Genomic DNA, 228,498 nt, shown 5'->3' with positions numbered 1-228,498 from the left:
CGACTATGATTATCACCACCCCGACAGGCCCACTCGCGTCGAGGTGACCGGCATCGAGCACTTCATCGCGCTCAAGGACGACGACAAGCCCGGCCTGATCTTCTCGGCCCATCTCGCCAATTGGGAGCTGCCGGCGATCTGCGCCGCGACCTATGGTCTTGAGACGACCGCCGTGTTCCGCGCGCCCAACGACCCCGCCATCGCCGCGGTCGTCCACGAGATCCGCTCCGGCGCGATGGGGGGGCTCGCCGCCGCCAAGCAGGGCGCGGCTTTCGCGATGCAGGGCGTGCTGGAGCGGGGCGGTCATCTCGGCATGCTGATCGACCAGCATTTCACGCGCGGCGTGGTGGTGCCGTTTCTGGGCCGGCCGGCGCTGACCAACCCGATCCTTGGCAAGTTCGCGCGCCGCTTCGAATGCCCCGTGCATGGCGTGCGCGTCATCCGCCTGCCGAACCGCCGTTTCCGCATCGCGCTGACGCCTCCGCTCGACCTGCCGCGCGACGCCGCCGGCGAGATCGACGTGCGCGGCGCGATGGCCATGATGACTGCGGTGGTCGAGGGCTGGGTGCGGGAATATCCCGAGCAATGGCTCTGGATGCACCGGCGCTGGCGGCCGAACATGATTGCGGCGGACGCGATGGCCGCCTTCGATCACGGCCACGCGACCGTGCCGGTCTTCAAGGCAACGTGATTTCCATATTGAGGTGAGCCAAGGCTTTGGTAACCTCGAACCAACCCTTTCGAACCAGAGTGAGGCCATGCACCTCGGTCGACGCCACCTCACCTTGACGATCGCGGCCCTTGGTCTGGGCCTTGCGGGTGCTCAGGCGCAGCCGGCGACGAAGGAGCCGCGTGCGATGATCGAGCTTTTCACCAGCCAAGGCTGCTCGTCTTGCCCGCCCGCCGATGCGCTGGTGGTCGAACTCTCCAAGAATCCGGAGCTGATCGCACTAACGCTGCCGGTGACGTATTGGGATTATCTTGGCTGGAAGGACACGCTCGGCAAGGACGCCTTCGCCAAGCGCCAGAAGTTCTATGCCAAGGCCCGCGGCGACGGTCAGGTCTACACGCCCCAGGTCGTGGTCAACGGCACCGCCCATCTCGTCGGCTCGGATAAGGACGAGATCGAGAAGGCCGTGCGCCAGATCGCACCATCCGGCTTCGAGGCTCATATCGCGTTGAAGGAGGAGGCTGGCAATCTTGTCGTATCGGTCGCCCCATCCGGCGTGGCTGCCGATCGCACCGCCGGCATCTGGGTGCTGCCGATATCCCGCCATGCGACTGTGCCGGTCACGCGCGGCGAAAATCAGGGCAAGACGCTGTCATACACGAATGTGGTGCGTGGGATGGTGCGTGTGGGCGACTGGACGGGTAAGGACACCACGCTCACCGTGCCGCTTGCCACCGCCCAGGCCCCCGACGCCGACGGCTATGTCGTTGTCGTGCAGGCAGATCAGCCCGGAAAATACGGCATGATGCCGGGTCCGGTCCTGGGAGCCGCGCGCGGCAAGTCTGCGCCCTGAAACGCGCTGTCCTTCGGGCCTAAAGCAGCACGACCTTGTTCGGCAGTTCGTCGACATCGCCGGGCTGAGACGGGACATGCTGCGCCAGAACGGCGCCGACGGCATCGACCGCCGCGATAAGGCCTTCCGTCAAGCGCTCGTCGCGCGCGGCAATGACGAGCGGTTCGATGATCGCCTCCCAGCGCGACATCTCAACCAGCCCATCGATGCCGCTATCGGCTACCACTTCGGCATAGCGTTCCTGCAAGGCGATATAGAGCAGGACGCCGGTGCGTCCCCGTGTGCGGGTCAGACCCCGCGCCACGAATTCTCGCAGGGCTGCGCTATGGGCGCGCCGACGCTTGACGAAAGCGGGCACGAACCGGCCGCCGCGCCCATACCAGAGCAGGCTCGCCAGCAGGACGACAGCACAAAGCAGCTGGATCAGGAATATCCGCTGCGCGCTCACCATCGTCAGTGCGATCAGCGGCCACGGCACGAGCAACGCGAAGCCGAGCGCCATGACGACCGGCACCGTGCGATAGCTTGATGCGGCCCGCTCGACCACCACGACGATTTCGCCTGCGGTACGGCTTTCGGCCCGGCGGATCGCCTCGGCGATCGCATCCCTGTCGGCGGCATCCATCACCAGCTCCCCGAAGCGCCGCCGCCGCCAGATGACCCACCGCCGCCGGAAAAGCCGCCGCCGCCAGAACTCCAGCCGCCTCCGCCGCCCCAGCTCGAACCCGAGCTCCAGCCGGAGCCGGCACTGGGCGGCAGGACGATCCAGCGGCCGTCCCGCGTGCGGTAGCGCTGCGCGCCGCCCTGCTGCGACAACCCGCGCAGGACGGCAATGATGAAGAAGAAGACCAGCACCATCGCGATGACGACCCCGATGGTCTCGGCCGGCGTGGCTTCGTCGGTCCGGATTTCGGCGCGGCGTTGCCATTGCTCGGCATCGCCCGCCAGAATGCTCAGGATGGCATCGACCCCGGCCTCGATCCCGCCTGCGAAATCGCCGGTACGAAACTTCGGCGTAATCGCGGTCGAGATGATGACGCTGGAGAGGGCATCGGTCAGCGCGCCTTCGAGCCCGTAGCCGACCTCGATGCGCACCTTGCGCTCGTTGGGCGCCACCAGCAGCAGCACGCCGTTGTTCTTCGCCTTCTGGCCGAGCTGCCAGTGGCGGAACAGGCCGTTGGCGTAGTCCTCGATCGTCACGCCTTGCAGAGACGGCACCGTCGCGACCACGAGCTGGTCCGAGGTCTTGTCCTCATGCGCCTTGATCTTGTCGTCGATGCGCTGGCGCACCTCGGGAGCGATCAGATTGGCGCTGTCGACGATCCGTCCCGTCAGCGCGGGATAGCTCGGATCGGCTGCGAGAGCAGGCAAAGCGAAGAGCAGAAAGAGCAGCCCCGCAACGATCCGTCGGGCCGTCATTCTCGGACGGGGCGAAGCGGAGAGCCAAAAACCTCGTCCAAGAGAATCTCGTCGAGGAGACTCTCGTCCAGCAGATGCTCGGGTCGAGCCCAAGCATGACGGAATACGCCCCACGGGCCGTCGCCTCAGAACTTGACCGCCGGCGGCCTGTCCGCCCCGGCCGTCGCTGTAAAGGTTTCCATCGGCTTGGCGCCCCAGACGAACTTGGCCCAGATCACGCCGGGAAAGGTCCTGATCTCAGTATTGTAGGCCTGCACGGCCTGGATGTAGTCGCGCCGGGCCACGGCGACGCGGTTCTCGGTGCCTTCGAGTTGCGATTGCAACGCGAGGAAGTTCTGGTTCGACTTCAGGTCGGGATAGCGCTCCACCGTGACCAGCAATCGGCCCAGCGCGCCACTGAGCTGGTTCTGCGCGTCCTGGAATTCCTTGAACTTCGCGGGATCGTTGATGGTGGACGCATCGACCTTGACCTGGCTCGCCTTGGCCCGGGCCTCGACCACGGCGGTCAGCACCTCGCGCTCCTGCGCGGCATAGCCCTTCACCGTCTCGACGAGGTTGGGGATCAGGTCGGCGCGGCGCTGATACTGATTTTGCACCTCGGACCAGGCGGCCTTCGCCTTTTCCTCCAATGTCGGCACATTGTTGTAGCCGCAACCGGCCAGCGTCAGACCAAGAAGGCCGAGAACGAGCCACGCGAGCGGGCGGCGAAGCTGGGCGGTGAAAGACATGCCGAAACCCCTTTAGGCAACGTCGGGCAAAAATCGATTCGGACCTTACCTGCCGGAAGCCATGCATCCAAGCTGGCAGGCTACGGCGATTGGCCTATCGTGGTTGTCTGCTGAAGGAGGTTTCATGCGCCATCATGGTTTGCTGCTGTTGGCCACCCTGCTCGCGGCGTCGCCCGGCCCGGCCCGGGCTCAAACCCTGATCCAGGGTACGGCTCCTGCGCCGGAAGCCGCGACAGGCCGCAGCACCAAGGCCCTGGGGACCGCCCGGCGCGACATGGTCGCRGCCGCGAACCCGCTGGCGGCCGCTGCCGGCCGCGAGATCCTGCGCGCCGGCGGCAGTGCGGTCGATGCCACCATTGCGGTTCAGCTGGTGCTGAATCTGGTGGAGCCGCAAAGCTCCGGAATCGGCGGCGGGGCCTTCCTCGTGCATTGGGACGAGGCCTCGAAAAAAGTGACGACGCTCGACGGGCGAGAAACGGCACCGTCCGCCGCCAGGCCCGACCGCTTCATGAAAGACGGCAAACCGATGCCGTTTCGGGACGCGGTGGTCGGCGGCCGTTCGGTCGGCGTGCCCGGCACGCTGAAGCTGCTCGAGGACGCGCATCGGCGCTGGGGCCGATTGCCGCTGTCGGATCTCGTCGCTCCGGCGCTGAAGCTGGCCGAAGAGGGTTTCGCCATTTCGCCTCGGCTCAACGGGCTTCTCGCCGGCGAGAAAGACTTAGGCAAGAACGCGCTCGCCGCCGCTTATTTCTACGAGCCTGACGGCAGACCTAAGGCCGTCGGCACCATCCTGAAGAACCCGGCCTTCGCGGCGACCCTGCACGCGATCGCGCTGCAGGGTGCCGACGCGCTTTATAAAGGGCCGATCGCGGAAGACATCGTCGCGACCGTCACCGGCCACCCCACCAATCCGGGAGACCTCACCCTTGCCGATCTCGCAGCCTACACCGTCGAGGAGCGCGAGCCGGTCTGCGGAGACTATCGTGTCTGGCGGATCTGCGGCATGGGCCCACCCAGCTCCGGCGCCGTCGCGATCCAGCAAATGCTCGGCATCGTAGAAGGACGGGATCTGCGCCGCATGGGACCGGGCGCCGAGGCCGCGCACTGGCTGAGCGAGGCCGGCCGCCTCGCCTTCGCCGACCGCAATCTCTATGTCGCCGATCCCGGCTTCCTCAGCGTGCCCGTCAGCGGGCTGATCGACCGCGACTATCTTCGTTCGCGCGCCTTGCTGGTGAATCCAGAGCGCTCGATGGGCCGCGCCAAGCCGGGCGACCCGCCCAACAAGCGCGCGCAGCTGCTCGCGCCGTCCGACGGCATCGAGCATGGCACGAGCCATATCTCCGTCGTCGATGACGCAGGCAATGCGGTCGCGATGACGACGACGATCGAGGATGGCTTCGGCGCGCGCCTGATGACCAAAAGCGGTTTCCTGCTCAACAACGAGCTGACCGATTTCAACTTCGCGCCCGAAGAGGACGGCAAGCCGGTGGCCAACCGCGTCGAGCCCGGCAAGCGCCCGCGCTCCTCGATGGCGCCGACGCTGGTCTTCGATGGTTTCGGCAGGCTCTATGCGGTGGTGGGCTCGCCCGGTGGCAGCCAGATCATCGAATTCGTCGCCAAGACGCTGGTGGCCTTGCTCGATTGGCGCATGGACCCTCAAGCTGCCGTCGACTACGGCAATTTCGGCAGCCGCAACGGCCCGACCGAACTCGAGAAGGGCACAGAGGCCGAAGCCTGGAAGCCGGCGCTCGAAAGCATGGGCCACGAGGTCCGGCTGCTGGAGATGACCTCCGGCACGCAGGCCATCGTCAAKACGCCGGAGGGCTTTCTCGGCGGCGCGGATGGCCGGCGCGAGGGCGTGGCGATCGGCGACTGACGCTTCGTCATTCGCTTGTCATATCGAAGGCGTGTCGGTGCGCGGCTTTTCATGAAGGACCGCCCGCCATGCGCAAGCTTGCCTTCGCCTTTGTCGCCCTCCTCGCCGCTTCCGCGCCTTTGCATGCCGAAGACGCCAAGCCCTTCGCCACCGCCAAGAGCATCGACCTGCTGACGATCCTGAAGCCGCCGCCGGCGCCCGATTCGGCGCAGACCAAAGCCGAGCTCGGCGAGGTCCTGACGATCCAGGTCACCCGTACGCCCGAGATGGAGGCGCAGGCCATCGCTGACGCGACCGAGAACGTCTGGCGCTTCGCCGACGTGATGGGCCTGGCCTTCAAGACCGAATCGCTGCCGCTTTTCTCCGCCTTCTTCGACCGCATCGTCGAGACGGAGGGCGCGGTGGTCGACCCCGCCAAGGACACGTGGAAGCGCCCGCGCCCGCATCAGGCGAGCCCGCTGGTCAAGCCCGTGGTGAAGATCTCCAATTCCGGCGCCTATCCGTCAGGCCACACCACGGTCGGCACGCTGATGGGCATCGTGCTCTCCAACATGGTGCCGGAGAAGAAGACCGAGATCATAGACCGGGCCTGGGCCTATGGCTGGAATCGCGTGATCGGCGGCATCCATTACCGCACCGACATCGAGGCCGGACGGATCGCCGGCTCGGTGATCGCCGCGCGGATCATGCAGCAGCCGGACTTCCAGAGCGAATACGCCGCTGCCAGGGCCGAGCTGCGCAAGGCGCTCGGCCTCTAAAAGGCGCGGATCACGCGAGTGGCGCTATGGCAGCGCCATGTTCGCCGCCGGCACCGCGCCCGGCGATCAGCCAGTAGACGAAGCCGCTGACGACGCCGACCAGAAAGAGCCCGGAGATGATCTGCAGCTCGGCCTGGCTCGGCGCCCGCGACAGCTTGAGCATGGCGAGCGGCAGCAATGCCGCCAGCAGTCCTGTCGCGCCGCTCTGCAGCAGCCCGCTGCGCAGCCGGAACAACTCCGCGAAGAGGGCGACGACGACAACTGGCGCGACGATGATCGCAAAGCCGAGCCGCGTCACCAGCGCGAAAGCCGCCTGAGCGGCCGGCGCCGGGTCGATGCCGCTATCGGCGAGCCCGAAGATGATGTCGAGAAGCCGCTCGATGCCGCCGCCGATGGTCAGCGCCACCGCCGGAGACGCGACGCTGGCCGCGCCCAGCGCGAACAATCCGGCGCCCATCGCAATGAGGCACGCGAACGGGATCAGCAGCAGCCAGCGCAAGGCCAAGGACTTATTCCTCGCTTGAGTTATTCGGCCGCGACGGCAGGCGCCGCAGCCTCGCTCGCCTGCTCCTGATCCAGCATCAGCCGGGCGCGCACGGAGAGCTTCTCGGTCTCGCTCTTGAGCTGACCGCAGGCGGCGAGGATATCCCGTCCACGCGGCGTGCGCACCGGCGACGCATAACCGGCCCGGAAGACGATTTCCGAAAACCGCTCGATCCGGTCCCAATCCGAGCATTCGTATTTTGTGCCGGGCCAGGGATTGAACGGGATCAGGTTAATCTTCGCCGGAATGCCCTTGAGCAGGCGCACCAGCTCCCGCGCCTCGGCATCGGAATCGTTTACGCCCTTCAGCATGACGTATTCGAAAGTGATGCGCTTGGAGTTGGTCAGCCCCGGATAATTCCGGCAGGCCTCCATCAAATCCTCGATCGGGTATTTCTTGTTCAGCGGCACCAGCTCGTTGCGGAGATCGTCGCGTACGGCATGCAGCGAGATCGCCAGCATGGTGCCCATCTGATCGCCAAGCGGGCCGATCTGCGGCACGACGCCTGAGGTCGAGACCGTGATGCGCCGGCGCCCGATCGAAATGCCCTGATCGTCCGAGATCACATCAATTGCATCGCGCACGCCGTCGAAATTATAAAGCGGCTCGCCCATGCCCATGAAGACGATGTTGGTGATGAAGCGCCCGCCATCGTTCGGCACGAAGGCGCCCTGCGGCGGCAAGCGGTTGGGAAAATCGCCGAGCCGCTCGCGCGCCACCATCAACTGCGCGACGATCTCCTCGGTGGTGAGGTTGCGCACCAGGCGCTGCGTGCCGGTGTGGCAAAAGGTGCAGGTCAGCGTGCAGCCGACCTGGCTGGAGACGCAGAGCGTGCCGCGATCGACCTCGGGGATATAGACGCATTCGATCTCGGCGCCGCGATCATGCGGTCCCGTCGAGGGCATGCGCATCAGCCATTTGCGGGTGCCGTCGGTCGAAACCTGCTCGACTGTCACCTCGGGCAGATCAAGCGAGAAGTGCTCGGCGAGTTGGGCGCGCAGGCCCTTGCCGATCGTCGTCATCGCGTCGAAATCGCGCACGCCGTAATGATAGACCCAGTTCCAGAGCTGGCCGACGCGCATGCGCCGTTCCTTCTCAGACACGCCGATCTCGGCCAGCGCGTCTGCCATGCCGGCGCGCGTGCGGCCGACCAGCGAAGGCCTCCGCAAAACGGGTTCGGCCGCCGGAGCGGCCATCGGGGAAACGGACACGGACATCGGAAACTCTGCTCGGATCGGCGCCCATGGCGCCCGTCGATGGCAGCGCCATAGCATATCCGGCGCTCAAAGCGAAGCGGTTGAAGCTGCAGGCTATTCCTCAGCCCTCATCCTGAGGAGCCATTCCGGGAGGAATGGCGTCTCGAAGGATGTTTCAGGAGGCTGCGCAACCATCTGGATCATCCTTCGAGACGCCGCTGACGCGGCTCCTCAGGATGAGGGCTCGATAGACAGACGACCGCGAAAAACCCGGTGCCTTACTTGCAGGCGTCGTCGGCCTTCTTCAGTACCTGGGCCATGCCGGAGAGCGAGTATTTATCACTAGTTCCGTTGCCGCGCTTCGAGGCCGCCTTGATCTCGAGCCCGGCGCCCTTGCGCATCGCGTCGAGCATGCGCGGCTCCTCGGCCGGGTTCTTCAGCCACATGTTCTTGCCCTTGGCGACAAGCGCGAAACGCTCAGCTCCGATCACCGCCTGATGCTCGACACCTTCCTTGACGTCGAAGTTCATCACGAAGCTGATTTCGTTGCGCACGCCCTCGGCCGGGCGGTTCGAGATGAACAGCAATCCCTCGACATCCCTAAGGTTGGCGGGCATGCGCGTCTCGGCCTTGGACAGCGCGTAGCAGACCTTCGAGCGGCCCTGTTGCGAAGAAAACGCCTGCCATTTGCCGGAGGTCTCCAGCAGCATCGCCTGCCCTTGCCCGGCTGGGGACGCAGGCGCGGCGGCGGCCGGCTTCGGCTTGGCCGGGGCAGCGAGCGCCGGCAGCGCGGTCGCTGCCGCGAGCGCGACCAACAGGCTCAGCGCGCTGGATCGACGGGAAATGGCGGCGGGAGAACGAAAGGACAAGCTGCTCATGGACCGCCATCAGTCACGAAAAATCTTAACACCGCGTTTACCACATCCGACCGGTCGTGGTTGCGCGGTGCAGGCGGCATAGAGTGTCACGATCCTGGCGAAAATACGAATGACGCCGACCTAAGCGGCAGTTCCGTGGAGCAGGCCGTCGTGGCAGGATTTGGCGTACGATCCGGCTTGAAGGAAACGCGATGAAGGCCTTGATCTGCGACCATTACGGCCCACCCGACGAATTGAACCTAAGCGATCTGCCGGACCCCCAACCGGGACCAGGCGAAGTGGTGGTCTCGGTGACGGCGGCTGCCCTCAACTTCTTCGACACGCTGATCATCCAGGGGCGCTACCAGACGAAGCCGGCCTTTCCCTTCTCGCCCTGCGCCGAATGCGCCGGCACCATCGCCGCGATCGGCGAGGGCGTCAGCGGCTGGAATATCGGGGAACGGGTCGCCGTCTGGCTGGGCTACGGCGCGGCCCGCGAAAAGGTGGTGGTTCCGGCAGAGGCACTGGTGCGCGTGCCAGGGCAGCTCGACGACGCGCAGGCCGCCGGCCTTTTCGTTACCTATGGCACGGCGATGCACGGGCTGATCCAGCGGGCCGGCCTCAAATCCGGCGAGACGCTCGCGATCCTCGGCGCATCCGGCGGCGCGGGGCTTGCCGCCGTCGAGATCGGCGCCCTGCTCGGCGCCCATGTCATCGCCTGCGCCTCCTCCCCCGACAAGCTGGCGCTCGCCCGCGAGCACGGCGCTCAAGCCGAGATCGATTACGGGACAGGCGATCTCCGCGCCGGGTTGAAGTCATTGACCGAGGGGCGCGGCGTCGACGTGCTCTACGACACGGTCGGCGGTGAGCTGGCCGAGCCGGCGTTACGGTCCATGGCCTGGGGAGGGCGCTATCTGGTCGTCGGGTTCGCCGGCGGCGAGATCCCGAAAATACCGCTCAACCTGCTTCTGTTGAAGGGCTGCGATCTGCGCGGCGTCTTCTGGGGTGACTTCGTCAAGCGCGAACCCGAAATCCATCGCGCCAATATGGACAGGCTGCTGGGCTGGGCGGCGGACGGCAAGATACGCGCCCATGTCCACGCCGCGGTCCCGGTCGAGCGCTGGAGCGAAGCTTACGCGCTAATCGGCGACCGCAAGGCGAAGGGCAAGGTCGTGCTGACCTTCTGAAAGCAGCCTCAGAGGTCCGCCAGCGCCTGCCGGGCCTGCTCGCGATGCTCCGGCTTGATTGAACCCGCCACGGCCGCGATCGCGGCGGCGATGACCGCTGCGTCGTCGGTAAAGCCGATCAGCGGCAGGAAGTCGGGAATCGCATCGATCGGCAGCACGAAATAGCCGAGCGCCGCCAGCAGCGTCAGCCGCACGCGGCGCGGGGTCTGCGGATCGCGCGTGCAGAACCATGCCGCCAGCAAATCCTCTGTGAAGGGAATGCGCTTGGCCACGCGCTTCAGCCGGCTCATGAAGTCGGAGCCGAACTTCGCCTCGTCGCGCAGGCTGTCACGGATCGCCGCGATCTCGTCGCGGCTGAAACGGGCGCTGAAACCTGGGCTCATCCCTGTCTGCCTCCTTGGATCGGTGTGGCGCCAATGATCGCTCGACCCCTCGAAACGCGCCATGTCGAAAGATGGCCCCGACGCAAAGCTGCACAAGAGGCTCGGCCGAAAACCCGCTTTGCGGCGGGTTGCGCGCCCTCTAAACCGGAGTTCAGCCCGGACAATCCAGGAAACGCGTCATGAAACTCGATTCGTCGCTCGCCGCCATCGTGACCGGTGGCGCCTCCGGACTCGGCGAGGCGACGGCTCGCATGCTGGCCGGCCAGGGCGTCAAGGTCGCGTTATTCGATCTGAATGCCGAGCGGGGGAAAGCCGTGGCTGGCGAGATCGGTGGCTTGTTCTGCCCTTGCGATGTCACCAGCGAGACGTCCGTCGATGAGGCCCTAGCGAAAGCGCGGGACGCTCATGGCGTCGCCCGGATCGTCGTGAATTGCGCCGGCATCGCGCCCGGCCGCCGCGTCGTCTCGAAAAAGCGCGAGACGGGCGAATTGATCGCGCACGACCTGGCGACCTTCGAGAAAGCCGTCGCGATCAACCTCGTCGGCACCTTCCGCGTCATCGCCAAGGCGGCGGCCGCGATGGCCGCGCTCGATCCGGTGACGCCGGACGGCGGGCGCGGCGTCATCGTCTGCACGGCCTCGGTCGCGGCGCAGGATGGCCAGATCGGCCAGGCCGCCTATGCCGCATCGAAGGCGGGCGTCGCCGGCATGACGCTGCCGATCGCGCGCGACCTTGCTTCGTTCGGCATCCGGATCGTCACGATCATGCCGGGCCTGTTCGAGACGCCGATGTTCGCCGGGCTGCCCGACGAAGCGAAGGCCTCGCTGGCCGTCTCGGTGCCGCACCCGTCCCGCCTCGGCAAGCCTGAGGAATACGCCGCGCTCGCCCGCAGCATCATCGAGAACGACATGCTGAACGGCACCTCGATCCGCCTCGACGGCGCCTTGAGGATGGCCGCGAAGTAAGCCGGCGGAGCCGGTCCTACTCCTCGGTTTTCGCCGGCTTGATCTCGTGCTTCAGGATCAACGGCGTCTGCGACAGCGCAAAGATCATGGTCAGCGGCATCACGCCCCAGACCTTGAAGGCGACCCAGAAATCCTGGGTCTGCGTGCGCCAGACCACCTCGTTCAGCACCGCCAGAACGAAGAAGAACAGCCCCCAGCGCAAGGTCAGCTTGCGCCAGCCCTCCTCGTCGAGCTGCAGCACGGTCTCCAGCACCAGCGAGAGCAGCGAGCGCCCGAAGAACAGCCCGCCCAGCAGCACGCAGCCGAACAGCGCGTTGACGATGGTCGGCTTGACCTTGATGAAGAAGGCGTCGTCCAGCGCCAACGTCAGCCCGCCGAACACCGTCACGACGACCGCGTTCACCATCGCCATGCGCGGCAGATAGCCCATCAGAATGCGCGACAATGCCAGCGCGATCAGCGATGCGGCGATGAAAATGCCCGTCGCGACGAAGATGCGCCGGTCCTCGGTGACGTGGAACACCCGGTCGCCATAGGCATTGGCGAAAAAGAAGATCGCCAGCGGTCCGAATTCGAGCGCGAGCTTGAGCAACGGGCTGACCGCCCTGCCCTTGCCGATCCCGCCCTTGGCCGCCTCGACCGCAACGGCCTGTGTCTCACTTGCGCCGTCGCTCACGCCGCTTCTCCCGAATGTGCGTCCATGCCGGCCACCGCGCGGGCGAAATCGCGCGCCGAGAACGGCTCCAGATCCTCGACGCCCTCGCCGACGCCGATAAAATGCACCGGAAGCCCGAACTGCGCCGCCAGCGCCACCAGAATGCCGCCGCGCGCCGTGCCGTCGAGCTTGGTCATCACCAGACCCGTGACGCCCGCCGTGCTGCGGAAAGCCTCAACCTGACTGATCGCGTTCTGGCCGACTGTGGCGTCGAGCACGAGCAGCGCCGCATGGGGCGCGGCCGCATCCTGCTTGCGGATGACCCGCACCACCTTGGCGAGCTCGTCCATCAGCCCCTGCTTGTTCTGCAAGCGCCCGGCGGTGTCGACCAGAAGCACGTCGGTGCCGTTGGCTTTGGCTTTCTGCAACGCCTCGAAGGCGAGCCCGGACGCATCCGCGCCCTGCTGGCCGAAGACGACCTCGGCCCCGGTGCGCTCGCCCCAGACACGCAACTGCTCGATCGCCGCGGCGCGGAAGGTGTCGCCGGCCGCCAGCATCACCGACTTGCCCTCGGCCCGGAACTTCGCGGCGAGCTTGCCGATCGTGGTGGTCTTGCCTGAGCCATTGACACCGACCATCAGGACGACGAACGGCTTTTTCGTGGCGTCGATCGCCAGCGGACGGGCGACCGGCGTCAGGATCGCTTCCACCTCCCGCGCCAGGATCGTCCGAACCTCGGTGGGGTCGATCTGCTTGTCGTAGCGGCCTTCGCCGACCGCCTTGGCGATTCGCGCAGAGGTCGCGAGCCCGAGATCGGCCTGGATCAGGATGTCTTCGAGGTCCTCGAGCGTGCCGGCGTCGAGCTTGCGCTTGGTGAAGAGCTCGGTGATTCCCGTCGTCAGAGCCGAGGAGGTGCGCGACAGCCCCTCCGTCAGCCGGCGCCACCAACTCCGCTTCGGTTCGCCGGCCGCCTCGGAAACCGGGATCGGGGCGATGGTGGAAACCGGAACGATCTCGGCAAGGCTCGGAGCAGCGACCGGGACCGGATCACTCCCCGCTACCTCTGAGGGCTGCGCCAAATCGGAGGTTTGGACGGGTTCGGCAGCCGGAATGTCGACCGGAATACCCAGAGCCAAAGCCGCGTCGAGAAATTCCGCCTGCGCCTCGTCGAGCGGCGTGGAAGCAGTCTCGGCTTCCGGCTGGGGCTTCTCCGGTTCGTCCTCAAGCCCGAACAGCTTTGAAAAGAAGCCGCGCTTTTTCGGTTCGGTCTCGCTCATCGCAACCCTGGCATCGTCGTATCTGCGCCCATTTTTATCTCGCCCGGCCGTTCCGGTCGCACGGAAAGCGCGCTATCGCCATGACATGGTGCAGCCGGACCGACCAGACAATTCGCAAGCCGTGGATCACGCGAAAGCGCAAGGGCAGGTCGAAGCCGAGCCGCCGCTGCCGCTGCTTTATCGCGACGCCATGATCCTGGTCATCGACAAGCCGGCAGGCTTGCCCGTTCATCGCGGCCCGCAGGCCAAGCGCCGCGTCATCCCGGTTCTCACCGACCATCTCGACGCGCTGCGCTTCGGGCTGCCGCGACGGCCGGAAGCGGCGCACCGGCTCGACAAGGACACCTCCGGCTGCCTCGTGCTCGGCCGGCATCCCCGCGCGATGGCCGATCTCAACCAGATGTTTCGTGATGGCAAGATCGGCAAGACCTACTGGGCGATCGTAAAAGGCGAGCCTGCCGACGACGAAGGTTTGATCGACCTGGCGCTGGCCCGCCGATCGCCCGATCTCGGCTGGTGGATGAAGGTCGATCCCGCCGGCCTGCCCTCGCAGACGCGCTATACCGTCCTCGGCCGCGGCCATCTGGGCGATGCGCCCATCGCCTGGCTTGCGATGGAGCCGCTGACAGGCCGCACGCATCAGTTACGCGTCCACTGTCAGGCAAGCGGTTGGCCGATGCTGGGAGACGAGATCTATGGCGATGCCCCCCGTGAGGGCGGGCCGGGCCTGCACTTGCACGCCCGCGCCATCAGCGTTCCGCTTTACAAGAAGCGCGACCCTATCGTCGTCGAGGCGCCTGCGCCGGAGCATATGTTGGCCGCATTGCGCGCCTGCGGCTGGAGCGGTTGATGCCGCTGCTCAGCTCGCCAGCGCATCCACGGCGCGCGCCAGCCTGACGTCGAGTTCGGTCAGCCCGCCGGCATCGTGCGTCGCCAGCGTCACGGTCACCGTCCGGTAGACGTTCGACCATTCGGGGTGATGGTTCATCGTCTCGGCTAGGAGCGCGACCCGCGTCATCCAGCCGAACGCCTCGCTGAAATCGCGGAAGAGGAAGCGCTTGGTGATGGCTTCGCGCCCCTCCGCCGGCTTCCAGCCCGTCAAGGTCGCGAGCGCCTCGGCCCGTGCTTCGGGCGAAAGGCGCTTGGGCCGAATCATCGCCGCATCTCGCGCGGCAGGCGGTTGGGATAGGCCGGCCCGAGCGGATAGGCGGCCTCCAGCACATAAGGCCCGCCGCCGATCGAATCGCGCGACGACATCAGCGCGACACGCCGGGCCGTGAACACGATCGGGTGCACGATCGGGTGCAGGCTCAGATGATGCGCGACCTCGGCCGGCGCGGTGTCTCGCAGCCGGGCGAGCGTAACATGCGGCACGAATTTGCGCCCTTCCGCCGGCAAGCCGATCTTGCGCATCTGGCGCTCGATGTCGCCCTGCAGATCGGACAGGACCTTGCTCGGCTGCACGCGGGCGAAGACTGCGCGCGGCTTGTCGCCGCCGAAGCTGCCTAGCGCATCGAGCGCGACATCGAACGGGTAGGCCGTGATGTCGGCCAGCATCTGGTCGACATCGTTGGCCATCCGCCGGTCGACATCGCCGAGAAAGCGTAGCGTGACGTGATAGTCCGGCGCCTCGATCCAGCGCGCGCCCGATAATCCGCCACGATGCAGCGTCAGTCGCGCTGCGACGTCGGCGGGAATTTCCAGAGCGATGAACAGCCTCGGCATGACCATGATTCCTGCCAAGCCAATGTGACTCTGGCGAGACGGTAAGCGCCAAGCCCGCTCAAGGGAACCGCTTTTGCCCTCACGCGCGTCATGCTCGGGCCAGACCTAAGCATCTCGTGCCGGAAGCGGCTCCAGCACCCCTCAGGCGAGAGTTTCTCGGGCCGAAGCAAAGCTTCGCCCGAGAATGACCGCCGCCGTTACGGGCAGGGATTGCCCACCAGCTGATGCACGGCGTCGATCTGCGCCACGACATCCGGCGAAAGCTTGACGTCGATCGAGGCGATGTCGGTCCTGAGCTGTTCCATCGAGGTCGCGCCGATGATGTTCGACGTGACGAAGGATCGGCCGTTGACGAAAGCCAGCGCCATCTGTGCCGGGTCGAGCCCCGCTTCGCGCGCCACTGCGATGTAGCGCTTGATCGCATCTTCAGTGCCGGCCGTCTGGTAGCGCTGGCCCCGGTCGAACAGCGTGGTACGGGCGCCGGCCGGGCGCGCGCCATCCAGATATTTCCCCGTGAGGAAACCTTGCGCCAGCGGCGAATAGGCCAGCAGACCGACATTCTCATGCAGCGCGACCTCGGCCAGCGCTGTCTCGAAAGTGCGGTTGAGCAGGCTGTAGGTGTTCTGGATCGATTGCACGCGCGGCGTGCCGCGGGCCTCCGAATCGGTGACGAAGCGCATCGTGCCCCAGGCGCTTTCGTTGGAGAGGCCGAGATGGCGGATCTTCCCGGCCTTCACCAGCTCCCCAAAGGCGTCGAGCTGCTCAGGGATCGAGGTCTCGTCGTCCGCGGGCTGATAGGCCGCCGCATCGAAGCGCGTGGGGTTGGAACCCCAAGGCATCGGTCGTTCCGGGAAATGCAGCTGGTACAGGTCGATATAGTCGGTCTGGAGCCGCTTCAGGCTCTTTTCGACCGCCTCATGAATCTGCTTGCGGGTCACCCGTGTCGGGCTCTTGTCGTCGCGGAACCAGGTGTTGCCGCCGCGACCGCAGACCTTGGACGCCAGGATGATCTTGTCGCGGTTGCCGCGCGCCTTGAACCAGGTCCCGATGATCCGCTCGGTCGAGCCTTGCGTCTCGGGCCGGGGCGGGATCGCGTAGAGCTCGGCGGTGTCGAAGAAATTGATGCCCTGCTCGACGGCATAATCCATCTGGGCGTGGCCTTCGGCCTCGGTGTTCTGCTCACCCCAGGTCATGGTTCCCAGGCAGATGACCGAGACCTGGAGGTCTGTGCGGCCGAGACGGCGATAATCCATGGGAAAGCGACTCCGGAAAGGCCGGCAGGCCGTAGGGCGTTGAGGGAAATCCGCGAAACGCGGATCGGAAGGAGATCAGGGCTTGGCGGGCAGGGTGGCGATGAACCGCTCGACCGTGGGCAGGATGTTACGAACGATGACCTTGACGCCCTCGACCGTGGGATGAAGCCCATCCGCCTGGTTCAGCGCCTTGTCGCCAGCGATGCCCTCCAGAAAGAACGGGTAAAGCACCAGTCCGTATTTCTGCGCAAGCTCCGGATAGATCGCGTCGAAGCGCCGGGTGTATTCGGCGCCGAGATTGCGCGGCGCATACATGCCGGCAAGCATTACCGGAATGTTTCGCTCCTTCAGCCGAGCGATGATCGTCTCCAGCGCCCGGCGCGGCAGGGGCGGGTCGATCCCGCGAAGGGCGTCGTTGGCACCGAGCTCCAGAATCACGCCGTCGGTTCCGTCCGGCACCGACCATTCCACGCGCTCCAGCCCACCCTGGGTGGTATCTCCGGACACGCCCGCATTCACGATTTCGACAGCAAGGCCCTTGTCGCGCAAGGCCTTCTCCAGCACGACCGGAAAGGCCGCGCTGGCCGCCAGATTGTAGCCTGCGGTGAGCGAATCGCCGAGAGCCACGAGCTTCAGCGTCTTTCCAGCTGGTGATGGCATGGGAGTCTGTGCCTGTGAAACCGCGACCGGAAGTACCAGGCACAGCATCGCCAGCCCGAAAATCCGCCGCAGCGATTGGAGAACGGGGCGAGCGCGCCCATATGGCCGCAGACTGCGCGGCGATCCGCCGGCTTTGCGGAGCGGGATCGAAATATCGGTGTGGGTTAGCATGAAGGGTGAAGTCGGGATCATGACGCGATGAATCAAGCGGCCGGCCAAAGCTCTCACTCGGCGATCGAGTTGCGGGATGTCCAACTCAGTCTGGGGCGCGGAGCCGCCCGCGTCCATATCCTCAAGGGCGTCTCGGTGTCGCTAAACGATGGCGAGGCGACCGGCCTCGTCGGCCCATCCGGTTCCGGCAAGTCGACCCTGCTGATGACGATGGCTGGTCTGGAGCGCCCCGATTCCGGGATGGTCAAGGTCGCCGGCCAGGATCTCGGCGCGCTGGACGAGGATGGGCTGGCGATCTTTCGCGGGCGCCATATCGGTATCGTCTTCCAGTCCTTTCATCTCGTGCCCACCATGACGGCGCGCGAGAACGTCGCGCTGCCGCTGGAACTGGCGGGCATCGCGGACGCGCTTTCTCGCGCCGAAGCCGAGCTGCGCAATGTCGGACTCGGCGAGCGCATGGACCATTACCCGGCCCAGCTCTCAGGCGGCGAGCAGCAGCGCGTCGCGATTGCGCGCGCCGTCGCGCCCGACCCGGCGATCCTGGTCGCCGACGAGCCCACCGGCAATCTCGACGAGGCGACCGGCCGCTCCATCGTCGACCTGATCTTCGCGCTGAAGCGCGAGCGCGGCGCCACCCTCGTCCTGGTCACCCATGATCTGGCGCTGGCGGCGCTCTGCGAGCGGACGGTCAGGCTGCGCTCAGGCGTGATCGAGACCGAAGACGCCGACGCGGTTGTTTGACATGCACGCTCCGATCAAGCCCGCTGGCCGCCCTGCCGACCGAGCCGCGAGTCTGGCACTTCCTTTCCGACTGGCCGTTCGCGATTTGCGCGCCGGCCTGCGCGGCTTCGGCGTGTTCATCGCCTGCCTGGCGCTCGGCGTCATGACCATCGCCGCCGTCGCCTCCGCCTCGCGCGGCCTGACCGAGGGGCTCGCGCGGGAGGGCCGGCGGATCCTCGGTGGCGATGCCAGCTTCAGCCTGATCCAGCGCGAGGCGACGCCGCCCGAGCTGGCCTTTCTCGCCGGGCGCGGCGCGGTCTCCGCCATCGCGACGCTGCGCGCCATGGCCAATGCCGGCGAAAAGGGCACGGCGCTGGTCGAGATCAAGGCGGTCGACGGCAGCTATCCGAGCATCGGCACGCTCGAAACCGACCCGCAGCAGCCGCTGCCCGGCCTTCTCGAACTCCGAGACGGCGCCTATGGCGCAGTCGCGGACCCGATCCTGTTCGGCCGCCTCGGCCTCAAGGCAGGCGACACCGTCGCGGTCGGCAGCACCACCCTGCGCCTGAACGCCAACCTCGTTTCGGAGCCCGACAAGATCGCAGCCGGCGTCGGTTTCGGCCCGCGTCTTTTGGTCTCGCAGGATGCCCTGCGTGCCACCGGCCTGATCCAGCCCGGCAGCCTCGTGCGCTGGACCTACCGGATCGCCTTGCCCGCGACGGCGTCCAGTGACGGCGATCTCAAGCGTCTTCTTGCCGACGCCGCGACGCAGCAGCCCGAGGCCGGCTGGGAAATCCGCTCGCGCGACAATGCCGCGCCGAGCTTCCAGCGCAATCTCGAGCGCTTCACCCAATTTCTGACGCTGGTGGGGCTGACCTCGCTACTCGTCGGCGGTGTCGGCGTCGCCAATGCGGTGCGCCGCTTCGTTGCCGCCAAGAAGCTCGACTTCGCCACCATGAAGGCCGTCGGTGCGACCGGCGGTCGCGTGGTCGCGATCCACCTGACCGAGGTCATGCTCGTCGCCGCGATCGGCACGGCGATCGGCCTCGTGCTCGGCGCTGCCGCTCCTTTCGCGCTCGGCGCCCTGCTGCAGAGCATCCTGCCCGTCCCGTTCGAGCCCACATTAGCGCCGGCGGAACTCGCCATCGCCGCGCTCTACGGCCTGTTGACGGCGTTGGTCTTCGCGATCCTCCCGCTCGGACGCGCCCATGACGTGCCGGTCTCGGCCCTTTTTCGCGACCAGATCGAGCCCGATCCGCGCCGCCCGCGCCTGATCTACCTCGTGATTTGCATTCTGGCGCTTGCCGGCCTGATCGGCGTCGCGCTCGGCTTCGCCTATGACCGGCGCATTGCGCTGATCTACATCGGCGCGATGCTGTGCGTCTTCGTGCTGCTGCGCGTCGTCTCGCAGGGGCTGATGGCTCTGGCCCGCCATCTGCCCCGCCCGCGCCGCCCGGCCTTGCGGATGGCGCTCGCCAACAGCCACCGGCCCGGCGCCCTGACGCCTTCGCTCGTGCTGTCGGTCGGTCTCGGCGTCTCGCTGCTGACGGCGCTGTCCTTCATCGACGTCAGCCTGACCCGCCAGCTTACTGGCGCATTGCCGGCCAAGGCGCCCGGCTTCTTCTTCCTCGACATCCCCAGCCGCGATTCCGCGCGCTTCGACGCCTTTCTGGCGCAGGAGCGGCCCGGCGCCGCCGTGGAGCGCGTGCCGATGATGCGCGGCCGCATTCTGCGCGTGAACGAAACGCGCGCCGAGGACATCAAGGCGAGCGAGCAATCCTCCTGGGTGCTCGACGGCGACCGCGGCATCACCTATGCCGCAGCCGTTCCGCAGGGGTCGCGCATCACGGCGGGCGAGTGGTGGCCGGCCGACTACAGGGGCGAGCCGCTGGTGTCCTTCGACGCGCAAAATGCCGAAGGCATCGGGCTGAAGATCGGCGACCGGCTGACCGTCAACGTGCTCGGCCGCACGATCACCGCCCGCGTCGCCAATCTGCGCACCATCGACTGGCGCTCCTTCGGCATCAATTTCGTGATGGTGTTCTCGCCCAACACCTTCGCCGGCGCCCCCCATACCGACCTCGCCACCGTCACCGCCTCGGCCGATGGCGCTGGCTCGACCGATGCCGTGCTGATGCGCCGGCTTGCCACCGATTTCCCGGCCGTCACCGCCGTGCGGGTCAAGGACGCACTGGAGGCCGTGAACACCATTGTCCAGCAGCTCGCCACCGCGATCCGGGGCGCATCGGGCCTCGCCATCGCAGCGAGCCTGCTCGTGCTGGGCGGCGCTCTCGCCGCCGGGCAGAGGGCGCGGCTCTATGACGCGATGATCCTGAAAACGCTTGGCGCGACCCGCCGCTTCATACTTTCGTCGTACGCCCTTGAATATGCCGCCATCGGGTTCGTCGCGGCGCTGTTCGGCGTTCTCGCGGGTACCGCGACAGGCTGGGGCGTCGTCACGCAAGTGATGCGGATCGATTTCGTCAGTGATCCGACAGGTGCTCTACTGGCGGCGACTGCTGCGATCGGCATCACCGTCCTGTTTGGGCTGGTCGGCACGCTAAGAATACTGTCGAAAGCGCCAGCTTCTCATCTCAGGAATTTATGATGACTGTCTTGGACTTCCCCTAGATAGACATTAAAATCCTGTAATTCTGCATGGCTCGGACTCCGCGTTTCTATGCCGGCCTCGGCCTTAACCATGCAGCGCTCTTGTAACGGCGTGGAAAGCGCCTCATATTCCCCTCATCGCGTTGATCAAGCGCGAGGATGGCCGGCGCCTGCGCGCTGGTCGTCGTCCGAAACAACGTCAGGGGAAACTCGCTCGATGAGCAACTTCGACCGCAATGCTCCAGTCTGGGGTGCCGGCCGCGCACAGCAGACCAGCGCCGTCGAGATGGATCAGGGCCTGCGCTCGTTCATGCTCGGCGTCTACAACAACATGGCGATCGGCCTGGGCATCACCGGCCTCGCCGCGATGGCCATTTCGATGATGGCCATCGCCGGCTACACGCCGGACGGCAAGATCACCGGCCTGACCGCGCTTGGCCAGGCGATCTATCTCAGCCCGCTCAAGTGGGTGGTGATGCTGGCGCCGCTCGCCTTCATCATGCTCTTCTCGTTCAAGGCCGAAAGCATGAGCGCCTCCTCGGCGCGCGCCATGTTCTTCGCCTTCGCGGCGGTGATGGGCGTTTCGATGTCGTCAATCCTGGTCGTCTTCACCGGCGCCTCGGTCACGCGCGTGTTCTTCATCACGGCCGCCGCCTTCGGCGCGCTCAGCCTCGCCGGCTATACGACGAAGAAGTCGCTCTCGGGCATGGGCTCGTTCCTGATCATGGGCCTGATCGGCCTCGTGATCGCCTCGGTGGTGAACATCTTCCTGGCGTCGAGCGCTTTGTCCTTCGCCATCTCGGTGATCGGCGTTCTGGTCTTCGCTGGCCTCACCGCCTGGGACACCCAGCGCCTAAAGGAGATGTATCTCTCCTCGGATCTGGATGCGCAATCGGCTGCGAAGCTCTCGGTGAACGGCGCGCTGTCGCTCTACCTGAACTTCATCAACATGTTCCAGATGCTGATCAGCCTCTTCGGCGACCGTCGCTGAGCCTTACGCGTAGCGGGCATCAAGCCCTGGATTGCGAGCCCCGGCCTCACGGCCGGGGCTTTTCTTTTGGCACGGACGTTGCGAAACCTCGGGCATGATGCCTCCTTCGATCCGCCCGGCCGTGCCGGCCGATATCCCTGCCATCGCCGCGATCTACGCCGACGCGGTCATCAACGGCACGGCGTCCTGGGAACTGGACCCACCTGACGAAAGCGAGATGCTGCGCCGCCTCGATGCGATCCTGGCCGGCGGCTATCCCTATCTCGTCGCCGAACGCGAAGGCCTGCTGCTCGGCTATGCCTATGCCAGCGCCTATCGCCCGCGCCCGGCCTATCGCAGCACGGTCGAAAACTCGATCTATCTTGCTCGGGCCGCTCAAGGGATCGGCCTCGGCAGCCTTCTGCTGCAGGCGCTGATGGAAGACTGCACGCGGCGCGGCTTCCGGCAGATGATCGCGGTGATCGGCGACGGCACCGGCGCCTCGGTCGGGTCGCGCCGCCTRCATGAGCGGGCTGGCTTCCGCCTGGTCGGTGTCGCCGAGAAGGTCGGCTTCAAGCACGGCCGCTGGCTCGACCAGATGCTGATGCAAAAGGAGCTGGGCGAAGGCGACCGCAGTCCTCCCGCCCTTTGATGAACGCTGCCCTCGTCATTGCGAGCGCAGCGAAGCAATCCAGGAGGACCGGGTTGGACGCTTCAACCCAGTCCTCCTGGATTGCTTCGTCGCTGCGCTTCTCGCAATGACGATCGGCGCCATTCAACCGACGACGCTGAGCTGCTTGTCGAGCACCTTGAGAACGCGCGAAAGCTCCGGCCCTCGTTTCATGATCAGGCCGGTCGCCGCGACCACCGAATAAGCGCCCTGCTTTCGCGCCAGCGCCGGGTCCTTGACGATACGATAGAGCGGCATTTCCGATGAGCGTCGAAACACCGAAAACTGCGCCTTGTCCTTCAGGAAATCGATCGCGTAGTCCCGCCACTCCCCGGCCGCGACCATGCGGCCGTAGAGATTGAGCAGTTCCGAAAGCTCGCGCCGGTCGAAAGTGACCGCCGTAGTCCTGGCCGGGGACGGGAACGTCAGAACCGAGCCGGCCGGCTGCGATGGCGGGAAATCGCTTTCGCTCATGAAGCCTCCTTGATGAGCCGGCTGGAATGATGCGCCTGCGAAGTTCCGCTGGCAAGGCATGGCTCCAGCTGGCTCCGGCAAGGCATGGCGCCAACAAGAAATGGAGCGAGCCGAAATCCGGCCCGCTCGCGCGTTCGTCAGCGACGCCCTATTTCCGCCCCGAACAAGCCAAGGGTCCGCCCGATTGCAGCGCTCAACTGCGCATGTTGCCTCGACGGCCCGGCTCTGCCGAACCCCGGTTTGTCAGCCCCCCAGCCCCCCGGTGTTCCGGAGGAGCCGGGTCATCGAAGTCGAGGCCAACTCACGGCTGGCATTGCGCCGGCCGTTTCTTTTTCAAACCCGCACTTCAGCGTGCCTGAGCGTGGTACTCGACGTTTGGCCGCATATCGACCGCCGAAGCCATGCGGTTTGACATGTTGTAGAATGCGGCGACCGCAGCGATGTCCCACAGGTCGCGCTCGGCAAAGCCGGCACCACGCAGCGCCTCGCGATCCGCCTCTCCAATCAGATGCGGCGTCTCGGTCAGCTTCACCGCGAAATCCAGCATCGCACGGTGGCGCGGCGAGAGGTCCGCCGCGCGGTAGTTCATCACCAGCAACTCGCCCAGCACCGGATCGCCGGAAAGCTGGCGCACCGCTGCTCCATGCGCGGTGAGGCAGTAATAGCAGCGGTTCTCGCTCGAGACCGCGACCGCGATCATCTCCCGCTCCAGCTTTGACAGGCCGGACGGCGCCAGCATCAGGTCATTGTAAAACCCGGCGAAGGCGCTGAGCTTGGCATCGTCATGGGCGTAGGCCGCCAGCACGTTCGGCACGAAACCAAGCTTTTCATCGCATTTGGCGAAATAGGCCTGGTTCGTCTCCGAGAGCACTCCGGGCGGAAGATCGAGCGCCATCACCGTTGGCGGCGAATCCTGTCGGGCCGGCTCTTCGCCCACCTTAGGTTTGTCATGCTTCGTGGCCATGGTCGCTCCTGTCGCCTCGTTGAGGCGGCGCTTTCGCCGCTTTCCGGGGCAAGGCAAAGTTGAAAGGCCGCGCAGCCTATGTCATCGCTGCGGCAAAACAACGGGGTGGATCATGGGCAAGCGGGTTACGAATGCGACCGCCGCGGCGGTGGCAGCCATCGAAAGCGCTGCGTCTGGGCTGCCCGGCGCCATGCCCTCCGAATTTCCGCGGCTGCTCTTCGGCCGCTCTGTCGCCGAGGATCTGGAAGCGCTGCCGCCCGAATTGCTCGCCCATGCCGCGATCGAGGCCTTCGCGCATCTGGCCCAGCCGCGAAAGGCCGACAGCATCAACCTGCGCTTCCGCGACGATGCATATGACGAGGCCGGCCAGCAGCGCCAGATCACGATCCTCGAAGTGGTCAACGACAACAAGGCGTTCCTGCTCGATTCGACGCTCGCCGAGTTGCAGGATCAGGGCTTCGACCCGCGCCTGGTCGCGCACCCGATATTGGCCGTGGCGCGCGATCCCGAAGGCGCGTTTCTCTCGCTGGCCGGAGAAGCCGCAGGCCGCGCGCCAGAGGGCACCCGTCGCGAAAGCCTGATCCATATCCATCTCGACCGGATCGATTCGGCGGAGGCCCGCGAGAAACTGCAGCTCGGCCTGGAACGCGTCTATGCCGATGTCGGGCTGGCCGTCGACGATTGGGCGGCGATGCGCGGCCGCATCACCGAGGTGATCCAGGCCTATCGCGGCAACCCGCCGCCGCTGCCGGAAGACGAGATCACCGAGGCCCTGCAGTTCCTCGAATGGATCGCCGGCGACAACTTCACCCTGCTCGGCGTGCGCGCCTACCGCTTCCCGGGCGGAGACGTCGCCGCCGATCCGATCGAAGGTTCGGGCCTCGGCATTCTGCGCGACCCTTCCGTCAAGGTTTTGCGCCGCGGCCGCGAACTCGTCACCACCACGCCCGAGATCCGCGCCTTCCTGGCCAAGCCGCAGGCGCTCATTATCACCAAGGCCAACGTCAAGAGCCGCGTCCACCGGCGCGTCCATCTCGACTATGTCGGCGTCAAGCTGTTCACAGCGGACGGGCGGCTCGACGGTGAATTGCGCATCGTCGGCCTGCTGACCTCCAACGCCTATACCGGCTCGGCCCGCTCGATTCCCTATCTGCGCCTCAAGGTCGCCCGCGTCGCCAAGAACATCGGCTTCGACCCTGCGAGCTATTCCGGTCGCGCCTTGTTGAACGTGCTCGACGCCTATCCGCGTGACGAACTCTTCCAGATCGACGTCCCGACGCTGGAGCAGTTCGCGCTCGACATCCTGCAGCTGACCGAGCGGCCGCGCATCCGGGCGCTGCCGCGCGTCGACGAGTTCGACCGCTTCGTCTCGATCCTCGTCTTCATCCCGAAGGACCGCTACGACACCAATGTCCGGCTGCGGGTCGGCGAATTTCTGGCGCGGATCTACAATGGCCGCATCTCGGCGGCCTATCCGGCCTATCCCGAAGGCCCGCTCTCGCGCACTCACTACATCATCGGCCGCGACGAGGGCAAAACCCCGCAGATCGACCGCGCAACGCTCGAATCCGGCATCGCAGCCATCGTCCGCACCTGGAGCGACGGGCTGAAGGACTCGCTCGACCGCGAAAAGGCCGGCCCCGCCGCCCGTGCTCTAGCGGAACGCTACGCGGCTGCCTTCGGCGCAGCCTATCGCGAGCGGTTCTCGGCGACCGACGCGCTGGTCGATATCGACATGCTCCAGCAGCTCTCGGGCGAGCGCACCCGCGCGGTCAATCTCTACCGCCGCGAGGGCGATCCGGCGACGCGCGCCAACCTCAAGGTGTTCTCGCGCGGCGCGCCGATCTCGTTGTCGGCCCGCGTGCCGCTGCTCGAGAACATGGGCTTCCGCGTCGTCAATGAGCGCACCTACAACGTCTCGCCCCAGAATGGCGCAGGCGCAGGCGAGACGGTTCGCGTCTGGCTGCATGACATGACGCTCGAGCGCGCCGACGATGGCGAGATCGACATCGCCCATCTCGACCCGACGATCGAGGCGGCGCTGATGGCGCAGTTCCGGGGCCTGGCCGAATCCGACCGCTTCGACCAGCTCGTCCTGGCCGCCGGGCTCGCCTGGCGGGAAGCCGCGCTGCTGCGCGCTTTCGGGCGCTATCTGCGCCAGGTCGGCGCGCCCTATGCGCAAGGCTACATCGCCGACGCGCTGACCCGGCACCCCGCGATCGCCTCGGGCCTGCTGGCTTACTTCGTCGCGAAATTCGACCCGCGCCTCGCCACCGGTGAGCGCGAGAAGGCCATGGCCTCCGCCCGCGCCGGCATCGAGGAAGCGCTCGACAGTGTCACCAGCCTCGACGAGGACCGCATCCTGCGCCGCCTCGTCAATCTGGTCGATGCGGCGCTGCGGACGAACTTCTTCCAGACCGGGCCGGACGGCCATCCGCGCCAGACCATCACCTTCAAATTCGACTGCGCCAAGGTCGACGGTCTGCCGCTGCCGCGCCCGCTCTACGAGATCTTCGTCTATTCGCCGCGCGTCGAGGGCATCCATCTGCGCTTCGGCAAGGTCGCGCGCGGCGGCCTGCGCTGGTCCGACCGGCCGCAGGATTTCCGCACCGAGGTGCTCGGCCTCGTCAAGGCGCAGCAGGTCAAGAACGCCGTCATCGTCCCGGTCGGCGCCAAGGGCGGATTCGTGCCCAAGCAGCTGCCGCCGGCGTCGGACCGCGCCGCCTGGCTGGCGGAAGGCACCGAGAGCTACCGCATCTTCGTGCGCAACCTGCTCGAACTCACCGACAATCTCGACGGCGAGACGCTGGTGCCGCCACCCGACACGGTGCGCCATGACGGGGACGACCCTTATCTAGTGGTCGCCGCCGACAAGGGCACGGCGACCTTCTCCGACACCGCAAACGCGATCTCGCTGGAAAAGCACCACTGGCTGGGAGACGCTTTCGCGTCGGGCGGTTCGCAGGGCTACGACCACAAGGGCATGGGCATCACGGCGCGCGGCGCCTGGGAGGCAGTCAAGCGCCATTTCCGCGAGGTCGATGTCGATATCCAGACGACGCCGTTCACCGTGGCCGGCGTCGGCGACATGTCCGGCGACGTTTTCGGCAACGGCATGCTGCTTTCGCCCGAGATCAAGCTGGTTGCGGCCTTCGATCACCGCGATATCTTTCTCGACCCGGATCCGGATACCGCAAGCGCGCTGGCCGAGCGCCAGCGCCTCTTCGCCCTGCCGCGCTCCTCTTGGGCTGATTACGACAAGTCGCTGATTTCGAAGGGCGGCGGCATCTTCTCGCGGCAGGCCAAGAGCATCCCTCTCTCCCCCGAAATCCGGACGCTTCTCGATCTCGACAAGCCCGAAGTCTCGCCGCCCGAGCTGATGACCGCGATCCTGAAGGCCCGCGTCGATCTGCTCTGGTTCGGCGGCATCGGCACCTATATCCGCGCCACCGATGAAAGCGACGCCCAGGTCGGCGACCGCGCCAACGACGCGATCCGCATCACCGGGACCGACCTGCGGGCGCGCGTGATCGGCGAGGGCGCCAATCTCGGCGTCACACAGCGCGGCCGCATCGAGGCGGCGCAGAAAGGCGTCAAGCTCAACACCGACGCGATCGACAACTCCGCCGGCGTCAACACCTCCGACGTCGAGGTCAACATCAAGATCGCGCTCGCGGTACCGGTGAAGGACGGCCGGCTCTCCGAGGACGACCGCAACACCCTGCTGGCGTCGATGACCGACGAGGTCGGGCTGCTGGTCCTGCGCAACAACTACCTGCAGACGCTGGCGCTTTCGCTGACCGAGGCACAGGGGCTCGCCGCAACGCCGGGCCTGCGCTTCCTGATGCAGACACTGGAGCGCCAGGGCCGGCTCGACCGCACGGTCGAATTCCTGCCGAGCGACGCCATACTGCTGGAGCGTGAGAAGCGCGGCGAGGGCCTGACTCGGCCGGAGCTTTCGGTGCTGCTGGCCTATGCCAAGCTCGCTCTGCATGACGGCCTGCTCGAATCGAGCGTGCCAGACGACCCCTATCTGGCCACCGAACTGGTCCGGTATTTCCCCAAAGCGCTGCGCGAGGCTTATCCCGACGCCATCGCCAGCCATCGCCTGCGCCGCGAAATCGTCGCGACGCAGCTCGCCAACGCGCTGATCAACCGGGGCGGTCCCGCGCTCGTGCCAGTGTTGTCTGCGTTGACGCGCTCGGAGGTTCCTGAAATTGCGGCGGCCTACGCCATCGCTCGCGACTCCTTCGACTTGATCGCCCTCAACGGCGAAATCGACGCGCTCGATGCAAAGATCCCCGGCAAAACACAGCTTGGACTTTATGCAGCAGCGCAACAGCTCGTCATCGATCGCATGGGCTGGCTGCTGCGCCGCGGCGTTGCCAAGCCCGGCACCATCGAGGCGACGATCGCACGCTACGCCAAAGGCGTCACCGAGCTTGCCGGAACGCTCGATACGATCCTGCCGGAGGCCGCAGCGCAGGCCCGGCTCGCCCGCATCGCGGTGTTGACGGCCGATGGCGTGCCGGACGCTCTCGCCACCCGCGTCGCCAGCCTGCCGACCCTGGCGGAGGCGACGGACATCGTCGATATCGCCGAGCGAAGCGAGCGCGGCGATGTCGCCCGCATTCATTTCGGCGTCGATGCCTATTTCGGCCTCTCGATGCTGAAAGCGGCGGCGGCGGCCGTGCCTGCGACCGACGATTACGAGCGGCTGGCCCGCGAGCGCGCCGTCGAGACGCTGGACGACGCCCATGCCCATCTGACCCAGGAGATCGCGGGGCAGGCCCAGACCAGTGAAGGCGGGGCGCTGGAAAGCTGGACCGCCGCGCGCAACACCGACGCCGAGCGGACCCGCAGCACGGTCAATGCGATCACCAGCTCGGGTCTGACGCTGGCGAAACTGATGGTGGCAGCCGGCATGCTCGCCGAACTGCCGCGCAAGAACTGAGGAACGACGATGCCCGATCTGGCCGAGACGACCACCCGCATCGACCCGAAACTGCTCGAAATCTTGGTTTGTCCGCTGACCAAGGCGACGCTGGAATACGATGCCGCGCACCAGGAGCTGATCAGCCGGGCCGCCAAGCTCGCCTATCCGATCCGCGACGGCATCCCGATCATGCTACCGGAAGAGGCGCGACAGCTGGAAGGGTGAGGGCAGTCGTCGGAGCCGAAGCGGCGACGGCGCGCCTTCAAAGCGCCTCGCCGCGCATCAGCCGTGGCCCTGCCTCACCGATACCGGCCGCCTGGCGGATGAAGAAGCGCTTCAGCCCCGGCAGCCGGTCGACCAGCCCAAGCCCGAGATCGCGCGCCAGCCTTGCCGGCGTTGCATCGTTCGAGAAGGCGCGGTTCATGCCGTCCATGAAGGCGCCCATCGCCACCGTGTCGAAGCGCCGCGCCGTCTGATAGGCTTCCAGCACGTCGAGCGAGCCGGGGTCGAGCCCGAGCCGAGCTGCATCGACGATGACCTCGGCCAAAGCGGCGACGTCCTTCAGGCCGAGATTGAGCCCCTGTCCTGCGATCGGGTGAACCAGATGCGCGGCGTCGCCCAGCAGCGCGAAGCGTTTATCGACGAAGCGCCGCGCCACGCCGAAGCCGAGCGGATGGGCCGAGACTGGACTCTCCAGCGCGATCATGCCGAGTTCGAGCCCGAACCGCGTCTCGATCTCAGCCAGAAGATCGGCGGAGTCGAGCGAGAGCAGCGGCGCGATATTCTCCGACCGCTCGGTCCAGACGATGGAGGAGCGGTGGCCGAGCGAGCCGCCATCGGCAAGCGGCAGGATGGCGAACGGGCCCGAAGGCAGGAAATGCTCTATGGCGCGGCCGTGATGGGGCCGCTCATGCCCGATCGTGGCGACGATGCCCGACTGCTTGTAATCCCAACCGATCCAGCCGATCCCGGCCTGCGCACGCAGCTGCGACCGCGCCCCGTCGGCGGCGACCAGCAGGGCCACGCGGGTGGACGTGCCATCGGTGAGCGAGATATCCACCGCACCATTGCCGGTCGAAAAGCGACGCACCCCGCAGGGCTGAAGCTGAACGCCGGCTTCGCCGCAAGCCGCCTTGAGCGCTCCTAGCAGCGGAGACGCCTCGATCATATGGGCGAAGGGCCGGCCGCGCTCGACCTCCCCGTCGAACGTCAGGAAGACCGGCCGCACCACATCTCCTGTCCGGCTATCCGTGATCGCCATCTCCGTCATCGGCGCGGCGGTCGGCGCCACGGCCTCCCACACGCCGAGCGCGTCGAGCATCGCTCGCGCCGAGGCCGCGATCGCATAGGCGCGGTTATCCGCCTTCGGCTCAGCCGCCAGCGCCGGGTCGACGAGAGCGACCGGCATATCGGCGCCGAGCGCCTGCTTCAGCGCCAGCGCCAGCGCCAGGCCTGCGATCCCGCCGCCCGCGATGACGATGCCGCTTCGATCCGCCCCGCTCATGCCGTTCTCCTCGAACTTTCGACCGCTTGACGACGCCGGCCGCCTCGGTGCTGATGCGGCCGCGCTCGTGCCTTGGCGGTTGACGGGCCTCCACGTCAACCCGACACCCATCCGCAACCCGACTTCAACCCGAACGGCAGGCCATGTCCCCGATCACCGCCTCGCTGACGGCGATTCTCGACCTCGAGCCGCTCGAGCGCAATCTGTTCCGGGGTCGCAGCCCCAAATCGAACTGGCCGCGTGTCTTTGGCGGTCAGGTCATCGCGCAGTCGCTCTATGCTGCCTGCAAGACCGTCGAGGACCGCCTGCCGCATTCGCTGCACGCCTATTTCCTGCTCCCCGGCGATCCTGAAATCCCGATCGTCTACGAGGTCGACAGGCTGCGAGACGGCCGCTCCTTCACGACCCGGCGCGTGCTCGCCGTGCAGAAGGGCGAGGCGATCTTCGCGATGTCGGCATCGTTCCAGGTCGAAGAATCCGGCTACGAGCACCAGATGCCGATGCCGAAGGTGCCGATGCCGGAAGAGCTGCCGGATCGCGAGGAAATGGCGAAGGGCATCCTTCCCCATATGCCGGACGCGGTGCAGGCCTATTACCAGCGCAAGCGACCGATCGAGATCCGCCCGGTCGAGCTGGAGCGCTATCGCACCGGCGGCAAGATGGAGCCGAAGTTCAACGTCTGGATCCGCGCGATGGAGCCGTTGCCGGACGATGCCGCCCTGCATCGCGCCGTGCTCGCCTACGCCTCAGATCTGATGCTGCTCGATTCCAGCCTCATCGCGCATGGCACCACGGTCTTCGACAAGCGCATCCAAGGCGCGAGCCTCGATCACGCGCTTTGGTTTCATCGTCCGTTCCGGGCCGACGAATGGCTGCTTTATTCGCAGGACAGCCCTTCGACCTCCGGCGCGCGAGGCTTTTCCCGCGGCCTCTTCTTCGACCGCCAGGGCAACCTCGTCGCCTCGGTGGCGCAGGAAGGGCTGATCCGGCCGCGGCCCGATCTCGGCTGACATCAAGGCATCCGCCTATGATTTCATCAAATGCCTAGAGATTAGGCCAAGAAATCGTCATCGACGACAGCCTCCAGCTCGATTTCGCGGAACCGGACCCGTTTAGGGCTCCGGCCGCTTTGGCACGCCCTTTGAATTGCGCTTTGCGACGCCCTGCGCTCGGCAGCGCGTAAGAGTTGCAACGCGTTCGCCGGGGCTGACGACCGGGGGCGAAGAGGGGAAGCCCGACAGATGAAAATCGTGATGGCGATCATCAAGCCGTTCAAGCTGGAGGAGGTGCGCGATGCACTGACGGCGATCGGGGTCCACGGCCTGACCGTGACCGAGGTGAAAGGCTATGGCCGTCAGAAGGGGCATACCGAAATTTACCGCGGCGCCGAATATGCCGTGAGCTTCCTCCCGAAGATCAAGATCGAGGTCGCCGTCGCCAACGAGCTGACCGATCAGGTCATCGAGGCGATCACCGCCGCCGCCCGCACCGGCCAGATCGGTGACGGCAAGATCTTCGTGTCCTCGATCGAGAAGGCCGTGCGAATCCGCACCGGCGAGACCGATGGCGACGCCCTCTGATTTCCGACCCTCCAGGAGCATTTCGACAATGAATTTCAGGACCTTCCTGCGGGCCGGACTGACCGGCCTCACAATAGCGGCACTCGGTGCCGGCGCGGCCTACGCGCAGACGCCGGCTCCGGCCGCTCCCGTGCCGAACAAGGGCGACGTCGCCTTCATGATGAGCTCGACGATCCTCGTCCTGCTCATGACCATCCCCGGCCTCGCGCTGTTCTATGGCGGCCTGGTCCGCTCCAAGAACATGCTCTCCGTGCTGACGCAGGTGTTCGCCATCGTCAGCGTCGTCTGCATCATCTGGGTCACCTACGGCTATTCGCTCGCCTTCACCAATGGCGGCGGCCTCAACGACTTCGTCGGCGGCTTCTCGAAAGCCTTCCTGCGCGGCGTCGACGCCAACTCGACGGCCGCGACCTTCTCGAACGGCGTCGTCATCCCCGAATTCGTCTACATCTGTTTCCAGATGACCTTCGCCTGCATCACGCCGGCCCTGATCGTCGGCGCCTTCGCCGAGCGCATCAAGTTCTCGGCGCTGATGCTGTTCTCCGTGCTCTGGGTCACCTTCATCTATTTCCCGATGGCCCACATGGTCTGGTACTGGGGCGGCCCTGACGCGGTCGGCACCGCCGCCAAGGCGCTGGCTGACGCAAGCGCGGACGGCAAGGCGGCTGCGCAGGCCGCTCTCGACGCGGTCAATGCCGATGCCGGCATGCTGTTCAAATGGGGCGCGCTCGACTTCGCCGGCGGCACGGTCGTGCACATCAACGCCGGTATTGCGGGCTTGGTCGGCTGCTTGCTGATCGGCAAGCGCATCGGCTTCGGCAAGGAGCTGATGGCGCCGCATTCGCTGACCATGACGCTGATCGGCGCCGCCCTCCTCTGGGTCGGCTGGTTCGGCTTCAACGCCGGCTCCAACCTCGAGGCCAACGGCACGGCCGGGCTGGCGATGATCAACACCTTCGTCGCCACCGCCGCCGCCGCCGTCGCCTGGCTGTTCGCGGAATGGGCGATCAAGGGCAAGCCCTCGATGCTCGGAATGGTCTCGGGCGCCGTCGCTGGCCTCGTCGCCATCACGCCCGCCGCTGGCTTCGCCGGGCCGATGGGCTCGATCGTGCTCGGCCTCGTCGCCGGCGTGGTCTGCTTCTTCTTCTGCACCACGGTCAAGAACGCGCTCGGCTACGACGATTCGCTTGACGTCTTCGGCGTGCACTGCGTCGGCGGCATCATCGGCGCGATCGCGACCGGCATCCTGGTCAACACCACGCTCGGTGGCGCCGGCATCCCCGACTACGCCTCCAAGCCCGGTGAACTCGCCGTCGGCGCCTATATCTTCAGCGATGCGGTGCTGGCGCAGGTTAAGGCCGTGCTCTTCACGCTGGTGTTCAGCGGCGTCGGCTCGGCGATCCTCTACAAGATCGTCGATGTGGTCGTCGGCTTGCGCGTGACCTCCGACGAGGAGCGCGAAGGTCTCGACATCGCCCAGCACGGCGAGCGGGCCTATCACGACTGAGCACGGATTCACGTGAAACGCTGCGAACCCCGGCGGGCGACCGCCGGGGTTTTTTGTAGCGCGACCTCTGATAGGCTTCGCGACGCATTCAAGGTTAAGCGGGTCTTAACCTGGCCTTCCTAACCTCTGGGCCATGGTCGGCATCATGCCGCCGGACAATCCGGAAACCGATCGCAACAGCATGCGCACCGTCCGTCGCTCCCAATCGCTCATGGACCGCCTGCCCGATCCGGTGCGGGAGTTCCTGTCGCGCCGCGCCTCCGAATTGGTTGGCCTCGGCGTGCTCGGCCTCATCGTCATGGTCGCGCTGGCGCTGGCGAGCTGGTCTGTGGACGACCCCAGCATCAACAATGCGACCAACGGCGCCGTGCGCAACTGGCTCGGCCGGCCCGGCGCGATGGTCGCGGACCTGCTGATGCAGCTCATCGGGCTCGGCGTCATCGCCGTGCTGTTCCCGCCGATGATCTGGGCCTTGCGCCTGATTCGTTTTCATCTCTTCGATCGCGGCGCGCTGAAGCTCGGCCTCTGGATTCTCGGCATCACCGCCGCAGCCGCCGTGGCGAGCGCGCTGCCCGCGACGCCGCGCTGGCCCTTGCCCACCGGTATGGGCGGGGTCATCGGCGACGGACTCCTGTTCGGCACGCGCAACATCGCGGGTATCGCAGGCGGCGCGGTGGCGAGCCTCGTCGGCTTTCTCTATGCCGGCATCGCGATCCTCGCGGTGACCGCCGCCGCCGGTTTCGGCTTCGTCCACGACGAGGATCCGTTGCTCGAGGATGACGACGACGCCCTGTCGGATCGCGAGGAGCGCGCCGACGAGGAACCCGGCATCGCGGTGATCCTGGTGGGCTGGCTCGCTCATGGCGCGATGGCGCTGCGGGGCGCGATCCTGCGCCGTCTGCCGCACCCGCCGGAACCCGCCATCGACACCGGGGCCGTTCCGCCCCCCCAAGGCGGCCGCATTCGCCGCGAACCGGACTTCGGCGAGAGCCGCGGTTCAGGACAGCCCATCCCCGATTTCCGGCCGGAGCCCTTGGCGGGAGCCAAGCCGGCGCGCACCGCGACCAATGAGGAACCGCCTTTCGACGTCGATGAGGCCGAGGATCTCCGCGATCTCAATGCGCCGCGCGTCACCGCCCGCGCCCCCGCGCCCAAGCCCGGCCGGCGCATCCAGCGGGAAGCCCAGCCCTCCCTGCTCGACCGCGAAACCTTCGAGCTGCCGCCGCTTACATATCTTGGCGAGCCCAAGAAGAGCCCGACCACCACGGTCTCCACCGATGCGCTCGAACAGAATGCAACGCTGCTGGAAGGCGTTCTCGAGGATTTCGGCGTGCGCGGCGAAATCACGCAGGTGCGGCCCGGCCCGGTTGTCACCTTGTACGAGCTTGAGCCTGCGCCGGGGACGAAGTCCTCTCGGGTGATTTCGCTGGCCGACGACATTGCGCGCTCGATGAGCGCGGTGTCGGCGCGCGTGGCGGTGATCCCCGGCAAGAACGCCATCGGCATCGAATTGCCCAATGCCCGCCGCGAGACGGTGTTCCTGAGGGAGCTGCTGGCGAGCCAGGATTTCGAGGGCACCAAGCACAAGCTCGCGCTCTGCCTCGGCAAGACCATCGGCGGCGAGCCGGTGATCGCCGATCTCGCCCGCATGCCGCATCTGCTCGTCGCCGGCACCACCGGCTCGGGCAAGTCGGTCGCGATCAACACCATGATCCTGTCGATCCTCTACCGGCTGAAGCCGGAAGAGTGCCGGCTGATCATGGTCGATCCCAAGATGCTGGAACTGTCGGTCTATGACGGCATCCCCCATCTGCTCACCCCGGTCGTGACCGATCCCAAGAAGGCGGTCGTCGCCCTGAAATGGGCGGTGCGCGAGATGGAGGAGCGCTACAAGAAGATGTCGAAGCTCGCGGTGCGCAACATCGACGGCTTCAATGCCAGGGTGGTCGAGGCCAAGGCTGCCGGCGAGGTCATCACCCGCACCGTCCAGACAGGTTTCGACAAGGGCACCGGCGAGGCGATCTATGAAGAAGAGGTCATGGACCTCGAGCCTTTGCCCTACATCGTCGTCATCGTCGACGAGATGGCCGACCTGATGATGGTCGCCGGCAAGGAGATCGAGGGCACGATCCAGCGCCTGGCACAGATGGCGCGCGCCGCCGGCATCCATGTCGTGCTGGCCACCCAGCGCCCCTCGGTCGACGTCATCACCGGCACGATCAAGGCGAACTTCCCGACCCGGATCTCCTTCCAGGTCACCAGCAAGATCGACTCGCGCACCATCCTGGGCGAAATGGGCGCCGAGCAGCTGCTCGGCCAGGGCGACATGCTCTACATGGCCGGCGGCGGGCGCATCACCCGCGTCCACGGCCCCTTCGTCTCCGATGGMGAGGTCGAGAAGGTCGTCGCCCATCTCAAGACGCAAGGCCGCCCTCAGTACCTCGACGCCGTCACCTCCGACGAGGAGGACGCCGGCGAGGAGGGCGAGGACGGCGCTGTCTTCGACAAATCCGCCATGGGCTCGGTCGATTCAGACGACCCCTACGAGCAGGCCGTGGCCGTCGTGCTGCGCGACAAGAAGGCCTCGACCTCCTACATCCAGCGCCGCCTCCAGATCGGCTACAACCGCGCCGCATCCATCATGGAACGCATGGAACACGAAGGCATCGTCGGACCCGCAAACCACGCCGGGAAAAGAGAGATCCTGGTCGACAGTCTTCCCCAGATCGACGACGGGGAGTGATTTCCCGGTCACTGCAGGTCATCCCGGGCTACCGAAGGGAGACCCGGATCCATTCCTGAACCTTGTCGAAGAGCGTTCCGGAATGGATCCCGGATCGGCGTCGCTTCGCGAATGGTCCGGGATGACCGCGCGTCCGGACCGAAGCGCGGCTTACCCTGCGATAACGCCCTTCCTCAGCAGGAAGCAGCCATAGGGCCTGCTATCGCCGACCTGCACCACGCCGAAGGCCTTGCGCGCCGCCTCGTAGAAGGCGAAGCGCTCGATCCCGGGCAGCGGCGTGGGCCCGGCCTGCGCGGCGGCAACCTCGGCCTCGACCTCCTTTTGGATCACCGGCACGGCGGAGGCATCGCCCACCACGAGCATCCGGCGGATCGGCTCAGGCTCGAAATCGTCGATCGGCAGCACGGTCAGGATGGCGCGCACGGCTTTAGCCATCGTCAGCCCAGGCAGGCGCACGATTCGGCCCGAGGTCGTGGCACGCGCAATCGTCTCGGCCGGATGATTGGCATCGACAACCGCGAGATCATCGCCATGGCCCATCGCGGCAAGGAGCCAGAGCAGATCGGGGCCGAGGATGGGGTCGATCGATTTCAGCATGTCGGCACCGGCGCGTTTTCGGGGATAAGCCCTTCCGCCCGCAGATCGCTCCACAAGGCGGCCGGGACGGGGCGGGAGACGAGATCGAGATTGCGACTGATCTCATTGGGGGTCACCGCACCAAGCACCACCGTCGCGACGGCGGGATGGGCCGCGGCGAAGGCGAGCGCTGCCTGCGGCAGGGCCGCATCATGCGCGGCGCAGACCGCCTCGATGCGCGCCACTTTCGCGAGAATCTCGGGCGGCGCCGGCTTGTAATTGTAATGCGCGCCGGGCTTGGCGCCGGTGGCGAGGATGCCGGAATTGAAGACGCCGGCCAGCATGACCGCGATCTTCTTTTCCAGCGCCAGCGGCAGGAAGCCGTCGAGCGCACCTTGCTCCAGCAACGAGTATCGCCCGGCCAGCATCATCACGTCGAAATCGCCCGCCCGCGCGAAGCGTTCGCACATCTCGGCTTCGTTGACGCCTACGCCGATGGCCTTGACCGCGCCCGATGCCCTCAGCTTGTCTAGCGCCCGGTAGGCCCCGTCCATCGCCTCGGCGAAGCGCTGTTCCATCCGGTCGCCATGGGTCCAGACATCGACATCGTGGATCAGCAGGATGTCGACATGGTCGGTGCCGAGCCTGAGCAGGGACTGCTCCAGCGAGCGCATCGCGCCGTCATAGGAGTAGTCGATCACCGCCGGGTGCGGCAGGCCGCCGGCATAGCCGGAGCCGTCCGTTTTGGGCGCGCCGGCCTGCATCCAGCGGCCGACCTTGGTGGAGAGAATGACGCTCTCGCGCTTTACCGTCCGCAGGGCGGCGCCGATGCGGTGCTCGGAGAGGCCGTGGCCATAAAGCGGCGAAGTGTCGATCAGATTGATTCCGGCCGTCAGCGCTGCGGTCACCGTCGCCTGTGCGGTCGCCTCGTCGAGATGACCGTAGAGGTCACCAAGCGGCGCTCCGCCAAAGCCGATCAGGCTGGGCTGCAGTCCGGCGATCGGCCGGCCCGGAGGCAAAGGCTGCGTGATGTCTGCGGTCGTCATGTCACCCCCTTCGGCGGGGGCGCATCTGAGTCCGGTTCGAACCGGAAATCAACCGGCGACGCCTCTAACGAAAACCGGCCGGGCGACAAGCCCGGCCGGTTGGAAGCGCTCGGCAACGGTGGGGCTTATTCCGCCGGCAAGGGCAGCGGCGCGCCATCCATGCTGGTGACAGGCGCGCCACTCAGCGCGGCATGCAAGCGATCGGTATCGAGTTCGCCTTCCCAGCGCGCCACGACGATAGTCGCAACCGCATTGCCGATGAAGTTGGTGATCGCCCGGCATTCCGACATGAAGCGGTCGATGCCGAGGATCAGCGCCATACCCGCGACGGGTACGGAAGGCACGACCATCAGCGTGGCCGCGAGCGTGATAAAGCCCGCGCCGGTAATCCCCGCCGCGCCCTTCGAGCTCAGCATCGCGACCAGCAGCAGCAGCACCTGATCGCCGAGCGGCAGATGGATGTCCATCGCCTGGGCGATGAACAGGGCCGCCAACGTCATGTAGATGTTGGTGCCGTCGAGATTGAAGGAATAGCCCGTCGGAATGACGAGACCGACGACCGAGCGCTTGCAGCCCGCGGCTTCCATCTTCTCCATCAGCGCTGGCAAGGCCGCCTCCGAGGAGGAGGTGCCGACGACCAGCAGGATCTCCTCCTTGATGTAGCGGATCAGAGCGAAGATCGAGAAGCCGTTGTAGCGGGCGACGGCGCCGAGCACGACGATGACGAAGATCGCCGCGGTCAGGTAGAAGGTCGCGATCAGCATGGCGAGATTGGCGACGGAGCCGATGCCATAGCGGCCGATGGTGAAGGCCATGGCCCCGAAGGCGCCGATGGGTGCGGCCTTCATCAAAATCGAGACCAGCTTGAAGATCGGCGCGGTCAGCGACTGTAGGAAGGCGACGACCGGCTCGCCGCGCTCGCCGATCAGCGAGAGCGACAGGCCAAACAGCACCGAGAAGAACAGCACCTGCAGGATGTCGCCCGAAACGAAGGCGCCGGCGATCGTGTCCGGGATGATGTTCATCAGGAAGGCGACGACGCTGGTGTCGTGCGCCTTGACCGCATAGCCCTGCACCGACTTGGCATCGAGCGTGGCGGGGTCGATATGCAGGCCGGCGCCCGGCTGGACGACGTTGGCGACGATCAGGCCGACGATGAGCGCGAGCGTCGAGAAGCAGAGGAAGTAGATCATCGCCTTGCCGGCGACGCGGCCGACCTTCTTCATGTCGCTCATGCCGGCAATGCCGGTCGTGACCGTCAGGAAGATCACCGGCGCGATGACCATGCGCACGAGCTTGATGAAGGCGTCACCGAGCGGCTTCAGAGCGGCACCTTCGGCAGGCCAGAAATGGCCGAGCGCGATGCCGAGCGCGATGGCGACGAGCACCTGCAGGTAGAGATGCTGGTATAATTTCTTCGGACGCGCGGGGGCGGCCGCTGTGAGCGGGAGCGTGGTAGCCATCGTTTCCTCCGTGGGCTGTTATTTGGCCTTGCGAGCATGGTTACGTTCGCAACGAGCGTGCCAAGGCTCGGCGGATGGAGGAATTCGGCGATTTCAACGAGATAGCGCGGATCGCGGCAACGTTCTTAGGCTGCCATGTGCGATTCTCCGCACACACGGCCATTGCTTCAGGCGGAAATCCGCCCATTGTACCGCGATGAGTTCTCCCCGCCCCCTGCAGCGGCCGATCGGCATAGGCCGCGCTTGGCTGGCCTTCCTTCTGGCAGCGGCGCTCCTGCTGGGCGTCGGGCTGATCGCCGCCGGAGATATCGGCCGCAACCGGGCAATCGAGGCGACGCGAGCCCGGGCGGAAGACGCCACGACGCTCGCCATCGCAGTACTGCGGGGCGAGCTGGAGAAGCAGCGCGCCTTGCCGACCATCCTGGCGCGCGATCCCGATGTGCGCGGAGTGCTCTCCGGAGGGGACAGGCACGCGCTCGATCTCAAATTCGCCAGCATCGCCCAGGAAACACGCGCCGCCGTGATCTATCTGCTGGACGCAGCCGGTCTTACCATCGCCGCGAGCAACTGGGACGAGCCGACCAGCTTCGTCGGCAACGATTATGCCTTTCGCGATTATTATCTCAGCGCGACCTTGAACGGCTCGGCCGAGCAGTTCGCGCTGGGCACCGTCAGCAATCGGCCCGGCCTCTACATCACCAGCCGCGTCGCCGAGGGCGGCAGGCTGCTCGGCGTCATCGTGGTCAAGGCCGAGTTCGACCGTGTGGAGACGGATTGGCGCGCGCTGGGTGGGCCGATCTATGTCGCGGACCCGCGCGGGGTCGTGCTGCTCTCGACAGTGTCCGATTGGCGCTTCCGGGTCGAGGCGCCGCTCGATGGAGCGATGCAGACGGAAATCCGGCGCTCGCTCCAGTTCGGCGGGGCGCCGCTTCTCCCGTTGCCTCTGAGCGAGGATGACGAGCTCATCCGCAGCGCCGCGCCGGAACGCTCGCTCAACGTCCAGACACGGCGGGACGTGCCGAGCACGGACTGGCATCTCGACATGCTTCTGCCGGTCGACCGCGCGATCCGCGCCGAGCAGGTCAGGTTGCAGACGCTCGTCGCGCTCGTGCTGCTCGTGGGCCTCAGCGGGGCAGCGTTTCTGTTGCGCCGCCGGCAGCAGGCGGATTTGCGCTTGCGCGCCGCCGCCGAGGCCAAGACCGAGCTGGAACAGCGTGTCGCGGAACGCACCGCCGCGCTGGCAGGCAGCAACGAGCGCCTGAAGGGAGAGATGGCCGAGCGGGCTCACGCGCAGGAGCGCCTCGCCGACATGCGCGAGGAACTGGCCAAGGCCAACCGTCTGGCGACGCTCGGGCAGGTCACCGCCGGCGTCGCTCATGAGATCAACCAGCCGCTGGCGGCGCTGCGGACCTATGCCGAGAACGCCCGTACGCTCGTCGGGCGGCGCGACGAGGGCGGCGCGGATGGGGCGCTCGCCAAGGTGATCGGGCTGACCGAGCGGATCGGGACGATCACCGAGACGCTGCGCGGCTTTGCCCGGCGCGGTGGCAGCGAGTTGAAGCCGGTATCCCTGAGCGAGGCCATCGCCGGGGCGTTGATGATCCTCGATGCCGCGCTGCGGCAGGCAGGGATCGTTCCGCGGATCGACGCCGTCCCGCTCGAACTCACCGTGCTGGCCCGGCATGTCGAGCTGGAACAGGTGCTGGTCAACCTGCTGCGCAACGCTGTCGAAGCGATCGAGATGTTAGCGCAGCGGCCGGCCGAGCCGTTACTGTCGCTGTCCGTGTCAGATCACGGCGACACCGTCTCGATCGCCGTGTCCGATCGCGGCCCCGGCCTCGACGACGCCGCTGTGGCGGCGCTGTTCACGCCGTTCCGCAGCTCGAAGCCGCGCGGCCTCGGGCTCGGCCTGATCATCTGCCACGACATCGTCACCTCCTTCGGCGGCACGCTGACGGCCGCGTGCCGGCCCGGCGAAGGCTGCGCCTTCACCATCGTCCTGAGGCAGGCATCATGAGCCGCGACTTGCGAGAACCCTCTGGGTCCGGTTTTTCCGCGCCTGATCTTGCCGGCTTCGACATCGCTTTCGTCGACGACGATGCCGATCTGCGGGATGCCAACGCCCAGGCGCTCCAGCTTGCGGGTTTCAGCGTCGCGACCTTCGAGGCGGCTGCGGCCTTGCTCGACGAGATCGGCCCCGGTTTCGGCGGCGCGGTCGTCACCGATGTGCGAATGCCCGGCATGGACGGAATCGCGCTGTTTCGCCGGCTGAAGGCGCTCGATGCCGACATTCCGGTGGTGCTGATCTCCGGTCATGCCGATGTCGATATGGTGGTCGGCGCGATGAGCGAAGGCGCCTATGATTTTATCGCCAAGCCCTTCCCGGGCGAGCGGTTGATCGAAACGCTGCGGCGTGCGGTCGAGAAGCGCCGTCTCGTCGTGGAAAACCGCAGGCTCGCGGCGCTTGCCGCGAGTGCCGGCGAGGATGACGGGCTGATCGGCGAGACGCCGGCCATCCTGCGGCTGCGCCAGACCATCCGCGATCTCGCGGATGTCGATGTCGATGTGCTGGTGCTGGGCGAGACCGGCACGGGCAAGGAGGTCGTCGCCAACCTGCTGCACCGGCTCGGCCGGCGGCGCGCGAAGCCGTTCGTGGCGCTGAATTGCGGTGCGCTCCCCGAAAGCGTCATCGAGGGCGAACTTTTCGGTTACGAGGCCGGCGCCTTCACCGGCGCGCAGAAGAAGCGCATCGGGCGTATCGAGCACGCCAGCGGCGGCACACTGTTCCTCGACGAACTGGAAAGCATGCCGCCGAGCGCGCAGGTGAAGCTGCTGCGGGTGCTCGAGGGCCGGGAGGTCGCGCCGCTGGGCTCCAACGAAACGCGCCCCGTCGATTTGCGCGTCGTCGCGGCGACGAAATCCGACCTGGGCGACCCGGCGCAGCGCCGGGATTTCCGGGAGGATCTGTATTACCGGCTCAATATCGTAACGCTGCGTCTGCCGCCGCTGCGCGAGCGGCGCGCGGATATTCCGCTGCTTTTCGCGCATTTCATGGCGCGGGCCGCGCGTAAGTTCAACCGGGAGGCTCCGCCGCTCGAACGCGCCGTGGAACGCCACCTCGCCGCGAGCGACTGGCCGGGCAATGTGCGCGAACTCGTCCATTTCGCCGAGCGGGTCGTTCTCGGCCTGACCGGGGACCTGCCCGCGCCTACGTCGAGCCCTGCCGGCGAAGGCTTGAGCCTGCCGGAGCGGCTCGGCGCGATCGAGGCGGACATGATCCGGGAGGCGCTGGAGGCGCATCGCGGCGATGTCCGCGCCACGCTGGAAGCGCTGCGCATCCCGCGCAAGACGTTCTACGACAAGCTCGCCCGCCACGGCATCTCGCGCGCGGCCTATGAGGGCTCATGACGGTCGGCGTCGGGCTTAACCCTGGCCGCAACGGCTGGTGATGCCGCCTTTCGGACGGCTATTCGTGTCTGAAAAGTTACACTAAGACTGGTGTCAAGGCGGCCTGCGGACGATGCTTCCCAGAGCTTCCGACAAAATGGGGCTACCTTCGCCGGAGGGGCGAAGAGGCGTTCAGGGAGACATTCATGAAGACAATTCTGTTGGCGACACTTTCGGCCGCGGCGCTGATGGCGGCGCAGCCGCTGATGGCGAAAACGCTGGTCTATTGCTCGGAAGGCAGCCCCGAGAACTTCGCGCCGAGCGTCAACACCACCGGGACCTCGTTCGACGCGAATACGCAGATCTACGACACGATCGTGCAGTTCGAGCGTGGCGGCACCAAGGTGCAGCCCAGCCTGGCGGAAAAGTGGGACATCTCGGCCGACGGGCTGACCTACACCTTCCACCTCCGCAAGGACGTGAAGTGGCAATCGAACCGGGCTTTCAAGCCGACGCGCGCCTTCAACGCCGACGACGTGATGTTCATGTTCGATCGGCAGTGGAAGGAGGACAACGCGTTCTTCAAGGTCACCAGTCCGAACCATTCGTATTTCAACGACATGGGCATGCCCAAGCTCTTGAAGTCGATCGAGAAGGTCGATGACTACACCGTCAAGATCACGCTGAACCGGCCCGAAGCGCCGTTCCTCTCCGACCTCGCCATGCAGTTCGCCAGCGTCCAGTCGAAGGAATACGCCGACGCCATGCTGAAGGCCGGCACGCCCGAGAAGCTCGACCAGGAGCCGATCGGCACCGGCCCGTTCTATCTGGTGCAGTACCAGAAAGACGCGATCATCCGTTACAAGGCGTTCCCGGAATACTGGGCCGGCAAGGCCAAGATCGACGATCTCGTTTTCGCGATCACGCCGGACGCTTCGGTGCGCTGGGCCAAGCTCCAGAAGGGCGAATGCCATGTCATGCCCTATCCGAACCCGGCCGATCTCGACGCGATCAGGAAGGACGCCAATGTCCAGGTCCTGGAGCAGCCCGGCCTGAACATCGGCTATCTCGCCTACAACACCACCAAGAAGCCGTTCGACGACGTGCGCGTGCGCAAGGCGTTCAACATGTCGATCGACAAGAAGGCCATCATCGACGCGGTCTATCTTTCGACCGGCATCGCGGCGACCAACCCGATCCCGCCCTCGATGTGGTCGTATAATGCGTCGGTCAAGGACGATGCGTACAATGTCGACGCCGCCAAGAAGCTGCTCGCCGAGGCCGGATATCCGAACGGCTTCGAGACCGACCTCTGGGCCATGCCGGTGCAGCGCCCCTACAATCCCAATGCCAAGCGCATCGCGGAACTGATGCAGGCGGACCTGGCCAAGGTCGGGATCAAGGCGGAAATCAAGACCTACGAGTGGGGCGAGTATCGCAAGCGGCTGCAGGCCGGCGAGCATCAGACGGGCATGTTCGGCTGGACAGGCGACAATGGCGATCCGGACAATTTCCTGGATACGCTTCTCGGCTGCGCCGCGGCGGCGCCCGGCGGCGGCAACGTCGCCAAATGGTGCAACCCCGAGTATCAGGAGCTGGTGACCAAGGCGAAGACCATCTCCGATCAGGCCGAGCGCACGAAGCTCTACGAGCAGGCTCAGGTGGTGTTCAAGCGCGAGGCCCCCTGGTTCACCATCGCCCATGCGGTGCAGCTCAAGCCGATCCGCAAGGAGGTGAAGGACTTCCAGCTTTCGCCCTTCGGCCGCCACACCTTCTACGGCGTCGACCTCGCCAACTGACGCATCTGCGCGCCAGCCATTCTCCACGGCTGGCGCGTCTCCTGCATCACGACGCTGCGGCCCCGCACGGGACCGTAGCCTTTCGGAGCGGGACGACGACGGGACATGAGCCCCGCGCCGGATCCCGCCCTTCCGCGCGATCCCAAGAGACGCCCATGTCCCGCCATCTGATGTCCGCCGCGCTCGCCTTGAGCCTGGGCGCAGTCCTGCTGCCCGCCGCGGCAAGCGCCCAAGCGCTCGTCGTCTGCACGGAAGCGAGCCCCGACTTTCTCAACCCACAATTCAGCAACCAGAACACCGCCTATGACGTGGCGGCGCAGGTCTATGAGCGCCTGACCGCGACCGAGCGCGGCGGCTCGCAGATCATTCCGAGCCTGGCCGAATCCTGGACGATTTCGGATGACGGGCTGAGCTACACCTTCAAGCTACGCAAGGGCGTGAAGTTTCATACGATCAAGGGCTTCACCCCGACGCGCGACTTCAACGCCGACGACGTCGTCTTCTCGCTCGAGCGCATGGCCGACGAGAAGAACGCCTACAACAAGGTCGGCAGCGGCAACTACCAGTTCTTCAACGAGATCGTGAAGCCGAGCTTCAAGGCGATCGAGAAAGTCGACGACTACACGGTCAAGATCACGCTTTCCAAGCCGAACTCGCCGCTGCTCTCGGCGCTTTCGGTCGAGCCCATGTCGATCCTGTCGGCCGAATATGCGGCAGCAATGAGCAAGGCCGGCACGCCGGAGCAGATCGATTTCATCCCCGTCGGCACCGGGCCGTTCTCGCTCACCTCCTATCAGAAGGACGCGACGATCCGCTTCAAGGCGGTCGCGGACCATTGGACCAAGGCGGTGGGCAACAAGGACCGCATGGCGCTGGTCAGCGACCTGATCTTCGTGATCACTCCGGACGCTGCGGTGCGCTTTGCCAAGGTCCGTTCCGGCGAATGCCAGATCGCGCGTTATCCCAACCCCGGCGACCTGCCGGCGATGCGGGCCGATGCGAACATCACCCTCCTGCAGGGCAGCATCGCCGACCAGAGCTTCCTGGCGTTCAACGAGCGCAAGAAGCCCTTCGACGACCAGCGCGTGCGCGAGGCCCTGGCCTACGCCACCAACATCCCGGCGATCATCGACGCGGTCTATCAGGGCACCGGCAAGGCAGCTGCCGCAGCCGTGCCGCCGGCGCTGTGGTCGCATGACGAGGACCTCAAGCAGCGGCCCTACGATCCCGAAAAGGCCAAGGCGCTTCTGAAGGAAGCCGGCCTGCCGAACGGCTTCGAGACGACGCTCTGGGCCATTCCCGTCGTGCGCGCCTATATGCCGAACGGCCGGCGCGCGGCCGAGCTGATCCAGGCGGACTGGGCCAAGATCGGCGTCAAGGCCACCATCCAGACCTTCGAATGGGGCGAGTATCTCAAGCGCGGACGCGCCGGCGAGCATGAAGTCGGCATGTTCGGCTACACCTGGGACTATCCAGACCCAAGCCAGATCCTGCTTTCGGGCTGGACCTGCGAGGGCGTGAAGTCGGGCGGCAACCGCGCCGGCTGGTGCAACCAGGAGGCGTCCGACGCGCTGGCCAAGGCCAGCACGATCACGGACCAGGGCGAGCGGACCAAGCTCTACAAGCGCTTCCAGGAGCTGTTCCACAAGGATGTGGCCGGCCTGCTCTTCGCCAATGCACAGGCCTTCACGCCGGTGCGTAAAGAGGTGAGGGACTACAAGATTCACTTCTTCGGCGGTCAGCCCTTCTACGGCGTCTCGCTCGTCAAGTAAGGCGGGCTTGAAGCCTGACATGATCGGGCGCCGCCACGCAGAGATTGCGCTGGCGGCGCCGGTTCTTTCCAGGGATTGCGCGGGGGATCGCAGACGTTTTTCGATTGTTGCCGACGGCGGATCAGCCTGAGGAGGTCGGCGGGGACCATGCCCGATTTTTCGGCAAGATATGCTTGATCTTGGCCGCGATCTGGTGTTTCCGCTGCGTCTGACCTTACAAATCGACCAAACAACAAGACGGAATGCCGCGCGCCGCCGTGCCCGGCTTTAAGAACACGGGCGAACCATGCTCCGCTTCATCTTCACCCGGGTCAGCCTGGTGATCCCGACCTTCATCGGGATTACGCTGCTGGCCTTCTTCCTGGTCCGGCTGGTGCCGGGCGACCCGATCGAGACCATGGCCGGCGAACGCGGCATCGACGCGACGCGGCATGCTCAGCTGCTCAAGGAATACGGGCTCGACCAGCCGATCCTGGTCCAATACGGCAAATATATCGAGCGGGTCGTGCAGGGCGATCTCGGCAAGTCCATCGTGACGCGCGACAGCGTGCTGAACGAATTCGGGCAGCTCTTCCCGGCGACCATCGAACTCGCCCTCTGCGCCATCCTGCTCGCGCTGATCGTGGGGCTGCCGGCGGGCATTCTCGCGGCGTCGAAACGAAACTCGATCTTCGACCATGGCGTGATGGGGATCTCGCTGACCGGGTATTCGATGCCGATCTTCTGGTGGGGGCTGCTGCTGATCCTGCTGTTTTCGGTGCAGCTCGGCATCACGCCGGTCTCGGGCCGCATCTCCGTGCAGTATTTCATCGAGCCGGTGACCGGCTTCCTGACCATCGACAGCCTGCTGGCCGGCGATATGGATGCCTTCCGGTCGGCTCTGTCGCATCTCGTCCTGCCCGCGATCGTGCTCGGCACCGTGCCGCTCGCCGTCATCGCGCGCATGACCCGCTCGGCGATGCTGGAGGTGCTGGGCGAGGACTATATCCGCACGGCGCGGGCCAAGGGCATGGCACCGCTGCGGGTCGTCGCGCTGCACGCGCTGCGCAATGCGCTGATCCCGGTGGTCACCGTCATCGGCCTGCAGGTCGGCACGCTGTTTACCGGCGCGATCCTGACGGAGACGATCTTTTCGTGGCCCGGCGTCGGCAAATGGCTGATCGAGGCGATCAGCCGGCGCGACTATCCCGTCCTGCAAGGTGGCACGCTGCTGCTGGGCATGGTCGTGATGAGCGTCAACCTGATCGTCGACCTGCTCTACGGGTTGATCAATCCGCGCATCAGGCACGCCCGATGAACCGCCTTTCCAACCAAAGCGCCAAAAGGAGCCCTCGCTCATGAGCGCCGAGACACTGGACGCCCCGGCGGTCGCCGCGCCAAGCGGCACGCCACCCCATCCCGCCCGCGAGTTCTGGAGCTATTTCAGCGCCAACAAAGGCGCGGTCGCCGGCCTCGTCGTCATCGTCGTGGTGCTGGTCTGCGCGCTGTTCGCGCCGCTGATCGCGCCACACAACCCCGACCTGACCAACAACGCCGTTTTCCTCAAGCCGCCCTTCTGGCAGGAGGGCGGCTCGTTTTCCTACCCGCTCGGCACCGACGCCATCGGCCGCGACATCCTCTCGCGCCTGATCTTCGGCGCCAGGCTTTCGCTGGTGATCGGTCTCGCGGTCGTGGCGCTGGCGATCGTCATCGGCGTCGTGCTCGGGCTGGTCGCCGGCTATTTCAAGGGCATGGCCGACATCGCGATCATGCGGCTGATGGACATCCTGATGACGATGCCGAGCCTGCTGCTGGCCATCGTCATCGTCGCGATCCTCGGGCCCGGCCTGATGAACGCGATGCTGGCCGTCGCCATCGTCGTGCTGCCGCATTACGTCCGCATCACGCGCGCCGCCGTCATCACCGAAGCGAGCAAGGATTATGTCGTCGCGGCCCAGGTCAGCGGCGCGCAGACGGTGCGACTGATGTTCCTGGAAATCCTGCCGAACTGCGCGGCGCCGCTGATCGTGCAGGCGACGCTCGGTGTCTCCACCGCCATCCTGGACGCCGCCGCGCTTGGCTTCCTCGGCCTTGGCGCGCAGCCGCCGACCCCGGAATGGGGCACGATGCTGGCCGATGCGCGCGAGTTCGTGCTGCGCGCCTGGTGGGTCGTGACCTTCCCGGGCCTTGCCATCCTGATCACGGTGCTCGCCTTCAACCTGCTCGGCGACGGTCTGCGCGACGCGCTCGACCCCAAACTGAAACGCTGATCCCATGCCATTGCTCGAGATCGAAAACCTCAGCGTCGAGTTCCCCACCTCGCAAGGCACGATGCGCGCGGTCGATGGCGTCAACCTGACGCTGGATGAGGGCGAGATCCTCGGCGTCGTCGGCGAGTCCGGCTCCGGCAAATCGGTCACCATGCTCGCGCTGATGGGGTTGGTCGCCTATCCCGGCCGGATCCGCGCCGACAAGCTACGCTTCGACGGGCGCGACCTCCTGACCATGTCCGCGCGCGAGCGCCGCCAGCTCACCGGCAAGGACGTGGCGATGATCTTTCAGGAGCCGAGCACCAGCCTGAACCCCTGCTTCAGCATCGGCTTCCAGCTGGCCGAAACCCTGCGCAAGCATGAAGGCATGGACAAAAAGGCGGCGAAGCGCCGCTCGATCGAGCTGCTTGAACAGGTCGGCATCCCCGCGCCGGAAAGCCGCCTGAAGGCCTATCCGCACCAGATGTCGGGCGGCATGAACCAGCGCGTGATGATTGCCATGGCGATCGCCTGCAATCCGCGCCTGCTGATCGCCGACGAGCCGACGACGGCGCTCGACGTCACCATCCAGGCGCAGATCCTCGATTTGCTGATGTCGCTCCAGAAGGAGCGCGGCATGGCGCTGGTGCTGATCACTCACAACATGGGCGTGGTGGCAGAAACCGCGCAACGCATCATGGTGATGTATGCCGGGCAGATCATGGAGGAGCGCAAGGTCGACGACCTCTTCGCCAGCCCGCAGCACCCCTATTCCGCCGCGCTACTTTCGGCCCTGCCGGAGCGCAGCGAGAACGCGACGCGGCTTGCTACCATCCCCGGCATGGTTCCCGGTCTGCACGACCGGCCCAAGGGCTGCCTGTTTAGCCCGCGCTGCGCCTATGCCACGCAGCATTCGCGCATCGTGCGGCCCGAACTGCGGCCATGGATGGATGGCAAGGTGCGTTGCCACTACGCGCTGGGAGACCCGCAGCGCGAGGCCGAGCGCGCCCGCGATGAAGGACGGCTGACGACGGAGGCGATGCGATGAGCGAGATCGTCATCGAGGCCCGCGAGCTGACGCAGACCTATCCGGTCAAGCAAGGGCTGTTCAAGCCGCCGGCGCAGTTGCAGGCGGTCAACAAGGTCTCGTTTTCGGTCGAGGCCGGTCGCACGCTCGCCATCGTCGGCGAATCCGGTTGCGGCAAGTCCACGCTGGCGCGCATGGCGACGCTGATCGAAAAACCGACCGCCGGCGAACTCACGCTCGACGGGCTCGACGCGGTAAACCCGCCGGCAGACAAGCGCCGGCACCTGCGCCGCACCGTGCAGTTCGTCTTCCAGAACCCCTATGGCTCGCTCAACCCGCGCAAGAAGGTCGGGAGCATTCTGGAGCAGCCGCTAATCATCAACACCAAGCTGAGCAAAGCCGAGCGCGAGGAGAAGGTCCGCGCGATCATGGCCAAGGTCGGCCTTCGCCCGGAACATTACAGCCGCTATCCGCACATGTTCTCGGGCGGCCAGCGCCAGCGCATCGCGATCGCCCGCGCGCTGATCCTTTCGCCGAAGCTGGTGGTGGCGGACGAGCCGGTTTCGGCGCTCGACATCTCGATCCAGGCGCAGGTTCTGAACCTGCTGGCCGATCTGCAAGACGAGCTGAAGCTCGCCTATCTCTTCATCTCGCACGACCTCGGCGTCGTCCGGCACATCGCCCATGACGTGCTGGTGATGTATCTCGGCAATGCTGTCGAGCATGGGCCGAAGGAAGCGATCTACGCTCGCCCCCTGCACCCCTATACGCAAGCGCTGTTGGCCTCGACGCCGCGCGTCGACGGCGGCAAGCGCGAGCGCATGATCCTGCGCGGCGAGCTGCCCTCCCCGCTCAACCCGCCCAAGGGCTGCGTGTTCTCGACCCGTTGCCCCTTCGTCACGGAGCGCTGCCGGGCCGAGCGGCCGGACAAGCGCGAGGTCGATGGCCGGCTGGTGGCCTGCCACTATGCCGAGGATTTTTTGGCGAAGGCGGCGGCGTAAGCAATTCGACACGCGTCATGCTCGGACTTGACCCGAGCATCTCCGTCCGGAGGAGGCTCCTTCGCCTTCTCGTCACGAGATTCTCGGGTCGAAGCTTCGCTTCGCCCGAGAACGACGGCCGCGCCTACAGCCCTCAAATCCCCTTGGTCACGCCGCCATCGACACGGATGTTCTGGCCGGTGATGTAGCCGGCGTCGGGCGAGAGCAGGAAGGCAACCGTGCCGGCGATCTCGTCGGCCGTACCGTAGCGCTGCATCGGCACGGTCGCGCGCCGCGCATCGGTCGCCGGCAGGCTGTCGATCCAGCCGGGCTGGACGTTGTTGATGCGGATGTTGCTGGCGGCATATTTGTCCGCGAAGATCTTGGTGAAGGTGGCCAAGCCTGCACGGGCCATCGCCGAGGTCGGAAACATGTCGGTCGGCTCGAAGGCCCAGGCGGTCGAGATGTTGACGATCGCGCCAGCGCCCTGCTTCTCCATCACTGGCGTGACCAGCCTGATCGGGCGGACCGCACTCAGAAAATAGACGTCCAGGCCCTTTTGCCAATCCTCATCGGTGAGGTCGAGGATCGGCGCGCGGGGGCCGTGACCGGCGCTGTTGACCAGCGCGTCGATGCGGCCCCAGCGTTCGAGCGTCGCATCGACCAGCCGCTTGACGTCGTCGTTGGACTGGTTGGAGCCGGTGATGCCGAGCCCGCCGAGCTCGGTGGCCAGCGCCTCGCCCTTGCCCGAGGACGACAGGATCGCGACCTTGTAGCCGTCCTTGGCGAGACGCCGCGCTACGGCAGCCCCCATGCCGCTGCCGCCGGCGGTAACGATCGCGACCTTGTCCATGATCTCGTCTCCAGAGTGTTCGCTGCGAATAGGCGGACATTCTTGAACGGAGCGCGGGTCTGGCGCCACTGCAAAGCTGCATGTGGCGTTCTGCCGAGACGCCAATAGGGAACGCAGAGCGCCAAGCATCCGTCATTGCGAGCGCAGCGAAGCAATCCAGGGCGGCCGTGCTCTATGTCTCCCTGGATTGCTTCGCTGCGCTCGCAATGACGGGAAATTGGTCAGCGCAATCAGCGCTGCGCTCAAGCCCAGTCTTGGCCGATCTCGCGTATGGCGATGCGATCGATGAAGGGGGGTTCGGCGCCATCCTGGCGTATCTCGATCTCGCCGTCGCGGACCGCGAAGCGGATCACGGTCGCCCCGGCGCCCCGCCAGTCGGTGGTCTCGCCATCGTCCTCGTAGAGTTCGCCGGTGGCGCCCTCGACAAGCCCGCAGACCAGCACCTCGCGCAGATCGTCGATGCCCTCTGGATTGCCGAGCGGGATCAATGCGCCGGCCCGGACGAAGACAGGCAGGCGGCCGAGCGGGGCGGCGACCGTCGCGACCGCGCCGCCTTCGAAATGCGTGCCGTCATGCCAATCGTACCAGCCGCCATCGTGCTGTGGCAGGTAGACGCTGCGCTCGTCCGCGCCTTCCTCCAGCACAGGCGCGACCAGCACGTTCGGCCCCAGCATGAAGGCGTCGTCGGTCCTCGCGGCGGTCGCGTCCTGCGGGAAATCCCAGAGCAGCGGGCGCACGGCCGGGGTGCCGTCGCGGCTGGCGCGCCACATCAGCGTATAGAGATAGGGCATCAGCCGGTAGCGCAGCGCGATCGCCTCGCGCACCTGCGGCACCATTTCCGGATACATCCAGGGCAGGTTGACGACGCCGTCGTCGTTCCAGGAGTTCATGACCATACGCGGCCAGAGCGAGCAGAACTCGTTGAAGCGCACGAAAAGCTCAGGGCCAGGCGTCGGACCGTGGAAGCCGCCGACATCGTGGCCGATCGAGAACATGCCCGACAGGCTCATGTTGAGCCCTTGCGTCAGGTTGTAGCGCAGCGTCTTCCAAGCGGTCTCGTTGTCGCCGGACCAGGTCTGGGCATAGCGCGAAATGCCGGCGCAGCCGCCGCGCGTCACCGAATATTGCCGCTTGGCCGGCTCGCGCTGGCTTTGAGCCTCATAGGAGAGCTTGGTCATCAGCAGCGGCTGGGCGGGGCGGGCCAAGGCCTGCCGGAAGGGCCGGCCATCGCCGTCGCACAGCGCGTCCTCGTCCCAGATCTCGTATTCGTTGTTGTCGTTCCAGACCGTGGTGAAGCCGTAGTCGAGCAGCGCGGTCTCGATGCCGTTTCGCCACCAGGCCCGGCCCTTCGGGTTGGTGTAGTCGAGGTGGAAGCCGAGCCCGTCCCAGAACTGCGCCACAGCCGGCTTGCCGGTCTCGCCGTCACGCACCAGAAAATCGCCATCCAGCGTTTCCTGCAAACGCGGATGATCGTCGAGCAGGCAGGGCTTCAGATTGGCAACCGTGAAGATGCCGGCATCGTTCAACCGCTGCATCGTCGCCTTCGGGTCCGGGAACTTCTCCCGGTTCCAGTTGAAAGCATAGCGGCGGTGGCCGATCTGGGTGTAGCCCGAGCCGAAATGGAAGGAGTCGCAGGGGATGCGGTTCGATTCCAGCTTGCCGATGAAGTCGCTGATGCGGGCGTCGGCATCGGGCGCGTCGGCGATCGCCATCGAGGTCACGCCGAAGCCGAAGGACCACAGCGGCGCGAAGGCCTGCCCGCCGGTCAGCCAGGAAAAGCGGCGCACCACATCCGGCACGGTCGGGCCGGCCATGACGTAATAGTCGAGGTCGCCATCATCGCCTTTCCAGGAGCGGAACAGGCCGTGGTAATTGTCGAGCGTGCAGCCGAAATCGACGCTGCCGGTGGCGAGGTTGTCATAGTAGATGCCATGCGCGCCGGCCGGCCCATCGACGATGAAGAAGGGCAGCATCTTGTAGAGCGGGTCGGACAGTTCGGCATCGAAGCCGCAAGGGTCGACGGCATCGATGGCGAAGCGGCGGCCGGTGCGATCGAGCGGGCCGGCCTTGTCGCCGAGGCCGTAATGCCGCTCGGTGTAGTCGCGCGCCATGAAATGGGCGAGCGCGCCAGTGCGGGCTGAGACCAGATAGGCCTGCGTCGTGCGATCCTGCAGGAAGGGCTTGTCCTCCCCGGCGCGGAACCAGGCGATGCCGAGCGGCGAAAGCGTGACCTCGGCCGAGAGATTGCCGGCCGCGAGAACGACCTTGCCATCGCCCTCGGTGAGGCCTGCCTTCGGGCAGGCGAAGCCCTCAACGCTGTCACGCGGCCGGCCTTCATAAGCCGGCTCCAGGCCGCCGGGCGCGATCGACCAGCCACGGTCGAGCCGGTAGCCGTCGGCCGGCTTCAGCGTGACGCGACCGATATCGCCCTCGAGGATGCGGACGATCAGGGTGTGGCCCAGTCCGACATCGAACAGGGCGGCTTCGCCATCGCGGCCGAGATAGCGGCCTTGGGCAAGGGCTTTCATGGGATGTCTCTCGGCAGTCTTAGGATCGGATGGCCCGACCGGCTTCATCGAAAAGGTGGAGGCCTTCGGGCGGAAAGCCGAGCGAGACCGTGTGGCCGCGCTCATGCATGGTCTGTCCGTCGAGGCGAAGCGTGATCGGCGGCAGACCGGCCGCCGCGCCATACAAATAGCTTTCGCCGCCGAGGCGCTCGACCAGATCGACGGTCAGTGGGAGGCCATCGGTGTCCGCGAGCGTCAGATGCTCCGGCCTGATGCCGAGCGTGACCTTGGCCCCGACCGGCAATCCGACCGTCTCGCAGGCGACCTCGTATCCTGCCTCGCCAAACGCGACCCTGCCCGGCGCGGTCACGCGGCCCGGCAGCAGGTTCATGCGCGGCGAGCCTATGAAACCGGCGACAAAGAGGTTTTCCGGGCGGTTGTAGAGTTCCAGCGGCGTGCCGACCTGCTCGATCCGGCCGGCCTGCAGCACGACGATGCGATCGGCCAGCGTCATCGCCTCGACCTGATCGTGGGTGACGTAGATCATCGTCCCGCCGATCTCCGCGTGGAGTGCGGCGAGCTCCTTGCGGGTCGCGACGCGCAATTCCGCGTCGAGATTGGAGAGCGGCTCGTCGAAGAGGAAGATCTTGGGGTCGCGCACGATGGCGCGGCCGATGGCGACGCGCTGGCGCTGCCCGCCCGACAGGGCCTTGGGTTTGCGCTCGAGATAGTCGGTCAGGCGTAGCATCGTTGCCGCACGACGGACGCGTCGGTCGATCTCGTCGCGCTTGAAGCCCATATTCTCGAGCGCGAAGGCCATGTTCGCGTAGACGCTCATATGCGGGTAGAGCGCGTAGGACTGGAACACCATGGCGAGCCCGCGCTCGGAGGCCGGCAGGCCGGTCACATCGGCGCCGTCGATCGCGATGGTTCCACCGCTGATCTCCTCCAGCCCGGCGATCGAGCGCAGCAGCGTGGACTTGCCGCAGCCGGAAGGGCCGACGAAGACGATGAATTCGCCATCCGTCACATCGAGGTCGATGCCGTGGAGCACGGCCGTCGCGCCGTAGGACTTGCGGACGGCGGAAAGGGTCAGGCCGGCCATCTCTATTTCATTCCCGTATTGGCGATGCCGGTGGTGATGAAGCGCTGCAGGAAGACGAAGACCAGCGCCACCGGCAGCAGCGTTACCACCGTCATCGCGAGCAAATAGTGCCACTGCGTCTGCAACTCGCCCTGGAAGGCGTTGAGGCCGATCTGCAACGTGTAGGATTCCGTCTTGGTCAGCACGGCGAGCGGCCAGAGGAACTCGTTCCAGCGCCACATGATCGAGAAGATCGCGAGCACGGCGAGCGCCGGCAGGGCCAGCGGCATGACGATGCGCCAGTAGATCTGCCACTCCGAGGCCTTGTCCATGCGCGCGGCCTCGATCAGGTCGCGCGGCAGGGTCAGCATGTATTGGCGCAGCAGGAAGACGCCGGTCGGGGTCGCCGCGCCGGGCAGGATCACCGCCCAGAGCGAATTGACCAGGCCGAGCTTGGTGACGACCAGATAGACCGGGACGAGGATGATGGTGATCGGGATCATCAGCGTGCCGATGACCATCAGCATCACCGCCGTCTTGCCCTTGAACTCGTAGATCGACAGCGCATAGGCGGCCATTGAGTTGATGATCAGCGTCAGGATCGTCGCGACGACCGTTACGAAGACTGAGTTCCAGAGGAAGCGGGTGAAGGCAAAGCGCTCCAGCGGCTCGGTGTAGTTCTCCGTCGCGAGCTTGAACTCGCGGACGGGCGTGCGCTTGTCGATGGGAACGCGGATCGTCTCGCCGGGGTTGGCGGGGTCGACCATCTGGGCCTGAATGCCGATGCGGCGAACCTGCGCCAGCACCCGCTTGCTGCCATCCGGCATCTCGACCTCGAAGAGCGGCAGCGGCTGCGACTGGCCCGGCAGCGTCACTTCCTTCTGCGACATCGGCAGCAGGGTGGGTGGGAATTCCAGCAGACCGGCCTGCGTCTTGAACGAGGAGATGCCGAGCCAGAGCACCGGGCCGAACATCAGGACGACACCTAAGGCGAGGTAGGCGTAGGCCGCGATATCGGTCCAATGCCAGCGGCCGGGATTGCGGCGGGCAGTGGCGAGCTTGGTCACGAGGCTCATGCGGCCCCCTTGCGGCGGCTGACCGCGAGCTGGAGCAATGTCAGCGCGAAGAGCACGACGCCAAGCACGACCGAAGCCGCAGCCGCCAGACCGAAATTCTGGACCTGATTGGAGAAGGCCGTCTCGTAGATGTAGTGCACGATCATGACGGTCGCGGTGCCCGGACCGCCGCCCGTCAGCACGAAGACCTCGTCGAAGGTCTGCACACCCTTGATCAGCGCCAGCACGATCACGACGATCATGTTCGGCCAGAGCAACGGCAAGGTGATGCGCCAGAACACCCGCCAGCGCGGCGTCGCGTCCATCTCCGCCGCCTCATAGAGATCGGCGGGAATGGCCTGGAGGCCCGCGAGCAGGATCAGCGTGTAGAAGCCCATATGCGCCCAGACCGAGACGAAGACGATCCAGAACATCGCCCAGCTCGGATCGACCAGGAACAGGATGCGCTCGCCGCCCATGCCGGTGATCGCCGCATTCAGCAGGCCGTCACGCTGGAGGATCCATTTCCAGGTCAGCGCCACCACCACGGGCGAGAGCAGCACCGGAAAGAAGTAGACGGCACGGAAGAAGCCGCGCGCCCTGATCTTCATGTTCAGGACCACCGCGGTCAGCAGCGAGAACAGCACCATCGCGGTGACCTGAAATACGGTGAAGCGGGCGGTGTTGGAGACGCCGCGCCAGAAATGGTCCTCGCGGCAGGAGCCGGGGTCGAGATAGGAGCCGCAGTCGAACAGATAGCCGTATTGCTCGGCGCCGACGAAGGGACGCTGCGAGGGAAACAGCCCCGCTCCGCCCGTGACCGAGAAGACCACGTTGACGATCAGTGGCAGGAAAACGAAGAGCGCGAAGAGCGCGAGATTGGGCAGCAGGAAGACATAGGCCATGCGCCGCTCGCCGATAAGGCGCTGGAGCGCGCTCATCGGCCAGTCGATCAGGCGCATCAGCAGCGCCAGCGGGCGGGCGAGCAGGCCTGTGCCGCCCGGCCGCGATGTCGTCCCCAACGTCATCCGCCTTACTTCTTGCGCTCGGCGATCTGCTGGGCGACGTCGGTGTCGATGCGCTTATAGGCGTCGTCCAACGAGGTCTCGCCCGAGATTGCCTGGCCGAGGCGGCTGATCACGGCGTTGAAGATCACGCGGTTGTTGACGTAGCCCTGCAGCTTGTAGGCGGCGGGCGAGATCTGCGCGACCTGATCCGAGAAGACCTTGAGCGCGGCCTTGGCGGGAGCGCTGGCGGTCGGGTAGTCCAGCCCCTTGGCCGCGATGCCAAGATGGCCGGGGACAAACAGCGAGCGGGCATAGAACTCGCTCAGCACCGACTCGCTTGCCAGATAATCCATCACCTTGGCGACGGCCTCCGGGCTCTTGGTCGTCTTGATGGCAACGAGGCCGGCGCCGCCCGGCATGGCCGAGCAACCGCCCGTGCCGCAGGGCGAGGGCACCGCGACCCAATCGAAGGCATCGCCGACCGTCTTGTCGAACTGCGCGATCTGCCAGGAGCCGGACTGGTACATCACGACCTGGGCGTTCTTGAACTCGTCATTGGCGCCGCGATAGGCGGTGCCGGAGACCGAGCCCCAAAGCTCCTTCTTCATCACGCCGCTCTGGTGCCAGTCATAGACCAGCTTGGCGGCGCGCTTGAAACCATCGTCGATGACCGCCGGCTCGCCCTTGTCGTCGAAGACCTTGGCGCCTTCCGAAACAGCGACCGAGAAGAAGCGGTGGCCGGAGCGGTCTATCGCCACCGGGAACGGGGCCTGCACCTTGTCGGCCACGGCCTTGGCGGCCTTGCCCCAATCCTCCCAGGTCGCCTTGGCGCCCGGCATGGCGATGCCGGCCTGCTCGAACAGCGTCTTGTTGACGAAGGGGCCGGTGACGGTGAGCTGCGTCATGAAACCGGTGATCGCGCTGGAATCGCCCTCGGGGCGCATCCAGGGCAGGAACGGCCCGAAATTCTTCTCCCAATAGGACGCGTCCTTGAGATAGGGGCGCATGTCGAGCGCGTAACGGGCAATGCCGCCGAGGTCGACGACGCGGGCGATATCAGGGCCCTGTCCCGAAGCGAGCTGGACCGGCAGGTTCTCGGTAATCGCCTTGTAGGGCACCTGGTCGAGGACGACCTTGATGTCCTTGTTCTGGGTCTCGAAGCGCTTCAGCAGGTCCGTGAGAACCTCGCCTTCGTTGCCGTCGGAATACCAGGCGATGCGCACCGTGGTCTGGGCAAAGGCGGCGCTGCCGGCCATCAGGCCGACCGTCAGCGCGAGCGTGGAAATCCAGTGCTTGCCGTTCATCCGCGTTTCCATCCCTGAGCGTCACAGCACCTCAACGAGCGCCTTGGCATGGACTAAGGCAAACGTTTGCCTCACTTGTCAACGGGGACTTCCGGGCGCCATCGTGCGCAAAACGATTCTCAGGGCATATTCTCTGGTCGAGCGAGGACGACGATGACGGCGAAAGCCGGCAAACATCCTGCCATTGCCTCGCTCGCGACCGTGGCGCGGGAAACCGGCGTTTCGGTCGCCACCGTCTCACGCATCGTCAACGGCAAAAGCGGGCGAGCCTCCGTGGAGACTGTCGCGCGCGTGGCGGACGCCATCGAACGGCTGGGCTATCGCCCCAACCCTGTCGGCCGCGCGCTGAAGCGGCGGGCAAGCCGCGTCGTGGCGATGCTTTCGCCCAATCTCGACAATCCGGCGATGGCTGCCATCGCGGTCTCGACGGAGGCCGCGCTGCGTGCAGCCGGCTATGTGATGATCCTGTGCGACACCCATGACCGGCCGGAACTTCAGGACGACTACCTGCAGGCGATGCGGGATCAGTTCGTCGCCGGCTTCGTGATGGTGAGCGCGGTACGCAGCGCGGGCCTCGATCAAGCCGTCCGGCGCGGCGATCCGGTGGTGTTCGTGGCCCGGCGCAGCCCGCTCGGCGGCGGCGCCTTCGTCGGCATCGACGATCATGCCGCCGGGGCCGACGCGGCCGATTTCCTGCTCGGCCTCGGCGTCGAGCGGCCGGCCGTGCTGATGGCCTCGCAGAACATCTCCAGCACGGTGCAACGCGCCACCGGCTTCATCGAACGGATGAACGCGCGTGGCGTGCCGGACCGCGATATCCGGCGCGTGAGCGCGCCCGGCCTGTCGCATATCGAAATCGGCTATGCCGCCGCGCGTGCCTTGGTGGAGGCCGGCGGCTGGCCGCAGGGGGCGCTCTGCGTCAGCGACATGATCGCTTATGGCGCCTACCGACTTGCCAACGAGACGGGGGTCTCGATCCCCCGCGACTGTGCCATCATCGGCATCGACGGCAATGCGATCAATGCCTGGATCGCGCCTTGGCTGACCTCGATCCGTATTCCCTACGAGCAGTTCGGGCGCCATATCGTCGCGCAGCTCACGCGGCAATGGGCCGGCACGGACACGACCGAAATCCATGTCCCGCACGAGCCGCTCACCCCGGCAGAGGCAATGCCGGACGACGCCCGGCCTGTCGCACCCGTCGTATAGGCGAGGTCAGGGATGGTGGCGGCTGGCTTCATGGGCCGCGATCCTGTCTGATGCAGCGGCTGAACGAGGACCGCCTTCGAATCATGACGCTCGCCTTGCTCAAGCGCATGCTCGGCGCTCAATCGGTCGCCGTCATCGGCGAGTCCGAGAGCTGCGACCGGATCGCCGCGTCCATCGAGGCCGGTGGCTATCGCGGGCACTTCTCCCGGATCGAGCGCGATGCCGCGCGGCTCCCCCCGAATTGCGATCTCGTGGTGGCGTCGGCCGCGACGGCGCGGACGGTGATTCCCGAAGCCGCCGCGCTGGGATGCGCTGGGCTGCTCGTGCCGGACGGCGACGCTGGCGATGTTTTGCCCTTGCGAGCAGCCGCGGAGGCGGCGGGCATCCGTCTGCTCGGCCCGGATGCGCTAGGTCTGGCCGCGCCGCGTCTCGGCCTCAATGCGTCGGCGATCTCCGTCATGCCGCCGCTGGGGTCGCTCGCGCTCATCGCGCAGTCGAATTCCATCGCCGCCGGCATCCTCGCCTGGGCGGCTCGGCGCGGCATCGGGCTGTCCGGCGCGGTGATGCTCGGCGAAGGCGCGGATATCGATGTCGCCGACTGCCTAGACCATTTCGCCAATGACGGCGCGACGCGCACGATCCTGCTTGCGATCGACGGGGTCACCGATGCCGGGCGGTTCCTGTCCTCGGGCCGTGCGGCGGCGCGGCTGAAGCCGGTGCTGGTTCTGAAGCCGCCGGGTTTTGCATCGACGGGGCCCGCGTTGACGCATGCGGCGCTGATCGTAACCAGCGACGCTGCCCACGATGCCGCCTTCCACCGCGCGGGATTGCTGCGCGTCAGCGATCTCGACGAGTTGTTCGCGGCGGCCGAGACGCTGGCACGCGCGCGGGCCGCCGAGGCCGGGCGTCTGGCCATCATCAGCAATGGCGACGGCCTTGCCGCGCTGGCCACGGGCCGGCTCCGCCAGCTCGTCGGAGCACAGTCCCTAACGCGGGATGCGGTCCGCGTGCGCAGCGCTGGCGATTACCACGCCGCGACGGCCGCAGTGCTGGCCGATCCGGATGTCGATGCGGTGCTGGCGCTGAACGCGCCGGTTCCGCCCTGCGATCCGGCGGACTGTGCCCGCGCCGTCATCGCTGCCCGGCAGCAGGCCGCTTCGCACAAGCCTGTGCTGGCGGTCTGGCTGGGAGGATCGGACGACATCACGACCTTGTTTGCAACCGGTGGCATTCCCTCCTTCTCGACCGAGGCCGAGGCGGTCGTCGGTTTCCAGCACCTGACACGCCACGCCCAGCTCCAGCGCGAGTTGATGGCGACGCCGCCGTCGAATGCCCATGACCGCCCGCCCGATCTCGCGGCCGCCCGCCGGATCATCGCGAAGGCGCTGGCCGAGGACCGGCATTGGCTCGGCCCGGACGAGGTCAGCGACCTGCTCGCGATCTTCGCGATCCCGATGCTGCGGCCGCTCGTCGTGCCGGACGGCGAGGCCGCCGCCATCGCCGCGCGGCCCTTCCTGATGGCCGGCCGCACGGTCGCGCTGAAGATCGTTTCCCCCGACGTGCCTCATAAATCCGATGTCGGCGGCGTCGCGCTCGATCTTGCGAGCGAGGAGGCGGTGATCACTGCTGCGCGGCGCATGGCGGCGCAGCTGCAGCGCCAGCAACCACAGGCGAAACTCGACGGTTTCTCGGTGCAGCCGATGGCGCACCAAGCCAAGGCGCGCGAGCTGATCGCGGGGTTTGCGACGGACCCCTGCTTCGGCCCGGTCATCATCTTCGGGCGCGGCGGCACGGCGGCCGAGCTGATCGCCGACATCCATGCCGCGCTGCCGCCGCTTGACATGGCCTCGGCGCAAGGGCTGATCTCGCGGACCCGCGTCTCGCGCATCCTCGCGGCCTATCGCGACGTGCCGGCGGCGGACCGAAACGCCATCGCGGCCGTCCTGGTTTCCGTGGCGGAGATGGCTTCGATCCTGCCCGAGATCCGCGAAATCGACCTCAACCCCATCCTGGCCGACGCCGCCGGCGCGGTTGCGGTCGATGCCCGCATCGTACTTGAACCCGACCCCGCGCAACGCCGTCGCCCCGCGATCAGGCCGTATCCGGCGAGCTGGACACGTGCGTTGCCGCTCGGGCAGCGACGCTTCCTCGTCAGGCCGATCAAGCCGGAGGATGAGGGCGCGATCGCAGAGATGCTGAAGCGGGTCACGCCGGAGGATCTGCGGCTGCGGTTCTTCGCCCCGATCAAAAGCTTCAGCCACAGCTTCCTGGCGAAACTCACGCAGCTCGATTACGCCCGCGAAATGGCGTTCGTCGCTTTGGACGAGCCCGGTGGCGAGGCGGCGGGCGTCGTTCGTCTTCATGCCGACCCCGGCCATGTCGAAGCGGAATATGCGATCCTGCTGCGCTCCGATCTGAAAGGGCTCGGGCTTGGCCGGGCGCTCATGCTGCTGATCATCGAATGGGGCCGCACAGAGGGCCTGGCGGTAATCCAGAGCCAGGTTCTGGCCGAGAACGGCCCGATGCTGGAACTCTGCCGCAGCCTCGGCTTCGCGGTCTTGATCGATCCCGATGACAGCGCGATCCGGCGCGTCTCGCTGAGATTGAACCCGCCTGGTCGGAACCCGCCTGGCTCCCCGCCATGATGCCCCTGCCCGCTATCGCTTCCGAGGATCGCCTATGACCCAGCATCGCTTCGACCCGACACAGTACTGGAACGTCATCGGCACGGTGCCGCCCGTGCTCGAGATCGCGAGCGGTGACAGCGTCGTGACGACGACGCTCGATGCCGCCGGGTTCGACGGCGAGGGTGTGCAACGCGCGCCGCGCGGCAACCCGATGACCGGTCCCTTCGCCGTCGAGGGCGCCGAGCCCGGCGATGCGCTGCTCGTGACCATCCAACGCATGACGCCGAACCGCGGCACCGGCTGGACCTATTCGCCGCTGGCGCCCGGCGTGCTCGACCCCGCCGCCCTCGCCGATCTGCCGAAGCGCGAGCGCTACGAATGGGCGATCGACGCCGAACGCGGCACGGTCGCCCTGCTGGACCCGTCAAAGAAGATGAAGAGCTGGGAAATGCCGCTGCGGCCGATGCTGGGCTGTTTCGGCGTGGCGCCCGAGCGCGGGCAGGCGATCTCGACCGCGACGAGCGGCCCTCATGGCGGGAATATGGATTACCGGCTGTTCGGCCCCGGGGCCACCATCGCCTTTCCCGTCTCCGCGCCGGGCGCACTATTCTTCCTCGGTGACGGCCACGCCTGTCAGGGCGATGGCGAGATCGCCGGAACAGGGGTGGAGACAAGCTTCGAGGTCGAGTTCAGCGTCGAGCTGCGCAAGGGCCTGTCCTTGCGCTGGCCGCGCTGCGAAACCGAGACCGAGCTTCTGGTGATCGCGAGCGGGCGCCCGCTCGACCAGCCCCTGCAGTTCGCCACCAGCGAGATGCAGCGCTGGATCGGCGAGGATCTCGGCCTCGATGCGATCGAGGCCGGCCATTTGCTGGGCCAGAGTGTGCGCTACGACATCGCCAACGTCTTCAACCCGGCCTATTGCGTGGCGTGCCGGCTGGAAAAGACCGATTTCATCCGCGCCATGTCCTTGCGCGGCACGGGGTGAGTCCTGGGGCCGCCGCTCAGGCGCCGACTTTTGCCAGAACGTCGGCGCGCAGGAAGCGCTCGATGAAGAGCATGAACAGCACCGAGGGCACGAGCAGGATCAGGGCGGTGATCGACGCGACCTGGTAATTGCCGCCCATAGCGGCGCTATAAAGCAACAGCGGCAGCGTCGTGACCTGCGGGACGCCGACGAAGAAGGTGCCGGTGAACTCGTCGAGCGATTCCAGAAAGACGAAAATGCCCGACGCGATGATGCCGGGCGCGGCCAGCGGCAGCGTCACGGTCAGAAAGGCCCGCATCGGCGAGGCGCCGATGTTGCGGGCGGCGAGCTCCAGATCGCGGTCGACCGCGCCGAAGGCCGCAGCCGCGATCCAGACCGAATAGACCAGCCCATGCGCGGCATGCACGAGAACCACGGCGAAGACCGTGCCGTTGATGCCGATCTGGTAGAAGATGCGGGCGACGTTGATGTAGATCGCCACCGAGGGAAACGCCTGCGGCAGCAGGAACAGCACCATGAAGAACGCTCGCGCCGGCAGCTTCAAACGCGCCAGCGCGTAGCCGGCGGGGATCGACAGCGCCAGCGCAACGACGACCGTCAGCACCGCGATCCAGACCGAGGTGCCGAGCGAGACCATGGCGTCGCCGGTCGGGCGGAAGACCTGTTCCCAATAGCGCGTGCCATAGGTCACCGGCAGCTTGTAGGGCGTGTACCAGCGCTCGGCGACGGACCAGAGCGCGAGATTGGCGAGCGGGCCGATCAGGACGAAAGCGAAAGCGGCGAGCAGGAAAGCCGCCAGCGTCGCGCGCGCGGTCGATGCCAGGCGCGTCACGGCGTGCTCTCCTTTGACATGCCGCGCTTCAGGTAGATGATCGCCGCGCCCGCCGAGAGCAGATAGGTGATGACGCCGAGCGCATTCGCCGTCGAGTAGTCGCCATAGGCATTGATGCGGAAGGCCATGTCGACGGTCAGCATGGTCGGCTGCGAGCCCGCCACCATCATCGGCACAGAAAGCACCGAAAGCATCGTGACGAAGGAGAGCACCAGCGCGACGAGAAGCTGCGGCATCACCTGCGGCAGCGCCAGTTCGACCAGCACGCGCAGGCGCGAGGCGCCGAGATTGCGGCCGGCTTCCAGCGTTGCGCGGTCAAGAGCCGCAAGCGCCCCGGCGAGCAGCAGGGCGACGAAGGGCGTCTGCTTCCAGACGAAGGTCGCGATGATGCCGCGCCAGTCCAAAAAGCTTACCGCCTGCAGCGGCTCCATCAGCCCGAGCGAGACGAAGGTGTTGTTCATCAGGCCGTTCTTGGCGAGGAAGGTACGCATGCACTGCGCCGCCACGATGAACGGAATGAACAGCGGCCAACGATAAAGCGCCTTCAGCGTGCCGACGATGTAGCGATTTTCGCCCAGCGTCAGCGTGCCGGCGATGATGATCGCCATCAGCCCGGTCAGCGCACAGGAGGCGAGCACGATGACGACGGTGAAGACCACGTCACCGGAATAAAGCTCCCAGGCCTTGCGGAAGGATTCAAGGGAAAAGCCACCCTGCGGGCCGGTAAAGGCCGAGATCAGCGAAAACGAGAGCGGATAGAGAAACAGCGCGGCCACCAGCGCGAGACCGGGCGCGATCAGCAGCAGAGCGAGATTGCGTTGGGACAGGGGCATTCGGCGCGGCTTTTCGGCAAGGGCGGGACGTCATCCCGGACGTAGCGAAGCGGAAATCCGGGATAATCAGCCGTCATTGCGAGGAGCGCAGCGACGACGCAATTCAGGGAGACGTGGAGCGCTGCCGCCCCTGGATTGCTTCGCTTCGCTCGCAATGACGGATTGAGGCAGGACTTAGTTGGAGACCTTCTTCTCGTAGCCCTCGAGGATGTCGTTGAAGTAGGGCGCGATCGGGAAGGCCTTGGCGTTCTTGCTGAGATCGGCCGGGGTCACGTCGGTGAAGAGCTTGTCCCAGGCAGCCTTGTCGAGCTTGCCTTCAAGGTTCTTGGCGTCGATGCCCGGATACCAGTTGAACTTCTTGACGATGCCGTCGGCCTGGACCTGGGGGCTGGTGGCGAGCGCGATGAACTCTTCCGCCAGCTTCTTCTGCGCCGATTTGCCGGGCACTGCGTAATACATCGGCTGGCCGGGCATGCCGGGCGAGGCGAGCTTGAGCTTCATGTTCGGCGGCAGCTTGCCGTCGGCCTGCCAGGAATAGAACATGTCGACCCAGACCGGGCCGATCGCGATCTCGCCGCGGTTCAGCATGTCGAGCGTGCCGGCATTGCCGGGGGTGATGACGGCGTTCTTGTTGAAATCCTTCAGCTCGGCGAAAGCCTTGTCCCACTTGGTCTTCTCGGCCGGATCATAGGGCCCCTTGATCAGCTTGTCGGCATCGCCGCCGAACGCATAGACCCAGCCGGCGACGAAGGAGACGCCGGACATGCCGCCCTTGATGCCGTTATAGCCGAACTGCTTCGGGTTCTTCTTGGCCCATTCGGCCAGCTCGGCGAAGGTCGCCGGCGGCGTCTTGACCATGTCGGCGTTGTAGGCGAGCGCCGTCTGCGACTGGAACATCGGGATCACGTAACCGGACACGTCGGTGCCGAGCGCATTGCTGGCGGACTCGCTGGTGGCGAGCTTGGCGGTGGCGACATTGGCCGTGTATTTGTCGAGCAGCCCGTCCTTGACCATCTGGCCGGCGGCCTTCTGGTGGATCACCACGACGTCGAAATCGGTCGTCGCGGCGCCCTTCTGGGCGTCGAGCTTCTCGAGGATCTTCTGCGAGCCGGAGTCGCCGGCGCCGGTGCCGACCGAAACCACCTTCACGCCGGGGTGGCTCTTCTCGAACATCGGCCCGAGGAAGTCCTTCACATAGTCGACCATGTTCTGGTCGCCGGCGGAGGCGACGTTGAGCGTCTGCGCCGAAAGCGGTGAGGCCGCGATCAGCGCGGCAAGCGAGCAGGCCAACGTGAGAATGCGCATGTGTCGGTTTCCTGTCAGGCGGCGATCCCGGCCTCGGATGCCGGGAAGATGTGAAGGCGCTGCAGCGGAATGCGCAGCCCGATTTGGGTTCCGAGTTCGTGACGGCCGACATCGTCGACCGTGATCTGGCGGCCAGCGGCCTCGACCTTGTAGCGATAGACACCGCCGGGATAGGCGCGGGCCGCGATCAGGCCGGGCACGACGAGATCGCCGCCCGCAGCCGGCGCATCGAGCGCACCGAGGCTTGCGACATCGTCGCGGAAATAGGCCAGCGTCGCTCCGGTGGGCAGCTTTGCCGCCGCCTCGCCGTCGAGCGTCGCGTGAGCCTCGCCGGCGGTAACGGAGGCCCGCCCCTCGCCGCGCTCGACGACCAGCGGCAGCACGTTTTCTGCGCCCATGAAGTTCGCGACGAAGGCGCTGGCCGGGCGGTCATAGACCTCTTCCGGCGTGCCGACCTGCGCGACCCGGCCGGCCTGCATGATGACCAGCCGGTCGGCCATCGTCATCGCCTCCTCGCGGTCATGCGTGACATGGACGGCGGTCAGGCCGAGCCGCTGCTGAATGGCGCGGATCTCGTGGCGCATCACCATGCGAATCTTGGCGTCGAGATTGGATAGCGGCTCGTCGAGCAACAGGATGCCGGGGTCGATCGCGAGCGCCCGGCCGAGCGCGACGCGTTGGCGCTGGCCGCCCGACAGGGCCGTGACCTTGCGGTCCTCGTAGCCGGCAAGCCCAAGGAAACCGAGCATCTGCGAGACCTTGGCGGCGATCTCAGCCTTCGACTTGCCCCGCAGCTTGAGGCCGTAGCCGATATTCTGCAGCACGGTCATATGCGGCCAGAGCGCATAGGACTGGAAGACCATCGCCATGCCGCGTTTTTCCGGCGGCAGGCCGGCGACATCCCGACCCGCGACGACGATCGAGCCGGCTTCGACCGGGACGAAGCCCGAGAGCGCACGCAGCAGCGTGGTCTTGCCACAACCGGACGAACCGAGCAGGGCCGTGAAACTTCCAGGCGCGAAATCGAGATCGACGCCGTGCAACACGCGGTTGCCGGCATAGGCTACCTGAAGACCGCGCACGGCAATCGCCGAGCCACTGCCCGTCTTGGCTTGCGTTACCGGCTGCAAGGCGCCACTCCCCGATTTCCTCGCCGTCGGCAATTTGGAATATTTCTTCCATTGCCGATCCATTTGATACAAACATTGCATCGGCGCCCGCCTATGTGCAAGGGATTTGTGAAGCTCCGATGACAGCGACGATTCATTCGGTCTGGCTGATGCCGACGGCGGCGGACGAAATCCTGCTCAAAGGCATTGTGACAGAGCTTTCGACGCGCTTCGGGACGCCTGTCTTCGCGCCGCATCTGACGGTGCTCGGCGACAGCGAGACTTCGACCGCCGAGCTCGAAGCCGCGATCCAAGCGGCGGCTGGAGAGGTTGCGGGCTTTGCCGAGCCGGTTGCTGCCATCGAGACCAGCACGGCCTATTTCCAGTCGTTCTATGCGCGCTTTGCCGTGGCTCCGGCGCTGGTCCGGCTGAAACAATCGCTCGATCCGCAGGGCCTCGATCGCTTCATGCCGCATGTCTCGCTGCTCTACGGGCCAGTGAAGGCTTCCGCGAAGGCGGCTGCGGCGCAAGAGATCGGCGAACGGCTTGGCGGCCGGACCATCCGTTTCGACAGACTCTGCCTGGTCAGTTCGAGCCAACACATCCCGATCGAGCAGTGGCGCGTGGTCGCGACCGCGCCGCTGCGCGGTGTGTGAGAACGCCTCCACCGTCATTGCGAGCGCAGCGAAGCAATCCAGGGGATCACCTTCGACGGTTCAGCCCCGTACTCCTGGATTGCTTCGCTGCGCTCGCAATGACGGCCAGCCTGCGGCCGCTACTCCCCCGTCAGCTCGCGGTTGCGGCGGCTGACTTCCTCGCTGTAGCGCTTGATCGCATGCGCCTCGCTGAGGATGCCGACGAGGCGTCGGCTGTCGCGGTCGGCGACCACCGGCAGCGCCTCGCTTTCGGCCTCGTCGAAAAGCTTCAGCGTGTCCCGCACCGACATGTTGGAAAGCAGCATCTTGTCGGGATTGCGCAGCAGGTCGCGGATCGTGCGGGGCTTTGGCGTATCCGCATTGCCGTCCAGCGCGAGGTCGGGATCGTAGAGCGCGCCGGGCGGCACCATGCCGGCATAGGCGTCGCCCTTGCCGATGGCGACGAGGTAGTTGGTCGAGCCCGGCGGATATTTCAGCCGCGCCTCGGCGATCGAGGCGTCGGCGTCGATCTTGGGTACTTCAAGGCGCATCATGCTGCCGGCGGTGAGGTCGCGGATCCAGCCGACGTCATAGGCGCCGCGAATGCTCTCCCCGCGCAGATGGAAGCGCCAGGTCGCGAAGGAGTAGCCGAAGAGCCTGCGGGTGACCAGCGAGGCCGCGCCGGCCGCGCCCATCACCGCCAGAGTGAGCTTGAGGTCGCCTGTCATCTCCAGCGCGAGCAGCGCCATGGTCATCGGCCCGCCGACGACCGAGACCGCGAGAGAACTCATGCCGACGAGCGCGAACAGGGTCTGGTGGGCCGCGACATCGGGGAAGGCCAGCGCCAGCAGCCCCGCGAAAAGCCGCCCCGTCAGGACGCCGAGCAGCAGCGAGGCGAAGAACAGGCCGCCGCGAAACCCGGCACCGATCGAGACCGAGGATGCGAGCGCCTTGGTGAACAGCACGAGCGCCAGCAACCCGAGACCCGCATCGGCTCCGATAAAGAGATTGATTGCGCCATGCCCCGCGGAAAAGACAGAAGGGCTCCAGATCGCGAGCCCGCCGACGACGAGGCCGCCGAAGGCCGGGCGGAGATAGCTGGGGATGCGCGAGCGCCTGAAACCGGCCTCGACGAATGCGGCGGCGCGCATCACCACGATCCCGACCAGACCGCAGGCGCAGCCCAGAAGAACGACAAGCGGCAGATCCGCGATGGTGATCTGGCCGATCGGCGGAACTTCCATCGCCAGCAACGCCGGCGAGATCAGGTCATGCGTCACCGTCGCCATGAAGGTCGCGGCCATCACCGGCACGAAGACCGCAATGGAATAGCTGCCGAGAATGAGTTCGAACGCATAGAAGGCGCCGGTCAGGGGCGCGTTGAAAGCGGCGCCGATCGCACCGCCGGCGGCACAGCCGACGATCAGCCGCATATCCGCGCGGCGCAGCCTCAGGCGGCGGCCGAGATGGGACGCAAAACCCGACGCCGCCTGGGTGTATCCGGCTTCCAGCCCCACGGAGGCTCCCGAACCGCTGGAGCCGATGGTCTGCAGCGCAAGCACGATGCTGTCGCGCATCGACATGCGGCCGCCATGCAGGGCGTTGGCTTCGATCGGGTCGATCGGCGCGCTGCGGCGGCGGAACAGGGACCAGGTGGAAAGGCCGATGACCAGCCCGCCGACGACCGGCCCTGCCAGCGCCCGTACCGGCGGGATACCGTCCGACACGGAGAGATGCTCGCCGCGCGCGATCCCGAAGATCAGTTCATGCAACGCCTGCGTCGCCATCGACATCGCGACCACGACGATGCCCGCCATGATGCCGACCAGCGAGGCGAGGATGACGATCCCGATCTCGTTCGAGCGGATGAAGGCGCGCAAGCCCCTCTGCGGCAGGTCGGCCGGCGCGGGGCTGGAGTCTGGAGGTGGGACCGTGATCACAGCAGTTCGCCCGGAATGCAGGGTCTCGATTGGACCCGCCGTTCGCACATCCCCGCAGCCGGAACAAGGCGAAGCGACGCCCTGCATCAAAATCGTCGTCAGTCCGTCGGCTGTGGCTCAGTTCCGTTTGGATGTCGCTTGTTCCATGTGCTGTGCGCATAGCAGCGGCGATCTATGCGCGATTGCTTGTCATGATTCCAAGGTAGACCGTCCAGACGACTGTGGTGCCGGTGGGCGCCGAAGCGACGAGATCCGCTATGCCTCTTTCCTCGCCGAGCCGCCGCCAGTTCCTGTCCTCGACCGGGATGATGCTGCTCATCGCATCCGCCCCGATGGCTCGTGCGGCCGAGCACTCCGGCGCGCTGCCGTGGAAGCCCTTCGCGGCCTTGCCGCCCGAGACCTTGCCCGGCGGGCGGTGGTACGTCTTCACGCCGGAAGAAGCTCGCACCGTCGAAGCCATCGTCGACCGGATCGTGCCGTCCGACGATCTGAGCATCGGCGGCAAGGAGGCCGGCTGCGCCAGCTTCATCGACCGTCAACTCGCCGGCAGCTACGGCACGTCGGACCGGCTCTACACGCAGGGACCGTTCGTGGCCGGCCTGCCGACCCAGGGTTACCAGGGCAGCATGGCGCCGACGACGCGCTATCGCGAAGGGCTCGATGCGCTGAACAAGCACACGCGGGCCAAGCTCGGCGGCAAGGCGTTCTTCGATCTTGCCGCGGCCGACCAGGACCAGGTGCTGAAGGATTTCGAGGGCGGCAAGGTCGAATACAAGGCCGCGACCGGGTTCTTCAATCTGCTGTTGCAGAACACGATGGAGGGCTTCTTCGCCGACCCGATCTATGGCGGCAACAAGGACATGGCCGGCTGGAGGTTCATCGGCTTCCCCGGCGCCCGCTACGATTACCGCGACTATGTCACGGCCCATAACAAGCCCTTCCCGCTGCCGCCGCTTTCGATCGGCGGCCGGCCGGAATGGAAGACCGGCAGCCGGTAAGCGGAGCAAACGAGATGGTCAAAAAACTGCCCCGCAAGGATGCCGTGATCATCGGCCTCGGCTGGACCGGCGCGATCCTCGGCCATGAGCTGACCGATGCCGGCCTCGATGTCGTCGCGATCGAGCGCGGACCCTGGCGAGATACGGCGACCGACTTCAACCTCGCCTATGCGCCCGACGAGCTGCGCTACGCCGTCCGCAAGGACCTGTTCCTGCAGCCGGCGCAGGAGGCGATGACGATGCGCAACAACGTCTCGCAAACGGCGCTGCCGATGCGGGATTACGGCTCGTTCCTGCCGGGCAACGGCGTCGGCGGCGCCGGCACCCATTGGAACGGCCAGACCTGGCGCTTTTTCCCGAGCGATTTCAGGCTGAAATCGCATCTGACCGAGCGCTACGGTGCGGAGCGCATTCAGGACCTCCAGGTTCAGGACTGGGGCGTCACCTATGACGAGCTCGAGGCCAGCTTCGACCGCTTCGAGTATCTTTGCGGCATCTCGGGCAAGGCCGGCAATCTGAACGGGGCGATGCAGAGCGGCGGCAACCCCTTCGAGGGGCCGCGCAAGCGCGACTATCCGCTGCCGCCGATGCAGATGACCTATGCGCCGACGCTCTTTGCGGAAGCCGCGCGGGCGAAAGGGTGGCACCCCTTCCCGACCCCCTCGGCCAATCTGTCGCAAGGGTATGTCAACCCGCTCGGCATCGCCATGGGCCAATGCACCTTCTGCGGCCATTGCGAGCGCTTCGGCTGCGCGAACTACTCCAAGTCGAGCGCGCACACGACCGTGCTGCCGGTGCTGATGCGCAAGTCTAATTTCGAGGCGCGCACCGAATGCGAGGTGCTGAAGATCAATCTCTCAGCCGACGGCAAGAGCGCCACCGGCGTGACCTATATAGACGTCAATGGAGAGCTTTTCGAGCAGCCGGCCGACATGGTGCTGCTCAACGCCTACGGGCTGTTCAATGTCCGGCTGATGCTGCTGTCCGGCATCGGCAAACCCTATGATCCCTCGACCGGCGAAGGCGTGGTCGGCCGCAACTACTGCTACCAGACCAATGCCGGCACGCAGGTGTTCTTCGAGGGCAAGCACATCAATCCGTTCATCGCGTCCGGCTCGCTGGGGCAATCCGTCGACGACTTCAACGGCGACTCCTTCGACCATGGCGCGCTGGATTTTGTCGGCGGCGCAGGCCTCAACTGCATCCCGACCAACGGACGGCCGATCCAGTACCGCCCCGTGCCGCCGGGCACGCCGCGCTGGGGCTCCGACTGGAAGAAGGCGACGAAGCAGTACTACAACAACACGCTGACCTTCTCTTCGCAGGGCTCTTCCTACGCCACGCGCGGCAATTATCTCGACCTCGACCCGACCTATAAGGACCGGTTCGGGCGCCCGTTGCTGCGCATGACGTTCGACTTCCCCGACAACGACATCCGCATGTCGAACTACGTCAGCGACCGGATGAAAGAGATCGCCGACCAGCTCGGCGGCAAGCAGTCGGTGGTCGCGCGGCTGCAGAAGGGCTGGAATTCCGTGCCCTATCAGAGCACGCACAACACCGGCGGCGCCATCATGGGCACCGACCCCAAGACCAGCGCCGTTAACCGCCATCTCCAGGCCTGGGACGTGCCCAACGTCTTTGCGATCGGCGCGTCGGCCTTTCCGCAGAATGCCGGCAAGAACCCGACCGGGCCGGTCGGCGCGCTCGCCTTCTGGGCAGCGGATTCGATCCGCAACCACTATCTCAAGAACCCCGGCAAGCTGGTGGAAGCATGAAGAAGGCAGCGTTTTTCGCCGGCCTCGCGGCCGCCACCCTGCTCGGCACGACGAGCTTCGCTTCCGATCTGTACGATCGGATCGAAGCCGGTCGCTATCAGGCGGTGCTCGGGGATTGCGCGGCGTGTCACTCCAAGCCCGGCGGCAAGCCCTTCGCGGGTGGCGAGGCGCTGGAAACGCCGTTCGGCAAGCTCGTGCCGTCCAACATCACGCCCGATCCGGAAACCGGGATCGGCACCTGGAGCTATGAGGATTTTCGCGGCGCGATCAAGCGCGGCGTCGGCAAGGACGGCAAGCGGCTCTATCCAGCGATGCCTTACCCGGCCTATTCCTCGATGAAGGAGTCCGACGTCGCCGATCTCTGGGCCTATTTCCAGAAGGTCGAGCCGGTGAACAACCGTGTCGTCTCGAACCAGCTGCCCTTCCCCTTCAGCATCCGCACGGTGATGGCGGGCTGGAACCTGCTGAACTTCGCGCCAAAGGAGTTCGCTGCCGATGCCAACAAATCGGCCGAGTGGAATCGCGGCGCATACCTCGTCAACGGCGCTGGCCATTGCGGGACCTGCCACACGCCGAAAAACCTCACGGGCGCCGACAAGGGCGGCGAGTTCCTGCGCGGCGGCAATCTGCAGGGCTGGTTCGCGCCGAGCCTGACCAACGACGCGCACAAAGGCATCGGCAGCTGGTCGAACGAGGATATCGTCGCCTATCTCAAGACCGGCGCGAACCGCTTCGACATCGCTTCGGGCCCGATGGCGGAGGCCGTCGCCCAATCGACGAGCAAATGGAGCGATGTCGACCTCAACGCCGTCGCGACCTACCTCAAGGACATCAAGGACGACGGTACGGCGGCCCCGAGGCCCATCGCCGCCGACGATCAGGCGATGGTGACCGGTAAGGCTGTCTATATCGACCGGTGTTCCGGCTGCCATGTCTCGTCCGGCCAGGGCCAGCCCTCGCTCTTCCCGACGCTGGCCAAGGCGCCCGTCGTCAACAGCACCGACCCGAGCTCGTTGATCCGGGTGGTCCTGGCCGGTAGCCAGGCCGTCGGTACGGCCGAAAAGCCGACCACGCCGGCGATGCCGGCTTTCGACTGGAACCTCGACGACGCGGCGGTGGCGAATGTCGTGACCTATGTCCGCAACAGTTGGGGCAATGCAGCGCCCGCCGTGACGGCCGGGCAGGTCAAGGATCTCCGAGCGAGCTTGCGGAAATAGCCGGCGGCGGCGTCGCCGCTTACGCGATCGGAACCGGCGGCCCGGCTTTCACGCTGTCCGTCGCCACGAAGCTGCGGCCGTATATCTCGGCCATAGCTGCCTTTCCGATGTTGCGCAGCATCCTCGCTTTTGCAGCGCCTTTTGAGTCGGCTTTGCAGTATTCATTCGCGCACCGACATGCCGAGGCGCTCATGCTGCTGCTCAACACCCATCCCGATTATCGCACCGCTCTCGATCCGCGCGACCTTGCGACGCTCGGGCCGGCGGGAGCCGAGGCCATCTCCCGCCATCTCGCCACGCGCACGGGCCACGCGCCGACACCGCTTCATGCGTTGCCCGGGCTGGCCGCGGCCTTGGGGATCGGCGCGCTGCTCATCAAGGACGAGGGGCAGCGGCTCGGCCTCGGTAGCTTCAAGGCGCTGGGCGGTGCCTATGCCGTAATCCGTCTCGTGCTCGAGGAGGCATCCCGGCGGCTGGGTCGTACGCTCGACGATGCCGAAATCGGGGAGCCGGCTGTCCGTGATGCCGCGGCTGCGATGATTTTCGCCTGCGCGACCGACGGCAACCATGGCCGCTCCGTCGCGCAAGGGGCCGGGCTCGTCGGCGCCCGGTCGGTGATCTTCGTCCATGGCGGCGTGAGCGAAGAGCGGATCGCGGCGATCGCAGGTTTCGGCGCCGAGATCAGGCGCGTCGCCGGGACCTATGATGATTCCGTCGTCGAGGCGGCGCGTGTCGCCTCCGAGCAGGGCTGGACGGTCGTGTCCGACACCTCCTGGGAAGGTTATGAGCGCATCCCCGGGCTGGTGATGCAGGGCTATACCGCAATCGCCAGCGAGGCCTTCGCGCAGATGAGCGAACGGCCGAGCCATGTCTTCGTGCAGGCCGGCGTCGGCGGCATCGCAGCGGCGCTGGCCGCACAGATGGCGACGCATTACGGCGAAAACCGGCCGATCTTCGTCGTGGTCGAGCCCGATCGGGCGGCTTGCGTATTCGAGGCGGCCAGACAGGGGTGGCCGGTGCGGATCGCGCATGGCACCGCGACCGTGATGGCGATGCTGGAGTGCTACGAGCCCTCGCCCCTCGCGCTGAGAGTGCTTTACCGGGCCGCCGACGCCTTCATGACCGCGACCGACGACGATGCCGTCGAGGCGATGAACCGGCTGGCGCGGCCGACTTCGGGCGATCCCGCGATCGTCTCCGGCGAAAGCGGAGCGGCCGGACTGGCCGGGCTGCTGGCGGCGCTGCGCGACCCCGCCGCTAAAGCGGCGTTGCGACTGGATGACCGTTCGCGCGTGTTGCTGGTCAATACGGAAGGCGCGACGGACCCTGCCCGCTATGCCACGCTCGTCGGCGCATCCGCTGCACAGGTGCTCACCGGCGCCGCATGAGCGAAGCGCGCCATCCGCTCTTGCCCCCCGCTCTTGCCCCGCCTCGCCCCGGCATCGTAGCAGGGGCGCGCGGCCGCGCAGGACCGCGCGGAGGCGCCCTATGAAGCTTCGTCCCGATACGCTGGCGATGACGGCCGTCCTTGCCATGCTGACGGCGCTGGGGCCGCTTTCGACCGATTTTTATCTGCCGTCGCTGCCCGAGATCGTCCGCGTGATGGGCACGGACGTGGCCGGCGCACAGGCGACATTGTCCTCCTTCCTGTTCGGCTTCGCCGCCGGGCAGATCGTCTGGGGGCCGCTCTCCGACCGCGTCGGCCGCAAGCCGATCCTGCTCGCGGGACTGGCGCTGTTTGCGCTCGCGACGCTGGCTTGCGCCTTTGCGCCCTCGATCGAGGCGTTGACGGGAGCCCGCGCCCTGCAGGCGCTCGGCGCTTCTGGCCCGATCGTACTCGGGCGCGCCATGGTGCGCGATCTCTATGAGGGGCCCCGCGCCGGCAAGGAGCTGGCGCGGATGGGCATGATCATGGGCGTGGTGCCGGCGATCGCGCCGGTCCTCGGCGGCGTGCTTCAGATCGCGTTCGGCTGGCGCTCGACCTTTTTGGCCTCGCTCGTCTTCGCGCTGGCGCTCGCGGTCGTCATCATCGCGGTGATGCCGGAGACGCTGCGGCAGCGCTCGCCGCAGCCGCTATCCCTCCCGGCGGTCTTTCGTGGCTATGGCGTGCTGCTGCAGAACCGCGCCTTCCGCGTCTATGTCGCGCTGACGGCGCTGGCCTATGCCGGGCTGTTCGCCTTCATCTCCGGCTCGTCCTTCGTCCTCAGCGGCATCTACGGCCTGACGCCGGTGCAGTACGGGTTTTCGTTCGCTTTCGGCGTACTCGGCTTCATCGCCGGGACGATCCTGGCGCAGCGCCTTGTCGGTTCGCGCGGCATGGACGGGGTCATCGGGCTCGGCGTTCTCCTGCTGGCGCTCGGCGGGCTGGCCATGCTCGGCAGCATCGCCACAGGCGCCGGCGGCGCGCTCGGCATCGTCTTGTCCTGGTCAATCTACGCCTGCGGGGTCGGGCTCACCCTGCCGCAGGCGCAGGCTTCGGCGATGATGCCGTTTCCCGACCGGGCCGGCGCGGCCTCCTCCTTCAACGGGCTCTGCCAGATGCTGCTTTCGGCCTGTGTCGGACTGCTCGTCGGACATTTGCTGAAGGGTGCGGCCCTGCCGCTGCCGCTGGTCATGTCGGCACTGGGCGTCACCGCCTTCGTCACCTTCAAGCTCAGCGCCGGCATCAGGGCCGCCAGGCGCTGACGATCAGCCGCCGAAAAGCCGCTCCAGGAAGTTCTTCTCCTGCGGCGGGGGCGGCACCCAGGCCCTGTCGCCGCTCGACGGCGCCTCGTTCGGCTGGCGCGCATCGGCGACCGGCGCGCCTGTATCGAGCGGCCTTGGTGCGCCCTGCCAGAAGCCACCGGGCAGCGGGATCGGCTGCGAGCCGGCATGGGCGGCCTTCATGTACTTGCCCCAGATCTCGCCGGGCAGGCCGCTGCCGGTGACGCGCCTCATGTTGGAGTTGTCGTCGTTGCCGACCCAGACGGCAGTGACGAGCTTGGCGGTGAAGCCGACGAACCAGGCATCGCGGAAATCCTGCGTCGTGCCGGACTTGCCGCCGACCTGCCAGCCGGGAATGTTGAACTTGCTGCCGGTGCCGCCGTTCATCACGCCGTTGAACATGGTGTCCATCATCGCCAGCTGCTGCGGCTGGATGACCTGGCCGAGGCCGCCCGCCTTGCGTGCGTAGACCACCTTGCCGTTGGTCTGGCGCACTTCCCGAATGACATAGGGCAGCACGGATTGTCCGCCATTGGCGAAGGTGGCGTAGGCCGCCGTCATCTCCAGCGGGGTCACCTCGGACGTCCCCAGCGCCAGCGACAGATTCGGCTGCAATGCGGATGAGATGCCGAGCCGCTGGGCGGTGCGGACGACCTCCTTCGGCGTGACCTCCTGGATCAGCCGCGCCGCGACCGTGTTGAGCGAGTGCTGCATTGCCGTCGCCAGCGTCACCGGCCCGCGATAGCTGCGCGAATAGTTCTCAGGCTCCCACCCCTTGATCGAGACCGGGGCGTCGTCGCGGATGGTGTCGGGCGTCAGGCCCTTGTCCATCGCGGTCAGGTAGACGAAGGGCTTGAAGGAGGAGCCGGGCTGCCGGCGCGCGGACGTGGCGCGATTGAACTGGCTCTTGGTGTAATCGCGGCCGCCGATGAGCGCGCGGATGGCACCGTCCGGTGCCAGCGAAACGACAGCACCCTGCGAGGCGTGGAGCTTGGAACCTTGGGCCGAGAGCGCATCGACCAGCGTGGTCTCGGCCGAGGATTGAAGCCGGGAATCGATCGTGGTCAGCACCGTAACGTCACCCTCGACCGCCCCGATGAAGTCATCGAGCACATCCATGACGTAATCGGCGGCATAGTTGACCGAGCCCGCGCCGGTGCGTTCGGGCACTTCGGCCGGCGCGGTCAGCGCCGTCTTGGCGGCGTCCTGCGTGATGAAGCCCTGATCGACCATCGCGGCGATGACGAGCTGGGCGCGCTTTTCGGCGAGATCGGGGTTGCGGTTGGGCGCCAGCCGCGACGGAGCCTGGACGAGGCCGGCCAGCATCGCCGCCTCCGCGATCGTCACCGAGCGCGCCGATTTGTTGAAGTAGCGCTGCGCCGCAGCCTCGACGCCATAGGCGCCCGAGCCGAAATAAACGCGGTTGAGATAGAGTTCGAGGATCTGGTCCTTGCTGTAGGTCCGCTCCAGCCACAGCGCGAGAATGGCCTCCTGAATCTTGCGGGAGGCGGTCCGCTCCTGCGTGAGGAAAAGGTTCTTGGCGAGCTGCTGAGTCAGCGTCGAGCCGCCCTGGACACCGCCGCGGCGGCGCAGATTGTTGACGACGGCGCGCGCCAGACCGACGGGATCGATGCCGAAATGGTCGTAGAACCGCCGGTCCTCGATCGCCACGAACGCCTTGGGCAGATAGGGCGGGACTTCGCCGATGGTGATGGTGCGCCCGCCTGTCTCGCCGCGATTGGCGAGGAGCGAGCCGTCGGCGGCGAGGATCGCGATGTTCGGTGGCCGTTTCGGTACGGTCAGCTGGCTGATCGGCGGCAGCTGCGAGGCGTAATAGGCGACGATGCCGCCGAGCCCAATCACGCACCAGATGCCAAGCACCATCGTCCAGTAGATCAGGCCGCCGAAGAGCGAGCGGCGGCGCCTGCGGCGCTTGCCACCGTTTTTGCCGCCGCCACCACCACCATTGCCGCTACGCTTAGGGGGAGGATTGCGCAGTTGCCGCTCTGGCTCGGGCCTGGCAGGCGCGGCGCGAAAGGGGGTCGTGCGATCGTCTGCTGAAAGGCGCATGTCACCGTCGTCGCGGCTTGCGCCGCGCTCAAAGCCAAAGGAGGGCTCGCGCCGCTCGCCTCGTGAAGTCCGGTCGTTCATCCCGTCCCGTTCGCCATCAGAACATCTGAAACGGACTTGCCGACCGGGTTTGCCCACCCGTCGGATCCGGCTCCAGCCGCCCTTTGGGCAGCCAGGTCAGAGGGGATTTAAACATGGCGCTTTTAAGGGTTCGTAAAGCCTGGTTCGCGGCATGGTTGCCACAGACGTCGCGCGAACGTGATCGATCTTGCAAATCCGCAATGTGGACATGGCCGGCCTCGGATATTGCGCAAAATCGCCGGGCCTGCCACGAAGCGGCCAGGAAACGCGCAGGACACGATCCACCGCCTTCTGCAACTGAGGATTTTTGATGCTGACTTCCCTTAATCGCTACCAGCCGCAGGTTCTGGCCCTGCTGCGGATCGTTACCGCGTTGCTCTTTCTCGCCCATGGCGTGCAGAAGCTGTTCGGCTTCCCGGCTCCCCCCGCCGGTGGCGGCCTGCCCCCCGCGATGACCTTCTTCTGGTTCGCGGGTGTCATCGAGCTGGTCGGCGGCCTGCTCGTGCTCGTCGGCTTCCAGACCCGAATCGTCGCCTTCATCCTGTCCGGCCAGATGGCTGTCGCCTACTGGATGGCGCATGCGCCGAAGAGCCCCTTCCCCGTGCTGAACGGCGGCGACGCGGCGATCCTGTTCTGCTTCGTCTTCCTTTATCTCGTCTTCGCCGGTGCCGGCGCCTTCGCGATCGATCGGCACAGCCGCATCTGACGCGGCGAGATCAGCCCTGAATCAAAAAGGCCCGCTTCCTCACGGAAGCGGGCCTTTTTTGTCGAATATCGGCTGCCGGATCAGACGGCGGCGGAAATCCAGCGCGAGAGATCGCTCTTGGGGGCGGCGCCGACCTTCTGCGAGGCGAGCTTGCCGTCCTTGAACAGCATCAGCGTGGGGATCGAGCGGATGCCGAACTGCGCCGGGATCTGCTGATTCTCGTCGACGTTCATCTTGACAATCTTGACCTTGCCGTTGAGCTCGGTCGCGATCTCCTCGAGCGCCGGGCCGATCATACGGCAGGGGCCGCACCATTCGGCCCAGAAATCGACGACGACCGGCTCGGTCGACTTCAGCACATCGGCCTCGAAGCTCTGGTCGGTTACCTTGTTGGTGGCCATGGCTGGCGCCTTTCGATTTGCAGCGGACGGCAGGGCCGCCCTTCGCCAGCGAAGCTATGAACGCCTGCCGCTTCGGTCAAGGCGCGTGGCCCGCAGGGCGGAGGCGCAAGGCGCGACGGTCATGACCCGCCGGACACCAGGCTCGCCCCGACATTGATGCCGAACGCCAGGATCGAGGTGTTGAAGAGGAAGGCGAGGATCGAGTGCAACAGCACCACGCCGCGCGCCTGGCGCGTCGTCACGCCGACATCCGAGGTCTGCGAGGTGCAGCCGACCGTGTAGGAGAAATACAGGAAGTCGAGATAGTTCGGGTCGCCTTCGCCGGGGAAATCGAGGCAAGGCTCCTTCCCGCCGCCGCGATAATAGCTGCCGGCATAGTGCATCGTAAAAAAGGCGTGCAGCAGCGTCCAGGAGCACAGCACGGTGACGCCGCCCAGCGCGAGGTGCATCCATTTCTGGTCGGCCGGAACAGTCGAGAGCCCGGCGAACTGCACCGCGATGGCAACAAGGCTCATCGTGACGGCCAAGCTGGCGATGATCAGGATCGCAAGGGCGCCTTCGTCCTGCTGCTCGGCGCGCGCCCGGATCTGGTCGGTGGTCTCCGTGAACATCGTGGTCGAAAGCAGCACGAGATAGAGGATCGCGCCAGCGTTCCAGGCGACCAGCAGGCGCGTGGCCCAGCGCCAGTCTCCCGGCAACAGCAGCGCCAGAACAGCCAGCGCACCCAACGCAATCAACAGTCGGGGGCGCACCAGCAGCGAGCGGGGAAACAGTCTCATGGCTTAAACCCGTTCCGGCGGTGAGTAAGAGATCGTTCCGCGGTCCTGCGCCGCCAAAGCCGTCAGCGCAACCTGACGCTGGCCGGCGTCGAGTTCGAAACAGCTCAGATCGGCGGTGTAGACCGCGAGCGCCCGGACGGGCCTGTCGGGATAGATCGCCTGCACCAGTTCGGCATAGGCCGCGAGCTGCGCCACCGTCTGCGGCGGAATATCGTCGGACCGGGCAGGCGGGCGCGCCGTCGTCTTGAAATCGGCGATGATGACGCTGTCGGGCAGGATGGCGAGACGGTCGATCCGGCCCGAGACGGCCCGCCGGCTGCCATCCGGCAGAGCGATCTCGCCGGCGACGGGGGCTTCTGCCAGCGCGCCGGCACCGAACAGCGCCACCAGCAGCGGCTCGCCGAGCAGACGCAAGGCATCGGCGACGATCCGACCGCGCCGATCCGGCGGCAGGGTGCGACCGCGCGCCTCAGCGAGACTGTACGCGGCCTGCGCACGATGCTTGGCCGGCACCTCCGGCAGGATCTGGAGCAGCAGATGCGCAAGCCGCCCGGCCGCCGCCGCTTCGGCGAGGAAAGGTCCGTCGCCGGGGCGGTCCTCGCCATCGGCGGCGGCGAACGCGCCCGAGGGGCGCAGCGGCGGGGCGGGCTCGACCTCGCGCTCCAGCGGCACATCCAGCCATGCCGGCACCACGAGCATCGAGGCTTCCGGTCGCGGTTCGTCCGGCTCGATGGACATGGCAGGCGCGGTCACGCTGAAGCGCAGGATCGCCTCCTCGCCCTCGCCAATCGCCTGCAGGCCGGGCTCCGAGGCCGCGAGGCCCTCCGTCACCATCGCATACCAGCTCCCCGCCGGCGCCTCGCCCTTGGCCTGAGACGCGCAGACGATCAGCCGGTCCTCGGCGCGGGTCATCGCGACATAAAGCAGGCGGTGGTGCTCCTCGACCATCTGCGTGACCACCAAAGCCTTGGCGTCGTGGGTCGCGGCCGTGTCCTCGGCGCTCGCCGGCGGCCAGATCGGCACCAGCGAGCCGCGCGGCTCGGGGACGGCCAAGATCTTGGGCAAGCGCTTGGGGCCGGGCTCGGGGCCGAGATCGGCCAGGATGACGATGCGCGCTTCCAGCCCTTTCGAGCCATGCACAGTCATGACGCGCACCTCGCCGGCGCTAGCCGACAGGTCCCGCTTCACATCGGTGGCGCTGCCGCCGACATGCTGGAGGAAGCCCGCGAGCGAAGGGCCATAGCGTCGTTCATGATCGAGCGCGACGTTGAGGAAGGCGTCGAGCGCATCTCCCGCCTCGGCGCCGAGCCGTGAGAGCGCGAGATTGCGGCCCCTGCCCGGCCCGAGCAGATCGGCATAGAAGCGGAACGGGCCGCAGCGCCCGGCCTCGCGCGTCCAGGCGACGAGCTTCTCCTCGGCTGCGGCATAGCGCGGCTCCGTCGCAGCGGCATCCTGCAAGGCCTGTCGCAAGGAGCCGGTGCGCAGCGGCGCGAGACGCAGCAGATCGTCATCGTTCAGGTCGATCAACGGCGTCTTCAGCGCGGTCGCGAGCGCCAGATCATCATCCGGCAGAAGCAGCGTGCGGCCCAGCACCATCAGATCCTCGACCGCCGGGTGCTCGGCCAATGTCAGCCGATCGCGGCCGGCCACGGGCACGCCGGCATCCTTCAGCGCCTTGACGATGGCCTCGAACAACGCCCCGCGCTGGCGCAGCAGGATCATGACGTCGCCGGCCTTGAACGGATGGCCACGGTCGTCGCGGCCGGTGCGGTGCCAGCGCTGCAGCGTTCGGGCGATGCGCTCCGCCAGCTTGACGATGCCGCTGCGCCGCTCCGGCGCATCGACCGGCGTCGTCCAGGCATCGGGCGGCTCGCCCGTATCGTTGGCGGCCAACGGCCAGATATCGACGGTGCCGGGTGCGCCGCGACGCACCGTGTCATGCAACTCCGGCCGGCCAGCGCCGTCGAAGACCAGCCCGCTCGCATTCTCCGGCAAGGCGAAGACGGCATCGACCGCCCGCATGATGTCGGGGGCCGAGCGGAAGGAGGTGTTGAGCGTAATGGCCTCGAAATCGAGCCGGGCATCGGCGACCCGCCGCTCAAGAGCGTGCCGCTCCTCGCCGAAGGCAGCCGGCGCCGCGCCCTGGAAGCCGTAGATCGACTGTTTTTCGTCGCCGACGACGAAGATCGTGCGCGGTTTCTCGCGGATATCGCCGCCGCTGGTGAACTCCTCCGCGAGCTTGCGCAGGATCGCCCATTGCGCCTCGCCGGTGTCCTGCGCCTCGTCGAGCAAGATGTGGTCGATGCCGGCATCCAGCTTGTAGAGCACCCAGGCGGCCTCGACCCGCTCCAGAAGCGCCCGCGTCTTGGCGATCAGGTCGTCGTAGTCCAGCAGGGAACGCAGGCTCTTCTGACGCTGGTAGGAGGCGAGCATTCGCGTCACCAGCAGCGCGAGCGCTGCGCTGCGATCGCGGATCGCGACCGCGTTCAGGCGCTCGCCGGCAGTCAGGACCAGTTCCGCCAAGGCCTCCAGCGCGAGCAGCGGCGCACCTTCCAGCTCCGATTTGCCGCGGCCCCGGATGTTGCTGTTGATCGTGCCGGCATCCGTGATCAGGCCGCGCCGGCAGAACGCGACGGGGTCGCCATCGTCCTGCCCGGCAAGGAGCGCACGCAGATTGGCGGCGCAGTTCTGCCGCGTGGTGCTCCCGGCCTGCAGCGCATCGACCAGCAAAGGCAGATTGGGCAATGCCGCCAGCCCGCGGCGGAACGACCGATTGATGCTGTCGGCGTCGAGATCGGCGGGAATGCCGAGAACGGCGGCAATGCCGGCACGCACCTCGCGAGGATCGCGCGCGCGCCCGTTCTCATCGTTGAACAAAGCGCGCTGCCGCAGCGCCTCCTGCACCATGGTCTCGAAGGAATCCTGCGCGGCGAGCCGTGCCAGCAAATCCAGCGCCTGCGCCTCGGCGCCACGTGGGTCGGCCGTGACGAGTGCGAGCAGCTCGCGGCGCGCCTCGCGCAGCATCTGCGCCTGGGCCAGATCGTCCGCCACCTCGAAGCGCGGTGGCACGTTCGCCTCGAACGGCGCGGCCTGCAGGACGCGGGTGCAGAACGCGTGGATCGTCTCGATCCTCAAGCCGCCCGGGGTCTCCAGCGATTCCGCGAACAGGCGTCGCGCCTTGGCGCGCTCGGATTGCGTCGGCGCCCGTCCGGTGAGCCTCGCCAGCGCCTCGGTCAGCGCGGGCTCGGGCATGGTCGCCCAATCGCCCAGCGCCTTGAAGATGCGGTTCGCCATGTTGGCGGCGGCGGCCTTGGTGTAGGTGATGCAGAGCATCCGGCCGGGCGCGACATCGTCCAGCAGCAGCCGCAAAACCCGGTTGACCAGCACATAGGTCTTGCCGGAACCGGCATTGGCCGAGACCCAGGCGGAAAGCTGCGGTTCGGCCGCGCGGGCCTGGCGCTGGCTGGTCAGCGGCGGGACGTTCCAGTCCGGCTTCATGTCTCGCCGCCTTCATCGCCGCCACCGGGCGCGGCCGACCACTCCTTGACGCGCGCGAGGTGGTCGTAAGGGCTGGCGTAGCGGATATAATCCGGTGCCCGGCGCGAGACGAACGCTTCGCGGCCGGCGCGCAGCGCCTCGATGTGCTTCAGCAGGTTCTCGAGGTGGCGCGCGGCGACATCGGCGAGACTCTCCTCGCCGAAATCGAGCGGCTTGTCCTTGGCCCAGCCCTTCGGGTCATGATGCAGCTTCATGTAGATCACACCGGACACAGGCGTCGGCCCGGCGAGGCCCTTGAAGCCGGCGCGCGCCGCCAGCTCGGCCTCAAGAGTGAGCTGCGGGGCAAAGCCCTTCTCGACCTGCGCCTTGGTCGGTGGCGCGCCCGTCTTGAAATCGACGATGCGCAAGCTGGGCTCGCGGGTCAGCTCGATGCGATCGGCCCGGCCGTGCAGCCGCAATTCGTTGCCGTCGCTCAGCCTGAAACTTGCGCCGGTGCCAAGTTCGACGCCGATGCGGGCGATCTCGCCGCGGCGACGCTCTTCCCAACGCACGAAATGCCCCGCCGTCAGCAGGAAACGCGGCCACCAGAAAGCTCTCACCTCCGGCACGTCGTCGTATTCGCGGAAAAGACGGTCCCCCATCGCGACGATCTGCGCTTGCGCGTCGGCCGGGAGATGATCGGAATAGGTCGTCGTGAAGGTCTCGACGATACCGTGCAGAAGCTTGCCGCGATCCTGCGCCGTCGGCTCCTCGACGAGGTCGTCGAGCGCGTCGAGCTTCAGGATCTTGCGGGCATGGATCTGGTAGGGGTCGCGATAGAGCGTCTCGACCTCGGTCACGCTGAGCGAAAGCGGCTGGAGTTCGCGCGGCGGACGGGGGGCGGGGCGGCCTACGGGTTTGGCGTCCGTGGGGGCGCTGAGCAGGGCGGCCAGCCGCCGCAAATGCTCGCCGCGCGCCAAAGCCTCCTGCCAGACCGGAGCCGGCGTCACAGCCTGGAGGCGCTGCCAGAAGCGAGAGGCGATCGTCTCGGACTCGCCGGCTTTGCGCGGCCGGGTCAGCGTCACCGAGCGCGCCATCAGCGCTTGGGCGAAATCATGTGCTGTCTGGCCGATACGGCGCTCCGGCGGAGACAGGCCGAGTTCGGCGCGCATCGGGCGGTTGATGAAGGCATCGGTCGTCGTCTGCGGCGGCCACACCGTTTCGTTCAGGCCCCCGAGCACGACATGGTCGGCCTCCAGCAGGCGCGCTTCGAGCAGACCCCAGATCGCGACGCGGGGATGGGCGGAGCTGGCGCGCCTGACCGCCTTTTCGTTCAGCAACCCGTCGAGGATCGCGACGAGATCCTGCGGACGTCCGCCCGGCGGCATCGCGTCCTCGGCGGCGGCAAGCTCGTCGAAGAGACCCGCTAGCGCCTCGCCATCGGGCCCGACGAAGGCGAGCGAGCCGCCCGCCTGCGTTGCGCCGAAGGCCTCGACAGCCCGGCGGGCGGCGCTTGCCACGCTCGCCAGCGAAGGCTCTTCCAGGAAAAGCGCTTCGAGAAGCGGTGCCGTCGCGGCCTCGATGGCATGCAGCAGCGTCGTGGCGGCGGCACGATCCTCCGTCGCCAGGCGGGCGCGTGGCGCCGGGACGTGTCGCCCCTCTCGCATCGTATCCCATTGGCCGAGCGCGACATGCAGCCCGGCCAGGCCTTTGCCGACAGCATTGCCGCGCCAGCAGCCGATCTCCAGCGCAGCCGCGCCGCGCAGCACTGCCTCGCGGCTCAAGCCGAGCCGGCAGAGCGGATGCGCCAGCAGCGGAACGAGGGCGCCCGGCGCCATTTGCGCCAGCGCTGCATCGACGACCAGGCGCAGCAAGGAGCCGGCCGGCCAGCGTCCCAGCGGCAGGCCGGCGGAATCGTCGACTTCGACGTTCCAGCGCTTCAGCTCCACGACGACGCGCTCGGCAAGCCCCCGGTCAGGCGTGACCAGGGCGACGCGCGCGCCTGGCTGCTCCAGCGCCTCGCGCAAGGCGACCGCGATCGTGAGCGCTTCCTCGCGCTCATCGGCCGCCTCGACGATGCGCAGATCGTGCAGGGCCAGCTCGGCCCGCTGCGACGGCAGGCGTTCCGAGAGGCCGGCCCAGAGTTCAGTGACGGAAGCCGGCAGCATCGCTTCGCGCACGAGGTCGGCGCGGGCGGTCCGCGCCTCATCCGGCTGCGCCAGTTCGCGCACGTCGTCGCGTGTCGCCTGCAAGACATCCATCAGGTGATGCAGCGCCGCCTGCGGGTGCGAGGGCGCGGGTTCGGTGCGGATCGCCGTCCAGGCCCGCTCGGGCAGCGCAAGATCGAGCCCGGGCAGGACCACCGCGCCTTGCGGCAGGCGCACGATGGCGGCCAGCAGTTCGGCTGTGGCCGGCACGGTGCCGGTCGAACCCGCCGCGATGATCGGTCCCTTCGCGCCGCCGGCCAGAAGCCTTTCGCGCTCGGCGGCGAGCATGCGATTACGGAACGTGGCAGGGTCGCAGGCGCCCTCCGCATCGAGGATGGACGACCAGGCCTCGCCGAGAATGGCCAGGAAACTCGCATTGAGCTGCCAGACCGTATCGAAGCGCTGCGCATCGAGCACTGCCAGCCTTTCGACGGGGATGCTTTCCGTCTGCAGCTGATCGAGCAGGGCCGCCAGATCGCCGGCGAGCGCATAGGCATCCGCAAGGGTCGCGGGAACCAGCGCGGGCTCGGACGGGTCAAGCCTGAGATGGTTGCGGTTGGCGGTGCGGCCCCAGGCCTCGACCAGCCGGGTCAGCAACAGGCGCCGCCGCAGCGGTTCGATGGGCGCGACCCGATCGGTCGCCCAGCCGCCGGCCCCGATCAGCGCGGTTTCGGCCTCGTCGACATCGCCGAGCGGGACGATACGCGGCAGCAGCAACGGCTTGCCGCCGAGCTTTTCCGCGAGGATCGCGGTGAAGGCGCGGGCGGCGCGACGCGTTGGCAGATAAAGCGTGGCACGCGCCATCGCGGCCGGATCGGCCGGGTCGTATACCGCCCCAAAGCGGCCATCGAGCATCGCCTGCGCCAGCACCTCGAGAAAAGGCGCACCGGCAGGGATGTTGAAGAGGTTGAGTTCAGGCATCGACCGGCTGAACGGAGAGCACTGCTTCGGCCGGAGAGATCGCTTCGGGCGTGCCGACATGCAGCCAGCGGCCCTCCAGCGTCACGCCGAACAGCCGTCCTGCGGCGATGGCGCGGTCGAACAGCAGGTTGAGCGAGAACGGCCCGTCAGGCGTATCCACGAACAGCTCGGGTTTGAGGATGGCGACGCCGGCATAGATCCAGGGTGCACGGGAGGCCGCGCCTCGGCGCGTCAGCGCGCCATCCTCTCCGAGAAAGAAATCCCCGGCGCCATCGAAGCCGAGGCTGGTGTCGAGGTCCGCGAGCAGAAGCAGAATGTCCATGCGCTGCGGGTCCCAGGCGTTCGCCATCGCCGGGATCGCGGGCTCGCCGGTCTCGCGCCAGAGCGCGTCGGAGTTGGTATGGAAGAAGGGATCGCGACCGAAAAAGGGCAGCGCCTTCTTTACACCGCCGCCGGTTTCCAGCAGTTCGGCCCGCTCGTCCGAGATGGTGATGCGAGGCCGGGTGCGGCCGGCGAGATGGGCCTCGACCTGCCCTGCGAGGTGATGGACGTTGACGATAGCGTCCGCGACGCCGGCACCCGCCAGCCGGTCGAGCATATGGTCGAGCATGGCCCGGCCCGCGATCCTCACCAGGGGTTTCGGCAGGGTGTCGGTGATCGGGCGCATGCGCTGGCCGAGCCCCGCCGCCAGAACCATCGCCCTGCTGATCGGCTGCGAAGCGGGTGGGTTCACGCGAATCTCTCCGAGGCGGGGCTGCTTGTCTTAGCGCGTCATGGTCGGGCTTGTCCCGACCATCCACTCCCCCGGTCGAGTGCGGTTTTCAAGACGTGGATGGCCACAAGGGCGAGCATGACGGCGAGGTTTTCTCAACCCGCCTCGAACAGCCTCGGCATATGGGCTTCGTACCAGCCCTTCAGCTCTGCCAGCGCAGGATGATCGAGGTTGCGGCGCAGATAGGTCTCGATGCGCGGCAGGTGCTTGAGGTAGCCGGGCTTGCCATCCCGTTTGTCGAGGCGGGCGAAGATGCCGGCGATCTTGGTGTTGCGCTGCGCGCCGAGGATCGCATAGGCGCGGGCAAACTGTGCGAGGTCGAAGTCGGGAGCCTCGGTCCGGCGCGCGGAGCCGTAGGCGGCCAACAGCCGCAATTCGAGCGCGGCCGGCACATCGACCCGCGCATCCTGGCCGAGCGAGACGAGGTCGTAGGCGGGGTGGCCGAGCAGGGCATCCTGAAAATCGATCAGGCCGACCTTGCCCAACCCTTCACGACTGTCGAGCCAGATCAGGTTCGGCGAATGGAGGTCGCGCAAGGTCCAGGTCGCCGGAGCTTCGAGGATCTCGTCGAAAAGCTTGTTCCAGATGCGTCCGAACTCGGCCTGCGTCACCGCCGGCAAGGTCACGCCGGCGATATGCGGGCCATACCAGTCGAGCATCAGCTCGGTCTCGATTGCCATCGCCTGGCGATCATAGTCCGGAATGGTGTGGTCGCGCCCTTCGACGACCGGCAGGATCGCCGGCAAGGTGTGCCGATGCAGATCCGCGAGCAGGCGGGCGGACGCCTCGTAGCGTTCGGAAATGGGGTTGCGGTCGGCATCGAGCACCTCCTCCCCGCCGAGATCCTCGATCAGCAGAAGGCCGGTTTCCAGATCCTGCGCGTAAATCTCCGGTGCGGAATAGCCGAGCGAGCGCAATCCGCGATCCATCGCGACGAACGCATCGACGTTCTCGGCCAGATGCGCGATCTCGCTATAGGATTTGCCCATGCGGATCGGCGGCCCATCGGGGCGCGGCGGCGAAATCATCAGTACGGCGGTCTTCTCGTCGCCGCGCGTCAGCCGTTCATAGGCGCGGGTCGAGGCATCGCCCAACATGAAGTCGCGGCGGGCGCCGGCCCAACCCGCCCCATCGATCAGACGTCGCGCCGCCACCGCGATCGCGACCCGCTGTTTCCAGAGGACGCCGCCCGAAAGATCGGCGATGCGGCCGGTTTCCGGGCGATCGGGGTCGACCTCCAGCACGATGTCGAGCCTGCGGCCCGCAGCGAGCCTTGTGCCGGCGCGGTCGGGCCATTCGACCAGAAGCACCGCCTGCTCGATATCCTCGATCAGGCCGATGTCGTCGAGTTCGTCCGGTGAACGGACACGGTAGAGATCGGCATGCAGCACCGGGCCACGCGGGGTGTCGTAGCTCTGGACCAGGGTGAAGGTCGGGCTCGGCGCCTCGAGGACAGGATCGCCGGACAATTCACGCAACATGGCACGCGCGAACAGCGATTTGCCCGCGCCGAGATGTCCCGACAGGGCGACGATATCGCCCGGCTTGACGATCGCGGCGATGTCGGCCGCCAGCCTGATCGTCGCCGCCTCATCGGCGAGCATCATCCGATGCTGCCCGGCCGTCATCGTCTCGCTGGTCATTCGGCGGCGTCCGACAGCGGCATGCCGCGAGCCGGGAAGACGGCCGTGACGCAGGTGCCCTCGCCGGGCTCGGATTCGAGCTCGACATGGCCGCCATGCAGCTCGACGATCGAGCGCACCATCGACAAGCCGAGGCCGACACCACGATGGCCCGAGCCGAGGGCGTGGCTCTCGAACCGCTCGAAGACCTTTTCCTTGATCTCGTCGGGGATGCCGGGACCATGATCGGACACGGAAATCCGGACATCGCTGCCGCGGCGGCCGGCACTGACAGTGACGGTCTGGCCCGGCGATGAGACGCCGATCGCGTTGGACAGCAGGTTGAACAAAACCTGCCGCAGGCGCTTGCCGTCCGCCTGAAACGGCCCCGTGCGCGGGTCGATCTCGACCTTGAGCGTCAGCTTGCCGTCGGTCAGGCGGTCATGCAGTCCGGCGGACGCTTCGGCGATGGTATCGGCGACATCGATGTCGTGGACATCGAGCGTCATCGCGCCATTGTCGATGCTGGCGAGGTCGAGGATGTCGTTGATGATGGCGAGCAGTGCGCCCGACGAACGCACGATATGGCCGGTGTAATCGCGCTGCTTCTCGTTCAGCGCTCCGACCGTCTCGGTGCCGAGCAACTGGGCAAAGCCGATGATGTTGGTCAGGGGCGAGCGCAGCTCGTAGGAGACGTGGTGGACGAAGTCCTCGCGCAACCGCGAGACATGCTCCAGCGCGTCGTTCTTTTCGGTCAGCGCACGCTCGACATTCACGCTGGCGGTGACATCGGCGAAAGAGATCAGCGTCGCGCCGTCCGGGAGCGGCGCGGTGGCGATATCGAGCACCGTGCCATCGCGGCGCTCGATGCGGCTGCGATACTCTTCGCGTGCATCGCGCACGCCGGTGACGGCGCTGACGAGTTCGCGCCAGATGTCCTCGTCCGGAAAGAGCGGGCGGCACAGCATGACCACCTGCTCGACATGGGGGGCGCTGGCGAGCAGGCCTGAATCGATCCGCCAGGACTGGGCGAAGGCGGGGTTGGACAGCTTCAGCCGGCCATCGGAGCCGAACACCGCGACACCCTCGCGGAGCGAATCCAGCGTCTCCCGCTGCGTGCGCATCAGCGCGTTGAAGCGCGATTCCAGCGTGAAGCGCTCGGTGACGTCGTCGTAGAGATAAGTGACGCCGCCCTGCGGATTCGGGCTCGAGATGACGTGGATGGTGCGCCCGTCCGGCAAGTACCACCAATCCTCGCTCGCCCGCGTCGCGGTATAGGCGGCATGGACGGCGCCTTTCCAGCTGCGATAGTCGCCGAGTTCGGGCAGGCGCCGCTCGGAGCGGAGCCGGTCGAGGATCTCGCCGTCGGTCGGCTGCCCGTCGAGGAAACCGGGGTCGAGCGACCACAGCGCCTCGAAGCCGGTGTTGCGGTAGGCAAGATGCTGCGAGCCGTCGAAGACGGCCACCGCCGTCTTCAGCCGGTCGAGCGTGCGGACATGGGCGTCCATCTGGCGCTGGAGATCGGCGCGGACGGCCTCGAGCTCGCTCATATCGGTGGCAAAACCGGCGAAACCGGTCGGCGTCGGCAATTCGACCACGTCGAGCATGCGGCGCTGGCCCGCGACGACGGCAGGCGTGCGCAGCGAAAACGAGCTGCCCTGGCGCCGGGCGCGGGCGGCGCCGTCCCGGTCGTTGCGGTCGAGCAATTCCAGTCCCGCCCTGATGCAGCTGGCCGCGTCCGCGGCTTCGACCGCCCGGGCATAGGCGGCGTTGACCCAGGTCAGCCGTCCGTCGGCATCGCGCATCCAGGCTGGATGGGCCAGACTTCCGAGCAGCCCGGAGAAGGCGGCCTGGTCGCCCGTCAGCCGCTCCAACTCGCTGCGCAGGGTCATCACCTGGGCCCGCTCGCCGGTCACCTCGCGGAAACGGATGACCGCGCGGCCGGCCACAGGGCGGCCCTGAACATCGATGAAAGGCCCGGATTTGCTGCGCAGCGTGAAGCTGAAGGCCTCGCCACGATCCTTCAGGGCGTCGGTCGCGACTTCCAGCCGCTTGGCCTCGGCCGGCGGGGCCCAGCTGCCATAGGCCAGAGCGAGAGTAGCGCCGGGCGCGCCTAGAAAACCGCTGTCGCCCTCGAAGACGGGTTGCGCGTCGCGCCCGCTCCAGCTCACCACCACCTGCGGATCGGAACCGAGCAGGATCGAAAGCCGCTCCTGATGGCTGCGCGCCGCCTCGAGATCGCCTGCGAGCTTGGCCTCGCGCTTCTGCCAGCGCGACCGCTCGCGGACATAGACGAAGGAGGTGGTGGCGGCGAAAACCGTGAGGCCGGCGAAGACCAGCGAGAGCGCACCGGCGTTCATCAGGTCGCTTTTGACCGGCACCAGCCAGCTATGCTGGGCCAAAGCCGGGAGAGGCGCCAATGTGAGGGCAGCCGGCAGAAGAATGCGCGGTCGGCGGCCGCCATCCTTCGTCTGTCGCTTCGCGCCTGTCATCCTGCGTCTGCCGCCTCTCGCGCCGTCAGGCGCATCATCCACGCGCGTCGCGCCCGGAATCGCCATCGCGGAGCCGGGGTCAAACCCTCTCCGGACGCCGATACACGTGCGCCACTACGCCAATCACATAGAGCTTCGACCGGGCCATGCGTGCCGCGCAGCGCCCCGAATCAGCCCCACTGTAATCACCGCTCGACTCCGTCAGGAAGTGCTTAATCGGAGGTAAACGGAGGCTATTTTCCTATGCCGGAGACAAGATGCATAGATCCTCAATCTCTAGATTCGGACCCTCGCCGCAGCACCATTAGTGGTATGTCACAGCCCTAATAAATCGACATTCCAGCGCATAAAAAAGCCCGGCTTGCGCCGGGCTTTCCAAATCGTCGGGAGGGACGACGTTCAGTAGCGGTAATGCTCGGGCTTGAAAGGGCCGGTCTGCGGCACGCCGATATATTTGGCCTGCTGGTCGTTCAGCACGGTCAGCTTGGCGCCGACCTTGGCAAGGTGGAGCGCGGCGACCTTCTCATCGAGATGCTTGGGCAGGGTGTAGACCTTGCTCTCGTATTTCGCGTGGTGGTTCCAGAGCTCGATCTGGGCCAGCGTCTGGTTCGAGAACGAACAGGACATCACGAAGGACGGATGACCCGTGGCGTTGCCGAGGTTCACGAGGCGGCCTTCCGACAGCAGGATGATGCGCTTGCCGTCGGGGAATTCGATCTCGTCGACCTGCGGTTTGACGTTGTCCCACTTGAAGTTCTTCAGGCCGGCGACCTGGATCTCGGAATCGAAGTGGCCGATGTTGCAGACGATGGCGCGGTGCTTCATCGCGCGCATGTGGTCGACCGTGATGACATCGAGATTGCCTGTCGCGGTGCAGAAGATGTCGCCGCGCGGGGCAGCTTCATCCATCGTCACGACCTCGTAGCCTTCCATCGCCGCCTGCAGCGCGCAGATCGGATCGACTTCGGTGACGAGGACGCGGCAGCCGGCCTGGCGCAGCGAGGCCGAGGAGCCCTTGCCGACGTCGCCATAGCCGGCAACGACCGCGACCTTGCCGGACATCATCACGTCCGTGCCACGGCGGATGGCGTCGACCAGCGACTCGCGGCAACCATAGAGGTTGTCGAACTTCGACTTGGTGACGCTGTCGTTGACGTTGATCGCCGGGAACGGCAGGCGCGAGGCCTTGGCCAACTCATAGAGGCGGTGGACGCCGGTGGTGGTCTCCTCGGAGACGCCCTTGATCGCGTCGCGGGTCTTGGTGAACCAGCCCGGATTGTCCTGAAGCTGACGCTTGATCAGCTTGAAGAAGATGGTCTCTTCCTCATTGCCGGGCTTGTCGAGGAACTCGGTCTTGCCGGCTTCGGCCTCGGCGCCGAGGATGATCAGCATGGTGAGATCGCCACCATCGTCGAGGATCATGTTGGGCGTGCCGCCATCGCCCCAGGTCGCGGTCTTCAGCACGTATTCCCAGTATTCCTCCAGCGTCTCGCCCTTGATGGCGAAGACGGGAACGCCGGTCGCTGCGATCGCGGCGGCGGCATGGTCCTGGGTCGAGAAGATGTTGCACGAGGACCAGCGCACATCGGCGCCGAGTTCCGTCAGCGTCTCGATCAGCACCGCGGTCTGGATGGTCATGTGCAGGCAGCCGGCGACGCGCGCGCCCTTGAGGGGGTTCTTGCCCTTGTGCTCCTCGCGGATCGCCATCAGGCCCGGCATCTCGTCCTGAGCCATGTTGATTTCCTTGCGGCCGTAATCCGCAAGCGCAATGTCCTTGACGATGTAATCCGACACGAGGCTCTCCGACGCTGTCTTTTAATGATGGCGCGTCTTTAGCAGCCTCGGCCGCTCCGCGCAATCAAAGATATAAAGATGTCTTTATATCTCCTGCGAGACAGCGCCCTGCGTCATGTCCGGCAAGCGAAAGGCGGGAAGGTGCTCGCCATGCCCGCATTCATCGCCACGATCACCATCGTATTCGCCATCTTCAGTTCCTGCGGCGAGCGGGCACAGACATCGTGCGCTCCAGAACAGCCCGAAGCGAGGAAGGCCGCGTGCCGCGCCAGGAAATCCGGGCCCAGCCCCTCGCGGCCGTAGCGCGTGAGCGCCTGCTCCCAGCCCTTGCCGTAGCGGACGCATTTCTCCTCCGCCCAGCTACGCTTGGCCGGCGCCGGCGAAGCGGCCGACGCGGCGACCGTGATGGCGCAGATTAGCCCGGCCATCATCATGGGCAGCGCGTAAACCCGTTCCAAAATGCTCACGCAGCCGTCAACCGATCGAGTTGGGCACCTTGGGCAAGATGCGAGGATGCATCGAGAATTTCGACGGCCACAATCCTTCCATCGGCATCGAAGTCGAAGACCACGCCGGGCCGCACCTCTTCGCTTTCACTGACGGCGGCTTCCGCGAAGCGCAGATAGAGCGAGTCAGTGTCTGCGTCGTAATGACTTTTCATCGTCTGCGACCTCGGTCGAGAAACAGTGTGATGATGCGAAATTCATCGCCGACCATAGTGTATACCACACGCAGCACACGACCGTCGCGCTCGGGCAGCGCGCGAAAGACACGCTGCCTGTCAGGGTAAGTCGGGTCGTTCTCCCGAAATTGCGGCTCCAGCACCGTACGCTTGACCCAGTCCCGTTCGATGCCGCGCTCCGCCAGCATGATCTCGGCATGAGCGCTATAGATCAGTCGGTCCGGCATTGACGGCCACTGGAAGGACAGGTTCCTCGAAACAGGACGAAGAAGAAGCGCAGCACCACAGGCAACGAGGCGGCGCCAGGAATCACCTTAACGATCCGGCGCGCCATCGCTGCATTCTTCGCCTACTCGCCCTCACCGAAGCGATCGGCGATCAGGGCGCCGAGCGCGTCGAGCGCTTCAGCGGCATCCGCGCCCTTGGCGGCGATGGTGATGGTGGAGCCGATGCCGGCGCCCAACGTCAGCACGCCCATGATCGAGGTGGCGCCGACGGTCTCGCCGCAACGGCTGACCGTGATGTCGGCCTCGAAACGCGCGGCGCATTGCACGAACTTCGCCGTCGCGCGGGCGTGCAGGCCCTTCCTGTTGACGATCTCGAAATTGCGATGAAGGGCGCCCGGCGGGATCTCGGTTTCGGGGCAGCCGCAATCCTCGTCCATGCCACCCGTCCCGTCCATGCCCGTCGCGCTCACCCCTATTTCCCGGCCAGCACGCGGCTGGCGACGGTGATGTATTTGCGGCCTGCATCCTGCGCGGCGGTCACCGCTTCGTCGAGGGTCTTTTCCTCGCGCACGCTGGCAAGCTTGATCAGCATCGGCAAATTGACGCCGGCGACGACGTCGATACGGCCTGGCTCCATCACAGAGATCGCCAGATTGGAGGGCGTGCCGCCGAACATGTCGGTGAGGATCACGACGCCGCGGCCGGTCTCGACCTGCTCGACCGCCATGATGATATCCCGCCGCCGGCTCTCCATGTCGTCATCGGGAGCAATGGCGATCGTCGCGAGATTGGCCTGTGGGCCGACGACGTGTTCGAGCGCGGCGCGGAACTCCGTCGCCAGATGCCCATGAGTCACGAGGACCAGTCCGATCATTCAATCCATCACCGGAGAGCGCGCACGGCGCCCGGACAAGGTCGCGGTTTATGCGGCAGGTGCGAGACAATCGCAAGCCGGTTGCCGACGAAGATGTCGAAAACGCGACGATCAGCCGGCTTCCGTGAATAAATCGAGCGCGGCCAGCACGAGCCGCTCGTCGCCGGCCCGACCCGCGACCCGCAGACGCGGCAGGTCGATCCCGCAGAGATTGTCGACGAGGTCTTCGGGCTCGGGCATCCGAACAGGCGCCTCGCCGAGCAGATCGACGACGAGCCTCACGGTCGCGGCCGGCGTCGAGGGCTCGGGCGTGAGGCCAAGGCCGCGCCGCTCGACGACGCCTTCCAGCGGGGCGACGGGGCGGACGACAAGCCGGCCCGCCATCGCCGCGAGTTCGACCCTGTCATCGCCGACCAGGCGAGCGAACCGGCCGGCCTGGGCCGCAAGCCCGATCAAAACCAGAGCCAAGGTCGATTTGCCGGTGCCGGAGGGCCCCCGGATCAGGATACCGGCTTCGCCGATGACGAGCGCCGTCCCATGGACGCGCTGGCGGTTTTCGACGCGAGGCATGAGGTCAGGCAGCATGAGTATAGGCGGCCGGCAGGCAGACGATGAAGCGGGCTCCCAGTCGTTCGGGCTCGCCGTCCGGCCCCTCGGCGCCGAGCCTGTTTTCGGCCCGGATCGAGCCGCGATGCGCCTCGACGATCTGGCGCGAGATCGATAGGCCGAGGCCCGAATTCTGGCCGAAACCCTCATTGGGCCGGTCGGTGTAGAAGCGCTCGAAGATGCGCTCCAGCGCATGCGGCTCGATGCCCGGTCCTTCGTCCTCGACCGTGACCAGAACGTCGTTGGCGACGCGCGAGAGGGTGACCTTGACCGGCTTGTCCGCCGGCGAGAAGGAGCGCGCGTTGTCGATCAGGTTGACCAGCACCTGACCGATGCGGGAATCGTGCCCGAGCACGAGGAAGGCGTCGTCGCCCGCCCGCTGGCTGCGGCGCTCGGCCGAGAGCTCGATCCGGGGCTGGCCTTCGCGCCGTGTCTCGTTCTGCACCGTCGTCACCGTCTCCAGCACCTGCGCGACATCGACCGGGGCGGAATCGTTGCGGGCCAGTTCCGCGTCGAGGCGCGAGGCGTCCGAGATATCGGAGATCAACCGGTCCAGGCGCCGGACATCGTGCTGGATCACCGCCATCAGCCGCCCGCGGGACTCCTCGTTCCTGGCGCGCGGCAGGGTCTCGACCGCGCTGCGCAGCGAGGTCAGCGGATTCTTCAGCTCATGGGCCACGTCGGCGGCGAAGCTCTCGATCGCCTCGATGCGGCTGTAGAGCGCCTTCGTCATGTCGCGCAGCGAGCCGGACAGGTGGCCGATCTCGTCGTGGCGGCTGCCGAAATCGGGGATCTGCTCGCGCGACTTCACCCCGCGCCTCACGCGTTGAGCCGCATCGGCGAGCTTGCGGATCGGCTCGGCGATCGTCCCGGCGAGCAGCACCGACAGCACGATCATCACGCCGGCGGCGACAGCGAAGACCTGGAAGATGGCGAAGCGCTCGGAGGCGATGACCGCGTCGATGTCCCCGCCTTGCGTGGAGAGCAGCAGCGCGCCCTTGATCGCCCGGAAGCGCTGCACCGGTACCGCGACCGAGACGATGGTCTGGCCACGCGTATTGACCCGCACCACGCTGGCCGGCGTCCCCGACAGCGCGCGCGCGACCTCCGGGTAGGAGCGGCCGTTTGCGTTCTCGAAATCGTCATAGGCCGGCACGTCGGCGCGGCCGAGCTTGTTGCGCAGCATGTTCCAGGTGCGCTCGAGCAGAGGCGGCTCGTCGGGTTCGCCGACGCGGGGGAGATCGAGCCGCAAAACCTCGCCGCGCGAATAGAGGCTGCGGGAATCGATCGTCAGCATCCCGTCCTTGTCGTAGACGCGGGCGCGGGTCTTGGTCGGCGTGACCAGCCGGCGCAGCAGCGGCGCCACCTTCTCCGGATTGATCGAGAAATCGAGCGGATCCTCGGCGATGCCGGCGCTCTCGCCGGCCTGCATCTGCAGCAGCTTGTCGGGATCGATCGTGATGGCGTCCGTATCGACCGTGGCGGAGGCCGCGATCGCGCCCGCGATAATCTCACCTTGCGTCAGCAGGCTCTGGACCCGGGCCTCGATCAGGCCCTCGCGAAATTGATTGAGGTAGAGAAAGCCGACGAGCAGGGCAAAAAGGCCGCCGAGGTTGAGGACGAGGATACGGCGCGTCAGGCTGGAGGCGGCGCGCGAGGAAATGGCGCGGCCCAGCCTTCGCCCCGCCAGCGCGAGCCGCTTGCCGGGGCCGCCGCCTAGACGCTTGCCGGACTGAGCCGGCCGGGCTTCATCGTCGATCGTTGCCATCGTCCGCGGTTACGCCATCTCCGGCCGGTTCCGTCTACCCGGCGCGACCGTCGCCTCCAGGCGTTTCGGCCCGCTTCAGGCTTCCTTGAAGCGATAGCCGACGCCGTAGAGCGTCTCGATCATGTCGAAGTCCACATCGACCTGATTGAACTTCTTGCGCAGGCGCTTGATGTGGCTGTCGATGGTGCGGTCGTCCACATAGACCTCGTCGTCATAGGCCGCATCCATCAGCGCGTTGCGGCTCTTCACCACACCGGGGCGCTGCGCCAGAGACTGCAGGATCAGGAACTCGGTCACCGTCAGCACCACCGGCTCACCCTTCCAGGTGCAGGTGTGGCGCTCCGGGTCCATGCGCAGCAGGCCGCGCTCCAGCGCCTTGGCGTCCTCGGTCCGGGGGGCGGCGGTCGGATCCTTGGCGCCGGCGCGGCGCAGGATCGCCTTGACGCGCTCGACCAACAGACGCTGGGAAAACGGCTTCCGGATAAAATCGTCGGCGCCCATTTTCAGACCGAACAGCTCGTCGATCTCCTCGTCCTTCGAGGTCAGGAAGATCACCGGGAGGTCCGACTTCTGGCGCAGGCGGCGCAGCAGCTCCATGCCGTCCATGCGCGGCATCTTGATGTCGAAGATCGCGAGGTCGGGCGGGTTCTGCTTCAGCCCGTCGAGAGCCGAGGCACCGTCGGTGTAGGTCATGATCCGGTAACCCTCGGCTTCGAGCGCGATGGACACCGAGGTCAGGATGTTACGGTCGTCGTCGACCAGCGCAATCGTTGGCATAAGAGTTATGTCTCTTGTTCTTGCAGCAATAAAATATCTCCACTCCCCTGCGAGAGCGGCCAAAGCATGGCAGCAATCTAGCGAGGTCTGGGCGGTTCCGCTATGGCTGAACGTTCAAGCACCGCAACTGTTCGCGAAACGCCGATTTCGCGCAGTCTCCGGCGACGGAATCGATGACGCAAGCCGCGATGCCCTCCGCCATCACCCCGCGCGGTCTCGAACTCGGCGGCAGTGCGCCCGCCACGTTCGACCCGGTCGCGATGGCTCGGCAGGTCCTGCGGACGGCGCGCATCGCGGCGCTCGCGACCCTGGATCCGCAAAGCGGTTTTCGCTGGCGACGCTGACGAACGTCGCGACCGATGTCGATGGAAGCCCGCTCTTCCTGGCCTCTCAGCTCTCCCTGCACACCCGCAACATCGAGGCCGATGCGCGGGTTTCCCTGCTGGTCTCCTCGCTCGGCAAGGGCGACCCGCTGGCGAATTCCGCACGGCTTTCCGTCGTCGGCCGGACCGAACGCTGCGGGGATGCGAACGCCCGGCGCCGCTTCCTGAGCCGCCATCCCAAGGCGAAGCTCTATGCCGACTTTCCCGATTTCGCGCTGTATCGGGTCGCTGTGCTGGGCCTGCATCCCAATGGGGGCTTCGCCCGGGCTGGCGCGATCGCGCCCGAGGAGGTGTTGCTCGACCTCGCCGGCTGCGAACCTCTCATCCTGGCCGAGGACGAGGCGCTGGCGCATCTGAATGCCGATCACGCCGAGGCGCTCGCGCTTTTCGCCACGCGGCTTCTGGGCCTTTCCGCCGGGCGCTGGAAGGCGACGGGGCTCGATCCGGAAGGGCTCGACCTCGTCAATGGCGACGACACCGGCCGGCTGCGCTTTCCCGAAAAGGTTTGCGAGCCGGCGATGCTGCGAACCATGCTCGCTACGATGGGCGAAACAGCCCGCTGCGTCCCTGGCGCGCGACCGCACAATCCCGAGCGCTAGCATTCAATAGCGCCCGACAATTCAAACGATTTAGCCGAGGCGCAGACAGTTTTCGTGATTTCAATGGCTTGAGCCGGGAGCCGCCACGCCCTAAACACCCGCTCAAGGCAACAAGACCGCGCCTTATGTCGATGCTCGTAAAGGGCACGACGCATCCATAACGATTTCCGGCCCGATCGGGAGGGGCCGGCATCCGGAGGTTATCAGTGAAGAATATCGGTCAGTTCAACGCCGCCAAGGGCTCCGAGAGCTTCGGCTTCGACAAGCTCGCGGCCGTGCACTGGAACCTGGAAGCGCCGCAGCTTTATGAGGAGTCCCTGCGCCGGGGCGAATCCGAGCTAGCGCGCGGCGGCGCGCTCTGCGCCGATACCGGCAGCCATACCGGCCGTTCGCCCAAGGACAAGTTCACGGTGCGCGACGCGCTGACCGAGGGCACCGTCTGGTGGGAGAACAACAATTCCATCAAACCGGAGCAATTCGAGACGCTGCTGGCCGATTTTCTCAGGCATGCCGAAGGCAAGGAGCTGTTCGCGCAGGATCTGTATGGCGGCGCCGACCCTGCCCACCGCGTCAAGGCTCGGGTCTACACCGAGATGGCCTGGCACTCGCTGTTCATCCGCAACCTGCTGATCCGCCCGGAGCGGGCTGATCTCGACGCCTACGTCCCCGAGATGACGATCGTCGACCTGCCGAGCTTCAAGGCCGACCCCGCCCGCCATGGCTGCCGCAGCGAGACGGTCGTCGCGATCGATTTCACCCGCAAGATCGTGCTGATCGGCGGCTCGGCCTATGCCGGCGAGATGAAGAAATCGGTCTTCACCTATCTGAACTACGTGCTGCCGACCAAGGGCGTCGTGCCGATGCACTGCTCGGCCAATGTCGGCCCCAACAACGATCCGGCGATCTTCTTCGGCCTCTCCGGCACCGGCAAGACGACGCTCTCGGCCGACCCCGAGCGCACGCTGATCGGCGATGACGAGCATGGCTGGTCGAAGGAAGGCATCTTCAATTTCGAGGGCGGCTGCTACGCCAAGACCATCCGCCTCTCGGCCGAGGCCGAGCCGCAGATCCACGCGGCATCGCTGCGCTTCGGCACGGTGCTCGAGAACACGGTGATGGACGAGTTCACCCGCGAGGTCGATTTCGACGACGAGAGCAAGACGGAGAACACGCGCTCGGCCTATCCGCTCGACTTCATCCCCAATGCCTCGCGCACCGGCCGCGCCGGCATCCCGAAGAACATCGTGATGCTCACCGCCGACGCCTTCGGCGTGATGCCGCCGATCGCCAAGCTGACGCCGGCCGAAGCGATGTACCACTTCCTCTCCGGCTACACCGCCAAGGTCGCCGGCACCGAGCGCGGGCTGACCGGCGTGACGCCGGAATTCTCGACCTGCTTCGGCTCGCCTTTCCTGCCGCGGCACCCCTCCGAATACGCCAATCTGCTGCGCGATTTCATCGCCAAGCATCATGTCGATTGCTGGCTGGTGAACACGGGCTGGACCGGCGGCATCTACGGCGTCGGCCGGCGCATGCCGATCCGCGTCACCCGCCGGCTGCTCTCGGCCGCGCTCGACGGCTCGCTCAACCGCGCCGATTTCCGCCGCGATCCGTATTTCGGCTTCGCGGTGCCGACCTCGGTGCCAGGCGTCGAGCCGCATATCCTCTACCCGGTGAAGACCTGGCAGGATAAAGCTGCCTTCGCCGAGACGGCCAAGAACCTGACCGCGATGTTCGCCGAGAACTTCGCCAAGTTCGAGGCGCATGTCGACGATGCGGTGAAGGCGGCGGCGCCATCGAGCTCGCTCCCGGCTTGATCCCGAAGATTCGGAAATCGTACCAGGCGAGGCGGCGATGAGCCGCTTCTTTGTCGTCTTGCTGAACCTTGTCCTCGGGCTCCTGATCCTCGGCACCACATTGTGGGGCTCGGGCTTGCTGTATTTCCGCCTGCCGGGTGCGGTCGGCGTAGCAGCCGCGCTGGCCTTCGGCCTGGCCGGGGTGGCCGGGCTCGTGGGACTGTGGACGCAGGACGCCCGGCTGCCGCTCGGCTTCGCCGTGCTGTTCGTCTCGCTGCTCGGCTGGTGGAACGGGATCAAACCCTCGCATGAGCGCGACTGGATCCCCGAACTCGCCCATCTGCCGACGATCGCGCGCGAAGGCGACACCTTCACCGTCACGAACCTGCGGAACTTCCGCTGGCGCACGGAGCAGGATTACGACCAGCGCTGGGAGACGCGCCGCTACGATCTCGCCAAGCTCGAAGGCACGGACATTTTCCTGAGCTACTGGACAGCCGAGGCGATCGCCCATCTGCTGGTCTCCTTCACCTTTTCCGACCAGCCGCCGCTGACCTTCTCGGTCGAGATCAGGCGCGAGAAGGGCGAGGAGTATTCGGCGCTGGCCGGCTTCTTCCGCAGCTATGAGATGGCTTATGTCGCCGCCGACGAGCGCGACATCGTGGCGCTGCGCACCGATGCGAGAGGCGAGGATACGCGGCTCTATCGCCTCAGCGCTTCGCCGGCCCAGTCGCGCGACCTGCTGCTGGCCTACGCCAAGGACATCAACGACCTCGCCGACCAGCCGCGCTGGTACAACACGCTGACGACCAACTGCACGACGGTGGTTTTCCACCTTGTCGGGCAGGTGGCGCCGGAGTGGAAATTCTCGCTGCCGCTCGATCCGCGCGTGCTGCTGTCGGGCTATCTCGCAGGCTATCTCCAGCAGATCGGCGCGCTGCGGCAGGACATTCCGCTGGCCGAGCTGACGCGGCTCTCCCGCATCAGCGAACGGGCGCGCACGCTGTCACCCGACGATCCGGAGTTTTCGGCGAAGATCAGGGACGGCGTGCCAGTCGGGAGGCCCTGAGAAGGGCGTCATGGTCGGGCTTGACCCGGCGATCGGCGCCGTCCGTCATGCTCGCCCTTGTGGCGAGCATCCACGTCTTGAACACCGCTCTCGCCGGACGAAGACGTGGATGGCCGGGACAAGCCCGACCATGACGGCGTGGCCCTTACCGGAAGAACAGCAGCGTCTGCACGATAAACAGCGGGATCAGGATGCCGCCTGACCAGAGCATGTAGCCGAAGAAGCTCGGCATCTTCACCTTCCGGTCCTTGGCGATGGCGTAGACCATGAAGTTCGGGGCGTTGCCGATATAGGTGTTGGCGCCCATGAAGACCGCGCCGGCCGAGATCGCCGCCAGCGTCAGCGCACCTGTTGTCATCAAATCCCTGGCATTGCCGCCGGCCAGCTCGAAGAAAACGAGATAGGTCGGGGCGTTGTCGAGGAAGGACGACAGGATGCCGGTCAGCCAGAAATAGGCGACCGTGTCATGGCTGCCATCGGTGCGATTGACCATCGCGACGAGGCCTGAAAAGGCGCCATCACGCCCGGCCTGCAGCATCGCCAGCACCGGAATGATGCAGATGAAGATGCCGGCGAAAAGCTTGGCGACTTCGAGGATCGGGCCCCACGAAAACTCGTTTCCGGCGCGCACTTGCTTGGGCGTCAGCCAAAGCGACAGCGCGGCCAGCCCCAACAGGAGCCCATCGCGCGCGAGATTCTGCAGCTCGACATGAACGCCGTGGATATCGAAGACGACACCCGGTTTCCAATTGGCGGAGAGCAGGATCGCTGCGATCACCCCGCCGAGCAGCGGGATGTTGACCTTGCCCCAGAGCTTGAGGTCGCGATCGAGCGTCGGGTCCTGCAGCTTCGGCCGGCTGTCGTCGCGGTGGTAAAGCCAGCTGTCGAGCGCATAGAACAGCGGAAGCAGGACGAGGACGGCAAAGCCCGTCTCCGGCAGCAGGTGCGTCGTCGTCCAGAAGAAGTCGACCCCGCGCAGGAAGCCGAGGAAGAGCGGCGGGTCGCCGAGCGGCGTCAGCGACCCCCCAATGTTCGAGACCAGGAAGATGAAGAACACGACGACATGAACGTTGTGGCGACGCTCGTCATTGGCGCGCAGCAGCGGCCGGATCAGGATCATCGAGGCACCGGTGGTGCCGACGATGCTCGCCATCACCGTGCCAATGGCGAGGATGACGGTGTTGGTCGCCGGCGATCCGTGCAGGTTTCCGGTGATCAGGATGCCGCCGGCAATCGTGAACAGCGAGAACAGAAGGATGATGAAGGGCAGGTATTCGAGCAGCGCGGTGTGCAGCACCGCGCCAAGCGATGCATCTGCCCCGCGCAGCAGCACGAGCGGCACCAGCAACAGCAGCGCCCAGAAGGCGGCGAACTTGCCGTAGTGCCGCTCCCAGAGATGATGGAACAGGATCGGCCCGAGCGCGATCGAGAGCAGCATGCCGGCGAAGGGCAAGGCCCAGGCCACGCCCATCGTCGCGCCACCGATATCGCCGGCCGCCCACGCCGCGCCCGGCACTATGGCAAGGCTTACCGCTAGAGCGAATGTTGTCAGCCGCTTTGCCATTCCGCTCCTCGCCTAGACCGCTTGCTGTATGGACAAGCCCTCGTCCTGAGGAGCCATTCCGCAGGGATGGCGTCTCGAAGGGCGTTTCAGGAGGTTCCGCAACCAGCTGGCCCATCCTTCGAAACGCGCCTGACGGCGCTCCTCAGGATGAGGGCTGATCTCTTCTCGCCAAGATCAAGGCTTCGGCGCCTCGAAGGTCGGCGGCGCGCTGAAGTCGAAGCCGCCTGGTCCGCCGATTCCGGGGATCTGGATCTGCTCGAACTGCTTGTCGATCGCCTTCTGGTCGAGCTGAATGGCCGATGCCTTGTAGTGCATCACCATCTGCGGGAACAGCACCACCATCGCCACCATGATGCACTGGATGACCACGAAGGGCACCGCACCCCAGTAGATCTGGCCGGTGGTGACGGGCTCCATCATCCGGCCGGTGACCCGATCGCGATAGGGGTTCTTCGGCGCGACCGAGCGCAGGAAGAACAACGCGAAACCGAAGGGCGGGTGCATGAAGCTCGTCTGCATGTTCACGCCGAGGATGACGCCGAACCAGATCAGATCGATGCCGAGCTTCTCCGCCGCCGGCCCGAGCAGCGGCACGATGATGAAGGCGAGCTCGAAGAAGTCGAGGAAGAACGCCAGCAGGAAGACCATGATGTTGACGACGATCAGGAAGCCCGTCGCGCCGCCCGGCAGGCCGATGAGCAAATGCTCGACCCAGACATGGCCGTTGACGCCGTAGAAGGTCAGCGAGAAGACGCGCGCGCCAACCAGAATGAACAGCACGAAGGCGGAGAGTTTGGCGGTGGATTCGACCGCCTGCTTCAGCAGGTCGAAGGTCATTCGGCGCTTGCCCCAGGCGAGCAGGATCGCGCCGGCCGCGCCCATGGCGCCGCCTTCGGTCGGGGTCGCCACGCCGATGAAGATCGTGCCGAGCACGAGGAAGATCAGCGCCAGCGGCGGCACCATCACGAACACGACCTGCTCGGCCATGCGCGAGAGCAGGTTGAGGCCCAGGGCCTTGTTGACCAGCGCGATCACGAAGGAGACGCCGACCGCGATCGACATCGTCAGCACGACGAAATCGGACCCGGCCGCAACCTTGGTGAAGAGCTTCATATAGGCGTAGGCGACCGCAAACGAGATGATCGTCACCACCAGCAGCGAGCGCCTGCGCGTCTGCCCGTCAGCATCGCGCAGGGTCTGCGCCTCCGGCGGCAGGCCGGGCGCGCGGCCGGGCGCGATCATCGTGATGATGAAAACGTAGACTGCATAGAGCCCCGAGAGCACCAGGCCGGGGATGAAGGCGCCCTCATACATGTCCCCAACCGAGCGGCCGAGCTGGTCGGCCAGCACGATCAGGACGAGCGAGGGCGGAATGATCTGCGCCAACGTGCCCGACGCCGCGATGACGCCGGAAGCCAGGCGCCGGTCATAGCCGTAGCGCAGCATGATCGGCAGCGAAATCAAGCCCATCGAGATCACGGAGGCCGCGACAACGCCGGTCGTGGCCGCCAGCAGCGCGCCGACGAAGATCACGGCATAGGCGAGGCCGCCGCGCACGGGGCCGAAGAGCTGGCCGATGGTGTCGAGCAGATCCTCCGCCATGCCGGAGCGCTCGAGCACGAGGCCCATGAAGGTGAAGAACGGGATCGCCAGCAGCACGTCGTTGTTCATCGTGCCGTAGATGCGTTCCGGCAGCGCCTGCAGGAAGTTCTCCTGAAACAGGCCGAGCTCGATGCCGACGATCGCGAAGAGCAGTCCGTTGGCGGCCAGCGCGAAGGCGACCGGATAACCCAGCAGCAGGAACAAGACGAGCGTGGCGAACATCACCGGCGCCATGTTGACGCGCAGGAAATCGCCCAAGCCGCCGCCGGCCGCGAAGGCATCCCCGGTGTGCAGGCTGAAGAAGGCAAGAACCGTCAGCGTCAGCAGCATGACGACGCGCGAGGAGCGGAGCAAGGTCATGGCGGGTTTCCGGACGTCTCGCGGGCGGTTCACGAGACCAGGCCCTGCTGCTTGGCCTGATCGAGGAGGCGTTGCGCCTCGGCTTCGGCAGCGGCGGCATGGCCCGCCACCGCCTCGTCATCCTCCAGATCGCCACGCATGATCGCGACCGTCTTGATGATCTCGGACACGCCCTGGAAGGTCAGCATCAGGAAGCCGACGATCACGAGGCCTTTGGCCGGCCATTGCGGCAGGCCGCCGGCCGAGAGCGACTGCTCGTTGATCTCATAGGAGCGCAGGAAGAACGGCCAGGAATGATAGACGATCAGCAGGCAGAACGGCATCAGGAACAGCACATGGCCAAGCAGTTCGATGCATTGCCGGACGCGCTTCGGCAGCATGCTGTTCACGATGTCGATGCGGATGTGCTCCTTCACCTGCATCGTCCAGGAAGCGCACATCAGGAAGACCGCCCCGAACAGCATCCATTGCAGTTCGAGGAAGGAGTTCGACGACCAGTTGAAGACCTTTCGGACGATCGCGTTGACCGTCGCGACGATGACGGCGGCCAGGATCAGCCAGGCGATCTTCTTGCCGATCTGGCTGTTGACCGCGTCGATCACGCGGCTGATGGCTAGAAGGCCCTTCACGTTCCCGCTCCCGTCGCGACGCTCTGGCCCGGTCATGCCGGGGCGAGCATTCGTTTATGCGCCCTTTAAGGGCTGGATCGGTATAGGAGCGGCCCTATGCACGCAAGACGGGTACGGCCTTATCCATTGGGCGGAAGCGTGCCGCAGATCGGCCCGGCGGGCGCGCGCCAGAATGACCTTATCAGGGTGACCCGCCGAGGATGATGAGGCGGCCCGGAGAATATCTGTTATGTTCCCGTTCAGCATTGGAGAACAAACTTCTCCGGTTGATCCCGTAACGGCCGATTCGAGCCTCCAGATCGAGCCTGCCATGTGCCGCTTTCTCGCTTATTCCGGTGTGCCGGTTTTCCTCGACGACTTCGTCGCCTCGCCCTGCCATTCGCTCATCCACCAGTCGCTCCATGCCGAAGAAGCGAAGACGGGGACGAATGGCGACGGGTTCGGCATCGGCTGGTATGGCGAGAAGCCAGAGCCCGGGCAGTATCGCGAGGTCAGGCCGGCCTGGTCGGACGAGAACCTGCTCTCCATCGCGCGACAGGTGCGCTCGCCTCTGTTCTTCGCGCATGTGCGGGCGGCGACCGGCACGGCGACGACGCGGGCGAACTGCCACCCCTTCGTCCATGGCCGCTACATGTTCATGCATAACGGCCAGATCGGCGGGTATAACGAGATCCGTCGCAAGCTCGAGGCGCTGATCCCTGACGCGCTTTATGGCGCGCGCGCCGGCACGACCGATTCCGAGGCGCTGTTCCTGCTCATCCTTGCCCATCTCGAAAACGGGCTGGCGCCCGGTGCCGCGATGGCCGCAGCCATCAGCGAGACGCTCTCGCTGATGGCCCGCTCCGGCACGCGAGAGCCGCTGCGCTGCGCCGCCGCGCTGGCCGATGGCGAGGCCATTCACGCCGTGCGCTGGTCGTCCGACGCCAAGCCGCCGAGCCTCTATGTGTGCGAAAAGTCCGATAGCGTGGTCGTGGCATCCGAGCCGGTCGACGCCGCGCGCGAATGCTGGCGCGCGCTCCCCTGCAACACGCTCGCGACCATCCGCGCGGGCCGTGTCACGCTCGCGCCGCTGGAGATCGCCTTGCGCGAAGCCGCCTGAGCGTTTGAGTAGCGCAGGCTAAAGCCTTGGAGCACTGCAGGGTTGCCGTCGCAGCCCTCGACAAGGCCGGCGCGCTCGGCCAATGACGGCGGCCGACCAGCCTCCGTTTCAGGATTTGCGACGCCATGAGTTCCCCCGCCGCCACCATCCCGGCCACCGCAATCCCCGCCACCGCAATCCCTGGCACCGCGGGTCGGATCGCCTTGCTGGGCGCGCCGATCGAGGTCGGGGCCTCCCAGCGGGGCGCACTGATGGGCCCGGCCGGCCTGCGCACGGCGGGCCTCGCACAGGTGCTGGAAAGCCTCGGCTATACGGTCGAGGACCATGGCGACATCCTGCCGCGCGACCTGACGGCGGTCGATGGTCCGGCGCCGGAGAACGCCCGCTTCTACAACGAGATCGCAGCCTGGATGCGCGCGCTCAGCGCCCGCGCCTACGAGATCGCGAAGTCGGGGGCGATACCGATCTTTCTCGGCGGCGACCACAGCCTGTCGATGGGCTCGGTCAACGGCGTCGCGCGCCACTGGCAGGAGCAGGGCCGCCCGCTGTTCGTGCTGTGGCTCGATGCGCATGCCGATTTCAACATGCCGGCGATCTCGCCATCGGGGAACATGCACGGCATGTCCTCGGCCTTTCTCTGCGGCGAAACCGGGCTCGACGCGCTGCTGGGCTCGGAGCCCCGCGCCTCGATCACTCCGGCGCAGCTCAGCCTCTTCGGCATCCGCTCGATCGACCCGCAGGAAAAGGCGGCGGTGAAGGCGCGCGGCATCGACATCGCCGACATGCGGGCCATCGACGAGCATGGCGTCGGCGTGCTGATCCGGCAGGTGATCGAGAAGGTGCGCGCCGCGAACGGGGTGCTGCATGTTTCGTTCGACGTCGATTTTCTCGACCCGCCGCTGGCGCCCGGCGTCGGCACCACCGTGCCGGGCGGGGCGACCTATCGCGAGGCCCATCTCGTGATGGAGCTGCTGCACGATTCCGGGCTGGTGGCGTCGATGGACATCGTCGAGCTCAACCCCTTCCTCGACGATCGCGGCCAGACCGCGCGGCTCGCCGTGGAGCTGGCCGGCAGCCTGTTCGGCCAGGAGATCACCGACCGGCGCACGCCTTCGAACGCGATTGGGGCTGTTTGAGCCGTCAAGAGCTCGTCATGCTCGGGCTTGACCCGAGCATCTTTCTCCAGAGGAGGCTCTGGCGCCTCACCGCCCTGAGATTCTCGGGTCTCCCTGCGGTCGCCCGAGAACGACGGGTGATTTCACACCGCCAGCGCCATCCCGTCCTTGCGGTGGTCAGAGGCGCCGAACATCACGCCGCGGGCATGGTCGACCCAGATCGCCTGGCAGCCACCGATCGCCTCCTGCGACCAGACGACGTCGTGGCCGCGCGCCTTCAGGTCGGCTGCGACGCTTTCGGCGATCGTCGTCTCCAGCGTGAGCTTGCCGTCATAGGCAAAGCTGCGCGGGGCGTCGCTCGCCTGCTGCGGGTCGAGACCACGGTCCAGAATGCCCGAGATGAAGTGGGCGTGGCCTGTCGCCTGGTATTGCCCGCCCATCACGCCCAGCGGCATGATGGCGCGGCCGTCCTTCGCCAGCATGCCGGGGATGATGGTATGGAAGGGGCGCTTGCGCGGCGCGATCGCGTTGGGGTGCTCTTCCAGAAGGCGGAAGCCCGAGCCACGGTTTTGCAGCATGACGCCCGATTTCGCGGCATAAATGCCGCTGCCGAAGCCTGAGAACAGCGAATTGATGAAGGAGATCATGTTGCCGTCGCGGTCGACGACGCAGAGATAGATCGTGTCCTTGTGCAATGGCATGTCGAAGGTTTCGGGCGCGGCGGCACGCTCCAGGCTGATCTCCGCACGCAGCCGCCCGACGAACGCGTCGGACAGGAAGCGCTCGGTGTCGAAGGGGCTGACCGCCGGGTCGGCGACCAGCGCGTCGCGCTGACGATAGCCGGCCTTGGTCGCCTCGGCGAGGATGTGGATGCGGTCGGCTTCGCTGAGCCTGTCGTCGCTCAGGTCGAAACCGGCGAGGATACGGGTGATCAGCAACGCGGCGATGCCCTGTCCGTTCGGCGGACACTCCCAGAGCCTGTGGTCGCGATAATCGGCGCCGATTGGCTCGACCTTATCGGCCTTGGTCGCGGCGAGATCCTCGACCGCCATCAGGCTGCCGGCGCCGTTCAACACCGCGACGATCTCCTCGGCGAGCTCGCCTTCGTAGAAGGCGGCACGGCCTTCGCGCGCGATGCGGCGCAATGTTTTGCCGAGCGCGGGATGGACCATCTTGTCGCCGACCGCAGGGGCCTTGCCGCCGGGCAGATAGACCGCATTGCCGAGCCCGTGCTTCTCGATGCGCCCGCGATTTTTCTCCCAGTCGAGCGCGACGCGCGGCGTCACCACGAAGCCCTCCTCCGCCGCGCGGATCGCCGGAGCGAAGACCTCCTCCAGGCTCTTGCTGCCATGATCTTCCATCAGCCGGCACCAGGCATCGATCGCGCCGGGCACGGTGACGGCATGGGCTGAGTCCGCTGCAATGGCGCTCATGCCCTGCCCCAGGAACCAGCCGAGCTCGGCCTTGGCCGGGGCGCGACCTGAGCCGTTCAGCGCGACCATGTTTCCGCCGGCCGGTGCATAAAGCGCGAAGCAGTCGCCGCCGATGCCGGTCATATGCGGATCGACCACCGCCTGCACCGCGACCGCAGCGATCGCAGCATCGACTGCGTTACCCCCCGCGCGCAGGATATCGACCGCCGCCAGCGTCGCTGCCGGATGCGAGGTCGCGGCCATGCCGCGCTCGCCGACCGCCAGCGAGCGCCCCGGCACCATGAAATCGCGATTGCCCCAGCTCATGGCGTTTCCTCCGGACGCCTACCTGCGCCTCTCCCTCACGGCTGTGCCGATTGCCGAAGAGCCTGACAATCCCGCGCCATGCATGGCCGGCGCGCGACCGCCGGGGTTCCAGCAAGGTCAGGCCGGGTTATTTGTGCTCTGCAACAAGGCCTTTGTCGGCCTCCAAACTGCCACCCCCGCCGAGATGCCCTCCCCGGCTTCGCATCCCAAGAGCCGACCATGTCGACCGCTACCGCGACGCCTGCGCAGCCTCAGCTTTCCGGCCCGCTCCTCACCATCGTCGCGATCGCGACGGGGGCTTTCGTGGCCAATCTCTATTACGCACAGCCGCTGATCGCCGCGATCGGCCCGGAGATCGGCGTCTCGCCCAACCTCGCCGGGGCGATCGTCAGCGTCACGCAGATTGGGTACGGCGCCGGCCTGTTCTTCCTGGTTTCGCTGGCTGATCTCGTCGAGAACAAGACGCTGGTGCTCTCGACGCTGGCGGCGACCACGCTTGGCCTCATCGGCATCGCGTTGTCCGGCACGGCCACGCCGTTCCTCCTCGCGAGTTTCCTGATCGGGGTGTCGGCGACCGGCGCACAGGTTCTCGTGCCCCTGATGGCGCATCTGGCGCCCGAGGCGCGGCGCGGCGCCGTCGTCGGCAAGGTGATGGCGGGGCTACTCACCGGCATCATGCTGGCGCGGCCCGCGGCCCTGTTCATCGCCGCGAGCTTCGGCTGGCGCGCGGTGTTCCTGACCTCGGCCGCCCTGATGGTGGTCATCGGCGCGTGCCTTGCCCGGATGATGCCGCGCTACCGGCCGCAGGGCGGGCTGCATTACGGCCAGATCCTCGCCTCGATGGCTGGGCTGCTGCGCGACATCCCGATCCTGCGCTGGCGCGCGGCCTATCAGGCGCTGATGTTTGCGGGCTTCAACATGCTTTGGACAGCCGCGCCGCTGATGCTGGCCGACCGCTTCGGGCTGACGGAACGCGGCATCGGCTTCTTTGCTCTGGCGGGCGCGGGCGGGGCGCTGGCGGCGCCGCTCGCGGGCCATCTCGCCGATCGCGGCCATTCGCGCCTGGCGACGGCCGGAGCGATGCTGACGCTGGCTTTGTGCTTCCTCGGCTCCAACTGGGCCGTGGCGACGCTGGCACTTGCCGTTCTCGTGGTGCTGGTCGTGCTGATCGACGCTGCCGTACAGGTCAATCAGGTGACCAGCCAGCGGGCGATCTTCTCGGTCGCCGCCGCCGTGCGCGGCCGGGCCAATGCGATCTATATGACGATCACCTTCATGGGCGGCGCACTCGGCTCCGTCCTCGGCACGGTCACCTACCATACCGGCGGCTGGAACCTGACGGCGCTGACCGGCGCCGGGCTCGGGCTCGCCATGCTGATCCTGTTTGCCTGCGAGCAGCGCTTCGCGCGACGCTGACCGCGTTCAGGCGGCGGCGATCACGTTCGGCGCCGCCCGCATCAGCATGCCGAAGAGATCGCGGGGATCGTCGGGATCGGCGATCAGGTCGAGTTCGGCATAGGTGCCGGCCTCGCGGATGCGCGCGTGGACATAGCGCAGCGCCGAGAAATCCTCGATCGCGAAGCCGACCGAATCGAACAGCGTAACCTGGCGGGGATCGGTGCGCCCTGGCTTTCGCCCCGCGATCACCTGCCAGAGTTCCTCGACCGGATGATCGGGCGCGAGCTGCTGGATATCGCCCTCGATGCGGGTCTGCGGCGGATATTCCACGAAGATCGCCGCGCGCCTCAGCACGTCGGGGTGGATCTCGGTCTTGCCCGGGCAGTCGCCACCGACCGCGTTGATGTGGATGCCGGCGCCGACCATGTTATCGGTCAGGATTGTCGCCTGCTGCTTGTCAGCCGTCACCGTGGTGATGATCCCGGCACCCTCGACCGACTCCATCGCGCTGGCGCAGCGAGTGATGCGATAACCGTGGCGTGCGAGGTTGCGGGCGCATTTCTCGGTGGCGGCCGGGTCGATATCGTAGAGCCGGAGGTTCTCGATGCCGAGCAGGGCGCGGAAGGCGAAAGCCTGGAATTCGGACTGGGCGCCGTTGCCGATCAGCGCCATGGTCGTCGCGTTCTTGGGCGCGAGGTATCGCGCCGCCACCGCCGACATCGCCGCCGTGCGCAAGGCGGTGAGGATGGTCATCTCGGAGAGCAGCACCGGATAGCCTGTCGCGACATCGGAGAGCAGCCCGAAGGCCGTCACCGTCTGCAGGCCGGCTTTCATGTTGCGGGGATGGCCGTTGACGTATTTGAAGCCGTAGAGCGTGCCGTCGCTGGTCGGCATCAGCTCGATCACGCCGTCGAGGCTGTGCGAGGCAATGCGCGGCGTCTTGTCGAAGCTCTCCCAACGCCGGAAATCGTCCTCGATCGTGTCCGCGATGTCCGACAGCATCCGTTCGATGCCGATCGCGTGGACGAGCTTCATCATGTCGTCGACGCTGACGAAGGGCACGACGTTGAGCGGATTGGTCATGCAGCCTCGCGCGAGCATTTGAAAGACCCATTGCAGCGGGTTTCGGCGGCAGCCGAAAGAAGCCGGATCGCGCAATCTGCCGCGCCGTTTGATCAATTTGGTTAGACGGATTATCCAATACGAATGATCGACGAGACTGACCGCAAGCTGATCACGCTGCTGCGCCATGACGGACGGCGCAGCATTTCCGACCTCGCCGCCGACCTTGGGCTGACGCGGGCGACCGTGCGGGCGCGGCTGGAGAAGCTGGAGAAAGCGGGCGAGATCGTCGGCTTCACTGTGATCCTGCGCTCGGATGCGATCGACCTGCCCGTGCGGGGCATCACCATGATCGAGATCGTGGGACGGGCGGCCGATGCGGTGATCGCCGCGCTCTCAGGCTTCAGCGAGGTGTCCAGCGTCCACACCACCAACGGGAAGTGGGACCTCGTCGCGGAACTGGGCACGTCGGACCTGATCGCCTTCGATCAGGTTTTGCGCCGCATCCGGATGATCCCGGGTGTCTCGAACAGTGAGACCAGCCTGCTGCTGGCAACGCCGCGCAGCGTCAAGGCACGGCTTTAACTCTGCTCGCGCCGAACATTTTACGATGTCATCCCGGACGCAACGAAGCGGAGATCCGGGATCCATTCCTGAGCGTCACCGGTAAGGTTTCGGAATGGGTCCCGGGTCAAGCCCGGGACGACGGCGCGCTTCAGGCAAAACAGAAAATCGCTAATCGTCCTCCGGCAACGCCGCGATCGGCAGCGCGCTGGAGCGCTTGACCTGCCCCAGCGCGAAGCTCGACTCGATCGAGGCGACGCCGTCGAGCCGCGTCAGCTTGTCCTTGAGGAAGCGCTCATAGGCCGGCAGGTCGCGCACGACGATGCGCATCAGATAATCGCGCTGGCCGGTCATCAGGTAGCAGTCGACCACTTCCGGCCAGCGCGCGACCGCCTGCGAAAAGCGGTCGAGTTCGTCCTCGCGCTGGCGCTCCAGGCGAACCGAGGCGAAGACGCTGATCGGCAGCCCGACCTTGGTCTGGTCGATGATCGCGGCATAGCCCTGGATGACGCCGGCGTCCTCGAGGATGCGGATGCGCCGCGCGCAAGGCGAGGCGGAGAGCCCGACACGCGCGGCCAGATCCTGCACCGAGAGCCGCGAGTTGATCTGCAGCTCGGCGATGATCCTGCGGTCAAGCGCATCGAGACGCGGGCGCGGCATTCGTGTCCTCCGGTAAGGGCTTCGTACCGCCTTTTACCGTCCCGAGATGCTGCTTTCCATCCCGCACAAGCCCTCATCCTGAGGAGGCCCGTCAGGGCCGTCTCAAAGGATGATCCGGGAGGCTCCGGAGATCGCTCGCCCCTCCTTCGAGACGCGCCTGCGGCGCTCCTCATGATGAGGGCTGAGAGAACCGGTCTGGAGCCTACAGGACCGCGAGCATCCCGCCATCGACATAGATGATCTGGCCGTTGACGTAGTTCGAGGCCGGTGCGGCGAGGAAGACGGCGGCGCCGATCAGCTCTTCCGGGCGGCCCCAGCGCTTCGAAGGTGTGCGGCCCTTGACCCAGGCGTCGAAGGTCGGGTTGGCGATCAGCGCCTCGTTCATGTCGGTCAGCATGTAGCCGGGCCCGATGGCATTGGCCTGGATGCCATGCTCGGCCCACTCGGCCGCCATCGCCTGCGTCAGCATCTTGATGCCGCCCTTGGCCACCGTATAGGGCGCGACGGTGGCGCGCGCGAGCGCTGACGTCAGCGAGCCGATGTTGATGACCTTGCCGTGCCCGCGCGCGATCATGCGTTTGGCGGCCTCGCGCCCGATGACGAAGGCCGAGGTCAGATTGGTGTCGATCACGCGCTGCCAATCGGCCGTCGCCAGCTCGACCATCGGCTTGCGGAACTGGATGCCGGCGTTGTTGACAAGAATATCGACGGCGATGCCGGCCTTGTCGAAGCCGTCGAAGGCGGCGACGACCTGCTCCTCGGAGGTCACGTCGAAGGCGGCGGCATCGGCATCGTAGCCGGCCTGGCGCATCTCCTTGACCGCCGCATCGACGCGGGACGCATCGGTGCCGTTGACGAGGAGGCGCGCGCCGGCTTGGGCGAGCCCTTCGGCCATGGCACGGCCGAGCCCGCGCGAAGAGCCGGTGACGAGGGCCGTGCGGCCGGTGAGATCGAACAGCGGGTTGGTCATGGCTTCGTCCTCACAGGCTGGAGCGGCGCACGGTCAGGTCCGAACGCTCGAACACCGCCGGGAGCAGTTCGACGCCGAGGCCCGGCGCCTCCATCGGATAGACGTAGCCGCCCTCGATCCGCGGCATCTCGGTGACGAGCTCCTTATACCAGCCGGTATAGAAGGCCCGCACGGATTCCTGGATCAGCGTGTTGGGCTGGCTGAAGGAGGCGTGGATCGCCGCGATGAAGCCGACAGGGCCGATGCAGTCATGCGGGGCGAAGGGGCGGTGATAGGTCTCGGCCATCGCCGCGATCTTGCGGCCTTCGGTCAGCCCGCCTGTCCAGCAGAGATCGGCCATCACGATGTGCATCGCGTCGCGGTCGAGCATGTCCTTGTAGGGAAAGCGCGAGCCCAGCGTCTCGCTCGCCGTCACCGAAACCGTGGTCGAGCGGGCGAACTCCGCCAGCGCCTGCGGGGAGTTCATCCGGATCGGGTCTTCGTACCAGCATGGCTCGTATTGCTCGAGCACGCGCGCGATCTTGATCGCGGTCGGCAGGTTCCAGAGCGAGTGGAACTCGACCATGATCTCGATCTTGTCGCCGACGGCCTTGCGGATCTTCTCGAAGGGCTCGCAGGCCTTACGCATCTGGTCGGGCGTGATGAACAGGCCCTGGTTTTCGATGGCAGCCGGGTCGAAGGGCCAGATCTTCATGGCGGTGATGCCGCTTTCGAGCAGGCTTTCGGCAACCTCGTCGGCACGGTTCATGAAGCCGCCGAGATCCTCATAGGGGCCCTCGGTCGCGCCGAGATTCCAGGTCGAGACCGGCTTGATGTTCTGCGAGCGAACATAATTGTAGCCGGCGCAGGTGTTGTAGATGCGCTGCTTATCGCGGCACAGCCCACCCAGCATCTGGTGGACCGGCTGGCCGCAGACCTTACCGAAGATGTCCCACAGCGCGATGTCGACGGCCGAGGTCGCGCGCGATTCCGCGCCCGTCGAAGCCTGTGCCATCGGCAGATTGGTCATCTCCTTGTGCAGCGCCTCGATATGCAGGGGGTTCTTGCCAAGGAGCCGCATCGCCAGCGTGTCGTGCAGATGGGCCTCGACCGAGGCAGCGCCATAGAACGTCTCGCCCAGGCCGATGATGCCGGCATCGGTATGAACCCGAACCCAGAGGACGTTGGCGAACTCCTCGGTCTTGAGGGTCTCGATTGCGGTGATCTTCACTGTCGCCTCCCCGGCGCGGCCCTGTCTTCGACTATGGTCGAGCAGGCCCTGTGCTTTTGTCCGCGCCCCGATCGCCCTAGAGTGCCGTCAGCGCGAAGCCGAACATAAGAGCGCTTGTAAAATATCACAACATGTTTATCGTTGCCGGCAGAGGGCCGCAAAGAGCCCGCTGGGTGCCCCGCCTTCGGTGTGGGTCCAGCTTCGCCGGGAGGATACATGCCCAGTCTCAAGGCCAAGCCACGACTCGTGGGGTCCGACGCGCTCGACCCGCTGCCGCGCCGAAACCGGCTCAATTTCTTCGAGCTCGCCTATGAGCGCATCGAGGCGATGCTGATCGATTGTCAGCTCAAGCCCGGACGGCTGCTGACGATGATGGATCTGCAGAACCTCACCGGGTTCGGCCGCACGCCGGTGCACCACGCCGTCAGCCGCCTTGCCGCCGACACGCTGATCACGGTGCGTCCGCGCCACGGCCTGCAGATCGCGCCGATCGACCTCGCCCGCGAGCGGCTTTTGCTCAAGCTGCGCCGCGACCTCGAGCGCTTCGTCGCGCGGCTCGCCGCCGAGCGCGCCGGCCCGATGCACCGCAACCAGATGCTGCACATGGCCAGGCTCCTGCGCGACAAACGCGAGGACATGACCCTGGCTGACTTCAATCCGCTCGATCGCCGCATCGACCAGATGGTGCTTTCGGCAGCGGGCGAGCCGTTTCTCGAACATACGCTGCGGCCACTGCATACCTTGTTCCGCCGGATCGGCCATATCTACTATGCCCATGTCGCCGGTGAGGGAGATCTGCGCGCCACGGTCGATCTGCACCTCGCCTTGCTCAACGGCATCGCCTCGTCCCAGCCCGATCGCGCCGTCGCGGCCGCCGACGATCTTGTCAAATTCGTCGACGGCATGTTCGACGAACTGGAAGAATCCATCGATCCGACGCTGCTCGACTGCAGCATCGAGCCGCTGCTAACCCATCAAACGAGCTGAAACGCGACCATGCGCATTGTCTTTCACGGCGAGAACGCCGCCTCCTTCAGCCACGGTTTTGCCGAGCGCCTCGGCCAGCCGGCCGAGATCGCGCTGCTGCCCGACGCGCTTGCGAGCGAAGCCGACCGGGCCACCTACGAGGCGGCGGACGCGATCATCGGCGTGAAGTTCGATGCCGGCTTGCCGATGCCGGCCGGGCTGAAGCTGTTCCATGTGCCGGGCGCCGGCTACGACATGGTCGATCTTTCGCTGCTGCCGGCCTCGGCTGCGGTCTGCAACTGTTTCGGACATGAGCAGGCGATCGCCGAATATGTGATGAGCGCGATCCTCGTCCGCCATATCCCGCTCGCCGACGCCGACGTTCGCCTGCGAAAGGGCGACTGGACCTATTGGGCCGGTGCGCCCGAGCGGGTCCATGGCGAAATCTCGGGCAAGACCATCGGCCTGCTCGGCTTCGGCCATATCGGCAAGGCCATCGCCGCGCGCGCCAAGGCCTTCGAGATGAAGGTGCATGTCGCCAATCGTAGCGCCGTGCCGACTTCCGCGCTGGTGGACCGCTCTTTCACGCTCGACGCGCTCGACGACTTCTGGGGTTCGGTCGATTTCGTCGTCGTGTCAGTGCCGCTGACGGACGAGACCAAGGGCATTGTCGGCAAGGACGCTTTCGCCGCGATGCGCGGCGACGCCGTGGTGATCAATGTCGGTCGCGGCCCCACCATCGACGAGCAGGCGCTCTACGACGCCCTCAAGGACAAGCGCATCGGCGGCGCGATCATCGATACCTGGTACCGCTATCCCACCACTGGGGACAGCACGCCGCTGCCTTCAAATCTGCCTTTCCACGAGCTTTCAAACGTTTTAATGACGCCGCACATGTCCGGTTGGACAAGCGGCACGATCAGCCGCAGGCAGGGGGTCATCGCCGACAACATCCGCCATCGTTTCGCGGGCCAGCCGCTGGCGAACGTTGTGCGCGAAGGCATCTGACGCCCATACTTCCGTTTTCGTCCAACAGCCGGCCGCCAGAAGCCGGGCCAACAGACGCGGCATCGCCGCAGCAGAGGAAACGCTCATGAGATTCTCCAAGCATATCCGCATCGCGGGCACGTTGCTGGCGCTCGGTGCCGGCATGATGGCCGCAAGCCACGCCTCGGCCCAGTCGATCTCCGACATCGTCAAGCGCGGCAAGGTGCGCGTCGGCGTGCTGATCGGCGCCCCGCCCTATGGCTCGGTCGATGCCCAGGGCAACGCCGTCGGCTACGACGCCGACGTCACCGCGCTGATCGGCAAATATATCGGCCTGCCGGTCGAGGTGGTGCAGTTGACCCCGCCCGCGCGCATCCCGGCGCTCGAGGCCGGAAAAGTCGACTTCCTGGTGGCGACGCTCGCGCCCACGCCGGAGCGCGCCAAGGCGGTGATGTTCACCAACCCCTACAGCGCCTTCCAGACCGGCGTCTACGCCAAGAAGGGCACCCCGGTGAAGACCTGGGAAGACCTGAAGGGCCGTACCGTCGGCGTCAATCGCGGGTCCAGCGTCGAGCGCGAGTTCACCAACCGCGAGAAAGAGCTGAACCTCAAGATCCTGCGCTTCGAAGACGACGCCACCACGATGCAGGCGCTGTTCTCGGGCCAGGTCGAGGCGATCGCGGGTCCCGATGCGCAGGCCAACGCCGCCATCAAGGCGCGCGGCGAGACCGAGACGGAGCTGAAGTTCTTCTTCGGCATGCAGCCCAACTCGATGACCGTCCGCAAGGACGCCTATGAGCTGAAGCAATGGCTCAACAACACGATCTACTACATCAAGCAGAACGGCGAGCTGAACGCGATCTCCGAGAAGTGGGTCGGCGGCCCGCTACCGCCGCTGCCGACCTTCTGAGGCCTGCCGCGCCTGTCTGACGGCGCGACGTCGATCCCCGGCGGGCTTATCAGCCCGCCGGTCCCGCCATGGCCGAGGGAAACCTTCCGATGCAGTTCCAGTTCGAGTCGGTCTTCGCGGAGAGCGACCGGATCATCCAAGGCGTGCTCCTGACGATCGGCCTCTCCTTCGGGGCGATCGTGCTGGGGCTGATCCTCGCCGTGCTGCTCGTCGCGGCCAAGAGCCTGCTCGGCCGCTGGGTCGGGCTGGTGGTCGACGCTTATGTCGAGCTGCTGCGCAATACGCCCTTTCTGGTGCAGCTCTTCATGATGTTCTTCGGGTTGCCGCTGCTGGGCATCCGCCTGCCCGGGACCGAGGCGGCGCTGCTGGCGATGACCCTCAATCTCGGCGCCTACGCGACGGAGATCATCCGCGCCGGCGTGGATTCGATCCATAAGTCGCAGGTCGAGGCGGGCTTGTCGCTTGCCCTGAGCAAGCGCCAGGTCTTCCAGCATGTCGTGCTGATGCCGGCTTTGGCGCGGGTCTGGCCGTCGCTGTCCTCGCAATTCGTGCTGATGCTGCTGGCCTCCTCGATCTGCTCCTTCATCGCGGTGCCTGAATTGTCGGGCACGGCGGCGATCATCGAGCAGAACACCTTCCGCAGCTTCGAAACCTATATCGTGGTGACCGTGATCTATCTGGCATTGGCCCTGTCCTTGAAGGTCGCGCTCAACCAGCTCGGACGCGCCATCTTCCCGCGGGTCTCCAGCATCGATCGTCTCGACGCCAAGGCGGAGGCAGCCTGATGGCGAGTTTCGGTTGGCCCGAAGTCCTCTTTCTGCTGCGCGCCGCCGGCTGGACGCTGGTCCTCACCGCGATCGCATTCCTGATCGGCGGAGCCATCGGCGGCGTGTTCGCGATCATGCGGCTGTCGCCGATCAAGCTCGTCCGGCGCATCGCCTCGACCTATATCCTGGTGATCCAGTCGATCCCGGTGCTCATGGTGCTTTTCATGAGCTATTACGGGCTTTCGATCCTCGGCCTGGAGCTGCCGCCCTTCCTCGCCGCGTCGGCGTCGCTGGCGATCTATGTCAGCGCCTATCTCGCGGAGATCTGGCGGGGCTCGATCGAATCCGTCCCGTTCCAGCAATGGGAGGCTTCGTCCTCGCTGGCGCATTCGCGGGCGCAGACCTATCGCTACGTGATCCTGCCCCAGGCGGTCCGCATCTCGCTGCCGCCGACAGTCGGCTTCCTGGTCCAACTGGTGAAGAACACCTCGATCGTCTCGGTGGTCGGCTTCGTCGAGCTCGCCCGTGCCGGCCAGCTCGTCAACAACGCGACCTTCGATTCCTTCCGCGTCTTCGGGCTGGTCGCGCTGATCTATTTCGCGATCTGCTTCCCGCTGTCCCGGCTCAGCCGCCATCTCGAAAAGGTGATGAATGCCAGCCGTTCTCATTGAAGACGTCCACAAGAGCTACGCTAAGCTCGAAGTCCTGAAAGGCGTCTCGATGTCGGTCGAGACCGGGCAGGTTCTCGCGCTGATCGGTCGCTCAGGCTCCGGCAAGTCGACCATGCTGCGCTGCATCAATGGCCTCGAAGCGTTCCAGTCCGGCCGCATTGAGGTCGCGGGCCATGCCGTCGATCAGGATCCGAAGCGCCTGCGCGAGCTGCGCAAGGATGTCGGCATCGTCTTCCAGAGCTACAATTTGTTCCCGCACCTCACGGTCGGGCAGAACATCATGCTGTCGCCGCGCATCACCAAGAACGTACCGCAGGCCGAGGCGAAGGCGCTCGCCGAAGACGTGCTGGCGCAGGTCGGCCTGTCGGAAAAGTTCGACAGCTATCCCGACAACCTCTCGGGCGGCCAGCAGCAGCGCGTCGCCATCGCCCGTTCGCTGGCGATGAAGCCGAAGGTGATGCTGTTCGACGAGGTGACCTCGGCGCTCGATCCGGAGCTGACCGGCGAGGTTCTGGTCGTGATGGAAAACCTCGCCAAGGGTGGCATGACCATGATCCTGGTCACGCATGAGATGAGCTTCGCCCGCAATGTCGCGGACAAAACCATCTTCATGCATCAGGGCAAGATCTGGGAAGAAGGCCCTTCGCGCGAGCTCTTCGCCAACCCGAAGACGCCGGAGCTGGCAGGCTTCGTCAAGGCCGGCGCGCACGACGAGCGCCATTAGGCAGACCGAATGCATGCGTCAGACGCCGGAAGCATTGCCTTCCGGGTCTGGCCGGGCGAGCCGGCCTTCCTCGGCCTTGTGGACATATTGCGAGGCGACCAGCCAGCCCTTCAGGGGCTGCAAAGGCGGGATGCAGGTCAGCAGGATCAGCGGCAGCGTCGTGACCAGGTGCACCCAGCTCGGCGGGTCGTAGGTCAGTTCCAGCCAGAGCGGGAAGGCAACGGCGGGCACGCAGACGAACATCATCACGAAGAAAGCCGGTCCATCCGCAGGGTCGGCGAACGAATAATCGAGCCCGCAAGCCTCGCATTTCGGCTTGATCTTGAGAAAGCCGTCGAACATCCGGCCCTGACCACAACGCGGGCAGCGGCCGCGCAATCCGGTTTTCAGCGGCGACAGGGTCGGCCATTGTGTGTCGGCAGGCATGATCTCAACTCGCAGAGCGCCGCCTTGGCCGGCGGTTCAACCTGAAATCGTCCCCGACGCTCCACACTTCAAGCCGCCAGCGTGACGCTGCGCCGATAAGCCGCGCCGGCTAGATATGCAGCGCGTGGCCAAGCGCCTTCATCGCGGCTTCGGGGAAGGCTTCGCCCAGCGTCGGGTGAGCATGGATCGTGCCGGCGATATCCTCGAGCGTCGCGCCCATCTCGACAGCGAGCCCGAAGGCGGCGGAGAGTTCGGAGACGCCCGAACCCACGGCCTGGACGCCAAGGACCAGGTTGTTGCGCGCATCCGCCACCACGCGCACGAAGCCGGTCTCGGCGTGGCGGGTCATCGCCCTGCCATTGGCCTGGAACGGAAACTGGCCGATCTTGAGGTCGTAGCCGCCCTGTTTCGCCTCGTCCGGCGACAATCCGACCGAGACGATCTCGGGATCGGTGAAGCAGATTGCCGGCATGGCGCGCTTGTCCCAGGCGCGCGGCAGACCGGCGACGATCTCCGCCACTATCTCGCCTTGCGCCATGGCGCTGTGCGCGAGCATCGGCTCCCCGGTGACGTCGCCGATGGCATAGATGCCGCGCATTGTCGTCTCGCAGCGCTCGCCGACCCGGATAAAGCGGCCGTCCATATCGATCACAAGGTTTTCCAGCCCGAGATCGGTGGTGACAGGCTGGCGGCCGACCGTGACGAGGATTTTGTCCGCCGGCAGCTCGCGCTCCTTGCCCTCGGCGGTCTCGATGCGAAGACCATTGCCTTGCGCGGTCGGGCCGAGCGCCTTGGCTCCCAGCAGCACCTCGACCCCGAGCGCGGTCAGGCGTTTGGCGACCGGACCCGTCAGTTCGGCGTCGTAGAGCGGCAGGATGCGGTCCTGTGCTTCGACGATGGTCACAGTGGCTCCCATCTTGGCAAAGGCCGTGCCAAGTTCCAGCCCGATATAACCGCCGCCGACCACGACGAGACGCCTGGGCACCTCGGTCAGCGCGAGCGCTCCGGTGGAGGACACGACAGTTCCGCCGAAGGGCAGGAAAGGCAGCTCGACCGGCGCCGAGCCGGTGGCGATGACGATCGCCTCGGCATGGATCGTCTGGGGTCCGGTCTCGGTTTCGACCACGACGGTCTTGCCGTCGCGAAAGCGGGCCCGGCCCTGGACGATCTTGACCTTGGCCTTGCGCAGCAGGCCGCCGACGCCGCCGGTAAGGCGCTGGACGATGCCGTCCTTCCAGGCGACCGCCTGCCTGAGGTCGAGTTTGGGCTCGGCCGCGGTCAGGCCAAACGGCGTCCTGCCGGCGGCCGCGTCGCTCGCCTTCTCAAACTCCTCCGCGACATGGATCATCGCCTTGGAAGGGATGCAGCCGACATTGAGGCAGGAGCCGCCGAGCTTGCCGCTCTCGACGATGACGGTATCGATGCCGAGCTGGCCGGCGCGGATGGCGCAGACATAGCCGCCCGGGCCGGCGCCGATGACGAGAAGCTTGCAGGTGATCTCGGTCATCGCTGGTTCCCGTGGCCTAGACTATCGCGATCTTTCGCGCTTGCGCTCGTCATTGCGAGCGAAGCGAAGCAATCCAGGAGGGCCGGGCCGAAGCGTCCAACCCAGTCCGCCTGGATTGCTTCGTCGCTTCGCTCCTCGCAATGACGGGGAACCGCATCGCGTTTGATGACGAGCCCCTCCACGTCACAGATCCACGAAGAGCATCGCCGGCGTCTCCAGCAGTTCCTTCAGCCGCTGCACGAAGACGGCCGCGTCCCAGCCATCGATGACGCGGTGATCGAAGCTGGAAGAGAGGTTCATCATCTTGCGCGGCACGAAGGTCGCGCCGTCCCAGACAGGGCGCATCACCATCTTGTTGACGCCGACGATGGCGACCTCCGGATGGTTGATCACCGGCGTCGTCGCGATACCGCCCAGCGCGCCGAGCGAGGTGATCGTGATGGTCGAGCCCGTCAGTTCGTCGCGTGTCGCGGTGCCGTCCCGGGCGCGCTCGGCCAGGCGGGTGAGCTCGAGCGCGCACCCCCAGAGATCGCGCGCCTCGGCATGTTTCACCACCGGCACCATCAGCCCGGAGGGGGCTTGCGTGGCGATGCCGAGATGGATGCCGGCATGCTGGCGCACAATACCGGCCTCGTCGTCATAGAGCGCGTTCAGCGCCGGCTGCTCGCTCAGCGCCTTGACCATCGCCCGCATCAGAAAGGGCAGCAGCGTCAGCTTCGGCCGCTCCGGCGTCGGCTTCTTGTTCAGCGTCGCGCGCAACTCTTCGAGCGAGGTCATGTCGACCTCCTCGACGATGGTGATGTGCGGAATTCGCGATTTCGACAGCGCCATCTTCTCGGCGATGCGGCGGCGCAGGCCGACGATCTTGACCTCGGTGACGGCGTTTTTCTCGACCAGCCCCCCAGCACGCAACGGCTCGGGACCGCGCAGGAGGAAGGCGTCGATGTCCTCATGGCCGATGCGACCGGCCGGGCCGCTGCCCTGGAGCTGCCGGAGGTCGATCCCGGCTTCGCGCGCCTTCAGCCGCACGGATGGCGAAGCGAGCGGCTTTTCGCCCGGTGCGCGGCGTTGGGCCGGGGCGGCATTGGCACGCACCGCCTGTTTGGGCGGCGGAGCCGGCGCCTGTTTGGCAGGGGATCGCTGCTCACGTGGCGAGCCCTCATCCTGAGGAGCCGTTCCGGCAGGAACGGCGTCTCGAAGGAGGGCCGGTGAGGCTCCGGAGGTTTCTGGAGCATCCTTCGAGACGCCGCTGCGCGGCTCCTCAGGATGAGGGCTTGTATACTGGTCGGTGGTCTCGGCAGGCTCCTCGGCCGCGCTGCCCTCCCCCGCGATCTTCAGCTTCACGATTACCGTGCCGATCGGCACGGTGTCGCCGACTTCGGCACCGATCCAGGTGACCTCGCCGTCGGTCGGCGCGGGGATTTCGACCGTCGCCTTGTCGGTCATCACGGCCGCGAGCAGATCGTCCTCGCGGACGATATCGCCGACCTTGACGTGCCATTCGACCAGTTCCGCCTCGGCGATGCCCTCGCCGACATCAGGCAGCTTGATGATGCGCTCGGCCATCAGCGTGCCTCCATGATGTCGCGCAGCGCCTGGCTCAAACGAGCGGGGCCGGGGAAATAATCCCATTCCTGCGCATGCGGATAAGGCGTGTCCCAGCCGGTGACGCGCATGATCGGCGCCTCCAGATGGTAGAAGCAGTGCTCCTGCACGAGCGCGGCAAGCTCTCCGCCGAAGCCGGATGTCAGCGTCGCCTCATGCAGCACGATGCAGCGACCGGTCTTTTCGACGGAGGCGACGATCGCCTCCAGATCGAGCGGAACGAGGGTGCGCAGATCGATCACCTCGGCGTCGATGCCGGTGTCCTCGGCGGCGGCGAGCGCGACATGGACCATGGTGCCATAGGCGATGATGGTCACGGCCGAACCCTCGCGGCGGATCGCGGCCTTGCCGAACGGCACGGTGTAATGGCCTTCTGGCACCTCTGAGAGGGGGTGCTTCGACCACGCCGTGACCGGTCGGTCATGATGACCATCGAAGGGGCCGTTATAGAGCCGCTTAGGCTCGAGGAAGATCACCGGGTCTGGATCCTCGATCGCGGAAATCAGCAGGCCCTTGGCGTCATAGGGGTTGGAGGGAACGACCGTCTTCAGCCCGGCGACATGGGTGAACAGCGCTTCCGGGCTCTGGCTGTGGGTCTGGCCGCCGAAGATGCCGCCGCCAGTCGGCATCCGGATCACCATCGGGCAAGTGAAGTCCCCGGCCGAGCGGTAGCGCAGGCGCGCGGCCTCCGAGACGATCTGGTCGTAGGCCGGGTACATGTAATCGGCGAACTGGATTTCGACGCAAGGCTTGAGGCCATAGGCCGCCATGCCGATGGCGGTGCCGACGATGCCGGCCTCGCTGATCGGCGCATCGAAGCAGCGGTTGACGCCGTATTTCTGCTGCAGCCCATGGGTGCAGCGGAAGACGCCGCCGAAGAAGCCGACATCTTCGCCGAACACCACGACATCGTGGTCACGGCCCATGGCGACGTCAATCGCGGAGCGGATCGCCTCGATCATCGTCATGCGGGGCATCAGCGAAGGCCTCCGACGAGAAACTCGATGCACCCGTCATTGCGAGGAGCGGAGCGAGGAAGCAATCCAGGGGGACGTAGAGCCCTGCCGCTTCTGGATTGCTTCGCTACGCTCGCAATGACGGCGAGGATCATGAGACGACTAATCATCCCTCACACCCCGATCTGCTGGCGCTGGCGGCGCAGATGCGGCGGCAGCTCGGCATAGACGTCCTCGAAGATGTCGCGCGCCGAGGGCTTGCCGCCGGAGTGGAGCGTGCCGAAGCTTTCGGCCTCTTTCTGCGCGGCGATGACCGTGGCGAGGATTTCGGCCTCGGTCTGCTTGTGGCGTTCTTCGGTCCAGGCGCCGACCGCGATCAGGTGCTGCTTCAGCCGCATCAGCGGGTCGCCCAAAGGCCAGTCGTCGGATTCGTGCTTGGGCCGATAGGCGGACGGGTCGTCCGAGGTGGAGTGCGCGCCGGCTCGGTAGGTGACGTATTCGACCAGCGTCGGCCCGAGATTGCGACGCGCCCGCTCGACCGCCCATTGCGCCACTGCATAGGTCGCCAGGTAGTCGTTGCCGTCGACGCGCAGGGCCGGGATGCCGAAGCCGAGGCCGCGCGCCGCAAAGGTGCCCGAGCCGCCCCGCGCGATGCCCTGGAAGGTCGAGATCGCCCACTGGTTGTTGACGACATTGAGCACGACCGGCGCCTTGTAGGTCGAGGCGAAAACGAGCGCGGCGTGGAAATCCGATTCCGCCGTCGAGCCGTCGCCGATCCAGGCTGCGGCGATGCGGGTGTCCTGCTTGATCGCGGAGGCCATCGCCCAGCCGACCGCCTGGACAAACTGCGTCGCGAGATTGCCGGAGATCGTGAAAAAGCCGTGATCCTTGGAGGAATACATGATCGGCAGCTGCCGCCCGCGCAGCGGATCGCGCTCGTTCGAATAGATCTGGTTCATCATGTCGACGAGCGGGTAGTCGTTGGCGATCAGCAGCCCGGCCTGGCGATAGGTCGGGAAATTCATGTCGCCGGGCTGGAGCGCGATGCGGAAGGCGCAGCTCACCGCCTCCTCGCCGGTGTGCTGCATGTAAAACGAGGTTTTGCCCTGGCGCTGGGCCATCTGCATGCGCCCGTCGAAAGCCCGCAGCGTCATCATATGGCGCAGACCCCGAACAAGCTCCTCCTGCGAGAGATCGGGCACCCAGGGGCCGACCGCCTCGCCGTCCCGGTTCAGCACGCGGATGATCGAATAGGCGAGATCGCGAATGTCCTTGGGGTCGACATCGACCGGCGGGCGATCGACCGTGCCGGCGCGGGGGATGACGACATGCGAAAAGTCGGGCTTTTCGCCCGGCCGGCTCGCGGGCTTTGGGACGTGGAACTGCAAGGGCTGGGCGGCCTCCGGCTGCGCCGGGTTCGATCGGGCTGCCGCCGCCGGCTTGCCTGTCTCGCTGCTCATCTGCGCCTCCCACATCGACGACCAACTTCTCGCCGCTTCGCGCCTTCGGCAAGCGCGCGAACGACGATGCCGCCCCGCGCCGACCGGGCAGCCGATCGTTCCCCTTGCAACCAACGTTAGCCTCAGCGGGACGGAGATTCCTTCCGAACTTGCCTGCCAGACCTAAGTCGTGCAGGAAATTCTTCTGGCGAACGTCGAAATGACGGAATGGGTCTCCGATGAACCGCAAAGCTGCGAGCGGCCCCTCTCTCGACCAGATCGACCGCAAGATTCTCGCGGCACTGCGCGAGGATGGCCGGCTGACGACGCAGGCTCTGGCGGAAAAGGTCGGCCTGTCGTCCTCGCCCTGCTGGACGCGGGTGAAGCGGCTGGAGGAATCCGGCGCGATCGAGAAATATGTCGCGCTGCTCGACCACAAGGCGTTGGGCTACGCCAACATCGTCTTCGTCGAGATCACGCTCGACAAGCATGACGACAAGGTGCTCGACCAGTGCGGCGAGGCGCTGGTCCGCGCGCCAGAGGTCATCGAAGCCTATCTCGTCACCGGCGAATACGACTATCTCGCCAAAGTCGCAGTCAGCGGCACCGACCATTACGAGCGCTTCCTGCGCGAAACGCTCTACCGGCTGCCCGGCGTGCGGCAGACGCGGACGACCTTTGGATTGAGGGCGCTGAAGCGCTCGATCTCGGTCGATCCGCTGAAGGTGGTGGGGTGATCCAAGGGCGTCATGCTCGGGCTTGACCCGAGCATCTCCTTCCGAGAGAGGCTCCTTTGCCTCATCCTGACTGCGATTCTCGGGTCTGCGCTTTGCTTCGCCTGAGAATGACGGCTCTCCGGCGCCCTACCCCAGCATCTCCCGCACCAGCGGCACGACCTTCTCGCCATAGAGCCGGATGCAGTCCATCATCCGCTCATGCGCCAGCGGCCCGGCGCTGTATTTGAGCTGGAAGCGCGAGAGGCCCAGCCCCTTCGCCGTCGAAGCGATCTTGCGCGCGACCGTCTCCGGCGAACCGAGATAGAGCGAGCCGCGCGCAACCTCGCGCTCGAATTCGTCGCGGCTGATCGGCGGCCAGCCTCGCTCCGCGCCGATGCGGTCTCGGTTGGCCTTGAACGCCGGGAAGAACTCCTCCTTCGCCTGCTCGTCGCTCGCCGCGACATAGCCGGGCGAATGCACGCCGATCGGTTTTACGGGGCGGCCGAGCTGATCGAAGGTCTTCTGATAAAGCTCGACATAGGGGCGGAAGCGCAGCGGATCGCCGCCGATGATCGCGAGCATCATCGGCAGGTCGTAATGCGCCGCGCGCACCACCGATTCCGGGCTGCCACCGACGCCGATCCAGGTCGTCAGCCGGCCATTCTCGACCGGCGGATAGACGAGCTGGTCCTTCAGGGGCGGGCGCAGCGAGCCCTGCCAGGTCAACGGCTTTTGCGGCAGCAGCGCGGTGAAGAGATCGAGCTTTTCCTCGAACAGCGCCTCGTATTGACGCAGGTCGAAGCCGAAGAGCGGGAAGGATTCGGTGAAGGAACCGCGGCCGAGGATAACCTCGGCGCGCCCGTTCGAGAGCGCATCGACGGTGGAGAAGCGCTGGAAGACGCGGATCGGATCATCCGATGAGAGCACCGTGACGGCCGAGCCCAAGCGGATGCGCTGCGTACGCGCCGCAATGGCGGCGAGCACGATCTCGGGCGTCGAAATCGCGAAATCCTCGCGGTGATGCTCGCCGATACCGATGAAGTCGATGCCGACCTGATCGGCGAGGACGCCTTCCTCGACCAGATCGCGGATCACCTGCGCATGGGGCAGCGGCTTGCCGTCCGCGCCATGGGTGACGTCGCCGAAGGTGTCGAGCCCGAAGGTCAGTTCCTGTGCCATGCCTGTGTCCGTCCTGCGCCGCCATCCGCCGGCTGCGTCTGCGCGCTCAGATGGCTCGCCGCTTGCGTCGGCGCAATGCCGCAAGCTCGGCATGGCTGCAAGCGGCGGCTTGGGCCGGCGCAACGGCGGGCCGTGGCGATTTGCGCAACTCCGAGCCCTCATCCTGAGGAGCGATCCGCAGGATCGCGTCTTGAAGGATGCTCCAGCAGGCGGTCCCCGAGCGATCTGGACCATCCTTCGAGATGCCGCTGACGCGGCTCCTCAGGATGAGGGCTGGAAGTCGCGATAACGGTCTGCTGTCCCTACCATCGCTTGCCACGCGCCCTTTCGCCGGGGATGCTGCGGCCCCGATTACCCGGCGCCAGCATGAACATCCGGCAGCTCATCTATCTCGACGCGCTCGCGCGCGAAAAGCATTTTCGCCGGGCGGCTGAGGCGTGCCACGTCTCGCAGCCGACACTGTCGGCCGCGATCGTGCAGCTCGAGGAAGAGCTCGGCGTGCTGATCGTCGAGCGGGGGCGGCGCTTTCAGGGCCTGACCAAGGAGGGCGAGGTCGTGCTCGCCCATGCGCGCCGCATTCTGGCCGAGGCCGATTTGATGAAGGCCTCGATCGCCGAGCTGCGCGAGGGGCTTTCCGGCCGGATCCGGCTCGGCGCGATCCCGACCGCGCTGCCGATGATCGCGCATATCACCGCGCCGTTCTCGGCGCGCTATCCGGCGGTTTCGCTGACCGTGCTGTCGCTGACCTCGCAGGAGATTCAGGCGCGCATCGACGATTTCGAACTCGATGTCGGCCTGACCTATCTCGATAACGAGCCGCTCGACCGCGTGATCTCGAAGCCGATCTACCAGGAATTCTATGTTCTGCTGACGCGCGAGGATGGTCCGTTCGGCCTGCGCGACACCATCTCCTGGGCGGAAGCGGCAGAGCTCAAGCTCTGCCTGCTCACCGGCGACATGCAGAACCGGCGCATCATCGACGGTATCTTCCGTTCCGTGGGAGCCTCGCCGCGCCCGGTCATCGAGACCAATTCGATCTTCAACCTCGTGTCCCATGCCGGCATCGAGGGCATCGCCAGCATCGTCTCGCTGCAGTTGCTGGAATTCTTCGGCGTGCCGCTCGGCACCCGCGCTCTGCAGCTCGTTGCGCCGGAAGCGCAGCGCACGATCGGGCTCATCGTCGCCGACCGGCAGCCGATCGCGCCGCTCGCCCGCAATCTGCTGATGATGACGAAGCCGGTCGCGGAAGCCGCGCTGCCCCGGCGCCCCATTATCCGATAGTCGAAGACTATCGTAATCCCGGCCCCGTTCCTTATCGCGATGCACAATTGATCTTGCATCGCAAAATTTTCGGTCATTTTCCGGTGATCTCGCTTCCAGGGCGATGGGAAACTCATCACTGATAGCGGCAGACTATCGATCGGTCGAAACAAACAATTTGAAATGGTTCCAGAAAGGACCAACCTTCCTGCAAGCGGCGTCCGGCAAACCGGACCGATGGAGGAAGCATGGCGGCCTATCCAGCCTGGAATCAGGAGAGCGCCCGCGCGATCGTGGCCAGTCTGGCCCATCTTGAAGGGGCGACGCTGCCGATCCTGCATGCGCTGCAGGAGGAGTTCGGCCATGTCGATCCGCAGGCGGTGCCCTTGATCGCCGAGGCGCTGAACCTGTCCCGTGCCGAGGTGCATGGCACGATCACCTTCTATCATGACTTCAAGACCGCTCCGCAGCCGGCCCGGACGATCAAGCTGTGCCGCGCCGAGGCCTGTCAGGCGCTAGGCTGCGAAAGCGTCGTCGAGGATCTTGCCCGGCGCCACGGGATCTCCGCCGATCACCACCACACCGCCGATGCCGCCATCGAGACGGTCTATTGCCTCGGCAATTGCGCGCTCGGCCCTTCCGCGCTGGTCGATGGCGAGCTGATCGGGCGCATCGACGCCGACCGCATCGCGGCGCTGTGTCAGAGCGGGCGGGTGCAGTGATGAGCCTGTCCAGCCCGGTCCGCATTTTCGTTCCGATCGACGCGGCGGCCCTCTCGGTCGGCGCAGAGGCCGTCGCACAGGCGATTGCGCGGGAGGCGCAGGCGCGCGGGCTGCCGGTCGAGATCGTCCGCAACGGCTCGCGTGGCATGCTCTGGCTGGAGCCGCTGGTCGAAGTCGAGACAGCGGAAGGCCGCATCGCCTATGGGCCGGTTGCGGCGCGGGATGTCGCAGGGTTGTTCGATGCCGGGCTGACGAGCGGCGGCGTGCACATGTTGCGGCTCGGGCCGACCGGGCAGCTCGACTGGATGAAACGACAGCAGCGGCTGACGTTTGCACGCGTCGGCGTCACCGACCCTCTTTCGATCGCCGACTATCGTGCACTGGGCGGGTTCAAAGGCCTTGAGAAGGCGCTGGCCCTGACCGGCCATGATATCGTGCAGGCAATCAAGGCCTCGGGGCTTCGGGGGCGCGGCGGCGCCGGTTTCCCGACCGGGATCAAGTGGCAGACCGTGCATGATGCGCGCGCCGAGCAGAAATACATCGTCTGCAATGCCGATGAAGGCGACAGCGGCACCTTCGCCGACCGGATGCTGTTCGAGGGCGACCCCTATCTGCTGATCGAGGGCATGACGATCGCGGCCGTCGCGGTCGGCGCGACGCGCGGCTACATTTATCTGCGCTCGGAATATCCGCATGCGCACCGCACCATGAAGCGCGCGATCGAGAAGGCCGAAGCCGCCGGACTGATCGGCGCCTCGGTGATGGGCTCCGGCCGCGCCTTCCACCTCGAGGTCAGGCTCGGCGCCGGCGCCTATATCTGCGGCGAGGAGACCTCGCTGCTGGAGAGCCTCGAAGGCAAGCGCGGCGTGGTGCGGGCCAAGCCGCCGATCCCGGCGCTGAAGGGCCTGTTCGGCCAGCCGACCATCGTCAACAACGTGCTGTCCTTTGCAGCCGTACCCTGGATTCTGGACCATGGTGCGCAGGCCTATGCCGATTACGGCATGGGGCGCTCGCGCGGCACGCTCCCGGTGCAGCTCGGCGGCAATGTCAGGCGCGGCGGGTTGATCGAGCTCGCCTTCGGCATTTCGCTGCGCGAGATCATCGAGGATTTGGGCGGCGGCACCCTGTCAGGCCGGCCGATCCGCGCGGTTCAGGTCGGCGGGCCGCTGGGCGCCTATCTGACAGCCGAGCAGCTCGATGTGCAAATGGACTACGAGGCGCTCGCCGCAATGAAAGCCATGCTCGGCCATGGCGGCATCGTCGTGTTCGACGATAGCGTCGATATGGCCAGGCAAGCCCGCTTCGCGTTCGCCTTCTGCGCTAAGGAGAGTTGCGGCAAGTGCACGCCCTGCCGCATCGGCGCGACGCGCGGCGTCGAGGTGATGGACCGCATCATCGCGGGCGCCGAAGTGCCGAAGAATATCGCCGTGCTGCGCGATCTCTCCAAGCTGATGACCGACGCTTCGCTCTGCGCCATGGGCGGGCTGACGCCGATGCCGGTGATGAGCGCGTTGACCCATTTCCCCGAGGATTTCGACCGTCCTTCGCTGCCCTTGGCAGCGGAGTGAGGAGGCCCGGACCATGAGCCTGATCAAGGAAATCGACTACGGCACGCCGATCCGCATCGCCGAGAAGTCGGTGACGCTGACCATCGACGGCCAGAGCATCAGCGTGGCGGCCGGCACCTCGGTGATGGCGGCGGCGATGAGCCTCGGCACCAAGATCCCGAAGCTCTGCGCCACCGATACGCTCGAACCCTTCGGCTCCTGTCGGCTCTGCCTCGTCGAGATCGAGGGGCGGCGCGGCACGCCAGCGTCCTGCACCACGCCGGCCGAGGAGGGCATGGTCGTGCGTACGCAGTCGGAGAACCTGTCCGGCCTGCGCAAGGGCGTGATGGAGCTCTACATCTCCGACCACCCGCTCGACTGCCTGACGTGCTCGGCCAATGGCGACTGCGAACTGCAGGACATGGCCGGCGCAGTGGGCCTGCGCGAGGTGCGCTACGGCTATGAGGGCGAGAACCACGTCTTCGCCAAGACCAGCGACGGGCTCGCCAATGAGAACTGGCTGCCGAAAGACCTTTCCAACCCTTATTTCACCTACGATGCATCGAAATGCATCGTCTGCAATCGCTGCGTGCGCGCTTGCGAGGAGGTGCAGGGCACCTTTGCGCTGACGATCACAGGGCGCGGCTTCGACTCCCGCGTCGCCGCCGGGCCGACGGATTTCCTGGGCTCGGAATGCGTGTCCTGCGGCGCCTGCGTGCAGGCCTGCCCGACCGCGACCCTGATCGAGAACAAGGTGATCGAGCACGGCCAGCCGGAGCATTCGGTGGTCACGACCTGCGCCTATTGCGGCGTCGGTTGCTCGTTCAAGGCGGAGATGCAGGGCGATCGCGTCATCCGCATGGTGCCCTACAAGGATGGCAAGGCCAATGAGGGCCATTCTTGCGTCAAGGGCCGCTTCGCCTGGGGCTACGCGACGCATCAGGACCGCATCACCAAGCCGATGATCCGGGCCGAGATCACCGACCCTTGGCGCGAAGTCTCCTGGCAGGAGGCGATCGACTACGCGGCTTCCGAGTTCAAGCGCATCCAGACGAAATATGGCCGGGAGTCGGTCGGCGCCATCACCTCCTCGCGCTGCACCAACGAGGAAGTTTTCCTCGTCCAGAAGCTGGTCCGGGCCGCCTTCCGCAACAACAATGTCGATACCTGCGCCCGCGTCTGCCACTCGCCGACCGGCTATGGGCTGAAGACCACGCTCGGCACCTCCGCCGGCACGCAGGACTTCAAGTCGGTCGCCAAATCGGACGTGATCCTCGTGATCGGCGCCAACCCGACCGACGGCCATCCGGTCTTCGCCTCGCGGATGAAAAAGCGCATCCGCGAGGGTGCGAGGCTCATCGTCGCCGATCCGCGCCGGATCGACATGGTGCGCTCGCCCCACATCAAGGCGGACTACCACCTGCCGCTGAAGCCCGGCACGAACGTGGCGCTGCTCAACGCGCTATCGCATGTCGTCGTCACCGAAGGGCTGATCGACGAGGCCTATGTGCGCGAGCGTTGCGACCTCGGCGATTTCGAGCATTGGGCCCGCTTCGTCGCCCGCGATGAGAACTCGCCCGAAGCGAGCGAGCAATATACCGGCGTGCCCGCGGCGGACGTTCGCGCCGCGGCGCGGCTCTATGCCACCGGCGGTAATGGCGCGATCTTTTACGGGCTCGGCGTCACCGAGCACAGCCAGGGCTCGACCACCGTGATGGCGATGGCGAACCTCGCCATGGCGACAGGCAATATCGGCCGCGAGGGCGTCGGCATCAATCCGCTGCGCGGGCAGAACAATGTGCAGGGCTCCTGCGACATGGGCTCGTTCCCGCACGAGTTCCCGGGCTATCGCCATGTCGCCGATGACGCGACGCGGCAGGTCTTCGAGATGATGTGGGGCGTGCCGCTCGATGCCGAGCAGGGCCTGCGCATCCCCAACATGCTGGACGAGGCGGTCGAGGGCACCTTCAAGGGGCTCTATGTCCAGGGCGAGGACATCGCCCAATCCGACCCCAATACCAAGCATGTCACGGCAGGCCTTGCGGCGATGGAGTGCGTTGTCATCCAGGACATCTTCCTGAACGAGACGGCCAAATACGCCCATGTCTTCCTGCCCGGCGCCTCCTTCCTGGAGAAGGACGGCACCTTCACCAATGCCGAACGGCGCATCAACCGCGTGCGCCAGGTGATGGCGCCGCTCGCCGGCAAGGACGAATGGCAGGTCACGATCGAACTCGCCAAGGCGCTGGGCTACGAGATGTCCTACAACCATCCCAGCGAGATCATGGACGAGGTCGCAAGGTTGACGCCGAGCTTCGCCGGCGTTTCCTACGACAAGCTGGACAAGCTCGGCTCGGTGCAGTGGCCCTGCAACGACAAGGCCCCGACCGGCACGCCGCTGATGCATGTCGACCGCTTCGTGCGCGGCAAGGGCAAGTTCATGATCACCGAGTTCGTCCCGACCGAGGAACGCACCGGGCCGCGCTTCCCGCTGCTGCTCACCACGGGCCGCATCCTCTCGCAATACAATGTCGGCGCGCAGACGCGGCGCACCGAAAACGGTGCCTGGCATGACGAGGATGTGCTGGAGATTCATCCCTTCGACGCCGAGAATCGCGGCATCCGCGACGGCGACCTCGTCGCGCTCGCCAGCCGCTCGGGCGACATCGCGTTGCGGGCGATCGTCTCCGAGCGCATGCAGCCGGGCGTGGTCTACACCACCTTCCACCATGCCAAGACGGGCGCCAACGTCATCACCACCGACTTCTCGGATTGGGCGACGAACTGCCCGGAATACAAGGTCACGGCCGTCGAGGTCAGGCGCACCAATGCCTGGTCGTCCTGGCAGGAGAAGAACTTCGAGGAGGACGTGACCCTGCGCCGGATCGCGGAGCGGCTGCCCGATGCAGCGGAGTGACGGGCCTGCCCAGCCGCCGGCTTCGGTGGCAGTGACCGCGAGGCCGCTGCGCTTCGGCACGGCGAACGAGGCCGCGCGCGAGATCGAGGTCGCGGTCGAGACGCCTGTTAACATCGTCTATGGCACGATGCCCTATGCGGTGATGATGGCGAGCCCGTCCGATCTGGAGGATTTCGTCACAGGCTTCAGCCTGACCGAGGGGATCGTGTGCAGCGCGGATGAAATCCGCACGATCAAGGTCGAGCCGAAGGACGAGGGCATCATCGTCACGGTCGAGCTGGCGCCTGGCCGCTTCCGCGAACATCTGGCTCGGCGACGCAACCTCTCGGGCCGCACCTCCTGCGGGCTCTGCGGCGTCGAAACCATCGAGGAGCTTCCGTTGGCCGATGCAGCGACGCGGTCCGCGAGCCCGATTTCGGCCTCCGCGATCGACGCCGCCCTGGCTGCTCTTGAACGACACCAGCCGCTCGGCCAGCTCACCCGCGCCGTCCATGCCGCCGCCTGGTGCGATGCCGAAGGGCAGGTCGTGGCGGTGCGTGAGGATGTCGGGCGGCACAACGCGCTCGACAAGCTGATCGGCGCGCGGCTGCGGGCGAGCGCCGACGCGCAGGACGGCTTCCTGCTCGTTACCAGCCGCGCCTCCTTCGAGATGGTCGAGAAGGCCGCAATTTTCGGCGCCGGCACGCTCGCTGCGATCTCGGCGCCGACCTCGCTCGCGATCGAGCGGGCGAGGCATCTCGGCCTGACGCTGGCGGCCGTGGCACGCCGCGACGGCTGCATCGTTTTCACGGGGGCGCTGGCGCCCGAGCCGGAAAGCATCGATCGATGACGGATATCGCGACAGTGGATGGTCACTCTCACGATCAGAAAAGCGCGCGCGAGGACAACATCGCCAAGCTGCTGCGAATGGCCGGGCAGATCGCCGATTTCTTCAAGGCCTATCCCGATGCCGAGGCCGTGCCGGCCATCGCCGACCACATCAACCAGTTCTGGACCGCGCGCATGCGGGCTGATTTCCGTGCCGCCTATGGCGAGCGAGCCGATGAGCTTTCGCCTCTGCTGCGGCAAGTGCTCCCGCTCGTCACGCCGGCACGCAGCGGTTGATCCGACAGGGTGCAGCCGAGCGGCTGCGCCCCGACACAGATCATGAGCCGGGACGAAACCCGGCCTTGAAAGACGCACTCTGGGGAAAGGAAACTGGGGAATGACAATTGCGCAGAATATCGGAGCGGTCGGGCCCGCGTCGGGACTTCTCGACCGGGAGCGCATCGTTGCCAAGGCGGGGTTCAACCGCTGGCTGGTCCCGCCGGCCGCGCTCTGCATCCATCTGTGCATCGGCATGGCCTATGGCTTCTCGGTGTTCTGGCTCCCGCTGTCCCGCGCCATCGGCGTGAGCGCGCCGAAGACCTGTCCGGACATGTCGCTGGCGACCGCGCTCGTCACCACAACCTGCGACTGGCGCGTGGTCGATCTCGGCTGGATGTACACGCTGTTCTTCGTCTTCCTCGGCGCCTCGGCCGCGCTGTTCGGCGGCTGGCTGGAAAAGAACGGCCCGCGCAAGGCCGGCGTCGCCGCTGCGATCTGCTGGTGCGGCGGCATGGTGATCTCGGCCTTGGGCATCTACTGGCACCAGCTCTGGCTGATGTGGCTGGGCTCCGGCGTGATCGGCGGCATCGGGCTCGGGCTCGGCTACATCTCGCCGGTCTCGACGCTGGTCAAATGGTTCCCGGACCGGCGCGGCATGGCGACCGGCATGGCGATCATGGGCTTCGGCGGCGGCGCGATGATCGGCTCGCCGCTGGCCGATATGCTGATGAACCATTTCAAGACCGCGACCTCGGTCGGCGTCTTCCAGACCTTCCTCGTCATGGCCGGGCTCTATTTCGTCTTCATGATGGCCGGTGCCTTCGGATATCGCGTCCCGCCGGCGGGCTGGCGCCCGGAGGGTTGGACCGCGCCGGCGAGCGCCAACGCGATGATCACCTCTGGTCATGTCCATCTGCGCGATGCGCATCGGACGCCGCAGTTCTGGCTGATCTGGGCTGTGCTCTGTCTCAACGTCTCGGCCGGCATCGGCGTGCTCGGCATCGCCTCGCCGATGCTGCAGGAGATCTTCGGCGGCACGCTGATCGGCCAGCCGGGCGTCGCTTTCTCGGCGCTGGACGCCGGGCAGAAGACCTCTGTCGCCGCCATCGCGGCCGGCTTCGTCGGCCTGCTCTCGCTGTTCAACATCGTCGGCCGCTTCTTCTGGGCCTCGCTGTCGGACAAGATCGGCCGCAAGAACACCTATTACACCTTCTTCGTCCTCGGGATCGCGCTGTATCTGCTCGCACCCTGGGCGGCCGGCATTCAGTCCAAGATGCTGTTCGTCACCGCCTTCTGCATCATCCTGTCGATGTATGGCGGCGGCTTCGCCACCGTGCCGGCCTATCTCGCCGACGTGTTCGGCACACAATTCGTCGGCGCCATTCATGGCCGTCTGCTGACGGCGTGGTCGACGGCCGGCATTATCGGCCCCTTCGTGGTGAACTATATCCGCGAGACGCAGGTCTCCGCCGGCATTACCGGCGCGAGCCTCTATAGCGGCACAATGTACATTCTCGCGGGCATGCTGGCCGCCGGCCTCGTGGCCAACGCGCTGGTGAAGCCGCTCGACGCCAAATGGTTCATGAAGGAGCAGGAGGTCGCCAGGCTTCAGGCAGCGTCCCGCGCCGCAGCGGCCAAAGAAGGCGGTTCCTTCGGCATCGGCAAAGGTGGCTTCGATACCACGGCCGCCTTGGCTTGGGCCGTCGTCGCCCTGCCGCTTGCCTGGGGCATCTGGATCACGCTGACGAAGTCGCTCGCACTGTTCAGGTGATCGTTCGGCTCACCGCCGCTCGTCCGGCACGGTAACGGGAGGCCCRCATTGACCGATGTGGGCCTCCTCGCGCTTCTGGCCATGGACGGCAATCGTGACGGCCTAAAGCCAGCCCGCGTTTCGCCATGCAGAAGACGCGCAGCGACCGGTAGCCTGCCGTCCTCGCTCTGCACCAAGAGCAGCCCGCCCCTCGCGCTTCCGCCATGGCGAGGCTCGCCGGCATCGGCCATCTTCCGCTCAAAGCGGTCGCTTCGATGCGGCCGGACACGGGCAAGGCGACGACGGGCCGAGAAGGACGGAAAGCCATTCCGCAGGGCCATGCGAAAGCATCGCCCGAAGCGGGCGGCGCCGCTGGGTGAGATATGACGACACACGAGATCACCGACATCCGCGCGTATACCGACGACGGCGCGACCTTGCAGGCCTATCGCGAAGGCCAGGGCGCGCCTCTGCTGCTGGTCTCCGGTCTCGGCGGGATCGCCGGCTTCTGGAACGATATCGCAAGAACACTTGGCCGCTCGTTTCTGACGGTCCGCTTCGACCAGCGCGGGTTGGGCGCCAGCACACGGGGCGACGCGCCTTGCGACATCGACAGGCTGGCGCTGGATGCGCTGGCGGTGATGGACGCGGCCGGGCTCGAACGGGCCGTGGTGCTCGGCCATTCCACCGGCGGCTGCATCGCGCAGGCGATGGCGAGGCTCGCACCGGAGCGTTTCGACGGGCTGATCCTAAGCGCCTCCTGGCTCAAGGCCTGCCGCTACATGAACGCGCTTTTCGCCTCGCGCCGGGCAATCCTTGACTGCAATCCCCAGGCCTATGCCGCCACCTCGGTTCTGGCCGCCTATCCGCCGCGCTGGATCGACGCGCACTGGCATGTCTTTGAGGCGGCGGTCGCCTCGGCGCCTGTCAGCGAGGAGGCACGCCAGGTGATGCGGGAACGGATCGACGCGCTGCTGGCTTTCGACGGCACCGCCGAGATCGGCTCGCTGATGATGCCCGTGCTGGTGATGGGCTCGCGTGACGACATGGTCGTACCGGTCTATCACCAGGAGGCGACCGCGATCGCGCTGCCCGGCTGCCGCCGCGCCATCATGGAGACCGGCGGGCACCTCTTTCCCAATTCGCGGCCGGATTTCTTCACGGCCAGCGTGGCGGAGTGGATCGGCGATCTCTGAGGCGAGCGCGGCGTTAGGACCCATCCGCGTCGGCGCTCCGGCGGGTTAAACGAGGATGCTTCCAGCAAGCGCTTCTCCATCCCCGCGAGCCCTCCCATGCGCCCCTTTCTCCTCCGCCTGACCTTTGGCCTGTTGCCGCTGGCGATCACGCTCCTCGGTCGTCCCGCCGCTGCACAGGATGTCGAGGCCGGCCAGCGTTCCTTCAACAAGTGCCGCGCCTGCCACCAGATCGGCGAGGGCGCGCGCAACCTCGTCGGGCCGCAGCTCAACGGCGTGATCGGCCGCCATTCCGGGTCGGTCGAGGGTTACGCTTATTCGGCGGCGAACAAGGGGTCCGGCCTTGTCTGGGACGAGGCCACCTTCACCGATTACATCAAGGACCCGAAGGCGAAGATCCCCGGCACGAAGATGATCTTCGCCGGCATCAGAAACGAGAAGGAGATCGTCGATCTGATCGCCTTCCTGAAGCAATACGACAAGGACGGCCGGAAGCCCTGACACGCCGGCCGGGCGCTCACCGCTTTGAGCAAAGCGCGGACGCAGGGCGTCCATGCGCCGGCTTGCGGCAGAATGCCTCTTCCATTTCGGGTCGTTAGTGCAATATTTATTCGCTCGGGCGGATGATATGATTCTCGCCTTACGGTTGCAGCCCGGAAGGACCTCACGACCTGATGAAGAAGGCCAAGCGCAAATCGGGGGACAAGCGGTCTCAGATCGCCGCCATGCCGATTCGCCGCGGGCCGGACGGCGGGATGGAGATCCTGCTCGTCACCTCGCGCACCACGCGTCGCTGGATCGTGCCCAAGGGTTGGCCGATGAAGGGGCTCAAGGACCGCGATGCCGCAGCCGTCGAGGCTTATGAGGAGGCCGGCGTCGTCGGCCGCGTCGGCAACGCGCCGGCCGGGCGCTACACCTACTGGAAGCGGATGCGCGACCATTTCACCCTTTGCGAGGTGAAGCTCTATCTGCTCGAGGTCGAAAAGCAGCTCTCCGATTTCCGCGAGCAGAGCCAGCGCGACCTGCACTGGTTCAAGCTCGCCGACGCCGCCGATCTGGTCGACGAGCCCGAATTGAGCACCGCCATCCGCAAGCTCCAGTCCGATCTGGCGCTTGCCGCCTGACATAGACTCGCCAGCGCCGGCTCTCTTGCCGGCGAAGATCCCGCTGGCTGGCTTCGCCGGTATGCCGTAAGGTCACACCCGTTGCCGATCGCGAAGGGCTTGCCTATGCCCGAGAGAACGCGCCCCGACATATGGCAGGCCGGCGAGCACTACGACCTTTTCATGGGTCGCTGGAGCCGGGCGCTTGCGCCTGAATTCATCGAATGGCTCAACCCCCTGCCCGGCTGCGAATGGCTCGATGTCGGTTGCGGCACGGGGGCGCTGACGCAGGGGCTGCTGGCCCGGGCGGTGCCGTCCACCATCGTCGCCGTCGATCCCTCCAAGGATTTCCTGGCGCTGGCCCGCCAGCGCATCCCGGACGATCGCGTCAGCTTCCGGCCGGGCCATGCCGAGGCCCTGCCGGTGGCGAGCGCGAGCTGCGACGCCGTCGGCTCCGGCCTCGCCCTGAACTTCGTCGCGGACCCCGCCAAGGCGCTGGCCGAGATGCGCCGGGCCGCCCGCGCCGGCGGGCTCGTCTGCTTTTATGTCTGGGACTACCCCGGCGGGGGCGTCCAGTTCCTGCAGGCGTTCTGGCAGGCGGCGCAGGCGCTCGATCCCGCCGCGGCCGCGCTTGCGGAGGACCGGCGCTTCGCCTTCTGCACACAAGCCGGGCTGCGGGCTCTGGCGGAGGCGGCGGGCCTCGCCAGCGTCGCCTGCGACGCCATCACCGTGCCGACGCTGTTTCGCGACTTCGACGACCTCTGGCACCCCTTCACGCTCGGCGCCGGCCCCGCGCCGGCCTATTGCGCCGGGCTTAGCCTTGCGGCCCGCAACAGGCTGCGCGACACGCTTTGGGACAGCCTGCCGATCGCCGCCGATGGCAGGATCGCACTGGAGGCCCGCGCCTGGGCGGTGCAGGGCATCTCGGCCTGACAGGCACGCATATCCCGCGCCCGCGCAAGCGCGCGTTCGCTGAAAGACGAGGGGCAGCGGAGCGCCGCGAGGCGCAAGGTCAAAGGCCGCATCCGTTAAGCCAGGACGCGGCGCGGACAGGTTGAGCCACTGCCCGCACGCCCCGTGGCGCTCCGCTTCAGCGATTTTAAAGCCACGGGCCGCGCTTATAAGGAAACGCGTTGCGTCCGGTGTCTCGTTCGCCCGGCCGGCGTCGCGACCGCTGACATCGCACCGGAAGGGGCAGATCCCTCGCCGGCCCGATACGGCCTCATCGCCACCGCGCTCGCGAAACCCTGTCCGCTTCGCTTATCCGTCCAGCGAGCTCCTCGCACAGGGGCCGTAGTACCCCCAGGGCGGTGCCCCGCAGCCTCCCGGGACCAGGGTGCAAACCCGGCCGCAGGCGCCGTCCCCGCCCCTGCCGTCGGCATGCCTCCGGATGGCCGCCCCTCGGGGACGAGGTGGTGGCAGAGTAAGGGCGGTGGAGGCGGCGGGGATAAGTCACTCCGTCTGGCCTTAGTCTTCCGCACCGTGCAGCGCCCTCTCCGTCATGGTCGGGCTTGTCCCGACCATCCACGTCTTTGCGTGGACGACTGGCGGAACTCTCCTTGCTCGTCGGCACCCGCCACCCGCGTCGCAAGACGTGGATGGTCGCCACCAGGGCGACCATGACGACAGAGCGCTTCCTGACTCGTTCGAACGGTCATCATCAGGCGTTGCGACGAGGCTTCCGTCATGGTCGGGCTTGTCCTGACCATCCACGCCTTCACGCGGACCTGGCGGAACGCTCCTTGCTCGACGGCACCCGCCACCCGCGTCGCTAGACGTGGATGGTCGCCACAAGGGCGACCATGACGGTTAGGGCTTTCGACAGGATGTTGCGCTGTTGTCGCCAGCTGACCATCCTGCCCGCATGAAACAGAAGGGCGGCTGGGTCTACATCATGACGAACCGGCCCAACGGCACGCTCTACATAGGCGTGACCAGCGATCTCGCGCGACGCGCCTATGAGCACCGCGAAGGCTTGTCGCCGGGCTTCACGCGCCGGTACGGCCTGAAGCACCTCGTCTGGTATGAATGGCACGACGAGATCGAGGCCGCGATCCAGCGCGAAACCTCGATGAAGCGCTGGCTGCGCGCTTACAAGACCCGCACGATCATGACGCACAACCCGGACTGGCGCGATCTGTATGAGGATCTGGCCTGACGGGTGCTGCCACGCACGGGTCGCTCACCGTCATGGTCGCCCTTGTGGCGACCATCCACGTCTTCGCTGGGGTGCGCGAGTCGATCCCGATGACGCCGCCCGCCTGGAGCGCCGCAAGACGTAGATGCTCGGCACAAGGCCGAGCATGACGGCGGAGCACGTGAACCGCGACGCTATCCTTCTCCCGGATGGGAGAAGGTGGCGCGGAGCGCCGGTTAGGGCCCTCGCTTTCCGTAGAACGCGCTGCGGGGCAGCTCCGGCTTGACGATGAGCGGCACACCCTTACCCCTGCCCCTTTCCCATACCGGAGAGGCGTTCTCCGCGCTTGGCTTCGCTACCGGAAGATGACGAACACGGCCAGCACCGCCGCATAGGCTTGATGCGTGGTGCCGAGCCCGAGTTCGTCACGCGCACCGAGCAAGAAGCACTAAAGATCACGCGAAGCGTGGATGAGGATAGAGGGGACGGCCATGACGGAAAGGTAGGCGATGGCGTTCATCGCGTGATGGTCGGGCTTGTCCCGACTATCTACGTCTTCGCACTGGATCGGATGACAAGGATTTCTTTGCTAGCCTTGCCCCGCTAGCGATGGCGCGAGACGTGGATGCTCGGCTTCTAGCCGCCAATTGTTATTTCCTGCGCTTTTTCTTCGGTCTTTTCTTTTTTCTATCTTTTTCGAGCGATGCGGCATCGGCACCGCCCTTATCCACATCGATGACGTGTTCAGGAAGAAATGTGACCTCACTATCAAATTGCAAATTGTGCCAATCTGACGTGCAGACCGGCCCATTTCGCAATCTTCCTATGTAATAAGGGCCAATCGAATCGGTAACCTCAATCCACATTCTTTCACCAGCAAAGTTTTCTTCATCATATTCTTCCGGATGCAAATATTCGAACATCACCTTGACAAAGTCGCCAACCTCCAGAGATCGACGAACTGCCTCGTCAGGTATCCAAAACGTTTCAGGATGTTCCTCATTACGAGTGACCCCGCTCTGGAGCTCCCAATGCTCATCTTCAAAGTTCGCGAGGTGCGGAAACTGAGAAGGTTCTGGAGTTCCTGCACTATCCAAGGCGAAAGTAGGAGGCTTTCCTAGAGCAGGACGCTGAAGCGCAGGCTGACCATAGATGTGCCGCAGAAGATTCTCGAACATCTCATCGAAGCGCGCATCTTCGCGCAGATCGACAGACAAAACTCCTTGGAAGTGCGCTGGTACACAGCAATTCGGCGAAGCTGGAGAAATTTCTCCACTGCGAAGCACGGGGACAAACTTGGAACGTGAAATAGATGCAGCAATCCGCGCAGAAATTATTTGAGCCTCGTAACCAACTCCTCCTTGCCGCTCTACGGATTTCGATGCGTATCTGTTTGTACAAATTATCAATACGAAATCTGAATCGACAAGCTTTTCTTCCATAAACTGAGTTAAACTTTCTCCGTACTGAACGTCCCATTGATCTAAATGAACATGAACGCCATTACCTGCAAGTCGCTCCGCTAGCGCTCGCACCCAAAGCTTATGATCGTCAGAATCCCATGAATAAGAGACGAAGATCTTTTTAGTAACGGCCATGATGACGCATAAGGGGTTTCTCCTTGCTCATTCTACACGACCAATTCAATACGTATATTATTAAATTAAACGAGGTTTCTACCTCCGCCGCCGCCTCTCCCCCGCGCCCTTCGGCCGCTGCTCTGGCACCGGCCCCATCTCGTCGAGCGTCGGCTTTCTCACGCGTGAGGTGCCGGTAAGAAGCGGGGTGGGTTTGGCGCCGGCTTTCGGGCGGCCTTCGCCGCCGCCGAAATTATGCGGGCCCATGTCCGCGTCTGTCGGTTTGCGGGCTCGGGTCAGCAGGTTGGCGCTTTTGCCGTAGCTGCGCTCGCCTTTGTATTTGCCGGCGCTGGCCTCGACGTCGCGCTGGGTCGCCATCGGGTCGTCGCTGATCGCGAGTTCCGTTGCCTGGAGGCGCTTGATCTCGTCGCGCAGGCGCGCGGCGGTTTCGAATTCGAGGTCGGCGGCGGCTTCGCGCATCCGCTTTTCGAGGTCAGCCAGCGCCGCCTTGAAGTTGTGCCCGGCAGCCGGGAGGGCCATCCCGATGTCGACCGTGACGCGGTCGCGCTCGTAGACCGAGCCCAGGATGTCGCCGATGGCGCGCTTGATCGTCTGCGGCGTGATGCCGTGTTCTTCGTTATAGGCGACCTGCTTCTCGCGGCGGCGGTCGGTCTCGGCGATCGCCCGCTCCATCGAGCCGGTGATGTGGTCGGCATAGAGGATGACGCGGCCGTCGACGTTTCGCGCGGCGCGGCCGATGGTCTGGATCAGCGAGGTCTCGGAGCGCAGAAAGCCCTCCTTGTCGGCATCGAGAATGGCGACGAAGCCGCATTCGGGAATGTCGAGGCCCTCGCGCAGCAGGTTGATGCCGACCAGCACGTCGAAGGCGCCAAGGCGCAGGTCGCGCAGGATCTCGATGCGCTCGATGGTGTCGATGTCCGAGTGCATGTAGCGCACGCGCACGCCGTTCTCGTGCAAATATTCGGTCAGGTCCTCGGCCATGCGCTTGGTCAGCACGGTGACGAGCGTGCGGTAGCCCTGCGCGGTGACCTCCTTGATCTCGTCGAGCAGATCCGCGACCTGGTGCTTGGCGGGCCTGATCTCGACCGGCGGGTCGATCAGCCCGGTCGGGCGGATGACCTGCTCGGTGAAGACGCCGCCGGTCTGTTCCATCTCCCAGCCGCCGGGCGTCGCGGAGACGTGCACCGACTGGGGCCGCATCGCGTCCCACTCCTCGAAGCGCAGCGGCCGGTTGTCCATGCAGGAGGGCAGGCGGAAGCCGTATTCGGCCAGCGTCGCCTTGCGCCGAAAGTCGCCGCGATACATGCCGCCGATCTGCGGAACCGTGACGTGGCTCTCGTCGGTGAAGACGAGGGCGTTGTCGGGCAGGTATTCGAACAGCGTCGGTGGCGGCTCGCCGGGGCGGCGGCCGGTGAGATAACGCGAATAGTTCTCGATGCCGTTGCAGGAGCCGGTGGCCTCGATCATCTCGATGTCGAAGGTGCAGCGCTGGTCGAGCCGCTGCGCTTCCAGAAAGCGGCCCATGCGGTTGAGCTCATCGAGGCGGCCGCGCAGCTCTTCCTTGATCGACTTGACCGCCTGGTTCAGCGTCGGGCGCGGCGTGGTGTAGTGCGAATTGCCGTAGACCTTGACGAATTCGAGCTCGCCCGTCTTCTGCCCGGTCAGCGGGTCGAACTCCGCGATGCTCTCGACCTCGTCGCCGAACAGGCCGATGCGCCAGGCGCGGTCCTCATAGTGCGCCGGGAACAGCTCGATGACGTCGCCGCGGACGCGAAAGGTGCCGCGGGCGAATTCGTGCTGGGTGCGCTTGTATTGCAGCGCGACGAGATCGGCGATGAGCTGGCGCTGCTCGATGCGCTCGCCGAGCTTCACCGAGAAGGTCATCGCCGTATAGGTCTCGACCGAGCCGATGCCGTAGATGCAGGAGACCGAGGCCACGATGATGACGTCGTCGCGCTCCAGCAACGAGCGCGTCGCCGAGTGGCGCATGCGGTCGATCTGCTCGTTGATCGAGGATTCCTTCTCGATATAGGTGTCCGAGCGCGGAACATACGCTTCCGGCTGATAGTAATCGTAATAGGAAACGAAGTACTCGACCGCGTTGTCGGGGAAGAAGCTCTTGAACTCGCCATAGAGCTGCGCGGCGAGCGTCTTGTTCGGAGCCAGGATCAACGCCGGGCGCTGCGTCTTCTCGATGACCTGCGCCATGGTGAAGGTCTTGCCCGAGCCGGTGACGCCGAGCAGCACTTGGTCGCGCTCATGCCGGCGAATGCCATCGACAAGATCGGCGATCGCGGTCGGCTGGTCGCCGGCCGGCTCGAACTCGGAGTTCATGCGGAAGCGGATGCCGCCTTCCGATTTGTCGGGCCGCTCGGGCCGGTGCGGCGTCCAGGGCTTGCCGGGCTGGATGAAGGGGCTGCCGGTCTCCAGCAGCGCCTGCAGCGAAGTCGCGGTCGCGGCGGCCGCGCCCTCCGCGCCGATAAAGGCGGAATCGGCCTTTTTTGAGAGCTTGCGCTTGGGCTTCTCGGTGCCGCCGGGCCGCTCGAGAGAATAGTCCGGCTTGGCCTCGTAGCCTGCCTGCGGCGCGTCGCTGAAGCCAGACGCGCCCCCCGGCACGGCCGTGCCCCGGTTGATCGCGGGGTTGAGCAGATCGGCAAGATAACCCTCGAGCGGCTTCAGCGCGGGCTTGGACGCCTTTGAATTCGGCGTGCGTGCGCTGGAGGGTTTTTTGGTGGCTTTGGGCTTGGTCGCCTGCGGCTCGATATCGGTGGTGTCGGGGCTCTTCGGCATGCCGGCAATATGGGGCGGAATGAGGCCGGATGCGAGAGGTCCGTCCCGCAAGAATGGTTCATGATGACAGCATTTGACAGGAGTATTTATGCTCTTATAGGTTGCTTTAATTAATTTAACGCAACCCAGAAGATGGCTATGTCGGACGACGAACCGGAGCCGTCTCCTGCGGAAGTCGACGTCTTCATCGCGCGATGGAGCGTGTCTCATGGCGCCGAGCGCGCCTCCTTTCAGCTTTTCGTAAGCGAACTCTGCCGTCTCCTCCGACTGCCTCCGCCCGAGCCACCCACCGGCGACGCCGAAGATGTGACGTACCGCTTCGAGTATCCCGTCCGCTTCTCCGACGGAATGGGCGGCTCATCGTTGGGATGGATCGATTGCTATCGAAAAACCTGCTTCATCTGGGAAGGTAAGCAAACGCGATTGCCGGGCGGCAAGAAAGCTCTACTGGCCTCGGAAAGCGGGGCGCCGGACGACGATCGCAGCCGGCATGTCCGTGGACGTCCCGGGTCTGAGCTCGGCCGCGATCTGCTGATGCTCAACGCACGCAATCAAGGCGAGCGCTACGCCAAGGCGCTGCCGGCCTCGCACGGCTGGCCGCCCTTCCTGATCGTCTGCGATGTCGGCCACTGCTTCGAGATCTACGCGGACTTCTCCGGCCTTGGTAAGAACTACCTCCAGTTTCCGGACCGCCATCGTTTTCGCGTCTATCTCGAAGACCTTCGCGATCCCGCGATCCAGGACCGTCTGAGGCGGATTTGGCTGGATCCGTTATCTTTGGATCCGGCCAGGCGGGCCGCCATCGCCACGCGGCAGATCGCAGAGCGCCTTGCCGGCGTTTCCAAGGCCCTGGAGCGTCGGCACGATCCAGAAGACGTGGCGCTTTTCCTCATGCGCTGCGTTTTCACGATGTTTGCCGAGGACGTGAAACTCATCCCCGCCGACAGCTTCAAACGCCTGCTGCGCGAATGCTGCGAGGTTCCGAAAAGCTTCAAGCCCCTTATGGAAGACCTTTGGCGGGCGATGGACCGGGGAGGCTATTCGGTCGCGATTCGCGCCGAAATCCGGCAGTTCAACGGCTCCATGTTCGCCGATCCCCAGGTCTTCGGTTTGAGTGCCGCGGGCATCGCCGAATTGCTGGCAGCGGCAGAGCACGATTGGAGCCTGGTCGAACCGGCGATCTTCGGTGGGCTGCTGGAGCAAGCGCTCGATCCATACGAGCGCGCCAGGCTGGGCGCTCATTATACCCCACGCGCCTATGTCGAACGGCTTGTGATCGAGACGGTGATTGCTCCATTGCGGGAGGATTGGCGCGCCGTGGTCACGGCTGCGCAGCAGGCACGCGAAGCCGGACAGAAAAAGGCTGCGCTGGTGCTGGTGGAGGGGTTTCATCGCCGTCTAGGTACGACGCGGGTGCTCGATCCGGCCTGCGGCACCGGCAATTTCCTGCATGTATCGCAGGACCTGATGAAGCGGCTGGAGGGCGAGGTGCTGGAAGCGGCGGCCGAACTCGGAGCCGCAGAGCATCTCGGGGGATTTGGCACGAAAGGTGTTGGCCCCTGGCAATTCCACGGCCTGGACTCGAACCCGCGCGCCGTGCGCATTGCCGATCTCATGCTTTGGATCGGCTATCTCCAATGGCATCTTCGGACCCGCGCCTACGCCCCGCGCGAGCCAATTCTCGAAAAACTGGAGCAGATAAGGCCCGGCGACGCCCTGATGGGTTGGGCGGAATGGCCCGTGCCCGCGCTAAAAGCTGGTCGCGAGGCCGCGCCAGAGGACGTCCACGTAGCAGCTTGGCCGGAGGCGGAGTTCATCATCGGCAATCCACCCTTCATCGGCGGCAAGGATCTGCGCCGCAGGCTGGGTGACGGTTATGTCGCCGCGTTGCGCCGAACCCGTCCGCAGATGCCCGAAAGCGCCGATCTGGTAATGTATTGGTGGGAGCGGGCTGCCTATCTCCTGACCCGTCCGGGCACTGTCTTGCGACGGTTCGGCTTCGTCACGACCAATTCGATCACGCAGCTGTTCCAGCGCCGCGTGGTGGAGCGGCACCTGACGGGTCCGCGCCCGCTTTCGCTGATCATGGCGGTGGCGGATCACCCGTGGACCAAGGCCGGCAAGGATGCGGCCGCCGTGCGCATCGCGATGACCGTGGCCCAGGCCGGCGAGCATGACGGCCGGCTGTTCGAGGTGATGTCGGAGGCAGGGCTCGACACCGACCAGCCGCAGATCGAGTTCAGCGAACGAACCGGGCGGATCAACGCGGACTTGACGATCGGAGTAGATGTGGCCGCCACGGCGGGCTTGCGAGCCAATGAAGGCTTGTGTTCGCGCGGGGTTCCTCTCCATGGCGCCGGCTTCATCGTCACCCCGTCAGAGGCGATTGCGCTTGGCCTTGGTAGGCGGCCTGGTCTGGAGGCTCACATTCACAATTATCGAAATGGGCGAGACCTCGCAGCACGGCCGCGCCATGTCATGGTCATCGATCTCGACGGTCTTCGAAGCGAAGACGTTCGAAGTCGATTCCCCGAAGTCTACCAACACCTACTGAAAACGGTGAAACCTGAGCGGGATCGAAACAACGAGGCTTCTCGACGGCAGAACTGGTGGCTGTTTGGCCGGCGCAACACTGATATGCGCGGGTTCAAGGAAGGACTCCAACGATATATCGCGACCATCGAGACAGCAAAGCACCGTGTCTTTCAGTTCCTCGACTCCAGCATTCTGCCGGACAACAAGCTCGTCGCGATTGGACTTTCCGATGCCTATGCGCTGGGAGTTCTCTCGTCCCGCTTCCACGAACTCTGGTATCTCGCCAGCGCCGGAAAGCTCGGCGTCTATGACCGCGATGCCGTCTACGTCAAATCGCGCTGCTTCGATCCCTTTCCGTTTCCCCATGCGACGGAGGCCCAGAAAGAGGCGGTGCGCCAGCCGGCCGAAGCGCTCGACGCCCTTCGCAAGCAGGTTCTCGACGTCCATTCCGACCTGACGCTGACCAAGCTCTACAATGTCCGCGAAGCGATCCAGGCAGGACGCGCCCTTACCAGGCCCGAAGCGGATATCCGGGACCGTGGGCTTGTCATGATCATGGACGAGCATCATGCCGAGATCAATGCGGCGGTCGCGGCGGCCTATGGCTGGCCCGTCGATCTGCCGGAAGAAGAGGTCCTCGCTCGGCTCGTGGCCCTCAATCGGGCACGAGCCCGGGAGGAGGCTGTCGGCACGGTTCGCTGGCTACGGCCGGACTATCAGCGGCCTCGCTTCGGGCGCGAGGGCACAGGCGGTGAGCAGATCGTCGCAGAAGCATTTATGGAGGCTATGCCCGCGCCGGCCGCACGACCGGCCCTCCCCCAGGAGGCTGTAGGACGCGTCGCGGCCGTGCTGGCTGTTCTCGCCGCGTCGGCGGCTCCCATGGATGCGGCCACCGTTGCGGCCCGCTTCAGCCAGGGGCGCAGGGTCGAACGTGCCATCCGGGACATTTTGGTCTCGTTGACGCGGGTCGGCGAAATTTCGGCGGTCGATGGCGGCACACGGTTTACGCGACGACTGATGGCATCGGCTTAATTATTACGCCCGCTTCCTGGCCTCGCCCGCTTGTTCTTCCAGCTCCGCCTGCTTGCGCTCGCACCAGTCCTTGCCCTGGTCGCCGCCCCAGAGCAGCCAAGCGATCCAGCCGGCGGAGGGATTGTCCTTGTCGCCGAAGCCGTTGGCCTGTTTGTCGACGGCATGGCGGGCGAAGTAGCTCTTCATCCGCTTTACGGTGTCGGCGCTGAGCGGTTTACGATGGCTGAGATCCCGGGCGCGGGCGACGCCGATCTGAGTTCCACCGCGATTGAACTCCTGACGCAGCTTCAACCCCTTAGCCGCAGCCTTGGCAACGCTTTCGGGAGGGGTGAGGTCGATATGTTTCATTGCAGGCGCTCCAATTCGCTGTGGGATTTGAGCGCGCGGCCACCATCCGATTGCGTCACGAGATAAGCGGGCTTGTCCTCCGTCGCCTTGCGACGGATGCGGCTGCCCTTGATCGTGCGGCTGACGGGCTTGGTGAAGACCTGCTCGACCTGCCCACGCGCCCGGTTGGCGCCCCAGCTCCAGCTGACCTTCGTTCCCGGCTTCAGATGCTGGGTCATTCCTCGCTCCTCGGTTGATGCGACCTCAACGCGAGAACACGGCCCTGGTTCAGCCCCTCGTCTCACCCAGCCAGGATTCGATGCCGGCGGCAGCGGCGATGCCGGTCGCGAAGCAGCCTTGCAGCAAGTAGCCGCCGGTCGGCGCCTCCCAATCCAGCATTTCGCCGGCCGCGAAAACACCCGGCAGGCGCCTCAGCATGAAGTGCTCATCGAGCGCCTCGCGCGCGATGCCGCCGGCCGTCGAGATGGCGCGCGCGATCGGCATCGGGGCATCGAGACGCAGCGGCACGGTCTTGATGCGCTGCGCCAGGCGCTCCGGCTCGTCCGGAAGCGGACCATTTTCCCGCAGCAATGCGATGGCGGCCGGTGAGAGGCCTGCCGCCTTGCGCAAATGGTTGCTCAGCGTCTCGCCCTTGCGGCGCTTCCCGAGCCGCACCACCAGTGCTTCGGCTGTCAGGTCGGGGCGCAGATCGATCTGGATGGTGGCGGAGCCTTCGCGCGCGATCGCCTCCCGGATCGGGGCGGAGAGCGTATAGACCGCGCCGCCCTCGATTCCAGCAGCGTCGATCATCGCCTCGCCAAGCACGTGTTCGCCACTGATACGGATCGCGATGCGCTTCAGGGGCTGGCCCGCGAAACGCTCCCGCATCACCGGCGTCCAGGCGGTGGCGAAGCCGCCATTGGCCGGGCGCAGGGGCGTTACCGCAACACCGCGCGCCTCCAGCAATGGCCCCCAGCCGCCATCGGAGCCGAGGCGCGGCCAGCTCGCGCCGCCCAGCGCCAGCAGCGTGGCGTCGGGCTGCAGCGTTTCCGTCTCACCGGAGGGGCGTCGGAAGGTCAGCGCTCCATCGTCGTCCCAGCCCGTCCAGAGGTGGCTCGTTTCCAGCGTAACGCCAAGTTGCGCGAGCCGACGCAGCCAGGCGCGCAGCAGCGGCGAGGCTTTCATCGCGCGGGGAAAGACGCGGCCGCTGGACCCAATGAAGGTCTCGGCGCCCAACGCGTCGGCCCAGTCGCGCACGGCCTGAGGCGGAAAGGCGCGGATCACGGGAGTAAGCCAGTCCTGCGCCTCGCGGTAGCGGCTGAGACAAGCGTCGAGCGGCTCGGAATGGGTCAGGTTGAGCCCGCCGCGTCCAGCCAGCAGGAATTTGCGGGCGGGCGAGGCCATGCGGTCATATATCGTGACGCGGTGGCCTGCCCCGGCAAGCCGCTCGGCCGCGATGAGCCCGGCGGGTCCGGCGCCGATGATGACGATGGTCTTTGCCACGATAATCCGTGTCCGCGTGCGCTTCGAGAGCCCGCGTCCTAGCGGATGGGCTGCTGCTGATCCAGCCCTCAGCCGCCGCCATGCGGCGCGGGAACGAGCACGGACGGTGTCTCGCGCTCCCGCGCCGTCGCCTTGTTTTCGCGCAGGCGGCTTTCGCGCAATTCGTTGGCGGTCTCGAGGATCGGGTAGGCGATCGAGACGATATGGCCGTGGATGCGCTTGAGGTCGCGGATGATGTCGAGATGGATCGCGCTGGTCTCGATCGACTCGGGCCGCCCCGAGCGCAGGCGCTGGAAATGGCTGTCGGCGGCGTGACGCTCGGCCTCCCGCATCGTCGCCTTGTCGGCGAAGAGCTGGCGGGCGAGATCGAGGTCGCGCGTGGCGAAGACGTTCAGCGCCAGCGCCAGCGCGGAGGCGACGCGATGGTGGAAATCGCGGATCTCGGCCAGACCTTCCGGCGAGAAACTATAGCGCTTGCGGATCTTCTTTTCGGCCAGCTCGCGCAGGTTCTTGTCGATGATATCGCCGATATGCTCGAGATTGGTGATCAGCGTGATGATCTCGAACAGGCGCCGGCTCTCCTCCTCGGTCAACTCGTTGCGCGAAACCTTAACCAGATAGAGCTTGATCGATTCGTGGATGGTGTCAACGCCGTCATCGGCCTGCGCGATGGCGCGCGAGAGCTTGAGCTCGTTCTTTTCGAGCAGGGTCATGGTGTCGCGCAGCATGCTCTCGACCCGGTCGCCGAGGCGCAGCGCCTCGCGCATGGCGCAGGCGAGCGCCTGCGTCGGCGCATCAAGCGCGCTGGCGTCGAGATAACGTGGCGCGACGACCTGCACCTTGTCCTCGCGGTCGGGCATGAAGCGCTCGACCAGCGCTGCGATCGGCTTGACGAAAGGCAGGAAGACCAGCGCGCCGACGACGTTCAGCAGGACGTGGAACTCGATCGCGAGGCGTCCGTCCGGCGAGGGCAGCGCCAGCAGGCCCTGCGAGAGCGGCCCGACGAAGGGCAGCACGGCGAGCGCCAGCAGCAGACGCGTCGCCAGATTGGCAACGGCCGCGCGTCGCTGGGCGGCCGGCGAGCCGAGCTGGTCGAGGACCGGGATCAGCGCATTGCCGAGATTGGCGCCGATGACGAGCGTCAGCGCGGTCGCCGGCGGGAACAGGCCCGAGGCTGCAAAGGTGGCGACGAGCAGGATGACCGCGATCGAGGAATGCACCATCCAGGTCGCGGCGACCGCGACGAGGATGCCGAGCAGCGGCTCGCTGCCGAGCGCGCCCAGCACGACCCGGAAGGTCGGAGACTGCGCGAGCGGGGCGGCGGCGGTGTTGAGCTCGATCAGCGCCAGCAGGATCAGGCCGATACCGACCAGCACGCGGCCGATATTGCGCGGCCGCTCCATCGCCTCGCTGGAGAGATACATCGCGACGCCGACCGCGACGCAAAGCCCCCAGATCCAGCCGAGATCGAGCGAGATGACGAAGGCAGCCAAAGCCGTGCCGAGATTGGCGCCGAGCAGCACTGCCAGCGCCATTGCCGGCACGATCAGCGCCTGACCCGCGAAGGAGGAAACCAGCAGCGTGGTCGCGGTCGAACTCTGCAGCACCATCGTCACCGCGATGCCGCTGCCGAAGGCGGCGAAGCGATTGCGGGTGAAGCTTTGCAGCGCGGAACGGAGCTGGGACCCGAAGGCGCGCATCGCGCCGGTTCGCACCAGCCGAACCGCCCAGATCAGCAGCGCGACGCCGCCCATGAGGTGGATCAGGATGGTGGTGGCGCTCTCGCTCGCGTTCATGTCAGCTCTAGGTCTTTCTCCGGCTCAAAGTCGGGGTTCGTCGGCACAGGACAGGCGCAGAATGCCTCTTTTTCATTAGCCAACTCAACAGGAATACGCGCTGAAAGTGCTGATAATTAGGCAGCGCGCGATCCGTCATTGCGAGGAGCAAAGCGACGAAGCAATCCAGGAGGACTGGATTGAACTTGTCACCCCGTCCCTCTGGATTGCTTCGCTGCGCTCGCAATGACGAATGCGGCGTGGGTTCAGCCAGGCGGAATCAAGGTCACGCCCGTATCGGCGAAGGAAACCGAGATTTCCGTTCCTGGTTCCCACATCTGCCGGGCACCGTACTGAACGACGAAGAGCTCGCCGATCGCGGTCTCGACCATGATGTCGAGATGGTTGCCGAGATAGGCGCATTTGCCGATCCGCCCCGGCAGCTGGCCGGCGACGGCCCCGGCTGTCAGAAGCAAGGATTCCGGCCGGATCGCAACCTTGGCAGGGCCGGCGGCGAGCCCGCGGGCCGGCAGAGTGACGCTCGCTTGGCCGATCTCAACATGGGCGATGCCCTCCAGCACGCTCTTGACCGTGACATCGAGAATGTTCGCATCTCCGATGAAATCGGCGACGAAGGCGTTGGCGGGCGCCTCATATAAGTCGCGCGGCGCGCCCTGCTGGGCGATCCGGGAATTGGACATCACGATGATGCGGTCGGAGACGGCCAGCGCTTCCTCCTGATCATGCGTGACATAGGCGACGGTGAGGTTGAGCTTCTGCTGCAACTCGCGGATCTCCTCGCGCACGCGGCGGCGCAGCTTGGCGTCGAGGTTGGAGAGCGGCTCGTCGAAGAGCAGCACCTGCGGCTCCAGCACCAAGGCGCGGGCGACGGCGACGCGCTGCTGCTGTCCGCCGGAAAGCTCGGACGGGTAGCGGTTTTCGAAGCCCTTCAGGCCGACGAGCGCCAGCTTGTCCAGAGCCATCTCGCGGGATTTCTCCTTGCCGAGGCCCTTCACGGTGGGGCCATAGGCGGCGTTTTCCAGCACGCTCATATGCGGAAACAGCGCGTAGGACTGGAACACCATCGAGACGTCGCGGTCGGCGGCCGAGAGCTTGGTCACGTCCTGCCCGCCGATCAGGATCTGGCCCTCGCTGGCGATCTCGAGCCCCGCGATCATGCGCAAGGTCGTGGTCTTGCCGCAGCCGGAAGGGCCGAGCAGCGTGACGAGCTTGCCGGGCTCGATGGTGAAACTGACCTTGTCGACCGCCGTCACCGCGCCGTAGCGCATCGAGACATCGCGGAATTCGACGGAGGCGGGGCCGGTCTTGCTCAACTTGCAGCTCCTTGGCTGATCGGGTCGGAGACCGAGCTGGATAGCGGGATGACCTTGCGTCGGCCGAGCTTGCGCTCACCGACGAGGACCTGGATGAGCGCGATGCCGAACGCCATGACGACGATCAGCGCCGAGGAATAGGCGATGGCGAGCCCGAATTCGCCGGCCTCGACCCGGCCGACGATATAGGCGGTCGAGAGGTTGTATTCGGCCGAGACCAGGAAGATGACCGCGCTGACCGCCGTCATCGAGCGCACGAAGGAATAGACTAGCGCCGACACTACTGCAGGCTTGAGCAGCGGCAGCACGACGCGTGTCAACGTGGTGAAGCTGCGGGCGCGCAGCGTGGTCGAGGCTTCGTCCAGGCTCTTGTCGATCTGCGACAGGCCGGCGATGCCGGAGCGCACACCGACCGGCATGTTGCGGAAGACAAAGGCGATGATCAGGATCAACCCCGTTCCGGTGATCTCGATCGGCGGGACGTTGAAGGCGAGGATATAGGCGACACCGAGCACCGTTCCGGGGATCGCGAAGGAGAGCATCGTCGCGAATTCCAGCGCGGCGCGGCCATGGAAACGCTGGCGCGTCAGCAGATAGGCGGTCAGCAGGCCGATCAGCGCGGTCAGCGGGGCCGAGATCGCCGCCACCTTCACGGTGGTGAAGAAGGACGACCAGGCCGAACCCTCGAAGAAGATGCCGTTGCTGAAATCGATCGCGAAACCGGTCCGGTAATGCTCCAGCGTCGGGGTGAAATCGCGGCCCATATTGCGGACGAAGCCGCCGACCAGGATGACGATGTAGATCACCACGGTCAGCAGGACCCATGGCACGATCGCAGCCGTCGCCAGCCAGGAAACGCGGCGCGGCAACGGGGTCGGCAGGCCGGAATCGCCCTTGCCGGTGACGGTCGTATAGGAGCGGTTTCCAAGCCAGCGCTGCTGGACCCAAAAGGCGCTGAGGGTGAAGGCGAGCAAGATGATGGCGAGCACCGCCGCCTGGCCCTGATTGTAGGAGGCCCCGACCACGGCGAAGAAGATCTTGGTCGAGAGCACCTCGAAATTGCCGCCCAGCACCAATGGATTGCCGAAATCGGCCATGCTTTCGACGAAGCCGAGCAGGAACGCGTTGGCGATGCCCGGTCGCATCAGCGGCCAGGTCACGGTGCGGAAGGTCTGCCAGCGCTTGGCGCCCAGCGTCTGCGAGGCCTCCTCGAGGCTCGGCGAAATGCCCTGCACTACGCCGATCAGGACGAGGAAGGCGATCGGCGCGAAAGCCAGCACCTGCGCCAGCAACACGCCGGGCAGGCCATAGAGCCAGCGCGAGCGGGGGATGCCGAACCAGTCGTAAAGCAGTGTCGACGCCGCGCCAGCCCGGCCGAAGAGCAGGATCAGCGCCAGCCCGATGACGAAGGGCGGCGTGATGATCGGCAGCACGGTCAGCGCCCGCATCACCTTCTTGCCGGGCATGCCGGTGCGCAGGATCAGCAACGCGCAGGCCAGACCTAGAAGCGTGGTGATCACACCGCAAAGCACGGCCAGCACCAGCGTGTTCCAGGCGACACCGCAATTGGTGCCGCGATTGATGCAGCCCAGGCCCCAGATCGTCGTATCGAGGAAGCGCGCGAAGAAGGCGCCCGGCGCAAAGGTGCCGTCGGGCTCGATCAGCGCGCTTTTCAGGATGATCCAGACCGGGAAGAAGATGAACAGGCCGATCAGCATGACGACGATGCCGATCGAGGAGGTCGTGAAGAGATCGCCGCGACAGACGCCGCGATAGGCCAGTCCGTGGCAGAGCAGGAGCAGCAACGACAGCAGCGTCAGGAAGGCGCCGCCGCCCATGCCGCGCTGAACCGCGCCGGCGCCGCCGAGCAGGGCGGCAATAGCGGGCATGCCCTGGTCCTTCAGGACGATCGCAAAGGCCTGGGCGAAGAACAGCAGCATGCCGAGCGCGCCGGCCGCGATCAGGACGGTCGCGGTGCGGCGACGATCCTTGCTGCCGACGACGAGCGTCGCGGCGACCAAAGCGAGGCCCGGCGGCAGCAGCCAGGGCGCCTGCCCGGAGAGCGCCAGCGCGAGCGCGCTGCCGGCCTTACCGAGCGGATAGCCGGCGAGCCAGCCGAAATCGGTCAGCCCCATCCCCTCGACGAGGTACCAGGGCATCAACGCATAGCCGATCCAGCCGATCAGCAGCGCTAGCCTTGTCGCCGGTGCCATGTGGTTTCCTTGCCCCTGATGCGGCCGGACCGGTTGGCCGGTTCTGAGCGCCGCAAAGACGTTCTTGGTGCTTCGCGCCGTCATCCCGGACGGAGCGAAGCGGAGATCCGGGATCCATGCCTGAACTTCAATCGGGGGCGTTCCGGCATGGATCCCGGGTCAAGCCCGGGATGACCGCGGTGGTTCAAACGCGAACTCGTCACCGTCACTGGGAGATGCAGTGCAGCCTTACTTGGGCAGCGCCTTCACTTCCTTGTCCCACTTCGCGAGCAGGCGGTTGCGCTCGGCCGAGGAGCCGTATTTGACGAAATCGTAGTTGATGAGCTTCATCTCGCTCATCTTCGGCGCCTGAGCCGGGATCGGCGCGTTCTTGTTCGAGGGCACCTGATAGGATTTCGCGGGGGCGGCGAGCGCCTGGGCGGCCGGGGTCAGGGCCCAGTCGTAGAATTTCTTGGCGTTGTCGAGATTGCGCGCGCCCTTGACGATCGACATCGAGCCGATCTCGTAGCCCGTGCCCTCGCAGGGCGCGACCGGCTTGATTGGGTCGCCCTGCACCGCGAAGACCACCGCGTCATGGATGAAGACGATGCCGACGGCGGTTTCGCCGAGGCTCGCCGCCTTGGCGGGAGCGGCGCCCGATTTGGTATACTGGCTGACGTTCTTGTGCAGGGCCTTGAGGTAATCGAAGCCCTTCTCCTCGCCCATCAGCTGCACGACGGTGGCGAGCAGGTTGTAGGCGGTGCCGGAGGAATTCGGATCGGCGACCTGGATGTCGTCCTTGAGCTTGACGTTCAGGAGATCGGCCCAGCATTTCGGCTCGGGCATGCCCTTCTGCTTGATCAGCTCGGGGTTGTAGCCGAAGCCGAGCGCGCCGGCATAAATGCCGATGGTGCGCTTGTTGGYGGCCTTCCACTGGCTCAGCGACCAGTCGTTGAGGTCCTTGTTCAGCGGCGATTCATATTCGACGGTCAGCCCTTCCTCGGCCGCCTGCAGATGCGGATCGCCGGTGCCGCCCCACCAGATGTCGCCGCGCGGGTTCGCGGATTCCGCCTTGAGCTGGGCATAGATCTCGCCGGCCGATTTGCGGGTCATCGCGACCTTGATGCCGGTCTCCTTCTCGAAGGCCGTCGACATCGCGCGGCACCATTCCTCCTGCACGCCGCAATACATCACGAGCGCGCCTTGAGCCTGCGCCGGGCTTGCGGAAAGCGCTGCGCCCGCCGCTGCGGCGAGGAGCCCCGCCTTGAGCCATGATCTGATCTGCATCGCGACCTCCCTGGTGCTGTCCGGACTTTGCCGGTTATCGTGAAATTGCGACGACTTCGCCGCCGAAAGCAACAAAATACACTGCCGGCTAAGCGATACCGGTGATTTCACCGAGCTGCGGGGCCAGTCCGGGTGTGCAGCACAGGATCGGATTGCCCTTGGCGATCCCCTCGCCGGCGAAAAAGTCGTTGATATGGGCGCCAGCCTCGCCGGCGATGACGATGCCGGCCGCGACGTCCCAGGCGTTGATATGCAGCTCGGCATAGGCGTCGCTGCTGCCACTGGCGACATGGCAGAGGCCGAGCGTGCCCGAGCCGCCGCGCTTGACCGCCGCGCCTGCCTTGTAGCCGCGCTCGATGACCTCGACATAGCGGGCCGCCGGGATGCGGGTCGACCAGCCCAGCTCGACCGAGGCGCGCGCCATGTCCGTTCCGCCGGAGACCTTGATGGGATCGCCGTTCAGGGTGGCGCCTTCGCCTCGACGCGCGGCATAGACCTCGCCCAGAGCCGGTGCGGCGACGACGCCGATTTCTGGCCTGCGGTCGGCGAGGAAGCCGATCGAGATGCACCAGTTGCGGTCGCCATGGGCGAAGTTGGCCGTGCCGTCGATCGGATCGAGAATCCAGACGGCGTCGGAGGCAGACCCGCCGCCCTCCTCGCCAATGACGGAATCGTTCGGGAAGAGCGTGGAGAGGCGCTGCCGCAGGAAATCCTCGACCTTGCCATCGGCGACGGTCAGCCAGTCCTGCGCGCCCTTCATGGTGGTGCCCAGCGTCTCGCGGCGGGTGAAATAGCCCAGCGCCAGATGGCTCGCCTCGGTCGCAAGTCCAAGCGCCGCGTAGTAGCGCAGATCACGTTCCGCCGGGCTCATCACTTCATCTCCAGATCGACGCGGACGGGCTGTCCCGTCTTGGCGGATTGGGTCGCGGCATCGGCCAGGATCTGCGCCTTGAGACCGTCATGGCCGGTCGGCGAAGGCGCGGCTTTGCCATTGCAGGCGGCCAGGAAAGCGTCGAGCTCGGCGCGGTAGGCTGCCGCATAGCGTTCGAGGAAGAAATTCTGCACGGGGTCGGCGCGGAAGCCTTCGCCCGTCGCGATCTCGACTGTCGTCTCGTGGATGTTGCCGGCGCGCAGCATGGCCTTCGAGCCGTGGACCTCGATGCGCTGGTCGTAGCCATAGGTGGCGCGGCGGGAATTGCTGATCTGCGCGATGCGGCCGGACGCCGTCTTCATGATGACGGCGGCGGTATCGACATCGCCGGCCTCGCCGATCGCCTTGTCCACCAGCGCGGAACCCACCGCGAAAACCTCGACCGGCTCCTCCGCCAACAAGAAGCGGGCCATGTCGAAATCATGGATCATCATGTCGCGGAACAGTCCGCCCGAGCGCGCCACATACGCGACCGGCGGCGGCGAGGGATCGCGCGAGATCACCGTAACGATCTCGATCTCGCCGGCCTCGCCCGCCCGCAGGCGTTTTTCAAGCGCCGCGAAATTCGGGTCAAAGCGGCGGTTGAAGCCGATCATCAGCGGCTTGCCGGATTGTTCGACGATGGCGAGGCAGCGGCGGATGCGGGCGGCGTCGAGATCGACCGGCTTCTCGCAGAACACCGCCTTGCCGGCCGAGACCGCCTGCTCGATCAGATCGGCATGGGTGTCGGTCGGGGTGCAGATCAGCACGGCGTCGATCGATGGGTCGGCCAGGATGGCCTCAGCGCTCGCGACTTTTGCGCCGGACGCAGCCGCCAGCGAAGCAGCGGCCTCCGGCATCGCGTCGGCGACCGCGACGAGTTCGGCATCGCCGCGCGCCGCGACGTTCAAGCCATGGATGCGCCCGATACGGCCGGCGCCTAGCAATCCGATCTTCATAGCTTCATCAGTCCTATTCATCGTGGCCGCGTCATATCCGTCATTGCGAGCGTAGCGAAGCAATCCAGCGTCGTAGAACTCCACGTCCCCCTGGGTCGCTTCGCTACGCTCGCAATGACGCATCCGTCGATTGGCGAGACAGATCAATCACGCGCGCCGAGAATGTTCTGGTCGAAATCGATGTTGCTGCCGGTCATCAGGCCGGACTCGCCAGAGGCAAGGTAGGCGACGGCCTTGGCGACCTCGTAAGGATCGAGCAGGCGGCCGAAGGGCTGGCTCGCCGCGGCCCCCTCCAGCCAGCCATCCTGCGCGCCATGGCGCAGCTTCATGATCGCGTCCTCGCCCGGCGTCGCCATCCAGCCGATGTTCAGGCCGTTGACGCGGATGCGGTGTTTCAGCAGCCCATAGGCGGCGTTCTTGGTCAGGATGGCGAGCGCGCCCTTCGAGACGCTGTAGGCGGCGAGGAAGGGCTGGCCGCCATGGCCCGACATCGACTGGATGTTGACGATGGCGCCCTCGATGCCCTGTCGCTGCATCAGCTCCGCCGCGTCCTGAATCAGAAAGAAGGGCGCACGCAGATTGACCGCCATGATGCGCTCATAGAGTTCCGGCGTCGTCTCGGTGATGCTGCCGCGATCGGTGTCGCCGGCGGCGTTGACGAGAATGTCGAGCCGGCCGAACGCCGCCTCGGTGGCCGGAACGATGCTGCGCACCGTTTCCAGATCGGCGAGGTCGGCGACGTGGAAGCGTGCTTCGCAGCCACTGGCACGCAGACGCTCAGCGACGGCATCGCCGCGCTTGCGGTCGCGGCCGGTCAACAGGATGGCGCGCACGCTGCGCCCGGCGAATTCCTGCGCGATCGCCTCGCCGAGGCCCTGGCTGGCCCCGGTGACGATGGCGACCTTGCCCGTCAGATCGCGATTGAAGGATACGCCTTGCGGCACCCGTCATTCCTCCCGGAACATTTTGGCAGGATTATTTTAATATCCCGCTTCTTGGAATAAACATTCCATTCCCGGCTGATGTCGTCAAGGGTGAAATGATGGCAGCGCCGCAGCAGCCTCGGACGCGGTCGCCTCTTGCACATTGATGGCGCTCTGCCCGCTTCGCAACCAGATCGAGCGCAAGCGCCTTCCATTCCAGTACTCCATGCCTGCTCAGCCCGCAGGCGCCCGGGATTCGGCCTGATCGATAGGCATCCGCCCATCGCATGGCTTCGCTTGAGGGCCGGCGCGGGTCGCTCCGGGCCGCTGCGAGCCGAGCGTCACCCAGAGCCGGGCGGCAGGTCGTCGCACCACCGGATTCCGCGGCGATCCCGATGCCGACGCCCGTGATGAAGCCGTTCTCGGGCTCAACCGGGCCGTGCGGCGCAGAGGCCGCGCCTCAGGCCCGGTCCGTACCGCGCTGCACAGTTGACGCTTTTGTTGGCACATGCCTTGCTGAGCCGGTCAACGATATAACGGCGCCAAAGCGCCGGGGAACTGTTTGCGGCCTGACGTTAGTGGAGGTTTTCTCTATGAAAGACACCGAAATCCGCGGCCTGATCGCGGATGTGAAGGGCGGAGCGCTGTCGCGACGATCCTTCATCAAGAGGATGGCAGCTGTCGGGATTGCGGCCCCGATCGCCAGCCAAATCCTCGCCTGGAACGACGTCGCGATGGCGGATGCGACACTGGAATACAAGCCGACCAAGGCTGGCGGCGGCGGCCCGCTCAAGATCCTGCTCTGGCAAGCCCCGACGCTGCTCAACCCGCATTTCGCTGCCGGCACCAAGGACCAGATCGCGTCGCGCATCTTCTACGAGCCGCTTGCCGGCTGGGACAAGGAAGGCAACCTGATCCCGCAGCTTGCCGCGGAAATTCCCAGCAAGACCAATGGCGGCCTCTCGGCCGATGGCATGAGCGTCACCTGGAAGCTGAAGCCCGGCGTGAAGTGGCATGACGGCAAGCCCTTCACCGCCGACGACGTGGTCTTCACCTGGGAATACGCCAAGGACCCCGGCACCGCTGCCTACACCACCGGCTCCTACACCAACATCAAGGTCGAGAAGGTCGACGACCTGACGGTCAAGGTAAGCTTCCAGCAGCCGACGCCGTTCTGGGCCGATCCCTTCGTCGGCTATGTCGGCTGCATCCTGCCGAAGCACCGTTTGAGCGAGTATATCGGCGCCAAGTCGCGCGATGCGCCGGACAACCTCAAGCCCGTCGGCACCGGGCCCTACAAGTTCACCGACTTCAAGCCGGGCGACATCCTGACCGGCGAGCGCAATCCGGACTACCACATCAAGAACCAGCCCTTCTTCGACTCGATCGAGGCCAAGGGCGGCGGCGATGCCGTTTCCGCGGCGCGCGCCGTGCTGCAGACCGGCGAATACGATTACGCCTGGAACCTGCAGGTCGAGGACGAGATCCTCAAGCGCATGGAGACGGGCGGCCGCGGCAAGATCAGCGCGGTGCCGGCCGGCGACATCGAGTTCATCATCCTCAACACCACCGATCCGAATATCGAAGTCGATGGAGAGCGCTCGAGCGTCAAGACCAAGCACCCGACGCTGTCCGACCCCAAGGTGCGCGAGGCGATGAACCTGCTGATCGACCGCGAGTCGGTTCAGAAGTTCATCTATGGCCGCGGCGGCACCGCCACGGCGAGCTTCGTCAACGAACCCAAGCAGTTCAAATCGACCAAGCTCAAATACGAGTTCAATATCGACAAGGCGAACAAGATCCTCGACGACGCCGGCTGGAAGAAGGGCTCCGACGGCATTCGCGAAAAGGACGGGAAGAAGCTCAAATACGTCTTCCAGACCTCGATCAACGCGCCCCGCCAGAAGACGCAAGCCATCATCAAGCAGGCCTGTCAGAAGGCCGGCATCGAGCTGGAGCTCAAATCCGTCACCGCCTCGGTGTACTTTTCCTCCGACGTCGGCAATCCGGACACCTACATCAAGCTCTACTGCGACATGGAGATGTACACCACGACGCAGCCGCAGCCCGATCCGGAAGTCTTCCTGAAGCAGTGTCTCTCTTCCGAGATCGCGTCGAAGGAGAACAAGTGGCTCGGCCGCAACGTCTCCCGCTATTCCGATCCGGAGGCAGACAAGGCCTACAAGGCGGCGCAGAGCGAACTCGACCCGGTCAAGCGGGCGGCCTATCTGATCAAGGTCAACGAGATCTTCTGCGAAGCCAACGTCTTCCTGCCGCTGCTGTCGCGCACGCGCGTCGTCGGTGTGGCCAACAATATCATGCACGACCATTCGGGTTGGGACGTCGACACCTGGAACGTCTCCGCCTGGTATCGGACCTGACGCAGCCTTGCCTCCCCGGCATGCCCACGGCATAGCGGGGTAAGGTTCCGGAAGCCCGCCTGCGTTCGGCCGCAGGCGGGCATTCCCATCCTGTCCAAGTCCGCGGCCTTGCCGCGCATTCGAGATCATTCATGGCGACATATCTGATACGGCGGCTTCTTATCGCCATTCCAAGCCTGCTCGGCATCAGCCTGATCCTGTTCACGGTGCTCGCATTGGCGCCGGGCGATCCCTTTTCCGAGATGGCGACCAATCCGAACGTGCCGCCTGAAGTGCGCGAGGCGATCCGCGCCAGCTTCGGCCTCAATGACCCGATCCTGGTGCGCTATCTGCGCTGGCTGAGCGCCATGGTGCAGGGCGATTGGGGTTTCTCCTTCGCCAGCCGCATCAATGTCGACAGGCTGATCCTGCAGCGCTTGCCGACCACGCTGTTCGTCGTCGGCTCCTCGCAGATCCTGGCGCTTTGCGTCGCGCTTCCCGTCGGCATCTATGCGGCGACGCGGCCCTATTCGGTGTTCGATCAAATCGCCAACACGCTGGCTTTCGTCGGCTTCTCGCTGCCGACCTTCTTCACCGGCCTGCTCTTCATCCTGCTGTTCTCTGTGACACTGGACTGGTTCCCCTTCGTCTATCGCTCCGACATCGCGGCCACGGGCTGGCGCTGGTACTGGGAGATGTTCCGGCAGGCGATCATGCCGATCACGGTGCTCGGCCTGTTCCAGGCGGCGTCCTACACGCGCTATGTGCGCTCGGCCGTGCTCGACGTGATCCGGCTCGACTACGTCACCACGGCGCGCGCAAAGGGTCTGAGCGAGCGCAGGGTCACGCTGCGCCACATCACGCGCAACGCGCTGATCCCGGTCGTGACGCTGGTCGCGCTGCAGATGCCGGCCGTGTTCGGCGGCGCTCTCGTCACCGAGCAGATCTTTCGCGTGCCGGGCATCGGCTCTCTGCTGATCGACGCCATCCTTGCCAACGATACGCCGGTGATCATGGCCGTGACCTTTGTGTTCGCCTGCCTGGTGGTCCTTTTCAATCTCATTGCGGATGTCCTTTATGGCTGGCTCGACCCTCGCATCTCCTTCAGCTGAACCGGCCGTGGCGGCGATCGCCCACGCGGTCGCGGTTTCGCCGGGACGCGAGACGTGGCGCCGGTTCCGGCGGCACAAGCTCGCGATGATCTCGATGTTCGTGCTTGGCTTTCTGGTGCTCGGCGTCGTCGTCGGCCCGTTTTTCTGGCCGATCCCGATCAACGACATCGACTTCTCGGCGCAGCTGCACGGCCCGACCTGGGCGCACCCGCTCGGCACCGATGATCTCGGCCAGGATATCCTGGCGCGGATGATGTATGGCGGGCGCATTTCGCTGGCCGTCGGTCTCGCGGCGATGATCGTGGCCACATTCGTGGGCGTGATCATCGGCGCCTTTGCCGGCATGTCGCGCAAATATGCCGATCCGGCGCTGATGTGGGTGACGGATTTGTTCCTGTCGCTGCCGCAGCTGCCGTTGCTGCTGCTGGTGATCTATCTCTTCCGCGAGCAGCTCAAGGCGGCGTTCGGCGTCGAGGGCGGCGTCTTCGTGCTGATCGTCGTCGTCATCGGCGGCCTGCGCTGGATGCCGGTGGCGCGCCTGGTGCGGGCGCAGTTCCTGTCGCTGCGCGAGAAGGAATTCGTTGAGGCGGCCCGCGCCCAGGGCGCGACCAAAATCCGCCAGATGGTCGCGCATATCCTGCCCAACGCACTCGGCCCCGTGATCGTCGCCGCGACAATCGAGGTCTCGGCCGCGATCATCGCGGAATCGACGCTGTCCTTCCTCGGTCTCGGCTTTCCGCCGGATATCCCGACCTGGGGGCGGCTGCTGTTCGACGCGAAGGACCACCTCGATTCCGCACCGCACTGGGCGCTGTTTCCCGGTGCCGCGATCTTCCTGACGGTTTTGTCGATCAACTTCATCGGTGACGGCTTGCGCGATGCGCTCGACCCGCGCCGCGTCATCTGATCCAGAGTAGGGACTTACATCATGACCTCTCCGATCCTGTCGGTGTCCAACCTGACCACCTCCTTCCGCGTCGAGGGCAAGTGGAAGTCGGTCGTCCGCAACATCTCCTTCGACATCATGCCGAAGGAGACGCTGGCGGTCGTCGGCGAATCCGGTTCTGGCAAAAGCGTCACCGCGCTCTCGATCATGCGGCTGACCCCGCCGCAGTCGAGCAAGATCGAGGGATCGATCAAGCTCAATGGCAAGGAGCTGCTGACGCTGCCGGATTCGCAGATGCGGCACATTCGCGGCAACGAGATCGCGATGATCTTCCAGGAGCCGATGACGTCGCTGAACCCGGTGCTGACGATCGGTTTCCAGATCGCAGAGGCGCTGATCCTGCATCGGGGCCTGTCGCGCTCGGCCGCCGAGGCGGAGACGATCCGGCTGCTGGAGAAGGTCCGGATCCCCGCCGCGAAGTCGCGCTTCCACGAATATCCGCACCGCTTCTCGGGCGGCATGCGCCAGCGCGTGATGATCGCGATGGCGCTGGCCTGCAAGCCCAAGCTCCTGATCGCCGACGAGCCGACGACCGCGCTCGACGTGACGATCCAGGCGCAGATCCTCGAGCTGATCAAGACGCTTCAGGACGAGGAGGGCATGTCGGTTCTCTTCATCACCCATGACATGGGCGTCGTCGCCGAGATCGCCGACCGCACGGTGGTGATGTATAATGGCGACGAGATCGAGACCGGCGCGACCGAGGACATCTTCCATAACCCGCAGAAGCCCTACACCAAGTCGCTGCTCTCGGCCGTGCCGAAGCTCGGCTCGATGCAGGGCAAGAGCCGGCCGATGCGCTTCCCGGTCGTGGACCGCGCCACCGGCACCTCCGACATCCCCACCGAAACGCCGGATACGGTCCAGGCGGCCGAGCGGCCGGTGCTGGAAGTCTCGGGCCTGACCACCCGCTTCGAGATCCGCGGCGGGCTGCTATCGTCAGTCCGTGGCCGCGTTCATGCGGTCGAGAACGTCTCCTTCAGCCTAAAGGCCGGCGAGACGCTGGCACTGGTCGGTGAATCCGGCTGCGGCAAGTCCACCACGGGCCGCTCGGTGATGCGGCTGATCGAGCCGCTCGCCGGTTCTGTCCTGCTCGACGGCGTCGACGTGCTGAAGCTTAGCCAGCATGACCTGCGCGAACAGCGCAAGCGCATGCAGATGATCTTTCAGGACCCCTTCGCCTCGCTTAATCCGCGCATGAATGTCGGCACCGCCATCGCCGAACCGCTGCTGATCAACAAGCTCGCCAACCGCTCGGAGGCGCGCGACAAGGTCGCCGACCTGCTCAAGCGCGTGGGTTTGTCTCCCGACATGGCCAACCGCTTCCCGCACGAATTCTCGGGCGGCCAGCGTCAGCGCATCTGCATCGCGCGCGCGCTCGCCGTGGAGCCGCGCCTGATCGTGGCCGACGAGGCGGTCTCGGCGCTCGACGTCTCGGTCAAGGCGCAGGTGGTCAACTTAATGCTCGACCTGCAGGCCCGCATGGGGCTGGGCTATCTCTTCATCAGCCACGACATGGCGGTGGTCGAGCGCGTCAGCCACCGCGTCGCGGTGATGTATCTCGGCGAGATCGTCGAGATCGGCCCCCGTGTCGCGATCTTTGAAAACCCGCAGCATCCCTACACCAAGCGCCTGCTGGCGGCCGTGCCGATCGCCGATCCGGCCCGCCGCCTGGTCAAGCGTCCGGTTTCCAACGACGAGATCCGGAGCCCGGTGCGGGCGCCCGATTACGAGCCGCCGGTGCGCCAGTATCGCGAAGTCTCGCCCGGCCATGCCGTCATGGTCTGGGGCGAGGAATGGGACAAGAAGGAGCCCGCCGCCGTCGCGGCGTGAGCCGGCTTTCCGGCCCACCATCGACCCGCGGCGTGAGCCGCGGGTTTTTTAATGGGATGGCGAGCAGGTGCATGGCGCGCATCTTTACCCCTGCGTAACGTTAATTGGCGATACCGAGGGCAGACCCCTTCGGGATACCGCCATGCTCAACCGACGCGCCTTTTCACTGTCCGCACTGACTGCGACCGCCGCCGGGCTCGCCGCCTGCTCATCAGGCAGCGTGACGGCGTTGCGCACCACGCCTACGACGGAAAGACGGACTTCGCGCACGCTGTCGAAGCCGAACTATGCCGAGATCTACGGAGCCTATCCGGGTGAGCGCTTCCCGATCGCCGCGATCGACTATAGCCAGATTGATCCGCGCTACCTGCGGCAGACCGTGGAATTCCCCTGGCGCGAGCCTCCGGGATCGATCGTGGTCGATCCCGGCTCCTACCATCTCTACTTCGTCGAATCGGCGGGGGTGGCGACGCGTTATGGCGTCGGCGTGGGGCGTGAAGGCTTCGGATGGTCGGGTGCGGCCCGGATCAACATGAAGCGGGACTGGCCGGACTGGGTGCCCCCGCACGAGATGGTGGAGCGCCAGCCGGAAATCCGCGCCCAGCTCGAGCAGACGCCACGCGGCCTCGGCGTGCGGGGCGGCTCGAAAAACCCGCTCGGCGCGCGCGCGATGTATCTCTTCGGCGAGGGCCGCGATCTCGGCTACCGCATCCACGGCACGCTGGAGCCCGAAACCGTCGGCTCCAACGTCTCCTCAGGCTGCGTCCGGCTGATCAACCAGGATATCGCGCATCTCTATGCGCGCGTCGCTCTGGGCACGCCCGTCACCGTGCTGCCGGTGTAGGCCTGTCGAGCGATATCAGGCCTGCGCCGGCATAGCCGGCGTTTCGGCCTCGCCCTGCCGAGCGCGCAAGCCCTCGGCCACGGTGGCGTTGGCCGCATCGATGGCCACCGACACGGCCATCAGCACCTGGGTCTCCGGATTGCGCAGGCGGGTATAGTCGACGACATCGGCAGCGAGGTCGTTGATCTCCGCGCTCAGCGCGTGCAGCGCCGCGCTATCGCCAGCTGAGCGCGCATCCAGCCGGATTTCCAGCAGGCGTTCGATGATGACGTCGATCCGCTCGCGCCGCAGCCGCTGCACCCGCTGGTGCAGCCATGCCAGGCCCGACCAGAAGCCGCCGCCGACCAGAGCGAGCAGGTAGACGCTGTCGCTGTAGCGATCCATGAAGCTGCGCTGCTCACGCTCGTAGAAGTCGATCGCGCCGGGGTGGATCGGCAGCCGGGCGCTGGTGGCCGCCGCCGTCGTGTCGTAGCTCGGTGCCAGCATGTAATTCGCGGCATCCGTCTTTTTCGCAAGCGCCGAGCGCAGCTCGAACAGGTGCTGGGTGATGTCGGCGGCGGTGTTCCGGTCCAGCGAAGCGCGCGCCATCAGCCGATAGGAGGCCCCGATCGTCTTGATGTCGTCGCCGGGGATTTCCGGCCGCCCGCCGAACAGGCCGCCCTGCATGGTGACGGCCTGCAGAAGCGGCATCCGTTCGATGATCGCGTCCTCGTCGGTGACATCGACGAAGGCGACCTTGCCGTCGGGACTTGCCGAACGGACGATATCGACCAGCGCGATTGCCTTGGGGGCAGAGGCCGCGATGACGCTGACGACGGCGTCCACCTTCTTCGTGCGCAGGGCATCGGCCAGCTCGGCCTCGGTGACCGAGACGAGGTAGACCGTGTCGGCCGGCACAGGCCCGCCCCGGTTCGTCGCTTCGAGCGTCAGGCCGTAATAGCTCATCACCCGCTTCAGGATCTCGAAGTCGGCGTCCTCATGTGCGACGATTCCCAGACGTTTGCGGTCGAGCTTGGCGAAACCGTCGATGCCGGATTTCGCCGGGGACGCGATGATCATCGCCTGATCGCGCAGGATCGCCAGCGTCAGGGCGTTGCTCGGCAAGGACACGTCGGGGCGGACGACGGCAAGATCGGCACGCCCGTCCTGCAGCGCGGCGGCACTCTCCTCGACGCCGTCGAAGGGCAGGATCTTGAGACGGACATTCATGCGGGCGGAATCGAGCGCGTCGGCATAGGCCTTGATCAACTCGGGCTCGGTGCCGTCACGAGGCGCGACCGCGATGGTCAGAACCGTCGCCCGAAGCGCATAGGACGCCGCGATCGCCGCGCAGGCGAGCAAAAGCGCCGCCGCCATGAACAGCATCTCTCGCCTGTAGAGCCAGCTGGGAAGCGACATATCAGAACCCGATCGGAGGCGGTGGCTCGATCAGAACGCAAGGCATCGCGCCGGGGTCCGTAAGGTCAGCGAGAAAGGGCTGACGCGCCCGGCGAAAGCCAGCGGAATTGGACGCATCTCCTGACCGACCGTAGCCGGCGGGCTCATCCGTGGCTCTGTGCATGCGGCGATAGGGCCGTCGTCATGGCCGGCCATCGATGGCGCCTTGAAGTTTCTCTCCGTGCAAGTGCAAAGGATGGTACTCTGCCTCTCAGCTTCGATGCTGATGCACGAAGGAGCAAAGCATGTCTCATCATCACGCCATCGGCGAAGAAGTCCATCTGGCTTTCGGATTCTTCGATAAGCATGCCGTCGGCACTTACGGCATCGTCAAGCTGCTGCCCTCGACGATGGGCGGCGAGCCGCAATATCGCATCAAGGGCAAGGACGGGCGGGAACGTGTCATTGGAGAAGCGCAGATCGCGCGCGGCGAGGATGCCGCCACGTAGGACCGACCTCCAGCCCGCAACCCGATCCCCGACGTGTTGAAGCGCCTGCGCTCGACGCGATAGCCGCGTCGGGATCGCTCAAAGCCACCCTCTCCACAGGCATATCTCTCCATGGCCGAACGACGCGAACTCTATCGGAGCCCAAACGGCGATTGCTGGTATCTGGGCCGAGAGCCGGAAAACGGCGACGCTTTCGTCATTCACCAGCCCAACGGCCCCTCAGGCGGGCAACTCAACCATATCGCGCTGAGCGCCTTTCTCGACGAGGGCAACAAGACCCGGCCCGAGCAACGCGCCCTGCTGCGACTGATCGCGACGCTTGTCGACGTTCCGCCCTATGGCGAGCGGGGGCGGAAGGACGATTAGGCCCGCTTAACCGGGTATCCGCTCCCAATCCGTCAGCCACGCTGCCGCCGACGCATCGCTCGGCGCGCGCCAGTCTCCGCGCGGCGAGAGCGAGCCGCCCGAGGACACCTTCGGCCCGTTGGGCATGGCAGAGCGCTTGAACTGGCTGGTCTCGAAGAAGCGGCGGATGAAAACGTTAAGCCAGCGCTTTATTACCGGCAGATCGTAGGCGACGCGCTTGGCCTCCTCCATGTGCGGAGGCCAGCTTCCCGTTTTCGCATCCGCCCAGGCGTGCTCGGCGAGGAAAGCGATCTTGCTTGGCCTGAAGCCGTAGCGTGTGGTGTAATACAGGTTGAAGTCCTGCAAGGCGTAGGGGCCGACGAAATCCTCGGTCTTCTGCGTTGGCTTGTCGCCCTCCCCCGGCACCAGCTCCGGCGAGATTTCGGTGGCGAGGATATCGAGCAGGACATCCCTCGCCTCCTCGCCAAAGCGGCCGGACTGCGCCACCCAGCGGATCAGATGCTGGATCAGCGTCTTCGGCACCGAGCCGTTGACGTTGTAATGGGACATCTGGTCGCCGACGCCATAGGTGCACCAGCCCAGCGCCAGCTCCGACAGATCGCCGGTGCCCATCACCAAAGCGTTGTTCTTGTTGGCGAGGCGAAACAGCACGGAAGTCCGCGCCCCGGCCTGCACATTTTCAAACGTAATATCGTAGAGCGGCTCGCCGGCAGCGAAGGGATGGCCGATATCGACCAGCATCTGCCGGCAGGCCGGCGTCATGTCGATCTCTTCGGCGCTGACGCCGAGCGCGCGCATCAGCCGCCAGGCATTGTCCTTGGTGCCCTGGCTCGTGGCGAAGGCCGGCAGTGTGTAGGCCAGGATATTGCTGCGGGGCAGCCCCAGCGCATCGAAGGTGTGGGCCGCGACGATCAGCGCCTGCGTCGAATCGAGCCCGCCGGAGACGCCGATCACCACCTTGTCGAGCTTCGTGCTGGCGAGCCGCTGGCGCAGGCCATGCGACTGGATGTTGTAGGCCTCGAAGCAGAACTCGTTCAGCCTGGCATCGTCGCTGGGCACGAAGGGAAAGCGTTCGACGACGCGTGCAAGGCCGAGGTCGCTTTCGCGGTCGGGCTCCAATGCAAATGCGATCCGCCGGAAATCGAGCTTGCCCCGATGGGCGTCGATGCTGTCGCCGAAGGTGTTCTGGCGAATGCGGTCCATCACCAGCCGCTCGAGATCGATATCGGCGAGGATCAGTTCAGGCTCGGCCGCGAAGCGTTCGGCCTCAGCCAGCAGCGCGCCATTCTCGTAGATCATCGCCTGCCCGTCCCAGGCGAGATCGGTGGTGGATTCGCCGGTGCCGGCGGCGGAATAGGCGTAAGCCGCGATGCAGCGCCCAGAATGGGCTTTGCACAGCGCATGGCGCCATTCCGACTTGCCGATGGTGACGTTGGAGGCCGAGAGATTCAGCAGCACGGTCGCGCCGGCCATCGCGGCGTAGGAGGATGGCGGGATCGGCGTCCAGACATCCTCGCAGATTTCCATATGCACGACGAAATCCGCGACATCGGATGCCTGGAGGAGAATATCCGTGCCGAAGGGCACCGCCTGGCCGCAGAGATCGATGTCGCGCGCGCCGGCCCGCTCGCCCGAGGCGAACTGGCGGCGCTCGTAGAATTCGCGGTAGTTTGGCAGATAAGTCTTCGGGATCGCTGCCAGGATGCGGCCGCGATGGATCGCCACGGCGCAATTGAACAGCCGCCCTTCGACCAGTAGCGGCGCGCCGATGACGGCCATGCAGCCGAGCGTTCTACTTTCCTCGACAATTCGTCCCAGCGCAGCCTTCACGGCGTCGAGCAGGGCATTCTGCAGCAGCAGGTCGTCGATCGCATAAGCGCTGATGCCGAGCTCGGGGAACAGGCACAGCGAGGCGCCGCGCTCATCCGCCTGCCTGATCATGGCGAGCGTCCGGTCGGCGTTGAAGGCGGGGTCGGCCACCTTCACGCGCGGCGCCGCGCAGGCGATGCGGACGAGCCCGTGCTCGTGAATGTTGCGGAAGCTCATGACTACTCCGACAGGCCTTCGCGTCAGGGCTTGGCCGCGAGACCAAGACTTGGCCGCGAGACCTAGCGCTTGGCTGCGAGATCTTGCCCGCTTATCGCGCAGGCGGCGGCATCGACGCAAGGCAGGCGACCGCACGGTGGCACCGCCTTGTCGGCATGGTCCCAACGTCGCATGCCCGGCCGATTGCAGGCGCGCGCCGGAAGGGGCTATCGCTGATCGCCACGAGAGCGGCATCGGCCGCCGCGATCCGGGAAACGCCGATGTCATCTCTAAAGCACGCCGCCGCGCCCTCCGACCGCCGCTCGATCGGCAGCTTCGATTATGTGGTGATCGGCGCGGGCTCGGCCGGCAGCGTCGTCGCCAACCGGCTGGCCTCCGACCACAAGCACAAGGTTCTGGTGCTGGAAGCCGGCGGCAAGGACGACTGGATCTGGTTCCACATTCCGGTCGGCTATCTCTTCGCGATCGGCAATCCCCGCGCCGACTGGCTGTTCAAGACGGAGCCGCAGGCGGGCCTGGGCGGGCGGGCGCTGGCCTATCCGCGTGGCAAGGTGGTCGGCGGCTCGTCCGCCATCAACGCGATGATCTATATGCGCGGCCAGGCGGCCGATTATGACGGCTGGCGCCAGCTTGGGCTGACCGGCTGGGGCTGGGACGATGTCCTGCCCTATTTCCTGAAGCATGAGGACCATATCGCCCCGCCTCCCGGCGGGCTGCACAAGGCCGGCGGGGAATGGCGCGTCGAGAATCCGCGCGTGCGCTGGGCGATCCTCGACGCGCTGCGCGATGCGGCGGAGGCGGCCGGCATCGCCAAGATCACCGACTTCAACACCGGCGACAACGAGGGCAGCGCCTATTTCCAGGTCAACCAGCGGCGCGGCCGCAGGCTTTCGGCCTTCAACGCATTCCTGCGGCCGTTGCTCGACCAGCGCGACCGCGACAACCTCCGAGTGGAAACCCGCGTCCATGTCGAGCGCATCGTCTTCGCGGATGGCCGGGCCGTGGCGGTGGAATTCACGCATGGGCTGGGCACGCCGTCGGAGGAGAAGCTCAGCATCGCGGTCAGCGGGGAGGTCGTGCTCAGCGCCGGCGCGGTCGCCTCGCCACTGCTGCTGGAGCGCTCCGGCATCGGCGGGGCCGAGCGGCTGCGCGGGCTCGGTCTCGATGTGGTGGCGGACGCGCCGGGGGTCGGCGAAAACCTGCAGGACCATCTTCAGATTCGGCCGGTCTACAAGGTGCAGGGCATCCGCACGCTGAACGGCGACTACGCCAAGCTGTGGCGCCGGCCGCTGATGGCGATGCAATGGGCGGCGCTGCGCTCCGGGCCGCTGACGATGGCGCCCTCGCAGGTCGGCGCCTTCGTCAAATCCTCGGCCGAGTATGCGACGGCGAACCTGCAATATCATTTTCAACCGCTGTCGCTCGACAATTGGGGCGCGGGGCTGCACCCATTCGACGCCTTCACCGCCAGCGTCTGCAATCTCAGGCCCACTAGCCGTGGCAGCGTGCATCTGCGCTCGGTGGATGTGCATGATACGCCGGTGATCTCGCCGAACTATCTCGATACGCGGGAAGACCGGCAGGTCGCGGTCGACGCGCTCAAGCTGACCCGCAGGATCGTGGCGCAGGCGCCGCTGGCGCGCTATCGTCCTGAAGAATATTCGCCGGGCGCTGCCGCGCAATCGGACGAGGCGCTGCTGGAAGCGGCAGCGCAACTCGGCACGACGATCTTCCACCCGGTCGGGACCGCCAAGATGGGCCGGGACGACGACCGGATGGCGGTGCTGGACGAGAGGCTGCGCGTGCGCGGCGTGCGGGGCCTGCGCGTCATCGACGCCTCGGTGATGCCGGCTATTACCTCCGGCAACACGGCCAACCCGACGATGATGATCGCCGAGAAGGGCGTGGCGATGCTGAAGGAGGATGCGCGGGGATGAGCGGCGCGACCCACCACCGGCCTTGAAACGCCACAAATCGCCGCTTTAATCTGCGAACGCCATGTCCGAACCGATCCCCACCCCGCCCGCACGCGGCTTCATCCTGCGCGGACTGCATAAACTCCTGCGCGGCGTGCTGACCGTCTTCATCGTCATCGACGAGCTGTTGCGGCCGCTCTATCGGCCGCTGCTGCGCCGGATCGCTGGCCTGAAGGCGATGCGCAAGCTGGAGGCGTTCGTCGCCGGTCTGCCGCCGCATCTCGTCCTGGTGGCGTTGGCGGTCCCCTTCGCAGTGGCCGAACCGTTGAAGATTTTCGGGCTCGTGCTGTTCGCGCGCGGGCAGTTCTGGCCCGGCCTCGTCGTCACCGCCTTCGCGCATCTGATGAGCTTCGTCTTCGTCGAGCGGATCTATCATGCCGGGCAGGACAAGCTGATGACCTATCGCTGGTTCGCCTGGATCATGGAGCAGGTCATACGCGTGCGCGACACCGTGCTCGGCTGGGCACGGACGACCCCGGCCTATGGCTTCGCCATGCGCACGCGCGATGCGGCGCGGCGCTGGTGGAAGACGGTGACGGCTTAGAGTTTCGGATCGAAACTCTAAGCTTTTTGATATTGCGTCGTCTTGTTCCGAAAACCGCGTTCCACTTTTCGGGCCGACGCTTTAGCGCCCAGCCGTCCGCGCGAGCACGAGCAGCGCGACCGCCGCCAGAGCCGAAACCGTCGCGAGGAGCAACGTCGAAGCGCCGACGCCGGCGCGCTCCAGGGCAATGGCGAAGACAAGAGGCGCGGCCGCCTTGATGACGAGACCCGGCGCCGAAAGCCGCCCCATCATCGCGCCGAAGCCGGCCGGGCCAAAGAGCTGCAGCGGCACCGTCCCGCGTACGATCGAGCCCAGGCCCATGCTGATCCCAAAGGCGACGGCGAAGGCGCCTGCCACCGCAGGCACCGACCCGCCGGCGACGAGAAGCAGCAGGCCGAGCGGCATCAGGCCGGCCGAGACCCAGGCGGTCGTGACGGGTGGCACCGCGCGGCCGAACAGCATCTCGACCAGACGCCCCGCCACTTGCGAGGGACCGATGGCCGCACCGATGCCGACGGCGACTGAGGCGGCGAGCCCGAAGCCGTGTAGCAGCGTCAGCAGATGGACGGAGATCGCGGAGATGACGAAGCCCTGCAGCGAAAAGGCGAGCGCCAGCAGGACGAAAGCGCGTCGGCGATCGGCCCCTGCGAGGTAGACCGGTTCATCGACTGCGTCGGCCGCTGCTGCGACGGGGATCGCACCGGTCGGCGGGCGCCGGAGCCGCCCCGGGAGAACCAGCAGATGAAGCGGCGCGCAGATCAGGACCTGCGAAAGCCCGTACAAGCGGTAGATGCCGCGCCAGTCGAGCCAGGCGAGGAGCGCGCTGCTCAAAGGCCAAAACAGGGTGGAGGCGAAGCCGCCAATCAGCGTGAGCTGGCTGATGGCGCGCCTCGCCTGCCCTCCGGCGCGCGCCTGGGTCAGCGCGGCAAAGGCCGCGTCATAGAACACCGCCGTGGTGATGGCCTGCAGCGCGACCATGGCCGCGACATAGCTCGCGATGCCCTGGGCCTGCGCCAAAGCCAGCAGCGACAGGCCGGCCAGAACGGACCCGGCCGTCATCACGAGCCGCGTGCCATGGCGGTCGATCAGGCTGCCGGTGACCGGAGCCACCGCGCCGCCCAGCAGAAGCCCGACCGCGAAGCCACCGAAGGTCCATTCCGGCGGCCAGCCGAACTCGGCGGTGATGCGCGGCGCCAGCACGGTGAACGAATAGTAGAGCGCGCCGTAGCCGACGAGCTGCGTGGCGCCAAGGGCCGGGATCAGCAGCGGGCCGCCGGGGCGGAGCAGGCGCGGCGACATGCGACTACTCAAACGACGGGATTGCGCAGCACCGGCTCGCCCCGTCGCAGGCGGGCGAGATTGTCGATCAGCAGGTCGACGACGTGGCCCTCATAGGCGCGGGTTTCGCCGGCACTGTGGGGCGTGATCAGCACCTGCGGCAGCGTCCAGAACGGCGAAGCCGGCGGCAGCGGCTCGTCATGGAAGCAATCCAGCCCGGCGCCGGCAATCCGGCCGGATTGCAACGTTTCAAGCAGCGCCGCCTCGTCCACGACGCGCCCGCGCGCGACATTGATGAGGACAGCCGACGGCTTCATCGCGGCAAGGATCTTCGCGTCGATGAGGCCCTCCGTCTCCGGCGTCAGCGGGCAGGTCAGCGCCACGACATCCGCCTGCGCCACCACCTCGGCGAGTTGATCCGGCCGGACGACGGCCTCGACATGCGCGGCCGGCTCCGGGCTGCGGCGTATGCCGATGACGCGCATGTCAAAGGCCGAGGCGAGCTTCGCCAGCCGCAGGCCGATGCGGCCGAGCCCGACGATGACAAGCGTCTTGCCGCCGAGTTCGTCCTCGCGGCGGTCGCGATCGCCGATCATCGGGCGCCAGTGTCGCGCCATTTGGTTGTCGCGGGCGAGAGGAAGCTGGCGAGCCAGCGCGAGGATCAGCGCCATCGCATGCTCGGCCACCGCCCGCTCATTGCTGCCCTGTGCGCTGGCGAGCCGGATTCCGGCCTCTTTCAGCGCTGCCTTGTCGAACTGGTCGGTGCCGGCGCTGATCGACTGGATGAAGCGCAGCTTGGGCAAGGAGGGCAGCAGTTCGTTGCGCCAAAGGCCGGAGACCACGAGCACGTCCGCCGCAGGCGCGCGTGCCTTAAGCTCCTCGACCGTGCGAACCTCGAAGCTCCCTGCCTTCAGGCCGCGCGCGACATAATCGTCGCGCAACTGATAGGCGGCATGGGCGAAGCCGATGGTGAGCGCTTCGTCCTCGGGCAGGAAAGCCATGGGTGTCGTGCTCCTTCGGTCACCCGGGAGATGAGACGGTGCCGTTCGACACCCTCGCACGCAAATCTCATGCGTCGCGAGAGGTGTTCGACGCATCCGTGCCCAGCGCGGCCTGCAGGCGGGCCCAGGCCTCTTCATCGCCGGGCAGGCCGAAGCGCAGGCGTTCCGGCCTGTCACGAAAGCGGCGGACATAGAGACCGTCGCGGCCGAGGCGAGCGAAGAGGGCGGGCGCATCTGGCGTCTCGATCAGCCGAAACAGGCTGGTGCCGCCGACGATCTGTCCGTGGCGCGCCAACACCGCATCGAGGCGAGCTGCATCCCGCGCGCGGGCCGATGCCGCTTCTGCAAACCAAGCGGCATCGGCCAGAGCAGCCGCCCCGACCGCTAGAGCCGGTCCGGCAACAGCCCAGGGGCCAAGCGCGTCGCGCAGGCGATCGGCGATAGCGGGCTCCGCCACGGCGAAACCAAGGCGCAGGCCCGCCAGTCCATAGGTCTTGCCGAAGGAGCGCAGCACGAGGGCGGCGGGCGGCAAGGCCGGTATCAGGCTGGCGTCAGGCGTGAAGTCGCAAAAGGCCTCGTCGATGACCAGCAGGCCGCCGCGCGAGGCGCAGCGCCTCGCCTGTTGGGTCAGCTCGGCGCTCGGCAGGATGCGACCGTCCGGATTGTTGGGATTGACCACGACCAGCGTCGCGGCGCCGCGCGCCTGATCGAGCGATGCGATCTCCGCCACGTCGAAGCCCGCCTTGCGCCAGGCATGGGCGTGCTCGGCATAGGTCGGCCCCAGCACCGCGACCGGGCTGCAAGGCGCAAGGCGCGGCAGAAGCTCGATCAGAATCTGGGTGCCGGGGGCGGCGACGAGCCCGAGACGGTCCGGCACGCGATAGGCGACGCGAGCGGCGGCCAGCAACGCCCTCTCGTCCTGCGCACCCGGCAGGCGCGTCCACAGGCTTAACGGCAGCGCCGGAAGCGGGTAGGGGATCGGGTTGATGCCGGTGGACAGATCGATCCACGGCTCGGGCGCCTCGGGAAAAAGCGCGCGGACCGTGGCGAGATCGCCGCCATGCCAGATGCTCTGATCAGCCGCCCCTGCCTCCATCACGATCGCCTCGTCCTCGCCCGCATGCATATCACCGACAGCCTGCCGCTCCTGACGCTCGCCCTCGTGGCCGAGGCGGCGCTCGGCTATCCGCAGCTGCTCTACGCCGCAATCGGCCACCCCGTCACCTGGATCGGCGCGCTGATTGGCTGGCTCGATCGCAAGCTGAACCGGGAGGCCGATGGTTTCATCCGGCGCAAAGCTGCCGGCCTGCTGGCTGTCGCCATCCTGCTTGGAGCGACACTCGCACTGGCCTGGACGATACAGTGGCTCCTGCTGAAGGCTGGACCGTTCGGGTTCGTTCCGCTTGCGCTCGCCGCCTCGACGCTGCTGGCCCAGCGCAGTCTGCACGAGCACGTCGCCCGCGTGGCCGAAGGTCTGGAGCGTGACGGGCTGGCGGGCGGCCGCGCGGCCGTGGCGATGATCGTCGGCCGAAATCCGGAAAGCCTCGATGAGGCGGGAGTGTCACGCGCCGCGATCGAAAGCCTGGCCGAGAATTTCTCGGACGGCGTCGTTGCGCCGGCGTTCTGGCTCGGCCTCGGCGGGCTGCCGGGCATTGCCGCCTACAAGGCGATCAACACGGCCGATTCGATGATCGGGCATCGCACCCCGCGCCATCTCGCCTTTGGCTGGGCGGCGGCGCGGCTCGACGATCTCGTCAATCTGCCGGCCTCGCGGCTCACCGCGCTGCTATTGGTCGGCGCCGCCGCGCTCGACCGGCACGGGGATGCGCGCGGCGCGTGGCGTGCAATCCGGCGGGACGCGCATCAGCACAAATCGCCCAATGCCGGCTGGCCGGAAGCCGCGATGGCGGGTGCGCTCGGCCTGAGGCTCGCTGGCCCGCGGGTCTATGGCGAGATGCTGGTCGAGGATCACTGGATGGGCGATGGCCAGGCCGAGGCGGGCGCTGCCGATATCAAGCGAGCGCTGGGGCTTTATCGCAAGGCCTGCGGGCTGCTGTGGGGTTTGGCGGGGCTGTTGGCCATCATCGCCCTCGCTTAGGCATCATCGGTCGTCATTGCGAGCGCAGCGAAGCAATCCAGGGGGACGGGCGCGACGGCTTCACCCGGTCCTTCTGGATTGCTTCGTCGCTTCGCTCCTCGCAATGACGGCAAAGCGTTCTCAGAACTCGATACCCTCCTGCGCCTTCACGCCGGCGGCGAAATGGTGCTTCACCAGCGTCATCTCGGTGACGAGATCGGCGGCGGCGATCAGTTCCGGCTTGGCGTTGCGGCCGGTGACGACGACGTGCAGGTCGGCGCGCCGGGCAGCGAGTGTTTCGACCACCTCGGCCAGCGGCAGATAATCATAACGCAGGGCGATGTTGAGCTCGTCGAGAACGAGGAGCCGGATCCCCGGATCGGCCATGAGCTCGCGAGCCTTGGCAAAGGCGCGGGTGGCGGCGGCGATATCGCGGGCCTTGTCCTGTGTTTCCCAGGTGAAGCCCTCGCCCATGCTGTGCCATTCGACCTGGCCGGGAAAAGCGTCCAGCGCCTTGCGCTCGCCGGTGTCCCAGGCGCCCTTGATGAACTGCACCACGCCGACCCGCCAGCCATGGCCGAGCGCGCGCAGCATCAGTCCGAAAGCGGCGGTGGATTTACCCTTGCCCGGGCCGGTATTAACGATCAGCAGGCCTTTTTCGACCGTTTTCGCCGCGACTTCGGCATCCTGAACCGCCTTGCGCTTTTCCATCTTTGCCTTGTGGCGCGCGGCGTCGTCGATCTCCGTCATCGTTTCACTCGTCTCATTTCGCTCATTTCATTTAACCTGCATCGGCAATCCGGCGACCATGAAGACCACGCGCCCGGCGCGCGCCGCAAGCGCCTGATGCAGCCGGCCGGCCTCGTCGCGGAAGCGCCGCGCCAGCGCATTGTCCGGCACGATACCCAAGCCGACCTCGTTGGAAACCATCACGATGGGTGCGGTCGCCCTCTCGCAAGCCGCGATCAGGGCCGCGCGGGCGTCGGCCGTGTCGCGCTCGGCGAGGATGAGGTTGGTCAGCCACAGCGTCAGGCAATCGACCAGGATCGGGCGATCGGAACGAGCCTCGATCGCCTCGGCGAGCTCGATCGGCGCATCCACCGTCTGCCAGCCAGCAGGACGACGTGCGCGATGCTCGGCGATGCGCTGCCGCATCTCGTCGTCATAGGCCTGGGCGGTGGCGATGTAGGTCCAAGGCGCGGGCAGTGCCTCGACCAGCGCCTCGGCATGACGGCTCTTGCCGGAGCGGGCGCCGCCGAGGACGAGGGTGAGGTGGGGGATGTCCATGACAATGCTCCGCCTGTCCCAGCCGTCATGCTCGGGATAGACCCGAGCATCTGTTGCCGAACAGAGCTCCGCTACCTCTTCCTGCCGGAGATTCTCGGGTCAAGCCCGAGAATGACGCCATTGCATTGCGCGGCGGCACCGCCGCAGCTATTGATCGTCATCGACGGTGCCTCCGCGAGGAGGTGAAAAGGGAACGCGGTACGAAACCGCGGCTGCCCCCGCAACTGTAAGCGGCGTGTCCGACGCCATCCGCCACTGGATTTCGATCCGGGAAGGCGGCGCCGGACGTCTTGAAGCCGTGAGCCAGGAGACCTGCCGTCGACCCGCAACGATCCAACAAGCTGCCGGCGGGGCGGCTACGGAGACGACAGATGATTTGCTTCCAGCCCTGCCCGGGCGCGAAGGCCCGCATCCGCGCGGCCTTTCCCTCCCGCCATATCGCCCTCGCGCGATCCAGTTGACATGGCGGTCCAAGACCGGCCTCTGGACGAGCGCGAGGGCTCCGCTCTCGGCCTCGCCAGCTGCACCATCCATGTCTGCACGGCCTGCCGCCGCGCCCGCGCCGACCTGCCTGACGGGTACGATCGCCCCGGCATCGCGCTGGCCGAAGCTCTGGCGGCGCAGATCGAAGGTCTCGGCGGTGCAATCTCCGTTGAGCCCGTCGAATGCCTCTCCGTCTGCAAGCGGCCTTGCACCGTCGCCCTCACCGGCGCGGGCAAATGGACCTATGTCTATGGCGATCTCGACCCTCACAGCGCAGTCGAGACGCTGATCGCCTTCGCCAGCCAATACGGCGCGACGCCGGACGGGATTGTGCCCTGGCGCGAGCGCCCCGAGACGATCCGCAAGAGCGTCGTGGCGCGCATCCCTCCCCTTTCGATTACGAGACAGCCCTCATGACCGCCTCTCTCGCCAAGACCCCCTGTACCATCGTCACCGGCTTCCTCGGTGCCGGGAAGACGACGCTGGTGCGCCATCTCCTTGAAAACGCCCAAGGCAAGCGCCTCGCCGTGCTGGTCAACGAGTTCGGCGATCTCGGCTTCGACGGCGAGTTCCTGAAGGGCTGCGGCATCGCCGGCTGCTCGGAAGACGATGTCGTCGAGCTGCCCAATGGCTGCATCTGCTGCACCGTCGCCGATGATTTCGTGCCGGCGCTGGAAAGGCTGCTGAACCGGGCGAATCCGCCCGACCATATCCTGATCGAGACCTCGGGCCTCGCGCTGCCCAAGCCGCTTGTGCAGGCTTTCAACTGGCCGGCGATCCGCGCCCGTGTCACCGTTGACGGCGTCATCGCCGTGGTCGATGGCCCGGCCGTGGCAGAAGGCCAGTTCGCCGACGATCCGGAGGCGCTCGCGGCGCAGAAGGCGGCCGATCCTAACGTCGATCATGACAACCCGCTGGAAGAGGTGTTCGAGGACCAGATCCTCTGCGCCGACCTGATCCTACTCAACAAGAGCGACCTGATCGACGAGGCCGGGCGGGCGCGGGTCAAGGCCGAGATCGCCGCGCATCTGCCCAAGGCGATCAAGATCGTCGAGACCGCTCATGGCAAGGTCGAGCCGGCGCTGATCGTCGGCTTGGGCGCCGCCGCCGAAAGCGATCTCGCCGCCCGCCCCTCTCATCATGGCGAGGGCGAAGGCGAGCACGACCATGATGATTTCGACTCGGTTGCGCTGCCGCTGCCGGCAGGGCTCTCGCCGGAAGAGCTTTCGGCGCGGTTCACCAAGGCGGCCGAGGCGGACGGCGTGCTGCGGCTGAAAGGCTTTGCCGCCGTGCCGGGCAAGCCGATGCGGCTTGTCGTGCAGGGCGTCGGCCGCCGTGTCGGCCATCACTACGACCGGGCTTGGGGGGCGTCCGAGTCACAGGAGGGTCGCCTGACCGTGATCGGCCTGAAGGGTTTCGACGTGAAGGCCGTGCAAGCGGCGCTAGCGGGGGGCTGACGCAGCACCGATGCACCTTCTCCCGACCAGCGAGATCAGGCTCGACGACGGCGAGGACGCCGTCGATCTCGCCTTGCCGCCGGGAGACGTGCTGGTGCTGTCCTTCGCTGACAGTGATCTCTCGGCCCTGGCGACTGCCCTCAGCTCTGCGGATCCTCCGCCGTCATGGTCGGGCTTGTCCCGGCCATCCACGGCTTTGCTGGTCGAAGGTCGCGTTCAAGACGTGGATGCTCGCCACAAGAGCGAGCATGACGGCGAAAGTCTCAGCGTCCGTCTTGCCTCGCTGCGGCAGCTGCGGCATCCGCTTTCGGTCGATCTGCTGATCGAAAAGACGGTGTCGCGCTGCCGCTTCGTGGTGGTGCGGTGCCTCGGTGGCCTCGACTACTGGCGCTATGGCATCGAGCAGCTCGCCAATATCTGCCGGCGCGAAGGCATCGCGCTCGCCGTTCTGCCGGGCGACGATCGCGACGACGAGAGGCTCGCCGAATACGGCACCGTGCCGGCCGCTTGCGCGCAGGCGATCCTGCGCTACTTCAAGGCCGGCGGCACGGAGAATATGCGCCGGATGCTGACTATCGCGGCGAGGTTTCTCGACGCGGGGCGAGCCCCTTATCCTGCCGGCCAGCCGCCTTCGAAGGGCGGGGCCGTTTTTACCGATCTCGCGCCGGTCCCGCTCCCGTCGATCTTCGCTCTGGGAGGCGAGGCGCGGCCGCTGCCTTGGCCAGACGCACTCGCGGCCTTGCCGCCCGACGCGCCGCTCGTGCCCGTCCTGCTGTATCGCTCCGGCATCACGGCCGGCGACACCGCCATGGCCGAAGCTATCTCGGCCGCGCTGGCCGCGCGCGGTCTCGCGCCGCTGCCGCTCGCGTTGACAAGCCTGAAGGACCCCACCGTCACCTCGGAACTTTCGGCCCTGATCGCGCTGCGCAAACCCGCGCTAATCGTCACGACCACCGCCTTTTCCGCCAGAGACGATGCCGGCTTCGTGCTCGACGGCGCCGATTGCCCGATACTCCAAGCCGTGCCTGTCGGCAGTCCGCGTGAGGCGTGGGCCGCTTCGCCACGCGGGCTTTCGGCGGCCGATCTCGCCATGCAGGTGGCACTGCCCGAATTCGACGGTCGCATCGGGGCCATTCCCGTCGCGTTCAAGGCGGAGGAAGCCGACCCGGCGACCGGATTTCGGATGCGTCGGCTCATACCGGATGCAGATGGTATCTCCGCGCTGGCGGATCTGGCGGCCGGGTGGATCGCGCTGGCGCGAAAGTCTGCGCCGGAGCGGCGGCTGGCACTGGTGATGTCGGACTATCCAGCGCGCGGCGGCCGGGCCGGCTTTGCGGTCGGGCTGGATACGCCGGCGAGCATGGCGGCGATCCGGGAGTTGCTGGCAAGGGCGGGATATAGCGTCGGTTCCCTTAGCCCTCATCCCGAGGAGCCGCGAAGCGGCGTCTCGAAGGATGTTCCCCTGCGCTCTGGCGCATCCTTCGAGACGCAAGGCTTGCGCCTTGCTCCTCAGGATGAGGGCTCCAGGTTGATGCAGGCCCTCACCAGAGGCTCCGCCGATGTCGCCCTGCCGGTCTCCAGCTATCGCGACTGGCTCGACATCATCCCCGCCGCCGCTCGCGATACCCTTCTCGCATCGCATGGCGAGCCCGAGGCCGACCCTGCCTGCCGCGACGGGGCCTTTCGCTTCCGCGCCGTGCGCTATGGCAACCTTTCCGTTGCCCTGCAGCCGCCGCGCGACGCGACGCCGGACCGCAAGGCCCGCTATCACGACCCTGATGCCCCGCCTTGCCACGGCTATCTCGCCTTCTATCTGGCGCTGCATCAGGTCGAGGCCATCGACGCGCTGATCCATCTTGGCACCCACGGCACCACCGAGTGGCTGCCGGGCAAGGCGGTGGCGCTCTCAGCCGAATGCTGGCCGCGTCTCGCTGTCGGCGGGCTGCCGGTGGTCTATCCTTATGTGGTCGACGATCCCGGCGAGGCCGCCCCCGCCAAGCGCCGGCTCTCGGCCGTGACGCTGGGCCATCTGCCGCCGCCTTTGGCCGAGGCGGAGGCTTCAGGCGAAACCGCTTTGCTGCGCGATCTTGTCGAGGAGTTCTCGCAGGCGCAGGTTCTCGATCCGCGCCGGGCCGATCTCGTCGCGTCCGAAATCCGGGCTCGGGCCGAGGCGAGCGGGCTTGCCTCTTCCTGCGGTGTCGTGGCCGACATGGCGATGAGCGAGGCGCTGACGCGGCTCGACGCGCATCTTTGCGACATCGCCGAATTGCCTTTTCGCGACGGGCTGCACATCTTCGGCCACTCCGAGATCGACCCGGCATCGGCCCGTAGCGAGCGCGACAATCTGCTCGCGGCGCTGGACGGCCGCTTCGTGCGGCCCGGGCCCGCAGGCTCGCCGCATCGCGGCCGTCCCGATGTGCTGCCGACAGGGCGCAACCTCTCGACGCTGGATCCGCGCGCGATCCCGACGCGAGCCGCCACCAAGCTCGGCCAGCTCGCGGCGCAGGCCGTCGTGTCGCGGCATCTGCAGGACCATGGCGACTATCCGCGCCGGCTCGTGATGGACCTGTGGGCCTCGCCGACGCTGCGTTCGGGCGGGGAGGATATCGCCCATGCGCTGGCCTTGATGGGTGTGGAGCCGCTTTGGGACAGTGCCTCGACGCGCGTCACCGGCTTCTCGATCGTTCCGCAGCCGAAGCTGGCCTTTCCGCGCCTCGACGTGACCGTCCGCATTTCCGGCACCTTCCGCGACACTTTTCCCGAGCAGATCGGGCTGATCGATCAGGCGGCGCGGGCCGTTGCCGCCCTCGACGAGACCGACGACTGGAACGAGCCGGCCGCAGCGCGCCGGCGCGGCGAGCATGGTGCGCGCATCTACGGTGCCGCGCCCGGCCGCTACGGCGCGGCGATGGCCGACCGGGCGCTCGACGGGGAGTGGAGCGAGCGGGCTGAGCTCGGTGCTGCCTATCTCGCCGCCTCCGACCACGCCTATGGCGGCCCTGAAGGCACGGCCCAGGCCGATGCCGGCTTCGCCTCGCGCATCCGGGAAGCCGACGCCTTCCTCCATGTCAGCGACACGCCCGGCCGCGATATCCTGGAGGCGAGCAGCGCGGCGGATGCGATCGGAGGGCTCGCGGCGGCGGCAAAGACGCTCGGCGCGAACCCCGCGCTCTACAGCCTCGACAGTTCCCGGCCGGAAGCTCCCAAGGCAAGGACGCTGGCGGAGGACATCGCCCGCATCGTCCATGGCCGGCTGACGCATCCGCGCTGGATCGCCTCGCAGCTCGCCCATGGCTGGCGCGGCGCGGCCGAACTGGCCGAGGCTGTCGATACGCTCTTCGTCTTCGCAGCGAGCACCGATGCGGTGGCGGACGGGCTGTTCGACGCGGTTTTCCATGCCTATTGCGCTGATACCGAGACCTGGGCCGCGCTTGAGGCCGCCAACGCCCCGGCCGCTGGCGCGATCCGCTCGCGGCTGACCGAGGCCGCCCGGCGCGGGCTCTGGACCAGCCGGCGCAATTCGGTCGGCGCTTTTCTGGCGCGGGACGCGGCGGAATGAGCGCGCCTGCGAAAGACGCGATGCGGCGCGGCTGGTGTCCGAGCACCTTGCGGCCCATGGAGACCGGCGACGGCCTGCTGGTGCGGCTGCATCCGCCGGGTGCGAGGCTCAACGCAGCGCAACTCGCGCGCATCGCGGCGCTTGCAACCGAATACGGCAACGGGCTGATCGAGATCAGCGCGCGCGCCAATCTGCAGTTGCGCGGCGTGACAGTGGACAGTCATCCTCCGCTGGTCGAGCGGTTGTTGGCCGAGGGGCTCGTCGACGAGCATGAGGGCGATGGGCCACAGCGGATCACGCTGGTCTCGCCGCTCGCCGGCTGCGCGGCGGGAACGCCGGGGTTCATCGATGCCGAGGCGCTTGGTCGCGCGATCGAGACCGCCGCCCGTGCCATTGCAGATCTGCCGGCGAAATTTACGGTCATCGTCGATGATGGCGGGGCTTCGTCGCTGGATGGTTTTCCGGGCGATCTCCGGCTGCGGGGCGTCGGAGCCGACGAGTTGATCATGCGTCTGGCGGATGGTCCATGGCGCGGCCCGGTCGCGGCCACGCAAGCGGTCGCCGTCGTCGAGATGATCCTTCGGCGGTTCGCACAGCTGCGGGGCGGCGCGGCTGACCGCATCCGCAGGCTGCACGACCTCGCGGCGGCGGACCTCGCGGCGCTGACCGATGTCGCCGTGGCGGCCGCACCGGGGCGGCGGCCAGCGCCGAAGCGCGCCGGGCTTTTCGGGCCGCCGGGTGGCCCCGTCACCGCCTTGGTCGCCCTGCCGTTCGGCCGCAGCGATGCAAGGACGCTCACGCGGCTTACCGAGGCCGTCGCTGGCGAGCCTGCCGAGATCAGGCTTTCGCCCTGGCGCGGACTGGCTTTTCGCGGGCTTTCGCAATCCGGAGCCGAACGTCTGCTCGCGGTGGCGCAGTCGCTCGGTCTGATCGTCGGCGACGACGATCCGCGCTTGTCGGTGCAGGCTTGCGCCGGCAGCCCGGCCTGCGCGCGGGGCGAGGCGCCGGCCGCCGCCGATGCCGGCCGGCTCACTGAGGCGCTCTTCAACGGGCTGGGCGACATCAGCCTTCATGTTTCGGGCTGCACCAAGGGCTGCGCGCATCCGTCCCCGGCGGACCTGACGCTGGTCGGGCGAGAGGGTCGGTACGACATCGTATGGGGTGGACGCGCGGGCGATGCGCCCGTCGCGACGCTTGACCTGCCGGCGCTGCTGGCGCGATTGCAGCCGGGCGGCGATTTGCGGGCAAGGCTGACGACGGGGCGGAACGGGTGAGCGGGGCTTACGACTACATCCGGGACGGAGCGGCGATCTATGAGCGCTCCTTCGCGATCATCCGCGCCGAGGCCGATCTGGCCCGGTTTTCAGGTGTTGCCGAACGGGTGGTGGTACGGATGATCCACGCCTGCGGCATGACCGACCTGCCGCGCGATGTCGACATGTCCGCCGACTTCGCCGATGTGGCACGCGACGCGCTCAAGGCCGGCGCGCCGATCTTCTGCGACGCGACGATGGTCGCCAACGGCATCACCCGCGCGCGGCTGCCGGCCGGCAACGACGTGCTCTGCACACTGGCCGACCCGCAAGTTGCGGCGCTGGCCGCGCAGATGGGCACGACTCGCTCGGCCGCCGCGATGGAATTGTGGAGGCCGCGCCTTGCCGGTTCGGTCGTGGTCATCGGCAATGCGCCGACCTCGCTGTTTCGCCTACTGGAAATGCTCGATGCCGGTGCACTGAGGCCCGCGGCGGTGATCGGCATCCCCGTCGGCTTCGTCGGCGCGGCGGAATCGAAGGCCGCGTTGGCGCAGGACGGGCGCGTGCCGTTCCTGGTGGTGCACGGGCGCCGTGGCGGGTCCGCCATGGCGGCGGCCGCCGTCAATGCACTCGCGCAGGACAAGGAATAACCCTTTGAGCGCGGAGCCTCCCATCGCTGCCGGCAAGACCATGCTCTACGGCGTCGGCCTCGGGCCCGGCGCGCCCGATTTGATGTCGGTGCGGGCGCACGACGTCATCCTCTCCGCCGACAAGCTCGTGCATTTCTGCAAACGCGGCAGGCGCGGCAATGCCCGCACCACGGCCGATGCGGTCGTGTCGCCTGATCCGGATCGCGAGATCGCGCTGGTCTATCCGGTCACGGTCGAGGCCGAGGTCGGCGACCCCCGCTATGACGGGCCTATCGCCGCGTTCTACGAGGAGGTGACCGAACGCCTCGCAGACGAGATGGAAGCCGGGCAGGTCCTGGCCGTGCTCTGCGACGGCGATCCGTTCTTCTACGGCTCGTTCATGCATCTGTGGCGGCGCTTGTCGGCCCGGTTTGCGACCGAGATCGTTCCGGGCATTCCCGCCATGGCCGGGGGCTGGACGGCTGCGGCGACGCCGATCACCTGGGGCGACGATATCATGACCGTGCTGCCGGGCACATTGCCGGAGGCGGAGCTGGTGCGCAGGCTTTCCGACACGGACGCCGCCGTGATCATGAAGCTGGGCCGGCATCTACCGAAGGTGCGCCGCGCGCTGGTCGCGGCGGGGCTGGCGGACCGCGCGATCTATGTCGAGCGCGCCACCATGGTGGGGCAGGCAGTGGCCCGCCTCTGCGACAAAGCCGATGACGAGGCGCCTTATTTCGCGATGGTACTGGTGCCCGGCGAAGGCCGCAGGCTGTGACGGGCTCTCTGACCATCATTGGCCTCGGCCCCGGCAAGGCGGAATGGATCACGCCCGCCGCGCAGGCGGCGCTCGACGCTGCGAGCGACCTCGTCGGCTATGGGCCCTATCTTGATCGGGTGCCGGAGCGGGTTGGGCGGACCAAGCACGGCTCCGACAACCGCGTCGAGGTCGAGCGCGCGGCCCATGCGCTTCGGCTTGCGGCTGAGGGAAAACGGGTCGCGGTCGTCTCCGGCGGCGATCCCGGCGTCTTCGCCATGGCGGCGGCGGTGTTCGAGGCGCTCGAGGCCGGTCCGGCGGAATGGTGGGCGATCGCGATCGCGGTCGAGCCCGGCATCACCGCGATGCTGGCGGCCGCCGCCCGGGCCGGCGCGCCGCTGGGCGGTGATTTCTGCGCGATCTCGCTGTCGGACAATCTCAAGCCCTGGGAGATCGTGACCCATCGGCTGACGGCTGCTCTCAACGCCGATTTCGTGATCTGCCTCTACAACCCGATTTCGAAGGCGCGGCCGTGGCAGCTCGGCCGGGCGCTGGCGTTGGCGGCGGAGCACCGCGAGGCGTCCACGCCGGTGCTGTTTGCCCGCGCCGTTGGGCGGCCGGACGAGGCACTGCGCGTGCTGACGCTGGTGGAAGCCATATCCGCGGCCGACAGCGCCGACATGGCAACGCTGGTGATGATCGGCGCCTCGAGCACGCGGCTGATTGCGCGCGAAGGCGCGGCGCCTTATGTCTATACGCCGCGCTCGGTAACAAAGAGCTGCTCGGTGGCCAGCAGCCCCTGTGCCACCAGCCAGGGCAGCACCTGATCGATATGGCCGACCGTCTCGACATCGGGCTTGGGTGGGCGCTCCACCATCACGACGGGCAGCGACAGCCGACGCGCCGCCGTGAGCTTGCCGACCGTCGCCGGCCCGCCGGCATTCTTGCTGACCAGCAGCTCGACACCCTCGCGGCGCATCAACGCCTCCTCGTCATCGGCCATGAACGGCCCGCGTGCGAGGATGACGTCGACATGCGGCACCGGCAGCCGGTCCCCGATCGGCTCGATCGCGCGTACGAGATAGCGATGCTGCGGCGCATCGGCAAAAGCCGGCAGCTCCAGCCTGCCGATGGTGAGGAAGACACGGCGCGGCTCGTCGCCAAGCGCCTGCACCGCCGCCTCGACATCGGGCACGGAGCGCCACCGGTCAGCCTCTTGCGGCTTCCAGCTCTCGCGACGGATCGCCAGCAGCGGCACGCCTTCGGCCTTGCAGGCATGTTCGGCATGGAAGGGCATGATCGCGGCGAAGGGATGCGTCGCGTCGATGACGGCGACGATGCCTTCCTCGACCAGATAGCGCCGCAAGCCTTCGACACCGCCGAAGCCGCCGACACGCACCGGGAGATTGCTCGGGCGGGGGTCGACGGTATGCCCCGCGAGCGAGATAATGGCGCGGATATGCGGTGCCTGATCAGCCAGCAGCTGGTCCAGCGCCGCAGCCTCGCTCGTTCCACCAAGGATGAGAACGGTCATGACCACAGTCTTGCGTGAATCGAAGGGCCTGTCGAGCGGCACGGATTCGGTCTGGCTCTCGCTTGTCGGGCTCGGCGAGGACGGCGCGGCCGGTCTCTGCAAGGAGGCGCTGGATGCGCTGAACGAGGCGGAGATCGTCTTCGGCGGGGAACGCCATATCGCCTTGATCGGAGAGGTGCCGGGCGAGCTTCGCCCCTGGCCGCAGCCCTTCCGCAACGCACTGCCGCAGATCCTGGCCGAGCGCGGCCGCAAAATCTGCGTGCTCGCGACCAGCGACCCCTTTCACTACGGCATCGGCAACAGCCTGAGCCGGGCCATTCCCGCCGATGAAATGCGGATCATCCCACAGCTCTCCTCCTTCTCGATGGCCTGCACCCGGATGCGCTGGCCGCAGGAGGACTGCGCACTGGTTTCGCTGCACGGCCGGACGCTCTATCGCATCGTTCCGCATGTGCAGCCCGGCGCGCGCATCCTCGCCTTGTCCTGGGACGAGACGACCCCGCGCGCGGTGGCAGAGCTGCTGACGGCACGCGGATTGGGTGATGCCCGGATCGTCGTGATGGAGGCGCTCGGCGGGCCAAAGGAGCGCATCTGCGAGACGCAGGCCAGTGCCTTCGCGCTCGACGACGTCGTGCCGCTTAACCTGATCGCCGTCGAGATCGGCGATGCCCGCGACGCGCGCATCCTGCCCTTGACGCCGGGGCTGGACGAAGACTGGTTCGCCCATGACGGGCAGATCACCAAGTCGGAAATCCGCGCGATCACGCTCTCGGCGCTGGCGCCGCGCGCCGGCGAACTGCTCTGGGATGTCGGGGCCGGCTCCGGCTCTGTCGCGGTTGAATGGTGCCAGCGGCACCCGCGCAATCGCGCCATCGCCTATGAGGCCAAGCCGGAGCGCGCCGAACGGGTGGCGCACAACGCGCTCGAACTCGGCGGGCTGTCAATTGTGGTCGCAGGCGCCGCGCCTGCCGGCCTGGTCGGGCGAGAGGCGCCGGATGCGGTGTTCATCGGCGGTGGCTTGACCGAGGAAGGTCTGTTCGACGCTGCTTGGGCGGCGCTCAAATCCGGCGGGCGGCTCGTCGCCAATGTCGTGACGATCGAGGGCGAAGCCAGGCTTGCGGCGCTGCATGCCGCACATGGCGGCTCGCTCCGGCGCATCTCGATCGACAGGTTGGCGCCGGTCGGCGGCAAACATGGCTGGCGCCCGGCAATGCCGGTGACGCAATGGCGGGTCGAGAAGCCGTGAGCGGCGGACGCCTCATCGCCGGCATCGGCCTGCGCCCCGGCACCGGCGCGGCCGATATCCTGGCCTGCCTCGACGAAACGCTCGCGGTGGCAGGGCTCGCGGGCGTTGCGACGCCGCTTTTCGCCACGCTGGCCGGTCGGCTGGCGGAGCCCGGCCTGCGCGCGGCCGCAGGCGAACGAGCCGCCGAGATCGTCGCCATCCCCGACGAGGCGCTCAAGGGCTTCGAGGCGTCATGCGCCACCCGCTCGACCCGGATCGCCTCGCTCTACGGCGTCGGCTCGGTGGCCGAGGCCGCTGCGCTGGCGGCCGCAGGTCCTGGAGGCACGCTGGTGCAGCCGCGCATCGCGACCGCGCGCGTGACCTGTGCGCTGGCCCGCTCGGCCTCATGATGCCGCCACGCTCATGACGATCCATTTCATCGGCGCCGGACCGGGCGCGCCCGATCTCATCACGCTGCGCGGACGCGACCTCGTCGCAGCCTCGCCCGTCTGTCTCTTTGCGGGATCGTTGATCCCGCGCGCGATGCTGGACTGGTGCCCGGCGGGCGCGCGGATCGTCGATACGGCGCCGCTCGATCTCGATGCGATCATCGCGGAAATGCAGGCCGCCCATGATGCGGGGCAGGACGTGGCGCGGCTGCACTCCGGCGATCTCTCGATCTGGAGCGCTTGCGGCGAACAGTTCCGGCGGCTCGATGCGCTCGGCATTGCCTATACCATGACACCGGGCGTGCCCGCCTTCGCCGCCGCAGCGGCCGTGTTGAAGCGCGAGCTGACCTTGCCGGGGCTAGCGCAGTCGCTGGTACTGACCCGCACGTCGGGACGCGCTTCGGCGATGCCGGAGCGGGAGACGCTCGCCACCTTTGCCCGATCCGGCGCGACCTTAGCGATTCACCTCTCGATCCACGTGATCGAACAGGTCGTGTCCGAGCTGACCCCGTTTTACGGGGCCGATTGTCCGGTCGCGGTCGTCTTCCGCGCGTCCTGGCCCGACGAGACGGTGCTTGACGGCAGGCTCGCCGATATTGCCGACAAGGTGCGGGCATCCAGGCTGGAGCGCACGGCGCTGATCCTGGTAGGCCCGGCTTTGGCCGCCGCCGATTTCGGCGAGAGCGCACTCTATTCGGTCGATTACGACCGTCGTTTTCGACCGAGGGGCGGCGCATGACGGCGCGAGGTCTGCTGATCGGCGCGCCGCGCTCGGGCTCCGGCAAGACGACGATCACGCTCGGGCTGCAACGCGCTTTGGCCCGGCGGGGGCTGATCGTGCGCGGCCTGAAATGCGGCCCGGACTACATCGACCCGGCCTTCCACGCGGCGGCGACGGGGGCACCCAGTGCCAATCTCGATTCCTATGCCATGCCGCCTGATCTCCTCGCGCAGATCGCCGGTGAGGCGACGGCGCAAGCGGATCTCGTCATCGCGGAAGGCTCGATGGGGCTGTTCGACGCCGTACCCGGACCGGCGGGCCGCACAGGCGCGAGCGCCGACGTCGCGGCACTGATGGGCTGGCCGATCGTCCTGGTCGTCGATGTCTCCGGCGCGGCGCAATCGGCGGCGGCGGTCGCGCTCGGCTGCAAGCTCTACGACCCCCGCATCCGCATCGCCGGCGTGATCCTCAACAAGGTCGCCAGCCCCCGTCATGAGCGGCTGGTGCGGCAGGGCATGGAACGCATCGGCCTCGCCGTTCTGGGCGCGCTGCCGCGCGAGGCGAGCCTGATCCTGCCGGAGCGCCATCTCGGGCTTGTCCAGGCCGGCGAAACGGCGGATCTGCATGCCAGACTCGAGACGCTGGCCGACGCGGTCGGCGCCGCCGTCGATCTCGATGCCGTGCTGGCGGTCGCGGGCGAGACCCTGCTGCCTTCGGGCCCGGTAGGCGCGCCGGCGCTGCCCCCGCCCGGGCGGCGCATCGCCATCGCGCGCGATGCGGCGTTCTCCTTCGTCTACCCGCATGTCGAGGCCGGATGGCGCGCGGCCGGCGCCGAGCTCGTGCCGTTCTCGCCGCTCGCGAACGAAGCACCTGGCGAGGATTGCGACGCCTGCTGGCTGCCCGGCGGCTATCCGGAACTGCATGCCGGCACGCTCGCGCGCGCCGGGCGGTTCATGGCCGGGCTGCGCGATTTCGCGCTCGGCCGGCCGGTTCATGGCGAGTGCGGCGGCTATATGGTGCTGGGCCGCCAGATGACCGATGCCGAGGGCGTGACCCACGAGATGGCCGGGCTGCTTTCGGTCGAGACCTCTTTCGCCCGACGCAAGATGAACCTCGGCTATCGCCGGGCGATCTTGGCCGCAGGTGGAACGCTGGGCCCGGCCGGCACGGCGTTGACGGGCCATGAATTCCACTACGCCAGCATCGTGACGCAAGGCGAGGACCCGCCTTTTGCGAGCGTGACCGACCCGCATGGTTCGGCACCGGCCCCCTCCGGCAGCCGACGCGGCCTGGTGACAGGCTCGTTCTTCCACGCGATCGCGATGGCGCAGCCGGCGTGAGTGCGCCGCCGGTCTTCGACGCCGCCTTTGCGGCGCAGTTCGATGCGCTGCTGCGCTGGCGCCGGGACGTGCGACGCTTCAAGACCGAGCCCCTGCCGGCGGGGCTGGTGGACGATCTGATCGCTCAGGCGGGGTTTTCGCCCTCCGTCGGCCATTCGCAGCCCTGGCGCTGGCTGCGTGTGACCGATGTGGGGCAAAGGGCTGCGGTTCAGGAGAGTTTCAGCCGCTGCAATGCGGCAGCGCTCGCCTCCTATGAAGGCGAACAAGCCAGGCTTTATGCCAGCCTCAAGCTCGAAGGGTTGCGCGAAGCCCCGGAACAGATCGCCGTTTTCTGCGACCACGGCACGGCACGGGGCCACGGTCTTGGCCGGCGGACCATGCCGGAGATGCTGGACTATTCGGTGGTGGCCGCGATCACACAGTTCTGGCTTGCCGCGCGGGCCCGCAATGTCGGGCTCGGCTGGGTCTCGATTCTGGAGCCTGACATGGTTTCGGCCGCGCTCGATGCCCCGCCCGGCTGGAAGCTGATCGCCTATCTCTGCCTCGGTTGGCCGCAGGAAGACAGCGAGACTCCCGAACTGGTGCGAGCCGGCTGGCAGGATTGACGCCTCGGCGGGGCTGAGCGTGATCGACCGCTCGAGCCACCCACAGTCTGGCGGGCGGCGTATCGGTTTCGCTCCGTTCTTTGCCGCACGGCCTCTCCCACGGGACGCGGTGCATGGCGGATCAGACAAAGGGATTAGACAGGCGGCAGCCAAGGGGTTTGAGCCTGCCGCAGCGTTGACTTATGCCGTGAGCGCGGTGCAGCATGCCATGCAAGGGGAAACGAACATCCAAGAAAGACAGTTCGTATGAAGGCTGCTGCTCGGGATGTCTGAAGATATTATTCTTTCGACTTCAGGTCTCACAAAAGCATTTGCCGGCTTCACGGCTGTCAATGGCGTCGATCTCAAGGTTCGACGCGGTTCGATTCATGCGTTGATCGGCCCGAACGGTGCGGGCAAGACGACCTGCTTCAACCTGCTGACCAAGTTCCTGCCGCCGACGCGCGGCACCATTCTCTATAATGGCCGCGACATCACCCGCGAGAAACCGGCCGAGATCGCCCGGCTCGGGCTGGTGCGATCCTTCCAGATTTCCGCCGTCTTCCCGCAGCTTTCGGTGCTGACCAATGTCCGCATCGCCTTGCAGCGCAAGCGCGGCGACAGCTTCGATTTCTGGCGCTCCGAGCGCAGCCTTCGTAGCCTCGACGGCGAGGCCAAGGCGCTGGTCGAGGCGGTGGGCCTGACCCCGTTCCTGCATCTGACCGCCGGCGAGCTGAGCTATGGTCGCAAGCGCGCGCTGGAAATCGCCACGACGCTGGCGCTCGACCCCGAAATGCTCCTTCTCGACGAGCCGATGGCCGGCATGGGCCGCGAGGATGTCGAGCGGATCGAGGCGCTGATCCGGCAGGTCTCGAAAAACCGCACCATCCTGATGGTCGAGCACAATCTTTCGGTCGTGGCCTCGCTGTCGGACCGGATTACCGTGCTCGCGCGCGGGCAGGTGCTGGCGGAGGGCGACTACGCCACCGTCTCGAAGGATCCGCGCGTGATCGAGGCCTATATCGGCTCGGGAGGCGGGCATGGTCCTCACTGACGCGACGAGAGCGCCGGCGCCCGCCAAAGGGCCCGCGCCGCTGCTGAAGGTGCGCGGGCTGGAAGCCTGGTACGGCGAAAGCCATGTGCTTCATGGCATCGACCTCGACGTGGCGCCGGGCGAAGTCGTGACGCTGCTCGGCCGCAACGGCGCCGGCAAGACCACGACGCTGAAGTCGATCATGGGCGTTATCGGCAAGCGCAAGGGCTCGGTGGTGCTGGAAGGCACTGAGACGATCTCGCTGCCCTCGCGCTCCATAGCAAGGCTAGGCATCGGCTTCGTGCCGGAGGAGCGCGGCATCTACGCTTCGCTCTCGGTCGAAGAGAACCTGATGCTGCCGCCCAAGGTGCGCGAAGGCGGGCTGCCCCTGGAGCGCATCTTCAGGCTGTTCCCGAACGTCAAGGAGCGGCTGAGGAGCCAGGGCAACAAGCTCTCCGGCGGCGAACAGCAGATGCTGGCGATCGCCCGCATCCTGCGCACCGGCGCTCATCTACTGCTGCTCGACGAGCCCACCGAAGGGTTGGCGCCGGTCATCATCGAACAGATCGGCCGCACCATCTCGGAGCTGAAGCAGGAGGGCTTCACCATCATTCTGGTGGAGCAGAACTTCCGTTTCGCACAGACGGTTGCGGACCGGCATTATATCGTCGAGCAGGGCAAGGTGATCGACATGATCCCCAATGCCGAGCTCGACGCCAATATCGACAAGCTGCACCGTTATCTCGGGGTTTGAGCCCGCTCGAACCTCCAATCAGAACAGCGCCGGGAAACGCCGGCATTCTCACAGGGAGACGACACGATGAAACTGAAGACCATTCTCGCGACAGGCATGCTCGCCGCCATCATGGCCAGCCCGGCCATCGCCCAGCAGATCTCGGTCAAGGCCGGCGTGCTGAACGACCGTTCGGGCCTTTATGCCGATTTGTCCGGTGAAGGCTCGGTCATCGCCGCGCGCATGGCGGTGGAAGACTTCAAGGCCGCTGAAAAGGGCATCAAGGTCGAGATCGTCTCGGCCGACCACCAGAACAAGCCGGATGTCGGCTCGACCATCGCCCGCCAGTGGTACGATCAGGACGGCGTCGACCTGATCCTCGACGTGCCGACCTCCTCGGTCGCGCTCGCCGTCGCGCAGGTGACCAAGGAAAAGAACAAGATCCTGATCAACTCCGGCGCCGGCACCTCCGACCTCACCGGCAAGGCCTGCACGCCGAACACGATCCACTGGACCTACGACACCTATGCGCTGGCGCAGGGCACCGGCGGCGCGATGGTGAAAGCCGGGGGCGACACCTGGTTCTTCCTGACCGCCGACTACGCCTTCGGCCAAGCGCTGGAGCGCGATGCCACCGCCGTCATCACCAAGGCCGGCGGCAAGGTCGTCGGCTCGGTCAAGACGCCGTTTCCGGGCACGGATTTCTCCTCTTTCCTGCTCCAGGCGCAGGCCTCCAAGGCCAAGGTCATCGGCCTCGCCAATGCCGGCGGCGACACGATCAACTCGATCAAGCAGGCGGGCGAATTCGGCATCACCCAGGGCGGCCAGAAGCTCGCGGGCCTGCTGACCTTCATCAGCGACGTGCATGCGCTCGGCCTGCAGGCGGCGCAGGGCCTCGTGCTGACCGAAGCCTTCTACTGGGACAAGGACGACCAGACCCGCGCCTGGTCGCAGCGCTTCGCCAAGGCCAATGGCGGCAAGATGCCGACGATGGTGCATGCCGGCGTCTATGCCGGGCTGATGCATTATCTGAAGGCGGTCGAGGCCGCCAARAGCAAGGACACCGCGACGGTCGTCGCCAAGATGAAGGCGACGCCGACCGACGATCCGCTGTTCGGCAAGGGCTCGATCGAGTCCAACGGCCGCACGATCCACGACATGTACCTCTACGAGGTCAAGAAGCCGTCGGAATCGAAGGGCCCGTGGGACTACTACAAGCTGGTCTCGACGCTGCCGGGCAAGGACGCCTTCCAGTCTGTCGCCGAAAGCGGCTGCACCCTGCCGAAGTGAAGATAAGCCGCTGACGGTCGCCTTTGCGACAACCAGGCGGCGCATGAAAGGCGTCATTCTCGGGCTCGACCCGAGAATCTCATGACCGGCGGTCGCTGTTTACGAGATGGTCGGGTCAAGCCCGACCATGACGGCTCAAAGCCACCCGGCCCGGGATGCCATCCAGTGTTCCGGTTCGTTCGATGATGTCAGCGGTCAGGCCGTACCACCCATGTTCGAGCTTCTCGGCGTTCCGCCCCAGGCACTGTTCGGCCAGCTTCTGCTCGGCCTGATCAACGGCTCGTTCTATGCGATCCTGAGCCTCGGCCTCGCGGTGATCTTCGGGTTGTTGAACATCATCAACTTCACCCATGGCGCGCAGTACATGATGGGCGCCTTCGTCGCCTGGATGGCGCTGAACTATCTTGGGTTGAACTACTGGGCGGCGCTGATCGTGGCGCCGATCGTCGTCGGTGCGGTCGGGATCGCTATCGAGCGGCTGCTGCTGCGCCGCATCGCCCATCTCGACCACCTCTACGGCCTGCTGCTGACGTTCGGCCTGGCGCTGATCATCCAGGGCCTGTTCCGCAACCAGTACGGCTCGTCCGGCCTGCCCTACGCCATTCCGCCGCAGCTTGCGGGCGGGCAGAACCTCGGCTTCATGTTCCTGCCGAACTACCGCGCCTGGGTCATCGTCGCCTCGCTCACGGTTTGCCTGGGCACCTGGTTCCTGATCGAGAAGACCAAGCTCGGCGCCTATCTGCGCGCCGCGACCGAAAACCCGACGCTGACACAGGCCTTCGGCATCAACGTACCGCTGCTGGTGACACTGACCTATGGCTTCGGCGTCGCGCTCGCAGCTTTCGCCGGCGTGCTCGCCGCGCCGATCTACTCGGTCAACCCGAATATGGGCGCGGATCTCATCATCGTTGTCTTCGCGGTCGTGGTGATCGGTGGCATGGGCTCGATCATGGGCGCCATCGTCACCGGCTTCGCGCTCGGCCTCGTCGAGGGGCTGACCAAGGTGTTCTATCCGGAGGGCGCCGCCACGGTGATCTTCGTCATCATGGTGCTGGTGCTGCTGGTGAAGCCCGCCGGCCTGTTCGGCCGCCAGGCCTGAAGCGAGGACCGAAGCCATGACCGACCTCGCCACGACCTCCACGCCTGCCGGTGCGCTTGCTCTCACGGAGGCCGACGACGGCACCGTGAAGCTGCACCGCAACCTGTTCATCGCGCTGGCGGTGCTACTCGTCATCGCGCCCTTCGTGGCCTACCCCGTCTTTGTGATGAAGGTTTTGTGCTTCGCGCTCTTCGCCGTCGCCTTCAACCTGCTGCTCGGCTATGGCGGCCTGCTTTCCTTCGGGCACGCTGCCTATTTCGGCATGGCGAGCTATGTCAGCGCCTATACCGCCAAGAGCTGGGGACTGACGCCCGAGCTCGCGATCCTGCTCGGCACAGGCGTCGCCGGCGTTCTCGGGCTGGTGTTCGGAGCGCTCGCCATCCGCCGGCAGGGCATCTATTTCGCCATGATCACGCTGGCGCTGGCGCAGATGGCGTATTTCTTTTCGCTGCAGACGCCGCGCTTCACCGGCGGCGAGGACGGCATCCAGGCGGTGCCGCGCGGCAAGTTCCTCGGGCTCGTCAGCCTCGCCGACGACCGGGCGCTGTACTGGCTGGTGGCGGCGATCTTCCTCGGCGGCGTGTTGATGATCTATCGCATCATCCACTCGCCCTTCGGCCAGATCTGCAAGGCGATCCGCGATAACGAGCCCCGCGCGATCTCGCTCGGCTATCGCGCCAACCGCTACAAGCTGATGGTGTTCGTGCTCTCGGCGACCTTCGCCGGGCTGGCGGGCGCGACCAAGGCGATCGTGTTCCAGCTGGCGTCGCTGACCGATGTCTACTGGACCATGTCGGGCGAGGTCGTGCTGATGACGCTGGTCGGGGGCTTGGGCACCGTGTTCGGGCCGATCGTCGGCGCCGCCGTGATCGTCGCGATGCAGAACTACCTCGCCAGCCTCGGGTCCTGGGTGCTGGTGGTGCAGGGCGTGATCTTCGTCGCCTGCGTGCTGCTCTTCCGCGAGGGCATTGTCGGCGTCATCGCCAAGGCGATCAAAAAGCCGCTTTAGGCCGGAGCGCCTCGGTCAAAACGCCCGATGAAAGTCAGGACGTCATTGCGAGGAGTGGAACGGCGAAGCAATCCAGAAAGACTGGGTGATCCGTTCGACCCGGTCCCTCTGGATTGCTTCGCTGCGCTCGCAATGACGAAAAGCTCAGCGGATCAGCGTCGACATCGCCTTGAACCTCGGGTGGTCTGCCGTCCGCAGCCATTCGAACAGCACCATTTCGGTCGTCACGATCTCGGCGCCGTGAGCCGCCATGCGCGACAGCGCCGCCTCGCGCGATTCGGCGGCCCGCGAGCCGACGGCGTCCTGCACCACCACGACCCGACGGCGATGCGCCAGCAACGTCAGAACCGTCTGGAGGACGCAGACATGCGCCTCGCAGCCAGCGACGACCAGCTCTCGGTCCCCCAACACGGCCTCGAGGAAAGTCGGCTCGGCACAAGCGTCGAAGCTCGTCTTGGGAAGCGCCCGACCGACATCACCGATGCCCGCCAGTGTGCGGCCGAGCTTGCCCGGACTCTGCTCGGTTGCAACGATCGGCACGCCCAGCAGCCTGGCAACCTCGACGAGCTTTAACGCGTGGGCGACGACGCGCTCGCTGCGGTCGATCGCCGGCATCAACCGCTCCTGAATGTCGATCAGGACGAGTTGCGCATTGCGAGCGTCCATCAGCGGCATCGGCGGAGCGCCTCATTCGGCGCCGCGCTTGGGCAGGCCGGGAAGCCACGCGGCGAGGTCCTTCGCCCAGAAGCGCGCCAGCCCGGTGGTGCCGTGCCCGCGAGTCTCGGTGCTCGCCGGAATCAGAACAAGCTTGGCGTTCGGCAGGCGCTTCAGCTCGCGCTCCATGGTCCCGGTCTCGGGCGGGTTGCGCTCGTCGTCGGCGGAGTTGATCGCCAGCACGGGCGCCTTGATCTTCTCCAGCCCCGGCGCGGCGTTGTAATCGCGCGAGGCGTCCCACTGGTACATGAAGTCGTTGGCATCGTTGCTGAATTGGGCTGCCAGCCGCTCGTCGAGCAGCTTGTCGGCGGCCTCGCGCGTCGGCGCCATCTTCTGATAGGCCATGCTGCCGCCGCTGGTAGCGATGCCGAAGAAGACGTTGGCGACGCGCAGGGCCGGGGGCTGCTCGGTGTAGTCGCCATTCTTCCAGGCCGGATCGGTGCGCACGGCGTCGATCACCATCCGCCGCATCATCCAGTTGCGGCTCGACATTTCGGTTGGCTGCGACGCCATTGGCACCAGCGCGTCCATGTAGTCGGGATATTGCTCGCCCCACATCCAGACATGCATGCCGCCCATGGAATTACCCAGCACGAGCCGGACATGCTTCACGCCCAGCCCCTCCTTGACCAGCCGGTACTGGGCCGTGACCATGTCGACATAGTCGTAACGCGGGAATTTCGCCTTGAGCCCGTCCGAGGGCTTGGACGATTCACCCGCGCCGAGCGCATCGGGAATGATGACGTAGTATTTCGCCGCGTCGAGCGCCTGGCCGGGGCCGAAGAGTTCGCCGGCGAAGATCGGGCTCAGCATGCTCTGGGCCGAGCCCGCCGTGCCGTGAAGAATGACGACCGGCTCGCCCTTGGGATCGCCGATGGTGGCGTAACCCAATTTCAGCTCCGGCAGGGTCGCGCCGTCGTGGAAGCGAAAATCCTTCACGGTCCAGACGCCACGCTTCGGCGCGGGGTAATCGGCGGCCTGGGCGAACCCCGCACTCAAAGCGATGGCCGCGAAAGCTGCCATACGCAGCCAGGTACTGAATCCCGTCATTGTCGATCCCCCGTCGTTTCCGCGCGGCTCTGGCGGCCGCGTGCATCCCTGCGGTCAGCATCGGGCGCCCGCGCCATCAGCGCAACTGTGGAAGCGACACGGTTTCGTGTTCGCCGGAACCGAATCGCGCCCCGACCCGTATCCATCGCAGAGCGGCTCCGACGCCACGCGTATGGCGCATGGCAAACCGCTTCGTTACTGATGCAACATTCTCCCCACGCAGATTAGGTTGCCGACTTCATGGATCAGCGGGTCGAACCAACGACGCCATCCGCGCCTCTGACGCATGCCGATATTCGCTCGATCATCATCGGCGTGATGACGGCGATGTTCCTTGCCGCGCTCGACCAGACCATCGTGGCGACCGCGATGCCGACGATCGGGCGCGAGCTCGGCGACGTCACGCATCTGCCTTGGGTGGTGACCGCCTATCTGCTCGCCTCGACCGCGGTGACGCCGCTCTACGGCAAGCTTGCCGATATTCATGGCCGGCGTGTCGTGATGCTGTCGGGCATCGTGGTTTTCGTGATCGGTTCGATCGCCTGCGCGCTGGCCCCGAGCCTGTGGATTTTGGTGGTCGCGCGCTTCGTCCAAGGGATGGGCGGCGGTGGCCTGATCGCATTGGCGCAGACGATCGTGGCGGATATGGTGCCGCCGAAGGAACGCGGGCGCTACCAAGTCTATTTCGCCAGCGTGTTCATGTCCTCCTCGCTGCTGGGCCCGGTGCTGGGCGGCGTGATGGCCGAGAAGCTGCATTGGTCGGCGATCTTCTGGATCAACGTTCCGCTTGGTCTGTTCGCCTATTGGATGGCCAATGGCGCGCTGAAGCGGCTGCCGCGCCATGAGCGTCCCCACAAGCTCGACGTTCTCGGTGCCGTGCTGATGACGGCCGGTACGACGTCGCTGCTGCTGGCGTTGTCGTGGGGCGGAACGACCTATCCCTGGCGCTCCTGGGAGATCGGCTCGCTGCTCGCCGCGACGCTGGTCCTTTGGGGATTGTTCGCGCTCAGGCTCAAGACAGCGGCAGAGCCGCTGATACCGCTTGAGGTCCTCGGCAATCCCGTCGTCCGTATGGGCACTGTAGCGGCCGGCTTCGGCATGGGCACGTTCATCGGTTTGACGATCTACCTGCCGCTTTATTTCGAGACCGTGATGGGGCTCAGCGCCACCAGTTCCGGCCTCGGCCTGCTGCCGCTGACCTGCGGCACGGTGCTCGGCGCGACAAGCTCCGGCCGGGCGCTGACGCGTTTGAAGCACTACAAGCGGGTGCCGATGGCGGGCTTGTTCGTCGCGCTGTGCGGGGCCGCCGTGCTGTCGTTCTTTTCCGGCCAGATCCCGCTCATTCCGTTCTGCGTGCTGCTCGCCATCGTCAGTCTCGGGCTGGGCACGCTGCTGCCAGTGGCGACCGTCTCGATCCAGAACGCCGTTAGCTCGCATCAGCTCGGCACGGCGACGGCCGTCGCCAACTTCTTCCGCCAGATCGGTGGCGCGCTGATCGTCGCCGCCTTCGGCGCGATCGTGCTCGGCGGCGTCGGCGGCGGCGCCATGCTCTCGCCGGAAGCGCTCAAGCTCGGCACGGTCGACCGCGACACGATGGTGACGCTGTTCCGCTACGTCTTCGGCGCCTCGACGCTCGGCTTCGCGCTGGCGCTGTTCTTCCTGGCGATGATGAAGGAGCTGCCCCTGCGCGGCCGCGTGACAGAGGCCGCGCACGCCGTCGGCGGGGACTGACCAGCGAGGACGGAGCGGCGGAACCGGTGGCGCGGCAGGCGCGTTTTTATCGGCCTGTCATCTGCGCGAGGCAGGCTTTGCCGCGCCCTGTAGGAGAGCCGCCATGTCCGATCTCATCGTCATCGTCTATCCGACCGAGGCTCGCGCGGAGGAGATGCGGCAAAAGATCATCGGGCTGCAGAAGGAATATCTGATCGAGATCGGCGATGCCGCCATCGCGGTCATGCATGAAGGCGGCAAGGTCAAACTCAACCAGCTGCTGAACACCACGGCGCTGGGCGCCGCCTCCGGCTCGTTCTGGGGGCTCTTGATCGGCGCCATCTTCCTGATGCCGGTGTTCGGCGCGGCGCTGGGGGCGGCGTCCGGCGCACTCGGCGGCGCGTTGACCGATTACGGTGTCAACGACGACTTCATGAAGGAACTCGCCGGAAACCTGCAGCCCGGCAACGCGGCGCTGTTCGTTCTGGTCAACAAGATGACCGCCGACAAGGTGATGGAGGCGCTGCGCGGGACCGGTGGCACTGTGCTCAAGACGTCGCTCGATCTCACACAGGAGCAGAAGCTGCGCGATACGCTGGCCGACGCGCATGGTTCGCTCCCCTCGGCTGCCGATGCCTCTCCGGCAGAGGCTTCGCCGGCGCCCTATCCGCAGGGCAGCGGCTCGTCTTCGCCAGTGGGGTAAGGCACGACCCGAGGCGTCATTCTCGTGCCGCGTTTAGCGCGGACCCGGGAATCTCATGACAAGAGGACACTGGTTTCCGAGATGCTCGGGTCAAGCCCGAGCATGACGGTTCGAGGCCGCTATTTTAATCGCGCAGCAGTTCGTTGATTCCGGTCTTCGACCGTGTCTGTGCGTCGACCGTCTTGACGATGACGGCGCAGGACAGCGAGGGCCCGGGCGTGCCGTCCGGGAACGGCTTGCCGGGCAAGGAGCCCGGCACCACCACCGAATAGGGCGGCACCTTGCCGATATGGATGGCGCCGGTCGCGCGATCGACGATCTTGGTCGAGGCCGAGATGAAGACGCCCATGGACAGGACCGAGCCCTCGCCGACGATCACGCCTTCGACGACCTCGGAGCGGGCGCCGATGAAGCAATTATCCTCGATGATGGTCGGGTTGGCCTGCAGCGGCTCGAGCACGCCACCGATGCCGACGCCGCCCGACAGATGCACATTCTTGCCGATCTGCGCGCAGGAACCGACGGTCGCCCAGGCATCGACCATGGTGCCGCTGTCGACATAGGCGCCGATGTTGACGAAGGACGGCATCAACACGACGTTGGGCGCCAGGAACGAGCCGCGTCGAGCGGCGGCCGGCGGCACCACGCGGATGCCGGCGGCGCGAAAGCGGTTCTCGCCCCAGCCCTCGAACTTCGAAGGCACCTTGTCCCAGAACACGCCCTCGCCGGGTCCATTCGCCATGATGACATTGTCGGTGAGGCGGAAGGAGAGCAGGACCGCCTTCTTCAGCCATTGATGCACGACCCACTCGGCGCCCTGCTTCTCGGCGACGCGGGCGTCGCCAGCATCGAGCATTTCGATCGACCGCTCGACCGCTTCGCGCACCGCGCCCTTCGTGTTGATGCCGATTTCGGCCCTGTTTTCCCAGGCGGCGTCGATGGTGGCGGCAAGATCGGCGTGGGACATCAGACGGCTCCGGCGGCTGCACAAAATCGCGGGAGCGATGGCGGATGAGGGCGCCTGCGTCAAGCGGCAGCGCTGCGACGCAGCAGATAGGTGTCCATGATCCAGCCATGCCGGGAGCGAGCCTCCGCCCTGACTCGCACGATCCGCGCCGCGACTTCGGCGAGCGGCCCGCTGATCAGGATCTCGTCGGGTGTGCCGAGATAGGCGCCCCAGAAGATGTCGAGGCCGGAAGCTGCGATCTTGTCGAAGGCCTGCTCCCCGTCGAGCATGACGACCACGCTGTCCTGATCGGCAGGGAAGCCCTCCGCCAGCCTGCGTCCGGTGGTGACGAGGATCGCCCCGCCGATCGCGTTGAGCGGAAGGCGGTGGCGCGCCGCCAGCACCTGCACGCTGCTGATGCCGGGATAGACCTGCCAGTCGATCGCAAGCCCGGCTGCGGCGACCAGCTCCATGACCCGGATGGTGCTGTCGTAGAGCGCCGGGTCGCCCCAGACCAGGAGGGCGCCGATCTCGCCTTCGGCAAGCTCGGCCTCGAACAGCTCACGATAGGCTGCCGCGATGCGCCCGTGCCAGTCATCGACGGCGCCGCGATAATCCTGGCCCGCCGCAGCGCGCTGCGGGATGGGCACCACGACGCTGCGATAGTCCCGTTCCGTGATGAAGCGATTGCAGATCGCTTCGCGCAGGTCCCGCAGCGCCGCTTTCTCCGCGCCCTTGTCGGGGATGAAGAAGACGTCGACGCGGTTCAACGCCGCGATCGCCTCGACCGTCATATGCTCGGGATTGCCGGCGCCGATGCCGATGATCAGGATGTGCCGCATGCGCCGACGACCTATCACGGCGCGGCGCCCAAAAGCGAGATCAGCCGGCGAGGCGCCTTTGCCGGATGCCGTCGGGCGTACGTCCGGCGCGCCGCGGCTGGCGCGGACCGACCGGTTCCGGCTCCGCGACGGAGAGCAGATCGACCAGGCGCTGCATGCGCGGCGGCAACGCCGTCGTCGCGTTCAGGTCCCTCGGCGCGCGGACCAGTTCGAGCGCTCTGCGGATCTCACCGCGGCTCGCCTGCGTGCGCACCACTTCGCGAATGATGATCTCGTCGATACGGCCGATCGCAGCCGCGACATCGGCCTCGGTGACCCCACCCATTCCGGTGTCTCCTTCGTCGATTCGTCTGAGCGAGGGAGACATAACGATCCACCCACGCACCGGCAAGTCATTGTTTTTATTATATAAATGGAACGATTCGAAGGTAATTCCTTCTTGTCGCCCAAGCGCGTGACGAGATCATGACCGCGGAGAGAAGCATCTGGACGCGACCCCTTCAGTCGGCACTATCAGGCGGCGCAGACGCGCAGCGCAGTGCCCGCTTTCCCGAACAAGACTTCAGGCTGCGGCCAGCTTGCTCTATCCAGAAACGGGTTCGACGGAATACCGGGAGAGATGGAGCCGATGATGAGCGACACCCACGAGATCGCCTCGGAACAGCTCAGCGCGACGGTCCGCGCGCAGGGGGGCGAACTCGTCGCCCTGTCGAATGCGGAGGGGCCGGCGCTGTGGCATGGCGGACCGGCATGGCCGCGCCATGCGCCGGTGCTGTTTCCGATCGTGGGGCGGCTGACGGACGATACGCTGATCCATGAAGGGCAACGCTACCGGCTGACGCAGCATGGCTTCGCCCGCGACAGCCTGTTCGACTGGGTGGAGCGGAGCCCTCATCGCGCCGTTCTGGAATTACGGGAAAGCGACGCCACGCTCGCGGTCTTTCCCTTCCGCTTCCTGCTGCGGATGACCTACGAAATCGAAGGCGCGACGCTGACGGTGATCACCCGCGTCGAAAATCCGGGCGAGGTTCCGCTCATCTGCGGCGTCGGCGCTCATCCCGCCTTCCTCTGGCCATTGGCCGAGGCGTCACGGAAAACCGATCATGCTCTTGTCTTCCCGCATTCGGAGCCCGGGCCGGGCCGCAGCGTCGCGGACGGCCTGCTCGGCGCCGAAATCCCGCTGCCGTTTACGGGTGAGACGCTGGCGCTGACTGAGGCGCTTTTTGCGGACGATGCGATCGTCATTCCCGATGTTACCAACAGCTCGGTCCGTTTCAGCGCCCGCGACGAGCGTGGGGAGGACATCAGGGCGCTGACGGTGGCCTGGGAGGGTTACAAGGACCTCGGGATCTGGTCGAAACCATCAGGCGCACCCTTCCTCTGCATCGAACCGTGGTTCGGCATGGCGAGCGATACCGGCTGGCAGGGAGAGTTTGCCCAGAAGCCCGGCCTGCTGACGCTCGCGCCCGGCGAGGGCCGCGACCTGGTCTGGCGCGTGACGCTGGAGTTCGTGCCGGGGACCGCGCGAGGCTCAAAAACTCAGACGCGCTTCATCCGCAGGAGGCGCGCCCGGTGACCGTCGAGGTGCAGGGTTTCGCCTTCGAGCCAGAAGCAGGGGCGGTAGGCCCAGGGGCCGTGCTGCAAAGCGGCCAGTGCGCGCCCGTTCGCCAGCGGCGTCAGCTGCGTCACGCGACCGCCGGCGGGCCAGGGCATCAACGCGGTGGCGTCCTCGCGGATGTCGATCTCGGTCCCGAAATTCGCATCGCCCCAGCGGCCGACGAGGCGGGGATCGAGCGGCGTGTCGGTCGGCACGCGACGCAGATGGCGGTTGGCCCCACCGATGGTGCCGGTCAGGACTTCGTCATCCTGCCGCTGTAGACGGATATCGAGATAGGCCGGCAAGCTGCGAAGGCTGTCCGGCCCATCCGCGATCAGGCGCTCGAAACCACCCATGTAGCTGATCGAATCCGCGGCGAGCTCGGCCCAGAACGGCCCTTGGTCGCTGGCGAAAAGTCCCGGCATGATCGTGACCGGCTTCGGCAAATCCTCGCCCACGAGCGCGGCCATGACCGTCATGGCGTGCCACAGTGCCTCTTCCTCGCGGTTCGTCAGCACGACCACGCCGACACCGAGCGCCGGCGCCATCAAAAAATGATTGCGATAGCCCGGCAGCGAGCCGCCATGCCCGACGAGATCGACGCTGCCGAGGCGGTTGCGGACGAGCCCGAGGCGATAGACGCTCTCGCTGCCATCGGTGAAGCGGCGCGGCGCGGTCAGGCGCTCAAGCATGCCGGCGAGCGGCCCGCGACCGGCCAGCAAGGCCGAAGCCCAGTTCGCGAGATCCTGGGCCGAGCCGACAATGCCGCCCGACGCCGAGAAATGCAGGCCGTAATGGCCACGCCGCCAGCTCTCACCCTCGCGCCAATAGCCGGTCGCGAGGCCGGGCACGATCTCGCTCCCATCATAGGGCAAACGAATGCCCGCTTCCGAGGCATCACCGAGTTCCGCGACGATCCCGGCATAGGACCGCCCGGAAACCTGCTCCAGCACGCGCTGGGCAAGGCGCCAGCCGGTGTTCGAATAGGCCATTTCCGTGCCGGGCTCGGCACTGAGCGTGGGAAAGCGGCAGGCGAGCGCAAAGATTTCGTCTGCGCTCAAGGTCGCGGTGAAGGGCACGCCCTGCTGCCAGAGCGCCTCCATCATGTCCGGCAGGCCGCCGGTCATGTCGAGCGCCCTGCCAAGCGGCACCGCCGCGAGCGGGGGCGGCAGTTCGGAGAGCCAATGGCCGAGAGGCTGGTCGAGCGGGATCCCCGCCTGCAATAGCGCGACGGCCAGGACGTGCTTGCTGATCGAGGCAAAACGGTTCGGGGTCGCAGGCGTAAACGGCAAGCCATGCTCGAGGCTGGCAAGCCCCCCGGCGAACGCCCCCCTGATCCCGTCGCGGTCGAACAGCACGATGGCGCCGCCCGGGCCTGCCTGCGCCTCCCAGCCCGCGACGATCGCGTCGGCACCGGCTGCAGCCTTCGTCCAGTTGGTCATCGTCGTCAGCTCCGCTCGGCTTGGCCGAGGAGATTGCGCAAGGCGCGCATCAGGACGCGTGCACCGGGACCGATCGCATCGTCGGGAAAATCATAATCCGGATTGTGAAGATGCGCGGTGTCGCCGGAGCCAAGCAGGAACATCGCCGATTTCGCCTGCCGCCCAAAGAGACCGAAATCCTCCGAGCCGCGCGCCGGTTTGGCCGGCCCGTGCGGGACGTTCTCCTCGTCCATCGCCTTACGCAGCATCGCCACGGCCTCTGGATCGTTTTCGCAGTGATGGAAAATGTCGTGATAGCTCATCGCGACATCGAGTCGATTTTCCGCCGCAGCCTCGCGCGCCAGGGCCTCGGTCGCCTCGCAGAGCGCGCCCATCCGGCCATCGTTCACCGTGCGCAAGGTCGCCCAGAGCTCGCCATGGCCGGGCGTGATCCCGAAGGCGCGCTCGCCGATCTCGACATGGGTGACGGTGACGAGGCGAAAGGCGTCGTCGATCTCGCCGCCCGGACCGAGCGCGGTCAGCTCCGGGATCAACCGGGCGATGGCCGGCGCCGGCGAGCGCGCATGATGCGGCGTCGAGGCATGCGAGGTTTCGCCGGTGAACACGATCTTGATGCCGCGCGAGGCGCAGTTCGCCGCGCCTTCCGAGATGCGGGCATGGCCGACCGGCACACCGGGGCGATTGTGCAGGGAGAAGGCATAATCCGGCGCGATCTCGGGGAATTTCGGATCGGCAATGACCGCAGCGGCGCCGGCGCCGGTCTCCTCCGCCGGCTGGAACAGCAGGATGGCACGACCGCGCTGCGGAGGATGGCGCGAAAGCCCGCGCGCGAGCCCGGCGAGGATGGTCATGTGTCCGTCATGGCCGCAAAGATGGCCCTTGCCGGGGATTTCGGAGCGATGATCGCTGGTCGATATCTCCTCGATTGGCAGCGCGTCGAGTTCGCAGCGGATCAGCACGGTCGGACCGGGCTCGGTTCCCTCATAGATCGCGGCGACGCCGTGACCGCCCAATCCCGTAACGATCTTGTTGGGCGTCGTCGGCGCGAGGAAAGCGACGACGGTCGCGGCGGTCTCGCGCTCCTCTCCCGAAATCTCGGGGCGCCGGTGAAGCCGGTGCCTGAGATCGACGAGGTCGACCATATCGCTGTTGCTGAGGAACATGCCGCGTCTCTCTCCCTATCCGGCCATCGGCCATGACCTTTGAGAGAGAGCTTGGTCAAATCGGCCGGCGCCACAACCCGCGCGGGAGAGCGGCCGCCATGCAGCGGCGGCCAAGCGGGTCAGCAGCCGAGTTCGGCCTCGATCTCGGCGTTGAAGGCGTCGGCCAGCATGGCACGGCAGGACTCGGCCTGTTCGCGCGCCGTTTCCAGGGCGATGTGAGGCATGATCTCGGCGAGATCGCGCAGGGCGAAATCGACGGCCGACATCAGGCCCAGCACCGGTTGCGGGGGCGTGGCCGGCTGTTGCAAGCGGCGGAACGCAATGACCTGACCCATAGGCATACTCACACTCGGGAAGACGAATCGGCCTTCACTGTGCGGTCGTAGCCTTCAGAAAGTGGTTAACGGGCGCGGGCAAAGGCCAATCCGCGCCGTCGTTGCGAGAAGCGAAGCGACGAAGCAATCCAGGGAGACTGGGCTGACTCGTTCGACCCGGTCTTCCTGGATTGCTTCGCTGTGCTCGCAATGACGACAAATCTGATCAGAAACAGCGTCAACCATAGCCATGAAGCCCGGCGCCGTGGCGCTTGAGCCAAGCTTCCGCCTCGTCGGTGCGCGGGCAGAGCTTATGCGTCAGCGCCCAGAAGCGGTGAGAGTGGTTCATCTCCTTGAGATGCGCGACCTCATGCGCGGCGAGGTAGTCGAGCACCAGAGGCGGGGCGAGGATCAGCCGCCAGGAGAAGTTGAGGTGACCCTGCGAGGAGCAGGAGCCCCAGCGGCTGCGGGTGTCGCGGATCGTGATCTTGCGCGCCGGGAGGCCCAGGGCGCCGGTGTGGCGGCGCACCGCCTGCTCCAGATCCTCCAGCGCCAGGCGCCTGAGGAAATCCGTGACGCGGCGGGAGACATGAGCCGCCTCGCCCGCCACCGCGATGATCGGCGCGCCGTCGCGGTCCTGCGTCGCTTGCGTCAGCCCGCGTGCCTTCGACCAATGCATGATGCGATGCGGCACGCCGCGCAGCGGCACCAGCTGGCCGGGCTCGAAGGGAACCATGGCCGGACGCTTGGCGACGCGCGCGGCGATCCAGCCGCCATGGTTTTCGGCGAAGCTCCGCCCGGCGGCGAATTCCACGCGCTCGGGCAGGGTCAGGGTGATCTCGCCGGTGGCCTGCGACACGCGCAGCGTCATCCGCCGCGCGGTGGCGCGACGCTTCACCGAAACGGGGTAAAGCTGGCCGGCATGGACCACATCGATGCGGTCAGGGTCCGGCTGGCGCTTGAACAGGGAAAGGCGCATGCGGGGCGATCATGCGGGATTCGTACGCCCGGCGAAAGTGGCCGCTCAGGCGACCACCTTCAAGGCCTTGCGCTGCTCGGTGGCGCTCTCGTCGCGACGTCCCTTGGCGGCTTCCATGTCGAGGCTGACCATGAAGTCGGAGATGCGCGGCTGGATCTCGGAGCGAAACCGCGAGCCGTTGAACACGCCGTAATGGCCGACCTTCGGCTGCATGTAATGCACCCGCTTGTCGTCGGGGATGTTGACGCAGAGATCATGCGCGGCTTGCGTCTGGCCGACGCCGGAGATGTCGTCGTTCTCGCCCTCGACCGTCATCAGCGCGACGCGGCGGATGGCCGTGAGATCGACCGGCTTGTCGCGATGCATCATCTCGCCCTTGGGCAGCGAATGCTTGACGAAAACGGCATCGACGGTCTGCAGGTAGAACTCGGCGGTCAGGTCCATGACGGCAAGGTATTCGTCGTAGAAATCGCGATGCTTTTCGGCGGAGTCGCCATCGCCGGTCACCAGATGCTTGAACATGTCGTAGTGCGCGGTCATGTGCCGATCGAGGTTCATCGCCATGAAGCCCGAAAGCTGCATGAAGCCCGGGTAGACCTGCCGGAAAGCGCCCATATGCGGGAAGGGCACGGTGGTGATGCAATTCTGGCGGAACCAGTCGATGCCGCGCTCCATGGCGAGCTTGTTGACGGCGGTGGGCGAGCGACGGGTATCGATCGGGCCGCCCATCAGGGTCATCGAACGCGGCGCGATGGCGTCGCCCTCCGCCTCCATCCGCGCGACGGCGGCAAGCACGGGAACCGAAGGCTGGCAGACGGCCATGATATGGGTGTCGGGCCCGAGCGTGTGGACCATGTCGATGACGTAATCGATGTAGTCGTCGAGATCGAAGCCGCCGGCCGAAAGCGGCACGAGGCGGGCATCGATCCAGTCGGTGATGTAGACCTCATGGCCGGGCAGGAAGGCTTCGACCGTGCCGCGCAGCAGCGTGGCGTAATGGCCCGACATCGGCGCGACGAGCAGAATCTTGGGCTGCGGCTTGCGGCGGCCGGGGATCTTGCGGTCGAAATAGACGACCCGGCCGAAAGGCCGCTCCCAGACCACCCGCTCCTCGACCGCAACCTTGACCCCGTTGATCGTGGTTTCGTTCAGGCCGAAAGCCGGCTTGCCGTAGCGGCGCGTCATGCGCTCGAACAGCTCGCACGATGCCGCCATCGTGCGACCGAGCGGCGTGTAGGTCAGGGGATTGGCCGGGTTCTTGAACGCGAGCTGCATGGCGTCGGAGAGCCCGCGCATCGGGCTCATCATCATGTGCACGGCCTCATAGGCATGGTAGGCGAAGGACATGGGGGCCTCATACATGCTCGAGAGCTTCTGGCGGCGCAGCATAGCATGCCGCATCGCAACAAACCAATTTACGTTGATTTTGTTCTCATTCAACCCGGCTAAAGGCTAAGATTTTCCTCGATGTGGACGACCGACGCCGAAGGGGGTCTCGCACCCGCAGCGCTTCCGCTCGATGCGGGTACTCCGCGATGAGCATGGAAGACCTGGCGGAATCGGCGCTGCTCCGCTCCAACCGTCATTTGCGGCTTGATACGCTGGTCCGGCTGCGCTGGCTCGCCGTCGCGGGCCAGAGCGCGGCGGTGGCCGGCGTGCATTTCGGGCTCGGCTTCACCTTGCCCTTCGGCTGGTGCTTCCTCGTCATCGCCGTATCGGCCTGGCTGAACATCGCGCTGCGGATCCGTTTTCCGCTGAGCCACCGCCTCAAGGATCGGCCCGCCACCGCGCTGCTGGCCTTCGACATCGTGCAGCTTGCGGCCCTCCTCTACATGACCGGAGGGCTTCAGAACCCGTTCGCGATCCTGTTCCTGGCGCCGGTGCTGATCTCGGCCACCGCCTTGCCACCCTCGCGCACGCTGCTGCTCGGCGGGCTCGCGGCGCTGCTGGCGACCGCGCTCAGCCTGTTCCACATGCCCTTGCCCTGGGCGGGGCCGGACCGGCCGGTGCTGCCCCCGGCCTTTCAATTCGGCAATTGGGCGGCGCTGGTGCTTGGCCTCGCTTTCACCGGCATCTATGCCTGGCGGGTGGCCAAGGAGGCGCGCGACCTCTCCGACGCGCTGGCGGCAACGGAGCTGGTGCTCGCGCGCGAACAGCATCTCTCGCAGCTGGATGGGCTCGCCGCCGCCGCCGCCCATGAGCTCGGCACGCCGCTTGGCACCATCGCTTTGGTCGCGCGCGAATTGACGCGGCTCGCCCCGCCCGAAGGCGAAATGGCCGAAGACATCGCCCTGCTGCGCGAGCAGGTCGAGCGCTGCCGTGGCATCCTGGGCAAGCTTTCGAGCCTGCAGGACGAGGATGGCGGGCCGCTCGACCAACTGACGCTGCGTTTGCTGATCGAGGAAGCGGCGGGGCCGCAGCGGCCGTTCGGCGTCCCGTTCGAGATCACCATGACCGGCGAAAAGCCGGAGCCGGTCTGCCGGCGCAATCCCGGCATGATCTACGGCCTGGGCAACATCGTCGACAACGCCGTCGATTTCGCGCGCTCGACGGTCGCGATCACCGCGCAGTGGACGGCAAGCCATGTCCTGCTGACGATCGCCGATGATGGGCCGGGCTTCCCGCCCGACGTGCTGATGCGGGCGGGCGAGCCCTATCTCTCACGCGGCTCGGCCGAGAACCGGGCCGGCGGCGGGCTCGGGCTGGGCCTCTTCATCGCCAAGACGCTGCTCGAACGCGGCGGGGCGGCGCTCGAGTTCTCGAACCGGCCGGCGCCGGAAAGCGGCGCCTCGATCCGCATCGCCTGGCCGCGCGAGGTCTTCCAGGCGGAGGTTTCGACACGCGGAGGCTACCAAAACGCCGCGATCGATCTTATTTGAGATCGGTTCGCTTGGGTGCAGAAGCCCGCCGGCGAAGACACTCTCACAACCCGCGCCGCCGCAGCGCGTTTGGACGAAGCGGTCAGGAGAACAAGGCCATGCAGGCTCACGCCAGCGAGATCGAAACCACACGACCCGATTCCGACATGTCCCTCCTGCTGGTCGATGACGACAAGCCGTTCCTGACCCGTCTCGGTCGCGCCATGGAGGGCCGCGGCTATGTCGTGCGCATGGCCGATAGCGTCGCGGCCGGGCTCGCGGCTGTCGAGGACCAACCGCCGGCCTTCGCGGTGATCGATCTGCGCCTCGGGGATGGCAACGGTCTCGACGTCATCGCCCGCCTCAAGGAAAAGCGGCCGGATGCGCGCGGCGTCGTGCTGACCGGCTACGGCAACATCGCGACCGCCGTCAGCGCGGTGAAGCTCGGCGCTTTCGATTTTCTGGCAAAACCCGCCGACGCCGACGAAATTCACGCCGCTTTGGCGGCACAGCGTGACGCCCGCCCGCTGCCGCCGGAAAACCCGATGTCGGCCGACCGGGTGCGGTGGGAACATATCCAGCGCGTCTATGAATTGTGCAGCCGCAACGTCTCGGAGACCGCGCGGCGCCTCGGGATGCATCGGCGCACCTTGCAGCGCATCCTGGCCAAGCGCGCGCCGCGCTGAGATCTCTAGAAGCTGCGCGCCTCCGGATCCTCGATCTGGGCGAGACGCGCAGCCGCCAACCGGGCGAACGCGATGGTGAGCATCTTGCGGCGCGCCGGCGCGAGCGGATGGCGCGGCGGTTCGCGCAGCAGGGTTCCGCCATAGGCATCGGCGACGATCAATCCGACATCGTCGGGCAGGATGTCCTGCGGGAATTCCGGCGCGACGGCGAAGAGAAAGCCGTCGCAGTAATCGCGATAATCCGGCCATTTGCCGTCGACGCGATAGTCGAGCACGCCGGACTTGACCTCGACCACCCATAATTCGCCGGTCGGATGCAGCGCGACGATATCGCCGCGCCGGCCATTGGCGAAGGTCATTTCCTTGACGATGCCACAGCCACGCTCCCGCAGATGGCGGCTGGCGCCCCGGCAGACGGCGCGGGTGATGTCCGGCCGCGCGGGCGCGGGATTGAGAACGGCAAGGGCTGGCATCGCGTCAGATTCTGCCTTTGTTGTTTGAGACGCAAGCCACGCGCTCGTCAGGCGGACGAGCTGGCGCTCCGTCTGTCCGATAGCTGCAGCGCCTGCCAGCCGGCGTCAGCAAGTTGTGGAGCATGAAGCGCGCGCCCCACCCTGGGCATCGCCGGGCTGGCTTGCGAGGCCCGGGCCAGCCTATAAGGCTGCAAAACGATAACCGGGAAACGTCTGATGGAACTTCACGGCGCGAGCCTGAGCGCACCGCTTGCTCCTCCGACCACGGCGGCGGGACGCGTTGCTGCGACGATCGAGCGCGTGCTGGCTCGGCTGGTGGAAGCTGTCGCGGCCGTGCTTGTCCTGGCTGAGATCGTGATCCTGGGCGCCGGCGTGATGGCGCGCTATGTCTTCCACACGCCGCTGATCTGGTCGGACGAGCTGGCCTCGATCCTGTTCCTGTGGCTCTCGATGCTGGGCGCAGTGCTGGCGTTGCAGCGCGGCGAGCATATGCGGATGACCGGGCTGATCTCGCGCGTGCCGGAGCATCTGCGTCCGCTTCTCGAGGCGCTGGCGCTGACAGCCTCGATCGCCTTCCTGCTGATGATCATCCCCCATGCCGTGGACTATGCCGAGGAGGAGAATTTCATCGTCACGCCGGCTCTGGGCATTTCGAATGCCTGGCGTGCCGGGGCCATACCGCTGGGCATGGTGCTGATGCTGGCGGCCGGGTGTTTCCGGCTCGCGCGGTTTCGCGACTGGCGGCCGGTGCTGCTCGCCGCCGCGATCACGGCCGCGCTGGTTGCGCTGTTCTGGATCGCGGGGCCAGCGCTGAAGCCGCTCGGCAAGCTCAACCTGATCGTTTTCTTCGTCGGCGTGGTCGCGCTCAACGTCTTCTCCGGCGTGCCGATCGCCTTTTCTTTCGCACTTGCCACCTTCGGCTATCTCGCCTGCACCACGTCGACCCCGATGCTGGTGATGGTCGGCCGGCTCGACGAGGGCATGAGCCACATCATCCTGCTCGCCGTGCCGCTGTTCATCTTCCTGGGCGCGCTGATCGAGATGACCGGCATGGCCCGCGCCATGATCCAGTTCCTCGCCTCGCTGCTCGGCCATGTCCGGGGCGGGCTCTCCTATGTGCTGATCGGCGCGATGTATCTGGTGTCGGGCATCTCCGGCTCGAAGATCGCCGACATGGCCGCGATCGCCCCCGTGCTCTTCCCGGAAATGCAGAAGCGCGGCGCCAAGCCCGGCGACCTTGTCGCCCTGCTCTCGGCCACCGGCGCGCAAACCGAGACGATCCCGCCCTCGATCGTGCTGATCACCATCGGCTCGGTCACCGGTGTCTCGATCGCCGCTCTGTTTACTGGTGGCATGCTGCCGGCGCTCGTGCTTGGCGTCGCGCTCTGCTTCGTCGTCCGGTGGCGCTACCGGGACGAGGACCTCAGCCATATCCTGCGCGAAAACAAGCGCGTGATCGCAAGGCTGGCGCTGATCGCCCTGCCCGCTATCGCGCTGCCCTTCGTCATCCGCGCCGCGGTCGTGGAAGGCGTCGCGACCGCCACCGAAGTCTCGACCATCGGCATCGCCTACGCTGTGCTGGCGGGCCTGCTGCTCTACCGCCAGTTCGACTGGCGCCGGCTGCCGCGCATGCTGATCGAAACGGCGTCGCTCACCGGTGCGATCATCTTCATCATCGGCACTGCCACCGCCATGGCCTGGGGGCTGACGCAATCGGGCTTCTCGCGCGACCTTGCCTCGGCGATGGCAGCGGTTCCGGGCGGGACATGGGGCTTCCTGGGCATCTCGATCGTCGCCTTCATCGTGCTCGGATCGGTGCTGGAGGGCATTCCGGCCATGGTGCTGTTCGGCCCGCTCGTCTTCCCGATCGCGCGGGCCGTGGGCATCCATGAGGTGCACTACGCGATGGTGGTGATCTTTGCGATGGGCATCGGGCTCTTCGCGCCGCCCTTCGGCGTCGGCTATTACGGTGCCTGCGCCATCTCCAAGGTCAACCCGGACGAGGGTATGAAATACATCTGGGGCTATATGGCCGCGCTGGTCGTCGGCCTGCTTGTGGTCGCGGCCGTGCCGTGGATCTCGACCGGCTTCCTGCATCAATAACGCTGCGGTTATGCACGACAGGATTATTCTCATTTAACATAAGCGTTTCGACAGGCGATACTGCGCGAGATCGGCCGGGGCGAGCCTCGCGGAATTCATGCCGGCGCGGCCAAACGCGCTCTGGCGCGACGCGTCTGCATGTGATGTCCTTGCCACTATTACGAACCGGGCCGTGTGCGCCATCCAACGGCGAGCACGAAGCAACCGGCACGAGACCGAGGAGGCGCCGCGATGCGCAACGAGAATTCGAGCCATCAGGGCGGTTCGTTCTACCAGCGCGACCGCAGCTGGCACCCTCCCGCTTTCACGCCGGACTACAAGACTTCGGTGCTGCGCTCGCCGAAATATGCGCTGCTCTCGCTCGGCAATACCGTCTCGGAGATGACCGGGCCGGTCTTCGGCCACGACATGCTGGGCGCGCTCGATAACGATTTGATCCTCAACTACGCGCAGGGCGGCGAGCCGATCGGCCCGCGCATCATCGTGCATGGGCAGGTGCTGGACGAGGATGCGAGGCCGGTGCGCGGCGCCCTGCTCGAATTCTGGCAGGCCAATGCCGGCGGGCGCTATCGCCACAAAAAGGAGAGCTATCTCGCCGCGCTCGACCCGAATTTCGGCGGTTGCGGACGCACCATCACCGATGATGAAGGCCGCTACTGGTTCCGCACCATCAAGCCCGGCCCCTATCCCTGGCCCAACGGCGTCAATGACTGGCGCCCGGCGCATATCCATTTCTCGGTCTTCGGCCACGCCTTTGCGCAGCGCCTGATCACGCAGATGTATTTCGAGGGCGACCCGATGATCTGGCAGTGCCCGATCGTACAGGGCATCCCCAGCCGCGAGGCGGTGGAGCAGCTCGTCGCGGCTCTGGACCGCGAGAACACGCTGCCGATGGACACCATGGCCTACAAATTCGATATCGTGCTGCGCGGCCGGCGCTCGACGCTGTTCGAAAACCGGATGGAGGGCAATTGATGGTCCAGTCCTTGCGCCGCCTCAAGGAAAGCCCGTCGCAGACGGCCGGCCCCTATATCCATATCGGCGCCACGCCGAACTTCGCCGATATCGGCGGCGTCTTCCCGCATGATCTCGGCTCTCAGCCGCTTGCCGCCGAGGTCAAGGGCGAGCGCGTCATCGTCACCGGCCGCGTCTTCGACGGCACGGGCACGCCGATCAAGGATGCACTGATCGAGATCTGGCAGGCGGATGCGGACGGGCTTTATCCCGGCCAGGGCGAAAAGCGCGGGCAGGCCGATCCGCATTTCCCCGGCTGGTTCCGCCAGCCGGTCGACGGGGCGACCGGCGTCTATCGCTTCGAGACGATCAAGCCCGGCGTCGCGCCCTATTTCGACGGCCGGCCGATGGCGCCGCACATCACGTTCTGGATCGTGGCGCGCGGCATCAATATCGGCCTGCACACGCGGCTTTATTTCGGCGACGAGGACGAGGCCAATGTGGCCGACCCGATCCTCGGGCGCATCGAGCATCGCATCCGCGTGCAGACCCTGATCGCGGAGCGCAGCGAGGAGGACGGCCAGTCCGTCTACACCTTCGACATTCGCCTGCAGGGCGAAGGCGAGACGGTGTTCTTCGACATCTGAGGGCGGCCCCGCGCCGCCTCCCCCTGCTGCCGACCAAGAGTGACGTTCATGAGCGAAGCCTATATCTGCGCGTATCTGCGCACCCCGATCGGCCGGTTCGGCGGGTCTCTGTCCTCGGTGCGGGCCGACGATCTCGGCGCGGTGCCGCTGAAGGCGCTGATGGAGCGCTATCCCAAAGTCGATTTTGGCGCGGTGGACGACGTCATCTTCGGCTGCGCGAACCAGGCCGGCGAGGACAATCGCAACGTCGCGCGGATGTCGCTGCTGCTGGCCGGCTTGCCGAAGAAGGTGCCGGGCACCACGATGAACCGGCTCTGCGGCTCCGGCATGGACGCAGTCATCGCGGCCGCCCGCGCGATCAAGGCCGGCGAGGCCGAACTGATGATCGCCGGCGGCGTCGAGAGCATGTCGCGCGCGCCCTTCGTGATGCCCAAGGCCGAAAGCGCCTTCTCGCGCCATGCCGAGATCCACGACACCACCATCGGCTGGCGCTTCGTCAACCCGCTGATGAAGACGCAATACGGCGTCGACTCGATGCCGGAGACCGGCGAGAACGTCGCCGCCGATTGTAACATCAGCCGCGCCGACCAGGACGCCTTCGCCGTCCGTTCCCAGCAGAAGGCGGTCGCGGCGCAAGGCAATGGCCGGCTCGCCAAGGAGATCGTGCCGGTCTCGATCCCGCAGCGGAAGGGCGATCCTGTGCTTGTCGAGATCGACGAGCATCCGCGTGGCGACACCACCATCGAAAAGCTCGCCAAGCTGCCGACACCCTTCAAGAAAGAAGGCGGTACCGTCACTGCCGGCAATGCCTCGGGCGTCAATGACGGCGCGGCCGCGCTGATCGTCGCCTCGGAGAAGGCCATCGCTCGATACGGGCTGACGCCGCTTGCGCGCGTTCTGGGTGGCGCGACCGGCGGCGTGGCGCCGCGCGTGATGGGGCTCGGCCCGATACCGGCGACCCGCAAGCTCTGTGCGCGGCTGGGTCTCACGCCGGCCGATTTCGACATCGTCGAGCTGAACGAGGCCTTTGCCTCGCAGGGCATCGCCGTGCTGCGCGACCTCGGCATCGCGGAGGACGCCGATTTCGTGAACCCCAATGGCGGCGCGATCGCACTCGGCCATCCGCTCGGCATGTCCGGCGCCCGCATCGCCGGAACGGCGGCGCTGGAGCTGTCGCTGACGGGCAAGAAGCGCGCGCTCGCCACGATGTGCATCGGCGTTGGCCAAGGCATCGCGATCGCACTGGAACGGGTCTGAGAAGAGTTATTCTTTCATTTGGCATCGGCTGCTCCCGAAAACCGCACTCCACTTTTCGGGCCGATGCCCTAGACTGCCGCCATCGGTGCAGTCCACGACACTGACGAGGGACGGATGACAAAGAAGATCTATGACGGGCCGAAGGCCGCGCTGGACGGGCTGCTGTTCGATGGCATGACGATCATGTCTGGCGGCTTCGGCCTTTCCGGCAATCCCGAAAGCCTGATCCCGGAGATCCGCGATTCCGGGATCAAGGACATCACCGTGATCTCGAACAATGCCGGCGCCGACGGTTTCGGCCTGTGGATGCTGCTGCAGACGCGCCAGATCAAGAAGATGATCGCCTCTTATGTGGGCGAGAACAAATTGTTCGAGCAGCAATATCTCGCCGGCGAACTGGAGCTGGAGCTGAACCCGCAGGGCACGCTGGCCGAACGCATCCGCGCCGGCGGGGCGGGCATCCCGGCGTTCTATACCAAGACCGGTGTCGGCACCGTCGTCGCAGAGGGCAAGCCGGTCGAGGAATTCGACGGGCAGCTTTATGTCCGCGAGACCTGGCTCAAGGCCGATCTCGCCATCGTCAAGGCCTGGAAGGCCGACACCGCCGGCAACCTCGTCTATCGAAAGACCGCGCGGAACTTCAATCCGACCATGGCGACCGCCGGCAAGATCACCGTGGCCGAGGTCGAGGAGATCGTCGAGGTCGGCTCGCTCGACCCCGAGGCGATCCACACGCCCGGCATCTATGTCGACCGCGTCATCAAGAGCACGATCAACGAAAAGCGCATCGAGAAGCTGACCGAGCGCAAGAGGGAGGCAGCCTGATGGCCTGGACCCGCGAGGAGGTCGCCGCGCGCGCGGCCAAGGAGCTGAAGGACGGCTTCTACGTCAATCTCGGCATCGGCATCCCGACGCTGGTGGCGAACTACATTCCCGACGGCGTCGACGTGACCTTGCAGTCGGAGAACGGCCTGCTCGGCATCGGCCCCTTCCCCTATGAAGGCGAGGCCGACCCGGACCTGATCAATGCAGGCAAGCAGACCATCACCCTCCTGCCAAGCTCGAGCTTCTTTTCCTCCGCCGATTCCTTCGCGATGATCCGCGGCGGGCATATCGACCTGACCATCCTCGGCGCCATGGAAGTGGCGGCGAACGGCGACATCGCCAACTGGACCATCCCCGGCAAGATGGTGAAGGGCATGGGCGGCGCGATGGACCTCGTCGCTGGCGTGAAGAAGGTCATCGTGGTGATGGACCATGCCAACAAGGCCGGCGAATCCAAGGTGCTGGAGCGCTGCTCCCTGCCGCTGACCGGCGCCGGCGTCGTCGACATGATCATCACGGACCTCTGCGTGCTGGCCTGCGACAAGGCCAATGGCGGCGGCCTGACCCTGATCGAGCTGGCGCCCGGCGTGACGCTGGATGAGGTCAAGTCGAAGACCGGCGCGCCCTTCACGGTCGCTCCCGCGCTGGCCAAAGCCGCGTGAGCCATTGGCTCAGGAGCCGGCCGGCATCGACCGATGCGATGCTGGCCGTTTTCGACGACGCCGCAGTTCTGCGCCATGCGCTCGCCTTCGAGGCGGCGCTGGCGCAGGCGGAAGCTGCGGAAGAACTGATCGGCGCAGAGGCAGCCGAGGCGATTGCCGCGCTATGCGAAACGATCGCCATCGACCCTGCCGAACTTGCCAATGAAGCTGCGCTGGCCGGCACGCTGGCGATCCCGTTGGTGGCGCGCTTGCGCAGCGGATTGCCGGAGGCGGCGGCGAAAGCGCTCCACAAAGGCGCGACGAGCCAGGATCTGGCCGATGTCGTGCTGATGCGGCAGGTTCGGGCCGGCCACGCGCTGCTGACAGCCGATCTCGGCCGCACCACCCGCGCCTTGGCTACGCTGGCGAAAATTCATGCGGCGACGCCGGCGATCGGCCGCACGCTCCTGCAGGATGCCCTGCCGATCGGTTTCGGTCTGCGTATCGCGCAGTGGCAGGCTGGTATCGCGGCGGCGGCAGCCCGATTGGCGCGCGAGGTCGAAGCCGGCTCCGTGCTCCAGTTCGGCGGCGCGGCCGGCACGCGAGCCGGCCTCTCGGGCAAGGCTGACGCCGTTGCATCACGGGCCGCTCTATCGCTTGATCTCCCCAATGCCCCGCCCTGGCACGGCCGCCGTGAAGGCATCGCCGGCATCGCCAGCGCGCTCGCCATCGTCATCGGCGCGCTCGGCAAGATGGCGCGTGATGTCTCCCTGCTCGCGCAGAACGGCATCGGCGAGGCGCGCGAGCCCGCCGTGCCTGGCCGGGGCGGATCCTCCGCCATGGCGCATAAGCGCAACCCCACCGCCTGCCAGATCACGCTCTCGGCCGGATTGCGGGCGCCCGGCCTTGTCGCCGGCATCCTCGCGGGTTTGCCGGCCGAGCAGGAACGGGGGCTTGGCGGCTGGCAGGCCGAAGGACCGGCGTTGGCGGAGCTTTTCCTGATCGCCGCCGGTGCGGCTGAGGCCATGGCAGGCGTCGCGGAAGGCCTTGAGATCGATGAGGCCGCGATCGCGCGCAATCTGGAGCAGGCCGGGATGGGCAGCGATATCGGCGAGAGCGAGGCATTGGTGGCAGCGCTTCTGCGCGGCGCTGGTCGCTGACAAGGTCGTTTCCTTCGTCATTGCGAGGAGCGAAGCGACGAAGCAATCCAGGGAGACTGGGCTGAAGGGTTGCACCCGGCTCCCCCTGGATTGCTTCGCTACGCTCGCAATGACAGCCTGAGTCCGCGCGGCGCGCCTTAAGCCTTCGCGCGATACTCCGACGGCGAGAGCCCGGCCCGCTTGCTGAAGAAGCGCGAGAAATAAGCTGGATCGGAAAAGCCCAGCCGGAACGAAATCTGCGCGACCGAGCTCGCGGTGTAGACGAGGTCGCGCCTTGCCTCGATCATCAACCGGTCCTGAATGACGCGCGCGGCGGAGAGGCCGAGCAACTCGCGGCAGCTACGTGAGAGATGCGGCACCGAGACGCCGAGATCGCGCGCATAACCGTCGAGATTGTCGTGAGCGAGGAAACACCGCTCGACACGCTCGACGAAGCGGCGCACCAGCCGCGCCCGAGGATCGAGCGCCGCCTCAGCGCTCGATCGCCCACCGCGCAAGGCGCGTGAGAACCAGCAGGCGATCAGATCGGCATAGGCGCCCAGCGCGAATTGGCGGTTGGGCCGGTTTGCCGCGAATTCGACCATGGCAAGGTCCATCAGGATGCGCAGCGCGCCCTCGTCATGATCCCCCTCCCCAAACGGCAAGACCGCAGGCTTGGACAAGAGGGAGCAGGCCTCCGGCTCGGCGTCGAACAACCGTCGCAAAGCCGGCTCGGCGACGCTGGCGACGAAGCCTTCGGTGCCGGTGATGAAATGGAATTCATGGATGGTCGCGGCCGGCAGCAGCAAAGCCGACCCTGGAGCCAGGATGTGATCGCGCCCGTCGATCCGGGTCCGTCCGCCCCCTCCGAGCACAAGAAAGAACTGCACCAGCTGATGATGGAAATGCGGTTGGATCGTCCAGCCGTGCAGCGCGCTGCGGGCAACGATCGGTTCGATGTGCAAGGCATCCGGAAAGCGGCCCCCGAGGTGCTCGCCATAAAGCCAATAGGCCGGAGCAGCGGTGCCGGGCATGCGCGATTCCTGATCGATTTGTCCAAGACACAGCGCGAATCCTCCATTCCGTCAAGGCGGCGACGGCGGCTAGGTTGGCTTAAGCACAGGTCGGCAAAGACCGGCGATTGCAGGAGGAAGCCAGCATGCGCACGCAGGTCGCCATCATCGGCGCTGGCCCAGCCGGCCTGCTGCTCGGGCAGCTTTTGTCCCGTGCCGGGATCGATAACGTCATCATCGAGCGACGCGGTGTCGATTACGTGCTCTCGCGCATCCGTGCCGGCGTGCTCGAACAGGGCATGGTCGGCCTGCTCCACGAAGCGGGCGTAGCGGACAGGCTTGAGCGCGAAGGGCTCGTCCATGACGGCGTCTCGCTGGCCTTCGACGGATCGCTTCATCGGATCGATCTGAAGACGCTCACCGGCGGCAAGACCGTGACCGTCTACGGCCAAACCGAGGTGACGCAGGACCTGGTCGAAGCGAGGCAGGCGCTGGGCCGGCCGACGATCTACGAGGCCGAGGATGTCGCGCTGCATGACATCGACACGGATCATCCACGAGTCACGTTCACAGCAGGCGGCGAGGCGCGCGAGCTGCATTGCGACGTCATCGCCGGCTGCGACGGCTATCACGGCGTCTCGCGCCGCTCGATCCCGGAAAGCGCGCTGACGAGCTTCGAGCGCGTCTATCCCTTCGGCTGGCTCGGCCTGCTGGTCGACAGGCCGCCGGCGGCGCACGAGCTGGTCTACGGGCATCACGAGCGCGGCTTCGCGCTGTGCTCGATGCGCTCGTCCGAGCGCAGCCGCTATTATATCCAGGTGCCGCAGGGCGAGCGCGTCGAAGCCTGGTCGGACGAGGCCTTCTTTGCCGAATTGCGCTGGCGTTTGCCGGCCGAGGTCGCCGATGCGGTGATTGAAGGGCCTTCGATCGAGAAGAGCATCGCGCCGCTGCGCTCCTTCGTCGCCGAGCCGATGCGCTTCGGTCGGTTGTTCCTGGCAGGCGACGCCGCCCATATCGTGCCGCCGACCGGGGCGAAGGGCCTGAACCTCGCCGCTGGCGATATCCGTTATCTCTATGACGCGCTGCGCGAATTTTTCCTCGAGAGGTCGCAGGCCGGGCTCGACGGCTATTCGGCGCGCGCCTTGTCACGCGTCTGGAAGGCGGAGCGCTTCTCATGGTGGATGACCGGGCTGCTCCACCTGTTTCCGGAGCGCAACGCCTTCGAGCACAGGATGCAGCAAGCGGAGCTGGACTATCTCGTCGGCTCGCGAGCCGCCAGCGCCGCCATGGCGGAGAATTATGTCGGCTTGCCCTATTAAGAGGTAGAAGGCATGCCGAGGCGGCGATTACGAGCTGCCAGACGATTTGACGAATGCGGGATGCCGGAGCCAACCGGCACCTTTTGCGGGACGCCACAGTTTTCGGGAGGACAGGATCATGATCAACAGACGCCGTTTCGGTACATTCTTGCAGGCGGGAGCGCTCGCGCTCGCGGCTTCGTTCAGCTTCGCCCATGCGGCTTCCGCAGACACCGTCAAGGTCGGCATCATCGGGCCCTTCTCGGGCCCCTTCGCGCTGCAGGGCAAGAATTTCCAGGCCGGCGTCGAAGCGTGGCTGGCGCAGAACGGCAAATCGGTCGGCGGCCATGAGATCGAGGTGATCTATCGCGATTTGCCGACCGCCAATCCGCAACAGTCGCGCGCGTTGGCACAGGAGCTGATCGTCAAGGACAAGGTGCAGTATCTCGGCGGGGTCTATTTCACGCCGGATGCGATGGCGATCACGCCCTTGCTGAAGCAGGGCAACGTGCCGCTGGTGATCTTCAACGCCGCGACCTCGGCGATCATGACCTCCTCGCCGCTGGTGGTGCGGACCTCCTTCACCACCGCGCAGACCACGACCCCGCTGGGCCAGGCGGCGGCCGATCGCGGCATCAAGAAGTTCGTCTCGGCGGTGACCGATTACGGCCCCGGCATCGACGCGGAAACCGCGTTCAAGAAGGCGGCGGAGGCCGCAGGCGGGCAGGTGGTCGAAACCATCCGCATGCCGCTCAACACGACCGAATTCAGCCCGATCATGCAGCGCATCCGCGATGCTGGCGCACAGGGCGTCTTCGCCTTCCTGCCCTCCGGGCCGCCGACGCTCGGCTTCGTCAAGTCCTTCAACGACACCGGGCTGAAGCAGGCCGGCGTGAAGCTGTTCGCCACCGGCGACCTGACGCAGGAATCGGATCTGCCGGCGCTGGGCGATGCGGCGGCCGGCATGATCACCGGGTTCCACTACGCCATCTCGCATGATTCCGAAGCGAACCGGACTTTCGTCGCCGCGGGTGAAAAGGCGATCGGCGGTCCCGGCCAGCTCTCCTTCCCCGCGGTCGGCGCCTATGACGGCATGTATGTCATCGCCAAGATGATCGCCGCGACCAACGGCAAGCAGGATGCCGAGAAGGCTGTCGAGGCCGTCAAGGGTCTCGCCTGGGAAAGCCCGCGCGGGCCGGTCAAGATCGACCCCGAAACCCGACACATCACGCAGACGATCTATCTGCGCGAGGTCGCGAAAGACGCCAAGGGCAACTGGATCAACAAGGAGATCCAGAGCTTCCCGGAGCAGAAAGACCCCGGGCTGGCGAAGTAAAGCGCCTTTGTCGGGGCGGAACACGGCGTCATTCTCGGGCTCGACCCGAGAATCTCCGACCGCAGGAGGCTCCGGAACCTTCCATGTCATAAGATGCTCGGGTCAAGCCCGAGCATGACGGCCTCCTCTTTGCCCGACCGCATTCAAACCCGACGAGGCCCGCCCCCGCATGCAGACCGCGCTGAGCATCGCCCTGGACGCGCTGGCCTATGGCATGGCGCTGTTCATCATCTGCATCGGCCTGTCGCTAACGATGGGGCTGATGCGGGTGGTGAACCTCGCCCACGGCGCCTTCGCGATGATCGGGGGCTACATTGCCTCTTACGCCGCGCGCGATCTCGGTCTGGGCTACGCGCTCGGCATCGCGCTCGCCGTCGCCGGCACGGTGCTGATTGCGATCCCGCTGGAGCGGCTACTGTTCCGGCGTATCTATGATCGCAGCGAACTCCCGCAGGTGCTGATGACGATCGGCATCACCTTCTGCGTCATCGGCATCACCAACTACCTGTTCGGACCGACGCTGAAGACGATCCCTCTCCCGGCGGAGCTGGCACGGCCGATCGATCTCGGCTTTCGCAGCATCGCTGGGCACCGGCTCTTCGTGATCTCGAGCGGGCTTGTCGTCGCCACGGGGCTGTGGATCCTGATCGAGCGCACCGGCTTTGGCATCCGCCTGCGCGCGGCGGTCGAGAACGCGCCGATGGCGCGCGCGCTCGGCGTGCGCACGGAGCTGATCTATGCGGCGAGCTTCGCGCTCGCGGTCGGGCTCGCGGCCTTCGGCGGCGTGGCTGGAGCCGAGTTCCTGCCGATCGAGCCCTATTACGCGCTGCGCTACATGGTGACGTTTCTTGTCGTCGTTTCGGTCGGCGGTGCCGGCTCGATCCTGGGCGCGCTCGCAGCCTGCCTGCTGCTGGGCGCCATCGACATCACCGCGCGCTACCTGATGCCGGAATTCGGCAATTTCTTCTTCTACCTCGCGGTGATCCTGGTGGTCTGTCTCTTCCCGCGCGGCTTGCTGGGACGGGCGCAATCGTGACGCAGCTCCCCCTCGGACACAGCCTCAGCGCGAAGCCGGCCCTGACCCGCGACCTCGCCGGAATGGCCCTGATCGCGCTGGCGGGCGGCATCGGTTACTGGCTTTTCCCCGACAACCTTTCCTTCCTGACCCGCGT

199 protein-coding genes and 1 riboswitch (2 of these 200 running past the window's edge) are annotated in these 228,498 nt (G+C 66.4%); of the genes, 105 read left to right on the top strand and 94 right to left on the bottom strand.

The window, feature by feature from the left end:
• Window positions 1-691, top strand: the 3' portion of a protein-coding gene (locus tag AC1DR6_RS14495) for a lipid A biosynthesis lauroyl acyltransferase (RefSeq protein WP_476829939.1). 293 nt of this gene lie to the left of the window's left edge; the window shows 691 of its 984 coding nt (coding positions 294-984); the start codon falls outside the window, past its left edge; its stop codon occupies window positions 689-691.
• Here the strand turns inward: AC1DR6_RS14495 and AC1DR6_RS14490 are convergent.
• Window positions 678-881 (bottom strand): hypothetical protein, encoded by a 204-nt coding sequence (locus tag AC1DR6_RS14490; protein WP_476829938.1) that lies wholly within the window; start codon window positions 879-881, stop codon window positions 678-680. The genes AC1DR6_RS14495 and AC1DR6_RS14490 overlap by 14 nt on opposite strands.
• Here AC1DR6_RS14490 and AC1DR6_RS14485 point away from each other — a divergent pair.
• Complete coding sequence (locus AC1DR6_RS14485) at window positions 858-1,523, top strand: DUF1223 domain-containing protein (RefSeq protein ID WP_476829937.1); 666 nt, start codon at window positions 858-860, stop codon at window positions 1,521-1,523. The two genes, AC1DR6_RS14490 and AC1DR6_RS14485, sit on opposite strands and share 24 nt — an antisense overlap.
• A gap of 19 nt (window positions 1,524-1,542) precedes the next feature.
• Here the strand turns inward: AC1DR6_RS14485 and AC1DR6_RS14480 are convergent, their stop codons facing one another.
• From AC1DR6_RS14480 to AC1DR6_RS14470, 3 genes are all read right to left on the bottom strand, one after another.
• The gene (locus AC1DR6_RS14480) at window positions 1,543-2,148 is read right to left on the bottom strand and encodes a TPM domain-containing protein (protein WP_476829936.1); all 606 of its coding nucleotides are present in this window, start codon (window positions 2,146-2,148) and stop codon (window positions 1,543-1,545) included.
• Window positions 2,148-2,942: a TPM domain-containing protein gene (locus AC1DR6_RS14475; RefSeq protein WP_476829935.1), complete on the bottom strand. Its 795-nt coding sequence runs from the start codon at window positions 2,940-2,942 to the stop codon at window positions 2,148-2,150. Before AC1DR6_RS14475 ends, AC1DR6_RS14480 begins: the two co-directional genes overlap by 1 nt.
• Before the next feature lie 125 nt (window positions 2,943-3,067).
• Entirely contained in the window at window positions 3,068-3,670 is a 603-nt protein-coding gene (locus tag AC1DR6_RS14470; RefSeq protein WP_476829934.1) for a LemA family protein, read from the bottom strand.
• Between the two features lie 124 nt (window positions 3,671-3,794).
• On the opposite strand from AC1DR6_RS14470, the gene ggt (AC1DR6_RS14465) reads away from it, so the two are divergent.
• Window positions 3,795-5,546 (top strand): gamma-glutamyltransferase, encoded by a 1,752-nt coding sequence (gene ggt / locus AC1DR6_RS14465; RefSeq protein ID WP_476829933.1) that lies wholly within the window; start codon window positions 3,795-3,797, stop codon window positions 5,544-5,546.
• A 68-nt stretch (window positions 5,547-5,614) separates the two neighbouring features.
• Window positions 5,615-6,304, top strand: coding sequence for an acid phosphatase (locus tag AC1DR6_RS14460; protein ID WP_476829932.1), 690 nt, complete (start codon window positions 5,615-5,617; stop codon window positions 6,302-6,304).
• 10 nt (window positions 6,305-6,314) lie between these two features.
• Here the strand turns inward: AC1DR6_RS14460 and AC1DR6_RS14455 are convergent, their stop codons facing one another.
• The 3 genes from AC1DR6_RS14455 to AC1DR6_RS14445 all read right to left on the bottom strand — a co-directional run bounded on the left by AC1DR6_RS14455 (window position 6,315) and on the right by AC1DR6_RS14445 (window position 8,922).
• Entirely contained in the window at window positions 6,315-6,809 is a 495-nt protein-coding gene (locus tag AC1DR6_RS14455; protein ID WP_476829931.1) for a hypothetical protein, read from the bottom strand.
• A 20-nt stretch (window positions 6,810-6,829) separates the two neighbouring features.
• On the bottom strand, window positions 6,830-8,065 hold the full coding sequence (gene rlmN, locus AC1DR6_RS14450; RefSeq protein WP_476829930.1) for a dual-specificity RNA methyltransferase RlmN: 1,236 nt from the start codon (window positions 8,063-8,065) through the stop codon (window positions 6,830-6,832).
• A gap of 257 nt (window positions 8,066-8,322) precedes the next feature.
• On the bottom strand, window positions 8,323-8,922 hold the full coding sequence (locus AC1DR6_RS14445; RefSeq protein ID WP_476829929.1) for an invasion associated locus B family protein: 600 nt from the start codon (window positions 8,920-8,922) through the stop codon (window positions 8,323-8,325).
• Window positions 8,923-9,113: 191 nt separating this feature from the next.
• On the opposite strand from AC1DR6_RS14445, the gene AC1DR6_RS14440 reads away from it, so the two are divergent.
• On the top strand, window positions 9,114-10,088 hold the full coding sequence (locus tag AC1DR6_RS14440) for an NADPH:quinone oxidoreductase family protein (protein WP_476829928.1): 975 nt from the start codon (window positions 9,114-9,116) through the stop codon (window positions 10,086-10,088).
• A gap of 8 nt (window positions 10,089-10,096) precedes the next feature.
• On the opposite strand, the gene AC1DR6_RS14435 is transcribed toward AC1DR6_RS14440, so the two are convergent.
• Window positions 10,097-10,471, bottom strand: a complete 375-nt coding sequence (locus AC1DR6_RS14435) for a YkvA family protein (protein ID WP_476829927.1) — start codon at window positions 10,469-10,471, stop codon at window positions 10,097-10,099.
• A gap of 179 nt (window positions 10,472-10,650) precedes the next feature.
• Here AC1DR6_RS14435 and AC1DR6_RS14430 point away from each other — a divergent pair, with 179 nt between their 5' ends.
• Entirely contained in the window at window positions 10,651-11,436 is a 786-nt protein-coding gene (locus AC1DR6_RS14430; protein ID WP_476829926.1) for an SDR family NAD(P)-dependent oxidoreductase, read from the top strand.
• A gap of 16 nt (window positions 11,437-11,452) precedes the next feature.
• On the opposite strand, the gene AC1DR6_RS14425 is transcribed toward AC1DR6_RS14430, so the two are convergent.
• Window positions 11,453-12,055: a septation protein A gene (locus AC1DR6_RS14425; protein WP_476829980.1), complete on the bottom strand. Its 603-nt coding sequence runs from the start codon at window positions 12,053-12,055 to the stop codon at window positions 11,453-11,455.
• Window positions 12,056-12,108: 53 nt separating this feature from the next.
• Window positions 12,109-13,368: a signal recognition particle-docking protein FtsY gene (gene ftsY, locus AC1DR6_RS14420; RefSeq protein WP_476829925.1), complete on the bottom strand. Its 1,260-nt coding sequence runs from the start codon at window positions 13,366-13,368 to the stop codon at window positions 12,109-12,111.
• A gap of 190 nt (window positions 13,369-13,558) precedes the next feature.
• On the opposite strand from ftsY, the gene AC1DR6_RS14415 reads away from it, so the two are divergent.
• Window positions 13,559-14,218, top strand: a complete 660-nt coding sequence (locus tag AC1DR6_RS14415) for an RluA family pseudouridine synthase (protein WP_476829979.1) — start codon at window positions 13,559-13,561, stop codon at window positions 14,216-14,218.
• A gap of 9 nt (window positions 14,219-14,227) precedes the next feature.
• On the opposite strand, the gene AC1DR6_RS14410 is transcribed toward AC1DR6_RS14415, so the two are convergent.
• The 4 genes from AC1DR6_RS14410 to AC1DR6_RS14395 form a co-directional block, all read right to left on the bottom strand.
• On the bottom strand, window positions 14,228-14,524 hold the full coding sequence (locus tag AC1DR6_RS14410) for a 4a-hydroxytetrahydrobiopterin dehydratase (protein ID WP_476829924.1): 297 nt from the start codon (window positions 14,522-14,524) through the stop codon (window positions 14,228-14,230).
• Complete coding sequence (gene thpR, locus AC1DR6_RS14405; RefSeq protein ID WP_476829923.1) at window positions 14,521-15,093, bottom strand: RNA 2',3'-cyclic phosphodiesterase; 573 nt, start codon at window positions 15,091-15,093, stop codon at window positions 14,521-14,523. The genes AC1DR6_RS14410 and thpR overlap by 4 nt, the downstream gene beginning before the upstream one ends.
• Window positions 15,094-15,290: 197 nt before the next feature.
• On the bottom strand, window positions 15,291-16,346 hold the full coding sequence (locus tag AC1DR6_RS14400) for an NADP(H)-dependent aldo-keto reductase (protein ID WP_476829922.1): 1,056 nt from the start codon (window positions 16,344-16,346) through the stop codon (window positions 15,291-15,293).
• A gap of 75 nt (window positions 16,347-16,421) precedes the next feature.
• Window positions 16,422-17,054, bottom strand: coding sequence for an arylesterase (locus AC1DR6_RS14395; RefSeq protein ID WP_476829978.1), 633 nt, complete (start codon window positions 17,052-17,054; stop codon window positions 16,422-16,424).
• Window positions 17,055-17,204: 150 nt separating this feature from the next.
• Here AC1DR6_RS14395 and AC1DR6_RS14390 point away from each other — a divergent pair, with 150 nt between their 5' ends.
• The 4 genes from AC1DR6_RS14390 (at window position 17,205) to AC1DR6_RS14375 (ending at window position 22,129) form a co-directional block, all read left to right on the top strand.
• On the top strand, window positions 17,205-17,918 hold the full coding sequence (locus AC1DR6_RS14390; protein WP_476829921.1) for an ABC transporter ATP-binding protein: 714 nt from the start codon (window positions 17,205-17,207) through the stop codon (window positions 17,916-17,918).
• A gap of 1 nt (window position 17,919) precedes the next feature.
• Window positions 17,920-20,505 carry an ABC transporter permease gene (locus AC1DR6_RS14385; RefSeq protein ID WP_476829920.1) on the top strand — a complete coding sequence of 862 codons (2,586 nt, stop codon included), beginning with the start codon at window positions 17,920-17,922 and terminating at the stop codon, window positions 20,503-20,505.
• 219 nt (window positions 20,506-20,724) lie between these two features.
• The gene (locus AC1DR6_RS14380; protein WP_476829919.1) at window positions 20,725-21,498 is read left to right on the top strand and encodes a Bax inhibitor-1/YccA family protein; all 774 of its coding nucleotides are present in this window, start codon (window positions 20,725-20,727) and stop codon (window positions 21,496-21,498) included.
• A gap of 94 nt (window positions 21,499-21,592) precedes the next feature.
• Window positions 21,593-22,129 (top strand): N-acetyltransferase family protein, encoded by a 537-nt coding sequence (locus tag AC1DR6_RS14375; protein ID WP_476829918.1) that lies wholly within the window; start codon window positions 21,593-21,595, stop codon window positions 22,127-22,129.
• A gap of 123 nt (window positions 22,130-22,252) precedes the next feature.
• Here the strand turns inward: AC1DR6_RS14375 and AC1DR6_RS14370 are convergent, their stop codons facing one another.
• Together AC1DR6_RS14370 and AC1DR6_RS14365 are read right to left on the bottom strand one after the other, a co-directional pair.
• A complete protein-coding gene (locus AC1DR6_RS14370; protein WP_476829917.1) occupies window positions 22,253-22,621 on the bottom strand; it encodes a DUF2794 domain-containing protein in 369 nt (122 codons plus the stop codon).
• 346 nt (window positions 22,622-22,967) lie between these two features.
• Window positions 22,968-23,516 (bottom strand): peroxidase-related enzyme, encoded by a 549-nt coding sequence (locus tag AC1DR6_RS14365; RefSeq protein ID WP_476829977.1) that lies wholly within the window; start codon window positions 23,514-23,516, stop codon window positions 22,968-22,970.
• A 181-nt stretch (window positions 23,517-23,697) separates the two neighbouring features.
• Here AC1DR6_RS14365 and AC1DR6_RS14360 point away from each other — a divergent pair, with 181 nt between their 5' ends.
• Together AC1DR6_RS14360 and AC1DR6_RS14355 are read left to right on the top strand one after the other, a co-directional pair.
• Entirely contained in the window at window positions 23,698-28,539 is a 4,842-nt protein-coding gene (locus AC1DR6_RS14360) for an NAD-glutamate dehydrogenase (protein WP_476829916.1), read from the top strand.
• Window positions 28,540-28,548: 9 nt separating this feature from the next.
• Entirely contained in the window at window positions 28,549-28,746 is a 198-nt protein-coding gene (locus AC1DR6_RS14355; RefSeq protein WP_476829915.1) for a Trm112 family protein, read from the top strand.
• Window positions 28,747-28,783: 37 nt separating this feature from the next.
• On the opposite strand, the gene AC1DR6_RS14350 is transcribed toward AC1DR6_RS14355, so the two are convergent.
• Window positions 28,784-30,025: a ubiquinone biosynthesis hydroxylase gene (locus AC1DR6_RS14350; protein WP_476829914.1), complete on the bottom strand. Its 1,242-nt coding sequence runs from the start codon at window positions 30,023-30,025 to the stop codon at window positions 28,784-28,786.
• Between the two features lie 143 nt (window positions 30,026-30,168).
• Between AC1DR6_RS14350 and tesB the strand changes: the two genes are divergently transcribed.
• The 4 genes from tesB (at window position 30,169) to AC1DR6_RS14330 (ending at window position 35,855) form a co-directional block, all read left to right on the top strand.
• Entirely contained in the window at window positions 30,169-31,035 is an 867-nt protein-coding gene (gene tesB, locus AC1DR6_RS14345) for an acyl-CoA thioesterase II (protein ID WP_476829913.1), read from the top strand.
• 231 nt (window positions 31,036-31,266) lie between these two features.
• Window positions 31,267-31,605 carry a P-II family nitrogen regulator gene (locus AC1DR6_RS14340; RefSeq protein ID WP_476829912.1) on the top strand — a complete coding sequence of 113 codons (339 nt, stop codon included), beginning with the start codon at window positions 31,267-31,269 and terminating at the stop codon, window positions 31,603-31,605.
• Between the two features lie 28 nt (window positions 31,606-31,633).
• Window positions 31,634-33,112: an ammonium transporter gene (locus tag AC1DR6_RS14335; protein WP_476829911.1), complete on the top strand. Its 1,479-nt coding sequence runs from the start codon at window positions 31,634-31,636 to the stop codon at window positions 33,110-33,112.
• Window positions 33,113-33,293: 181 nt separating this feature from the next.
• The gene (locus AC1DR6_RS14330) at window positions 33,294-35,855 is read left to right on the top strand and encodes a DNA translocase FtsK (RefSeq protein ID WP_476829910.1); all 2,562 of its coding nucleotides are present in this window, start codon (window positions 33,294-33,296) and stop codon (window positions 35,853-35,855) included.
• 150 nt (window positions 35,856-36,005) lie between these two features.
• Here AC1DR6_RS14330 and AC1DR6_RS14325 read toward each other — a convergent pair whose 3' ends face one another.
• From AC1DR6_RS14325 to AC1DR6_RS14315, 3 genes are all read right to left on the bottom strand, one after another.
• On the bottom strand, window positions 36,006-36,452 hold the full coding sequence (locus AC1DR6_RS14325; protein WP_476829909.1) for an RbsD/FucU family protein: 447 nt from the start codon (window positions 36,450-36,452) through the stop codon (window positions 36,006-36,008).
• The gene (locus AC1DR6_RS14320; protein ID WP_476829908.1) at window positions 36,446-37,477 is read right to left on the bottom strand and encodes an aldo/keto reductase; all 1,032 of its coding nucleotides are present in this window, start codon (window positions 37,475-37,477) and stop codon (window positions 36,446-36,448) included. The genes AC1DR6_RS14325 and AC1DR6_RS14320 overlap by 7 nt, the downstream gene beginning before the upstream one ends.
• 125 nt (window positions 37,478-37,602) lie before the next feature.
• Window positions 37,603-38,940, bottom strand: coding sequence for a dicarboxylate/amino acid:cation symporter (locus AC1DR6_RS14315; RefSeq protein WP_476829907.1), 1,338 nt, complete (start codon window positions 38,938-38,940; stop codon window positions 37,603-37,605).
• Between the two features lie 196 nt (window positions 38,941-39,136).
• Between AC1DR6_RS14315 and AC1DR6_RS14310 the strand changes: the two genes are divergently transcribed.
• The 8 genes from AC1DR6_RS14310 to AC1DR6_RS14275 all read left to right on the top strand — a co-directional run bounded on the left by AC1DR6_RS14310 (window position 39,137) and on the right by AC1DR6_RS14275 (window position 50,154).
• Window positions 39,137-40,957: a sensor histidine kinase gene (locus AC1DR6_RS14310; RefSeq protein WP_476829906.1), complete on the top strand. Its 1,821-nt coding sequence runs from the start codon at window positions 39,137-39,139 to the stop codon at window positions 40,955-40,957.
• On the top strand, window positions 40,954-42,348 hold the full coding sequence (locus tag AC1DR6_RS14305; RefSeq protein WP_476829905.1) for a sigma-54-dependent transcriptional regulator: 1,395 nt from the start codon (window positions 40,954-40,956) through the stop codon (window positions 42,346-42,348). The genes AC1DR6_RS14310 and AC1DR6_RS14305 overlap by 4 nt, the downstream gene beginning before the upstream one ends.
• A gap of 185 nt (window positions 42,349-42,533) precedes the next feature.
• Window positions 42,534-44,126, top strand: coding sequence for an ABC transporter substrate-binding protein (locus AC1DR6_RS14300; RefSeq protein WP_476829904.1), 1,593 nt, complete (start codon window positions 42,534-42,536; stop codon window positions 44,124-44,126).
• 155 nt (window positions 44,127-44,281) lie between these two features.
• On the top strand, window positions 44,282-45,898 hold the full coding sequence (locus tag AC1DR6_RS14295; RefSeq protein ID WP_476829903.1) for an ABC transporter substrate-binding protein: 1,617 nt from the start codon (window positions 44,282-44,284) through the stop codon (window positions 45,896-45,898).
• A gap of 286 nt (window positions 45,899-46,184) precedes the next feature.
• On the top strand, window positions 46,185-47,195 hold the full coding sequence (locus tag AC1DR6_RS14290; protein ID WP_476829902.1) for an ABC transporter permease subunit: 1,011 nt from the start codon (window positions 46,185-46,187) through the stop codon (window positions 47,193-47,195).
• Window positions 47,196-47,235: 40 nt separating this feature from the next.
• Window positions 47,236-48,147, top strand: coding sequence for an ABC transporter permease subunit (locus tag AC1DR6_RS14285; RefSeq protein ID WP_476829901.1), 912 nt, complete (start codon window positions 47,236-47,238; stop codon window positions 48,145-48,147).
• Between the two features lie 4 nt (window positions 48,148-48,151).
• Window positions 48,152-49,174 carry an ABC transporter ATP-binding protein gene (locus tag AC1DR6_RS14280; RefSeq protein WP_476829900.1) on the top strand — a complete coding sequence of 341 codons (1,023 nt, stop codon included), beginning with the start codon at window positions 48,152-48,154 and terminating at the stop codon, window positions 49,172-49,174.
• Window positions 49,171-50,154: a peptide ABC transporter ATP-binding protein gene (locus AC1DR6_RS14275; protein ID WP_476829899.1), complete on the top strand. Its 984-nt coding sequence runs from the start codon at window positions 49,171-49,173 to the stop codon at window positions 50,152-50,154. Before AC1DR6_RS14280 ends, AC1DR6_RS14275 begins: the two co-directional genes overlap by 4 nt.
• A 133-nt stretch (window positions 50,155-50,287) precedes the next feature.
• On the opposite strand, the gene AC1DR6_RS14270 is transcribed toward AC1DR6_RS14275, so the two are convergent.
• The 6 genes from AC1DR6_RS14270 to AC1DR6_RS14245 all read right to left on the bottom strand — a co-directional run bounded on the left by AC1DR6_RS14270 (window position 50,288) and on the right by AC1DR6_RS14245 (window position 57,943).
• A complete protein-coding gene (locus AC1DR6_RS14270) occupies window positions 50,288-50,986 on the bottom strand; it encodes an SDR family oxidoreductase (protein WP_476829898.1) in 699 nt (232 codons plus the stop codon).
• Between the two features lie 242 nt (window positions 50,987-51,228).
• Window positions 51,229-53,514 carry a glycoside hydrolase family 31 protein gene (locus tag AC1DR6_RS14265; RefSeq protein WP_476829897.1) on the bottom strand — a complete coding sequence of 762 codons (2,286 nt, stop codon included), beginning with the start codon at window positions 53,512-53,514 and terminating at the stop codon, window positions 51,229-51,231.
• 19 nt (window positions 53,515-53,533) lie between these two features.
• The gene (locus AC1DR6_RS14260) at window positions 53,534-54,598 is read right to left on the bottom strand and encodes an ABC transporter ATP-binding protein (protein WP_476829896.1); all 1,065 of its coding nucleotides are present in this window, start codon (window positions 54,596-54,598) and stop codon (window positions 53,534-53,536) included.
• Between the two features lie 2 nt (window positions 54,599-54,600).
• Window positions 54,601-55,653, bottom strand: a complete 1,053-nt coding sequence (locus AC1DR6_RS14255) for a carbohydrate ABC transporter permease (protein WP_476829895.1) — start codon at window positions 55,651-55,653, stop codon at window positions 54,601-54,603.
• Complete coding sequence (locus tag AC1DR6_RS14250; protein ID WP_476829894.1) at window positions 55,650-56,660, bottom strand: carbohydrate ABC transporter permease; 1,011 nt, start codon at window positions 56,658-56,660, stop codon at window positions 55,650-55,652. Before AC1DR6_RS14250 ends, AC1DR6_RS14255 begins: the two co-directional genes overlap by 4 nt.
• 5 nt (window positions 56,661-56,665) lie before the next feature.
• A complete protein-coding gene (locus tag AC1DR6_RS14245) occupies window positions 56,666-57,943 on the bottom strand; it encodes an ABC transporter substrate-binding protein (RefSeq protein WP_476829893.1) in 1,278 nt (425 codons plus the stop codon).
• A gap of 153 nt (window positions 57,944-58,096) precedes the next feature.
• Here AC1DR6_RS14245 and AC1DR6_RS14240 point away from each other — a divergent pair, with 153 nt between their 5' ends.
• The 3 genes from AC1DR6_RS14240 to AC1DR6_RS14230 all read left to right on the top strand — a co-directional run bounded on the left by AC1DR6_RS14240 (window position 58,097) and on the right by AC1DR6_RS14230 (window position 62,764).
• Complete coding sequence (locus AC1DR6_RS14240) at window positions 58,097-59,152, top strand: LacI family DNA-binding transcriptional regulator (RefSeq protein WP_476829892.1); 1,056 nt, start codon at window positions 58,097-58,099, stop codon at window positions 59,150-59,152.
• Between the two features lie 83 nt (window positions 59,153-59,235).
• Window positions 59,236-61,797 carry a bifunctional acetate--CoA ligase family protein/GNAT family N-acetyltransferase gene (locus AC1DR6_RS14235; RefSeq protein WP_476829891.1) on the top strand — a complete coding sequence of 854 codons (2,562 nt, stop codon included), beginning with the start codon at window positions 59,236-59,238 and terminating at the stop codon, window positions 61,795-61,797.
• A gap of 34 nt (window positions 61,798-61,831) precedes the next feature.
• Window positions 61,832-62,764 carry an acetamidase/formamidase family protein gene (locus AC1DR6_RS14230; protein WP_476829890.1) on the top strand — a complete coding sequence of 311 codons (933 nt, stop codon included), beginning with the start codon at window positions 61,832-61,834 and terminating at the stop codon, window positions 62,762-62,764.
• A gap of 16 nt (window positions 62,765-62,780) precedes the next feature.
• On the opposite strand, the gene AC1DR6_RS14225 is transcribed toward AC1DR6_RS14230, so the two are convergent.
• From AC1DR6_RS14225 to AC1DR6_RS14210, 4 genes are all read right to left on the bottom strand, one after another.
• On the bottom strand, window positions 62,781-63,596 hold the full coding sequence (locus AC1DR6_RS14225; protein WP_476829889.1) for an ABC transporter permease: 816 nt from the start codon (window positions 63,594-63,596) through the stop codon (window positions 62,781-62,783).
• Window positions 63,593-64,423 carry an ABC transporter permease gene (locus AC1DR6_RS14220; protein ID WP_476829976.1) on the bottom strand — a complete coding sequence of 277 codons (831 nt, stop codon included), beginning with the start codon at window positions 64,421-64,423 and terminating at the stop codon, window positions 63,593-63,595. Before AC1DR6_RS14220 ends, AC1DR6_RS14225 begins: the two co-directional genes overlap by 4 nt.
• Window positions 64,424-64,603: 180 nt before the next feature.
• Window positions 64,604-65,734, bottom strand: coding sequence for an ABC transporter substrate-binding protein (locus tag AC1DR6_RS14215; RefSeq protein ID WP_476829888.1), 1,131 nt, complete (start codon window positions 65,732-65,734; stop codon window positions 64,604-64,606).
• Between the two features lie 14 nt (window positions 65,735-65,748).
• Window positions 65,749-66,864, bottom strand: a complete 1,116-nt coding sequence (locus AC1DR6_RS14210; RefSeq protein WP_476829887.1) for an ABC transporter ATP-binding protein — start codon at window positions 66,862-66,864, stop codon at window positions 65,749-65,751.
• Between the two features lie 119 nt (window positions 66,865-66,983).
• Between AC1DR6_RS14210 and AC1DR6_RS14205 the strand changes: the two genes are divergently transcribed.
• Window positions 66,984-67,499: a 2'-5' RNA ligase family protein gene (locus AC1DR6_RS14205; RefSeq protein WP_476829886.1), complete on the top strand. Its 516-nt coding sequence runs from the start codon at window positions 66,984-66,986 to the stop codon at window positions 67,497-67,499.
• Window positions 67,500-67,618: 119 nt separating this feature from the next.
• On the opposite strand, the gene AC1DR6_RS14200 is transcribed toward AC1DR6_RS14205, so the two are convergent.
• Window positions 67,619-69,358, bottom strand: a complete 1,740-nt coding sequence (locus tag AC1DR6_RS14200; protein WP_476829885.1) for a chloride channel protein — start codon at window positions 69,356-69,358, stop codon at window positions 67,619-67,621.
• Between the two features lie 317 nt (window positions 69,359-69,675).
• Here AC1DR6_RS14200 and AC1DR6_RS14195 point away from each other — a divergent pair, with 317 nt between their 5' ends.
• The 5 genes from AC1DR6_RS14195 (at window position 69,676) to AC1DR6_RS14175 (ending at window position 76,096) form a co-directional block, all read left to right on the top strand.
• On the top strand, window positions 69,676-70,416 hold the full coding sequence (locus tag AC1DR6_RS14195) for a gluconate 2-dehydrogenase subunit 3 family protein (protein ID WP_476829884.1): 741 nt from the start codon (window positions 69,676-69,678) through the stop codon (window positions 70,414-70,416).
• A 14-nt stretch (window positions 70,417-70,430) separates the two neighbouring features.
• The gene (locus AC1DR6_RS14190) at window positions 70,431-72,194 is read left to right on the top strand and encodes a GMC family oxidoreductase (protein WP_476829883.1); all 1,764 of its coding nucleotides are present in this window, start codon (window positions 70,431-70,433) and stop codon (window positions 72,192-72,194) included.
• Window positions 72,191-73,411 carry a c-type cytochrome gene (locus AC1DR6_RS14185; RefSeq protein ID WP_476829882.1) on the top strand — a complete coding sequence of 407 codons (1,221 nt, stop codon included), beginning with the start codon at window positions 72,191-72,193 and terminating at the stop codon, window positions 73,409-73,411. The genes AC1DR6_RS14190 and AC1DR6_RS14185 overlap by 4 nt, the downstream gene beginning before the upstream one ends.
• A 191-nt stretch (window positions 73,412-73,602) precedes the next feature.
• Window positions 73,603-74,799 carry a diaminopropionate ammonia-lyase gene (locus AC1DR6_RS14180; RefSeq protein WP_476829881.1) on the top strand — a complete coding sequence of 399 codons (1,197 nt, stop codon included), beginning with the start codon at window positions 73,603-73,605 and terminating at the stop codon, window positions 74,797-74,799.
• 100 nt (window positions 74,800-74,899) lie between these two features.
• Window positions 74,900-76,096, top strand: coding sequence for a multidrug effflux MFS transporter (locus AC1DR6_RS14175; protein WP_476829880.1), 1,197 nt, complete (start codon window positions 74,900-74,902; stop codon window positions 76,094-76,096).
• 3 nt (window positions 76,097-76,099) lie between these two features.
• Here the strand turns inward: AC1DR6_RS14175 and AC1DR6_RS14170 are convergent, their stop codons facing one another.
• Window positions 76,100-78,265 (bottom strand): transglycosylase domain-containing protein, encoded by a 2,166-nt coding sequence (locus AC1DR6_RS14170; RefSeq protein WP_476829879.1) that lies wholly within the window; start codon window positions 78,263-78,265, stop codon window positions 76,100-76,102.
• A gap of 310 nt (window positions 78,266-78,575) precedes the next feature.
• On the opposite strand from AC1DR6_RS14170, the gene AC1DR6_RS14165 reads away from it, so the two are divergent.
• Window positions 78,576-78,971 (top strand): DoxX family protein, encoded by a 396-nt coding sequence (locus AC1DR6_RS14165; RefSeq protein ID WP_476829878.1) that lies wholly within the window; start codon window positions 78,576-78,578, stop codon window positions 78,969-78,971.
• An 80-nt stretch (window positions 78,972-79,051) separates the two neighbouring features.
• On the opposite strand, the gene trxA is transcribed toward AC1DR6_RS14165, so the two are convergent.
• The 16 genes from trxA to AC1DR6_RS14085 all read right to left on the bottom strand — a co-directional run bounded on the left by trxA (window position 79,052) and on the right by AC1DR6_RS14085 (window position 98,370).
• The gene (trxA, locus tag AC1DR6_RS14160) at window positions 79,052-79,405 is read right to left on the bottom strand and encodes a thioredoxin (RefSeq protein ID WP_476829975.1); all 354 of its coding nucleotides are present in this window, start codon (window positions 79,403-79,405) and stop codon (window positions 79,052-79,054) included.
• Window positions 79,406-79,491: 86 nt separating this feature from the next.
• Window positions 79,492-80,151 carry a DUF1345 domain-containing protein gene (locus tag AC1DR6_RS14155; protein ID WP_476829877.1) on the bottom strand — a complete coding sequence of 220 codons (660 nt, stop codon included), beginning with the start codon at window positions 80,149-80,151 and terminating at the stop codon, window positions 79,492-79,494.
• Window positions 80,152-80,154: 3 nt separating this feature from the next.
• On the bottom strand, window positions 80,155-83,649 hold the full coding sequence (gene addA / locus AC1DR6_RS14150; protein ID WP_476829876.1) for a double-strand break repair helicase AddA: 3,495 nt from the start codon (window positions 83,647-83,649) through the stop codon (window positions 80,155-80,157).
• On the bottom strand, window positions 83,646-86,756 hold the full coding sequence (addB, locus tag AC1DR6_RS14145; RefSeq protein ID WP_476829875.1) for a double-strand break repair protein AddB: 3,111 nt from the start codon (window positions 86,754-86,756) through the stop codon (window positions 83,646-83,648). The genes addA and addB overlap by 4 nt, the downstream gene beginning before the upstream one ends.
• Window positions 86,749-87,453 carry a nucleotidyltransferase family protein gene (locus AC1DR6_RS14140; protein WP_476829974.1) on the bottom strand — a complete coding sequence of 235 codons (705 nt, stop codon included), beginning with the start codon at window positions 87,451-87,453 and terminating at the stop codon, window positions 86,749-86,751. Before AC1DR6_RS14140 ends, addB begins: the two co-directional genes overlap by 8 nt.
• Before the next feature lie 170 nt (window positions 87,454-87,623).
• Window positions 87,624-89,171 carry a tRNA (adenosine(37)-N6)-threonylcarbamoyltransferase complex ATPase subunit type 1 TsaE gene (tsaE, locus tag AC1DR6_RS14135; RefSeq protein ID WP_476829874.1) on the bottom strand — a complete coding sequence of 516 codons (1,548 nt, stop codon included), beginning with the start codon at window positions 89,169-89,171 and terminating at the stop codon, window positions 87,624-87,626.
• Complete coding sequence (locus tag AC1DR6_RS14130; protein WP_476829873.1) at window positions 89,168-91,642, bottom strand: sensor histidine kinase; 2,475 nt, start codon at window positions 91,640-91,642, stop codon at window positions 89,168-89,170. Before AC1DR6_RS14130 ends, tsaE begins: the two co-directional genes overlap by 4 nt.
• A gap of 399 nt (window positions 91,643-92,041) precedes the next feature.
• Entirely contained in the window at window positions 92,042-93,436 is a 1,395-nt protein-coding gene (gene ahcY / locus AC1DR6_RS14125; protein ID WP_476829872.1) for an adenosylhomocysteinase, read from the bottom strand.
• Between the two features lie 113 nt (window positions 93,437-93,549).
• On the bottom strand, window positions 93,550-93,903 hold the full coding sequence (locus AC1DR6_RS14120; RefSeq protein WP_476829871.1) for a hypothetical protein: 354 nt from the start codon (window positions 93,901-93,903) through the stop codon (window positions 93,550-93,552).
• On the bottom strand, window positions 93,900-94,097 hold the full coding sequence (locus AC1DR6_RS14115) for a DUF2283 domain-containing protein (protein WP_476829870.1): 198 nt from the start codon (window positions 94,095-94,097) through the stop codon (window positions 93,900-93,902). The genes AC1DR6_RS14120 and AC1DR6_RS14115 overlap by 4 nt, the downstream gene beginning before the upstream one ends.
• Window positions 94,094-94,345 (bottom strand): DUF4258 domain-containing protein, encoded by a 252-nt coding sequence (locus AC1DR6_RS14110; RefSeq protein WP_476829869.1) that lies wholly within the window; start codon window positions 94,343-94,345, stop codon window positions 94,094-94,096. The genes AC1DR6_RS14115 and AC1DR6_RS14110 overlap by 4 nt, the downstream gene beginning before the upstream one ends.
• A gap of 122 nt (window positions 94,346-94,467) precedes the next feature.
• A complete protein-coding gene (locus AC1DR6_RS14105) occupies window positions 94,468-94,782 on the bottom strand; it encodes an HPr family phosphocarrier protein (RefSeq protein WP_476829973.1) in 315 nt (104 codons plus the stop codon).
• 35 nt (window positions 94,783-94,817) lie between these two features.
• Window positions 94,818-95,219, bottom strand: coding sequence for a PTS sugar transporter subunit IIA (locus AC1DR6_RS14100; protein ID WP_476829868.1), 402 nt, complete (start codon window positions 95,217-95,219; stop codon window positions 94,818-94,820).
• Between the two features lie 111 nt (window positions 95,220-95,330).
• The gene (locus tag AC1DR6_RS14095; protein ID WP_476829867.1) at window positions 95,331-95,789 is read right to left on the bottom strand and encodes an HPr kinase/phosphorylase; all 459 of its coding nucleotides are present in this window, start codon (window positions 95,787-95,789) and stop codon (window positions 95,331-95,333) included.
• A 4-nt stretch (window positions 95,790-95,793) separates the two neighbouring features.
• A complete protein-coding gene (locus AC1DR6_RS14090; RefSeq protein WP_476829866.1) occupies window positions 95,794-97,593 on the bottom strand; it encodes a stimulus-sensing domain-containing protein in 1,800 nt (599 codons plus the stop codon).
• Between the two features lie 75 nt (window positions 97,594-97,668).
• On the bottom strand, window positions 97,669-98,370 hold the full coding sequence (locus AC1DR6_RS14085; RefSeq protein WP_476829865.1) for a response regulator transcription factor: 702 nt from the start codon (window positions 98,368-98,370) through the stop codon (window positions 97,669-97,671).
• Between the two features lie 7 nt (window positions 98,371-98,377).
• On the opposite strand from AC1DR6_RS14085, the gene AC1DR6_RS14080 reads away from it, so the two are divergent.
• From AC1DR6_RS14080 to AC1DR6_RS14070, 3 genes are all read left to right on the top strand, one after another.
• Window positions 98,378-99,352 carry a HugZ family pyridoxamine 5'-phosphate oxidase gene (locus tag AC1DR6_RS14080; RefSeq protein WP_476829864.1) on the top strand — a complete coding sequence of 325 codons (975 nt, stop codon included), beginning with the start codon at window positions 98,378-98,380 and terminating at the stop codon, window positions 99,350-99,352.
• Window positions 99,353-99,558: 206 nt separating this feature from the next.
• Window positions 99,559-101,169: a phosphoenolpyruvate carboxykinase gene (locus AC1DR6_RS14075; RefSeq protein ID WP_476829863.1), complete on the top strand. Its 1,611-nt coding sequence runs from the start codon at window positions 99,559-99,561 to the stop codon at window positions 101,167-101,169.
• Between the two features lie 37 nt (window positions 101,170-101,206).
• Entirely contained in the window at window positions 101,207-102,217 is a 1,011-nt protein-coding gene (locus AC1DR6_RS14070; RefSeq protein ID WP_476829862.1) for an Lnb N-terminal periplasmic domain-containing protein, read from the top strand.
• Between the two features lie 145 nt (window positions 102,218-102,362).
• Here the strand turns inward: AC1DR6_RS14070 and AC1DR6_RS14065 are convergent, their stop codons facing one another.
• The 3 genes from AC1DR6_RS14065 to AC1DR6_RS14055 form a co-directional block, all read right to left on the bottom strand.
• On the bottom strand, window positions 102,363-103,781 hold the full coding sequence (locus AC1DR6_RS14065; protein ID WP_476829861.1) for a sodium:proton antiporter: 1,419 nt from the start codon (window positions 103,779-103,781) through the stop codon (window positions 102,363-102,365).
• 174 nt (window positions 103,782-103,955) lie between these two features.
• Window positions 103,956-105,617, bottom strand: a complete 1,662-nt coding sequence (locus tag AC1DR6_RS14060) for a TRAP transporter large permease (protein ID WP_476829972.1) — start codon at window positions 105,615-105,617, stop codon at window positions 103,956-103,958.
• Window positions 105,618-105,772: 155 nt separating this feature from the next.
• A complete protein-coding gene (locus AC1DR6_RS14055) occupies window positions 105,773-106,372 on the bottom strand; it encodes a TRAP transporter small permease subunit (protein WP_476829860.1) in 600 nt (199 codons plus the stop codon).
• A gap of 310 nt (window positions 106,373-106,682) precedes the next feature.
• Here AC1DR6_RS14055 and AC1DR6_RS14050 point away from each other — a divergent pair, with 310 nt between their 5' ends.
• Together AC1DR6_RS14050 and rocF are read left to right on the top strand one after the other, a co-directional pair.
• Window positions 106,683-107,471, top strand: a complete 789-nt coding sequence (locus AC1DR6_RS14050; RefSeq protein ID WP_476829859.1) for a class II glutamine amidotransferase — start codon at window positions 106,683-106,685, stop codon at window positions 107,469-107,471.
• A gap of 125 nt (window positions 107,472-107,596) precedes the next feature.
• Entirely contained in the window at window positions 107,597-108,607 is a 1,011-nt protein-coding gene (gene rocF / locus AC1DR6_RS14045; RefSeq protein WP_476829858.1) for an arginase, read from the top strand.
• A 122-nt stretch (window positions 108,608-108,729) separates the two neighbouring features.
• On the opposite strand, the gene ggt (AC1DR6_RS14040) is transcribed toward rocF, so the two are convergent.
• Complete coding sequence (gene ggt / locus AC1DR6_RS14040) at window positions 108,730-110,325, bottom strand: gamma-glutamyltransferase (RefSeq protein WP_476829857.1); 1,596 nt, start codon at window positions 110,323-110,325, stop codon at window positions 108,730-108,732.
• Between the two features lie 219 nt (window positions 110,326-110,544).
• Between ggt (AC1DR6_RS14040) and AC1DR6_RS14035 the strand changes: the two genes are divergently transcribed.
• The gene (locus tag AC1DR6_RS14035) at window positions 110,545-111,741 is read left to right on the top strand and encodes an MFS transporter (protein WP_476829856.1); all 1,197 of its coding nucleotides are present in this window, start codon (window positions 110,545-110,547) and stop codon (window positions 111,739-111,741) included.
• 6 nt (window positions 111,742-111,747) lie between these two features.
• Here the strand turns inward: AC1DR6_RS14035 and AC1DR6_RS14030 are convergent, their stop codons facing one another.
• Window positions 111,748-112,806 carry an ornithine cyclodeaminase gene (locus AC1DR6_RS14030; protein ID WP_476829855.1) on the bottom strand — a complete coding sequence of 353 codons (1,059 nt, stop codon included), beginning with the start codon at window positions 112,804-112,806 and terminating at the stop codon, window positions 111,748-111,750.
• Window positions 112,807-112,932: 126 nt separating this feature from the next.
• Between AC1DR6_RS14030 and AC1DR6_RS14025 the strand changes: the two genes are divergently transcribed.
• The gene (locus tag AC1DR6_RS14025) at window positions 112,933-113,370 is read left to right on the top strand and encodes an Lrp/AsnC family transcriptional regulator (protein ID WP_476829971.1); all 438 of its coding nucleotides are present in this window, start codon (window positions 112,933-112,935) and stop codon (window positions 113,368-113,370) included.
• Window positions 113,371-113,520: 150 nt separating this feature from the next.
• Here AC1DR6_RS14025 and AC1DR6_RS14020 read toward each other — a convergent pair whose 3' ends face one another.
• From AC1DR6_RS14020 to AC1DR6_RS14010, 3 genes are all read right to left on the bottom strand, one after another.
• The gene (locus tag AC1DR6_RS14020; protein WP_476829854.1) at window positions 113,521-114,009 is read right to left on the bottom strand and encodes an Lrp/AsnC family transcriptional regulator; all 489 of its coding nucleotides are present in this window, start codon (window positions 114,007-114,009) and stop codon (window positions 113,521-113,523) included.
• 202 nt (window positions 114,010-114,211) lie between these two features.
• Window positions 114,212-114,979 carry an SDR family oxidoreductase gene (locus AC1DR6_RS14015; RefSeq protein WP_476829853.1) on the bottom strand — a complete coding sequence of 256 codons (768 nt, stop codon included), beginning with the start codon at window positions 114,977-114,979 and terminating at the stop codon, window positions 114,212-114,214.
• A 10-nt stretch (window positions 114,980-114,989) separates the two neighbouring features.
• Window positions 114,990-116,189, bottom strand: coding sequence for a mandelate racemase/muconate lactonizing enzyme family protein (locus tag AC1DR6_RS14010; RefSeq protein WP_476829852.1), 1,200 nt, complete (start codon window positions 116,187-116,189; stop codon window positions 114,990-114,992).
• A 216-nt stretch (window positions 116,190-116,405) separates the two neighbouring features.
• On the opposite strand from AC1DR6_RS14010, the gene AC1DR6_RS14005 reads away from it, so the two are divergent.
• The 6 genes from AC1DR6_RS14005 (at window position 116,406) to AC1DR6_RS13980 (ending at window position 121,214) form a co-directional block, all read left to right on the top strand.
• Window positions 116,406-117,176, top strand: coding sequence for a GntR family transcriptional regulator (locus tag AC1DR6_RS14005; protein ID WP_476829851.1), 771 nt, complete (start codon window positions 116,406-116,408; stop codon window positions 117,174-117,176).
• 9 nt (window positions 117,177-117,185) lie between these two features.
• Entirely contained in the window at window positions 117,186-118,163 is a 978-nt protein-coding gene (locus AC1DR6_RS14000; protein ID WP_476829850.1) for a 2-hydroxyacid dehydrogenase, read from the top strand.
• An 85-nt stretch (window positions 118,164-118,248) separates the two neighbouring features.
• Window positions 118,249-119,052, top strand: coding sequence for a transporter substrate-binding domain-containing protein (locus AC1DR6_RS13995; protein ID WP_476829849.1), 804 nt, complete (start codon window positions 118,249-118,251; stop codon window positions 119,050-119,052).
• A gap of 89 nt (window positions 119,053-119,141) precedes the next feature.
• Window positions 119,142-119,837, top strand: a complete 696-nt coding sequence (locus tag AC1DR6_RS13990; RefSeq protein WP_476829848.1) for an amino acid ABC transporter permease — start codon at window positions 119,142-119,144, stop codon at window positions 119,835-119,837.
• On the top strand, window positions 119,837-120,490 hold the full coding sequence (locus tag AC1DR6_RS13985; RefSeq protein ID WP_476829847.1) for an amino acid ABC transporter permease: 654 nt from the start codon (window positions 119,837-119,839) through the stop codon (window positions 120,488-120,490). The genes AC1DR6_RS13990 and AC1DR6_RS13985 overlap by 1 nt, the downstream gene beginning before the upstream one ends.
• Window positions 120,471-121,214 carry an amino acid ABC transporter ATP-binding protein gene (locus AC1DR6_RS13980; RefSeq protein ID WP_476829846.1) on the top strand — a complete coding sequence of 248 codons (744 nt, stop codon included), beginning with the start codon at window positions 120,471-120,473 and terminating at the stop codon, window positions 121,212-121,214. The genes AC1DR6_RS13985 and AC1DR6_RS13980 overlap by 20 nt, the downstream gene beginning before the upstream one ends.
• 18 nt (window positions 121,215-121,232) lie before the next feature.
• On the opposite strand, the gene AC1DR6_RS13975 is transcribed toward AC1DR6_RS13980, so the two are convergent.
• The 5 genes from AC1DR6_RS13975 to AC1DR6_RS13955 all read right to left on the bottom strand — a co-directional run bounded on the left by AC1DR6_RS13975 (window position 121,233) and on the right by AC1DR6_RS13955 (window position 127,168).
• The gene (locus AC1DR6_RS13975) at window positions 121,233-121,640 is read right to left on the bottom strand and encodes a DUF983 domain-containing protein (RefSeq protein ID WP_476829845.1); all 408 of its coding nucleotides are present in this window, start codon (window positions 121,638-121,640) and stop codon (window positions 121,233-121,235) included.
• Window positions 121,641-121,749: 109 nt separating this feature from the next.
• Entirely contained in the window at window positions 121,750-123,147 is a 1,398-nt protein-coding gene (lpdA, locus tag AC1DR6_RS13970; protein WP_476829844.1) for a dihydrolipoyl dehydrogenase, read from the bottom strand.
• 183 nt (window positions 123,148-123,330) lie between these two features.
• Window positions 123,331-124,713 carry a dihydrolipoamide acetyltransferase family protein gene (locus AC1DR6_RS13965; protein WP_476829843.1) on the bottom strand — a complete coding sequence of 461 codons (1,383 nt, stop codon included), beginning with the start codon at window positions 124,711-124,713 and terminating at the stop codon, window positions 123,331-123,333.
• A complete protein-coding gene (locus AC1DR6_RS13960) occupies window positions 124,713-125,729 on the bottom strand; it encodes an alpha-ketoacid dehydrogenase subunit beta (RefSeq protein WP_476829842.1) in 1,017 nt (338 codons plus the stop codon). Before AC1DR6_RS13960 ends, AC1DR6_RS13965 begins: the two co-directional genes overlap by 1 nt.
• A gap of 152 nt (window positions 125,730-125,881) precedes the next feature.
• Complete coding sequence (locus AC1DR6_RS13955) at window positions 125,882-127,168, bottom strand: thiamine pyrophosphate-dependent enzyme (RefSeq protein WP_476829841.1); 1,287 nt, start codon at window positions 127,166-127,168, stop codon at window positions 125,882-125,884.
• Between the two features lie 218 nt (window positions 127,169-127,386).
• Here AC1DR6_RS13955 and AC1DR6_RS13950 point away from each other — a divergent pair, with 218 nt between their 5' ends.
• Window positions 127,387-127,884 carry an Lrp/AsnC family transcriptional regulator gene (locus tag AC1DR6_RS13950; protein ID WP_476829840.1) on the top strand — a complete coding sequence of 166 codons (498 nt, stop codon included), beginning with the start codon at window positions 127,387-127,389 and terminating at the stop codon, window positions 127,882-127,884.
• Between the two features lie 126 nt (window positions 127,885-128,010).
• Here AC1DR6_RS13950 and AC1DR6_RS13945 read toward each other — a convergent pair whose 3' ends face one another.
• Window positions 128,011-129,042, bottom strand: a complete 1,032-nt coding sequence (locus tag AC1DR6_RS13945) for an LLM class flavin-dependent oxidoreductase (protein ID WP_476829839.1) — start codon at window positions 129,040-129,042, stop codon at window positions 128,011-128,013.
• A gap of 366 nt (window positions 129,043-129,408) precedes the next feature.
• Here AC1DR6_RS13945 and AC1DR6_RS13940 point away from each other — a divergent pair, with 366 nt between their 5' ends.
• The 12 genes from AC1DR6_RS13940 to AC1DR6_RS13885 all read left to right on the top strand — a co-directional run bounded on the left by AC1DR6_RS13940 (window position 129,409) and on the right by AC1DR6_RS13885 (window position 142,778).
• Window positions 129,409-130,323: a LysR family transcriptional regulator gene (locus AC1DR6_RS13940; protein ID WP_476829838.1), complete on the top strand. Its 915-nt coding sequence runs from the start codon at window positions 129,409-129,411 to the stop codon at window positions 130,321-130,323.
• A 227-nt stretch (window positions 130,324-130,550) separates the two neighbouring features.
• Window positions 130,551-131,024, top strand: coding sequence for an NAD(P)H-dependent oxidoreductase subunit E (locus AC1DR6_RS13935; protein ID WP_476829837.1), 474 nt, complete (start codon window positions 130,551-130,553; stop codon window positions 131,022-131,024).
• Window positions 131,024-132,592 (top strand): formate dehydrogenase beta subunit, encoded by a 1,569-nt coding sequence (locus tag AC1DR6_RS13930; protein ID WP_476829836.1) that lies wholly within the window; start codon window positions 131,024-131,026, stop codon window positions 132,590-132,592. The genes AC1DR6_RS13935 and AC1DR6_RS13930 overlap by 1 nt, the downstream gene beginning before the upstream one ends.
• A gap of 13 nt (window positions 132,593-132,605) precedes the next feature.
• Window positions 132,606-135,488 carry a formate dehydrogenase subunit alpha gene (gene fdhF, locus AC1DR6_RS13925; RefSeq protein WP_476829835.1) on the top strand — a complete coding sequence of 961 codons (2,883 nt, stop codon included), beginning with the start codon at window positions 132,606-132,608 and terminating at the stop codon, window positions 135,486-135,488.
• The gene (fdhD, locus tag AC1DR6_RS13920) at window positions 135,475-136,317 is read left to right on the top strand and encodes a formate dehydrogenase accessory sulfurtransferase FdhD (RefSeq protein ID WP_476829834.1); all 843 of its coding nucleotides are present in this window, start codon (window positions 135,475-135,477) and stop codon (window positions 136,315-136,317) included. Before fdhF ends, fdhD begins: the two co-directional genes overlap by 14 nt.
• Window positions 136,314-136,592, top strand: a complete 279-nt coding sequence (locus AC1DR6_RS13915) for a formate dehydrogenase subunit delta (protein WP_476829833.1) — start codon at window positions 136,314-136,316, stop codon at window positions 136,590-136,592. The genes fdhD and AC1DR6_RS13915 overlap by 4 nt, the downstream gene beginning before the upstream one ends.
• A 100-nt stretch (window positions 136,593-136,692) precedes the next feature.
• Entirely contained in the window at window positions 136,693-138,345 is a 1,653-nt protein-coding gene (locus tag AC1DR6_RS13910; RefSeq protein WP_476829832.1) for an OFA family MFS transporter, read from the top strand.
• Between the two features lie 362 nt (window positions 138,346-138,707).
• A complete protein-coding gene (locus tag AC1DR6_RS13905; protein ID WP_476829831.1) occupies window positions 138,708-139,520 on the top strand; it encodes an alpha/beta fold hydrolase in 813 nt (270 codons plus the stop codon).
• A gap of 96 nt (window positions 139,521-139,616) precedes the next feature.
• Complete coding sequence (locus AC1DR6_RS13900) at window positions 139,617-140,018, top strand: c-type cytochrome (RefSeq protein WP_476829830.1); 402 nt, start codon at window positions 139,617-139,619, stop codon at window positions 140,016-140,018.
• A gap of 173 nt (window positions 140,019-140,191) precedes the next feature.
• Entirely contained in the window at window positions 140,192-140,641 is a 450-nt protein-coding gene (locus AC1DR6_RS13895; RefSeq protein ID WP_476829829.1) for an NUDIX hydrolase, read from the top strand.
• 105 nt (window positions 140,642-140,746) lie between these two features.
• On the top strand, window positions 140,747-141,553 hold the full coding sequence (locus AC1DR6_RS13890) for a class I SAM-dependent methyltransferase (protein WP_476829828.1): 807 nt from the start codon (window positions 140,747-140,749) through the stop codon (window positions 141,551-141,553).
• 931 nt (window positions 141,554-142,484) lie between these two features.
• Window positions 142,485-142,778, top strand: a complete 294-nt coding sequence (locus tag AC1DR6_RS13885) for a GIY-YIG nuclease family protein (protein ID WP_476829970.1) — start codon at window positions 142,485-142,487, stop codon at window positions 142,776-142,778.
• A 629-nt stretch (window positions 142,779-143,407) separates the two neighbouring features.
• Here the strand turns inward: AC1DR6_RS13885 and AC1DR6_RS13880 are convergent.
• Together AC1DR6_RS13880 and uvrB are read right to left on the bottom strand one after the other, a co-directional pair.
• The gene (locus tag AC1DR6_RS13880) at window positions 143,408-144,355 is read right to left on the bottom strand and encodes a toll/interleukin-1 receptor domain-containing protein (protein WP_476829827.1); all 948 of its coding nucleotides are present in this window, start codon (window positions 144,353-144,355) and stop codon (window positions 143,408-143,410) included.
• A gap of 78 nt (window positions 144,356-144,433) precedes the next feature.
• Window positions 144,434-147,145, bottom strand: a complete 2,712-nt coding sequence (gene uvrB / locus AC1DR6_RS13875) for an excinuclease ABC subunit UvrB (RefSeq protein ID WP_476829969.1) — start codon at window positions 147,143-147,145, stop codon at window positions 144,434-144,436.
• A gap of 132 nt (window positions 147,146-147,277) precedes the next feature.
• Between uvrB and AC1DR6_RS13870 the strand changes: the two genes are divergently transcribed.
• Window positions 147,278-150,712, top strand: coding sequence for a class I SAM-dependent DNA methyltransferase (locus AC1DR6_RS13870; RefSeq protein WP_476829826.1), 3,435 nt, complete (start codon window positions 147,278-147,280; stop codon window positions 150,710-150,712).
• A gap of 3 nt (window positions 150,713-150,715) precedes the next feature.
• Here the strand turns inward: AC1DR6_RS13870 and AC1DR6_RS13865 are convergent, their stop codons facing one another.
• From AC1DR6_RS13865 to AC1DR6_RS13820, 10 genes are all read right to left on the bottom strand, one after another.
• Window positions 150,716-151,060, bottom strand: coding sequence for a hypothetical protein (locus AC1DR6_RS13865; protein ID WP_476829825.1), 345 nt, complete (start codon window positions 151,058-151,060; stop codon window positions 150,716-150,718).
• Complete coding sequence (locus tag AC1DR6_RS13860) at window positions 151,057-151,278, bottom strand: hypervirulence associated TUDOR domain-containing protein (RefSeq protein ID WP_476829824.1); 222 nt, start codon at window positions 151,276-151,278, stop codon at window positions 151,057-151,059. The genes AC1DR6_RS13865 and AC1DR6_RS13860 overlap by 4 nt, the downstream gene beginning before the upstream one ends.
• A 49-nt stretch (window positions 151,279-151,327) precedes the next feature.
• Window positions 151,328-152,542 carry a TIGR03862 family flavoprotein gene (locus AC1DR6_RS13855; RefSeq protein WP_476829823.1) on the bottom strand — a complete coding sequence of 405 codons (1,215 nt, stop codon included), beginning with the start codon at window positions 152,540-152,542 and terminating at the stop codon, window positions 151,328-151,330.
• A 68-nt stretch (window positions 152,543-152,610) separates the two neighbouring features.
• Window positions 152,611-154,338: a Na/Pi cotransporter family protein gene (locus AC1DR6_RS13850; RefSeq protein ID WP_476829822.1), complete on the bottom strand. Its 1,728-nt coding sequence runs from the start codon at window positions 154,336-154,338 to the stop codon at window positions 152,611-152,613.
• 245 nt (window positions 154,339-154,583) lie between these two features.
• Window positions 154,584-155,651, bottom strand: coding sequence for an ABC transporter ATP-binding protein (locus tag AC1DR6_RS13845; protein WP_476829821.1), 1,068 nt, complete (start codon window positions 155,649-155,651; stop codon window positions 154,584-154,586).
• Window positions 155,648-157,864, bottom strand: a complete 2,217-nt coding sequence (locus AC1DR6_RS13840) for an ABC transporter permease (RefSeq protein ID WP_476829820.1) — start codon at window positions 157,862-157,864, stop codon at window positions 155,648-155,650. Before AC1DR6_RS13840 ends, AC1DR6_RS13845 begins: the two co-directional genes overlap by 4 nt.
• A 228-nt stretch (window positions 157,865-158,092) precedes the next feature.
• Entirely contained in the window at window positions 158,093-159,130 is a 1,038-nt protein-coding gene (locus AC1DR6_RS13835) for an ABC transporter substrate-binding protein (protein ID WP_476829819.1), read from the bottom strand.
• Between the two features lie 88 nt (window positions 159,131-159,218).
• Window positions 159,219-160,001, bottom strand: coding sequence for an inositol monophosphatase family protein (locus AC1DR6_RS13830; protein ID WP_476829818.1), 783 nt, complete (start codon window positions 159,999-160,001; stop codon window positions 159,219-159,221).
• A complete protein-coding gene (iolG, locus tag AC1DR6_RS13825; RefSeq protein WP_476829817.1) occupies window positions 160,001-160,999 on the bottom strand; it encodes an inositol 2-dehydrogenase in 999 nt (332 codons plus the stop codon). Before iolG ends, AC1DR6_RS13830 begins: the two co-directional genes overlap by 1 nt.
• Before the next feature lie 143 nt (window positions 161,000-161,142).
• Window positions 161,143-161,943 (bottom strand): SDR family oxidoreductase, encoded by an 801-nt coding sequence (locus AC1DR6_RS13820; protein WP_476829816.1) that lies wholly within the window; start codon window positions 161,941-161,943, stop codon window positions 161,143-161,145.
• A 572-nt stretch (window positions 161,944-162,515) separates the two neighbouring features.
• Here AC1DR6_RS13820 and AC1DR6_RS13815 point away from each other — a divergent pair.
• The 5 genes from AC1DR6_RS13815 to AC1DR6_RS13795 all read left to right on the top strand — a co-directional run bounded on the left by AC1DR6_RS13815 (window position 162,516) and on the right by AC1DR6_RS13795 (window position 169,017).
• Window positions 162,516-164,303 carry a peptide ABC transporter substrate-binding protein gene (locus tag AC1DR6_RS13815; RefSeq protein ID WP_476829815.1) on the top strand — a complete coding sequence of 596 codons (1,788 nt, stop codon included), beginning with the start codon at window positions 162,516-162,518 and terminating at the stop codon, window positions 164,301-164,303.
• Between the two features lie 131 nt (window positions 164,304-164,434).
• Window positions 164,435-165,394 carry an ABC transporter permease gene (locus AC1DR6_RS13810; RefSeq protein WP_476829814.1) on the top strand — a complete coding sequence of 320 codons (960 nt, stop codon included), beginning with the start codon at window positions 164,435-164,437 and terminating at the stop codon, window positions 165,392-165,394.
• Complete coding sequence (locus tag AC1DR6_RS13805; protein WP_476829813.1) at window positions 165,360-166,301, top strand: ABC transporter permease; 942 nt, start codon at window positions 165,360-165,362, stop codon at window positions 166,299-166,301. The genes AC1DR6_RS13810 and AC1DR6_RS13805 overlap by 35 nt, the downstream gene beginning before the upstream one ends.
• A gap of 21 nt (window positions 166,302-166,322) precedes the next feature.
• Window positions 166,323-168,173, top strand: coding sequence for an ABC transporter ATP-binding protein (locus AC1DR6_RS13800; RefSeq protein WP_476829812.1), 1,851 nt, complete (start codon window positions 166,323-166,325; stop codon window positions 168,171-168,173).
• Between the two features lie 142 nt (window positions 168,174-168,315).
• A complete protein-coding gene (locus AC1DR6_RS13795) occupies window positions 168,316-169,017 on the top strand; it encodes a L,D-transpeptidase (RefSeq protein ID WP_476829811.1) in 702 nt (233 codons plus the stop codon).
• A gap of 15 nt (window positions 169,018-169,032) precedes the next feature.
• Here the strand turns inward: AC1DR6_RS13795 and AC1DR6_RS13790 are convergent, their stop codons facing one another.
• On the bottom strand, window positions 169,033-170,415 hold the full coding sequence (locus tag AC1DR6_RS13790) for a TAXI family TRAP transporter solute-binding subunit (RefSeq protein ID WP_476829810.1): 1,383 nt from the start codon (window positions 170,413-170,415) through the stop codon (window positions 169,033-169,035).
• Window positions 170,416-170,699: 284 nt separating this feature from the next.
• Between AC1DR6_RS13790 and AC1DR6_RS13785 the strand changes: the two genes are divergently transcribed.
• A complete protein-coding gene (locus AC1DR6_RS13785) occupies window positions 170,700-170,903 on the top strand; it encodes a hypothetical protein (RefSeq protein WP_476829809.1) in 204 nt (67 codons plus the stop codon).
• Window positions 170,904-171,014: 111 nt separating this feature from the next.
• Entirely contained in the window at window positions 171,015-171,269 is a 255-nt protein-coding gene (locus AC1DR6_RS13780) for a hypothetical protein (protein ID WP_476829808.1), read from the top strand.
• 6 nt (window positions 171,270-171,275) lie between these two features.
• On the opposite strand, the gene AC1DR6_RS13775 is transcribed toward AC1DR6_RS13780, so the two are convergent.
• Window positions 171,276-173,315, bottom strand: a complete 2,040-nt coding sequence (locus tag AC1DR6_RS13775) for an NAD(+) synthase (protein ID WP_476829807.1) — start codon at window positions 173,313-173,315, stop codon at window positions 171,276-171,278.
• A 260-nt stretch (window positions 173,316-173,575) separates the two neighbouring features.
• On the opposite strand from AC1DR6_RS13775, the gene AC1DR6_RS13770 reads away from it, so the two are divergent.
• The gene (locus tag AC1DR6_RS13770; RefSeq protein ID WP_476829806.1) at window positions 173,576-175,252 is read left to right on the top strand and encodes a GMC family oxidoreductase; all 1,677 of its coding nucleotides are present in this window, start codon (window positions 173,576-173,578) and stop codon (window positions 175,250-175,252) included.
• Window positions 175,253-175,313: 61 nt separating this feature from the next.
• Window positions 175,314-175,835, top strand: a complete 522-nt coding sequence (locus tag AC1DR6_RS13765) for a hypothetical protein (RefSeq protein WP_476829805.1) — start codon at window positions 175,314-175,316, stop codon at window positions 175,833-175,835.
• A gap of 81 nt (window positions 175,836-175,916) precedes the next feature.
• On the opposite strand, the gene AC1DR6_RS13760 is transcribed toward AC1DR6_RS13765, so the two are convergent.
• From AC1DR6_RS13760 to cobD, 3 genes are all read right to left on the bottom strand, one after another.
• Window positions 175,917-177,134 (bottom strand): MFS transporter, encoded by a 1,218-nt coding sequence (locus AC1DR6_RS13760; protein WP_476829804.1) that lies wholly within the window; start codon window positions 177,132-177,134, stop codon window positions 175,917-175,919.
• Between the two features lie 8 nt (window positions 177,135-177,142).
• On the bottom strand, window positions 177,143-178,114 hold the full coding sequence (locus tag AC1DR6_RS13755) for a D-2-hydroxyacid dehydrogenase (RefSeq protein WP_476829803.1): 972 nt from the start codon (window positions 178,112-178,114) through the stop codon (window positions 177,143-177,145).
• A gap of 67 nt (window positions 178,115-178,181) precedes the next feature.
• Entirely contained in the window at window positions 178,182-179,240 is a 1,059-nt protein-coding gene (cobD, locus tag AC1DR6_RS13750) for a threonine-phosphate decarboxylase CobD (RefSeq protein WP_476829802.1), read from the bottom strand.
• On the opposite strand from cobD, the gene cbiB reads away from it, so the two are divergent.
• A complete protein-coding gene (gene cbiB / locus AC1DR6_RS13745) occupies window positions 179,235-180,212 on the top strand; it encodes an adenosylcobinamide-phosphate synthase CbiB (protein ID WP_476829801.1) in 978 nt (325 codons plus the stop codon). The two genes, cobD and cbiB, sit on opposite strands and share 6 nt — an antisense overlap.
• A gap of 120 nt (window positions 180,213-180,332) precedes the next feature.
• Here cbiB and cobO read toward each other — a convergent pair whose 3' ends face one another.
• Together cobO and cobU are read right to left on the bottom strand one after the other, a co-directional pair.
• Complete coding sequence (gene cobO, locus AC1DR6_RS13740) at window positions 180,333-180,941, bottom strand: cob(I)yrinic acid a,c-diamide adenosyltransferase (RefSeq protein ID WP_476829800.1); 609 nt, start codon at window positions 180,939-180,941, stop codon at window positions 180,333-180,335.
• A gap of 27 nt (window positions 180,942-180,968) precedes the next feature.
• Complete coding sequence (gene cobU / locus AC1DR6_RS13735; RefSeq protein ID WP_476829799.1) at window positions 180,969-181,478, bottom strand: bifunctional adenosylcobinamide kinase/adenosylcobinamide-phosphate guanylyltransferase; 510 nt, start codon at window positions 181,476-181,478, stop codon at window positions 180,969-180,971.
• A 147-nt stretch (window positions 181,479-181,625) separates the two neighbouring features.
• Window positions 181,626-181,812, top strand: a riboswitch (cobalamin riboswitch).
• Window positions 181,813-181,940: 128 nt separating this feature from the next.
• Here cobU and AC1DR6_RS13730 point away from each other — a divergent pair.
• Genes AC1DR6_RS13730 through cobJ form a run of 7 tightly spaced genes read left to right on the top strand, consistent with a single transcriptional unit; the run spans window position 181,941 to window position 190,446 of the window.
• Window positions 181,941-182,378 carry a DUF1636 family protein gene (locus AC1DR6_RS13730; RefSeq protein ID WP_476829798.1) on the top strand — a complete coding sequence of 146 codons (438 nt, stop codon included), beginning with the start codon at window positions 181,941-181,943 and terminating at the stop codon, window positions 182,376-182,378.
• The gene (gene cobW / locus AC1DR6_RS13725) at window positions 182,375-183,418 is read left to right on the top strand and encodes a cobalamin biosynthesis protein CobW (RefSeq protein ID WP_476829797.1); all 1,044 of its coding nucleotides are present in this window, start codon (window positions 182,375-182,377) and stop codon (window positions 183,416-183,418) included. The genes AC1DR6_RS13730 and cobW overlap by 4 nt, the downstream gene beginning before the upstream one ends.
• Before the next feature lie 10 nt (window positions 183,419-183,428).
• The gene (gene cobN / locus AC1DR6_RS13720; RefSeq protein WP_476829796.1) at window positions 183,429-186,977 is read left to right on the top strand and encodes a cobaltochelatase subunit CobN; all 3,549 of its coding nucleotides are present in this window, start codon (window positions 183,429-183,431) and stop codon (window positions 186,975-186,977) included.
• Window positions 186,974-188,251: a precorrin-3B synthase gene (gene cobG / locus AC1DR6_RS13715; protein ID WP_476829795.1), complete on the top strand. Its 1,278-nt coding sequence runs from the start codon at window positions 186,974-186,976 to the stop codon at window positions 188,249-188,251. Before cobN ends, cobG begins: the two co-directional genes overlap by 4 nt.
• The gene (locus AC1DR6_RS13710) at window positions 188,248-188,880 is read left to right on the top strand and encodes a precorrin-8X methylmutase (protein WP_476829794.1); all 633 of its coding nucleotides are present in this window, start codon (window positions 188,248-188,250) and stop codon (window positions 188,878-188,880) included. The genes cobG and AC1DR6_RS13710 overlap by 4 nt, the downstream gene beginning before the upstream one ends.
• A 40-nt stretch (window positions 188,881-188,920) precedes the next feature.
• Window positions 188,921-189,640 carry a precorrin-2 C(20)-methyltransferase gene (locus tag AC1DR6_RS13705; RefSeq protein ID WP_476829968.1) on the top strand — a complete coding sequence of 240 codons (720 nt, stop codon included), beginning with the start codon at window positions 188,921-188,923 and terminating at the stop codon, window positions 189,638-189,640.
• Window positions 189,637-190,446: a precorrin-3B C(17)-methyltransferase gene (gene cobJ, locus AC1DR6_RS13700; protein ID WP_476829793.1), complete on the top strand. Its 810-nt coding sequence runs from the start codon at window positions 189,637-189,639 to the stop codon at window positions 190,444-190,446. Before AC1DR6_RS13705 ends, cobJ begins: the two co-directional genes overlap by 4 nt.
• Here cobJ and AC1DR6_RS13695 read toward each other — a convergent pair.
• Window positions 190,371-191,153 (bottom strand): cobalt-precorrin-6A reductase, encoded by a 783-nt coding sequence (locus tag AC1DR6_RS13695; RefSeq protein ID WP_476829792.1) that lies wholly within the window; start codon window positions 191,151-191,153, stop codon window positions 190,371-190,373. The two genes, cobJ and AC1DR6_RS13695, sit on opposite strands and share 76 nt — an antisense overlap.
• Between AC1DR6_RS13695 and cbiE the strand changes: the two genes are divergently transcribed.
• The 10 genes from cbiE to AC1DR6_RS13645 all read left to right on the top strand — a co-directional run bounded on the left by cbiE (window position 191,152) and on the right by AC1DR6_RS13645 (window position 200,636).
• Window positions 191,152-192,399 (top strand): precorrin-6y C5,15-methyltransferase (decarboxylating) subunit CbiE, encoded by a 1,248-nt coding sequence (gene cbiE, locus AC1DR6_RS13690; RefSeq protein ID WP_476829791.1) that lies wholly within the window; start codon window positions 191,152-191,154, stop codon window positions 192,397-192,399. The genes AC1DR6_RS13695 and cbiE overlap by 2 nt on opposite strands.
• Complete coding sequence (locus AC1DR6_RS13685) at window positions 192,396-192,788, top strand: cobalamin biosynthesis protein (RefSeq protein ID WP_476829790.1); 393 nt, start codon at window positions 192,396-192,398, stop codon at window positions 192,786-192,788. Before cbiE ends, AC1DR6_RS13685 begins: the two co-directional genes overlap by 4 nt.
• Before the next feature lie 13 nt (window positions 192,789-192,801).
• Complete coding sequence (gene cobM / locus AC1DR6_RS13680; protein WP_476829789.1) at window positions 192,802-193,566, top strand: precorrin-4 C(11)-methyltransferase; 765 nt, start codon at window positions 192,802-192,804, stop codon at window positions 193,564-193,566.
• On the top strand, window positions 193,563-194,888 hold the full coding sequence (locus AC1DR6_RS13675) for a cobyrinate a,c-diamide synthase (protein WP_476829788.1): 1,326 nt from the start codon (window positions 193,563-193,565) through the stop codon (window positions 194,886-194,888). Before cobM ends, AC1DR6_RS13675 begins: the two co-directional genes overlap by 4 nt.
• Window positions 194,885-195,493, top strand: coding sequence for a 5,6-dimethylbenzimidazole synthase (gene bluB / locus AC1DR6_RS13670; RefSeq protein WP_476829787.1), 609 nt, complete (start codon window positions 194,885-194,887; stop codon window positions 195,491-195,493). Before AC1DR6_RS13675 ends, bluB begins: the two co-directional genes overlap by 4 nt.
• Before the next feature lie 265 nt (window positions 195,494-195,758).
• Window positions 195,759-196,526: an ABC transporter ATP-binding protein gene (locus tag AC1DR6_RS13665; RefSeq protein WP_476829786.1), complete on the top strand. Its 768-nt coding sequence runs from the start codon at window positions 195,759-195,761 to the stop codon at window positions 196,524-196,526.
• Entirely contained in the window at window positions 196,513-197,259 is a 747-nt protein-coding gene (locus AC1DR6_RS13660; protein ID WP_476829785.1) for an ABC transporter ATP-binding protein, read from the top strand. The genes AC1DR6_RS13665 and AC1DR6_RS13660 overlap by 14 nt, the downstream gene beginning before the upstream one ends.
• A gap of 66 nt (window positions 197,260-197,325) precedes the next feature.
• On the top strand, window positions 197,326-198,528 hold the full coding sequence (locus AC1DR6_RS13655) for an ABC transporter substrate-binding protein (RefSeq protein ID WP_476829784.1): 1,203 nt from the start codon (window positions 197,326-197,328) through the stop codon (window positions 198,526-198,528).
• Between the two features lie 211 nt (window positions 198,529-198,739).
• Window positions 198,740-199,627 (top strand): branched-chain amino acid ABC transporter permease, encoded by an 888-nt coding sequence (locus AC1DR6_RS13650; protein ID WP_476829783.1) that lies wholly within the window; start codon window positions 198,740-198,742, stop codon window positions 199,625-199,627.
• Between the two features lie 16 nt (window positions 199,628-199,643).
• Window positions 199,644-200,636 (top strand): branched-chain amino acid ABC transporter permease, encoded by a 993-nt coding sequence (locus tag AC1DR6_RS13645; protein WP_476829782.1) that lies wholly within the window; start codon window positions 199,644-199,646, stop codon window positions 200,634-200,636.
• Between the two features lie 144 nt (window positions 200,637-200,780).
• Here the strand turns inward: AC1DR6_RS13645 and AC1DR6_RS13640 are convergent, their stop codons facing one another.
• On the bottom strand, window positions 200,781-201,302 hold the full coding sequence (locus AC1DR6_RS13640) for an isochorismatase family protein (RefSeq protein ID WP_476829781.1): 522 nt from the start codon (window positions 201,300-201,302) through the stop codon (window positions 200,781-200,783).
• Between the two features lie 21 nt (window positions 201,303-201,323).
• Window positions 201,324-202,400 carry an alpha/beta fold hydrolase gene (locus tag AC1DR6_RS13635; protein WP_476829780.1) on the bottom strand — a complete coding sequence of 359 codons (1,077 nt, stop codon included), beginning with the start codon at window positions 202,398-202,400 and terminating at the stop codon, window positions 201,324-201,326.
• Window positions 202,401-202,640: 240 nt separating this feature from the next.
• Between AC1DR6_RS13635 and AC1DR6_RS13630 the strand changes: the two genes are divergently transcribed.
• Together AC1DR6_RS13630 and AC1DR6_RS13625 are read left to right on the top strand one after the other, a co-directional pair.
• Complete coding sequence (locus AC1DR6_RS13630; protein WP_476829779.1) at window positions 202,641-204,131, top strand: MDR family MFS transporter; 1,491 nt, start codon at window positions 202,641-202,643, stop codon at window positions 204,129-204,131.
• Window positions 204,132-204,234: 103 nt separating this feature from the next.
• Complete coding sequence (locus AC1DR6_RS13625; protein ID WP_476829778.1) at window positions 204,235-204,813, top strand: DUF1269 domain-containing protein; 579 nt, start codon at window positions 204,235-204,237, stop codon at window positions 204,811-204,813.
• Between the two features lie 124 nt (window positions 204,814-204,937).
• Here the strand turns inward: AC1DR6_RS13625 and dapD are convergent, their stop codons facing one another.
• The 3 genes from dapD to AC1DR6_RS13610 are packed head-to-tail and all read right to left on the bottom strand — an operon-like array spanning window position 204,938 to window position 206,926.
• Window positions 204,938-205,780: a 2,3,4,5-tetrahydropyridine-2,6-dicarboxylate N-succinyltransferase gene (gene dapD, locus AC1DR6_RS13620; RefSeq protein ID WP_476829777.1), complete on the bottom strand. Its 843-nt coding sequence runs from the start codon at window positions 205,778-205,780 to the stop codon at window positions 204,938-204,940.
• 59 nt (window positions 205,781-205,839) lie between these two features.
• Window positions 205,840-206,601 (bottom strand): precorrin-6A synthase (deacetylating), encoded by a 762-nt coding sequence (gene cobF, locus AC1DR6_RS13615; RefSeq protein ID WP_476829776.1) that lies wholly within the window; start codon window positions 206,599-206,601, stop codon window positions 205,840-205,842.
• 40 nt (window positions 206,602-206,641) lie between these two features.
• Window positions 206,642-206,926, bottom strand: a complete 285-nt coding sequence (locus AC1DR6_RS13610; protein WP_476829775.1) for a hypothetical protein — start codon at window positions 206,924-206,926, stop codon at window positions 206,642-206,644.
• Window positions 206,927-207,232: 306 nt separating this feature from the next.
• Here AC1DR6_RS13610 and AC1DR6_RS13605 point away from each other — a divergent pair, with 306 nt between their 5' ends.
• Window positions 207,233-208,177, top strand: coding sequence for an aldose 1-epimerase family protein (locus AC1DR6_RS13605; protein ID WP_476829774.1), 945 nt, complete (start codon window positions 207,233-207,235; stop codon window positions 208,175-208,177).
• Here the strand turns inward: AC1DR6_RS13605 and AC1DR6_RS13600 are convergent.
• From AC1DR6_RS13600 to AC1DR6_RS13580, 5 genes are all read right to left on the bottom strand, one after another.
• On the bottom strand, window positions 208,141-209,640 hold the full coding sequence (locus AC1DR6_RS13600) for a serine hydrolase domain-containing protein (protein ID WP_476829773.1): 1,500 nt from the start codon (window positions 209,638-209,640) through the stop codon (window positions 208,141-208,143). The two genes, AC1DR6_RS13605 and AC1DR6_RS13600, sit on opposite strands and share 37 nt — an antisense overlap.
• A gap of 5 nt (window positions 209,641-209,645) precedes the next feature.
• Window positions 209,646-210,803, bottom strand: a complete 1,158-nt coding sequence (locus AC1DR6_RS13595; RefSeq protein WP_476829772.1) for an amidohydrolase — start codon at window positions 210,801-210,803, stop codon at window positions 209,646-209,648.
• 119 nt (window positions 210,804-210,922) lie between these two features.
• On the bottom strand, window positions 210,923-211,144 hold the full coding sequence (locus AC1DR6_RS13590) for a hypothetical protein (protein WP_476829771.1): 222 nt from the start codon (window positions 211,142-211,144) through the stop codon (window positions 210,923-210,925).
• Between the two features lie 211 nt (window positions 211,145-211,355).
• Window positions 211,356-212,096: a M48 family metallopeptidase gene (locus AC1DR6_RS13585; protein ID WP_476829770.1), complete on the bottom strand. Its 741-nt coding sequence runs from the start codon at window positions 212,094-212,096 to the stop codon at window positions 211,356-211,358.
• A 45-nt stretch (window positions 212,097-212,141) separates the two neighbouring features.
• Window positions 212,142-213,443 (bottom strand): polyhydroxyalkanoate depolymerase, encoded by a 1,302-nt coding sequence (locus AC1DR6_RS13580; RefSeq protein ID WP_476829769.1) that lies wholly within the window; start codon window positions 213,441-213,443, stop codon window positions 212,142-212,144.
• Between the two features lie 194 nt (window positions 213,444-213,637).
• Between AC1DR6_RS13580 and AC1DR6_RS13575 the strand changes: the two genes are divergently transcribed.
• Both AC1DR6_RS13575 and AC1DR6_RS13570 read left to right on the top strand, forming a co-directional pair.
• Entirely contained in the window at window positions 213,638-214,975 is a 1,338-nt protein-coding gene (locus tag AC1DR6_RS13575) for an ActS/PrrB/RegB family redox-sensitive histidine kinase (protein ID WP_476829967.1), read from the top strand.
• A 98-nt stretch (window positions 214,976-215,073) separates the two neighbouring features.
• Window positions 215,074-215,640 carry an ActR/PrrA/RegA family redox response regulator transcription factor gene (locus AC1DR6_RS13570; RefSeq protein ID WP_476829768.1) on the top strand — a complete coding sequence of 189 codons (567 nt, stop codon included), beginning with the start codon at window positions 215,074-215,076 and terminating at the stop codon, window positions 215,638-215,640.
• A gap of 5 nt (window positions 215,641-215,645) precedes the next feature.
• On the opposite strand, the gene AC1DR6_RS13565 is transcribed toward AC1DR6_RS13570, so the two are convergent.
• Window positions 215,646-216,113, bottom strand: a complete 468-nt coding sequence (locus tag AC1DR6_RS13565; RefSeq protein ID WP_476829767.1) for an MmcB family DNA repair protein — start codon at window positions 216,111-216,113, stop codon at window positions 215,646-215,648.
• A gap of 216 nt (window positions 216,114-216,329) precedes the next feature.
• Between AC1DR6_RS13565 and AC1DR6_RS13560 the strand changes: the two genes are divergently transcribed.
• The 7 genes from AC1DR6_RS13560 to AC1DR6_RS13530 all read left to right on the top strand — a co-directional run bounded on the left by AC1DR6_RS13560 (window position 216,330) and on the right by AC1DR6_RS13530 (window position 223,700).
• Entirely contained in the window at window positions 216,330-218,216 is a 1,887-nt protein-coding gene (locus AC1DR6_RS13560) for a TRAP transporter large permease (RefSeq protein WP_476829766.1), read from the top strand.
• 231 nt (window positions 218,217-218,447) lie between these two features.
• Window positions 218,448-219,191 carry a protocatechuate 3,4-dioxygenase subunit beta gene (pcaH, locus tag AC1DR6_RS13555; protein WP_476829765.1) on the top strand — a complete coding sequence of 248 codons (744 nt, stop codon included), beginning with the start codon at window positions 218,448-218,450 and terminating at the stop codon, window positions 219,189-219,191.
• On the top strand, window positions 219,191-219,817 hold the full coding sequence (gene pcaG, locus AC1DR6_RS13550; RefSeq protein WP_476829764.1) for a protocatechuate 3,4-dioxygenase subunit alpha: 627 nt from the start codon (window positions 219,191-219,193) through the stop codon (window positions 219,815-219,817). Before pcaH ends, pcaG begins: the two co-directional genes overlap by 1 nt.
• Window positions 219,818-219,865: 48 nt before the next feature.
• Window positions 219,866-221,074 carry a 3-oxoadipyl-CoA thiolase gene (pcaF, locus tag AC1DR6_RS13545; protein WP_476829763.1) on the top strand — a complete coding sequence of 403 codons (1,209 nt, stop codon included), beginning with the start codon at window positions 219,866-219,868 and terminating at the stop codon, window positions 221,072-221,074.
• A 114-nt stretch (window positions 221,075-221,188) separates the two neighbouring features.
• Window positions 221,189-221,899: a CoA transferase subunit A gene (locus AC1DR6_RS13540; RefSeq protein WP_476829762.1), complete on the top strand. Its 711-nt coding sequence runs from the start codon at window positions 221,189-221,191 to the stop codon at window positions 221,897-221,899.
• Window positions 221,899-222,561, top strand: coding sequence for a 3-oxoacid CoA-transferase subunit B (locus AC1DR6_RS13535; RefSeq protein ID WP_476829761.1), 663 nt, complete (start codon window positions 221,899-221,901; stop codon window positions 222,559-222,561). The genes AC1DR6_RS13540 and AC1DR6_RS13535 overlap by 1 nt, the downstream gene beginning before the upstream one ends.
• Window positions 222,558-223,700 (top strand): lyase family protein, encoded by a 1,143-nt coding sequence (locus AC1DR6_RS13530; RefSeq protein WP_476829760.1) that lies wholly within the window; start codon window positions 222,558-222,560, stop codon window positions 223,698-223,700. The genes AC1DR6_RS13535 and AC1DR6_RS13530 overlap by 4 nt, the downstream gene beginning before the upstream one ends.
• A gap of 137 nt (window positions 223,701-223,837) precedes the next feature.
• Here the strand turns inward: AC1DR6_RS13530 and AC1DR6_RS13525 are convergent, their stop codons facing one another.
• A complete protein-coding gene (locus AC1DR6_RS13525) occupies window positions 223,838-224,713 on the bottom strand; it encodes a helix-turn-helix domain-containing protein (protein WP_476829759.1) in 876 nt (291 codons plus the stop codon).
• Window positions 224,714-224,838: 125 nt separating this feature from the next.
• Between AC1DR6_RS13525 and pobA the strand changes: the two genes are divergently transcribed.
• From pobA to AC1DR6_RS13505, 4 genes are all read left to right on the top strand, one after another.
• Window positions 224,839-226,011, top strand: a complete 1,173-nt coding sequence (pobA, locus tag AC1DR6_RS13520) for a 4-hydroxybenzoate 3-monooxygenase (RefSeq protein WP_476829758.1) — start codon at window positions 224,839-224,841, stop codon at window positions 226,009-226,011.
• Window positions 226,012-226,129: 118 nt separating this feature from the next.
• On the top strand, window positions 226,130-227,326 hold the full coding sequence (locus AC1DR6_RS13515) for an ABC transporter substrate-binding protein (protein WP_476829757.1): 1,197 nt from the start codon (window positions 226,130-226,132) through the stop codon (window positions 227,324-227,326).
• A gap of 169 nt (window positions 227,327-227,495) precedes the next feature.
• Window positions 227,496-228,362: a branched-chain amino acid ABC transporter permease gene (locus tag AC1DR6_RS13510; RefSeq protein WP_476829756.1), complete on the top strand. Its 867-nt coding sequence runs from the start codon at window positions 227,496-227,498 to the stop codon at window positions 228,360-228,362.
• Window positions 228,356-228,498 carry the beginning of a branched-chain amino acid ABC transporter permease gene (locus tag AC1DR6_RS13505; protein ID WP_476829966.1) on the top strand. Its footprint extends 856 nt past the window's final position, so 143 of the gene's 999 nt are visible here — the first part of the coding sequence; the start codon lies at window positions 228,356-228,358; its stop codon lies off the right edge, out of view. The genes AC1DR6_RS13510 and AC1DR6_RS13505 overlap by 7 nt, the downstream gene beginning before the upstream one ends.

This window comes from Allobosea sp. P5_A5, from assembly GCF_056400625.1.
Note: the sequence above shows the minus strand (reverse complement) of the source record. Positions and strands in the feature narration are given on the sequence as shown.

Coding starts and splice junctions, on each gene's coding strand:
- AC1DR6_RS14485 (WP_476829937.1), top strand. CDS start 858: ATGATCGAGCTTTTCACCAGCCAAGGCTGCTCGTCTTGCCCGCCCGCC.
- AC1DR6_RS14480 (WP_476829936.1), bottom strand. CDS start 2,148: ATGGATGCCGCCGACAGGGATGCGATCGCCGAGGCGATCCGCCGGGCC.
- AC1DR6_RS14475 (WP_476829935.1), bottom strand. CDS start 2,942: ATGACGGCCCGACGGATCGTTGCGGGGCTGCTCTTTCTGCTCTTCGCT.
- AC1DR6_RS14470 (WP_476829934.1), bottom strand. CDS start 3,670: ATGTCTTTCACCGCCCAGCTTCGCCGCCCGCTCGCGTGGCTCGTTCTC.
- AC1DR6_RS14460 (WP_476829932.1), top strand. CDS start 5,615: ATGCGCAAGCTTGCCTTCGCCTTTGTCGCCCTCCTCGCCGCTTCCGCG.
- rlmN (WP_476829930.1), bottom strand. CDS start 8,065: ATGTCCGTGTCCGTTTCCCCGATGGCCGCTCCGGCGGCCGAACCCGTT.
- AC1DR6_RS14445 (WP_476829929.1), bottom strand. CDS start 8,922: ATGAGCAGCTTGTCCTTTCGTTCTCCCGCCGCCATTTCCCGTCGATCC.
- AC1DR6_RS14440 (WP_476829928.1), top strand. CDS start 9,114: ATGAAGGCCTTGATCTGCGACCATTACGGCCCACCCGACGAATTGAAC.
- AC1DR6_RS14435 (WP_476829927.1), bottom strand. CDS start 10,471: ATGAGCCCAGGTTTCAGCGCCCGTTTCAGCCGCGACGAGATCGCGGCG.
- AC1DR6_RS14430 (WP_476829926.1), top strand. CDS start 10,651: ATGAAACTCGATTCGTCGCTCGCCGCCATCGTGACCGGTGGCGCCTCC.
- ftsY (WP_476829925.1), bottom strand. CDS start 13,368: ATGAGCGAGACCGAACCGAAAAAGCGCGGCTTCTTTTCAAAGCTGTTC.
- AC1DR6_RS14415 (WP_476829979.1), top strand. CDS start 13,559: ATGATCCTGGTCATCGACAAGCCGGCAGGCTTGCCCGTTCATCGCGGC.
- AC1DR6_RS14410 (WP_476829924.1), bottom strand. CDS start 14,524: ATGATTCGGCCCAAGCGCCTTTCGCCCGAAGCACGGGCCGAGGCGCTC.
- thpR (WP_476829923.1), bottom strand. CDS start 15,093: ATGCCGAGGCTGTTCATCGCTCTGGAAATTCCCGCCGACGTCGCAGCG.
- AC1DR6_RS14400 (WP_476829922.1), bottom strand. CDS start 16,346: ATGGATTATCGCCGTCTCGGCCGCACAGACCTCCAGGTCTCGGTCATC.
- AC1DR6_RS14395 (WP_476829978.1), bottom strand. CDS start 17,054: ATGCTGTGCCTGGTACTTCCGGTCGCGGTTTCACAGGCACAGACTCCC.
- AC1DR6_RS14390 (WP_476829921.1), top strand. CDS start 17,205: ATGAATCAAGCGGCCGGCCAAAGCTCTCACTCGGCGATCGAGTTGCGG.
- AC1DR6_RS14385 (WP_476829920.1), top strand. CDS start 17,920: ATGCACGCTCCGATCAAGCCCGCTGGCCGCCCTGCCGACCGAGCCGCG.
- AC1DR6_RS14380 (WP_476829919.1), top strand. CDS start 20,725: ATGAGCAACTTCGACCGCAATGCTCCAGTCTGGGGTGCCGGCCGCGCA.
- AC1DR6_RS14370 (WP_476829917.1), bottom strand. CDS start 22,621: ATGAGCGAAAGCGATTTCCCGCCATCGCAGCCGGCCGGCTCGGTTCTG.
- AC1DR6_RS14365 (WP_476829977.1), bottom strand. CDS start 23,516: ATGGCGCTCGATCTTCCGCCCGGAGTGCTCTCGGAGACGAACCAGGCC.
- AC1DR6_RS14360 (WP_476829916.1), top strand. CDS start 23,698: ATGGGCAAGCGGGTTACGAATGCGACCGCCGCGGCGGTGGCAGCCATC.
- AC1DR6_RS14355 (WP_476829915.1), top strand. CDS start 28,549: ATGCCCGATCTGGCCGAGACGACCACCCGCATCGACCCGAAACTGCTC.
- AC1DR6_RS14350 (WP_476829914.1), bottom strand. CDS start 30,025: ATGAGCGGGGCGGATCGAAGCGGCATCGTCATCGCGGGCGGCGGGATC.
- tesB (WP_476829913.1), top strand. CDS start 30,169: ATGTCCCCGATCACCGCCTCGCTGACGGCGATTCTCGACCTCGAGCCG.
- AC1DR6_RS14340 (WP_476829912.1), top strand. CDS start 31,267: ATGAAAATCGTGATGGCGATCATCAAGCCGTTCAAGCTGGAGGAGGTG.
- AC1DR6_RS14335 (WP_476829911.1), top strand. CDS start 31,634: ATGAATTTCAGGACCTTCCTGCGGGCCGGACTGACCGGCCTCACAATA.
- AC1DR6_RS14325 (WP_476829909.1), bottom strand. CDS start 36,452: ATGCTGAAATCGATCGACCCCATCCTCGGCCCCGATCTGCTCTGGCTC.
- AC1DR6_RS14320 (WP_476829908.1), bottom strand. CDS start 37,477: ATGACGACCGCAGACATCACGCAGCCTTTGCCTCCGGGCCGGCCGATC.
- AC1DR6_RS14315 (WP_476829907.1), bottom strand. CDS start 38,940: ATGGCTACCACGCTCCCGCTCACAGCGGCCGCCCCCGCGCGTCCGAAG.
- AC1DR6_RS14310 (WP_476829906.1), top strand. CDS start 39,137: ATGAGTTCTCCCCGCCCCCTGCAGCGGCCGATCGGCATAGGCCGCGCT.
- AC1DR6_RS14305 (WP_476829905.1), top strand. CDS start 40,954: ATGAGCCGCGACTTGCGAGAACCCTCTGGGTCCGGTTTTTCCGCGCCT.
- AC1DR6_RS14300 (WP_476829904.1), top strand. CDS start 42,534: ATGAAGACAATTCTGTTGGCGACACTTTCGGCCGCGGCGCTGATGGCG.
- AC1DR6_RS14295 (WP_476829903.1), top strand. CDS start 44,282: ATGTCCCGCCATCTGATGTCCGCCGCGCTCGCCTTGAGCCTGGGCGCA.
- AC1DR6_RS14290 (WP_476829902.1), top strand. CDS start 46,185: ATGCTCCGCTTCATCTTCACCCGGGTCAGCCTGGTGATCCCGACCTTC.
- AC1DR6_RS14285 (WP_476829901.1), top strand. CDS start 47,236: ATGAGCGCCGAGACACTGGACGCCCCGGCGGTCGCCGCGCCAAGCGGC.
- AC1DR6_RS14280 (WP_476829900.1), top strand. CDS start 48,152: ATGCCATTGCTCGAGATCGAAAACCTCAGCGTCGAGTTCCCCACCTCG.
- AC1DR6_RS14275 (WP_476829899.1), top strand. CDS start 49,171: ATGAGCGAGATCGTCATCGAGGCCCGCGAGCTGACGCAGACCTATCCG.
- AC1DR6_RS14270 (WP_476829898.1), bottom strand. CDS start 50,986: ATGGACAAGGTCGCGATCGTTACCGCCGGCGGCAGCGGCATGGGGGCT.
- AC1DR6_RS14265 (WP_476829897.1), bottom strand. CDS start 53,514: ATGAAAGCCCTTGCCCAAGGCCGCTATCTCGGCCGCGATGGCGAAGCC.
- AC1DR6_RS14260 (WP_476829896.1), bottom strand. CDS start 54,598: ATGGCCGGCCTGACCCTTTCCGCCGTCCGCAAGTCCTACGGCGCGACG.
- AC1DR6_RS14255 (WP_476829895.1), bottom strand. CDS start 55,653: ATGAGCCTCGTGACCAAGCTCGCCACTGCCCGCCGCAATCCCGGCCGC.
- AC1DR6_RS14250 (WP_476829894.1), bottom strand. CDS start 56,660: ATGACGTTGGGGACGACATCGCGGCCGGGCGGCACAGGCCTGCTCGCC.
- AC1DR6_RS14245 (WP_476829893.1), bottom strand. CDS start 57,943: ATGAACGGCAAGCACTGGATTTCCACGCTCGCGCTGACGGTCGGCCTG.
- AC1DR6_RS14240 (WP_476829892.1), top strand. CDS start 58,097: ATGACGGCGAAAGCCGGCAAACATCCTGCCATTGCCTCGCTCGCGACC.
- AC1DR6_RS14235 (WP_476829891.1), top strand. CDS start 59,236: ATGACGCTCGCCTTGCTCAAGCGCATGCTCGGCGCTCAATCGGTCGCC.
- AC1DR6_RS14230 (WP_476829890.1), top strand. CDS start 61,832: ATGACCCAGCATCGCTTCGACCCGACACAGTACTGGAACGTCATCGGC.
- AC1DR6_RS14215 (WP_476829888.1), bottom strand. CDS start 65,734: ATGCGCATTCTCACGTTGGCCTGCTCGCTTGCCGCGCTGATCGCGGCC.
- AC1DR6_RS14205 (WP_476829886.1), top strand. CDS start 66,984: ATGACAGCGACGATTCATTCGGTCTGGCTGATGCCGACGGCGGCGGAC.
- AC1DR6_RS14195 (WP_476829884.1), top strand. CDS start 69,676: ATGCCTCTTTCCTCGCCGAGCCGCCGCCAGTTCCTGTCCTCGACCGGG.
- AC1DR6_RS14190 (WP_476829883.1), top strand. CDS start 70,431: ATGGTCAAAAAACTGCCCCGCAAGGATGCCGTGATCATCGGCCTCGGC.
- AC1DR6_RS14185 (WP_476829882.1), top strand. CDS start 72,191: ATGAAGAAGGCAGCGTTTTTCGCCGGCCTCGCGGCCGCCACCCTGCTC.
- AC1DR6_RS14180 (WP_476829881.1), top strand. CDS start 73,603: ATGCTGCTGCTCAACACCCATCCCGATTATCGCACCGCTCTCGATCCG.
- AC1DR6_RS14175 (WP_476829880.1), top strand. CDS start 74,900: ATGAAGCTTCGTCCCGATACGCTGGCGATGACGGCCGTCCTTGCCATG.
- AC1DR6_RS14170 (WP_476829879.1), bottom strand. CDS start 78,265: ATGAACGACCGGACTTCACGAGGCGAGCGGCGCGAGCCCTCCTTTGGC.
- AC1DR6_RS14165 (WP_476829878.1), top strand. CDS start 78,576: ATGCTGACTTCCCTTAATCGCTACCAGCCGCAGGTTCTGGCCCTGCTG.
- AC1DR6_RS14155 (WP_476829877.1), bottom strand. CDS start 80,151: ATGAGACTGTTTCCCCGCTCGCTGCTGGTGCGCCCCCGACTGTTGATT.
- addA (WP_476829876.1), bottom strand. CDS start 83,649: ATGAAGCCGGACTGGAACGTCCCGCCGCTGACCAGCCAGCGCCAGGCC.
- addB (WP_476829875.1), bottom strand. CDS start 86,756: ATGCCTGAACTCAACCTCTTCAACATCCCTGCCGGTGCGCCTTTTCTC.
- AC1DR6_RS14140 (WP_476829974.1), bottom strand. CDS start 87,453: ATGGTTCTGGCGGCGGGGCTCGGCCAGCGCATGCGCCCGATCACCGAC.
- tsaE (WP_476829874.1), bottom strand. CDS start 89,171: ATGACCAGCGAGACGATGACGGCCGGGCAGCATCGGATGATGCTCGCC.
- AC1DR6_RS14130 (WP_476829873.1), bottom strand. CDS start 91,642: ATGACAGGCGCGAAGCGACAGACGAAGGATGGCGGCCGCCGACCGCGC.
- AC1DR6_RS14115 (WP_476829870.1), bottom strand. CDS start 94,097: ATGAAAAGTCATTACGACGCAGACACTGACTCGCTCTATCTGCGCTTC.
- AC1DR6_RS14110 (WP_476829869.1), bottom strand. CDS start 94,345: ATGCCGGACCGACTGATCTATAGCGCTCATGCCGAGATCATGCTGGCG.
- AC1DR6_RS14105 (WP_476829973.1), bottom strand. CDS start 94,782: ATGGACGAGGATTGCGGCTGCCCCGAAACCGAGATCCCGCCGGGCGCC.
- AC1DR6_RS14100 (WP_476829868.1), bottom strand. CDS start 95,219: ATGATCGGACTGGTCCTCGTGACTCATGGGCATCTGGCGACGGAGTTC.
- AC1DR6_RS14095 (WP_476829867.1), bottom strand. CDS start 95,789: ATGCCTCGCGTCGAAAACCGCCAGCGCGTCCATGGGACGGCGCTCGTC.
- AC1DR6_RS14090 (WP_476829866.1), bottom strand. CDS start 97,593: ATGGCAACGATCGACGATGAAGCCCGGCCGGCTCAGTCCGGCAAGCGT.
- AC1DR6_RS14085 (WP_476829865.1), bottom strand. CDS start 98,370: ATGCCAACGATTGCGCTGGTCGACGACGACCGTAACATCCTGACCTCG.
- AC1DR6_RS14080 (WP_476829864.1), top strand. CDS start 98,378: ATGTCTCTTGTTCTTGCAGCAATAAAATATCTCCACTCCCCTGCGAGA.
- AC1DR6_RS14070 (WP_476829862.1), top strand. CDS start 101,207: ATGAGCCGCTTCTTTGTCGTCTTGCTGAACCTTGTCCTCGGGCTCCTG.
- AC1DR6_RS14065 (WP_476829861.1), bottom strand. CDS start 103,781: ATGGCAAAGCGGCTGACAACATTCGCTCTAGCGGTAAGCCTTGCCATA.
- AC1DR6_RS14060 (WP_476829972.1), bottom strand. CDS start 105,617: ATGGCGCCGGTGATGTTCGCCACGCTCGTCTTGTTCCTGCTGCTGGGT.
- AC1DR6_RS14050 (WP_476829859.1), top strand. CDS start 106,683: ATGTGCCGCTTTCTCGCTTATTCCGGTGTGCCGGTTTTCCTCGACGAC.
- rocF (WP_476829858.1), top strand. CDS start 107,597: ATGAGTTCCCCCGCCGCCACCATCCCGGCCACCGCAATCCCCGCCACC.
- ggt (WP_476829857.1), bottom strand. CDS start 110,325: ATGAGCTGGGGCAATCGCGATTTCATGGTGCCGGGGCGCTCGCTGGCG.
- AC1DR6_RS14035 (WP_476829856.1), top strand. CDS start 110,545: ATGTCGACCGCTACCGCGACGCCTGCGCAGCCTCAGCTTTCCGGCCCG.
- AC1DR6_RS14030 (WP_476829855.1), bottom strand. CDS start 112,806: ATGACCAATCCGCTCAACGTCGTGCCCTTCGTCAGCGTCGACGACATG.
- AC1DR6_RS14020 (WP_476829854.1), bottom strand. CDS start 114,009: ATGCCGCGCCCGCGTCTCGATGCGCTTGACCGCAGGATCATCGCCGAG.
- AC1DR6_RS14015 (WP_476829853.1), bottom strand. CDS start 114,979: ATGACCAACCCGCTGTTCGATCTCACCGGCCGCACGGCCCTCGTCACC.
- AC1DR6_RS14005 (WP_476829851.1), top strand. CDS start 116,406: ATGCCCAGTCTCAAGGCCAAGCCACGACTCGTGGGGTCCGACGCGCTC.
- AC1DR6_RS14000 (WP_476829850.1), top strand. CDS start 117,186: ATGCGCATTGTCTTTCACGGCGAGAACGCCGCCTCCTTCAGCCACGGT.
- AC1DR6_RS13995 (WP_476829849.1), top strand. CDS start 118,249: ATGAGATTCTCCAAGCATATCCGCATCGCGGGCACGTTGCTGGCGCTC.
- AC1DR6_RS13990 (WP_476829848.1), top strand. CDS start 119,142: ATGCAGTTCCAGTTCGAGTCGGTCTTCGCGGAGAGCGACCGGATCATC.
- AC1DR6_RS13985 (WP_476829847.1), top strand. CDS start 119,837: ATGGCGAGTTTCGGTTGGCCCGAAGTCCTCTTTCTGCTGCGCGCCGCC.
- AC1DR6_RS13980 (WP_476829846.1), top strand. CDS start 120,471: ATGCCAGCCGTTCTCATTGAAGACGTCCACAAGAGCTACGCTAAGCTC.
- AC1DR6_RS13975 (WP_476829845.1), bottom strand. CDS start 121,640: ATGCCTGCCGACACACAATGGCCGACCCTGTCGCCGCTGAAAACCGGA.
- lpdA (WP_476829844.1), bottom strand. CDS start 123,147: ATGACCGAGATCACCTGCAAGCTTCTCGTCATCGGCGCCGGCCCGGGC.
- AC1DR6_RS13965 (WP_476829843.1), bottom strand. CDS start 124,713: ATGGCCGAGCGCATCATCAAGCTGCCTGATGTCGGCGAGGGCATCGCC.
- AC1DR6_RS13960 (WP_476829842.1), bottom strand. CDS start 125,729: ATGCCCCGCATGACGATGATCGAGGCGATCCGCTCCGCGATTGACGTC.
- AC1DR6_RS13955 (WP_476829841.1), bottom strand. CDS start 127,168: ATGAGCAGCGAGACAGGCAAGCCGGCGGCGGCAGCCCGATCGAACCCG.
- AC1DR6_RS13950 (WP_476829840.1), top strand. CDS start 127,387: ATGAACCGCAAAGCTGCGAGCGGCCCCTCTCTCGACCAGATCGACCGC.
- AC1DR6_RS13945 (WP_476829839.1), bottom strand. CDS start 129,042: ATGGCACAGGAACTGACCTTCGGGCTCGACACCTTCGGCGACGTCACC.
- AC1DR6_RS13940 (WP_476829838.1), top strand. CDS start 129,409: ATGAACATCCGGCAGCTCATCTATCTCGACGCGCTCGCGCGCGAAAAG.
- AC1DR6_RS13935 (WP_476829837.1), top strand. CDS start 130,551: ATGGCGGCCTATCCAGCCTGGAATCAGGAGAGCGCCCGCGCGATCGTG.
- AC1DR6_RS13930 (WP_476829836.1), top strand. CDS start 131,024: ATGAGCCTGTCCAGCCCGGTCCGCATTTTCGTTCCGATCGACGCGGCG.
- fdhF (WP_476829835.1), top strand. CDS start 132,606: ATGAGCCTGATCAAGGAAATCGACTACGGCACGCCGATCCGCATCGCC.
- fdhD (WP_476829834.1), top strand. CDS start 135,475: ATGCAGCGGAGTGACGGGCCTGCCCAGCCGCCGGCTTCGGTGGCAGTG.
- AC1DR6_RS13915 (WP_476829833.1), top strand. CDS start 136,314: ATGACGGATATCGCGACAGTGGATGGTCACTCTCACGATCAGAAAAGC.
- AC1DR6_RS13910 (WP_476829832.1), top strand. CDS start 136,693: ATGACAATTGCGCAGAATATCGGAGCGGTCGGGCCCGCGTCGGGACTT.
- AC1DR6_RS13905 (WP_476829831.1), top strand. CDS start 138,708: ATGACGACACACGAGATCACCGACATCCGCGCGTATACCGACGACGGC.
- AC1DR6_RS13900 (WP_476829830.1), top strand. CDS start 139,617: ATGCGCCCCTTTCTCCTCCGCCTGACCTTTGGCCTGTTGCCGCTGGCG.
- AC1DR6_RS13895 (WP_476829829.1), top strand. CDS start 140,192: ATGAAGAAGGCCAAGCGCAAATCGGGGGACAAGCGGTCTCAGATCGCC.
- AC1DR6_RS13890 (WP_476829828.1), top strand. CDS start 140,747: ATGCCCGAGAGAACGCGCCCCGACATATGGCAGGCCGGCGAGCACTAC.
- AC1DR6_RS13885 (WP_476829970.1), top strand. CDS start 142,485: ATGAAACAGAAGGGCGGCTGGGTCTACATCATGACGAACCGGCCCAAC.
- AC1DR6_RS13880 (WP_476829827.1), bottom strand. CDS start 144,355: ATGGCCGTTACTAAAAAGATCTTCGTCTCTTATTCATGGGATTCTGAC.
- uvrB (WP_476829969.1), bottom strand. CDS start 147,145: ATGCCGAAGAGCCCCGACACCACCGATATCGAGCCGCAGGCGACCAAG.
- AC1DR6_RS13870 (WP_476829826.1), top strand. CDS start 147,278: ATGGCTATGTCGGACGACGAACCGGAGCCGTCTCCTGCGGAAGTCGAC.
- AC1DR6_RS13865 (WP_476829825.1), bottom strand. CDS start 151,060: ATGAAACATATCGACCTCACCCCTCCCGAAAGCGTTGCCAAGGCTGCG.
- AC1DR6_RS13860 (WP_476829824.1), bottom strand. CDS start 151,278: ATGACCCAGCATCTGAAGCCGGGAACGAAGGTCAGCTGGAGCTGGGGC.
- AC1DR6_RS13850 (WP_476829822.1), bottom strand. CDS start 154,338: ATGAACGCGAGCGAGAGCGCCACCACCATCCTGATCCACCTCATGGGC.
- AC1DR6_RS13840 (WP_476829820.1), bottom strand. CDS start 157,864: ATGGCACCGGCGACAAGGCTAGCGCTGCTGATCGGCTGGATCGGCTAT.
- AC1DR6_RS13830 (WP_476829818.1), bottom strand. CDS start 160,001: ATGAGCCCGGCGGAACGTGATCTGCGCTACTACGCGGCGCTTGGACTT.
- iolG (WP_476829817.1), bottom strand. CDS start 160,999: ATGAAGATCGGATTGCTAGGCGCCGGCCGTATCGGGCGCATCCATGGC.
- AC1DR6_RS13815 (WP_476829815.1), top strand. CDS start 162,516: ATGAAAGACACCGAAATCCGCGGCCTGATCGCGGATGTGAAGGGCGGA.
- AC1DR6_RS13810 (WP_476829814.1), top strand. CDS start 164,435: ATGGCGACATATCTGATACGGCGGCTTCTTATCGCCATTCCAAGCCTG.
- AC1DR6_RS13805 (WP_476829813.1), top strand. CDS start 165,360: ATGGCTGGCTCGACCCTCGCATCTCCTTCAGCTGAACCGGCCGTGGCG.
- AC1DR6_RS13800 (WP_476829812.1), top strand. CDS start 166,323: ATGACCTCTCCGATCCTGTCGGTGTCCAACCTGACCACCTCCTTCCGC.
- AC1DR6_RS13795 (WP_476829811.1), top strand. CDS start 168,316: ATGCTCAACCGACGCGCCTTTTCACTGTCCGCACTGACTGCGACCGCC.
- AC1DR6_RS13790 (WP_476829810.1), bottom strand. CDS start 170,415: ATGTCGCTTCCCAGCTGGCTCTACAGGCGAGAGATGCTGTTCATGGCG.
- AC1DR6_RS13785 (WP_476829809.1), top strand. CDS start 170,700: ATGTCTCATCATCACGCCATCGGCGAAGAAGTCCATCTGGCTTTCGGA.
- AC1DR6_RS13780 (WP_476829808.1), top strand. CDS start 171,015: ATGGCCGAACGACGCGAACTCTATCGGAGCCCAAACGGCGATTGCTGG.
- AC1DR6_RS13775 (WP_476829807.1), bottom strand. CDS start 173,315: ATGAGCTTCCGCAACATTCACGAGCACGGGCTCGTCCGCATCGCCTGC.
- AC1DR6_RS13770 (WP_476829806.1), top strand. CDS start 173,576: ATGTCATCTCTAAAGCACGCCGCCGCGCCCTCCGACCGCCGCTCGATC.
- AC1DR6_RS13765 (WP_476829805.1), top strand. CDS start 175,314: ATGTCCGAACCGATCCCCACCCCGCCCGCACGCGGCTTCATCCTGCGC.
- AC1DR6_RS13760 (WP_476829804.1), bottom strand. CDS start 177,134: ATGTCGCCGCGCCTGCTCCGCCCCGGCGGCCCGCTGCTGATCCCGGCC.
- AC1DR6_RS13755 (WP_476829803.1), bottom strand. CDS start 178,114: ATGGCTTTCCTGCCCGAGGACGAAGCGCTCACCATCGGCTTCGCCCAT.
- cbiB (WP_476829801.1), top strand. CDS start 179,235: ATGCATATCACCGACAGCCTGCCGCTCCTGACGCTCGCCCTCGTGGCC.
- cobD (WP_476829802.1), bottom strand. CDS start 179,240: ATGCATGCGGGCGAGGACGAGGCGATCGTGATGGAGGCAGGGGCGGCT.
- cobO (WP_476829800.1), bottom strand. CDS start 180,941: ATGACGGAGATCGACGACGCCGCGCGCCACAAGGCAAAGATGGAAAAG.
- cobU (WP_476829799.1), bottom strand. CDS start 181,478: ATGGACATCCCCCACCTCACCCTCGTCCTCGGCGGCGCCCGCTCCGGC.
- AC1DR6_RS13730 (WP_476829798.1), top strand. CDS start 181,941: ATGGCGGTCCAAGACCGGCCTCTGGACGAGCGCGAGGGCTCCGCTCTC.
- cobW (WP_476829797.1), top strand. CDS start 182,375: ATGACCGCCTCTCTCGCCAAGACCCCCTGTACCATCGTCACCGGCTTC.
- cobN (WP_476829796.1), top strand. CDS start 183,429: ATGCACCTTCTCCCGACCAGCGAGATCAGGCTCGACGACGGCGAGGAC.
- cobG (WP_476829795.1), top strand. CDS start 186,974: ATGAGCGCGCCTGCGAAAGACGCGATGCGGCGCGGCTGGTGTCCGAGC.
- AC1DR6_RS13705 (WP_476829968.1), top strand. CDS start 188,921: ATGCTCTACGGCGTCGGCCTCGGGCCCGGCGCGCCCGATTTGATGTCG.
- cbiE (WP_476829791.1), top strand. CDS start 191,152: ATGACCACAGTCTTGCGTGAATCGAAGGGCCTGTCGAGCGGCACGGAT.
- AC1DR6_RS13695 (WP_476829792.1), bottom strand. CDS start 191,153: ATGACCGTTCTCATCCTTGGTGGAACGAGCGAGGCTGCGGCGCTGGAC.
- cobM (WP_476829789.1), top strand. CDS start 192,802: ATGACGATCCATTTCATCGGCGCCGGACCGGGCGCGCCCGATCTCATC.
- AC1DR6_RS13675 (WP_476829788.1), top strand. CDS start 193,563: ATGACGGCGCGAGGTCTGCTGATCGGCGCGCCGCGCTCGGGCTCCGGC.
- AC1DR6_RS13665 (WP_476829786.1), top strand. CDS start 195,759: ATGTCTGAAGATATTATTCTTTCGACTTCAGGTCTCACAAAAGCATTT.
- AC1DR6_RS13660 (WP_476829785.1), top strand. CDS start 196,513: ATGGTCCTCACTGACGCGACGAGAGCGCCGGCGCCCGCCAAAGGGCCC.
- AC1DR6_RS13650 (WP_476829783.1), top strand. CDS start 198,740: ATGTTCGAGCTTCTCGGCGTTCCGCCCCAGGCACTGTTCGGCCAGCTT.
- AC1DR6_RS13645 (WP_476829782.1), top strand. CDS start 199,644: ATGACCGACCTCGCCACGACCTCCACGCCTGCCGGTGCGCTTGCTCTC.
- AC1DR6_RS13640 (WP_476829781.1), bottom strand. CDS start 201,302: ATGGACGCTCGCAATGCGCAACTCGTCCTGATCGACATTCAGGAGCGG.
- AC1DR6_RS13635 (WP_476829780.1), bottom strand. CDS start 202,400: ATGACGGGATTCAGTACCTGGCTGCGTATGGCAGCTTTCGCGGCCATC.
- AC1DR6_RS13630 (WP_476829779.1), top strand. CDS start 202,641: ATGGATCAGCGGGTCGAACCAACGACGCCATCCGCGCCTCTGACGCAT.
- AC1DR6_RS13625 (WP_476829778.1), top strand. CDS start 204,235: ATGTCCGATCTCATCGTCATCGTCTATCCGACCGAGGCTCGCGCGGAG.
- dapD (WP_476829777.1), bottom strand. CDS start 205,780: ATGTCCCACGCCGATCTTGCCGCCACCATCGACGCCGCCTGGGAAAAC.
- cobF (WP_476829776.1), bottom strand. CDS start 206,601: ATGCGGCACATCCTGATCATCGGCATCGGCGCCGGCAATCCCGAGCAT.
- AC1DR6_RS13610 (WP_476829775.1), bottom strand. CDS start 206,926: ATGGGTGGGGTCACCGAGGCCGATGTCGCGGCTGCGATCGGCCGTATC.
- AC1DR6_RS13605 (WP_476829774.1), top strand. CDS start 207,233: ATGAGCGACACCCACGAGATCGCCTCGGAACAGCTCAGCGCGACGGTC.
- AC1DR6_RS13600 (WP_476829773.1), bottom strand. CDS start 209,640: ATGACCAACTGGACGAAGGCTGCAGCCGGTGCCGACGCGATCGTCGCG.
- AC1DR6_RS13595 (WP_476829772.1), bottom strand. CDS start 210,803: ATGTTCCTCAGCAACAGCGATATGGTCGACCTCGTCGATCTCAGGCAC.
- AC1DR6_RS13590 (WP_476829771.1), bottom strand. CDS start 211,144: ATGCCTATGGGTCAGGTCATTGCGTTCCGCCGCTTGCAACAGCCGGCC.
- AC1DR6_RS13585 (WP_476829770.1), bottom strand. CDS start 212,096: ATGCGCCTTTCCCTGTTCAAGCGCCAGCCGGACCCTGACCGCATCGAT.
- AC1DR6_RS13580 (WP_476829769.1), bottom strand. CDS start 213,443: ATGTCCTTCGCCTACCATGCCTATGAGGCCGTGCACATGATGATGAGC.
- AC1DR6_RS13575 (WP_476829967.1), top strand. CDS start 213,638: ATGGAAGACCTGGCGGAATCGGCGCTGCTCCGCTCCAACCGTCATTTG.
- AC1DR6_RS13570 (WP_476829768.1), top strand. CDS start 215,074: ATGCAGGCTCACGCCAGCGAGATCGAAACCACACGACCCGATTCCGAC.
- AC1DR6_RS13565 (WP_476829767.1), bottom strand. CDS start 216,113: ATGCCAGCCCTTGCCGTTCTCAATCCCGCGCCCGCGCGGCCGGACATC.
- AC1DR6_RS13560 (WP_476829766.1), top strand. CDS start 216,330: ATGGAACTTCACGGCGCGAGCCTGAGCGCACCGCTTGCTCCTCCGACC.
- pcaH (WP_476829765.1), top strand. CDS start 218,448: ATGCGCAACGAGAATTCGAGCCATCAGGGCGGTTCGTTCTACCAGCGC.
- pcaG (WP_476829764.1), top strand. CDS start 219,191: ATGGTCCAGTCCTTGCGCCGCCTCAAGGAAAGCCCGTCGCAGACGGCC.
- pcaF (WP_476829763.1), top strand. CDS start 219,866: ATGAGCGAAGCCTATATCTGCGCGTATCTGCGCACCCCGATCGGCCGG.
- AC1DR6_RS13540 (WP_476829762.1), top strand. CDS start 221,189: ATGACAAAGAAGATCTATGACGGGCCGAAGGCCGCGCTGGACGGGCTG.
- AC1DR6_RS13535 (WP_476829761.1), top strand. CDS start 221,899: ATGGCCTGGACCCGCGAGGAGGTCGCCGCGCGCGCGGCCAAGGAGCTG.
- AC1DR6_RS13525 (WP_476829759.1), bottom strand. CDS start 224,713: ATGCCCGGCACCGCTGCTCCGGCCTATTGGCTTTATGGCGAGCACCTC.
- pobA (WP_476829758.1), top strand. CDS start 224,839: ATGCGCACGCAGGTCGCCATCATCGGCGCTGGCCCAGCCGGCCTGCTG.
- AC1DR6_RS13515 (WP_476829757.1), top strand. CDS start 226,130: ATGATCAACAGACGCCGTTTCGGTACATTCTTGCAGGCGGGAGCGCTC.
- AC1DR6_RS13510 (WP_476829756.1), top strand. CDS start 227,496: ATGCAGACCGCGCTGAGCATCGCCCTGGACGCGCTGGCCTATGGCATG.